Source organism: Roseomonas sp. CAU 1739 (assembly GCF_039839775.1).
In the GTDB taxonomy this organism is placed as follows: Bacteria; Pseudomonadota; Alphaproteobacteria; order Acetobacterales; family Acetobacteraceae; genus Neoroseomonas.
Window position 1 is genome coordinate 168186 of sequence record NZ_JBDOQQ010000001.1, and the last position, 222839, is coordinate 391024.

203 protein-coding genes, 1 tRNA gene, 6 pseudogenes and 1 riboswitch (1 of these 211 only partly in view) are annotated in these 222839 nt (G+C 69.6%); of the genes and pseudogenes, 115 read left to right on the plus strand and 95 right to left on the minus strand.

The window, feature by feature from the left end; genetic code table 11:
• Positions 1–347: 347 nt before the first annotated feature.
• On the plus strand, positions 348–1136 hold the full coding sequence (locus AAFN86_RS00770; RefSeq protein WP_347541291.1) for an EAL domain-containing protein: 789 nt from the start codon (positions 348–350) through the stop codon (positions 1134–1136).
• A gap of 272 nt (positions 1137–1408) precedes the next feature.
• Here AAFN86_RS00770 and AAFN86_RS00775 read toward each other — a convergent pair whose 3' ends face one another.
• The 3 genes from AAFN86_RS00775 to purM are packed head-to-tail and all read right to left on the minus strand — an operon-like array spanning position 1409 to position 3374.
• Positions 1409–1567: an aa3-type cytochrome c oxidase subunit IV gene (locus tag AAFN86_RS00775; protein WP_347541292.1), complete on the minus strand. Its 159-nt coding sequence runs from the start codon at positions 1565–1567 to the stop codon at positions 1409–1411.
• A gap of 26 nt (positions 1568–1593) precedes the next feature.
• On the minus strand, positions 1594–2271 hold the full coding sequence (gene purN, locus AAFN86_RS00780; RefSeq protein WP_347541293.1) for a phosphoribosylglycinamide formyltransferase: 678 nt from the start codon (positions 2269–2271) through the stop codon (positions 1594–1596).
• Complete coding sequence (gene purM, locus AAFN86_RS00785) at positions 2268–3374, minus strand: phosphoribosylformylglycinamidine cyclo-ligase (RefSeq protein ID WP_347541294.1); 1107 nt, start codon at positions 3372–3374, stop codon at positions 2268–2270. The genes purN and purM overlap by 4 nt, the downstream gene beginning before the upstream one ends.
• Positions 3375–3479: 105 nt before the next feature.
• Here purM and AAFN86_RS00790 point away from each other — a divergent pair, with 105 nt between their 5' ends.
• The 12 genes from AAFN86_RS00790 (at position 3480) to AAFN86_RS00845 (ending at position 18890) form a co-directional block, all read left to right on the plus strand.
• Entirely contained in the window at positions 3480–4181 is a 702-nt protein-coding gene (locus tag AAFN86_RS00790) for a hypothetical protein (RefSeq protein ID WP_347541295.1), read from the plus strand.
• On the plus strand, positions 4147–4773 hold the full coding sequence (locus tag AAFN86_RS00795) for a CDP-alcohol phosphatidyltransferase family protein (RefSeq protein ID WP_347541296.1): 627 nt from the start codon (positions 4147–4149) through the stop codon (positions 4771–4773). The genes AAFN86_RS00790 and AAFN86_RS00795 overlap by 35 nt, the downstream gene beginning before the upstream one ends.
• 77 nt (positions 4774–4850) lie before the next feature.
• The gene (locus AAFN86_RS00800; RefSeq protein WP_347541297.1) at positions 4851–5936 is read left to right on the plus strand and encodes an AI-2E family transporter; all 1086 of its coding nucleotides are present in this window, start codon (positions 4851–4853) and stop codon (positions 5934–5936) included.
• Between the two features lie 379 nt (positions 5937–6315).
• Positions 6316–7056, plus strand: coding sequence for an HdaA/DnaA family protein (locus AAFN86_RS00805; RefSeq protein WP_347541298.1), 741 nt, complete (start codon positions 6316–6318; stop codon positions 7054–7056).
• Between the two features lie 32 nt (positions 7057–7088).
• Positions 7089–9254: an RNA degradosome polyphosphate kinase gene (locus AAFN86_RS00810; RefSeq protein WP_347541299.1), complete on the plus strand. Its 2166-nt coding sequence runs from the start codon at positions 7089–7091 to the stop codon at positions 9252–9254.
• A gap of 17 nt (positions 9255–9271) precedes the next feature.
• On the plus strand, positions 9272–10780 hold the full coding sequence (locus tag AAFN86_RS00815) for a Ppx/GppA family phosphatase (protein ID WP_347541300.1): 1509 nt from the start codon (positions 9272–9274) through the stop codon (positions 10778–10780).
• Positions 10781–10877: 97 nt separating this feature from the next.
• Complete coding sequence (locus AAFN86_RS00820; protein WP_347541301.1) at positions 10878–12452, plus strand: ABC transporter substrate-binding protein; 1575 nt, start codon at positions 10878–10880, stop codon at positions 12450–12452.
• A gap of 15 nt (positions 12453–12467) precedes the next feature.
• Entirely contained in the window at positions 12468–13748 is a 1281-nt protein-coding gene (locus AAFN86_RS00825; protein WP_347541302.1) for an ArgE/DapE family deacylase, read from the plus strand.
• Positions 13688–14704, plus strand: coding sequence for a tripartite tricarboxylate transporter substrate binding protein (locus AAFN86_RS00830; protein ID WP_347541303.1), 1017 nt, complete (start codon positions 13688–13690; stop codon positions 14702–14704). The genes AAFN86_RS00825 and AAFN86_RS00830 overlap by 61 nt, the downstream gene beginning before the upstream one ends.
• Positions 14701–15948, plus strand: coding sequence for a M28 family peptidase (locus AAFN86_RS00835; protein WP_347541304.1), 1248 nt, complete (start codon positions 14701–14703; stop codon positions 15946–15948). The genes AAFN86_RS00830 and AAFN86_RS00835 overlap by 4 nt, the downstream gene beginning before the upstream one ends.
• 68 nt (positions 15949–16016) lie before the next feature.
• Positions 16017–17726, plus strand: coding sequence for a GMC family oxidoreductase N-terminal domain-containing protein (locus AAFN86_RS00840; RefSeq protein WP_347541305.1), 1710 nt, complete (start codon positions 16017–16019; stop codon positions 17724–17726).
• Between the two features lie 132 nt (positions 17727–17858).
• Complete coding sequence (locus AAFN86_RS00845) at positions 17859–18890, plus strand: amino acid ABC transporter substrate-binding protein (RefSeq protein ID WP_347541306.1); 1032 nt, start codon at positions 17859–17861, stop codon at positions 18888–18890.
• Between the two features lie 70 nt (positions 18891–18960).
• Here AAFN86_RS00845 and AAFN86_RS00850 read toward each other — a convergent pair whose 3' ends face one another.
• From AAFN86_RS00850 to AAFN86_RS00860, 3 genes are all read right to left on the minus strand, one after another.
• Positions 18961–19317, minus strand: a complete 357-nt coding sequence (locus AAFN86_RS00850) for a hypothetical protein (RefSeq protein ID WP_347541307.1) — start codon at positions 19315–19317, stop codon at positions 18961–18963.
• A gap of 326 nt (positions 19318–19643) precedes the next feature.
• A complete protein-coding gene (gene rpoH, locus AAFN86_RS00855) occupies positions 19644–20525 on the minus strand; it encodes an RNA polymerase sigma factor RpoH (protein ID WP_347541308.1) in 882 nt (293 codons plus the stop codon).
• A gap of 229 nt (positions 20526–20754) precedes the next feature.
• Positions 20755–21681: an RluA family pseudouridine synthase gene (locus AAFN86_RS00860; protein WP_347541309.1), complete on the minus strand. Its 927-nt coding sequence runs from the start codon at positions 21679–21681 to the stop codon at positions 20755–20757.
• Between AAFN86_RS00860 and AAFN86_RS00865 the strand changes: the two genes are divergently transcribed.
• From AAFN86_RS00865 to AAFN86_RS00875, 3 genes are all read left to right on the plus strand, one after another.
• Positions 21680–22027: a DUF6476 family protein gene (locus tag AAFN86_RS00865; RefSeq protein WP_347541310.1), complete on the plus strand. Its 348-nt coding sequence runs from the start codon at positions 21680–21682 to the stop codon at positions 22025–22027. The genes AAFN86_RS00860 and AAFN86_RS00865 overlap by 2 nt on opposite strands.
• A 19-nt stretch (positions 22028–22046) precedes the next feature.
• Complete coding sequence (locus AAFN86_RS00870) at positions 22047–22226, plus strand: DUF2256 domain-containing protein (protein WP_347541311.1); 180 nt, start codon at positions 22047–22049, stop codon at positions 22224–22226.
• Positions 22227–22267: 41 nt separating this feature from the next.
• A tRNA-Glu gene (locus AAFN86_RS00875) sits at positions 22268–22343 on the plus strand.
• Positions 22344–22871: 528 nt separating this feature from the next.
• Here the strand turns inward: AAFN86_RS00875 and AAFN86_RS29555 are convergent.
• Positions 22872–23960, minus strand: a pseudogene (locus AAFN86_RS29555) (recombinase family protein); the annotation flags it as partial.
• 1066 nt (positions 23961–25026) lie between these two features.
• Positions 25027–26628 carry an ABC transporter substrate-binding protein gene (locus AAFN86_RS00885; RefSeq protein WP_347541313.1) on the minus strand — a complete coding sequence of 534 codons (1602 nt, stop codon included), beginning with the start codon at positions 26626–26628 and terminating at the stop codon, positions 25027–25029.
• A 419-nt stretch (positions 26629–27047) separates the two neighbouring features.
• Between AAFN86_RS00885 and AAFN86_RS00890 the strand changes: the two genes are divergently transcribed.
• The 4 genes from AAFN86_RS00890 (at position 27048) to allE (ending at position 29976) form a co-directional block, all read left to right on the plus strand.
• On the plus strand, positions 27048–27344 hold the full coding sequence (locus AAFN86_RS00890) for a hypothetical protein (protein ID WP_347541314.1): 297 nt from the start codon (positions 27048–27050) through the stop codon (positions 27342–27344).
• A gap of 47 nt (positions 27345–27391) precedes the next feature.
• Positions 27392–28381 (plus strand): tripartite tricarboxylate transporter substrate binding protein, encoded by a 990-nt coding sequence (locus tag AAFN86_RS00895; RefSeq protein WP_347541315.1) that lies wholly within the window; start codon positions 27392–27394, stop codon positions 28379–28381.
• Entirely contained in the window at positions 28381–29115 is a 735-nt protein-coding gene (locus tag AAFN86_RS00900; protein ID WP_347541316.1) for an aspartate/glutamate racemase family protein, read from the plus strand. The genes AAFN86_RS00895 and AAFN86_RS00900 overlap by 1 nt, the downstream gene beginning before the upstream one ends.
• A gap of 66 nt (positions 29116–29181) precedes the next feature.
• On the plus strand, positions 29182–29976 hold the full coding sequence (gene allE / locus AAFN86_RS00905) for a (S)-ureidoglycine aminohydrolase (RefSeq protein ID WP_347541317.1): 795 nt from the start codon (positions 29182–29184) through the stop codon (positions 29974–29976).
• On the opposite strand, the gene AAFN86_RS00910 is transcribed toward allE, so the two are convergent.
• The 3 genes from AAFN86_RS00910 to AAFN86_RS00920 form a co-directional block, all read right to left on the minus strand.
• Positions 29943–30716: a hypothetical protein gene (locus AAFN86_RS00910; protein ID WP_347541318.1), complete on the minus strand. Its 774-nt coding sequence runs from the start codon at positions 30714–30716 to the stop codon at positions 29943–29945. The two genes, allE and AAFN86_RS00910, sit on opposite strands and share 34 nt — an antisense overlap.
• Before the next feature lie 143 nt (positions 30717–30859).
• On the minus strand, positions 30860–31096 hold the full coding sequence (locus tag AAFN86_RS00915; RefSeq protein ID WP_347541319.1) for a helix-turn-helix domain-containing protein: 237 nt from the start codon (positions 31094–31096) through the stop codon (positions 30860–30862).
• Between the two features lie 203 nt (positions 31097–31299).
• Complete coding sequence (locus AAFN86_RS00920; RefSeq protein ID WP_347541320.1) at positions 31300–32253, minus strand: hypothetical protein; 954 nt, start codon at positions 32251–32253, stop codon at positions 31300–31302.
• 319 nt (positions 32254–32572) lie between these two features.
• Between AAFN86_RS00920 and AAFN86_RS00925 the strand changes: the two are divergent.
• Positions 32573–33386 (plus strand): annotated as a pseudogene (locus AAFN86_RS00925) (IS5 family transposase).
• 104 nt (positions 33387–33490) lie between these two features.
• Positions 33491–34197 (plus strand): annotated as a pseudogene (locus tag AAFN86_RS00930) (IS5 family transposase).
• Positions 34198–34272: 75 nt separating this feature from the next.
• Here AAFN86_RS00930 and AAFN86_RS00935 read toward each other — a convergent pair.
• Positions 34273–35238 (minus strand): tripartite tricarboxylate transporter substrate binding protein, encoded by a 966-nt coding sequence (locus AAFN86_RS00935; protein WP_347541321.1) that lies wholly within the window; start codon positions 35236–35238, stop codon positions 34273–34275.
• A gap of 107 nt (positions 35239–35345) precedes the next feature.
• Here AAFN86_RS00935 and AAFN86_RS00940 point away from each other — a divergent pair, with 107 nt between their 5' ends.
• The 6 genes and pseudogenes from AAFN86_RS00940 (at position 35346) to AAFN86_RS00960 (ending at position 40599) form a co-directional block, all read left to right on the plus strand.
• Positions 35346–36638 (plus strand): FAD-binding protein, encoded by a 1293-nt coding sequence (locus tag AAFN86_RS00940; protein ID WP_347541322.1) that lies wholly within the window; start codon positions 35346–35348, stop codon positions 36636–36638.
• Between the two features lie 14 nt (positions 36639–36652).
• A pseudogene (locus AAFN86_RS29560) lies at positions 36653–36796 on the plus strand (DUF4236 domain-containing protein); the annotation flags it as partial.
• Positions 36797–36802: 6 nt separating this feature from the next.
• Positions 36803–37084 carry a hypothetical protein gene (locus tag AAFN86_RS00945; protein ID WP_347541323.1) on the plus strand — a complete coding sequence of 94 codons (282 nt, stop codon included), beginning with the start codon at positions 36803–36805 and terminating at the stop codon, positions 37082–37084.
• A gap of 158 nt (positions 37085–37242) precedes the next feature.
• Positions 37243–37692 carry a hypothetical protein gene (locus tag AAFN86_RS00950; protein WP_347541324.1) on the plus strand — a complete coding sequence of 150 codons (450 nt, stop codon included), beginning with the start codon at positions 37243–37245 and terminating at the stop codon, positions 37690–37692.
• Positions 37693–38327: 635 nt separating this feature from the next.
• The gene (locus AAFN86_RS00955; RefSeq protein ID WP_347541325.1) at positions 38328–39521 is read left to right on the plus strand and encodes a M20 aminoacylase family protein; all 1194 of its coding nucleotides are present in this window, start codon (positions 38328–38330) and stop codon (positions 39519–39521) included.
• Positions 39522–39624: 103 nt separating this feature from the next.
• The gene (locus tag AAFN86_RS00960) at positions 39625–40599 is read left to right on the plus strand and encodes a tripartite tricarboxylate transporter substrate binding protein (RefSeq protein ID WP_347541326.1); all 975 of its coding nucleotides are present in this window, start codon (positions 39625–39627) and stop codon (positions 40597–40599) included.
• 277 nt (positions 40600–40876) lie between these two features.
• On the opposite strand, the gene AAFN86_RS00965 is transcribed toward AAFN86_RS00960, so the two are convergent.
• Together AAFN86_RS00965 and AAFN86_RS00970 are read right to left on the minus strand one after the other, a co-directional pair.
• On the minus strand, positions 40877–41722 hold the full coding sequence (locus AAFN86_RS00965) for a PhzF family phenazine biosynthesis protein (RefSeq protein ID WP_347541327.1): 846 nt from the start codon (positions 41720–41722) through the stop codon (positions 40877–40879).
• 48 nt (positions 41723–41770) lie between these two features.
• Positions 41771–42532, minus strand: a complete 762-nt coding sequence (locus AAFN86_RS00970) for a helix-turn-helix domain-containing protein (protein WP_347541328.1) — start codon at positions 42530–42532, stop codon at positions 41771–41773.
• A 501-nt stretch (positions 42533–43033) separates the two neighbouring features.
• Here AAFN86_RS00970 and AAFN86_RS00975 point away from each other — a divergent pair.
• From AAFN86_RS00975 to AAFN86_RS01005, 8 genes are all read left to right on the plus strand, one after another.
• On the plus strand, positions 43034–44050 hold the full coding sequence (locus AAFN86_RS00975; RefSeq protein WP_347541329.1) for a tripartite tricarboxylate transporter substrate binding protein: 1017 nt from the start codon (positions 43034–43036) through the stop codon (positions 44048–44050).
• Entirely contained in the window at positions 44047–45012 is a 966-nt protein-coding gene (locus AAFN86_RS00980; RefSeq protein ID WP_347541330.1) for a formylglycine-generating enzyme family protein, read from the plus strand. Before AAFN86_RS00975 ends, AAFN86_RS00980 begins: the two co-directional genes overlap by 4 nt.
• 18 nt (positions 45013–45030) lie before the next feature.
• Positions 45031–45951 carry a LysR family transcriptional regulator gene (locus tag AAFN86_RS00985; RefSeq protein WP_347541331.1) on the plus strand — a complete coding sequence of 307 codons (921 nt, stop codon included), beginning with the start codon at positions 45031–45033 and terminating at the stop codon, positions 45949–45951.
• Positions 45952–46000: 49 nt separating this feature from the next.
• Positions 46001–46669: a hypothetical protein gene (locus tag AAFN86_RS00990; protein WP_347541332.1), complete on the plus strand. Its 669-nt coding sequence runs from the start codon at positions 46001–46003 to the stop codon at positions 46667–46669.
• A gap of 32 nt (positions 46670–46701) precedes the next feature.
• A complete protein-coding gene (locus tag AAFN86_RS00995) occupies positions 46702–48156 on the plus strand; it encodes a sulfatase-like hydrolase/transferase (protein ID WP_347541333.1) in 1455 nt (484 codons plus the stop codon).
• Positions 48157–48383: 227 nt separating this feature from the next.
• Positions 48384–48788 (plus strand): antA/AntB antirepressor family protein, encoded by a 405-nt coding sequence (locus AAFN86_RS01000; RefSeq protein WP_347541334.1) that lies wholly within the window; start codon positions 48384–48386, stop codon positions 48786–48788.
• Positions 48789–48815: 27 nt separating this feature from the next.
• The gene (locus AAFN86_RS29565; RefSeq protein ID WP_408906574.1) at positions 48816–48980 is read left to right on the plus strand and encodes a BRO family protein; all 165 of its coding nucleotides are present in this window, start codon (positions 48816–48818) and stop codon (positions 48978–48980) included.
• Positions 48932–49189, plus strand: a complete 258-nt coding sequence (locus tag AAFN86_RS01005) for a BRO family protein (protein WP_347541335.1) — start codon at positions 48932–48934, stop codon at positions 49187–49189. The genes AAFN86_RS29565 and AAFN86_RS01005 overlap by 49 nt, the downstream gene beginning before the upstream one ends.
• Positions 49190–49744: 555 nt before the next feature.
• Here the strand turns inward: AAFN86_RS01005 and AAFN86_RS01010 are convergent.
• The 3 genes from AAFN86_RS01010 to AAFN86_RS01020 all read right to left on the minus strand — a co-directional run bounded on the left by AAFN86_RS01010 (position 49745) and on the right by AAFN86_RS01020 (position 53074).
• A complete protein-coding gene (locus AAFN86_RS01010; RefSeq protein ID WP_347541336.1) occupies positions 49745–50725 on the minus strand; it encodes a tripartite tricarboxylate transporter substrate binding protein in 981 nt (326 codons plus the stop codon).
• Positions 50726–50792: 67 nt separating this feature from the next.
• On the minus strand, positions 50793–51398 hold the full coding sequence (locus AAFN86_RS01015) for an NAD(P)-dependent oxidoreductase (RefSeq protein WP_347541337.1): 606 nt from the start codon (positions 51396–51398) through the stop codon (positions 50793–50795).
• Positions 51398–53074 (minus strand): NADPH-dependent assimilatory sulfite reductase hemoprotein subunit, encoded by a 1677-nt coding sequence (locus AAFN86_RS01020; protein WP_347541338.1) that lies wholly within the window; start codon positions 53072–53074, stop codon positions 51398–51400. The genes AAFN86_RS01015 and AAFN86_RS01020 overlap by 1 nt, the downstream gene beginning before the upstream one ends.
• A gap of 500 nt (positions 53075–53574) precedes the next feature.
• Between AAFN86_RS01020 and AAFN86_RS01025 the strand changes: the two genes are divergently transcribed.
• The 3 genes from AAFN86_RS01025 (at position 53575) to AAFN86_RS01035 (ending at position 54921) form a co-directional block, all read left to right on the plus strand.
• Positions 53575–53775, plus strand: coding sequence for a hypothetical protein (locus AAFN86_RS01025; protein WP_347541339.1), 201 nt, complete (start codon positions 53575–53577; stop codon positions 53773–53775).
• An 85-nt stretch (positions 53776–53860) separates the two neighbouring features.
• Positions 53861–54019: a hypothetical protein gene (locus AAFN86_RS01030; RefSeq protein ID WP_347541340.1), complete on the plus strand. Its 159-nt coding sequence runs from the start codon at positions 53861–53863 to the stop codon at positions 54017–54019.
• Entirely contained in the window at positions 54016–54921 is a 906-nt protein-coding gene (locus AAFN86_RS01035) for a TauD/TfdA family dioxygenase (protein WP_347541341.1), read from the plus strand. Before AAFN86_RS01030 ends, AAFN86_RS01035 begins: the two co-directional genes overlap by 4 nt.
• A 155-nt stretch (positions 54922–55076) precedes the next feature.
• On the opposite strand, the gene cysK is transcribed toward AAFN86_RS01035, so the two are convergent.
• The gene (cysK, locus tag AAFN86_RS01040) at positions 55077–56087 is read right to left on the minus strand and encodes a cysteine synthase A (protein ID WP_347541342.1); all 1011 of its coding nucleotides are present in this window, start codon (positions 56085–56087) and stop codon (positions 55077–55079) included.
• A gap of 299 nt (positions 56088–56386) precedes the next feature.
• Here cysK and AAFN86_RS01045 point away from each other — a divergent pair, with 299 nt between their 5' ends.
• Positions 56387–56836 (plus strand): Rrf2 family transcriptional regulator, encoded by a 450-nt coding sequence (locus AAFN86_RS01045; protein ID WP_347541343.1) that lies wholly within the window; start codon positions 56387–56389, stop codon positions 56834–56836.
• A 402-nt stretch (positions 56837–57238) separates the two neighbouring features.
• Here AAFN86_RS01045 and cobA read toward each other — a convergent pair whose 3' ends face one another.
• Positions 57239–58054: a uroporphyrinogen-III C-methyltransferase gene (gene cobA, locus AAFN86_RS01050; RefSeq protein WP_347541344.1), complete on the minus strand. Its 816-nt coding sequence runs from the start codon at positions 58052–58054 to the stop codon at positions 57239–57241.
• A gap of 427 nt (positions 58055–58481) precedes the next feature.
• Here cobA and AAFN86_RS01055 point away from each other — a divergent pair, with 427 nt between their 5' ends.
• From AAFN86_RS01055 to AAFN86_RS01070, 4 genes are all read left to right on the plus strand, one after another.
• Positions 58482–58715 (plus strand): hypothetical protein, encoded by a 234-nt coding sequence (locus tag AAFN86_RS01055; RefSeq protein ID WP_347541345.1) that lies wholly within the window; start codon positions 58482–58484, stop codon positions 58713–58715.
• Between the two features lie 53 nt (positions 58716–58768).
• A riboswitch (Fluoride riboswitch) is annotated at positions 58769–58832 on the plus strand.
• Between the two features lie 126 nt (positions 58833–58958).
• Entirely contained in the window at positions 58959–59351 is a 393-nt protein-coding gene (gene crcB / locus AAFN86_RS01060; RefSeq protein WP_347541346.1) for a fluoride efflux transporter CrcB, read from the plus strand.
• Between the two features lie 4 nt (positions 59352–59355).
• Positions 59356–59766 carry a fluoride efflux transporter CrcB gene (crcB, locus tag AAFN86_RS01065; RefSeq protein ID WP_347541347.1) on the plus strand — a complete coding sequence of 137 codons (411 nt, stop codon included), beginning with the start codon at positions 59356–59358 and terminating at the stop codon, positions 59764–59766.
• 2 nt (positions 59767–59768) lie between these two features.
• Positions 59769–60116, plus strand: coding sequence for a DUF190 domain-containing protein (locus tag AAFN86_RS01070; protein WP_347541348.1), 348 nt, complete (start codon positions 59769–59771; stop codon positions 60114–60116).
• Between the two features lie 114 nt (positions 60117–60230).
• Here the strand turns inward: AAFN86_RS01070 and AAFN86_RS29570 are convergent, their stop codons facing one another.
• A complete protein-coding gene (locus tag AAFN86_RS29570) occupies positions 60231–60599 on the minus strand; it encodes a helix-turn-helix domain-containing protein (protein ID WP_408906576.1) in 369 nt (122 codons plus the stop codon).
• Between the two features lie 653 nt (positions 60600–61252).
• Between AAFN86_RS29570 and AAFN86_RS01080 the strand changes: the two genes are divergently transcribed.
• From AAFN86_RS01080 to AAFN86_RS01110, 7 genes are all read left to right on the plus strand, one after another.
• Positions 61253–62416, plus strand: coding sequence for a glutathionylspermidine synthase family protein (locus AAFN86_RS01080; RefSeq protein ID WP_347541350.1), 1164 nt, complete (start codon positions 61253–61255; stop codon positions 62414–62416).
• Positions 62416–63606 (plus strand): glutathionylspermidine synthase family protein, encoded by a 1191-nt coding sequence (locus AAFN86_RS01085; RefSeq protein ID WP_347541351.1) that lies wholly within the window; start codon positions 62416–62418, stop codon positions 63604–63606. Before AAFN86_RS01080 ends, AAFN86_RS01085 begins: the two co-directional genes overlap by 1 nt.
• A gap of 24 nt (positions 63607–63630) precedes the next feature.
• Entirely contained in the window at positions 63631–64056 is a 426-nt protein-coding gene (locus tag AAFN86_RS01090; RefSeq protein ID WP_347541352.1) for a DUF350 domain-containing protein, read from the plus strand.
• 97 nt (positions 64057–64153) lie between these two features.
• The gene (locus tag AAFN86_RS01095) at positions 64154–65200 is read left to right on the plus strand and encodes a DUF1190 domain-containing protein (RefSeq protein ID WP_347541353.1); all 1047 of its coding nucleotides are present in this window, start codon (positions 64154–64156) and stop codon (positions 65198–65200) included.
• 93 nt (positions 65201–65293) lie between these two features.
• Positions 65294–65824, plus strand: coding sequence for a hypothetical protein (locus AAFN86_RS01100; RefSeq protein ID WP_347541354.1), 531 nt, complete (start codon positions 65294–65296; stop codon positions 65822–65824).
• Positions 65821–66189: a hypothetical protein gene (locus AAFN86_RS01105; protein ID WP_347541355.1), complete on the plus strand. Its 369-nt coding sequence runs from the start codon at positions 65821–65823 to the stop codon at positions 66187–66189. Before AAFN86_RS01100 ends, AAFN86_RS01105 begins: the two co-directional genes overlap by 4 nt.
• Complete coding sequence (locus tag AAFN86_RS01110; RefSeq protein ID WP_347541356.1) at positions 66186–66770, plus strand: hypothetical protein; 585 nt, start codon at positions 66186–66188, stop codon at positions 66768–66770. The genes AAFN86_RS01105 and AAFN86_RS01110 overlap by 4 nt, the downstream gene beginning before the upstream one ends.
• 51 nt (positions 66771–66821) lie before the next feature.
• Here AAFN86_RS01110 and AAFN86_RS01115 read toward each other — a convergent pair whose 3' ends face one another.
• The gene (locus tag AAFN86_RS01115) at positions 66822–68126 is read right to left on the minus strand and encodes an NtaA/DmoA family FMN-dependent monooxygenase (protein WP_347541357.1); all 1305 of its coding nucleotides are present in this window, start codon (positions 68124–68126) and stop codon (positions 66822–66824) included.
• Positions 68127–68381: 255 nt separating this feature from the next.
• Here AAFN86_RS01115 and AAFN86_RS01120 point away from each other — a divergent pair, with 255 nt between their 5' ends.
• Positions 68382–68915 (plus strand): carboxymuconolactone decarboxylase family protein, encoded by a 534-nt coding sequence (locus AAFN86_RS01120; RefSeq protein WP_347541358.1) that lies wholly within the window; start codon positions 68382–68384, stop codon positions 68913–68915.
• Between the two features lie 223 nt (positions 68916–69138).
• On the opposite strand, the gene AAFN86_RS01125 is transcribed toward AAFN86_RS01120, so the two are convergent.
• The 3 genes from AAFN86_RS01125 to AAFN86_RS01135 all read right to left on the minus strand — a co-directional run bounded on the left by AAFN86_RS01125 (position 69139) and on the right by AAFN86_RS01135 (position 72031).
• The gene (locus tag AAFN86_RS01125; RefSeq protein WP_347541359.1) at positions 69139–70590 is read right to left on the minus strand and encodes a D-aminoacylase; all 1452 of its coding nucleotides are present in this window, start codon (positions 70588–70590) and stop codon (positions 69139–69141) included.
• A 98-nt stretch (positions 70591–70688) separates the two neighbouring features.
• Positions 70689–71621 carry a tripartite tricarboxylate transporter substrate binding protein gene (locus AAFN86_RS01130; RefSeq protein WP_347541360.1) on the minus strand — a complete coding sequence of 311 codons (933 nt, stop codon included), beginning with the start codon at positions 71619–71621 and terminating at the stop codon, positions 70689–70691.
• 77 nt (positions 71622–71698) lie between these two features.
• Positions 71699–72031: a hypothetical protein gene (locus AAFN86_RS01135; RefSeq protein ID WP_347541361.1), complete on the minus strand. Its 333-nt coding sequence runs from the start codon at positions 72029–72031 to the stop codon at positions 71699–71701.
• 15 nt (positions 72032–72046) lie between these two features.
• Between AAFN86_RS01135 and AAFN86_RS01140 the strand changes: the two genes are divergently transcribed.
• Positions 72047–73249: a Zn-dependent hydrolase gene (locus tag AAFN86_RS01140; protein ID WP_347541362.1), complete on the plus strand. Its 1203-nt coding sequence runs from the start codon at positions 72047–72049 to the stop codon at positions 73247–73249.
• A gap of 163 nt (positions 73250–73412) precedes the next feature.
• Positions 73413–74348 (plus strand): sulfotransferase domain-containing protein, encoded by a 936-nt coding sequence (locus tag AAFN86_RS01145; protein ID WP_347541363.1) that lies wholly within the window; start codon positions 73413–73415, stop codon positions 74346–74348.
• A gap of 214 nt (positions 74349–74562) precedes the next feature.
• On the opposite strand, the gene AAFN86_RS01150 is transcribed toward AAFN86_RS01145, so the two are convergent.
• From AAFN86_RS01150 to AAFN86_RS01160, 3 genes are read right to left on the minus strand one after another with little or no spacing between them, the layout of a single operon-like run.
• Positions 74563–74913 carry a GFA family protein gene (locus tag AAFN86_RS01150; protein WP_347541364.1) on the minus strand — a complete coding sequence of 117 codons (351 nt, stop codon included), beginning with the start codon at positions 74911–74913 and terminating at the stop codon, positions 74563–74565.
• A gap of 29 nt (positions 74914–74942) precedes the next feature.
• Positions 74943–75698 carry a ligase-associated DNA damage response endonuclease PdeM gene (gene pdeM, locus AAFN86_RS01155; RefSeq protein WP_347541365.1) on the minus strand — a complete coding sequence of 252 codons (756 nt, stop codon included), beginning with the start codon at positions 75696–75698 and terminating at the stop codon, positions 74943–74945.
• Entirely contained in the window at positions 75695–78226 is a 2532-nt protein-coding gene (locus AAFN86_RS01160) for a ligase-associated DNA damage response DEXH box helicase (RefSeq protein WP_347541366.1), read from the minus strand. Before AAFN86_RS01160 ends, pdeM begins: the two co-directional genes overlap by 4 nt.
• 120 nt (positions 78227–78346) lie before the next feature.
• Here AAFN86_RS01160 and AAFN86_RS01165 point away from each other — a divergent pair, with 120 nt between their 5' ends.
• The 8 genes from AAFN86_RS01165 (at position 78347) to bfr (ending at position 85898) form a co-directional block, all read left to right on the plus strand.
• Positions 78347–78766 carry a DoxX family membrane protein gene (locus tag AAFN86_RS01165; protein ID WP_347541367.1) on the plus strand — a complete coding sequence of 140 codons (420 nt, stop codon included), beginning with the start codon at positions 78347–78349 and terminating at the stop codon, positions 78764–78766.
• Positions 78767–78877: 111 nt separating this feature from the next.
• A complete protein-coding gene (locus tag AAFN86_RS01170; protein ID WP_347541368.1) occupies positions 78878–79909 on the plus strand; it encodes a ligase-associated DNA damage response exonuclease in 1032 nt (343 codons plus the stop codon).
• Positions 79906–81495, plus strand: a complete 1590-nt coding sequence (locus AAFN86_RS01175) for a cisplatin damage response ATP-dependent DNA ligase (RefSeq protein WP_347541369.1) — start codon at positions 79906–79908, stop codon at positions 81493–81495. The genes AAFN86_RS01170 and AAFN86_RS01175 overlap by 4 nt, the downstream gene beginning before the upstream one ends.
• 58 nt (positions 81496–81553) lie before the next feature.
• Complete coding sequence (locus AAFN86_RS01180; RefSeq protein ID WP_347541370.1) at positions 81554–83119, plus strand: ABC transporter substrate-binding protein; 1566 nt, start codon at positions 81554–81556, stop codon at positions 83117–83119.
• Positions 83120–83175: 56 nt separating this feature from the next.
• Positions 83176–83961, plus strand: coding sequence for an aldolase/citrate lyase family protein (locus AAFN86_RS01185; protein ID WP_347541371.1), 786 nt, complete (start codon positions 83176–83178; stop codon positions 83959–83961).
• Between the two features lie 119 nt (positions 83962–84080).
• Positions 84081–85103 (plus strand): extracellular solute-binding protein, encoded by a 1023-nt coding sequence (locus tag AAFN86_RS01190; protein WP_347541372.1) that lies wholly within the window; start codon positions 84081–84083, stop codon positions 85101–85103.
• 13 nt (positions 85104–85116) lie between these two features.
• On the plus strand, positions 85117–85296 hold the full coding sequence (locus AAFN86_RS01195; protein WP_347541373.1) for a (2Fe-2S)-binding protein: 180 nt from the start codon (positions 85117–85119) through the stop codon (positions 85294–85296).
• 113 nt (positions 85297–85409) lie between these two features.
• Positions 85410–85898, plus strand: a complete 489-nt coding sequence (bfr, locus tag AAFN86_RS01200) for a bacterioferritin (protein ID WP_347541374.1) — start codon at positions 85410–85412, stop codon at positions 85896–85898.
• Positions 85899–86018: 120 nt separating this feature from the next.
• On the opposite strand, the gene AAFN86_RS01205 is transcribed toward bfr, so the two are convergent.
• The 3 genes from AAFN86_RS01205 to AAFN86_RS01215 all read right to left on the minus strand — a co-directional run bounded on the left by AAFN86_RS01205 (position 86019) and on the right by AAFN86_RS01215 (position 90223).
• Entirely contained in the window at positions 86019–87455 is a 1437-nt protein-coding gene (locus AAFN86_RS01205; RefSeq protein ID WP_347541375.1) for a GH3 auxin-responsive promoter family protein, read from the minus strand.
• A gap of 150 nt (positions 87456–87605) precedes the next feature.
• Positions 87606–89261, minus strand: coding sequence for an iron ABC transporter permease (locus AAFN86_RS01210; RefSeq protein ID WP_347541376.1), 1656 nt, complete (start codon positions 89259–89261; stop codon positions 87606–87608).
• 143 nt (positions 89262–89404) lie between these two features.
• A complete protein-coding gene (locus AAFN86_RS01215) occupies positions 89405–90223 on the minus strand; it encodes a hypothetical protein (RefSeq protein ID WP_347541377.1) in 819 nt (272 codons plus the stop codon).
• A 106-nt stretch (positions 90224–90329) separates the two neighbouring features.
• On the opposite strand from AAFN86_RS01215, the gene glcF reads away from it, so the two are divergent.
• From glcF to AAFN86_RS01235, 4 genes are all read left to right on the plus strand, one after another.
• Positions 90330–91646: a glycolate oxidase subunit GlcF gene (glcF, locus tag AAFN86_RS01220; RefSeq protein ID WP_347541378.1), complete on the plus strand. Its 1317-nt coding sequence runs from the start codon at positions 90330–90332 to the stop codon at positions 91644–91646.
• A gap of 47 nt (positions 91647–91693) precedes the next feature.
• Complete coding sequence (locus tag AAFN86_RS01225) at positions 91694–92263, plus strand: tetratricopeptide repeat protein (protein WP_347541379.1); 570 nt, start codon at positions 91694–91696, stop codon at positions 92261–92263.
• Between the two features lie 216 nt (positions 92264–92479).
• Positions 92480–93553, plus strand: coding sequence for a bifunctional DNA-binding transcriptional regulator/O6-methylguanine-DNA methyltransferase Ada (gene ada / locus AAFN86_RS01230; RefSeq protein WP_347541380.1), 1074 nt, complete (start codon positions 92480–92482; stop codon positions 93551–93553).
• A gap of 275 nt (positions 93554–93828) precedes the next feature.
• Positions 93829–94776, plus strand: a complete 948-nt coding sequence (locus AAFN86_RS01235; protein WP_347541381.1) for a 2-hydroxyacid dehydrogenase — start codon at positions 93829–93831, stop codon at positions 94774–94776.
• A 14-nt stretch (positions 94777–94790) separates the two neighbouring features.
• Here AAFN86_RS01235 and AAFN86_RS01240 read toward each other — a convergent pair whose 3' ends face one another.
• Complete coding sequence (locus AAFN86_RS01240; protein WP_347541382.1) at positions 94791–95357, minus strand: transposase; 567 nt, start codon at positions 95355–95357, stop codon at positions 94791–94793.
• 259 nt (positions 95358–95616) lie between these two features.
• Here AAFN86_RS01240 and AAFN86_RS01245 point away from each other — a divergent pair, with 259 nt between their 5' ends.
• Entirely contained in the window at positions 95617–97905 is a 2289-nt protein-coding gene (locus tag AAFN86_RS01245; protein WP_347541383.1) for a P-loop ATPase, Sll1717 family, read from the plus strand.
• Between the two features lie 97 nt (positions 97906–98002).
• Here AAFN86_RS01245 and AAFN86_RS01250 read toward each other — a convergent pair whose 3' ends face one another.
• Positions 98003–99454 carry a L,D-transpeptidase family protein gene (locus AAFN86_RS01250; RefSeq protein ID WP_347541384.1) on the minus strand — a complete coding sequence of 484 codons (1452 nt, stop codon included), beginning with the start codon at positions 99452–99454 and terminating at the stop codon, positions 98003–98005.
• A gap of 521 nt (positions 99455–99975) precedes the next feature.
• Complete coding sequence (gene pyk / locus AAFN86_RS01255; RefSeq protein ID WP_347541852.1) at positions 99976–101409, minus strand: pyruvate kinase; 1434 nt, start codon at positions 101407–101409, stop codon at positions 99976–99978.
• Positions 101410–101814: 405 nt separating this feature from the next.
• On the opposite strand from pyk, the gene AAFN86_RS01260 reads away from it, so the two are divergent.
• Complete coding sequence (locus tag AAFN86_RS01260; protein WP_347541385.1) at positions 101815–102786, plus strand: tripartite tricarboxylate transporter substrate-binding protein; 972 nt, start codon at positions 101815–101817, stop codon at positions 102784–102786.
• A gap of 10 nt (positions 102787–102796) precedes the next feature.
• On the opposite strand, the gene AAFN86_RS01265 is transcribed toward AAFN86_RS01260, so the two are convergent.
• Together AAFN86_RS01265 and AAFN86_RS01270 are read right to left on the minus strand one after the other, a co-directional pair.
• Entirely contained in the window at positions 102797–104077 is a 1281-nt protein-coding gene (locus AAFN86_RS01265) for a glycerate kinase (protein WP_347541386.1), read from the minus strand.
• Between the two features lie 81 nt (positions 104078–104158).
• Entirely contained in the window at positions 104159–104542 is a 384-nt protein-coding gene (locus AAFN86_RS01270) for a nuclear transport factor 2 family protein (protein WP_347541387.1), read from the minus strand.
• A 143-nt stretch (positions 104543–104685) separates the two neighbouring features.
• Between AAFN86_RS01270 and AAFN86_RS01275 the strand changes: the two genes are divergently transcribed.
• The 8 genes from AAFN86_RS01275 (at position 104686) to AAFN86_RS01310 (ending at position 112585) form a co-directional block, all read left to right on the plus strand.
• Positions 104686–104997 carry a DUF1244 domain-containing protein gene (locus AAFN86_RS01275; RefSeq protein ID WP_347541388.1) on the plus strand — a complete coding sequence of 104 codons (312 nt, stop codon included), beginning with the start codon at positions 104686–104688 and terminating at the stop codon, positions 104995–104997.
• 66 nt (positions 104998–105063) lie between these two features.
• A complete protein-coding gene (locus tag AAFN86_RS01280; protein WP_347541389.1) occupies positions 105064–105330 on the plus strand; it encodes a DUF2312 domain-containing protein in 267 nt (88 codons plus the stop codon).
• Between the two features lie 11 nt (positions 105331–105341).
• Positions 105342–105689, plus strand: a complete 348-nt coding sequence (locus AAFN86_RS01285) for a DOPA 4,5-dioxygenase family protein (RefSeq protein WP_347541390.1) — start codon at positions 105342–105344, stop codon at positions 105687–105689.
• A 506-nt stretch (positions 105690–106195) separates the two neighbouring features.
• Positions 106196–107230: an ABC transporter substrate-binding protein gene (locus tag AAFN86_RS01290; protein WP_347541391.1), complete on the plus strand. Its 1035-nt coding sequence runs from the start codon at positions 106196–106198 to the stop codon at positions 107228–107230.
• Between the two features lie 28 nt (positions 107231–107258).
• Entirely contained in the window at positions 107259–108278 is a 1020-nt protein-coding gene (locus AAFN86_RS01295) for an ABC transporter substrate-binding protein (RefSeq protein ID WP_347541392.1), read from the plus strand.
• Positions 108279–108288: 10 nt separating this feature from the next.
• On the plus strand, positions 108289–109311 hold the full coding sequence (locus AAFN86_RS01300) for an ABC transporter substrate-binding protein (RefSeq protein ID WP_347541393.1): 1023 nt from the start codon (positions 108289–108291) through the stop codon (positions 109309–109311).
• The gene (locus tag AAFN86_RS01305; protein ID WP_347541394.1) at positions 109308–111518 is read left to right on the plus strand and encodes an iron ABC transporter permease; all 2211 of its coding nucleotides are present in this window, start codon (positions 109308–109310) and stop codon (positions 111516–111518) included. The genes AAFN86_RS01300 and AAFN86_RS01305 overlap by 4 nt, the downstream gene beginning before the upstream one ends.
• A complete protein-coding gene (locus AAFN86_RS01310) occupies positions 111515–112585 on the plus strand; it encodes an ABC transporter ATP-binding protein (protein WP_347541395.1) in 1071 nt (356 codons plus the stop codon). Before AAFN86_RS01305 ends, AAFN86_RS01310 begins: the two co-directional genes overlap by 4 nt.
• A gap of 113 nt (positions 112586–112698) precedes the next feature.
• Here the strand turns inward: AAFN86_RS01310 and AAFN86_RS01315 are convergent, their stop codons facing one another.
• Complete coding sequence (locus AAFN86_RS01315; RefSeq protein ID WP_347541396.1) at positions 112699–114075, minus strand: CoA transferase; 1377 nt, start codon at positions 114073–114075, stop codon at positions 112699–112701.
• Positions 114076–114295: 220 nt separating this feature from the next.
• On the minus strand, positions 114296–116020 hold the full coding sequence (locus tag AAFN86_RS01320; RefSeq protein ID WP_347541397.1) for a long-chain fatty acid--CoA ligase: 1725 nt from the start codon (positions 116018–116020) through the stop codon (positions 114296–114298).
• A gap of 57 nt (positions 116021–116077) precedes the next feature.
• Here AAFN86_RS01320 and AAFN86_RS01325 point away from each other — a divergent pair, with 57 nt between their 5' ends.
• The 6 genes from AAFN86_RS01325 (at position 116078) to AAFN86_RS01350 (ending at position 123360) form a co-directional block, all read left to right on the plus strand.
• On the plus strand, positions 116078–117943 hold the full coding sequence (locus tag AAFN86_RS01325; protein ID WP_408906575.1) for a M3 family oligoendopeptidase: 1866 nt from the start codon (positions 116078–116080) through the stop codon (positions 117941–117943).
• Positions 117936–119309, plus strand: coding sequence for an AarF/ABC1/UbiB kinase family protein (locus AAFN86_RS01330; RefSeq protein ID WP_347541398.1), 1374 nt, complete (start codon positions 117936–117938; stop codon positions 119307–119309). Before AAFN86_RS01325 ends, AAFN86_RS01330 begins: the two co-directional genes overlap by 8 nt.
• Positions 119310–119446: 137 nt before the next feature.
• Entirely contained in the window at positions 119447–120598 is a 1152-nt protein-coding gene (locus AAFN86_RS01335; RefSeq protein WP_347541399.1) for an NAD(P) transhydrogenase subunit alpha, read from the plus strand.
• Positions 120599–120611: 13 nt separating this feature from the next.
• Positions 120612–121007, plus strand: coding sequence for a proton-translocating transhydrogenase family protein (locus tag AAFN86_RS01340; RefSeq protein ID WP_347541400.1), 396 nt, complete (start codon positions 120612–120614; stop codon positions 121005–121007).
• A gap of 4 nt (positions 121008–121011) precedes the next feature.
• Entirely contained in the window at positions 121012–122418 is a 1407-nt protein-coding gene (locus AAFN86_RS01345; protein WP_347541401.1) for an NAD(P)(+) transhydrogenase (Re/Si-specific) subunit beta, read from the plus strand.
• Positions 122419–122565: 147 nt separating this feature from the next.
• Positions 122566–123360 (plus strand): sulfite exporter TauE/SafE family protein, encoded by a 795-nt coding sequence (locus AAFN86_RS01350; RefSeq protein ID WP_347541402.1) that lies wholly within the window; start codon positions 122566–122568, stop codon positions 123358–123360.
• Positions 123361–123734: 374 nt separating this feature from the next.
• Here AAFN86_RS01350 and AAFN86_RS01355 read toward each other — a convergent pair.
• A pseudogene (locus tag AAFN86_RS01355) lies at positions 123735–125054 on the minus strand (ABC transporter substrate-binding protein); the annotation flags it as partial.
• Between the two features lie 128 nt (positions 125055–125182).
• On the opposite strand from AAFN86_RS01355, the gene AAFN86_RS01360 reads away from it, so the two are divergent.
• Positions 125183–126781: an ABC transporter substrate-binding protein gene (locus AAFN86_RS01360; protein WP_347541404.1), complete on the plus strand. Its 1599-nt coding sequence runs from the start codon at positions 125183–125185 to the stop codon at positions 126779–126781.
• A 201-nt stretch (positions 126782–126982) separates the two neighbouring features.
• On the opposite strand, the gene chrA is transcribed toward AAFN86_RS01360, so the two are convergent.
• From chrA to AAFN86_RS01410, 10 genes are all read right to left on the minus strand, one after another.
• Entirely contained in the window at positions 126983–128308 is a 1326-nt protein-coding gene (chrA, locus tag AAFN86_RS01365) for a chromate efflux transporter (protein ID WP_347541405.1), read from the minus strand.
• The gene (locus AAFN86_RS01370; protein ID WP_347541406.1) at positions 128305–129123 is read right to left on the minus strand and encodes a sulfurtransferase/chromate resistance protein; all 819 of its coding nucleotides are present in this window, start codon (positions 129121–129123) and stop codon (positions 128305–128307) included. Before AAFN86_RS01370 ends, chrA begins: the two co-directional genes overlap by 4 nt.
• 129 nt (positions 129124–129252) lie before the next feature.
• A complete protein-coding gene (locus AAFN86_RS01375; protein ID WP_347541407.1) occupies positions 129253–130980 on the minus strand; it encodes an FAD-binding protein in 1728 nt (575 codons plus the stop codon).
• On the minus strand, positions 130977–131141 hold the full coding sequence (locus tag AAFN86_RS01380; protein ID WP_347541408.1) for a hypothetical protein: 165 nt from the start codon (positions 131139–131141) through the stop codon (positions 130977–130979). Before AAFN86_RS01380 ends, AAFN86_RS01375 begins: the two co-directional genes overlap by 4 nt.
• Positions 131138–131746 carry a fumarate hydratase C-terminal domain-containing protein gene (locus AAFN86_RS01385; protein ID WP_347541409.1) on the minus strand — a complete coding sequence of 203 codons (609 nt, stop codon included), beginning with the start codon at positions 131744–131746 and terminating at the stop codon, positions 131138–131140. The genes AAFN86_RS01380 and AAFN86_RS01385 overlap by 4 nt, the downstream gene beginning before the upstream one ends.
• A gap of 4 nt (positions 131747–131750) precedes the next feature.
• Positions 131751–132659, minus strand: coding sequence for a fumarate hydratase (locus tag AAFN86_RS01390; RefSeq protein WP_347541410.1), 909 nt, complete (start codon positions 132657–132659; stop codon positions 131751–131753).
• Between the two features lie 14 nt (positions 132660–132673).
• On the minus strand, positions 132674–133405 hold the full coding sequence (locus AAFN86_RS01395) for a sulfite exporter TauE/SafE family protein (RefSeq protein ID WP_347541411.1): 732 nt from the start codon (positions 133403–133405) through the stop codon (positions 132674–132676).
• Positions 133395–133736 (minus strand): succinate dehydrogenase, cytochrome b556 subunit, encoded by a 342-nt coding sequence (gene sdhC / locus AAFN86_RS01400; RefSeq protein ID WP_347541412.1) that lies wholly within the window; start codon positions 133734–133736, stop codon positions 133395–133397. The genes AAFN86_RS01395 and sdhC overlap by 11 nt, the downstream gene beginning before the upstream one ends.
• Positions 133736–134092 carry a succinate dehydrogenase gene (locus AAFN86_RS01405; RefSeq protein WP_347541413.1) on the minus strand — a complete coding sequence of 119 codons (357 nt, stop codon included), beginning with the start codon at positions 134090–134092 and terminating at the stop codon, positions 133736–133738. Before AAFN86_RS01405 ends, sdhC begins: the two co-directional genes overlap by 1 nt.
• Positions 134093–134198: 106 nt before the next feature.
• The gene (locus AAFN86_RS01410) at positions 134199–134936 is read right to left on the minus strand and encodes a 2Fe-2S iron-sulfur cluster-binding protein (protein WP_347541414.1); all 738 of its coding nucleotides are present in this window, start codon (positions 134934–134936) and stop codon (positions 134199–134201) included.
• A gap of 264 nt (positions 134937–135200) precedes the next feature.
• Here AAFN86_RS01410 and AAFN86_RS01415 point away from each other — a divergent pair, with 264 nt between their 5' ends.
• Entirely contained in the window at positions 135201–136832 is a 1632-nt protein-coding gene (locus AAFN86_RS01415) for a thiamine pyrophosphate-binding protein (RefSeq protein WP_347541415.1), read from the plus strand.
• Between the two features lie 317 nt (positions 136833–137149).
• On the plus strand, positions 137150–137863 hold the full coding sequence (locus AAFN86_RS01420) for a transglycosylase SLT domain-containing protein (RefSeq protein ID WP_347541416.1): 714 nt from the start codon (positions 137150–137152) through the stop codon (positions 137861–137863).
• A gap of 127 nt (positions 137864–137990) precedes the next feature.
• On the opposite strand, the gene AAFN86_RS01425 is transcribed toward AAFN86_RS01420, so the two are convergent.
• The 4 genes from AAFN86_RS01425 to AAFN86_RS01440 form a co-directional block, all read right to left on the minus strand.
• Positions 137991–139343, minus strand: coding sequence for an adenylosuccinate lyase family protein (locus AAFN86_RS01425; RefSeq protein ID WP_347541417.1), 1353 nt, complete (start codon positions 139341–139343; stop codon positions 137991–137993).
• Between the two features lie 292 nt (positions 139344–139635).
• On the minus strand, positions 139636–140241 hold the full coding sequence (locus AAFN86_RS01430; RefSeq protein ID WP_347541418.1) for a ribosome-inactivating family protein: 606 nt from the start codon (positions 140239–140241) through the stop codon (positions 139636–139638).
• Positions 140242–140345: 104 nt separating this feature from the next.
• Positions 140346–141458 (minus strand): S-(hydroxymethyl)glutathione dehydrogenase/class III alcohol dehydrogenase, encoded by a 1113-nt coding sequence (locus AAFN86_RS01435; RefSeq protein WP_347541419.1) that lies wholly within the window; start codon positions 141456–141458, stop codon positions 140346–140348.
• A 72-nt stretch (positions 141459–141530) separates the two neighbouring features.
• The gene (locus AAFN86_RS01440; RefSeq protein WP_347541420.1) at positions 141531–142301 is read right to left on the minus strand and encodes a response regulator; all 771 of its coding nucleotides are present in this window, start codon (positions 142299–142301) and stop codon (positions 141531–141533) included.
• Between the two features lie 146 nt (positions 142302–142447).
• On the opposite strand from AAFN86_RS01440, the gene AAFN86_RS01445 reads away from it, so the two are divergent.
• Entirely contained in the window at positions 142448–142927 is a 480-nt protein-coding gene (locus AAFN86_RS01445; protein WP_347541421.1) for a cupin domain-containing protein, read from the plus strand.
• Positions 142928–143268: 341 nt separating this feature from the next.
• On the opposite strand, the gene AAFN86_RS01450 is transcribed toward AAFN86_RS01445, so the two are convergent.
• From AAFN86_RS01450 to AAFN86_RS01470, 5 genes are all read right to left on the minus strand, one after another.
• Complete coding sequence (locus tag AAFN86_RS01450) at positions 143269–144591, minus strand: TRAP transporter large permease (protein WP_347541422.1); 1323 nt, start codon at positions 144589–144591, stop codon at positions 143269–143271.
• A complete protein-coding gene (locus AAFN86_RS01455) occupies positions 144592–145029 on the minus strand; it encodes a TRAP transporter small permease subunit (RefSeq protein ID WP_347541423.1) in 438 nt (145 codons plus the stop codon).
• Between the two features lie 44 nt (positions 145030–145073).
• Entirely contained in the window at positions 145074–146123 is a 1050-nt protein-coding gene (locus tag AAFN86_RS01460; protein ID WP_347541424.1) for a TRAP transporter substrate-binding protein, read from the minus strand.
• Between the two features lie 80 nt (positions 146124–146203).
• Complete coding sequence (locus AAFN86_RS01465; protein WP_347541425.1) at positions 146204–146824, minus strand: 2-dehydro-3-deoxy-6-phosphogalactonate aldolase; 621 nt, start codon at positions 146822–146824, stop codon at positions 146204–146206.
• Positions 146821–147699: a 2-dehydro-3-deoxygalactonokinase gene (locus AAFN86_RS01470; RefSeq protein WP_347541426.1), complete on the minus strand. Its 879-nt coding sequence runs from the start codon at positions 147697–147699 to the stop codon at positions 146821–146823. The genes AAFN86_RS01465 and AAFN86_RS01470 overlap by 4 nt, the downstream gene beginning before the upstream one ends.
• A 451-nt stretch (positions 147700–148150) precedes the next feature.
• Here AAFN86_RS01470 and AAFN86_RS01475 point away from each other — a divergent pair, with 451 nt between their 5' ends.
• A complete protein-coding gene (locus AAFN86_RS01475) occupies positions 148151–148405 on the plus strand; it encodes a hypothetical protein (protein ID WP_347541427.1) in 255 nt (84 codons plus the stop codon).
• Between the two features lie 49 nt (positions 148406–148454).
• Here AAFN86_RS01475 and AAFN86_RS01480 read toward each other — a convergent pair whose 3' ends face one another.
• Entirely contained in the window at positions 148455–149738 is a 1284-nt protein-coding gene (locus AAFN86_RS01480) for an MFS transporter (protein ID WP_347541428.1), read from the minus strand.
• Positions 149739–149982: 244 nt separating this feature from the next.
• Positions 149983–150336 (minus strand): hypothetical protein, encoded by a 354-nt coding sequence (locus AAFN86_RS01485; RefSeq protein ID WP_347541429.1) that lies wholly within the window; start codon positions 150334–150336, stop codon positions 149983–149985.
• A 273-nt stretch (positions 150337–150609) separates the two neighbouring features.
• Here AAFN86_RS01485 and AAFN86_RS01490 point away from each other — a divergent pair, with 273 nt between their 5' ends.
• Positions 150610–151653: an AraC family transcriptional regulator gene (locus AAFN86_RS01490; protein ID WP_347541430.1), complete on the plus strand. Its 1044-nt coding sequence runs from the start codon at positions 150610–150612 to the stop codon at positions 151651–151653.
• Between the two features lie 36 nt (positions 151654–151689).
• Here the strand turns inward: AAFN86_RS01490 and AAFN86_RS01495 are convergent, their stop codons facing one another.
• From AAFN86_RS01495 to AAFN86_RS01525, 7 genes are all read right to left on the minus strand, one after another.
• On the minus strand, positions 151690–152388 hold the full coding sequence (locus tag AAFN86_RS01495; RefSeq protein WP_347541431.1) for an aspartate/glutamate racemase family protein: 699 nt from the start codon (positions 152386–152388) through the stop codon (positions 151690–151692).
• Positions 152388–153221 carry an ABC transporter permease gene (locus AAFN86_RS01500; RefSeq protein ID WP_347541432.1) on the minus strand — a complete coding sequence of 278 codons (834 nt, stop codon included), beginning with the start codon at positions 153219–153221 and terminating at the stop codon, positions 152388–152390. The genes AAFN86_RS01495 and AAFN86_RS01500 overlap by 1 nt, the downstream gene beginning before the upstream one ends.
• Complete coding sequence (locus tag AAFN86_RS01505; protein ID WP_347541433.1) at positions 153211–154041, minus strand: ABC transporter ATP-binding protein; 831 nt, start codon at positions 154039–154041, stop codon at positions 153211–153213. The genes AAFN86_RS01500 and AAFN86_RS01505 overlap by 11 nt, the downstream gene beginning before the upstream one ends.
• A gap of 328 nt (positions 154042–154369) precedes the next feature.
• Positions 154370–155392 (minus strand): ABC transporter substrate-binding protein, encoded by a 1023-nt coding sequence (locus AAFN86_RS01510; protein WP_347541434.1) that lies wholly within the window; start codon positions 155390–155392, stop codon positions 154370–154372.
• Positions 155393–155555: 163 nt separating this feature from the next.
• Complete coding sequence (locus AAFN86_RS01515; RefSeq protein ID WP_347541435.1) at positions 155556–156206, minus strand: hypothetical protein; 651 nt, start codon at positions 156204–156206, stop codon at positions 155556–155558.
• Positions 156207–156554: 348 nt separating this feature from the next.
• Positions 156555–156785 carry a YqhA family protein gene (locus AAFN86_RS01520; RefSeq protein ID WP_347541436.1) on the minus strand — a complete coding sequence of 77 codons (231 nt, stop codon included), beginning with the start codon at positions 156783–156785 and terminating at the stop codon, positions 156555–156557.
• On the minus strand, positions 156743–157063 hold the full coding sequence (locus AAFN86_RS01525) for a YqhA family protein (protein ID WP_347541437.1): 321 nt from the start codon (positions 157061–157063) through the stop codon (positions 156743–156745). The genes AAFN86_RS01520 and AAFN86_RS01525 overlap by 43 nt, the downstream gene beginning before the upstream one ends.
• Before the next feature lie 50 nt (positions 157064–157113).
• Here AAFN86_RS01525 and AAFN86_RS01530 point away from each other — a divergent pair, with 50 nt between their 5' ends.
• The 4 genes from AAFN86_RS01530 (at position 157114) to AAFN86_RS01545 (ending at position 160776) form a co-directional block, all read left to right on the plus strand.
• Complete coding sequence (locus tag AAFN86_RS01530; protein ID WP_347541438.1) at positions 157114–157467, plus strand: RidA family protein; 354 nt, start codon at positions 157114–157116, stop codon at positions 157465–157467.
• Positions 157464–158423 (plus strand): potassium channel family protein, encoded by a 960-nt coding sequence (locus AAFN86_RS01535; RefSeq protein ID WP_347541439.1) that lies wholly within the window; start codon positions 157464–157466, stop codon positions 158421–158423. The genes AAFN86_RS01530 and AAFN86_RS01535 overlap by 4 nt, the downstream gene beginning before the upstream one ends.
• A gap of 215 nt (positions 158424–158638) precedes the next feature.
• Complete coding sequence (locus tag AAFN86_RS01540) at positions 158639–159631, plus strand: NAD-dependent epimerase/dehydratase family protein (RefSeq protein ID WP_347541440.1); 993 nt, start codon at positions 158639–158641, stop codon at positions 159629–159631.
• A gap of 11 nt (positions 159632–159642) precedes the next feature.
• Positions 159643–160776 (plus strand): DegT/DnrJ/EryC1/StrS family aminotransferase, encoded by a 1134-nt coding sequence (locus AAFN86_RS01545; RefSeq protein WP_347541441.1) that lies wholly within the window; start codon positions 159643–159645, stop codon positions 160774–160776.
• A gap of 476 nt (positions 160777–161252) precedes the next feature.
• On the opposite strand, the gene AAFN86_RS01550 is transcribed toward AAFN86_RS01545, so the two are convergent.
• The 5 genes from AAFN86_RS01550 to AAFN86_RS01570 all read right to left on the minus strand — a co-directional run bounded on the left by AAFN86_RS01550 (position 161253) and on the right by AAFN86_RS01570 (position 166617).
• Entirely contained in the window at positions 161253–161906 is a 654-nt protein-coding gene (locus AAFN86_RS01550; protein WP_347541442.1) for a hypothetical protein, read from the minus strand.
• A gap of 659 nt (positions 161907–162565) precedes the next feature.
• A complete protein-coding gene (locus tag AAFN86_RS01555; RefSeq protein ID WP_347541443.1) occupies positions 162566–163564 on the minus strand; it encodes a nitronate monooxygenase family protein in 999 nt (332 codons plus the stop codon).
• A gap of 64 nt (positions 163565–163628) precedes the next feature.
• A complete protein-coding gene (locus AAFN86_RS01560; protein ID WP_347541444.1) occupies positions 163629–164597 on the minus strand; it encodes a serine hydrolase in 969 nt (322 codons plus the stop codon).
• 66 nt (positions 164598–164663) lie between these two features.
• Positions 164664–165641 (minus strand): hypothetical protein, encoded by a 978-nt coding sequence (locus tag AAFN86_RS01565; RefSeq protein WP_347541445.1) that lies wholly within the window; start codon positions 165639–165641, stop codon positions 164664–164666.
• Positions 165642–165645: 4 nt separating this feature from the next.
• Entirely contained in the window at positions 165646–166617 is a 972-nt protein-coding gene (locus AAFN86_RS01570; RefSeq protein WP_347541446.1) for a tripartite tricarboxylate transporter substrate binding protein, read from the minus strand.
• 150 nt (positions 166618–166767) lie between these two features.
• Between AAFN86_RS01570 and AAFN86_RS01575 the strand changes: the two genes are divergently transcribed.
• Positions 166768–169545, plus strand: a complete 2778-nt coding sequence (locus tag AAFN86_RS01575; RefSeq protein ID WP_347541447.1) for a phosphoenolpyruvate carboxylase — start codon at positions 166768–166770, stop codon at positions 169543–169545.
• 24 nt (positions 169546–169569) lie between these two features.
• Here the strand turns inward: AAFN86_RS01575 and AAFN86_RS01580 are convergent, their stop codons facing one another.
• From AAFN86_RS01580 to AAFN86_RS01600, 5 genes are read right to left on the minus strand one after another with little or no spacing between them, the layout of a single operon-like run.
• Positions 169570–169992: a DUF3574 domain-containing protein gene (locus AAFN86_RS01580; RefSeq protein WP_347541448.1), complete on the minus strand. Its 423-nt coding sequence runs from the start codon at positions 169990–169992 to the stop codon at positions 169570–169572.
• Positions 169989–170396 carry a hypothetical protein gene (locus AAFN86_RS01585; RefSeq protein WP_347541449.1) on the minus strand — a complete coding sequence of 136 codons (408 nt, stop codon included), beginning with the start codon at positions 170394–170396 and terminating at the stop codon, positions 169989–169991. The genes AAFN86_RS01580 and AAFN86_RS01585 overlap by 4 nt, the downstream gene beginning before the upstream one ends.
• On the minus strand, positions 170393–170746 hold the full coding sequence (locus AAFN86_RS01590) for a multidrug transporter (RefSeq protein WP_347541450.1): 354 nt from the start codon (positions 170744–170746) through the stop codon (positions 170393–170395). Before AAFN86_RS01590 ends, AAFN86_RS01585 begins: the two co-directional genes overlap by 4 nt.
• Positions 170743–171708, minus strand: a complete 966-nt coding sequence (locus tag AAFN86_RS01595) for a glycosyltransferase family 2 protein (RefSeq protein WP_347541451.1) — start codon at positions 171706–171708, stop codon at positions 170743–170745. The genes AAFN86_RS01590 and AAFN86_RS01595 overlap by 4 nt, the downstream gene beginning before the upstream one ends.
• A 17-nt stretch (positions 171709–171725) precedes the next feature.
• Positions 171726–172454 carry a class I SAM-dependent methyltransferase gene (locus AAFN86_RS01600; protein WP_347541452.1) on the minus strand — a complete coding sequence of 243 codons (729 nt, stop codon included), beginning with the start codon at positions 172452–172454 and terminating at the stop codon, positions 171726–171728.
• A gap of 108 nt (positions 172455–172562) precedes the next feature.
• Here AAFN86_RS01600 and AAFN86_RS01605 point away from each other — a divergent pair, with 108 nt between their 5' ends.
• The 4 genes from AAFN86_RS01605 (at position 172563) to AAFN86_RS01620 (ending at position 177296) form a co-directional block, all read left to right on the plus strand.
• Positions 172563–174167 carry a hypothetical protein gene (locus AAFN86_RS01605; RefSeq protein ID WP_347541453.1) on the plus strand — a complete coding sequence of 535 codons (1605 nt, stop codon included), beginning with the start codon at positions 172563–172565 and terminating at the stop codon, positions 174165–174167.
• Between the two features lie 25 nt (positions 174168–174192).
• The gene (locus AAFN86_RS01610) at positions 174193–175122 is read left to right on the plus strand and encodes a DMT family transporter (protein WP_347541454.1); all 930 of its coding nucleotides are present in this window, start codon (positions 174193–174195) and stop codon (positions 175120–175122) included.
• Positions 175122–176030, plus strand: a complete 909-nt coding sequence (locus tag AAFN86_RS01615; RefSeq protein ID WP_347541455.1) for a DMT family transporter — start codon at positions 175122–175124, stop codon at positions 176028–176030. The genes AAFN86_RS01610 and AAFN86_RS01615 overlap by 1 nt, the downstream gene beginning before the upstream one ends.
• Positions 176031–176417: 387 nt before the next feature.
• Positions 176418–177296 carry an MBL fold metallo-hydrolase gene (locus AAFN86_RS01620; protein ID WP_347541456.1) on the plus strand — a complete coding sequence of 293 codons (879 nt, stop codon included), beginning with the start codon at positions 176418–176420 and terminating at the stop codon, positions 177294–177296.
• A gap of 27 nt (positions 177297–177323) precedes the next feature.
• Here AAFN86_RS01620 and AAFN86_RS01625 read toward each other — a convergent pair whose 3' ends face one another.
• Genes AAFN86_RS01625 through queG form a run of 4 tightly spaced genes read right to left on the minus strand, consistent with a single transcriptional unit; the run spans position 177324 to position 180098 of the window.
• Entirely contained in the window at positions 177324–177791 is a 468-nt protein-coding gene (locus AAFN86_RS01625) for a nuclear transport factor 2 family protein (RefSeq protein ID WP_347541457.1), read from the minus strand.
• Between the two features lie 14 nt (positions 177792–177805).
• Positions 177806–178363, minus strand: a complete 558-nt coding sequence (locus AAFN86_RS01630) for a VUT family protein (RefSeq protein WP_347541458.1) — start codon at positions 178361–178363, stop codon at positions 177806–177808.
• Positions 178360–179064, minus strand: coding sequence for a 7-cyano-7-deazaguanine synthase QueC (queC, locus tag AAFN86_RS01635; protein WP_347541459.1), 705 nt, complete (start codon positions 179062–179064; stop codon positions 178360–178362). The genes AAFN86_RS01630 and queC overlap by 4 nt, the downstream gene beginning before the upstream one ends.
• Entirely contained in the window at positions 179061–180098 is a 1038-nt protein-coding gene (gene queG / locus AAFN86_RS01640) for a tRNA epoxyqueuosine(34) reductase QueG (RefSeq protein ID WP_347541460.1), read from the minus strand. The genes queC and queG overlap by 4 nt, the downstream gene beginning before the upstream one ends.
• A gap of 103 nt (positions 180099–180201) precedes the next feature.
• Here queG and AAFN86_RS01645 point away from each other — a divergent pair, with 103 nt between their 5' ends.
• Positions 180202–180849 carry a MarR family winged helix-turn-helix transcriptional regulator gene (locus tag AAFN86_RS01645; protein ID WP_347541461.1) on the plus strand — a complete coding sequence of 216 codons (648 nt, stop codon included), beginning with the start codon at positions 180202–180204 and terminating at the stop codon, positions 180847–180849.
• Positions 180732–181718, plus strand: a complete 987-nt coding sequence (locus AAFN86_RS01650; protein WP_347541854.1) for a tripartite tricarboxylate transporter substrate binding protein — start codon at positions 180732–180734, stop codon at positions 181716–181718. The genes AAFN86_RS01645 and AAFN86_RS01650 overlap by 118 nt, the downstream gene beginning before the upstream one ends.
• A gap of 156 nt (positions 181719–181874) precedes the next feature.
• Here AAFN86_RS01650 and queF read toward each other — a convergent pair whose 3' ends face one another.
• The 4 genes and pseudogenes from queF to AAFN86_RS01670 all read right to left on the minus strand — a co-directional run bounded on the left by queF (position 181875) and on the right by AAFN86_RS01670 (position 185140).
• Positions 181875–182348: a preQ(1) synthase gene (queF, locus tag AAFN86_RS01655; protein WP_347541462.1), complete on the minus strand. Its 474-nt coding sequence runs from the start codon at positions 182346–182348 to the stop codon at positions 181875–181877.
• Positions 182345–183472, minus strand: coding sequence for a tRNA guanosine(34) transglycosylase Tgt (tgt, locus tag AAFN86_RS01660; protein WP_347541463.1), 1128 nt, complete (start codon positions 183470–183472; stop codon positions 182345–182347). Before tgt ends, queF begins: the two co-directional genes overlap by 4 nt.
• A 113-nt stretch (positions 183473–183585) precedes the next feature.
• Positions 183586–184617 (minus strand): annotated as a pseudogene (queA, locus tag AAFN86_RS01665) (tRNA preQ1(34) S-adenosylmethionine ribosyltransferase-isomerase QueA); the annotation flags it as partial.
• Between the two features lie 58 nt (positions 184618–184675).
• Positions 184676–185140, minus strand: a complete 465-nt coding sequence (locus tag AAFN86_RS01670) for a hypothetical protein (RefSeq protein WP_347541464.1) — start codon at positions 185138–185140, stop codon at positions 184676–184678.
• 174 nt (positions 185141–185314) lie between these two features.
• Between AAFN86_RS01670 and AAFN86_RS01675 the strand changes: the two genes are divergently transcribed.
• The 3 genes from AAFN86_RS01675 to AAFN86_RS01685 are packed head-to-tail and all read left to right on the plus strand — an operon-like array spanning position 185315 to position 189488.
• Positions 185315–187384 (plus strand): hydantoinase/oxoprolinase family protein, encoded by a 2070-nt coding sequence (locus tag AAFN86_RS01675; protein WP_347541465.1) that lies wholly within the window; start codon positions 185315–185317, stop codon positions 187382–187384.
• The gene (locus tag AAFN86_RS01680) at positions 187384–189012 is read left to right on the plus strand and encodes a hydantoinase B/oxoprolinase family protein (RefSeq protein WP_347541466.1); all 1629 of its coding nucleotides are present in this window, start codon (positions 187384–187386) and stop codon (positions 189010–189012) included. The genes AAFN86_RS01675 and AAFN86_RS01680 overlap by 1 nt, the downstream gene beginning before the upstream one ends.
• Positions 189009–189488 carry a MaoC family dehydratase gene (locus AAFN86_RS01685; protein WP_347541467.1) on the plus strand — a complete coding sequence of 160 codons (480 nt, stop codon included), beginning with the start codon at positions 189009–189011 and terminating at the stop codon, positions 189486–189488. Before AAFN86_RS01680 ends, AAFN86_RS01685 begins: the two co-directional genes overlap by 4 nt.
• A 30-nt stretch (positions 189489–189518) precedes the next feature.
• Here the strand turns inward: AAFN86_RS01685 and AAFN86_RS01690 are convergent, their stop codons facing one another.
• From AAFN86_RS01690 to AAFN86_RS01705, 4 genes are read right to left on the minus strand one after another with little or no spacing between them, the layout of a single operon-like run.
• Positions 189519–190157 (minus strand): TetR/AcrR family transcriptional regulator, encoded by a 639-nt coding sequence (locus AAFN86_RS01690; protein ID WP_347541468.1) that lies wholly within the window; start codon positions 190155–190157, stop codon positions 189519–189521.
• On the minus strand, positions 190154–191638 hold the full coding sequence (locus AAFN86_RS01695) for an efflux transporter outer membrane subunit (RefSeq protein WP_347541469.1): 1485 nt from the start codon (positions 191636–191638) through the stop codon (positions 190154–190156). The genes AAFN86_RS01690 and AAFN86_RS01695 overlap by 4 nt, the downstream gene beginning before the upstream one ends.
• A 2-nt stretch (positions 191639–191640) precedes the next feature.
• Entirely contained in the window at positions 191641–194796 is a 3156-nt protein-coding gene (locus tag AAFN86_RS01700) for an efflux RND transporter permease subunit (RefSeq protein WP_347541470.1), read from the minus strand.
• A 12-nt stretch (positions 194797–194808) separates the two neighbouring features.
• Positions 194809–196020 carry an efflux RND transporter periplasmic adaptor subunit gene (locus tag AAFN86_RS01705; RefSeq protein WP_347541471.1) on the minus strand — a complete coding sequence of 404 codons (1212 nt, stop codon included), beginning with the start codon at positions 196018–196020 and terminating at the stop codon, positions 194809–194811.
• 308 nt (positions 196021–196328) lie between these two features.
• Here AAFN86_RS01705 and AAFN86_RS01710 point away from each other — a divergent pair, with 308 nt between their 5' ends.
• From AAFN86_RS01710 to AAFN86_RS01730, 5 genes are all read left to right on the plus strand, one after another.
• Positions 196329–197369 (plus strand): glycosyl hydrolase family 8, encoded by a 1041-nt coding sequence (locus AAFN86_RS01710; RefSeq protein WP_347541472.1) that lies wholly within the window; start codon positions 196329–196331, stop codon positions 197367–197369.
• Positions 197370–197460: 91 nt separating this feature from the next.
• The gene (locus tag AAFN86_RS01715) at positions 197461–197832 is read left to right on the plus strand and encodes a hypothetical protein (protein WP_347541473.1); all 372 of its coding nucleotides are present in this window, start codon (positions 197461–197463) and stop codon (positions 197830–197832) included.
• 5 nt (positions 197833–197837) lie between these two features.
• On the plus strand, positions 197838–198668 hold the full coding sequence (bcsQ, locus tag AAFN86_RS01720) for a cellulose biosynthesis protein BcsQ (protein WP_347541474.1): 831 nt from the start codon (positions 197838–197840) through the stop codon (positions 198666–198668).
• Positions 198665–203194 carry a UDP-forming cellulose synthase catalytic subunit gene (bcsA, locus tag AAFN86_RS01725; protein WP_347541475.1) on the plus strand — a complete coding sequence of 1510 codons (4530 nt, stop codon included), beginning with the start codon at positions 198665–198667 and terminating at the stop codon, positions 203192–203194. The genes bcsQ and bcsA overlap by 4 nt, the downstream gene beginning before the upstream one ends.
• Entirely contained in the window at positions 203191–206886 is a 3696-nt protein-coding gene (locus AAFN86_RS01730) for a cellulose synthase subunit BcsC-related outer membrane protein (RefSeq protein ID WP_347541476.1), read from the plus strand. The genes bcsA and AAFN86_RS01730 overlap by 4 nt, the downstream gene beginning before the upstream one ends.
• A 144-nt stretch (positions 206887–207030) precedes the next feature.
• Here AAFN86_RS01730 and AAFN86_RS01735 read toward each other — a convergent pair whose 3' ends face one another.
• Positions 207031–207798: a DUF3750 domain-containing protein gene (locus AAFN86_RS01735; protein ID WP_347541477.1), complete on the minus strand. Its 768-nt coding sequence runs from the start codon at positions 207796–207798 to the stop codon at positions 207031–207033.
• A gap of 125 nt (positions 207799–207923) precedes the next feature.
• Here AAFN86_RS01735 and AAFN86_RS01740 point away from each other — a divergent pair, with 125 nt between their 5' ends.
• Entirely contained in the window at positions 207924–209606 is a 1683-nt protein-coding gene (locus tag AAFN86_RS01740) for an amidohydrolase family protein (RefSeq protein ID WP_347541478.1), read from the plus strand.
• Here AAFN86_RS01740 and AAFN86_RS01745 read toward each other — a convergent pair.
• From AAFN86_RS01745 to AAFN86_RS01755, 3 genes are all read right to left on the minus strand, one after another.
• Positions 209590–210213, minus strand: coding sequence for a hypothetical protein (locus tag AAFN86_RS01745; protein WP_347541479.1), 624 nt, complete (start codon positions 210211–210213; stop codon positions 209590–209592). The two genes, AAFN86_RS01740 and AAFN86_RS01745, sit on opposite strands and share 17 nt — an antisense overlap.
• 49 nt (positions 210214–210262) lie before the next feature.
• Positions 210263–211342: an LLM class flavin-dependent oxidoreductase gene (locus tag AAFN86_RS01750; protein ID WP_347541480.1), complete on the minus strand. Its 1080-nt coding sequence runs from the start codon at positions 211340–211342 to the stop codon at positions 210263–210265.
• Positions 211343–211439: 97 nt separating this feature from the next.
• Entirely contained in the window at positions 211440–212003 is a 564-nt protein-coding gene (locus tag AAFN86_RS01755) for a YgjV family protein (RefSeq protein ID WP_347541481.1), read from the minus strand.
• 328 nt (positions 212004–212331) lie between these two features.
• Between AAFN86_RS01755 and AAFN86_RS01760 the strand changes: the two genes are divergently transcribed.
• On the plus strand, positions 212332–212535 hold the full coding sequence (locus AAFN86_RS01760; protein ID WP_347541482.1) for a hypothetical protein: 204 nt from the start codon (positions 212332–212334) through the stop codon (positions 212533–212535).
• Between the two features lie 225 nt (positions 212536–212760).
• Positions 212761–213540, plus strand: a complete 780-nt coding sequence (locus AAFN86_RS01765; protein ID WP_347541483.1) for an SDR family oxidoreductase — start codon at positions 212761–212763, stop codon at positions 213538–213540.
• Positions 213541–213545: 5 nt separating this feature from the next.
• On the opposite strand, the gene mce is transcribed toward AAFN86_RS01765, so the two are convergent.
• Together mce and AAFN86_RS01775 are read right to left on the minus strand one after the other, a co-directional pair.
• Positions 213546–213956 (minus strand): methylmalonyl-CoA epimerase, encoded by a 411-nt coding sequence (gene mce, locus AAFN86_RS01770; RefSeq protein WP_347541484.1) that lies wholly within the window; start codon positions 213954–213956, stop codon positions 213546–213548.
• A gap of 19 nt (positions 213957–213975) precedes the next feature.
• Positions 213976–215331: an MmgE/PrpD family protein gene (locus AAFN86_RS01775; RefSeq protein WP_347541485.1), complete on the minus strand. Its 1356-nt coding sequence runs from the start codon at positions 215329–215331 to the stop codon at positions 213976–213978.
• Positions 215332–215447: 116 nt separating this feature from the next.
• Between AAFN86_RS01775 and AAFN86_RS01780 the strand changes: the two genes are divergently transcribed.
• Positions 215448–217139 (plus strand): M28 family peptidase, encoded by a 1692-nt coding sequence (locus AAFN86_RS01780; protein ID WP_347541486.1) that lies wholly within the window; start codon positions 215448–215450, stop codon positions 217137–217139.
• A 4-nt stretch (positions 217140–217143) separates the two neighbouring features.
• On the opposite strand, the gene AAFN86_RS01785 is transcribed toward AAFN86_RS01780, so the two are convergent.
• Positions 217144–218130: a tripartite tricarboxylate transporter substrate-binding protein gene (locus tag AAFN86_RS01785; protein WP_347541487.1), complete on the minus strand. Its 987-nt coding sequence runs from the start codon at positions 218128–218130 to the stop codon at positions 217144–217146.
• Between the two features lie 136 nt (positions 218131–218266).
• On the opposite strand from AAFN86_RS01785, the gene AAFN86_RS01790 reads away from it, so the two are divergent.
• From AAFN86_RS01790 to AAFN86_RS01805, 4 genes are all read left to right on the plus strand, one after another.
• On the plus strand, positions 218267–219244 hold the full coding sequence (locus AAFN86_RS01790; protein WP_347541488.1) for an aldo/keto reductase: 978 nt from the start codon (positions 218267–218269) through the stop codon (positions 219242–219244).
• Positions 219245–219350: 106 nt separating this feature from the next.
• The gene (locus AAFN86_RS01795) at positions 219351–220556 is read left to right on the plus strand and encodes an MFS transporter (protein ID WP_347541489.1); all 1206 of its coding nucleotides are present in this window, start codon (positions 219351–219353) and stop codon (positions 220554–220556) included.
• 14 nt (positions 220557–220570) lie between these two features.
• Entirely contained in the window at positions 220571–221443 is an 873-nt protein-coding gene (locus AAFN86_RS01800) for an MBL fold metallo-hydrolase (protein WP_347541490.1), read from the plus strand.
• A 54-nt stretch (positions 221444–221497) separates the two neighbouring features.
• Positions 221498–222839, plus strand: partial view of an acetate--CoA ligase family protein gene (locus tag AAFN86_RS01805; RefSeq protein ID WP_347541491.1) — the 5' portion only. Its footprint extends 782 nt past the window's final position; only the first 1342 of its 2124 coding nucleotides appear in the window; the start codon lies at positions 221498–221500; its stop codon lies off the right edge, out of view.

A 222839-nucleotide genomic window follows, 5' to 3' on the forward strand; every position in this document is an offset into this window, starting at 1 on the left:
TTTGCGTCCCTCAGACGGCGGGCGGCGGCCATCCGGCCGCCTTGCCTTCGCGCCCTGCGCTGGTGCGTTGAATGCCGCCGGCGGTCTGGGCGCGGTCGCGCCGTGCGCTCCCGGATCGAGGCACTGACTCGATCGGTTGGTATGAGTTCTTAGGACGGCGGGCGGCGGCCCGTCTGGCCGCGATGTGCTGGCTCGGCCTATCGCGCATTGCCCGTGGCACGAATGGCGCGCGCGGGCGTTTCATTCCGGAACCGCCGCACTGGACGACATGCTGACCCCGCCGGGGCAAACGGCCTGTTAACGACCTGCGCTGCCTGATGGGCGCCCGGTGAGGGAGCAGGGCGCGCATGGACGGCATGACGGCACGGGCAGCGAGCGACATGTCGCCGGTCGCCCTGGGCGGGCAACTCGCCGAGGCGCTGGCTCAGGGAGGTGCGGGGCTGCGGCTCGACCTCCAGCCGATCTGCGCGGCTACCAGCCTCGCCCCTGTGGGCTACGAGGCGCTGCTGCGCTGGGAGCATCCCGACCACGGCCCGCTCGGTGCGGCCGAGGTCCTGGCGGCGGCGGCGGCGGTCGGGCGAGAGGTCGCGCTCGAGGCCTGGGTGCTGGTGTCGGCTTTTCGCCTGCGCGCCGGCTGGCGGGCCGGTGGTCCCTATCTCGCCGTGAATGTCTCGACCGCGGGGATTCTCGCCGGCCATGCCGCACCCATGATCCGGGCGGCGCTCGAGGTCTCCGGCGTCGACCCGCGCGCGCTGTCGATCGAATTGCCCGAGGCGGCGGTGGTGCGTGGCCTTGCGGCGGCGCGTGACCTGGCGGCGGGCCTGCGCGAGTCCGGCATTGCCGTGGCGCTGGATGATTTCGGCGGTGCGCTCGGTTCCGCACGGGTGCTGCGCGACATCCCGTTCAGCGCGGTGAAGCTCGACCCGCAATTGACCGAAGGGCTCGACCGCAGCGGGCCGGAGGCCGGGCGCACGCGGGCCGCCGTCGCGGCCGTGGTGGACATGGTCCATGCGCTGGGTGCCACCACGGTCGCAGAGGCAGTGGAGACCGCCGAGCAGATGCGCGCCCTGCGGCTGGCCGGCTGCGACGCGCTGCAAGGCTGGCTGCTGGGCCGGCCGGGCAGCGGCCCGGCGTAACCCGACACCGCCGCGGCAGGATCGGCGCATGTCGGCCGGGCCGGCGCCCGGCGCCGCAAGCACATTGCGGCGATGCCTGGCGTCGGCTGGCGCGTAGCGGCCTGCGCCGTCGCTGCGGAGGAGTATGAAGCAGATGGCCCGCATCGGGTCGCGGGCAAATGGCGCCGCCACGCCCGTCGATGCCATGCCGCACCGCGCGCCGGCCAGTCACACGGACGCTGTCGCCGACACTCGAGGTTCAAGAAGCCGGCCGCCGACGGCAGCCCGCGCGGTCAGCCCAGGAAGATGAGCATCAGCAGCAGAACGACGGCGATCGTGCCGGTCGACCACGTCACGAAGGTCGTGAAGCCGTGCCACTCCGCCTGCCGCTCGGCCAGGATGTCGCCGGCCTTCACTTCGACGAAATCATACGTGGTCTTGTGTTCGGCCATGTCACGCCCTCAACGCCTTTGTCCCGTCAGGGTGTAGAAAGCGCAGGCGCGGAGGGCAAGGGGTTCGCGAGGCAACCCTTCGCCATTGCCACGCCGGACAGCCGCGCGCGGCCCTGTTCGACCCGCACTTGCCCGGCCGCCAGCCAGCCGAGGGCCGCCGGATAAAGGCGATGCTCCTCGGTCAGCACGCGCGCCGCGAGGGCGGCCTCGGTGTCGTCCTCCAGCACCGGGACGGCAGCCTGGGCGAGCACCGGCCCCTCATCCACCCCCGCCGTCACCAGATGCACCGTGCAGCCATGCAGCCGGACCCCGGCGGCCAGGGCGCGGGCATGGGTGTCGAGACCCGGGAAGGCCGGCAGCAGGGACGGGTGGATATTGATCATCCGGCCCTCCCACCGCGCCACGAAGCCTTCGGTCAGCACGCGCATGAAACCGGCCAGGGCGATCACCTCGATGCCGTGCCGTGCCAATTCGGCTTCCATCGCCACTTCGAAGCCGGCGCGGTCGCCGCGGAAGGCGCGGCTTTCCACCACCGCGGTCCGGACGCCGCGCGACGCCGCATGGGCGAGCCCCGCGGCATCGGCACGGTTGGACAGCACCAGCGCGATCTCGGCCGGGTAATCCGGGTTCTCGGCCGCCGCCAGCAGGGCGGCCATGTTCGATCCGCGGCCGGAGATCAGCGCCGCGACGCGGCGGCGTGTCATCCCGGCCAGCCGGGCTTCAGGCCGTCGATGCGCACCGCGGCGGGGCCGGGTGCCGCCTCGATATGGCCGATGCGGCAGACCGTCTCGCCATGTTCGGTCAGCAGCGCCGTGGCGGCCTCGACATTGGCCGGCGTCACAACCACGGCCATGCCGATGCCGCAGTTGAAGACGCGCAGCATCTCCTCCGGCGCCACCTCGCCGACGCGCGCGAGCCAGGCGAAGACCGGCGGCGGCGTCCAGGCCGTCGCGTCCAGCACGGCGAGCGTGCCTTCCGGCAGCACGCGCGGCAGGTTGCCGGGCAGCCCGCCGCCGGTGATGTGCGCGGCGGCCTTCACCAGCCCGGCGCGGTGCAGCGCCAGCAGTGACTTCACATAGATCCGCGTGGGCTCCAGCAGCGCCTCGCCCAGGGTCTTCCCGGCCGCGAACGGCGCCGGGGCGCCCATGCCCGCATTGCCGCGTTCCAGGATGCGCCGCACCAGGGAGAAGCCGTTGGAATGCACGCCTGAGGCCAACAGCCCGAGCACCACGTCGCCGGTGCCGACATCGCCGGTCGGCAGCAGCGCACCGCGTTCGGCCGCACCCACCGAGAATCCGGCGAGGTCGTAGTCGCCCTTGGCATACATGCCCGGCATCTCGGCCGTCTCGCCGCCGACCAGGGCGCAGCCGGCCTGGCGGCACCCCTCGACGATGCCGGCGACGACCTGTTTTGCGGCCGCCACCTCCAGCTTGCCGGTGGCGAAATAATCCAGGAAGAACAGCGGTTCCGCACCCTGCACCACCAGGTCGTTCACGCACATCGCCACCAGGTCGATGCCGACCGTCGCGTGCAGCCCGGCATCGATCGCCACGCGCAGCTTGGTTCCGACCCCGTCGGTGGAGGACACCAGCACCGGATCGGTGAAGCCGGCGGCCTTCAGGTCGAACAGCGCGCCGAAGCCGCCGAGGCCCCCCATGGTGCCCGGCCGGTCGGTGGACCGCGCCAGCGGCTTGATGGCATCGACCAGCGCATCGCCGGCCTCGATGTCGACGCCGGCCTGGCGATAGGTGAGAGGGGAAGACGGGGAACTGGTCAGGGCGGCCTCCGATCGGGTATTGGCTGGCATGGAAGTGCCGCGCGACGCGGTGCGTAACGCCGGCCGCCCGGGCCGGCCAGAGAGGTCGCGATGCCGGTCAGGTCCTGCTCCGCGCGGGCGCGCGGAAAGAACCATGTGGCGGCGCTGATCGCAACCGCCCTGGTGATGCTTGCCCCCTTGTCGGCGCCGCGGGCGCAGGATGAGGCGGCGGCGCCGGCCGCCGCCCCGGCGCCGATCAGCTTCACCCAGCGCGGCGTGCCCGCCGAGGCGACCGCCGAGAACGGCGTGGTGGCGCGCGAGCGCGCCTTGGCCAATGGCCGCCGCGCCGCCTGGGAGCGAATCGCCTCGGGCTCCGGCCGATCCCTGTCGGATGCGCAGATCGAGGCGATGGTCAGTTCCATCATCATCGAGGAGGAGCGCACCAGCCCGACCCGCTACACCGGGCGGATCACGGTGAACTTCAATCCGGGCCGCGCGCGGGGCTACATCGGCGGGGCCGCGACGGCCGAAGGCGGCGGCGGCGGCGGGGGTTCGGCGCCGGCCGAGGGCACCGCGGATCGCCGCCCGCAGGGCCCGATGCCGGCGGCCGCGACGGTCGAGGTCGTGGCGCTGTACGGCACGCTGAACGAATGGCTGGAACTGCGCCGTCGGCTCGCCGGGGCCTCGGCGCGGATCGATGTCGTTGCCATCTCGACCGATCGCGCCCGGCTGCGGCTGGGGCTGCGGGCCGCGCCGGGCGTGGCCGCACAGGAACTCGCCACCCAGGGGATCACCATGACCCCGGGCTCCGGAGCACCGGGCGATGCCTGGCGCGTGGGCCTTGCCGGACGATCCTGACAGGGTTCGCCGGCCGGCCACCCCGGCCTCGGTCGATGTCGAGGCGGGGCTGTTCACCCTGCCGAATCTCATCACCTTTGCGCGGCTGTGTGCCGTGCCTGCGGCGGTATGGCTGATGCTGCAGCACAGGCTTGACCAGGCCTTCCTGGTGTTCGTCGGCGCCGGGCTGTCGGACGCGGTCGATGGCTGGCTGGCGCGGGTGCGCAATGCGCGATCGTCGCTCGGCGCGCTGCTCGACCCGGTGGCGGACAAGGCGCTGCTGGTCTCGACCTACGTAACGCTGGCGGTGATCGGGGTGCTGCCGGACTGGCTTGCCATCCTGGTGGTGTTCCGCGATGTGCTGATCGTCGGCGGCCTGCTGCTGCTGTGGGTGCTGGGCGTGCCGACGCGGATCCGGCCGCTGCTGATCTCCAAGGCCAATACGGCGGCGCAGATCGCGCTGGCCGCGCTCGCGCTGCTGCTGGCGGGCTTCGACCTCGCAGCGCCGGACCTGCTGGATGCGATGATCTGGCTGGTGACCTTCACCACCTTCGCCTCCGGCGTCGCCTATGTGCGGCAGGCGGCACGGCTGACACACAGGGGCGCGTCCTGAGCGAGAGCCCGCGCCCGCCCGTCCGCCCCGAACCCGCTGGGCGCGCCCCCCCGCCGGCGCGCTTCCCCGCGCCCAGCGTGCCGCGAACGGCCACGCGCGCGCAGCGCACCGCGCTGGTGGTCGGCTTCGGCGGCACCCTGCTGTTCTGCCTGTGGCTGTTCCAGGGCATCCTGACGCCCTTCGTGCTGGCCGCGGTGGTCGCCTATTTCCTCGATCCGCTGGCCACGCGGCTGTCGCGGCTGGGTATCCGGCGGCCGCTTGCGGCGTTCATGCTGATCTTCCTGCTGATGGCGCTGACGCTGATCGCGGCGCTGTTGTTCTACCCGTTGATCCTCGCCCAGATCGGCATCCTGGTGCAGCGTCTGCCGACCTATATCGCCGGCGTCGGCACGCTGCTGCGCGACGGCCTGGAACGGCTGGAGGAAGCGCTGGGCCCGGAGATGGTGGACCAGCGGCTGCGCGACCTGGCGATCAACCAGGCCGGCAGCATGCTCGCCTGGCTGGGCACGGCCACGACGCGGCTGATCGGCGGCGGCTTCGCGCTGTTCCAGGTCTTCACGCTGGTGATCGTCGTGCCGGTCGTCGCTTTCTACCTTTTGCGCGACTGGGGGGCGATGCTGGCCCGCGTCGAATCCTGGCTGCCGCGCCGCAATGCCGCCGTGCTGCGGCAATTGGCGCGCGACACCGACCGCGTACTGTCGGCCTGGCTGCGTGGGCAGTTGCTGTGCTGCGCGGCGCTCGGCGTGTTCTACGCGGTGGCGTTGCAGGTCGCCGGGCTGGAACTGGGGCTGACCGTCGGGCTGCTGGCCGGCGTGCTCACCTTCATCCCGTATGTCGGGTCGCTGACCGGATTCGCCGCCGCCGTGCTGCTGGCGATGGGACAGTTTGGCACCTGGAACGAGGTGATGGTGATCGTCGCCATCTTCCTGGTCGGCCAGACGGTCGAGGGCTACGTCATCTATCCCTACCTGCTCGGCGATCGGGTCGAGTTGCACGCGGTCTGGGTGATCTTCGCGCTGTTCGCCGGCGGCGTGGCGTTCGGGTTTCTCGGCGTGCTGCTGGCGGTGCCGATGGCCGCCGCGCTGGGCGTCGTCGCGCGGTATTGGCTGCGACGGTATCTCGAATCGCCGCTGTATCTCGATCCGCCGCGGACGGGGTCGTGAGGGCGGGGCGCGGCGTTATGGAGAGGGGCGCCGCCCCTCTCCAAACCTCACCCCGCCAGGGGCCAGCGGGCCCCTGGACCACGGATTCCGGGCATCGGGCGCGGCGGGGCCGCCGGCTCGGGGAACGGTCATCGTGCCTGATGTCAAGTCGAGCTTTCGCGGGTCCTCTACGCCCTCGGAATCCGTCGCCTGATACCGTTTGGGTTGCCCCCTGCATGCGCAGGGCAGCGCGGCCCAGGATCGTTTCCCCCCTCCGCGCCCAGCGCCGGAAACCCGCATTCCAAAGGCCCGTTGGCCTTTGGTGGGGGAGGTCCGGAGGGGGCGACGCCCCTTCCGTTTCGTCCGCGCCGCATCCCGATGCGCGGCGCGGCAGCCGCCCATGACCTCCCCTGCGCGGCAATTCACCCTGCCGCTGCCGCTGCCGGTCTCATCCGACCGGGCGGATTTCCTTGAGGACGCCTCCAACGCCGAGGCGCTCGCCTGGCTCGACGAGCCCGACCGCTGGCCCGGCGGGCGCATCGCGCTGTTCGGCCCGGCCGGGGTGGGCAAGTCGCATCTGGCGCGCGCCATCGCTGCCGGGCGCGGCTGGCGGCTGGTCGAAGGCCCGGCGCTGCGCGGCCTGCCGGAACCCGCCCCCGGCGGCATCGTGCTGGACGACGCCGATGCCGTGGCCGAGGAGCGCGCCCTGCTGCATCTGGTGAACCTGTGTGCTGAACGCGGTGAGCACCTGCTGCTGATCGGCCGGGAGGCGCCGGCGCGCTGGCGCGTGGCGCTGCCGGACCTCGCCAGCCGGCTGAGGGCGACGACCGCGATCGGCATCGGCCGGCCGGGGGAGGCGCTGCTCGGCGCCCTGCTCGCCAAGCATTTCGCCGACCGGCAGTTGCGCGTCGCGCCGGAGGTGCAGTCCTGGCTGCTGGCCCGGCTGGCGCGGGACGCGGCGACGCTGGCCGAGGCCGCCGCTCGGCTGGATCGTGCCGCGCTGGTCGCCCGCGCGCCCGTCACCCGAGCCCTGGCGCGGACCGCCCTTGCAGGTTGGGACGGCTTTGGCGAGGGGGCGGAGGATGATGGTTCGGAGACGATCGGAATCCCGCCCTCGCCGGGCATGCCCGCCCTGCTATAGGCTGTCCGGATGACTGCCACCGGCCGGATGCCATGAACGACGTCGTCGTGACGGAGGATGCGGAGCTGCAGGCGCTGCTCGCCAGCCCGGCGCGCTTCGCCAATCGGGAGCTGTCTTGGCTCGCCTTCAACCAGCGCGTGCTGGAGGAAGCCGCCAATCCGCGGCACCCGCTGCTGGAACGGCTGCGTTTCGTCGCCATCTCCGCCTCCAACCTCGATGAATTCTACTCGGTGCGCGTCGCCGGGCTGGTCGGGCAGGAAAGGGCGGGGATCGCCAAGGTCTCGCCGGACGGCAAGACGCCGTCGCAGCAGCTGGCGGCCATCCATGAACGGGCGCAGCGGCTGATCGCTGGGCAGCAGCAGACCTGGCTGGAATTGCGCGACCTGCTGCGCGCGGCGGGCCTCGCGGTGGTCGAGCAGCAGGAACTCGACGGCTGCGACCGCGAATGGCTTGACACCTGGTTCATGGATCGCGTCTTCCCGATCGTGACGCCGCTGGCGGTCGATCCGGCGCATCCCTTCCCCTTCATCGCCAACCTGTCGCTGTGCATGGTGCTGAAGCTGGTGCGGGAGGAGGATGGCGGCACGATGCGCGCCCTGCTGCCGCTGCCGCCGCAGGTGCCACGCTTCATCCGCCTGCCGCCGCGCGATGGCGAGACGATGATCCGCTTCCTCCAGCTGGAGGATCTGATCGTCCTGTTCCTCAACCGGCTGTTCCCCGGCTTCATCCCCGCCGAGAGCGGCCTGTTCCGCGTCATCCGCGACACCGATGTGGAGTTCGAGGAGGAAGCCGAGGATCTCGTGCGGTCCTATGAATCCGCGCTGAAGCGGCGCCGCCGCGGCCGGCCGATCCGGCTGTCCGTAACCGCCGCGACGCCGCCCGACATGGTCGATTTCGTCGCCGAGGAGTTGGAGGCGCCACGGTCGGAACTGTTCACGGTGGAGGGCCTGCTCGGCCTGTCGGACCTGACGCAGCTGATCGTCGATGACCGGCCGGACCTGCTGTTCACGCCCTATACGCCCCGCTTTCCCGAACGCATCCTCGATTTCGGCGGGGATTGCTTCGCGGCGATCAAGGCGAAGGACATCGTCGTCCACCACCCATACGAATCCTTCGACGTGGTCGTGCAGTTCCTCCGCCAGGCGGCGCGCGATCCCAACGTCGTCGCCATCAAGCAGACGCTGTACCGCACGACGCGCGACAGCCCGATCGCCAAGGCGCTGATCGAGGCCGCGGAGGCCGGCAAGTCGGTGACCGGCATCGTCGAGTTGAAGGCGCGCTTCGACGAGGAACGCAACATCGCCCTGTCGCGTGAACTTGAAGCCGCCGGCGTGCAGGTGGTGTTCGGCTTCGTCGAGCTGAAGACGCACGCCAAGGTATCCCTGGTGGTGCGGCGGGAAGGGGCGCAGCTGCGTTCCTACGCGCATTTCGGCACGGGCAACTATCACCCGGTCACGGCGCGCATCTACACCGACCTGTCCTACTTCACCGCCGATCCGGCGCTGACGCGGGATGCGGCGAAGCTGTTCAACTTCATGACCGGCTATGCGCGGCCGGAGAGCATGGACAAGCTCGCCTTCGCGCCGCTGACCATCCGCCCCTCGCTGCTCGCGCTGATCGAACAGGAGATCAACTTCGCCAAGGAAGGCAAGCCGGCGGCCATCTGGATCAAGATGAACTCGATGGTCGATGAGACGCTGATCGATGCGCTGTATGCCGCATCGCGCGCGGGCGTGAAGGTGGATGCGGTGGTGCGCGGCATCTGCTGCATGCGCCCCGGCGTTCCCGGCATGAGCGACAACATCCGGGTGAAGTCGATCGTCGGCCGCTTCCTGGAACATTCGCGCATCGCGGTGTTCGGCAACGGCCACAGGCTGCCGTCGCGCCGTGCGAAGGTGTTCATCTCGAGCGCCGACTGGATGGCGCGCAACATGGACTGGCGCGTCGAGACGATGGTGCCGGTCGAGAATGCGACGGTGCACGCGCAGGTGCTCGACCAGATCATGGTGGTGAACCTCAAGGACACCATGCAGTCCTGGCAACTTGGCCCGGATGGCGACTGGACGCGGCTGAACCCTGGCGACAAGCCGGTTTCGGCCCATGACTACTTCATGACCAACCCGTCCCTGTCGGGCCGTGGCAGCGCCCTGAAAAGCGCGCCGCGCCGCCCGCGGCAGGACCGCGTGATGCAGGACTGACAGTGGTGGACAGCGCGATGCGAGAAGGCCCCGCCTGGATGGAGGACGGGCACCGGCTGCCACGCTCGGCCGTCGTCGATCTCGGTTCCAATTCGGTGCGCCTGGTGGTGTTCGAGGGGCGCGGGCGCAACCCGCTGACCATCTTCAACGAGAAGGCGGTGCTCGGCCTGGGCCGCGGGTTGGTGACGACCGGCCTGCTGAACGAGGAAGCCGTCGACCAGGCGCTGACGGTGATGGTGCGCTACCACACCGTCGCCCGCGCCATGGGGGCCGATCCGGTCGAGGTGCTGGCGACGGCGGCGGTACGCGACGCGACCAACGGCCCGGCCTTCGTCGCGGCGCTGCGCGCCCGCCTGCCCGACCTGACCATCCGCGTGCTGACGGGGCAGGAGGAAGGGTTGCTGTCGGCCGATGGCGTGTTGCTCGGCTTCCCCGATGCGGATGGCGTGCTGGGCGATATCGGCGGCGGCTCGCTTGAACTGGTGGAACTGGCCCATGGCCGGTCGGGGCGGGCGGTCAGCCTGCCGCTCGGCGCCATTCGCCTGTCGGAGCGCGCGAACAACGACATCCAGCGCGGCCGCGCCATGGCGACCGAGGAATTCGACCGCGTCCCCTGGCTGTCGGAAGCGACCGGGCGCGACCTGTATCTGGTGGGCGGCGCCTGGCGTGCGCTGGCGCGGATGCACATCGCGCAGACCGCCTATCCGCTGTCGATCGTGCACCACTACGTGCTGTCGCGGGAGGAAGCGCGCGACCTCGCCGGCGTGGTGATGGCCGCGACGCGACGCACGCTGGACCGCATGCCCGGCGCGCCGACCAAGCGTGTGCAGGATCTGCCCTGGGCCGCGATGGTGATGCGCCGGCTGCTGCGGGCCTCCGGCGCGCGGCGCGTGGTGTTCAGCGCGAACGGGCTGCGCGAAGGCTGGTATGGCCGGCAGATCAGCGTCGATGAGCGCCGGCGCGATCCGCTGCTGGCCGCCGCGCAGGACCTCGCCGACCGCTTCGGCCGCGACCCGCGCCTGCCGCCGGCCCTCGCGCAATGGACCGCCGGGCTGTTCGAGCGCGAGACCAGCGGCGACGCGGCGCTGCGCGCGGCGGCCTGCTGGGTCAGCGACATCGGCAGCCACGACCATCCGGATTATCGCGCCGAGCACGCATACTTCCGCGTGCTGCGGCAGCCGGGGGTGGGGCTCGATCACCATGCGCGCGCCTTCCTCGCGCTGGCCGTCGCGTTGCGCTACGAGGCCGCGCCGGATGCGGGATTCCTCGCCGCGGCGCGCGTGCTGCTGGACGTTTCGGCAGTGCGGCGGGCGGAGAGCCTGGGAGCGGCGCTGCGGCTGGCCTACACGCTGTCGGGCGGCACGCCGGAACTGCTGGCGGGGACCGGGCTGGAACGCGAGGGTGGGCGGCTGCTGCTGCGGCTGGTCGAGGGCAGCGGCGTATTCGCCGGGGAAAGCGTGCTGCGGCGCGTCGAGGCGCTGGCGGCGGTGCTCGGGCTGGAGGCGTCGGTCGAGATCGCCGGCTGACGGGCGCCGCGCCGCCTTTTCATTGACCTTGGCCACCCTGGCGGCGGACGCTGCCCGCGACGACCGGCGACAGACCGGATCGCGAGGGAGGCGGACGATGGGAAGGGGTGTGCTCGGCGCCGCATGCGCGGTGTTGTGGCTGCTGTCCGGCACGCCGGCATCGGCGCAGCGGACATTGACGATCGGGGTGCAGACGCCGCCATCGGCGCTCGACCCGCACTACCACAACACCACCAACAACTCGATGATGCTCATGCAGATCTATGAGCGTCTGTTCGAGCTCGACAACCAGGCGGTGCCGCGGCCGCGCCTCGCGGAATCGATGCGCGCGATCGACGACCTGACCTGGGAGGTGAAGCTGCGCCAGGGCGTGCGCTTCCACGATGGCACGCCCTTCGAGGCCGACGACATCTCCTACACCTTCGCGCGCATCCCGACCGTGCCGAACAGCCCGGCGCTCTACACGCCGGCGGTGCGGACCATCAGCGGCATCGAGATCGTGGACCCGCAGACGATCCGCATCCGCACCTATGAACCCAATCCGCTGATGCTCTTTGACATGGCGGCACCCTTCATCCTGTCGCGGCGCATCCATGGGCAGAACCCGGCGACCAGCGACTTCACCTCCGGGCGGCTGGCCATCGGCACCGGCCCGTATCGGCTGGTGTCCTTTGCGCAGAACGAACGCATGGAGATCGTCCGCAATCCGACCTATTGGGGCCCGCCCGAGCCGTGGGATCGCGTGACCATCCGCTTCATCCCGCAAGCCGCATCGCGCGCCGCCGCGCTGCTGGCCGGCGAGGTGGACCTGATCGACTACGTTCCCGTGCAGGATGTCGAGAACCTGCGCCGCGATCCGCGCTTCGCGCTGTTCGAGGTAGACAGCGTGACCTACGTCTACCTGTTCCCCGATTCCATGCGCGACACCTCGCCCTTCGTCGCGGACCGCCAGGGCAACCCGCTGCCGCGCAACCCGCTCGCCGACCGGCGGGTGCGGGAGGCGATGTCGCTTGCCATCAACCGCGAGTCCATCGCCACGCGGCTGTATCAGGGCCTCGCGACCCCGGCAGACCAGTTCGCGGCACCCATCGCGGAACATCGCCTGCCGAACCTGCCGCCCTTGCCGCATGATATCGGTCGCGCCCGCGCATTGCTGGCCGAGGCCGGCTACCCGGACGGCTTTCGGCTGACCATCCACGGGCCCAACGGCTTCTTTCCGTCCGACCAGAACCTGTTGCAGGCGCTCGCGCAGCAATTCACCCGCGCGGGCATCGAGACGACGGTGCAGGCGCTGCCGCCGGCCAACCTGTTCACCCGGGCGACGAACCGGGAATTCTCGATGTTCATGACTTATTTCAGCAGCTACCTGACCATCAACCCGCTGCGGCAGGTGGTGGCGACGCGCAACCCGGATATCGGCATGGGGCCGTTCAACCGCCAGCGCTATTCCAATCCGGCGATCGACGAGCCGGTGCGCCAGGCGCTGACCACCATGGACCCCGAGCGACGCCAGGTGCTGACGCAGCAGGCCGCGCGTGCCCTGCTGGACGACAAGGGCGTGCTGCCGGTGATCTTTTTGCGCAACACCTGGGCTGGTCGCCGCGACAGGGTCGTCTACGATCCGTCTCCGGTGAACCACACCTCGGCGGTGCATGCCCGCCCGCCGAACTGAAGGACAGTGCCGCCCATGCCGGATGCCGACGCTCTCGCACGCATCACCGCCGCCATCGATGCGGGCTTCGGCCGCCAGGTGGAATTCCTGCAGGAGCTGGTGCGCTTTCCATCCCTGCGCGGACGGGAAGCGCCGCTGCAGGATTGGTTCGCCCGTCAGATGGCGACGCGCGGCTATGCCGTGGATCGCTTTTCCATCGCCGATGTGCCCGACCATCCGAAGATGGCGCCGATGGTCGATGTCGATGCCGCCGGTTCCATGCAGGTCGTCGCCGCGCATCGCCCGTCCAATCCCACCGGACGTAGCCTGATCCTGCAGGGCCATATCGACGTGGTGCCGGAAGGCCCGCATGAGATGTGGACCTACCCGCCCTACTCCGCGACGATCCGCGACGGCTGGATGTATGGCCGCGGCGCGCATGACATGAAGTCGGGCGTCGCCTGCATGGTCTTCGCGATGGACGCGATCCGCGCCGCCGGCTTCGAGCCCGCCGCCGATGTCTACATCCAGACGGTGACGGAGGAGGAGAGCACCGGCAACGGCGCGCTCGCCGCCCTGCTGCGCGGTTATCGCGCCGAGGCCGCGCTGGTGCCCGAACCCACCGGCCACACCATCACCCGCACCCAGACCGGCACCATCTGGTTCCGCCTGCGCGTGCGCGGCGTCCCTGTCCATGTCGCCGTCGCGCAGGACGGCACCAATGCCATCATGTCGGCCTATGCGCTGATCAACGCGCTCTACGCCCACACGAAGGTCCTGAACGAGGCGGCGAAGTCCAGCGAGTGGTATGCGGACATCAAGGACCCCATCAAGTTCAACCCAGGCATCATCCGTGGTGGTGACTGGGCGTCCTCCACCCCCGCCTGGTGCGAGGTGGATTGCCGCATCGGCCTGGTGCCCGGCACCACGCCTGAACAGGCGATGGCCGGCATCGAGGCCTGCGTGAAGGCGGCCGCGAAGGGTGATTCCTTCATGGCCAACAACCCGCCCGAAATCGTCTGGACCGGCTTCCAGACCGACCCCTATGTGCTGGAACCCGGCAGCGAGGCGGAAGCCGTGCTCGCCGCCGCGCATGCTGCGGTGCATGGCGGCGAGATGCCGGCGCGCCGCACCACGGCGGTGAACGATGCGCGGTATTACGGGCTCTATTTCGGTTTTCCCGGGCTCTGCTACGGTCCCAAGGGCGAAGTCGCGCACGGGTTCGACGAACGCACCTCGATCGAGGATCTCCGCACATGCACTCAGACGATCGCGACCTTCATCGCCAACTGGTGCGGGCTGCGCCCGCGCGGCTGAACCGGCGCGCCCTGCTGGGCGTGGCGGGAGCGGCGCTGGCCGCGCCCGCCTTCGCGCAGGCGGATTGGCCGAACCGGCCCATCCGGCTCGTCGTGCCCTTCGCGCCCGGCGGATCGTCGGACGTGTTGGCGCGGCTGATCCAGCCGGGGCTGGGTGCGGCACTCGGGCAGTCCGTCATCGTCGAGAACCGCTCCGGCGCGGGCTCGATGCTCGGCACGGAATACGTCGCGCGGTCGCCGGCGGATGGCTACACGCTGCTGCTCGCTGACCTGCCCTATGCCATCGTGCCGGCGTTGCAGGCGCGCATGCCCTACGATGTCGAGAAAGACCTGATGCCGGTCGTCATGGTCGGCGCCGCACCGCTGCTGATCTTCGGGCATCCATCCCTGCCGGCGCGCAACGCTGCGGAATTCGCTGCACTCGCGAAGGCGCGGCCGGGGCACTACACCTATGGCTCGGGCGGCGTCGGCGCGGCCTCCCACATGATGGGGGAGCTGTTCCAGATCGCCACCGGCACGCAGATCACGCATGTGCCGTATCGCGGTGGCGGTCCGGCCATCCAGGATCTCGCGGCGGGCAACCTGAACACGGTCTTCGTCACCGTGGCGTCCGCCGCGCCGCAACTATCCTCGGGACAGATCACCGGCCTCGGCGTGATGTCGCCCGAGCGGATGCGCAGCCATCCCAACATCCCGACCTTCCGCGAACAGGGCATCGACCTCGTCGCGGAACATTGGTGGGGGCTGCTCGCGCCCGCCCGCACACCGGATGCGATCGTGGCGAAGATCGCGGCCGCGATGCCGGGCGTGCTGGCGGCGCCGGGCATGGCGGAACGGCTCGATGCGCTCGCCGTCATCCCGCGCAGCGACGGGCCTGAGGCCTTCGGCCAGCGCATCCGCCAGGATGTCGCGCGCTATGGCGAGATCGCGCGGTCGCGGGGCATCACCGCGCAGTGACGCTCGCGGATTTCCTCGGCCGCATCGCGGCCGACGAGGCGCTGGCGCCGGATTTCGCGGCGATCTGCGACACCGGCGGGCGGCTGCAGGGCACGCCGAGCGCGGAGCGCGGCTTCGCGCTGATGGAAGAACGGCTGTCGGCCTTCGGCACGGTGTGGAAGGAACCCGTGCCCTATGCCGGCTGGCGCTGCCATGAGGCGCGGCTGACCGATGTGGCGACGGGGCGTGACCTCGACTGCACACCGCTGCTGGGTGCGGCATCGACGCCGGTGGATGGGCTGCTGCTCGACACGCTGGATTGCGGTCGCGGAGCGCCGGGGGATTTCTCGGGAGCTGCCGGGCGCGCGGTGGTGGCGCGGCATGAGTATCCCTTCTCGGCGCAGACGATCCATCGGCGGGTGAAGCTGGCGGCGGCGCAGGAGGCCGGGGCGGGGGCCTTCCTGATCGTGCAGCCGGAACCGGGCATCGGGCCCGTGTCGGGGTCGTCCGGGCGCGCGGGTGGGAAGGGGATTCCTGCGCTTGGCATCTCGGCCGAAGCCGGGGCCTTGCTGGCCGGGGGACGGCAGGTGCGGCTGACTCTGCTCGGCAGTGACCATGCCGCGACGGCGCCGACGCTGGTGTTGGTGCTGCCGGGGCGGGGCGAGGGCCATGTCGTCGTCTCGGCCCATCTCGACGGCCATCCGCTGGGCGAGAGCGCGATCGACAATGCGACGGGGCTGGCGGCCGCGCTGTGCCTGGTGCGCGCGGCGCAGCCCATGGCCGCGCAATGCGAGCGCGGATTGATGGTCTGCATTTTCGGCGCCGAGGAATGGGCACTGGCCGGGTCGAAGGCGTGGCTCGACGGCAGGACGATGGCCGAGAGGCGCCGCATGACGGTGAACATCAACCTCGATTCCATCGCCGGCAGCCCGAACCTGACCGCGCTGACCAGCGGCTTCTCGAAGCTCGGGCCATTCCTGACCGATGCCGCGAAGAAGGCCGGACGTAGCCTTCGCACGCATCGCCCGCTGATGCGCAATTCCGACCACGCGAATTTCGCCGACCACCGCATTCCCGCCGCGCGGCTCATCGCGGGCTTCAACGAGCCGGACAGTGCGCTGCGCTTGCTGCTCACGGGCGCGGACCGGCGCGGGGTCGTCCCGATTGGGCAGTTGCGGGATGCAACGATGACGGCCGGCGCCCTGGTCTGGGAGGCCATGAACGCCCCCCATGACACCGTCCTGCGTCTGTACGGCGCCGTCTGACCGACCCCTTCCGATTCAGCCCGGACGGTGATCTGTTGGCGCATCACGGCCAATCGGGGGAAACGGGTTTGTACAACTTCATCATCGTGGGCGGGGGTTCCGCCGGCACCGTGCTGGCGCATCGACTGTCCACACCGGGCGCCAACAAGGTGCTGCTGTGCGAGGCCGGCCCCGATACCCCGCCGGGCCAGGAACCCAAGACGATCCTCGATACCTATCCGGGCCAGGCCTATTTCGACCCGCGCTTCCATTGGACCGAGCTGAAGGTCCGCACCCAGGTCGTCTCCCACAACAACCCCGGCGCCGACCGGCCGCCGCTGCGCAAATACGAACAGGCGCGGGTGCTGGGCGGCGGATCCTCGATCAACGGCCAGATGGCCAATCGCGGCGCGCCGCATGACTACGACGAATGGGCCGATCGCGGTGCCGCCGGCTGGAACTGGGCCGCGGTGTTGCCGTATTTCAAGAAGGTCGAGCGCGACGTCGATTTCGACAATGAATGGCATGGCAAATCCGGGCGCATTCCGGTCCGGCGCATCCCCGAACAGCATTGGTCGAAGCACGCCAAGGCGGCCGGCGAGGCATTCAAGCAGGCCGGCTACACATACCTGCCCGACCAGAACGGCGCCTTCGAGGACGGCTATTTCCCGCTGACCGTGAACCTTGGGGAGAATGCGCGCGTCTCGGCGGCGATCGGCTACCTGGATGCCGAGACGCGCAAGCGCGCCAACCTGACGATCTCCACCGAGACGCAGGTGATGGGCCTGATCATCGAGGGCACGCGCTGCGTCGGCATCCGCGCGCTGGTGAAGGGGCAGGAGCAGGAGTTCCGCGGGCGGGAGGTGATCCTGTCCACCGGCGCCATCCATTCGCCGGCGCATCTGATGCGCGCGGGCATCGGCCCGGCGGCGCATCTGCGCGAACACGGCATCGGCATCGTCGCCGACCTGCCTGGGGTGGGGCAGGGGCTGATGGACCATCCGGCCATCTCGCTGTCCTGCTTCATCAAGCCGGAGGCGCGCATCGTCACCGAGGCGACGCGGCGGCACATGCTGCTGGGGCTGCGGTTTTCCTCGGGGCTGGAGGGTGCGCCGCAGGGCGACATGTTCATGTCGGTGGCGTCGAAGTCGGCCTGGCATGCGGTGGGCGAGCAGGTCGGATCCATGCTGACCTGGGTGAACAAGACCTACTCGCAGCGTGGCCAGGTGCGCTTGGTGTCGACCGACTGGCGCGCCCATCCGGATGTCGAGTTCAACCTGCTGTCGGACCGGCGCGACCTCGATCGGCTGATGACGGGCTTCAAGCTGGCGGCCGCGCTGAACCTGTCGGCGCCGATGGCCGCGGTCACCGCCGACCCGTTCCCCGCCTTCTATTCCGACCGGGTGCGGCGGATCGGCGTGGTGAACACCAAGAACCGCATCCTGACGTCGATCATCGCGAAGTTCCTCGATGGGCCGGCGGCGCTGCGCCGCGCCTTCATCGACCGCTTCGTCATCGAAGGCTTCCGCTTCAAGGAAGTCATGGAAAGCGACGACGCGCTGGAGGATTTCATCCGCAAGGGCACGATCGGCGTCTGGCATGCATCGTGTTCCTGCCGGATGGGGGCGGATACCGACCCGATGGCGGTGGTGGACAGTTCCGGCCGCGTGCGCGGGGTGCAGGGGCTGCGGGTGGTCGATGCCTCGGTCTTCCCCGTGGTGCCCTCGGCCAACACCAACTTCCCGACGCTGATGACGGCGGAGAAGATGTCCGACCACATCCTTGCGGATGCGGGCTGACATGCCCCATGCCAGCGGCTCGCCGCAACGCACAGACAGGCCCTTGGCGCCTGGCCTCTCGGATGGGCATGCTGTCGGGCAGCCAGCCGGGAAGACGGCGGCTTCATGTCTGGAAACTGGGAGACCAATTTGATGACGAGCATCCGTACCCGCTTTGCGGGCCTGGCCACCGCGGCGGTCCTCGCCGTGGCGGGGCAGGCCTCGGCCCAAACGGGACCCGATACGGTCGCGGCCATCCGCGCCCGTGGTCAGTTGATCTGCGGCGTCGCGGTCAATGCGCCCGGCTTTGCCCTGCCCGACAGCCGCGGCGAATTCCATGGACTTGACGTCGATATGTGCCGCGCCGTCGCCGTCGCGATCCTGGGCGATGCGACCAAGGTTCGCTTCGTCCCGAACACCACCGTGCAGCGCTTCCCCATGCTGCAATCCGGGGAGATCGACCTCCTCGTGCGCAACACGACCATCTCGATGGCGCGCGAGACGCAACTTGGCCTCGCCTTCGCCGGCATCAATTTCTATGACGGCCAGGGCTTCATGGTGCGCCGGTCGTCCAACGTCACCTCGGCGCGCCAGCTCGATGGCGCGACGGTCTGCGTGCAGCCGGGCACGACGACCGAGCTGAACCTGACCGACTATTTCCGCACCAACAACATGCGCTTCACCCCCGTGGTGATCGAGCAGGCGGAGGAAATCCGCGCGGCCTTCGTTTCCGGCCGGTGCGATGCCTATACGAACGACGCCTCCTCGCTCGCCTCCTTCCGCGCGACGCGGACGACGGATGCGGCCGAATTCGTGCTGCTGCCCGAGATCATCTCGAAGGAGCCGCTCGGCCCGGCTGTCCGCAAGGGTGACTGGCGCTTCTTCGACATCGTGCGCTGGACGCTGTTCGCCCAGATCACCGCCGAGGAGCTGGGCCTGACCAGCGCCAATGTCGAGGAAACGGCGCGCACCACGACCAACCCGGATATCATGCGCCTGGTCGGCCGCACCGGCGATCTCGGCCGGTCGATGAACGTGGACAATGAGTGGGCGGTGCGCATCATTCGTCAGGTCGGCAATTACGGCGAGATGTATGAGCGCAACATCACGCCGATCGGCATTCCGCGCGGGGTGAACAACCTGTGGAATCGCGGCGGGCTGCACTACGCGCCGCCGATCCGCTGAAGCGCGGAGACATCCGGACGGGAAAAGGGGGCGGTGACGCCCCCTTTTTCATGGGCGCGCCCGGCGCCGTTCAGCCCGGTGGCGGCGCGACCGGGATCGCGGCGCTATAGGGCTCGATGCGGTAGGTGTCCTGCCGGAGGATCGAGACGCGCCCGGTCGCCCCATAGCGCGTGGAACCATCCGCCGCGCGTCCGACGACATACCTCCAGGCGCCGACCTGGCCATCGGTGGCGAGCTTGCGTCCGATGCGTTCAACCTCCGGCCCGGTGCCGAGCGTGGCGAGTTCGCCCGGCGTGAGGCCAATGATGATCTCGTCCCGCGGGGAGACCACGCGGAACAGCAGTACGGCAGGCGCCTGCGCGGCGGCGGGCAAGGCAAGCGCCAGCGCCGGCAGCGCCAGCGCCAGGCGGCGTTCGATGGGTGGCATCGTCGTCTCCAGTGGCTATGGGGTCCCGGGCGGGATTCAATGTGCCGCGGCGGCGGCGGCAATGCGAGCGATCCGGCTCACACCATTAATCGGCGGCATGGGCTTCGGTCGACCTTGCTTTGGCTCGGGAGGGCGCCCGGTCGCCTGGCTGGCGCGCCATGCATCGCGGCCTGGGCGGCATGGAACGGGCGGGGCTCGGTCGCGCGTCCCGGCCTGATCCAAGGCATCGGGCCGGGCGGCCTTCCGTGACGATCGCCGGCATCACGACGCGAAACGGGGCGGCAGGTTGCCCCACCGCCCCGATCGAACCCCGTTGAGCCTGCCGGTCAGCCGACTGTCAGGCGACGCTCCACGACCTGCTGCTTCATCGACTTCTGCAGCTTCTCGAAGGCGCGGACCTCGATCTGGCGGACCCGCTCGCGGCTGATGTTGTACTGCTGCGAGAGTTCCTCGAGCGTGGTCGGCTCCTCCTTCAGGCGCCGCTCGATCAGGATATGGCGTTCCCGTTCGTTCAGCGTCCGCAAGGCACCGGCGAGCAGGTCGCGGCGGTTGGTCATGTCCTCCCGCTCGGCGAGCTCGCTCTCCTGGCTCTCGCCGTCATCGACCAGCCAATCCTGCCACTCGCCCTCGCTATCGGCGCGGACGGGGGCATTCAGGCTGTGGTCGGGGCTGGCGAGGCGCCGGTTCATCGACACCACGTCCTGGTTCGGCACCTGGAGGGCATGGGCGATCTTCGCCACCTGCTCATCCTTCAGGTCGCCTTCCTCGAGCGCGGACATTTGCGCTTTGAGCCGGCGCAGGTTGAAGAACAGCTTCTTCTGCGCTGCCGTGGTGCCCATCTTCACGAGCGACCAGGAATGCAGGATGTATTCTTGTATCGCGGCGCGGATCCACCACATGGCGTATGTGGCCAGACGGAAGCCGCGCTCCGGGTCGAAGCGCTTCACCGCCTGCATCATGCCGACATTGCCTTCGGAGATCAGTTCGCCGACGGGCAGTCCGTAGCCGCGATAGCCCATGGCGATCTTCGCCACGAGACGCAGATGGGACGTGACGAGCTTATGCGCCGCCGGTTCGTCGCCCTGTTCCTTCCACCGGCGCGCCAGGGAAAGTTCTTCCTCGGGGGCGAGCATCGGGAACTTGCGGATGTCCTGCAGGTAGCGCGACAGGTTCCCTTCGGTCGCCATCGGGATAGCCATGGAAGCCATGGTAAATCTGCCTCCTGGACCGGGCGGGCCCCCCGTGACGGCGGGGCGCGCAAGCGGTCTAGCCTCGGTTGTATCGAAATCCTCAGGGCCCTGGCCCAAGCCACCAGCCCCGGTCACGTCGGGGCGGGCTGGATTGGGTGTTGTCGCGGCACCCCTTGGAATCCGACTTCGACAGGTTTTTACCTCGCGGCACGGTAGGGCGCAAGAAAAACCGACTGTAATAGTCGGGTTACTGCCTGTTACCGTCCAGCAACGTGATGAGTGCCGCGAGGTCGGCCGGTACAGGGCTTTCGAAGGATAGGGCCTGGCCGGTTACGGGATGGCGAAAGCCGAGCGTCGCCGCGTGCAACGCCTGGCGCGGGAACGCCAGCAGGGCATCGCGGGTTTCCGCCGGCAGCAGCCGCGCCGAGGCCGGGGTGCGGCGCAGATATACGGGGTCGCCAACCAGCGGATGGCCGATATGGGCCATGTGGACGCGGATCTGATGGGTTCGCCCGGTCAGCAGGCGGCATTCCACCAGCGATACGGCCGTGCCCCAGCCGCGCTTGACCGTGTAGCGCGTGGTCGCGGCCTTGCCGCCGCGATCGACGACCGCCATGCGCTTGCGGTCGACCGGGTGGCGGCCGATCGGGGCCGAGACCTCCCCCTGCAGCGGCGCCGGCAGGCCCCAGGCCAATGCGATATAGGCACGGTCGAGGTCGCGGGCGGCGAAGGCCTCGGACAGGGCACGGTGGGCGCGGTCTGTCTTGGCGACGACCATGACGCCGGATGTGTCCTTGTCGAGCCGATGGACGATGCCGGGTCGCTTTTCCCCGCCGATGCCCGGCAGGTCATCCCCGGCATGAGCCAGCAGGGCATTGACCAGCGTGCCATCCAGGTTGCCCGGCGCGGGGTGAACGACGAGGCCGGCTGGCTTGTCGAGCACGATCAGGTCGGCATCCTCGAACAGGATGGCCAGCGGGATGTCCTGGGGCAGGGGCGTCGCCGAGACCGGCGGCGGGACATGCAGGCGGTAGCGCGCGCCGGCCCGCACCGATTCGGCCGGGTCCCTGATGGGCGCGCCGTCGCGCGTGCCGTGGCCGGCTTCGATCAATGCCTTGACGCGGGAGCGCGAGAGCGAACCTATCGCCTCCGCGAGGAAGCGGTCGGCGCGCATGCCGGCCGCCTCCGGCGGTGCGATGGTTTCGGCATCGTCGGGTTCGACGGGTGAGGGGGATGGCGTGGCTGGGCTCAAGGCTCTGGTGATCGGAATGGGGGTGCTGATCGTGGCGGGCACCGTGGCGCTCGCGGTGGTGCTCGTCCAGCGTCTCGGCGCCGGGAGCAGCGGCGGCGGTGCCACGGCCGGGCTGTCGCTGGCGCAGCCCGAGGGTGCGCGTATCGCGGGTATCGCGGCATCGGACAAGGCAATCTCGATCTGGGTGGCGCGGCCGGATGGGGAACGGGTGATCCTGCTGGATCCCACCGGCGCAAGGCGGATCGGCGAGATCCGCCTGCGCGACTGAGTGGTGGGGCCGACGGGCAATGGCGCACCGCAAGCCGGGATTGCCGGAGAAGGACTGCGTGGCCTGCGGACGGCCCTTCGCCTGGCGGCGCAAATGGGCGTCGGTGTGGGACGAGGTGCGCTTCTGTTCGGCGGCGTGCCGGGACGGTCGGCGGGACGCGGCGCGAAGAAGCGCGGCGGTGGTGAAGAAGGGCGCTTGATCCCGGACGATTCGGGGGCTAGAAGCGCGCCTCCGGCCAGGGTCCCCTTCGTCTAGAGGCCTAGGACACCGCCCTCTCACGGCGGTAACAGGGGTTCGAATCCCCTAGGGGACGCCATCCGCTACGAAACTGAGAACCGCCGGATGCGAGGCTTTCCGGGTGTTCTGCGGTAGCGGCATGGATCAGGGCGCGGGTTGGCCCGCTGATTGTTACGACTTCATCGTCGACCTGAACCTGCCCGACGAACAGGCGGAGGTATGCCCGCCGAAAGGCCGGGTCGCCCTCATGCAAGGCTCTACGAATCGCTTCGCCAACCCTCGCGATCTTCGTTGGCGTGATCGCCTTCGGTCCTTCGGCACTGGTCTGTGCCTCGAGTATCCGGAGGGCTTCTCCTGCCCGGCTCCGGCGACCCTCCGCCTCCCGTAGTTCCCGCGTCAGTTCCGGATCTTCGTCGGATAGCGCACCATTTGCCACCAAGCGCAGGAGCCTGGATTTCGCCCCGATTGCTTCCGTGACCTCTGCCTTCAGGCGCGTGATGCGTGCCTGGCGGTCGGCATGTCCCTCGGTGCTGCGCGCCAGATAGGCACCAAGCAGATCCCTGAGGCGCCCTGGTGTCAGTACGCGGCTGGCGAAAGCCTCGATGACGGCGCGGTCAAGGGTGTCCATCGGGACGGATCGGCCAGGGCAGATGGCCTTTCCCCGATGAGCACAATTGGCGCAGGTGAAATAGCGGTATCGGCCGCTCTTGCCGGTGCGTAGCGTCATCCCGCCCTTGCAGGTTGCGCAGATGGCCAGACCGGTGAGGAGCACAGGCCCTGTCACGATCCGCGGCGGGGTTCGGCTAGGTGCGCGAGCCGCAAGGCTTTCCTGGACCTGCTCGAAGGTCTCCCATGAGACGATCGCAGGCACGTCCATCGGCACCCATCGTTCCTTGGGCTTCACGAGTCCGGACCGGCTGTCGAACTTGTTGAACCAGAGCCGCCCTGCATAGGTCTCCGAGGTCAGGACCCGATGGACGTTGGCGATGCTGAAGGGTTTGCTCCGAAAGCGCTCGCCTTCCCTGTTGAGGCGATCCGCGATGGCCTTCACGCCCATGGGGACACCCTCGGCCCCGAGGTGCATGCGGTAGATCCGCCTCACAAGCGTCGCCTCGGCGTCAGTGATCACCAGCACTTTCTTGATGCGGTGCCCTCTCTGGCCAGCCTCCTGCGTCGTGTAACCGTAAGGCGGCGCCGAGCCGTTCCAATGTCCCTGGCGCGCGTTCTCCTTCATGGCGCGAAGGGTGTGCTTGGCGTTTTCCCGGCTCTGGTGTTCGTCGAACACGGCCAGCATCTGGCGTAGCACCTCGGCGGTGCCGTCCTGGCCTCCGATATCCTGCGTAACGGACGCAAGCTCCAAGCCTGCACGGCGCAAGCGCCGGACATAGTGCTCAGCGGTGTAGACGTCGCGGGCGAACCGGCTGGTGCTGTGCACAAGGATGATATCGAAAGGTCGCGCCGGGTTGGTCGCCTCGGCAATCATGCGTTGGAACTCAGGGCGATCCTCATCGGTCCCAGAGGCGCCAGCATCTTCGAATGTGGCGGCAAGGGTCCAGCCTCGAGCGGAACAGTAGCTGCTGGCCTGATGCAACTGGTCTGGCAGCGAGAGGTCTGCCTCTGCCTGTCGTCCGGTGGAGACGCGCAGATAGGCTGCCACTCGCTTGGTGGTGACGGTTGGGACCTTGGGATGGGTCATGCGGTGTCCCTGAGGATGCGATCGATCTCTTCCGCAAGATACTCGCGAAGAAGAGTGATTTCACGCTCAGTGATGGGCGGTTGGCCTGCAAGGTCAGCGAGGGCGATCGATGGCTCGTACCGCGACGAGGCACGTCCGATGGCCCGCTCGTTCGCGGGATCTTTCGCCTTGCAGGGAGATTTCACCGTGTTCGTCACGGTCTGAAGAACTACGCGGATTCAGGCGGCCACGGACAAGGAGTGCAGAGCAGCGGATACGTCCGTGAGCCAGCCAGAATGACTGGGCGAGCAATCGGTGCGGCAGGAAGCCGGTAGCTACGAACCCTTCAATTCCGTGCACTCGAGTGCACGACCAGAAATCGATATGTGGCTCGCCGCATCCGCCCGACGCATGGCGCCCTTCCCGGCGTTTGGCCAGCGCATTCTGCAGCTCGCGCAAGGCGAGCCGGTGTTTGCCCTTGTTTTTTGCGCCGATCGGTCCATCGCCAGCCGACATGGCCGAGCAGCGCCGCCGCACGTCACGCCCTGGGCCAGGGCCTCGACAAGGTTGGCGATCTTGTGCCTTACAGCCGCCCGTTCGGTTGCCTGACCGGTCCGCGCGCAGGCCCTCTCAGCGACGAGACAATTCCATCCCCATGTGAACTCCTTGACGAACACCTCCACCAATTCCGGAACCCTCAGCCGGCTGCCGAGCGCGTCGGCGGCGTCATCGAAAATGGGTCACGGGGATGTGTAGGGACGCGGAACGAAGAATGTCGCGCATGGCGACATATCAGGTGCCATGCCGGGGAGGGCAAATTACCCGCATCCCAGCCGCGGAACACCGCGTGCACCTGTCGACGTACGCACACAACGTGCAGAGGTCCTGCTTTGGCCGGAAGCGGAATAGCAGCTTGCGATCATCGAACCCATGGAAGCAGACATCGGGGCCATCGCCACAAGACGCAATGTTCTCTTCGTTGTACGCAAGGCCCGCTCGGTGATAGCGGGCTTTCGCGTTCCGCTACTCCCAGTCGGGGTTCTTTGCCTTCATCGCTCCTACGAGCCGCTGCTTCCCGGATGGTCTCTTAGGCTCTCTTCGCCACATCCCAGAACACCGGCATGGGCGCCGAGACAATGCCTTCCAGCCCGCTGCGCCAAGCGTGCTTGTTGAGGAACAGGCCGGTCGGGACGAACACCACATCCTGCATCGCATCGGCGTTGATCCGGCGCGCAATGGCTTTTTCGGCCTCGAGGTCAGGTGCATCGAACCAGTCGCGAATCCCTGCCTCGACACGCGGGCTGTCGGGCCAGCCGAACCAAGCCCGTTCCCCATTGGCGCGCAGCCCGAAATAGGCGGCGGGATTGATGCAGTCGACGCCGGCGTGCGTGGCTGAAAAGACGCTCCATCCGCCCTGCGACACCGGGCCCTTGTTGCCACGCCGCACCTGAATGGTGGCGAAGTCAGTGGCGACCAGCTCGACATTGAAGCCGATCTTGCGGAACAGCTCGGCCGAGACCTCGCTGGCGGCGCGCATGTTGAAGATGTCCTGCGCCGACAGGATGACGAGCGGTTCGCCCCTGTAGCCGGCATCCAACACGGCCTTGCGGGCCGCCTCGAGGTTGCGCGGCTGCTTCAGGAGGTCCGAGCCTTCCTCTGTGTAGAGTTCGCTGCCTGGCGTGAAGAAGCCCATCATGCGCTTGCGCATGGCAGGATCGTCGCCCGCGATCGCGATGGTGTAGTCGTCCTGGTCGACAGCCATGAGCAGGGCGCGGCGCAGCGCGGGGTTGTCGAAAGGCGGCTGCCGATGGTTCAGCCGGATCGCCGTGACGGTGCCCATCGGGTTCGAAATGCCCGTCCGCACAGCCCGGTTGCGAGCCAGGAGCGGCAGCAGGTCCGGCTGCGGCGCCTCGACCCAATCGACCTCGCCGGCGGACAGCGCATTCACCGCGGTGGCCGCATCCGGCATTACGCGCCATTCGATGCGGTCGAAATTGATCCGCTTGCCGCCGGCCATCCACGACGCGGGCTCCGCGCGCGGCACATAGTCGCTGAACCGCTCGAAGGCCGCGCTGGAGCCGATGACCCATTCATCCTTCATGAAGCGCATCGGGCCGCTGCCGGTGAAATCCGTGATCATCCTGAACGGATCCGTCTCCGCGACGCGTTCAGGGAAGACAAAGCTGCAGGGCGTGTTCGACTTTGCCAGCGCGAACAGCATCTTCGCGAAGGGCCGCTGGAGCGTCCAACGGAAGCGGCGGTCGTCGAGTGCGGTGAGGCTTTGCTGGATCGAGGCGATACGCTGGCCCATCGTGTCGCGCACCGCCCATCGCTTGAGGCTGGCCACGGCGTCGCGCGCGCGAACGGGCGTGCCGTCGTGGAACATCTGGCCGGGGCGCAGCGTGAACGTCCAGGTCAACCCGTCGGCTGAGACCTCCTCATGTTCGACCATCTGGCGCTGCGGGCGCATCTGGCTGTCGATGCCATAGAGCGTGTCCCACACGAGCAGCCCGGCATTGCGGATGACGAAATTTGCGGACCAGACTGGATCCATGTTCGACAGGTCGCTCTGCGGCACGAAGCGCAGCACGCGCGAGGGCGGGTAGGTCGCGGCGCGGGAGAGCCGGTTTGGCAGAACGGCGGCCGTGCCGGCGGCGAGCGTTCCGGTGAGAATGCCTCGACGATTCATGGACGGGTCCCTTTCTGGCGCTTCGAGCAGTTGCAGGGCTGGCTGCAACGGCGGCACTGCCGATGATCGTGTGTCAGAGTGGGAGGCCTGGCCAGAGTGAAGAATGCGCCGACGACGGCGCCTGGCTGTGTTCGGCGCCAAAATTGCCTGTCATTCGGGCCGAATGCGCGCCCGATCGGCGGCGCGGAGGCGTCACCTGACCGCGCAAGGCGGCCGCCTTTGCCGGATGGTCTCTCAAACTTGGCCGGTCGCCGCCAGGGAGGGGTATCCTAGTAGAGTTGACTTCGCTGGGTTGCCTTCACGCTGTCGGAGCGCATCTGCGGTGCAGCGTCGATGCGGCCCAGTGCACTCCGAGCGATAGGTGCCGGAGGGATGGCTACGACGAGTCATACCAACCAGGTGAAGGACGCACCCTGTGGTTGATACGCCGCGATCGGGCGTGGTTCATCGGCGGGGCTGCTGGGCTGTCGGACCGTTGCGGCGATGAGGGCGCCATCGTCGCCCCGGCCCCGAACCAGCGCTGGGCGTTCGACGGCTTCGAGATCTCCCGCTGGAAAGGCGAGGTGGCGGCTTCCTGCACGCGCAGCTATCCGCCCAAGGGGCGCGGGACGCGGCCTGAGTCGGACCCGCCCATGACGAAGGGGTGGCCCGGCACACCCGACCAGGACAGCCAAGCGTTGACGGATGATCATGGCGCGCGGCTTGCTAGGCCCTGAACTGGCCAGCCGCCGCCGATGGCTGCCGAACCACGCCGCGAGGACCCATGCTCCGCCGCCACCTGCTCGCCATCGTCCCCGCGCTATCGCTCCCGAGCCTCGCCCGCGCCCAGCTCATCTCCGGCGGCCGCCCGTTGCGTCTGATGGTGCCCTTCAACCCCGGCGGCTCCGCCGATGTCCTGGCGCGCCACTATGCCGAGGCGATCACCAGCCAGACCGGCCAGCAGGTCGTCGTCGAGAACCGTGGCGCCGCGAACGGCATTCTCGCCGTCGATGCGGTGGCGCGCTCGCCCAATGACGGATCGACCCTCGGCGTGCTGAGCGTCACATTCTTTGCCGCGCTGCCGTTCATGATGGACCGCCCGCCCTACGACCCCGTCCGCGACCTCACGCCGGTCGCGCGCATCGCGAATTCCACCGTGCTCTGCGTCGTCACGCCGGAACGCGCGCGCGAGCGCGGTTGGGCCGACTTCCGCTCCATGATCGAATGGGCGAAGCGGCCGGGCAACCGCGTGACCACGGGATCGGCGCGCGCCACCGCGTCGCATCTGATCAGCGCCACCATCGCCAAGCGCAGCGTCGCCGATATCGAGCACATCCCCTATCGCGGCGGCGCGCCGGCGGTCAGCGACTTCCTCGCCGGCACCATCGACATGATCTTCGACGCCATGCCGCAGCTCATGCCGCATGTCGCAGCCGGTCGCGCCATCCCGATTGCGGTCGGCAGCACGGCGCGATCCCCCTTCTTCCCCGACGTGCCGGGCATGGGCGAGTTCGCCGACCTCAACCTCGCAGGCATCGACCAGCAGAGCTGGTCGGCGCTGGCCGGACCGTCCTCGATGGCCCCGGCGACCGTCGCGCAGCTGTTCGAAGGCATCCGCAAGGCCGGCGAGGCGCCGGGGCTGGAGGATCGCCTGAAGGCGTCGGGCCTGGTGCTGTCGGTCTCGGAGAGCCCCGAAGTCGTGCGCGCGCAGATCGAGCAGGACACGCCGCGCTGGCGGGAGATGGTGGCCGCCTCCGGCGCACGGCTCGACTGATGGACCGCCTGCGCACCGGCCGCTTCGTCGGCCAGCTCGTCCCCTCCTCGAACCGCACGGTCGAGCGCACGACGGAGGTGCTGCTGCGCGGCTATCCGGGCGTCGCCTCCTGCTACTCGCGCATCGCCTACCGCCCGGACGGCAGCGGCCAGCCGGAGGGCGGTTACGACTTGCCCGCCGTGCTGGCGGCGGCCGAGATGCTGAGCCATGCCGAGGTCGAGGCGATCTGCTGGAACGGCACCAAGGGCGCGATCGACGGCTTCCAGGTCGATCGAGACCTGTGCGCCGCAGCTGGCGAGCGCTTCGGCATCCCGGTCACCAGCGTGTCGCTCGACGTTCTGGAGATCCTGAAGCGGCTCGATGCGCGCAGGATCGCGCTGATTTCGCAGGGCGCGGTCGCGCGCGCCGTCTTCATCGGCGAGCGTTTCGCCACCCAGGGCTTTTCCACCACCGCCGTGCGGGGCCTCGGCGTCGGCTCCAACCTGGACGCCGCCAAGGTCACGCCAGCGACGCTGGACGAGGCGGTGCGCGGCTGCGTCGCCGATGGCGCGCCCGATGCGGTGCTGATCTGGGGCACCAACATGCCGGGCCTGCCGGTCGTTGCGCCGCTCGAGGCGGAACTCGGCGTCACGGTGATCGATTCCTGTTCGGTCGGCATCTGGGGGCTGCTGCGGGCGCTCGGCCTGACCGGCGCGCCGTTGCTGCCGCAGGGGCGCATCTTCGGCCTGCTGTAGCCAGGTGGTCCGCTGGTCGATCCCGCGCCTCCATGATTTCCTGCCGGACCAGTTCAGGACGACGCCATGCATCCTCGCGACCTCACACTGCCACCGAGCCGGCCGCTGCCCGGCGCGGTCGGCCACAACCGCGGCGTCGTCCGCCCCAACTACGCCTTCCTGCCGCCAGAGGGTGTGCTCAAGAGCCGGCTGCCCCAGTATGAGGCGACGGATGTGCGCTTCCTCGCCGCACCATCGCTCGGCGCGCGCTTTGCACAATTTGTGCTGGAGATCGCGCCGGGCGGCGGCACCCGCGCCCCGATTGCCGAGCCCGGCATCCAGCATTTCTACTTCGTGCTCTCGGGCGCGGCGGTACTGCAGGTCGATGGCCGCGCCGAGGAGAAGGACCGCGGCGGCTTCCTGTATGCGCCGCCGGGCATGCCCGTCGCCATCCGCAACCAGAGCACGGTGCCGGCCCGCGTGCTGGGGCTGCGCAAGCGCTACGAGCCGATCGGCTTGCCGCCGCCGGCGCCGATCCTGTCCCATGAGCGCGAGGTGGCGCGCACCAATCACACCGGATTCGATGGCCGCGGCTTCCAGCACCTGCTGCCGTTCGGCGACCTCGCCTTCGACTTCGAGATGAACCTCATGTGGTTCGCGCCCGGCACCTTCTTCCCGGCGATCGAGACCCACATCATGGAGCACGGGCTGTTCATGCTGCAGGGGCAGGGCCTCTATCTGCTCGGCAGCGAGTGGCACGAGATCTGGGCCGACGACTTCATCTGGATGGGCGCCTGGTGCCCGCAGCAATTCTATCCGACCGGGCCCGATGAGGCGGCCTACCTGCTCTACAAGGACGTGAACCGGGACGTGGCGCTGTAGAGCGCCCGGCCGGCGAGGCGCCGCCCGCGCCAGCCGTGCTTCGAGCAGGTCCTGAAGCTTGCGCAACGCGAGTTGTCCGCTCGCCAACAGGTAATGCTTCTCCGTGGTTCGGGCGCCCATATGACCGAGTAGCCCCGCGGTGTCGCGCGGCCGGTCGGGATACCTGAGCGCAAAGCCGGTCGCGGCCGAATGCCGAAAGCTGTGCGGCATGATCGGCTGTCCCAGCATCTCCGCCGTGACGGCCTTGATGCGCGCCCTGACGCCCTGATCCTCCAGAGGCTGGCCAAAGGCTCCGATCCAGAGGGCACCGTGGTCGGCGTTTCGGCGGCCTCGCGCCAGCAGGTCCGGGCGGACACCCGCAACGCGCGCCACGCTGGGCCGAGCGGCGTACGCGACTTTCCCGGCATGACAGCCACACTCGCGATCCGCAGGGCGCGGCGCAGGTTGGACTGGAAGGCGGAATAGGAGGTCGCATTCTGAAAGCCGAGCATGGCCGGCGTGGTCTTCTCAAGCCTGCGCTGCAGGCTGGGAATGTCGACGGCGCCGTTCACCGAGGCGCGCCCCATCAGAACGATGGCGATGTCGACGGCGCGCAGCAGATTCAGGGCGACCTTCGGCGTGAGGTCGGGGGCGGCCAGGACCGCATCCTTCACCTGGCCATACGTCGGCATCGCAAGCGTCGAGCGTGGTGCCGCGTCAGCCTGACAAGCCTGGCTTGGCGGCGGGAGAGGGCTGGTCATGCGGGTTCTCCTGAGGACGAATGGGGTCATTGCGGCCAGGCATAAGAAGGGTGGGGTGGATTACCTTTGTTGAACCGAGGGAGTGTGTTTGTGCCGGGCCGGACGAACGCGGGCAGAGGTGGCCAGCAGCGACCAGCGCGTTGTCAGTCATCGTCACGACGCTCATGGCGCGCGATGAAGGCGGCGAGCTCTTCGGGCCTGACGAGCAGGCGGCCGTTGAGCTCGACGGCAGGCAACTTCCCATCGTCGATGTACCACCGCACGCTGCGGGTCGACCTCGACAAATGCGCTGCGATCAGTGCGATAGGGATCAGCCTCGGCAGCTTCGCATAAGCGAAAGCGGCACCGGTGGCGGGCGTAAGCGGGATCTTCTTCGGCACCGGAGCCTCCTTCATTCGGTCGGTGGCCAGAGTAGGGGTGTCCGAACCGTCCGGCGGTGACCGGGGAAGACCGCGGCCCACGTGTGAATCCAGGAAGTTGAGCCAAGTCGATGGCCTACGCGGGCTCTGTGGCTGAGGTTAGCGCGCGGGGAGGCTTGACGACCTCCCCGACCTCAAGAAACTCGTGCACTCGAGTGCACGAGCTAGAATAGGTGGCCTTCTTCGACGACGTTCGACTTTGCGGGCAGTGCCAGCGCCAGCGCGTCGGGGAAGGCGTCCCAAGCGAGGTCAGGGTTCCACCAAGTCGGGGTCGCGGTCTGCAGCGCCTTGGCGACGGTCTTCCCGAACGGCACGGGCGTGTCCTTCGGAAACAGATCCACGACCGCTTTCCATCCCTTCAACTGGGCGAGCGCGAGCATCGCCTCGGCTTCGATGGGGTGGCGGCCAAGGTCCTTCCAAGCGGATCGGACGTCGACAACATCGAGGCGCGCGAAGAGATTCTTCGTGCTGGGCAAGTGCTTTACGGCGCAAGCCGGCTTCAGACGCCCCTCGATCCGCGTCCAGGGCTGGTTAGCGTCGTGCCCATCCTTGCCCGTGCGATCGTAGATGGCGACGGCGCCGTGCTTCGGCGATCCGAAGCCGAGCGACTTCAGGGTCGGCGCGTTAACGAAGGGTCGCCGGATGCGCTTGCCACGCACGCCCCAGGCGACATCCTCCAGGCGAACGCCGAACAGGTCGAGGGCGATGTCGATGCGCGTGACCTTGGCTTCTGCGATCTCCCAAGGCGCCCGATTCAAGATCATGCAGAGGACCTGGTCGACCACATACGACGCGCCGGGCGGCGTCAGGCCGGGCGGGTGGATGTAGACGTAGAGCATCACACCGCCTCCCTTGGCTTTCTTGGCGCGGAGACTGGCGACCGGCTTGTCGCCCCAGATCAACGGAGACTGAGACTTCGGTGCGAAGAACTGCAGTGCAACAAGCGATCCACTGCCCAGCTTCGACCCACCGCGGACAATCCCATAAGCCCCACCGCTCTCCGGATCAGCGGCATATCCAACCAACACGGGGATGGCTTGTGCAGCGTCTTCTCCCTTCAGATGGAAGCGCAGGGACAGCCAGTCGATCTTCAAGCTGCTTGAGAAAGGTTCCTTCATGTTCAGCTTCGCGGTGGGGCTTACAGACAGACGCGACTCCAGCGCGCCACATGCGGACATTGGCGGACGCTTCAGTGCGATTTGGGGAGGCGTCGGCGCCGTGGCGCAATATTGCGACCAGAGGTGGCGTGCACTCGAGTGCACAGACTGACATGGCCCCGAATGGCACAAAAGACGTCAAGACCGCCACCCGATCGCCGGGACGCTGGGCCCGACAATCTAAGCCTGGCATGACGAATATTATGGCCAAGCCAAGTACAGCGGGAGCGCCTGAAACGCGGACAAGCATAGGGGGCATAGGGGGCATAGGGGGCGAAGGCTGTCCGACGCTGGGCCACCCACCCGCGCGCAGCATAGGCGCGATGCGCCGCGCTTTCCCAGCAACCTTACCGACGCGGAATGGGCAGTGCTGGAACCGCTGCTACCCGCACCGTCGCCAGTCGGACGCCCACCGTGCTGGCCGATGCGCGAGATCCTCAACGCGATCTTCTACATCCTGCGCGGCGGTGTTCCCTGGCTAATGCTGCCGGACTGCTTCCCGCCCCGGCAGACCGTCTATGGCTGGTTCGCCGCCTTCCGCGGGGGTCTGGGAGACGCTGAACCACCACCTTGTGGTGCTCGATCGCGAGCGCGCCGGTCGCGAGGCCAGCCCGACCGCGGCGGTGATCGACAGCCAGAGCGTCAAGACGTGCGAGAGCAGCGGCCCGCGCGGCTACGACGCGGGCAAGAAGGTGATGGGTCGCAAGCGCTACGCCATGGTCGACACCGACGGCCGCGGCCTGGTGCTGCAGGCGCGTTCCGGCAGCGTGCAGGACCGTGACGGGGCGCCACCGCTTCTGCGCGCATCGCGCCGCCGAGGGCCCTTCGTCGAACTGGCCTTCGCCGATGCCGGCTACGCCGCTGACCGTGTCGCCTATGCGACCGCCATTCGCGTCGAGATCGTCCGCAAGCCAACTGACCAGGTCGGCTTCGCCGTCCATCCCCGCAGGTGGGTCGTCGAGCGCTTCTTCGCCTAGGTCGGCCGCAATCGGCGCCTCGCCAGGGACTTCGAGGCCTCGATCGCTTCCGCCCAGGCTTTCCTCTACGCCCCGTCCGTCACCGTCCTGCTCCGACGCCTCGCACGTTCCGCATGAATTCAGAGTCAGGCTCCTAGGCGGTGGTGACGAATTCCCTGGTTGTTGGGATTCCCGCTGATGTGAAGGCGTGATTCAAGGCTGGCTTTGGAGCCGAGGCCTGGATGAAGGTTGATCCTGATGCGTTGCGTGACGATCAGTGGGAGCGGCTGCGGGATCTGATACCTGGAGGCCGCGCTGGGCAGCGCGGTCCGCGGTGCAACAACCGGCGCTTCGTCGATGCATTGCTGTGGATGGCGCGTTCGGGCGGTCGGTGGCGCGATCTTCCGCCGCGGCTGGGCGATCACCGGGCGGTCAAGCGACGCTACTATCGCTGGATCGAGCGCGGAGCACTGGATGGCATGCTCGCCGCCCTGGCCGCCGAACCCGATCTGGAATGGCTGATGCTCGACAGCACCATCGTGCGCGCCCACCAGCACGTGGCCGGCGCGCGCCGGGCAAAAGGGGCGCGCATGCCCAAGGTCTGGGCCGATCCAGAGGCCGCCTGACCACCAAGATCCACGCCGCCACCGATGCCCTGGGCAACCCGGTCCGCCTGCTGTTCGGGCCGGGCCAGCAAAGCGACATGGTCCAGGCCCACGGCCTGATCGAGGGCCTGGCCCCCGGGGCGGTGATCGCCGACCGAGGCTACGACGCTGATCACCTGCACGACGCCATCCTCGACGCCGGGGCCGAACTCGTCATCCCGCCCAGGCGCCATCGCCGCAGGCCGCATCGCTACGACACCGCCCTGTACAAGGAACGCAACCGGGTCGAGCGCTTCTTCAACCGGCTCAAACAGTTCCGCCGCGTCGCTACTCGTTACGACTAGCTACTCGACAACTTCCGCGGCTTCGTCCAACTCGCCGCCATCTCCATCCTGCTCGCTTGAATTCGTCACCACCGCCTAGTCCGCGCGCGCGCCGGAAATCTCGACGGCACGGCGCCACTTGGCCAGCTCCGCCTGATGGAAGGCGGTGGTCTCGGCCGGGGAGCGGCCATGGATGGTTGCGCCTTGCTCCGCCAGCCGAGCTTTCACCTCCGGCGCGTTCATCGAGATGCGGATCTCCTCCGACAGTTTCTCTACGATCGGTGCCGGCGTGCCCTGGGGTGCGAAGTAGATGATCCAGGCGGCTGCGTCGTAGCCGGGCACCGTCTCGCTCACGGACGGGATGCCGGGCAGCAGCGCGGACCGGGTGTCGGATGTCACCGCCAGTGGCCGGATCAGTCCCTGCGAGATCAAGCCGGGCAGGGACGGCACGCCTTCGACCGCGAACTGCACGTCGCCGCTGATCACCGCCTGCACCGCCTGGTTGCCGCCGCGGAAGGGCACATGGACAATGTCCAGGCCGAGCGCCGAGCGGAAGAGTTCGATCGCGAGATGCGCTGTCGATCCGCTTCCGGAAGACCCGTAGTTCAGCTTGCCGGGCTGCCGGCGTGCTGCCGCGACGAGATCGGGGAAGGTGTTGATGCCGAGGCTGGGGTTCACCACCACGGCCTGCGGGAAGGACACGGCATGACTGACCGCGACGAAGTCCTTCTGCGCGTCATAGGGCAGCGTGGTGAAGAGGAAGGGATTGATGCCCATCGTCCCCGGCGAGCCCGCGAGAAACGTGTAGCCATCCGGCCGCGACCGCGCCGCGGCTTCGGTGCCGAGATTTCCTGATGCGCCGGTGCGGTTGTCCACGACAAAGCTCTGGCCGAGACGCGCCGCGAGGTCCTGGGTGATCAGCCGCGTCACCACGTCTACGGCGGAGCCGGCCGTGAAGGGGTTGATGAAGCGCACGGTCCGGTTCGGCCAGGCGCCCTGCGCCAGGGCGGCGCGGGAGAGCGGCGCAAGGGCGGCGGCGAGGAGCATTGAGCGGCGTTGCATCGTCTGGCTTCCCTGCGGCGCATGTTGATAACGATTGTGCACGGGGATAGGGCGCCGGTTAAGAGCGGATCTCGCCGGACCCGCGGGGAGCGTTCTAGACTTCGGGAATGGCTGATTTCGATCTCCTTGTCGTCGGAGCCGGCGCGGCCGGGTTGATGGGCGCGCTGCGGGCCGCGCAAGGCGGCGCCCGCGTCTGCCTCCTGGAGCGGGATGCCGCGCAGCGCAGCAACCTCATGATCTCGGGCGGGCTCTTCGCCGCCGCCGGTACGCGCTTCCAAGCCGCGCTCGGCGTCGAGGACGAGCCAGCGCTTTTTTCCGCCGACATCCGGCGCAAGACCGGGGACGGCGTGCCGCCGGACCTGCTCCGGCTGGTTACCTGCCGATCGGCCGAGGTCCCGGTGTTCCTGGCCGACGAGGTCGGGCTGCCGATCCTGTTGTCCACGACCGCGCGTTTCCCTGGGCATTCAGTGCTTCGCCTGCATGCCACCCCGGCGGAATCCGGGGCGGAATTGTCGACGCTGTTGCGCGATGCCGCGCGCCAGCATCCTCGCATCGCCTGGCTCGACGGTGCCGAGGCCATCGGTCTGGTTGTCGAGGGTGGCTGTGTGACAGGTGTGCGCCTGGCCTCCGGCGAGACGCCGAGGGCCGCGTGGTCGCTGCTGGCCTGTGGTGGCTTTGGTGGCAATGCGGCGTTGCTGGCGGAGTATGTGCCCGCGGCCGCGGGCGCAAGGCATGTCGGCTCTTCAGCCAGCGACGGGCGCGGAGTTCTCTGGGCGCGCTCGCTGGGTGCCTCGCTGGCCTGCATGGATGCTTACCAGGGCCAGCCGCATATCTGCAGCGAATCCACGCAGGCGCATCGGCTGGGTGCCGCGCTGCCGGCGCTGGGCGCGATCATGGTCGACCGAAAGGGTCGGCGCTTCACCGATGAGCGTGCGGGACCGTCCGAACTGACCGCGCATGTCCTGGCCCAGATCGGCGGCGCGGTGGAGATATGGGACGCCGACGCTCAGGCCGCCGCGCTGCGCCAGGGGCCCTTCCGGGCGGCAACGGAGGCCGGGATGGTCGTGGCCTGCGCCAACGTTCTGGCGCTGGCGGCGCGTTTCAGCTTGCCGGCAGACGCGCTGGCGCAGACCTTGGCCGAAGCTGGTCAGCGGCCGCCTTTCTTCGCCGCTGCGGTGACCGGGGGCATCGCGCATACGCAGGGCGGCGTGATCTTGGACGACTGCGCCCGGGTGCTAAGGGCGGACGGCGCGCCGATCCCCGGCCTTCTTGCAGCCGGCGGCGTTGCCTGCGGCCTGTCCGGCTATGGCGCTGCGGGCTACGTGCCCGGCAATGGCCTCGCGCAATCCTTCACCCTCGGCCTGATCGCTGGCGAGACCGCGTCGACGCTGTCCCACTGAGAGCGTGTCGCTCCGTGTTCCGCATCCGATCAGAAACAGGCTCTAAGGGCGTATACCTGAACGTGAGTAAGGGCGGGACCAGCGTCAGCGTAGGCGGCCCTGGGGCAACCACGAACCTCAGCACTTCGGGTGTCAGGACCACGGTAGGCGCTCCCGGCACTGGGATGTCCAACGCCCATTCGAATTCCTGGGCGGCACCAACGCCCCGCGCGTCGAGCATCAGCAACGCGCAACTCGTCAGTGCTTTGCGGGCGATGGCCCAGGTACAGGATCCAAGCCTGACGAATGACGACCCGATCAGAGTCACTGTGACATTGCCACCGATGCGGCCGGGCGCGGAGATCGTTCAGCCGGTCGTTCGACCCGAGCCCCAGGGCGGCGGGTTTCTGTTCTTCATCCTGATCATCCTGCCGTTGATGATCTTGTGGATCAGGGTGCTTCGCTGACGCTGATGCCCTGGCGGGACGTGCGGGCTCGGCTGCCTGGTGCGGGACTGGTTGCACTGGCGCGCGATTCCGGGAGGATTGAGGCATGAGCGACGCGGCCCGGGTCCTGGCTGCGGTTCTCCCGCACTTGGTGAAGCCGCGGGGGAGGGCGGAAGGCGATGGTCACGCCCGGCGTGCTGGCGTTGGAGTGCTGGCAGGACATCACGCTCATCAAGGCGGTGGCGCGGGCCTTCCGGTGGAGGCTGATGCTGGAAGCTGGGCGCTTCGGCACCATCAACGAGTTGGCCGCGGCCGAAAAGATCAACTCGTCCTATGTCTCACGCGTGCTGCGGCTCACGCTGCTGGCGCCGGACATCGTCGAGGCGATCCTGGACGCGGACAATGGCAAGGCCGATCTGGCACCGGCGTATCGAAGAATACGGTGCATGCGGCCAGGAAGGGCGGGCCGGCGAGGGCCGATAAGCGCGCTCTTGCAGGGCAGGTACGGATTTCGGGCAAGTGGAGTTCGAACCTCGGCAAGTGCCGACCGCACCGAAACCGGCGCTTTACCTCTGTTCTCGAGTTCCGTACTGAATCAGCCAAGTCAGGAGGTCCGGAGAGAACCGTGACTCCGGAGACCCGTACGGGGCCACCTGCGGCAACTGCCAGTCAACAGGTCTGCCCCGAAAACCCCAGGAAACCTGCCACTCAGCGCGGCAGTTGGTTTGACGGAGAGGACGGCTCGTATGGGAACTGGCGGAGCGGTCGGGATTCGAAATATCGGTACAACGCCTCGCTGCTCCGCTAGATCGATGCGATTTCGGTCCAGTTCCCTGTTTCGTCACAGGCGGGACGCCATTTTTTCAATAAGTTGGCTTGTGCGATGCGGTTAGAGTCCTATCCAGGGTCCAATATCGATCGCATAGAATTAGCTTGGCGTAGCTTGTGAGGCGCCACTTTTGTCGTATCAGCGGACGGCAGGTGGCCCGAGGCGCGGGCAATGTTTGTCCGCTCCTCCAGGTGCCCCGGCACTCATAGGGCCGTGCTAGGCGATTCAAGTCCGCCCGCCGGTTCCATCTCTCACAAGACATATGGACAGGCTGGAAATCATCCAGCGCTTCACCGAGGTGTCGTCAGGGAAGCCAAGTCACTCCCGGATGAAGCCGGACGCGCGCGTTGGCGGCTGGTCGTCCGGCGAGGGGCTCGGTTGCCCGCCAGCACGCCAACTGGCAACAGCTTGGGCGTCCCAACGGAACCCGCCGGAATGCCCGACAACGACACCGCGGCGCGCATCGCGCGCCACCTCCCCGCGATCACCGCGATCCGCCGCGACATCCATGCGCACCCCGAGCTGGGATTCGAGGAGACGCGGACGGCCGCCCTGGTGGCGGCAACGCTGCGCGGTTGGGGAATCGAGGTCACGGAGGGCGTCGGCCGGCTCGGCGTAGTCGGCACGTTGCGCGGTCGGCGGTCCGGGCAGGGGGCCATCGCGCTGCGCGCCGATATGGACGCACTGGCACTGACGGAGCGCACGGGCCTGCCCTACGCGTCCACGAACGCCGGCCGGATGCACGCCTGCGGCCATGACGGGCACACCGCCATGCTGCTCGGTGCCGCCCAGCTCCTGGCCGAGGCGCCTGACTTCTCCGGCACCGTGCACTTCATCTTCCAGCCCGCCGAGGAAGGGCGCGGCGGTGCCGAGGCGATGCTCCAGGACGGGTTGTTCGACCGCTTCCCGGTCGATGCCGTGTACGGCATGCACAACATGCCGGGCATCCCCGTCGGTTCCTTCGCCATGCGTGTGGGACCACTCATGGCGGCTTCGGGCCGGTGGAAGGTGACGTTTCGTGGCACCGGCGGCCATGGCGGCAATTCACCTCACCTTGCCTCGGACATCACGGTCGCGCAGGCCATCTTCATCCAGGCCCTGCAGACCATCGTGGCACGCAACGTGGCGGCCACTGAAAGCGCCGTGGTCAGCGTCGGCCACATCGCAGGCGGCGCGGTCGAGGCGCTGAACGTCATGCCTTCCGAACTGCTGGTCGGCGGCACCATGCGTGCCTTCACGCCGGCGATGCAGGCGCTGGTTGAACGCCGCATCACCGAGTTGGCCGAGCAATCCGCCGCCATGGTCGGCGCGGTGGCGGAGGTGACGACGTGGTGGAACACCGTGCCGCTCATCAACAACGGTCGCGAGACGGAAGCGATGCTGGCCGCCGCGCGCGGCCTGGTCGGCGATGCCCGGGTAGACGCCGACACCACACCGGTCACGGGCGGGGAGGACTTCGCCTACATGACGCGCGCGAAGCCAGGTGCGCTGATCTTCCTCGGCAATGGCGCCGCGGCCGAGGGGACGGTCCACGGGCTGCACACTCCCGACTATGATTTCAATGACGCGACCCTGCCGTATGGCATCGGATTCTGGGTGCGGCTGGTCATGGACGAACTCCGCTCCTAGCCGGCCGCCTGCGGCGACCCCTGGCGCCGTCCGCTCCCCCGACGTTACCGTTGCGGTGCCCTTCGACGCCGGATGGCGGCCCTGGGCGCTGGAGGGAACGAAGATGAACGCCATTGCCACCCGTAGGGCGCTGTTGGCTGCGCCCGGGCTGCTCGTCGCGGCCCGGTCGGACGCGCAGTCGACCTGGCCGGACCGGCCGATCCGGTTGCTGATCGGTTTCCCACCGGGTGGCCCGACCGACTTCATCGGCCGTGTGGCCGCCAATGGCCTCCAGGCGGCCTGGGGGCAGACCGTGGTCGTGGAAAACCGCGCGGGGGCCGCTTCGGCCGTCGCCGCGGAGGTGGTGTCGCGCGCCGCGCCGGATGGGCACACGCTGTTCTTCGCGTCGAACTCCGTCGTTCTCAACGGCGCCATCCATCCGAGCCTGCCCTACGCGCTGCCGGAAAGCTTCGCGCCTGTGGGCTCCTTCTGCAGCGCGCCGAACGTCTTCTGGTGCGCGGCGAACCAGCCGTGGCGCGACCTCGCCTCCGTCGTTTCCGCCGCGCGCGCGCAGCCAGGCGCTCTCGCCTATGGAACCACGGGCGTGGGCGGAACGGGCCACTTCGGTGGCGAGACGCTGTGCGGCGCGCTGGGCATTTCGCTCAGCCATGTGCCCTATCGCGGCACCGCCCCGCTGATGCAGGACGTGATCGGCGGCCGCGTGCCGCTGCTGGCCCATGGCATGGCGGGCGCCGTGGGTCCCTATCAGGCGGGTCAGATCCGCCCCTTAGTGGTTCTTGGTCCGAAGCGCGCACCGGAACTGCCGGATGTACCGACCATGGCGGAACTCGGCCATCCGGTCCCGGATTCCGGCGTCTGGTTCGGGCTGATGGCGCCTGCGGGCACGCCGCCCGAGCTGGTGGCGCGGATGGCGCGCGACCTGGAGGCCCTGTCGAAGACAGACGACACGCGCACGAAGCTTGCCACCCAGGCGGCGGTTCCGGATTTCGTCGGCCCGCAAGTGTTCACGGGGCGCATTCGGACGGAACTGGCCACGTGGCGCGAGGTGGCTCGCCGTGTCGGGATCCGGCCTGAGTAGTTGCGCAAATCCTTCCGGGCCGTGTCGCTGGGCGACCCGGCTGTTGACCAGTTTGACCGGTCGAACGAGAGCTCGGCCGTGTTCGGCGACTGGCTGAAGTTGGCCGAGAGCGGAGTGGCAGCTTCGAGGCTCCAACTCAAAGAACCGGACCTTCAGCAGACAAGCGTGCGTCCGGATTACTGCGCTCATTTGACCGAGGAGGCGCGCTCGGGCGCGCAGCCCGCGCGCAGCATGAGGAACAGCGGCGTCGCCAGGAACAATGCACGGCGGGCCGTTATCATGCGCGGTCAGTGCCATCCAGCAGCACGACCCGGCCGGACAACCGCAACCCCACGCCGCCTGGATCGCGGCACACACGGATTTCCGAGGGGCGGCCCATCGCCTCACCCTGCCGCACGATGAGCTCGCGCGGAGCGGCCCCGAAGGCACTCAGCCCGGCATAGAGCGCCGTCGCGGCGATGCCGGTGGCCGCATCTTCCGGATAGCCGGAATTCCGTGGGAACTGCCGCGCATGCGCGGTCGTCGCATCTGCCAGCACATAGGGGTAGAGGCCGGTGGAGCCTATCGCCTCGCAAGCCGCGCGAACCGCCCCCATTTCTGGAGCAAGCGCATGCAGTCGCTCAGTGTGCCGCAAGGGGACCAAGGTCTTGGTGCGGCTCGTCGCAGCGTTCAGCACCGGTGCATCCGCGAGGTCTCCCAAGGCAAGCCCGAGCGCGGTGAGGATCGGCGCGAGATCGACCACCGGCACCGCGGTGCCGGCGGGTTGCGTCACCTCGACGGCATCCCCCGCGAAGATCGCACGCACGGGACCGGACAGGGTCTCTATGCGGAGTGCTTCACCCGATGCCTCGCCGCGACGCCGCAGCAGCCAGGCTGCGCCTAGCGTGGCGTGTCCGCACATCTCCATCTCGTGCTCGGGCACGAAAAAGCGGAAGCGCCGGTCGGCTGCGGCAGCGTCCTCGGGGGGCAGGACGAAGCCGCTCTCATGGCCATGATGCTCGGCGATCAGACGCATTGCCTCGTCGGTCAGGCCACGCGCGTCTGGGACGATGGGCGCCGGATTGCCGCCTCCCGGCGCGGCCGGAAAGACGGAGAGAAGGACGATTTCGGGATGGGACGGCATGACCCGCTGATACCGGCGGCGTCGACGTAACGCGCGCTGGATTGGGCCCTAGGAGAGTCCCGATCGGGCCATCTTCGGGGCGTGCCCGGCATGGCGCCGGAACAGCCGCGCGAGGTGGGAGGGCGAGGCAAGCCCCACCGCTTCCGCAGCCGCCGTTACATCGGCGCCGGCGGCAAGGTGCCGTGTGGCGGTATCGACGCGGAGGCGCGCGAGGTAGCCACCGACCCCGTCATTGAAGTGGCGGCGAAACAGTCGCGTCAGGTGCCGACGTGACACGCCAAACCGCGCGGCGAGTGCATCGAGGTCATGGCGCGCCGCCGGGTCTGCCGCGAGATGCGCCGCGACTGCCCGGATCAGCGCAGCGCCCTGGTCGCGCGGCAACGTCGGCAGTCCCCGCTCCGCGAGTTCGGTCAGGATCAACTGGTCGGCCAGGCGCGCGCGTTCACCTGTCGGACCGAGGCTGTCGCGATAGCCGAGCAGCGGCAGGAGGGTCGGCGGCAACGGCCCCGCCCGCCATCCGGCATCGCGCGGGAGCCAGCCTTCTATCCGTCCGCCCTTCGCGTAGAGCGCGAGGTGCCGATGCCCGGCATCCCCAGATCGCGTCCGGTGGCCGACACCCGCAGCGACCACCAGCGCTTCGCCGGGGCGCAGCACTTGTTCGGTGCGACCCCTACCGTCGAGCGCGAAGCGAAGCGTGCCGGCGCGCGGTATCATCAGCATCACGCAATCATGCACGTGCCAGCCGGTGGCATAGTCACCGCCGCCGGCGATAGTCGCCGCCCAATCGGTCTGTCCCAGGGAAAAATACATGGCTTTGGGAGCATATAGAAAATGCCGCGCCGGATGGCGAACAGTATGCGACGCGGGGCGATTGACGCCTGCACCTCGCACTGTGAAGGGCGTCGTCGCGCGCCACTGACTGCGCGAGAGAACCGGCAAGGAGAAACCGTGCTGATGGCGTTTACGGGGTGCGGGTAGGTTTGGCGGTCCGTCCTGTGCCGCCCGATGGCCGGAAGCAGCCTGACAGTCCCCGATGCTTCAGGCGTAGGAACCGGCCGTCCGAGAACTTCCGTGGCTATGCCGGCAATTCCGGTTGAGGGTTCCAGGCGCCCAATCGCTATCGGTGGGGCAGGTCTTGCTGCGACGGACGACAGGTGCGTCACGCGGTCTCGCCTTGCCACCGATACCGCGGTGCGGTGTGCCTCTACGGGGCACAAAACATGACGATCTAGGCATGAATCCATGCGAAGATCGCGTCTATATGCATGGCCGGTGTCTGCGCCAATGTCTGCGCAAGCAACGGAGGAAGCGATGACCAATCACTTGGCACCGCTGGCGGGCAACATGCCGGCACGGGCTGCAATCAGCCGACGAACCCTCATCGCGGCCGGCGGCGTCACGCTTCTGGCAAGCCGGCCGGCACATGCGGAATGGCCCGATCGGCCCATCCGCCTGATCGTTGCCTATCCGCCTGGCGGCGGCACCGACATCATGGCCCGTGCCGTCGCGCAGAAACTCGGCGACATCCTCAAGCAGTCGATCGTCGTCGAGAACCGCAGCGGTGCCAACGGCACGGTCGGCACGCTCGCCGTCGCGCAGTCGCGGCCCGATGGTTACACGCTGCTCTTCGCCAATGGCGGCGAGTTCGCGCTGAAGCCGCTGATGGAACTCGGCCTGCCCTACGACCCCAGCCGCGACTTCGATCTTGTCGCCATGTGCGGATCGACGCCGGTCGTGCTCGCCGTCAATGCGAGGGTCCCGGCGCAGACCCTGAACGAGTTCATCGAACTCGCGCGCCGCCAGCCCGGTCGCATCAACGTCTCCAACTCGGGGTCGCGCGGCACGATGCATCTGGCCGCGGCCTATCTGGCGCAGCGCGCCGGTGTCGAGCTGACGCATGTGCCGTATCGCGGCGCGGCACCCGCGGTCGCGGACACGGTCTCGGGCACGGTGCACGCCGTGGCGATGGGCCTGCCGCCGGTGCTGGCGCAGGCGCGGGATGGCCGCCTGCGCATCCTCGGCATCATGGCCTCGCGACGGAACGTCAACATTCCCGAAGTTGCGACCTTCGAGGAACTTGGCTTTCCGGGTTTCGACCTCAGCAACTCCGTCGGCATCGCCGGCCCCCGCGGCCTGCCGACCGACGTGATCGTCAAGCTCAACGCGGCGGTCAACGCCACCATGCAGGATCCCGATGTGCGCCGTATCTTCGTCGACAACGGTGCGGAGCCCGTATCCATGTCGGTCGAGGACTACCGGAACTTCCTCCTCGCCGAGACCGCGCGGATGCGGGAGGTGGTGCGGATCGCGGGCGTGCCACCCGAATGACCGTTGGCAGCCAGACGGCGTCCGCGGCGGCGAAGGCGTGCTGCGTGCCGTCCCGCACCACTGCAGCCACCGTGGCGGCCACGCCGCGCGCCGATGCAATGCCGGCATCCGCGCGCCGGAACCATGTCGTGGACATTCCGGGGGGTGCGGCCACGATCGGCACGGACGCCCCGGTGTTCCGCGGCGATGGCGAGGGCCCGGCGCGCCGCGTCACGCTGCGGGCGTTCCGCCTGGATGCCTGCGCCGTGACGAATGCGCGCTTCGCTGCCTTCGTGGCCGCCGCAGGCTACCGCACCGAAGCCGAGCGCTTCGGGTGGTCCTTCGTGTTTCGCGACTTCCTGTTGCCCGGCCAGGTGGCTGAGAGCCCGGAGGCAACGCCCTGGTGGTGCAAGGTGGATGGCGCCTGTTGGCATGCACCCGAGGGGCCGGGCAGCAGCGTCGTCGATCGGCCGGACCATCCGGTGATCCATGTGTCCTGGACCGACGCCGTGGCTTTCGCCGACTGGGTCGGCGGCCGGCTGCCGAGCGAGGCAGAATGGGAGCACGCGGCGCGCGGTGGCGCGACCGACGCCCGCTTTCCGTGGGGCGACGAGGAACCGACCGACGACACCGCCCACCTGTGCAACATCTGGCAGGGCGCCTTCCCGCAGCGGAACACCCTGGCCGATGGCTTTGCCGGTGCGGCACCCGTGGGTTGCTATCCGCCCAACGCCCATGGCCTGTACGACATGGCGGGCAATGTCTGGGAATGGACCGGCGATCCCTTCCGCGTTCGGTCGCTGGGCGTGGCGGCAAAGGCGCGCAACCGCGCCGCCGCTGCGGCGAAGGAACGCGTGATGAAGGGCGGTTCGTACCTGTGCCATCGCAGCTACTGCTACCGCTACCGCATCGCCGCGCGGGTCGGGCACAGTCCGGACATCTCCGCGGGGCATACCGGCTTCCGCCTTGCCTATGATGTCTGAGGCCCGCGTGACCACGCCATGAGCAGCCTGCCGCGCCTTGACCTGCGCCTGCTGCGCGCCGCGGTCGCGGTGCGTGACGCGGGGTCGGTCACGCTGGCAGCGCGCAGGCTTGGAACCAGCCAGCCGGCCCTGTCGCGCCTCATCGCGACACTTGAGAGCGAACTCGGCTTCGCTGTATTCAGCCGCACCGGGCGGACGCTCAAGCCCGCGCCGGCGGCGGAGTTGTTTCTCAGCCAGGCTGCGGCGACGCTGGTCGGCACCGAGCGGCTCGGCCAGCTCGCCCTGACAATTCGCCAGGGGCGCCTCGCGAAGCTCAAGATCGCCGCGCCGACCAACCTGTTCCAGGAAGTACTGCCCGACGCGCTGGCGCACTTCGCCGCGACCCGGCCCGGCGTGGAGATCGAGGTGCAGATCCGCCGCCGCCACGAGATCCTGCAAGGTCTCGAACGCGGCGGGATCGACTTCGGCATTGCGATGCTGCCCGTTGGACAGCCGGGTCTGACGGTGCGCCCATTCGCCGAAACGGAAGCGGTGTGCCTCGTCCCGTCCGACCATGCGCTGGCGCAGCGTGCCAGCATCGCGCCGGCCGACCTCGACGGGCTCGAACAGATCGGCCTGCCCGACGGATCGATCCTGCGCGGCTGGGTGGAAGATGCCTTCGCCTCGGCAGGCGTTGCGTATCGCCGGCGCTTCACCGTTGACAGCAACCATCTGGCATCGCGGCTGGTGGCGGCAGGGCTTGGCGTGGCCGTCATCCATCCCGTGGCGGCGCGCGATCTTCCGGCCGACGTCGTGAGCCGGCCGTTCCGCCCCGCGCTGCCCTTCACCTATGCGCTGCTGAAGCGCGCGGACCTCAGCTATGGCGTGCTGGCGCAGGAACTGGAGCACGCCTTGCGGCAGGCCTGGCCGGCGCATGACGACGACCGGGTGCGATCGTGATGACGCCAACGATGCGCAGCGAATGGCGCAGATTTCCGGGATACGAAGCATGACGACCTACGTTCATCACCGCATCAGTTGCGCGCCCCGCCGTTGGCAGGCCGTCGCCGAGCGGCTCGCGCAGCCGATCGCGGCCGCGGGTGGCTCCGTCCATGGCCTGTGGCGCAGCCAGATAGGCCGGCCGCGCGACGAGGTGACGGCCATCACCCTGTGGCCGCACGCCATCGCGGCCGATGCCGCGGAAGCTGCGCTCGTCGATGCGGACATCGTCGCGACATCGAGCCGCGCGATGACGCCGACCATCCGGCCGACCGGCACGGATGCACCGACGCGGCAGGGCAACTACGCCTTCCGTTGGTTCATCACGCCGGAGGCGCATTGGCTCGAGTTCCTCGATCTGTGCGCACAGGCCTGGCCCGGCTTCGAGGCGGCCTATGATTCGCAGGTGATCGGCCTGTGGCGCTGCGTGGGTGCCGAAACCGGCGACACCTGCCTTGGCCTGGTGCCGCCGGTCCCGCCGGGCAGCGTCGCCAGCCTGCTCCTGACGCGACGCCCTGACCTTGCGATGTGGGAGCGTTCGAAGCTGCCGCAGGGTGCGGCGGAAACGGCCGTGCGCGACGCGCTCAGCCGTCGCTACGACCTCTGCGACTGGACCGCCGTCTGCACCACCACGCTGCTGACGGCGACCGACAGCGCGGATCGTGCGCGCTGGGCCTGATCCCCGAAGTCACTACCGAAGGAAAGACTGCCATGACGCCCGCGAACATGCTGTTCATCATGTCCGACGAACACAATCCGCGCATGCTCGGGTGCCACGGGCATCCGATGGTGAAGACGCCGCACATGGACCGGCTCGCCGCGCGCGGCGTGCGCTTCAGCGACGCGTCGTGCAATTCGCCGATCTGCGTGCCGTCGCGCGCGAGCTTCGCGACAGGCCGCTACGTCCATCAGATACGCTTCTGGGACAACGCCATTCCCTATGACGGATCGGTCCCGACCTGGCACCATCGGCTGCGCGAGTACGGGCACGAGGTCACTTCGATCGGCAAGCTGCACTTCCGCGCGACCGACGACGACAACGGATTCGTCGAGGAAGTGCTGCCGATGCACGTGCTGAACGGCGTTGGCATGGTGTCGGGCCTGCTGCGGAAGGATGTTCGACCCGGCAAGGCGACGCTGAAGCTTGCGGCGGAGGCCGGGCCCGGCGACTCATCCTATCAGCGCTACGACGATGCCATCACCGACGCCGCCGTCGCCTGGATCAAGGAACGTGCGGACAAGCGGGGCGGCAAGCCCTGGGCATTGTTCGTCTCGCTGGTCTGCCCGCACTTTCCGCTGATCGCGCGCGAGGAATGGTACAACCTGTATCCCGAGGACCAGGTGCCGCTGCCGATGCGGCATGAGCGCCAGGATTGGCCGCGGCACCCGTTCCTCGACACGCTGCGCATCTTCCAGAACTACCACGAGGGCTTCGATAGCGAGCGCAGGATGCGCCGCGCGATCGCGGCCTATTTCGGCATGATCTCCTTCCTCGACCACAATATCGGACGGCTGATGACGGCGCTGGAGGAAGCCGGACTGATGGACAGCACGCGCGTGGTGTACACCAGCGACCATGGCGACAACCTCGGCGCGCGCGGCTTCTGGGGGAAGTCGAACATGTACCAGGATTCGGTCGCGGTCCCGATGATCATGGCCGGACCGGACATCCCGGCCGGGCAGGTGTGCCATGAACCAGTGACGCTGGTGGACGGTTTTCCGACCATCCTCGATTGCGTCGGCGCGCCGCGCCATCCAGACGATGCGGACCTGCCGGGGAACTCGCTGTTCGACATCGCGCAAGGCCTCACGCATCCGCGCGACGTGTTCAGCGAATATCACGCCTCCGGCGCGGTGACCGGCGCCTTCATGCTGCGCCGGGGTTCTTTGAAGTACGTCCACTACACCGGCATGGAGCCGCAGCTGTTCGATCTGCGTACCGACCCCGGTGAGGATCGCAACCTGGCGGACGACCCCGGCTATGCCGGCCCCCGCCGGGAATGCGAGCAGGCATTGCGCGCGATCCTTGATCCGGATGCCACGGACGCGCAGGCCTTCCGCGACCAGGCCGCGCGGATCGAGGAAGTCGGAGGGCGAGAGAAGATCCTGGCAGGTGGAAACTACGGCTACACGCCGCCGCCGGGGACACAGCCGGCCTACAGCTGACGCCGGTTGGCGCGAGCTTCCGCGATCCCGTCCCTGTTGGGCTTGGCGGCCTGCATTCGATTGGATGGTGGGGCCCGGAAGCTGCCAGCGCGCTTGGCCCAGCCCTGGAAGGTGTGACTCTCCGCGTGGCGTGTAGCCCCGGCTAACCATCCCGCCGACCAGCCGATCCCGATAGCCGACCAGGCGGCGCGCGCTCAAGCTGATCCTGCGCCGCGCGCCTCCTGCCGGTGCAGCCGCACCGGATTGGCGAGGGCCCGGTCGAGACCATCGCGGCGACCAAGCTGCACGCCTACTTGGGCGTCGCAACCGAATACCCGCTGTGGATCGACCGGCGCGTGGAAGAATACGGCTTCCGCGAAGGCATTGATTTTGTGCGAGATTCATTTCCTTCAAACCTGAAGGAAAAGGGCAAGCGGGGACGCCCGCCGAAAGATTGGCTCTTCACGCTCGACATGGCGAAGGAACGGGCCATGGTCGAGCGCAAGGAGAAGGGGTGTGAGGCGCGCCGGTATTGGGACGGCACCCACTGCGGGCGATCTGCAAGGCATGGCAGTAAGTGCCATGCCTTCCGAAGGAGGCGAGCAGCGCGTCAGGATCATGGCGTATCCGGTGCTCTCGAGGGGTATCACTGAAATCGTGATGCCTTGACGCCGACGGCCATGCCCTTCGTCTTCGAGGGCGCCGAGGTGCGCGTCGTCGTGCGCGGCGGCGCGCCGTGGTTCGTCGCATCTGATGTGTGCAAGGCTCTCGGCTTGACGGGGATGCCGGGCAGCACGTGCGCCGCCTGGACGGTGACGAAAAGGCCAAGGTTTCCGCCACCCTGATTCAGAACCAGGGTGGTCCTGATGTGTGGGCGCTGAATGAATTGGGCCTCTACACGATGGTCCTGCGCTCCAACGCGCCATCTGCGGCGCGCTTCCGCCGGTGGGTGACGGGCGAGGTGCTTCCGTCGATCCGCAAGGATGGCAGCTACATGCTGGGCCGGCCGGAGGCGTGCGCTTCGGGCGCACTCGCCATCGCCATGTCTGAATGACTCGTCGCCGCGGGATGCACCGGGGCAACATCGGCGCGTGACGCACCCGCCGTCGCCCGATGACTTCGTCATGCCGCCTATCGGCGAGGTGCGCGCGCGTCTTCTCGACCTGGCTGCGCTGGCGGCGAAGACCGATGCGGCGGAGCATCGGCTTGCGGCGCTGCTGATCGAGCTTGATGGACTCTCCTCCACGGCTCGCCGCCGGCTGCTGGAGGTTGGCGGTGCGTTCACCGCTGTTCATTCATGCCGCATTCCACCAACGGCCCGTGTCGCCGTTGGCGCGCAGCTGGCGCGACGACGAGGCGCCTCTCGCTGTAGCCCGGTCTCGACAGCCGGACGCCTGTCTGGACGATCGGCCCTGGCGGAACTGACATCATCATTCAGCGCCGATCACTCCCTTCAGGCTTGCCGATTGCGGAACCGCGAAGTGCACGCGCATATCGTGCCCCGTCATCATCCGCTGCCCGCATGCCGCCTCGTGATGATACGGGCGCCGGCGGCAGGCAGACCGCGGCGGGCGAGGGTGACGATGCTCATCGCGTCATTCCTCATGATTCAACCCCCCGCCTGGCGCATGCCCGCGGCGCGCACCACGCCTGCGAAGCGTTGCGTCGATTCATCCGTGCGGCGGGCGAAGTCCTCCGGCCCGTCCGCCACCACCTCGAAGCCCAGCCCGGTCAGGCGGTCCTGCACGGCAGGGTCACGCAGCGTCGCGGCGATGGCGCCGTGCAGCGCGGCGACAACCGGCGCCGGCACGCCCTTGGGCACCAGCAGCCCCTGCCAGGATTCGACATCGTATCCAGGTGCGATTGTCTCGGCGAGCGTCGGCACATCAGGCAACGCGGCATCACGCGCGGCGGTGGTCACGGCGAGCGGCACGATGGCGCCCTGGCGCACCTGCTCGGTGATGGCGGGCAGGGTGATCACCAACGCATCGAGGTGGCGCGCCAGCAGATCGGTCGCGGCCGGCCCGCCGCCGCGATAGGTGACGTATTCGACAGGCAGCCCGCCAGCCGCCTGCGACAGCAATTCATGCACCACATGCGCGATGCCGCCCCAGGCCGGCAGGCCGACATTCAGTCGTCCTGGCCGCTTCTTCACCGCCGCGACGTATCCCGCGATGTCGGTGAAGCCCGACGCGGGATGCGTCGCGAGGATCTGGGCCGCGCGCACCGCCTGCGTCACCGGCGTGAAGGACCCGCGCACGGTGAAGCCGGGATTGGGCGCGATGAGTTCGGCAAGCACGATGGCATCGCCGGTGACCAGCAGCGTGTGGCCGTCAGCCTCGCCGCGCGAGACTTGCTGCATGGCGATCAGGCCGTTGGCGCCGCCCTGATTCTCGACCAGTACGGATTGCCCGAGCCGCGCCGACAGCGCGGGGGCGATGATGCGCGCGAGCGTGTCGAGGCTCGCCGCCGGGGCGGAGGACACAACCAGCCGCACCGGGCGTGTCGGCGCCCAGGTGCTGGCGCGCGAAGGGCTGACGGCAACGGAGGCGAAGGCGGCGCCGAGCGCGCCGCGTCGTGAAAAGGTCATCTGTGTGATCCTGTGCAGGGGTGTGGCATCGCGATGCGCCGCGCGGGCCCGTGGGGATCGCCTGGTCTCAGGCACCTTGGGCGGGCGCGGCGGTGCGACATCGCGCCCCGGCCGCGAGCGGTCCCCAGCCCGACTGCGCCAGATATGCGCTGACGCCACGCACGACCTCGGCCGGTGGCGCGCCGCCGCCGCGCAGTTGCGCGCGCAGGGCCGCGACTTCCTCAAGCCGCTCGGCCCATTCGGGGCCGAAGGCTTCGGCCAGCCAGACACGGAGTGCTGCGGCCAGCGCCGGTGCGCCGCCGCCGGTCGAGACGGTCAGCACCAGATTGCCGCGGCGGACGATCGCCGGGACATGCAGGTCACAGAGGTCCGGCACGTCCTCGACATTCACCGGGACGCGCCTTGCACGGGCATTGGTCGCGAGCACCCAGGATTCCGCATCCGTCAGTCCGGCGACGAACAGCAGGCGGGCGGCTTCGATATCAGCAACGCCCGGCAGGTCCGGCCGCAGGCGGTCGCCCAGGCGTTTGGCGAGCGCAGCGTCGACCACGTCCGTATGGACTGTCAGCGTCGTCAGCCCGGCGGCTTCGAGCAGGTCGAGCCGCTTGAGCAAGGCCGGCCCGCGCCCGGCAAGCAGCGTCGGCGTGTCCGGCAGATGGATCAGCGGCAGCATCAGGCGGCCGCCTGTCCTGCCAGGACCGCGTGCGCGGCGTCCTGGCCGATGCGCGCGCAGAAATCGCCGAAGCCCTCGCCGTCCAGCCGGCCCGCGCCCCAGGCGACGAACAACGGTTCCAGCTGCGCGGCGATGCGCGCCTGCGGCACCTTGTCGGCCAGGGCGAAGGACAGGCGCGTTCCTTCGAAATCGCCGCCGACAAACAGGGTGTAGAGACCGGGTGCGCGGCCGACCACGCCGATATCCCCGGCATAGGGCCGCGCGCAGCCATTCGGGCAGCCGGTCAGGCGCAGGCTGATGCGTTCGCCGGCGAGACCGTGCCGCGTCAGTGCCGCCTCGACATCCGCGACGATCGGCGCGTGGACGCGCTCGCCCTCGGCCAGGGACTGCCCGCAGGTGGGCAGCGCGACGCAGGCGAGCGACCAGCGCGCGAGCGGCGAGAGATCCTCGGCGAAGGTCACGCCATGGGACCGCAGCAGCAATTCGACCGCGGCGCGATCGGACGCGGTGATGTCGGCGAGCAGCAGGTCCTGCTGCGCGGTCACGATGGGGCGCGGGGCGAAGCGCGCCATCACCTCCCGAAGTGCTGCGCGCAGCGAACCGGCGACGCGCCCGGCGGCAACCGGCAGGCCGAGCCACAGCCGGCCATCGCCCTGTTCGTGCCAGCCCAGTAGCTCCGGCACGCGGAAGCGCGGCAACCTCGGTGCCGGGGGCAATGCGCGACCAAGATCGGCCGCGAGCCTGTCGCGCACCCACGCCACGCCGCGTTCCGCCACCACGTATTTGAGCCTGGCGTGCTTGCGGTCGGACCGGTCGCCATGGTCGCGCGACAGGCGCACCACGGCCTTGGCCGTCTCCAGCACGTCATCGGGGCCGATGACGCAGATCGCGTCAGCGAGGCGCGGATAGGTGGATGGCTTGTTGTGCGTCATGCCCATGCCCCCGCCGATCGTGACGATCCAGCCGGTGATGCGGTCGCCCTCGTTCAGCGCGACGAAGCCGAGGTCGTTCGCCAGCACATCCGGCGTGTTGTCGTCGGGATGGGCGAGGGCGATCTTGAACTTCCGTGGCAGGTAGGTCGGGCCATACAGGGGCTCGTCCTCGGGCGCGCCGACCGCTTCCTCGTCTAGGAAGATCTCGTGATGGGCGCGGGTGCGTGGCAGCAGTTCCGAGGACAGGCGGAAGGCTTCCGCTTCAAGCCGCGCATGGATCGCATCGCCGCGCGGCGCCGCGGTGGTGATGACGTTGCGGACCACATCGCCGCAGGCGGCGAGCGTCGTCAGCAGCGCATCATGGATCGCGGCGATGGATGGCTTCAGCGCCTGGCGGATGATGCCGTGGAATTGCACGCCCTGCCGCGTGGTCAGGCGCAGCGTGCCATCGGCATGCGTGTCCGCCAGGCTGTCCAGCGCCAGCCATTGCGTCGCCGTCAGCCGCCCGGCCGGGGCGCGCACGCGGACCATGAAGGACCAGTCCTTGTCCTCCCCGCGCTGCTTGCGCTCGGTCGCGCTGTCGCGGTCGAACTGCTCATAGGTGCCATGGAACTTGAGCAGGGTGTACGCGCCCTCCGACAGGCCGCCGCGCGCTTCGGCGGCGACGATCTCCTCGGCGATGCTGCCGCGGAGCGCCTGGCTGCCCGCCTTGATGACCTCTGCGCCGCTCGGCTTTCCCGACATGTCGTCCTGCTCTCCACGATGGCTACCACCGCACGGCGTCATCATTCGTCTGGGATACACAATGTCAAATCGGAAATTACGAAGTTGGATGACGAAGGCCGGCCGAATCGCCGCACGCCGGGCCGATGCTGCTGCCGTGGCGATGGAATTCGCTGCGTTCGCGAGTGTCTTGGGTCGTCCATGCTACCCTCGCCGCCATCCGCGGAAGGCTTTTCTATACAATTTAATTCGTGAAATAGGCCGCACCAGTGATTGACAATAGTCGATGGAAGGACGTGAAATAGACCTGCCGATGAACGGGGCCTGGTCCCCCGCGGAGATGAAGACGATGCAGTTCGCGCCGCCAGCAGACACGCCACAGCGCCATGGCCCGGGCCAGGCGCACGAGGCCTGTCGGCGTTGCCGAATGTGTCGCGGCGCCTGATCCGCCACACCGCACCCATCCCACCCATCGATTGCAGCAGCCGGCGCAGCACCTCGCGCGCCGGAGGAGGATCGGCATGATCCAGTCACGCACCATCAACGAAGACGGCCATCTGCTCGGTGTTGCCACCACCGCCGACCATGGCTGGCTGTTCACCGCCATCGATCCGCGCGTCGAGGATCTGCACGGCAGTTGCTTCCGCACCCCCGCCGAGGCGGAGCGCGTAGCACTGCTCGTTCTACACCGTGGCCGCGGCACGGTCGGGGGGCGGGCATGATCTCGCTCACCCTGCGTGCCATCGGCAGCGGCGCGGCGCTGCTCGCGTTGCTTGCCGCGGCGGGGCTTCTGCGGGTGCACGGGTCATGACCGGCGCCCTGCTCGTGCCGGTGATCACGCCGGACGCCATCGCCTGGCTCGCCGCCATCCTTGCCGCCGCAGGCGGCATCACGCTTCACGCCGTCCATCCGCCGCAGGATGAGGCCTTGGCGGAAGCGCTGCTGCTCGCTGCGGTGCATCCATGAGCGCCGCGCGGAAGCAGGCGCCGCCGCCGGCGACGGCCGCGCTCCACGACGCCTTCGGTGTCGAGGTGGTGGGCCTGTCCGTCGGCCCCGACGCCGGCGATGCCGTGTTCGACACGTTGCGCGCCCTGGTCGCCGCCCATGGCCTGGTCGTGCTGCGCGGCCAGACATTGCCGCCGGCGGCACAGGCGGCGGTGACGCGCCGCCTTGGCCGGCCGGAGATCCACGCCCTGGACCATGCCCGCCACGCGGACCAGCCGGAGATCGTGGTCGAGGGCAATGCCGCCGCGTTGCAGGGCCTCGGTGATGCGGGCCTTGCCTGGCATGCCGACCTGACCTGGCGGGCTGCGCCGACGCGACTGTCGCTGCTGCGGGCGGAACACCTGCCGGCCACACCCGGCGAGATCCTGTTCGCCCATCAGGGCCTCGCCCATGACCGGCTCGATGCCTGGCTGCGCTGGCGCATCGAATACCTGGATGCCGAGCACGACCACGACCGGCGCTGCCGTGGCGATGCGCCCGGCTGGCGCGCGCGGCCTGCCCTGGCGGCGCCGGAGCGTGCCGCCCATCCGCCGGCCGTGCATCCGGTGGTGCGGCTCGATCCCGCCAGTGGCCGCCGCAGCCTGTTCGTGAACGAAGGCACGACGACGCGCCTGCTGGGTGTGCCGGCCGATGAAGCGGAGCGACTGCTCGCCCGCCTGCTGGCCGCCGCAACGGATCCGGCGGTGGTGTATCGCCATGGCTGGCGGCCGGGCGACCTGCTGCTGTGGGACAATGCGCTGCTGATCCACCGCGTGGTGGCCTCGGCTCCTGGCGAGGTCATCCAGTTGCATCGCAGCGCCGTCACGGGCGAACGGCCGGTTGGCCCGCTTTCGGTCGCGCAGCCCTGGGTGTCCGCCGGATAGGCATTCGTCGCGTTGTCTCCAACGCGCCCGATCTCCGCCCGCCGCCGGCGGAGCGGTCTGCCATTCGGCAGGCCGTGACTTGGCGGCCGTGTGAAGGACGTTTCCTCCCGAAAACTCCGGCCGGGATTCCCTTGGGGATCCCGGCCGCCTTTTCGTCAGAAGCCGGCGAAAAGCCGCGTCGACAGGTAGCGTTCGGCGAAGGATGGCGCGATGGCGACAATCAGCTTCCCCGCCATCGCGGGTTCGCGCGCGACCTCGATCGCCGCCGACAGCGCGGCGCCGGAGGATATGCCGACCGGCAGCCCTTCCTCCCGCGCGCAGCGGCGCGCCGTCTCGAGCGCCTCGCGTTCCGATACGCGCATGATCGCGTCAATCCGTTCGAGTTCCAGCACCGCCGGCCTGAAGCCGGCGCCGATGCCCTGGATGTCGTGCGGGCCGGGATCGTCGCCGGACAGCACAGCACTTTCCGCCGGTTCCACGCCGATGATGCGCAGCCCCTTGCGGCGCGGCTTCAGCACGCGCGCGATGCCGGTCAGGGTGCCGCCGGTGCCGATGCCGCCGACGATCGCGTCGACCTCGCCTTCGGTGTCGGTCCAGATTTCCTCGGCCGTGGTGGTGGCGTGAATGTCGGGGTTGGCGGGATTGTCGAACTGGCGCGGCATCCAGGCGCCCGGCGTCGCGGCGAGGATCGCCTCGGCCTTGGCGATGGCGCCGGCCATGCCGCGCTTCGATGGCGTCAGTTCAAGCTCGGCACCCATCAGCCGCATCATGCGCCGGCGTTCGATGCTGGCGCCGTCCGGCATCACCACGATCAGGCGATAGCCCTTCGCCGCCGCCACGAAGGCCAGCGCGATGCCGGTGTTGCCGGAGGTCGGCTCGACCAGCACGGACCGTCCGGGCGTGATCAGCCCCTCGCGTTCGGCGGCCTCGACCATCGCCAGCCCGATGCGGTCCTTGACCGAGCCGAGCGGGTTGAAGAATTCGAGCTTCAGCGCGATGCGCGCGGCGAGTCCCTCGGCGGCGCCGATCCGCGGCAGCAGCACCAGCGGCGTGCCACCCACCGTCTCCAGGATGCTGCCGAACAGGCGCCCGCGCGGGGCGGCGAGATCGGCCGTCGCTCGCACCTTGGGCGTCGAGCGGCGGCGTTGGGCGTTTCCATTGGCCATGATGGACGGCATATCACGTCCCGCGGTCGGGATTCAGGGGGGTGGTGACGGCGCGACAGATCCGGGCGGCGGAGTCGGCACGGTGCCGCCTGGCGGCGGGCATGGCCGGCGGCAGTTGGCGCACCGACCGCATCCTTCGTGCGCCGTGCCTATCCGGATGTGCAGGTCACGCCGGCCGAAGCACGCGGACCGGGGCGCTGGTGAGCACGGCCTGAGGCGGCCCCCATCCAGGTGGCTCGCATTCCACGACAGACCGTCGTAGAGCTTGCAGCCGGACCAGGGGGAAACCGAGAGTCACCATGCTGCTGCGCCGCGACCGTGCGTTCACGGCCATTGCCATCATGCTCGACCTCGCCTTCCACGCCGGCCGCGCCGGGGAGCTGGTGGCGGCTGCCGAGATCGCCGAACGCCTCGGCGCTGCGCGACGGGGCGTGGAGCCCGTGTTCCAGGCGCTGTCGCGCGCCGGGCTGCTGGAAAGCGTGCGGGGGCCGCACGGCGGCTATCGCCTGGGCCGTCGCCCGCGCGACCTGCGCCTGTCCGACATCGTCGCCAGCGTGCAGGAGGAATCGGACGCGCCCCACGACCTGGTCGGCCGGCTACAGATCGCCGTGGTGATGCCGATGTGGCGCGAACTCGATGGCGAACTCCGCACCCGTCTCGCGGGCATCACCATTGAGGATCTGCTGCGCCGGGCCCAGGCGGCAGGGCTGCGCCGCACGATTGTCGAGCCGCTGAACTTCGCGATCTGATATCCGCGGCTTTGGGAACCGAGAGGGGCTTTGCCCCTCTCGGGCTCACCGCACCAAAGGCCAGGGGGCCTTTGGAATGCCGATACCCGGCTCCGGGCAGCGCGGTTGGGATCGACGCCGGGACGGGCCGTTGTGCACAAGGCGCTCGCCAACTCCGCCAGCTCTGGTGGGAAACCTCGGCGCCGCGGGCTCATCCGGCATCGGTCCGCGCCACGGCACCCGCACCGCCACAGCGCCCGGCAGCCTCTCGAGGGCAAGCCGCGCGATTGCCCCGGCCCGCCGCCTCCTGTCCGACAGGCCGTGGGTCGCCATCAGGTCCGGCGTCAGTGTCAGCATCGCATCGAAAGCGAGCGGCGAGGCGCGTCCCGTCGCGCGCGATCCATCAGGCAGCATGCGCAGCGATCAGGACGCGGTGGCGGCGTCGCGGATACGCGGCGCGGCCTCATCCGGCACAAGGCCGAGCGTACCGCCCAGCGCCGCGACCCGCCCGATCACCACCAGCGCCGGGGTCGGGATGCCGGCGCGCCGCACCGCGAGGGTGCAGGCGCCGAGCGTGCTCGCCAGCGTGGACTGTCCGGGCAGCGAGGCTTGCGAGATGACCGAGACCGGCGTCCCGGCCAGCAGTCCCGCCGCGAGCAGCCGAACTGCCATCTCGTCGAGGCAGGACAGCGCCATGAAGGCGACCAGCGTGGCGCCGCTGCGCGCCAGCGCATCCCAATCCACCGAGGTTGGCAGGCCGCCGCTTTCGTCATGCCCGGTGACGAAGGTGACAGCGCTGGCAATGCCGCGATGGGTGACAGGAATACCGGCGGCGGCCGGTGCCGCGGTGCCCGATGTCACGCCGGGCACGACGCGCCACGGGATGCCCGACGCCGCGAGGGCGGCTGCTTCCTCCCCGCCACGGCCGAACAGGAACGGGTCGCCGCCTTTGAGGCGCACCACGCGCTGGCCGGCCCGCGCGCCGGCGATCATGCGCGCGATGATCGTCGATTGCGGTGTGGCCTGTGCCGCTTTTCGCTTGCCGACCGGGATGATGGTGGCCCCGGCGCGGACCAGACGCAGCACGCCGCGCCCGGGCAGCGCATCATGCAGGACGAGGTCGGCGCGGCGCAGCGCATTGGCGGCGCGTAGCGTCAGCAATTCGGGGTCGCCGGGGCCGGCGCCGACCAGCCATACCTCGCCCGGTCGTGGGCCGTCCGTCGCGGCCAGGAAGCTCATCGTGGCGATTCCCGCATGATGTCGTTGAGCCGACATTCTGCGTCGTGGAATTCACGATCAGCAAGCGTGAGAGAAATTACCCATCGATGCGCAGCTCTGAAGGCGCTGTCTGCTGCGAGGATTGGGAGATGGGGAAGGATCGGCTCCCGGCGGCGGCGAGCCGGGTGCCTGACATCCACGGGGCCTGAACGCGCACCGAAGCGGCTTTTCAGGTCATTCCAAGAACCCAGCTCATCCGACTGGCCGTGCGAGGGCGCGCATCGGCCGAAGGCATTCTCCATGGGTCCAGGCCGGCATGGCGTTGCGTCGCTTCATCCAGGCGGTGGCCAAAAAATCTCTTTACCGACGTCATTGATTTTTTTCCACAATGTAAAATTGTCGAAAAAGACGACTGCCAGGTTGCCACCCGGCGGAGGGTAACGAAACGATGATCCGCACCACCATCAGGATAGACTGGACGCATCCGGACCTGCCGGACCCAGGGTGCGATGCGATGCCGCTATCGGCCCGCCTGGCCGCCGCGATGCAGCCATGCATCATCGATGGCGGGTGGCACTGGACGAACCCAAGGCGTGGTGCTGTTTCTCGTCGGCCCGTCGCGCGGCTGGTGCATGCCGCGTTCGCATGCGCTCACGCCACATGCTCCAGCCAGTTGTTTTGAGAGCATCTTCACGAGTCCAGATCATTCCACCTGAACGCGATCTGCCCTCGGATCAGGGTCCAGGCGATGGGGTCCCCCTTGTCAACCGCCGCGGAGGCTGATGACTCCTGTCGCTTCCGGCGCAAGCCGGGATGATGGGAGTATGCCTGCCGCGATGCACGTTCCGGCCCATTTCCTCGATCACTCCACCACGGCCGTGATGGTCGCCCGCGGCCTATCGGCTCGTCCGTCGTGGATGACAGCATGATGGAGGTCGTCATCGTCGCCCTGGGCGGTGCCGTGGGCGCCTGCGGACGCTTCTGGCTGTCTGGTGTCGTCGCCCGTCGCGTCGGCGAGACCTTCCCCTGGGGCACCCTCGTGGTGAATGTCAGCGGGGCGGTCGCCATCGGCCTGCTCGCCGCGCGCTTCCTGACCGCCGGGGGAATCGCCGAGCCCTGGCGCGAGACTTGGCTGCTGCTCGTGACCGGCGTCCTCGGCAGCTATACCACCGTCTCCTCCTTCACCCTGCAGACGCTGGCCCTCGCGAGGGCGGGGGAGGGCGGGCGGGCGGCGCTGAACGTGATCGCCTCGATTGGGCTTTGCCTCGCCGCCGCCTTCGCCGGCCACCAGGCCGGGTTGCTGATGTTCGGGGGCTGAGCCGATGGCACCGCGCACGCGCATCTACCTCGCCATCGCGATCGGCGGCGCGATCGGCTCGGTGGCGCGCCACCTTAGCGGCGTGGCGGCACTCGAACTGTTCGGAACGGCGCTGCCCCTCGGGACGCTCGCGGTGAACGTCGCAGGCTCATTCGTCATCGGCCTCTACGCGACGCTCACCGGGCCCGATGGCCGCATCTTCGCGACACCCGCCATGCGCCAGGGCGTCATGGGCGGCTTCTGCGGCGGCTTCACCACCTTTTCGCTCTTCAGCCTGGAGACCATCCGGCTGCTCGAGGTCGGGCAATGGGCGCTCGCGACGGGCTATGTGCTGGTCTCGGCCGCGACCTGGCTGCCGGCGGTCTGGCTTGGCCATCGCCTTGCGCAACGCATGAACCGACTTCGGGGGACATGATCATGGCCACGGACACGACGCCCGCCAGCCTGCTGCGGGTCTTCATCGGCGAGAGTGACGAATACCAGGGGCGACCGCTGCACGAGGCGATCGTCCTCAAGGCGCGAGAACTGGGCCTCGCCGGCGCCACCGTCCTGCGCGGCCCGATGGGCTACGGAAAGTCGAGCCGGCTGCACACCTCGAAGATCCTGCGGCTGTCGGAGGACCTGCCGCTGGTGATCGAACTGGTGGACGGGGAGGCGAAGATCGCGGCGCTGATCGAGGCGCTGCACCCGATGCTCGGCAGCGCGCTGGTGACCCTCGAGGCGGTGCGGGTGGTGCGCTACGGGCATGATGGTGGGCTGGATTGAGGCCGCGCACGCCGGTGGTGAGGAAGCCACGTCCCGCCTGAACACCGAGTCCTTCGGCCCGCGTGTGCGGCCCGTGTACCTGACGGCCGGCCCTGCGGCAGCGGCCCCAGCCGGCTACGGTGGCGGTGCCAGACTCTGCACCAGGTCCAGGATCCGCCGCCGCAGCGCAGCATCGGTCACGGTGTAGTAGGCGCGCACCAAGCTCAGCGTCTCCCGGCGGTGCAGCAGGTCGCTCCAGGTTTCGCCATGGGATTCGGCGGGTGGTTGTCCGTCCGGCATATCCGCCCGGCCGCCCGGCGCCGACGGCACGGCCTCGAAGAAGAACCCGATCGGCACGTCGAGCACGCCGGCGAGGTCATGCAGCCTGCCGGCGGAAATGCGGTTCATGCCTCGCTCCAACTTCTGCACCTGTTGGCAGGTGATGCGCAGCGCGGCCGCCAGATCCTTCTGGCTCATGCCGACCAGCTGGCGCCGCAGTCGCATCCGGGCGCCGACATGGATGTCGATGGGATGCGGGACGTGTTCCCGCGCGGATTCGGTGGCCGCATCCCGTGCCCTGCCGCCGTCGCGCCGCGGCTCCCGTGCCGGGGTTTGGCCGGAATCGAGCGCATCAGGCTGCGCCACGTGGCCGCGCCCTACCCGATGCTCGGCAGCATCGGCCGCGCGAACGCCGATGCCGCGCCCGTGGAACTCTCCGCCCGAAGCCATCATCGTCATGCGCTTGTCCCTTCTTCGGCCCCCCGTTCAACAGTCGGCGCCGCCGATGGTTCCACGGGAAGGATGAAGTTTTTCGCACCCGCCCGGCGGTGCCCTCGCAACGGTCGAGATCCAGCCCACGAAACCGGCGCGACCGGTGGGCATCCGCGCGCCCGGGCCGATCATCGGATCGGCACGGCGCGATGGGGCGCGCGCACCCGCCCGCGCAGCATCGTGCCTGCCGCGGCCGCCTGCACCGCTGCCCGGCGGGCGGCGCCACCCTGACCTTTCGCGCATGGACGAAAGCCCTATGGATGGACGGGAAGACCGGATCGGGGTGAGGCGGCAGGCATGGCAGGGCAGCGTCACGCGCCGGAACGGCCCTTCGCCCGGCGCCACCAGGCCGAGACCAGCCGGGCGCCCGCCGGGATGGCCCCGCCATGACCCACCGGCAGCCCGCCATCGCGCGCCGCCACCTGCCGCGGGACGACGCCTTCCCCTCGCGGGCGGAAGCGCTCGGCTTCGGCTTCCATTCGCCCGAGGGCCGCGAATACTGGGCGCGCGACGCCTGCTATGTCCTGACACAGGACGCCGTGGCGGCGATGGAGGCGGCAGGGCGCGAGCTGAACGCGATGATCGCCGCCGCCGTCGATCACGTGGTCGCGCGTGGCGACTATCGGGCCTTCGGCTTCTCCCCGCGCCTCGCCGCCCTGGTCGAGCACTCCCATCGCCTCGGCGAGCCATCGCTCTACGGCCGCTTCGACTTCCGGCTCGATGCCGACGGGTCGGTGAAACTGTTCGAATTCAACGCCGAGACGCCGGCCGCCCTGCTCGAGGCCGCCTCGGTCCAGCTCGCCTGGTTCGAGGACACCCGGGACCGCCCCGGCTCGGATCAGTGGAATGCGATCGACGATGCCCTTGTCGCGCGCTGGCCTCGGATGAACCTGCCTCACCTGATCCACTTCTCCGCCGAACGCGGCCGTGAGGATGAGATCGCCCAGGTCGCCTATCTGATGGCGACCGCCCGCGCCGCCGGCCACGACGCCGCCTTCCTGCCGGTCGACGACATATCCTGGCAGGACGGCGCCGGCTTCGTGACGCCCGACGGCACGCCGCTGGCCGCCTGCTTCAAGCTGTATCCGTGGGACTGGCTGGACATCGAGGAAGGCGGGCGGCTGCTGCCGCTTGGCCGCACGCGCTGGATCGAGCCGGCACGGCGGATGCTGCATGCCAGCAAGGCGATCCTCGTCACGCTCTGGGAGATGTTCCCAGGTCATCCTCTGCTGCTGCCCGCCTCGCTGGATCGCGCGGCGATCGACGGGCCGGCGATCGGCAAGCCGGCGCTGGGGCTCGAAGGGTGGGGCATGCGGGTGGAGGGCACGGGGCGCGATGAATCGACCGAGGCCGCCGAAGGTTTGCCCGCATCGCCCACGATCTGGCAACAATGGTGCCCCCTGCCGGGACACGCGACGCCACACGGCGACGCCTATCCCGTCATGGGCGTGTGGATGGTCGGCGACGAACCGGCCGGCCTGGGGATCAGGGAGGGGGATGACAGGGTGACGACCTTCGAGGACCGCTTCGTGCCCCATGTGATCCTGTAGTGCCCGCCGCCATGCCGCCCTTCCGGCGCGAAAGCGTGCAGACACCGGCGCTGTTCCTCGGACGGCTGCGCGAACTCGGCCTCGACATCCCCAACGGCGATGGCGAGCCCTGGTGGGTGACGGATGCCGCCTATGTCATCGACGCCGCCGTCTCCGAAGCGCTGCTGAACGCCGCGACCGACGTGCAGAAGCGCTGCTACCAGGCGGTGGAGGAACTCGTCGCCAGCGGCGACTACGCGTATTTCGGCATTCGCAGCCAGGCGATGCAGGCGGCGATCGCGCAATCCTGGCGCGCCAAGGACGCGCCGCTCTACGGAAGGATGGATTTCTCCTTCGCGCCCGACGGCACGCCGATGCTGCTGGATTATGAGGCCGATGCGCCCTTCGGGCTGGCCGAGGCGTCCTTCGTACAGTGGGAATGGTTCGAATCCTGGCAGTCGGTGACCGGCCGGGACGGGGATTCGCAGGAAAACCTGCTCTACGAGAAACTCTCCGAGCACATCCCGCGCATGGGCCTGCCGTCGAGCTGTGCCATCGCCTGCGGCGGCGCGACCGACGATCGCGGCGGCCCCGCCGACACCACCGAACGCTTCGATGCCGAATACCTGGTCGAGATCGCGGCCAAGGCGAACATCGCCCCGCGCATCTGCGCCATCGGCCAGGTCGGCTGGGACCCGGACGCGCAACGCTTCACCGACGACCGCGACGAACCGCTCGAGGCGCTGGTCAAGATCTACCCCTGGGACTGGATGGAGGAGGAACCGAACATCGAGGTCCTGCCCCAGTGCCGCACGCGCATCTACCCCGGCGCCTGGGTGCGGCTGCTCGCCGACAAGACCATGATGGCGCTGCTGTGGCACATGTTCCCCGACACGGCGAACCTGCTGCCGACGTTCCTCGACCGCCCACCGCAAGGCGAATGGGTGGCCAAGCCGCGCCGCGGCTGGGATGGCGAACACGTCTTCCTGCCCGGCCAGCCGATCGGCGCGGTGCCGGAGGATGAGGTCGGCCCGCTGCTGTTCCAGGCGCATTGCCCGCTTCCGGTCTTCCCCGTCGGCGCCGGCCAGGCGCATTGCGCCGCCTCGGTCTGGATGATCGGCGGGCAGCCGGCCGGGATTTCCTTCCGCGAATCGCGCGGGCCGGTCACCGGCCCGGCCGCGCGCTTCGTGCCCCACATCCTGCGCGGCTGACGCGCCAAGACCCGGACGCCTCGCATGACCCCCGCCGAGATCCTTGCCTATTTCCCCTCCACCTTCCTGTCCTTCCTCGTCGCCTTCTCGCTCGGCGTGGTGTTCTGGGTGGGGGGGCTGGTCGTCGTCTCGCTGATCACGCCGCAGGACGAACTGGCGCTGCTGCGCGCGGGCAACCTGCCCTGCGCGCTGGCCCTCGGCGGCAAGGCGATCGGCATGGTGCTGCCCATCGCGGCAGTGGCGCGCTCGGCCGCCGGGCCACTCGACCAGGTCATCTGGTGCGTCGTCGCGGTCGCCGTGCAACTCGTCGTGCATCTGGTGCTCACCACGCTGCTCGCCGGACGGCTGCAGCAGGAGATCGAGGAGGACGAGGTGGGCGGTGCGGCGGTCTTCATCGCCTTCATGCAGATCGGCGCCGGGATCCTCAACAATGCCGTCATGTCGGGCTGAGATGGGCGACGGCCCGCCCGTGCCGGTGGATGCCCAGGGTCCCGCGGAGGACGGGTGCGCCCGGTCCGGGCCGCCGGTCCGCGCGCGCCGCCGCTCCATGACCGTGCGGGCGGCAGCCCTCGTCACCCTCGGCATGGGTGTGGCCGGCTGCGACGAGTCGCCCCCGTCAGACCTGCCCGGACAGGCCGAGGCGCGGCTCGATGCCTGCCGCGCGGCGCATCGGCGCCTCGGCGAGGACCCGGCGCGCTGCGACATTCTCGAACAGGTGATCGCGCGGGAACATGGCGGCTCCCGCCCGCATTTCACCACCGTTGCCGCCTGCGAGACGATCTTCGGCCGCGGCGCCTGCGAGGGCGAGACGCTCGCCGCCACGCCGCCGAACTGGCGCCCGGCCCTGGCGGGCTGGGCGCGGGCGCCGGAGAACCAACTTCTGCTGCAACCGGTGGTGCAGGACCGCGCGGCGCGGCTATGGGCGCTGTCCGAACCGGTGCTGCCGAATGGCGCGCCTCTCGCGACGCAGGCGGCGCCGCGCAATGTACAGGCCGTCGATGTATCGCCTTCCACCCAGGTGCCGACCGCCGCGGCCTACGGGTATCAGCGCCTTGCCCCGATCTACCCCGACGAGGCGACCTGCTCGGCCGAGTGGCAGCGCTGCGAACGATCCGACCTGGCGCTGCCCAACCGGTACGCCACGCGCGAGGCCTGCCAGGCCAGCTGGGTCCAATGCGTCGAGGTCGAGCTGCCCGACAGCGCCCTGACCATGGCGGTGGCGGATGCCGCGCCGGTGCAGGGGTCTGGCGGCAGCGGCAGCACGCGGTCCGGCGGCGGGTCGTGGCCGGCCTGGTGGGTCGGCTACAATGCGGGATACCGGCAGAACTATGCCGCCGGGATCGGCCCGCGCTACCAGGGCTGGAGCTGGACCGCCGATCGCCGGCCGACCGCCGCCTACCGCCCCGCCACCGGCACCGGGCCGCTGCAGGCGTGGGATAGCGGGACCCGGCGGCTCGATGCCGCGAACCGCATGGGCGGCTATTCCGCCGGGTCCGGCTCGCGGCTCACCGGCGCGGCGGTCTCCCGGCCCACCTCCTCGATCTCCCGCGCGGGCTTCGGTTCGACGGGCGCATCCTATTCCTCGGGGGGCTGACGCATGGCCCCGAACAGGCGTGAGAGACGCGCGGCGGGACGGCTCCAGCAGGCCCGCCCCGGTGCCGCCGCCCCGGCGCCGGAAGCGCCCGTCATGATGACCGCCTGGCAACATCGCGTGATCCTGATGCTGCTGCTGTCGGGATTGGCCTTCGCCGCGGTCGGCGTCGTCGTGGCGCCGCGTGGTGCCGCCTATTGGCTGGCTCTCGCCGCCGCGCCGCTGATCGGCGGGGTGCTCGGCTTCGTCCTTGGCGGTGCGGCAGGCCGCATATTCGAAGCCAGGCTGATGGGCCAGGCCGGCGAGGCGAAGGCGCCGCCACCGCTTTCCCCCGCCGCGCTGCCGGCACCCCTGCGCGCCGCCTTGCAGACCGCCTTGCTGCCGGCGCTGCTCGGCGAACTGGCCGGCGCGGCGGAGCGCATGGCACCACCCGCACGCGCGGCCGCGCTCTCGCTGGTCCAGGCCGGCGCCACGGCACCCGAGGGTGCGCCGCGCCAGGCGCTGGCGCGCGACCTGCCGCGGCTGATGGGCGCGCTCGCCGCCGGCCAGGCCGCCTCGATCGGCGAGGCGGAGGCCCTGGCGAAGCACCTCGCATCGCCCGCGCCGCGGCCGGGTGGCATACCATGACCGCCGCGCTGGGTCGTGCGCGCCTGCTCCTCGTCTGCGGCGCCGTGCTGGTGTTCCTCGGCGGATTGCTGCTGGCGATCGGTCGCTGGAACGGCGCGGAAATCGACCGCGCCTTCGTCGAGGCCACCGCCCTGGCCGGCCGCGCCAGCCCGGCACCCGGCGGCGTGCGCTACTGGGCGCCGGGCAATGGCGCGCTGCCGGAACCGGGCCTGCGCGCACGCTTCGAAGCGTCCGAGCGGCTGCGCCAGCGACCGTCGCTGACCGCGCCAGCCTCCGTCCCGGTGCCGGGGCTACCGTCCTCGCCGTTCCAGTGGCCGCGAACCGGCGCCTTACCGGCCGACAAACCCCCAGCGGCGGCGCCATGATCCTGGGCATCCTGTTCCTGCTGGGCGGCGCCGCCTGCCTGGCGATGGCGCTGCGCAGCCTGCGCGCCATGAGGGATCCCGACTGGGTGCGCGCCGACCAGACCTGCTTGGTCATCAGCCCGGTGCAGGGGCAGGACGAACCACGCATCATGCTGCGGCGCGGGGAGGGCGTGGCCTTCGGCCCGTATTGGGCGACCTGGGATCCGCCGAAGGCCATGGCGGGCCTGCCCGCCCCGGTCACCGGCAGCGGTCGGTATCGCGTCGCGGCCCTGTTGGACCTCGGTACGGAGGACCCGCTTGGCACCGGCGACGCGCGGCTGGCGGCGATGCTGCGCAAGGCGCTTGGGGCCCGCGCGCTGCTGCTACAACCGGAAGACGGCCAGCGGCCCGTGCTGCTGCACGGCGGGGTGCGTGGCGCGGCTGGCAGCGCGGGGGGCATCGGCATCGAGTCGGCGCATCTCGATGCGCTGCTGGGGATGCTGGGCGATCCAGCCGGGCTTCGGGTGGAGGTGGTGCGCCGGCGCGTGCAACGTGCCGGCTGGGGTGGAGCGCAGGGGCAGCGGCAGCGCGCTCGGCAATAGCCGGCGCGGCGCCGGCCCTGTTGCGGCGCGGGAGTCGCGCCCGGCCACGCATCAACCCGGATTGCGCAGGTTCTCCCGCAAGGTGCGCCCGGCATAATCGGTGCGGAACAGCCCGCGCCGCTGCAATTCCGGCACTACCATGCGGCCGAATTCCTCGAAGGTCGTCGGGAAGATGGTGGGCGGCAGGATGAAGCCGTCCGCCGCACCGGATGTGAACCAGTCCTCCATCATGTCGGCGATCATGCCGGGCGTGCCGGCAAGCAGGGCGCGCGGGCGGCGCACCGCCTCGGCGAAGCTGATGCCCTTCTCGCGCGCCACCTGCATCATGCGGTCGCGATGGCCCTGCACACCCTGGTTGCTGCCGGGGCTGTCGAGCGCATCGGGCGTGTCGATCCTCGACAGGTCGGCCACCACCGACCAGGAACTCGCGGCGATCACCAGTTCCGGATCGACCAGCGATTCCAGATAGGCGGCCTTCTCCCGCGCGATCGCCTCCGTCTCCCCCACCACAACGGTGATCGAGGGCAGCACCTTGCAGTCATCGGGGTCGCGGCCGATCGCTTCCATCCGCGCGCGGATGTCGCTGCGATAGGATAGCGCATCGGCCTTGGTGGCAGGGGTGGCGAACAGCATTTCCCCCCAGCGCGCGGCGAAGGCGCGGCCGCGCGGCGAGGACCCCGCCTGCATGATGGCGGGACGCACCTGCGGCGTGCGCGGGATGGACAGCGGGCCGCGCACGCTGACGTGCTGCCCCGAGTAGTGCGCGTAGCGAACCTTGGCGGGGTCGGCGAAGCGGCCGCTCGCCTTGTCGAGCAGCAGCGCATCGGCATCCCAGCCATTCCACAGCGCGTCGCAGGCTTCGAGGACCTCGTCCGCCATGTCGTAGCGGAGGTCCTTGGGCGGCAGGCCGTCATGGCCGCAATTCTGCGCCTCGAAGTCGCGCGCGGTGGTCACCACGTTCCACGCCGCGCGGCCGTTGCTCAGCAGGTCGATCGAGCCGAGATAGCGCGCGATCATGTAGGCCGGCATGAAGGTGGTCGACAGCGTGATGCCGAGGCCGAGGTGCTTCGTGACGCGCGCCATGAGCGGGACGATCGCCATCGGGTCGAGCAGCGACAGCTGCCCGCCGCGACCGAGATAGTCGTCGTAGGTTCCCTTGTAGAGGTCCGGGATGCCGAGCCCGTCGGCGAAGAAGAAGGCGTCGAAGCGCGCCGCTTCCAGCGTGCGGGCGATGCCTTCCCAGCGTTCCGCCGTGAACAGGTCGTCGAGCGTCGCGGCGGGGTGGCGCCAGGTGCTCGGGTAGCTGGCCGAGGGGCCGGCCTTGAGATAGGCGACGAGGTGCATCTTCTTCGGCATGGCGGCGAGCCTAAAGCGGATACCGCCTGCCTGGAATCAGCCGGGCGCGTGACGATGCGCGTTCAAACAAGCGGGGCAGGACGGTGCGCGGCGGCGCGGTCGGACGCTGATCCCACCGGGCGGCCCGTTTCGCGCGGGGCCTGTGGCGAGGCGCGGCGGACGGCGCCGCGGTTCGCGGGATTGCGCGCGTGATCGGCATGTCTTCACGGCGCCCGGCGCAACGGTCACAGTCGGCGCAACGGAGGACACGACGCCATGGCTCGCATTCCCTATGCCGATCCCGCCCAGCCCGAGCTGCACGCGGCGGCGGAGACGATCCGCGCATCGCGCAGGAAGATCGGCCATCTGCACCGGATGCTGCTGCACGCCCCGCCGATCGCGCAGGGCTGGATCGCCATGTTCGATTCGGTGCGCTGGAATTCCACGCTGTCGGGCAGGTTGCGGGAGATGGTGATCTGCCGGATCGCCGCGATCAACGGAGCGTCCTATGAATGGGCGGCGCATGCGCCGATCGCGCTGGCCGAGGGCATGACGCAGGCGCAGTTGGATGCTCTGCCGGACTGGGAGGGCAGCCCCCTGTTCGATGCGACCGAACGTGCCGTGCTCGGCTATTGCGACGCCATGACGCGGGCGGTGCATGTCCCCGACGATGTCGCCGGCGTCGTGCGTGGCCTGCTGTCGCCGCGCCAGCTGGTGGAACTGACGGTGACGATCGCCGGCTACAATTGCGTCTCCCGCGTGCTGGAGGCGCTTGAGATCAACGGCGCCGACCCCTTGCCGCCCGGCTAACGCAGATCCCGATCGGGTGGTGATGCTCCAGGAAACAGAAGGCCAGAGCCGCTGTCGGGAGCCAAGGCGAACGGAAACGGCCCTGGATCAGGCCCGCCTCCGCGAAAGCGCGATCCCTTCGCGCAGGGCGCCAGGAACCGGCATTCCAAAGGCCCCCTGGCCTTTGGCGGGGTGAGGTCTGGAGAGGGGCGGCGCCCCTCTCCATTCTCTCCCGCCGCCGCCCTCATGCGGCGCGCCTGAGCAATGTCCCTGCGCGCGCCCCGGTCACGCCCTGCCCGTGTACATAGGCCGATTGCCCATTCACCCAGGTTTCGATGATGCCATCCGCCGGCTGGATCGAATCCTCCCAGGTGGACCGGTCCTGCACCGTTGCCGCGTCGAGAAGCACCAGGTCGGCGAAGGCGCCTTCGCGGATGGTGCCGCGCCCTTCGATGCCGAAGACCATCGCGGTGCGCCCGGTCATCTTGTGGATGGCGGTTTGCAGATCCATCAGCCCGAGTTCGCGGACGTAGTGCCCGAGCACGCGCGGGAAGGTCCCCCACAGCCGCGGGTGCGGCTTGCTGGCGAGCGGCCCGCCATCGCTGCCGATCATCGACAGCGGATGCGCCATGATGCGGCGGACATCATCCTCGGCCATGTTGTGGAAGACGCCGGAGGCGGGCAGCAGGCGGTCGCGCGCCTCGACCAGCGACACCCCCCAATCCCGCGCGATGTCCGCCAGCATGCGCCCGGCCATGGCCGGATGGGGCAGCGAATTCGTTACTTGCACGGGCACGTCGGGCCGCGGGTCGCGCGCGGCGAGGGAGGTGGACGACGCGGTGTAGGGATAGACGTCGAAGGCGACGGGGTAGCGCGCGGCGGCGGCCTCGATCATCGGCAGCGTTTCGCGCGACCGCCCGTGGTTCTCGGGCTGGGCGCATTTGTGGTGGCTGATCACCACTGGTGCGCCGACGGCCTCGCCGATGTCCAGCGTCTCGCGGATGCTGTCGAGGACGTGGTTCGCCTCGTCGCGCATATGCGTGACGTACAGGCCGCGATGGGCGCGCAGCGCCTCGGCGACCGCGATCACCTCCTCGGTCGGCGCGTGCCGCGATGGCGGGTAGAACAGGCCGGTGGAGAAGCCGGCGGCGCCTTCGGCCAGGCTTTCCGCCAGCCAGGCGCGCATCCGCTCGGCCTCGGCATCCGTCGCGGCGCGCTGGGTGTCGCCGCCCATCGCGCCCACGCGCAGCGACATGTGGCCGATCAGCGCCAGCGCATTCACCGCCGGGGGTTCGCGCCGCAGATGGTCGGCGTATTCGCCAAAGGACCCGAAACGCCACCATTCCGGCGCGCCGATCTGGTCGAGCGGCGCGGGCGGGCGCGTCGTCATGCGCACCGGTGAAAGGCTGATGCCGCAATTGCCGACGACGACGCTGGTCACGCCCTGCGACAATTTGCAGCACATGCATGTCGCCCCCTGCAGCACGATCTGGTCGTCATGGGTATGGGCGTCGATGAAACCGGGCGCGAGCACGCGCCCGCCGGCCATCACCTCCCGCGCGCCATGCGCCGCGGCCAGGTCGCCCACCGCCGTGATGCGATCCCCCTGCACGCCGACATCGCCACGAAAGCCCGCGCGGCCGGATCCGTCGATGATGGTCGCGTCACGGATGATGAGGTCGCAGCGGAGCGCCATGCGCAGAAATCCTTTCCCCGAGGCGCGAGAGCATGCCGAAGGGATGGCGGGGCGGGAAGGCGGCGGCCCGCCGGCCGCGCGCGCCCGCCGGCGCTCCCCTATTCCGCCGAGCGCAGCCCCGCCGCTGCGATCAGCGCGCGGAACTTCTCGCTCTCGCTGGCCGAGAAGGCGGTGAACGCCGCGCGGTCGCGATACAGGATCGGCTGCGCGACCCGTGTCATGCCCGCCACCACATCAGGGTGGCGCATGGTCCGCGCGCAGGCCGCCTCCAGCCGCGCCATCGTCGCCTCCGGCGTGCCGGCCGGCGCGTAGAGCCCGGTCCAGATCGTGTAGACGAGGTCGTAGCCCTGCTCGCGCATCGTCGGCACCTCCGGGAAGTCCGGGTTGCGCGCCTCGGTCAGGAAGGCGATCGGGTGCAGGTCGTATTGGCGGATCAGCAGCGTCTGGTCGGTGAACAGCTGCACCTGGCCCTGCTGGAAGGCGAGCATCACCTCGCCCGAGCCGCGATAGGGGACGTGGTTCATCTCGATGCGTGCCAGCCGCATCAGCGCGACGTTGGAGATGTGCGGGATGCTGCCCGCGCCGGTCGAGGCGAAGGGGAACCCCTGGCCTTCGGCGCGTGCGCGGGCGACGACATCGGCCACCGTGCGCAGGCCGGAGGTCTTGGGCGTCATCATCACCACCGGGCTGTCAGCCACCTGGCAGATCGCCGCGAAATTCTGCAGCCCATAGCCGAGGCCGGGACGGAAATGCGGCTGGATCGCCATCGGCCCGACCGGGGAGAGAAGGATGGTTTGCCCATCGGGCCGGGCGCGAGCGACCTCGGCGGTGCCGATCGTCCCACCCGCACCGGTCGCGTTGCGCACCACCACGGGCTGGCCGAGTGCCGCCGCCATCTCGTTCTGCATCATCCGCCCGACGATGTCGGTCGGTCCGCCGGCCGCGAAGTTCACCACCATCTGTACCTGCGCGAACGCCGGCCAGACCAGCATCGTCAGCGCCGCGGCCATGGCCGCCAGGCATCGGTTCATGCGCATCCTCCCGCCTGCTTGTGGCGCAGGCCGGGCGGTAGCCTAGCGGCTGGTGGAACGATCGCGAAAGACCGCTGTCAGGCCCGTCCGCCGGGGACCTTGCCGAGCGCGCCGGCCATCATGGCAAGGGCGGTCAGCCCGCGCAGGTGGTCGGCATTGCCCAGCGGGACGCGCAGCAGCGTGCCGGACTGGCCGCGCAGATGAAGCTCGGCCCCTTTCGCGGATTCAAGCAGGGCCACCGAGGAGATGTCCTCGGGCTGACGAGGGGGGTGCGCCAGGGCGGTCATTTTTGCGGCCTCCGACAGGATCGCCGCGGTTTGCGGCGCAACCCTACGGAAGCGCATCGACCTTGCCGTCCGGTTAATGTCTGCCTTGCCCCACGCGATTTTGCGCCGCAGCATGACCGGCAACGAAGGACCCTGCCCATGCCCCGGATCGATGCCGAGCGCTTCCTGCGCGACCTGAACGAATTGCGGAAGATCGGCGCCTACAAGACGGGCGTGCATCGCCCGACCTATTCGCCGCAGGACATGGAATCGCGCCACTGGCTGATGGAACGCCTGGCCGAATGTGGGCTGGAAGCGTCGATCGACGGCATCGGCAACGTCTATGGCCGGCACAAGGGACCGGGGCCGCATCTGCTGGTCGGCAGCCATATCGAGAGCCAGAACCAGGCGGGCTGGCTGGATGGCGCGCTCGGCGTGATGACCGGCGTGGCGCTGGCGCGCGCCGGCCTGCCCGTCGATGTCTGCGCCTTCGCCGATGAGGAAGGGCATTTCGAGGGCGGCTTCCTCGGCTCGCGGTCGATCATCGGCGAACTGGGCGAGGAGGAGATCGACCGCTCCCGCAGCCGCAACGACGGCCAGCCCCTGCGGGATGCGCTCGCCGCCGCGGGGCTTGCCGGCAAGCCCCGCATGCAACTCGAACCCGGCCGCCACAAGGGCTTCTTCGAGATGCACATCGAACAGGGCACCAACCTGGAATCGAAGGGGCTGCGCGTCGGCGTGGTGACCGGCATCGTCGCCATCTGGCAGTGGCTGATCCGCTTCGATGGCCAGCAGGACCATGCCGGCGGCACCACCATGGCCGAACGCTGCGATGCAGGGCTGTCGGCGGTGCGGCTGCTCGCCGCCATCGACCAGGAATTTCCGCGCATCTGCGGCGAACGGTCCACCTGGACGACCGGTCGCATCAGCCTTGAACCCGGTGCGCCGTCGATCATCCCTGGCACGGCGGAGGTGCTGTTCCAGTTCCGCGATGTCTCCGTCCCGGTGCTGGAACGCATGGAGGACACGCTCCGCCACCTGGTGCAGGAGAGCAACCGGCGCGAGAAGTGCCCGGCCGCGCTGACGCAGAAATCCCGCGCCACGCCGGCGATCTGCGACCCGGCGATGATGGCGGCGCTGGAGGAAGCGGCGCAGCAGGAAGCCCCGGGCGCGTGGACCACCATGCCCTCCGGTGCCGGCCATGACGCGCAGTACATCGCCAAGCGCATGCCCGCGGCGATGCTGTTCACGCCGTCGATCGGCGGCATCAGCCACCATTGGGCCGAGGACACGAAGGAAGAGGACCTGGCGCTGTGCTGCCAGGTGCTGGCCAGCGCGGCGGCGAAGTTCCTTGCGGCCTGAAGCGCTTCAGGAGCAGGGTGTGCCACCGACCGGCCGGTTCACGCGTATGTGATTTCCCGCACCGCCAGCCGCTCCGGCCGGTCCTAGAGCGCCGCCGCCGACTGGGGTCGGTGGGCGGCAGCCATGTTGGAGCCGTCCCTGTCCGGAAGCCGGAGCAGCCGAGATGAACCCTGCCGAGACGCGGCCGCAGGCCGCTTGGCCGCGCAAGACGCGCGAACTGCACAACCACCATTTCGATTCGACGGTCTGGAACGACCTCGTCTTCCGCGACGACGACATCGTGGTCGGCACCTATGCGAAGTCGGGCACCACCTGGACGCAGCAGATCGTCGGCCAGGTCCTGTCGGGCGGCGCGGCGGATGTGGGTGTCGCTACGGTCTCGCCCTGGGTGGACCTACGGTTGCCGCCCAAGGCCGAGAAGCTCGCCGCCATCGAGGCCCAGACCCATCGCCGCTTTCTCAAGACGCATCTGCCGGTCGATGCGCTCGTCTATTCGCCGCGCGCCAAATACATCTACGTCGCGCGCGACGGGCGCGACGTGGTCTGGAGCATGCACAACCACCACGTCAACGCGAATGCCATGTGGTACGGGGCATTGAACGACACGCCCGGCCGCGTGGGGCCGCCGATCGAGCCGCCGCAGGGCACGATACGCGACTACTTCCTCGACTGGATGGCGCGTGATGGTCATCCCTTCTGGCCGTTCTGGGAGAACATCCGCAGCTGGTGGGCGATCCGCGATCTGCCGAACCTGCTGCTGGTCCATTTCGAGGATCTGAAGGCCGATTTACCGGGTGAGGCGCGCCGTATCGCCGCCTTCCTGGGAGTCGACGTGCCGGAGGATCGCTGGCCTGCGATCCTGGAACACAGCAGCTTCGCCTGGATGAAAGCCCATGCGGGACAGGCCGCGCCGCTCGGCGGCGTTTTCTGGGATGGCGGGGCGGAGGTCTTCATCAACAAGGGCACCAACGGGCGCTGGCGCGACGTGCTGACAGCGGCGGATTGCGCGGCCTATGAGGAGGCCGCGCGGCGGGAACTCGGCGAGGCATGCGCGGCCTGGCTGGCGGGCGGCGCCGCACGGATGGGCCACGCGGCGTGAGGCTGGCCGCGGCTCCGCCCGGGGCGGCTTCTGCCTCGTTGGCGCCGCCCCGGTTCTTGCCGGACAGGCATCCGGGAGCAGACCGCGCCTGACGGGGATCAATCAGGCGCGTGACGATGCTCGATCCACAACAGGTTGGAGCGACTTGCGTGAACGCGGTCGAAAGCAAACCGCTTTGATCCGTCCGGGCGATGCCGCCCGGACGGGATCCGCCCTATCGACTGGCGCCGTCGTAGCGCTGGATCTCCAGCGCATCGAGATCGATTGCTGGCACGCAGCGCAGGTTGATGGCCACGCTCGGCGTGCCGTCCGGCGCGTTGGCAAAGGCGAAGGTCTCGATGCCGCAGGTCGTGCAGAACTGATGCGCGATCTTGTGCGTATGGAACAGGTATTCGCGCAGCGAATCAGCGCCGCTGTTCAGCGTCATGGCGCTGCGCGGCGCGAAGGCGAGCAGCGCCCCGGTCCTGCGGCAGATCGAGCAGTTGCAGGACAGCGCCTTGGCCGGCGCGTCTCCTTCCACGGAGAAGGTCACCGCCCCGCAATGGCAGCTTCCGTCATAGGCCATTTCGCTTTCCTCCCTTGCTGGTGAATGCGTCATCCGTTGCGCAGCTTGACCCCGGCAAACAGCGGCAGGTCCTGTCCGCCACCGCCGAAACGCTCGACCTTCACGGCGATGTTGCTCCGCCTGGGTGCGAGCGGAAAGGAATACAGCCGCTCGGTCCCGAGCAGGAAGGCGCGCCCGCCGCGCGGGAACAGGCCTGCGATCGCCGGATCGGTGCTATCGAGCCCGCCGGTATAGGCGCCGAAGGCCGGCATCAGCACGCGCCGCCCATCGCTGACGAAGCAGGGGCGCGCGACGCCGCCGGCCCGCGTTGGCGCCGTGGCGCGCGGATGCAGATGCCCCGCGACCTCACCGATCGCGCGTGGCGTCGGGATGTGGCGGAAGGTGAGGGGGCCGTCCCGCAGTTCCTCGACCGCCGTGCCGGGCAGGCCGACCGGCGGCGCGGGGTCATGGTTGCCGGCAACCCAGATGGCGTCGATCCCGGCCAAGGCGTGGACCAGCGCGGTGCGATCGCCCTCCGCCAGGCGCGTGCAGCCTTCGGCGTCATGGAAGGAATCGCCCAGGAACACGATGCGCCGCGGGGCATAGAGCCGCAGCAGCGGCGCAAGGCGCGCCAGCGTCTCCCGCGTGTCATAGGGCGGCACCAGGCGCCCGCGCGCGGCGAAGGCGCTGCCCTTCTCGAAATGCAGGTCGGCGACGACGAGCATCCGCCGTGCCGGCCAGTGCAGCACGCCGCCGGGGTCGAGCATCAGCCGCTCCCCGGCGATATGGACGGGGGCCGCGCTCATCGGCCCGTCACCATCTTCGGCGCGCTGCGGATATGGCGGGACCGGCGGCGCTCACGCGGAACCGAGGTGCCGCGCACCGGCAGGTTGTCGGTCATCCCGGCCAGCGTCTCGCTGAAATGGTCGGCGCCGTCGGTGGCCTCCTCGACCAGCGCGGCGGCTTCGGCGAGCAACGCATCCTCCGCTCCGCCCGCGACCCATTCGCGGCCTTCCTCGATCAGCGCGGGCACGGCCAGCGGCGAGACCTGCGCCAGCACGCGATGGCGGATGCGCCCCTGTACGCGGGCCAGCAGGGTGGCGATACGCGCCACGTCGGTCAGCCCCTGCGCGGCTTCGGCGCGCGTCGCGCGCAACAGGATGTGGTCCGGCTGATGCCGGCGCAGCACGTCATAGATCAGGTCGGAATTCATCGTCATCTGGCGGCCCGATTTCTCCGCGCCGGGGTGGGATTTCTCGATTAGCCCGGCGATCGTCGCGATGTTGCGGAAGGTTCGGCGCAGCATGGAGGATTCGGCGAGCCATTCCTCCATCTCGTCGCCCAGTATGTCCTCGGTGAACAGGGCCTCGACATCCAGCGGCTCGAAGGCCGACCAGATCGCCAGCACGTAGTCGGTCCCGACATAGCCGAGCGGCGCCATGCCCAGCCTCTCCATGCGCTTGGTCACCAGCATCCCCAGCGTCTGGTGGGCGAGCTTGCCCTCGAAGGTATAGGCGACGAGGAACCACTTGCCGCCGCGCGGGAAGGTTTCGATCAGCAGGCCATCCTTCGGCGGCAGTTCGGATTTCAGCCGCTGCAGCCGCAGCCATTCCTTCACCGGATCGGGCAGGTGCCGCCAGCGGCGCGGGTCGGACAGGATGGCCCGCACGCGCGCCGCCAGATAGGTCGTGAGCGGCATCCGGCTGCCGGCATAGACCGGCACGCGCGGCTCGCCCTCCCCACCGCGGGAGACGATGACCGCACCGGGGTCGAGCCGCTCATACCGCAGCACCTGGCCGCCGAACAGGAAGCAGTCGCCGGGTTCCAGGGTGGAGACGAAGTACTCCTCCACCTCGCCCACCACGCCGCCGCCGCGCAGCCTGACCTTGAGCAGCGGCGTCTCGACGATGGTGCCGAGATTCATGCGCAGCTGCCGCTCGACCAGCTTGCCGCGGACATGCAGCAGCCCCTCGGAATCGCGGAACAGCCGGCGGAAGCGGTCATAGGCCTGCAGCGCGTAGCCACCATCCTCGACGAAGCCAACCACATCGTCGAAGTCGCGGCGCGTCAGCGCGGCATAGGGGCCGGCGCGGGTGACCTCGGCATACAGGTCGTCGGGCCGGAACGGCGCCGAGCAGGCCATCGCCAGCACATGCTGGGCGAGCACGTCGAGCCCGCCGGGGCGCGGCGGTTCGCCATCGAGGTCGCCGGCCTCGACGGCTTCGGTGGCGGCGACGCATTCCACCACCTCGAAGCGGTTGGCCGGCACCAGCACGGCGCGCGATGGTTCGTCCATCCGATGATTGGCGCGGCCGACCCGCTGCAACAGCCGCGACACGCCCTTGGGCGCGCCGACCTGGATCACCTGGTCCACATCGCCCCAGTCGATACCGAGGTCGAGCGACGCCGTCGCCACCACGCCGCGCAGCCGGCCTTCCGCCATCGCGGCCTCGACCTTGCGGCGCAGCCCGATCTCCAGGCTGCCGTGATGCATGGCGATCGGCAGCGCCGCCTCGTTCAGCCGCCACAGTGCGGCGAAGACCAGCTCCGCCTGGGCGCGGGTGTTGACGAAGATGATGGTCACCCGTGCCGCTTCGATCCGGCGATAGATTTCGGGGGCGGAGGCGAGGCCCATATGCCCGCCCCAGGGCAGCCGGCCTTCGGGCAGTTGCAGGTCGAAGACGGGAAGGGCGCCGCCGCGGGTTTCGACGAGGCGGACATCATCCGCGCGCGCCGTGGGGGACAGCCAGACGCGCAGTGCCTCGGGGTGCGCGACGGTCGCCGATAGGCCGATGCGGCGGGCAGCGGGTGCCAGCCTTGCCAGGCGCGACATGCACAGCGCCAGTTGGTCGCCGCGCTTGGACCCCGCCAGCGCATGCGCCTCATCCACCACGATCGCCGCAAGGCCGCCGAACATCGCGGGCGCGTCGGGCAGGGACAGCAGCAGCGTCAGGCTTTCCGGCGTGGTCAGCAGCAGGTTGGGCGGGTTCTCGCGCTGCCGCTGGCGACGGTTGACCGGGGTGTCGCCTGTGCGGGTCTCGATGCGGATGGGCAGGCCCATCTCCTCGACAGGCTGGGTCAGGTTGCGCGCGATATCGACCGCCAGCGCCTTGAGCGGGGAGATGTAGAGCGTGTGCAGCCCGTCGCGCGGCCGCGCCGCGAGATCGACCAGCGAGGGCAGGAACCCGGCGAGCGTCTTGCCGCCGCCGGTCGGCGCCAGCAGCAGGACGTTTTCGCCGCGATGGGCGGCATCCAGCAGGGCGAGCTGGTGCGGTCGCGGGGTCCAGCCGCGCGCGGCGAACCAGCCGGCGAATGGTTCTGGCAATGTTCTCATTCGCGCCGACTATGACGACCATTCACCGGTGGCGAAAGCCGTTTGCGCTGCAACAAACCGGGACGCGGCACCTCGGCGCAAGGATGCCGCCACATCCATCGAGGATGGGAGATCCGAGCGATGCGCAAATCCGATTTCGACCTGGCCGATCCGGCGGTCGTCCTCCGCCTGATGTGCGGGCTGTTCTATGCCCCGCACATCCTGTTCAAGCTGGGCAACATGGCCGGGTCGGCCGCCTTCTTCGGCCGCGTGCTGCCCTATGGGGAGGTGATGCTCTACCTCGCCCTCGCTGCCGAACTCGCCTGCCTGGTCGGGCTGACCCTGAACATCCTGGTGAAGTGGCTGGGCCTGGTTTCCGCCGGCATCATGGGCATCGCCGTCTATGCGACCCTGATGACCAAGGGCATGGGCTGGCTGTGGAACCTGGGCGGCGTCGAATACCTGGTGTTCTGGGGCGCGGGCTCCGTGGCGCTGGCGGCCCAGGCCTGGAAGAAGGAGAAGGCCCAGTACGGTCGCTTCTTCCTGCTGGCCCCGGCCTGAACGGGCCGAAGCCCGCGGCCGGGGCGCCGTTCCCGCGCCTCGGCCCCGGGCGCTGCGCCGCCATCCGGCGCGCCCCTGGCAAGGCCCGGACAGCCCGACCACATTGATCGGATGGCGCATCCCTCGACCTGGCTGAAGGTCACGCCCTCCGGCCTGTTCTGCGAACCCGGCGGCTTCTTCATCGACCCGACCCGCGCGGTGGACCGGGCCGTGATCAGCCACGGCCATTCCGACCACGCCCGCCCCGGCCACGCCCATGTGCTGGCGACGCCGGAGACCCTGGCCATCATGACCGCGCGGATGGGCGAAGGCCGGGCCGGCACCACCCAGCAGGCGCTGCGTCATGGCGAGGCACTGGCGATCGGCGGCGTGCGGGTCTGGTTGCGCCCGGCCGGGCACGTGCTGGGCTCCGCGCAGGTCTGCATGGAATGGCAGGGCTGCCGCGCCGTGGTCTCCGGCGACTACAAGCGCCAGGCGGACCCCACCGCCGCGGGCTTCGAGGTCGAACCCTGCGACCTGTTCGTCACCGAGGCGACCTTCGCCCTGCCGGTGTTCCGCCACCCGCCGCCCGCGGCGGAGATGGCGAAGCTGCTGCGCTCCGTCGCGCTGTTTCCCGAACGCACCCATGTCGTCGGCTGCTACTCGCTCGGCAAATGCCAGCGGCTGATCGCCATGCTGCGCCAGGCCGGCTGGGACCGGCCGATCCATCTGCACGGCGCGCATGTCGCGCTGTGCCGGGTCTATGAGGAACTCGGCGTCCCGCTCGGCCCGCTGCGCACGGCGACAGTGGCGAAGAAGGAGGAATTGCAGGGTGCCATCGTGCTCGCGCCGCCTTCGGCCGTGACGGATCGCTGGGCGCGCCGGCTGGCGGAACCCGTCGTCGCGGTCGCCTCGGGCTGGATGCGGGTGCGCCAGCGGGCGAAGCAGGGCGGGGTAGAATTGCCACTGGTGATCTCCGACCACGCCGACTGGGACGAGTTGCTCGCCACCTGCACCGAGGTGCAGGCCCCGGAGATCTGGGTGACCCATGGACGGGAAGACGCGCTGATCCACGCCCTGTCCCTGCGCGGCATCCGCGGCCGCGCCCTGCACCTGGTCGGCTTCGGCGAGGAGGATGACGCCGAGGAGCCCGCCGCCGCATGACCCTGCCGGCTTTCGCGGAACTGCTGGAACGGTTGGTGTTCACGCCAGGGCGCAACGCCAAGCTTGCTTTGCTGCGGCAATGGTTCGCCACGCAGCCGGACCCTGATCGCGGGATCGGGCTCGCGGCGTTGACCGGGGACCTGACCTTCACCGCCGCCAAGCCCGGCATGATCCGCGAATTGGTGGCGAGCCGCACGGATCCCGAACTCTGGCGGATGTCCTATGACTATGTCGGCGACCTCGCTGAGGCGGTCGCGCTGATCTGGCAGCCGCGTGCGGGGGTGAACGCGCCGCCGCCGACCTTGGCCGAGGTGGTCGAGGCGCTGGAGACGACGCCGAAGGCCGAGATACCGGCACTCATCGCCGGATGGCTCGATACGCTCGATGCCGGCGCGCGGTTGGCGCTGATCAAGCTGGTCACGGGCGGGCTGCGCGTCGGCGTGTCGGCGCGGTTGGCGCGCGTCGCGCTGGCCGAATGGTCCGGCCAGCCCGTCGAGGATATCGAGGAAGTCTGGCACGGCGTCGCCCCGCCCTATGGCCCGCTGTTCCACTGGCTGGATGGACAGGGACCGCGGCCCGACCCGCGCGACGCGCCGATCTTTCGCCCGCTGATGCTGGCCCATCCGCTGGACGAGCCCGACCTCGCCGCGTTGCGGCACGAGGATTGGCGTGCCGAGTGGAAGTGGGATGGCATTCGCGTGCAACTCACCGCCGGCCCGGGCGGCAGGCGACTGTTCTCGCGCGGCGGGGAGGATATCTCCGCGGCCTTCCCCGAGATCCTCGCCGCGATGGAGTTCCACGCCGTGCTGGACGGCGAATTGCTGGTGGTCCGGAACGGCGAGGTCGCACCCTTCGCCGACCTGCAGCAGCGGCTGAACCGCAAGTCGGTTACGGCGAAGATGCAGCGCGACCACCCCGCCGCGGTGCGCCTGTACGACCTGCTGTTCGACGGCACCGAGGATGTGCGCGCGCTGCCCTTCGATGCCCGCCGAGCTCGGCTGGAAGCCTGGCACCGGCACACGCTGCCGCCGCGCATGGATCTCTCGGCGTTGGTGCCCTTCGACAGCATCGACGCGCTGTCGCGCATCCGCGATGGCGCGCGCGCGGCTTCGATCGAAGGGCTGATGCTGAAGCGCGCCGACAGCGCCTATGTCGCCGGTCGCGTGAAGGGGCTGTGGTGGAAGTGGAAGCGCGACCCGCTGACCGTCGATGCCGTGCTGATGTATGCCCAGCGCGGCCACGGCAAGCGGTCTTCCTTCTACTCCGACTATACCTTCGGCGTCTGGAGGGAGGACGGGGAACTGGTGCCGATCGGCAAGGCGTATTCGGGCTACACCGACGAAGAACTCGCTTGGCTGGACCGCTGGATCCGCAACAACACCGTCAATCGCTTCGGCCCGGTGCGGGAGGTCGAGCGCGGCATCGTCTTCGAGGTCGCCTTCGACGCCGCGCAGCTTTCGACGCGGCACAAATCCGGCGTCGCGCTGCGCTTCCCCCGCATCGCCCGCATCCGCCGTGACAAGCCTGTGGAGGAGGCGGACAACCTCGCCACGGTGATGGCGCTGGTGGAGAACCGCGCCGGTTGACGCCAGCCCCCGCGGCACGGCCTGATGGGCGCTGCGATCCTTGCCGGAGGATGCCGCCATGCGTTCCATTTGCCTTGCCGCCGCCCTGCTGGTCGCAGCGCTGCCCGCCGCGGCGCAGACGTTGACCATCGGCCTCGCCACGCCGCCCACGGCGCTCGACCCTCATTACCACGCCCACGCGCAATCAAGTGCGACCGCGGCCCATGTCTTCGAGGCGCTGCACGCAACCGACGCCAGCATGCAACTGACGCCGCAACTCGCGACCGATGCCACGACGCCGGACGGCATCACCTGGGACATCCGCCTGCGGCAAGGTGTGCGCTGGCATGACGGCACGCCCTTCACCGCCGATGACGTCGCATTCTCGCTGGTGCGTGCCGGCAATGTGCCGAACAGCCCGGGCAGCTTCGGCACCCAGACGCGACAGGTCCAGCGCATCGAGGTCACCGGCCCGCACAGCCTTCGTATCACCGCCGCGGCCCCGGCGCCGCTGCTGATGGCGAACCTGTCGAACATCTTCATCGTCTCCCGCCGCCATGGCGAGCCGGCGACCACCGACGACTACAATTCCGGCAAGGCCATGATCGGTACCGGCCCCTACCGCTTCGCCCGCTGGTCGGCCGGCACCGAGGCCCACTACACGCGCAACGACACCTATTGGGGCGAGCGCGAACCCTGGGAGCGCGTCGCCTTCCGCGTCATTCCGAACAATTCGGCGCGAACGGCGGCGCTGCTCGCCGGCGATGTCGACCTGATCGCCGACATTCCCTCGACCGACGTCGCGCGGGTGCGTGGGGATCGACGCTTCCAGGTCATCACCGTCGCCTCCAACCGGCTGGTCTTCCTCGGTTTTGACCGGACGGACGATGCGCTGACCACCGGCCATATCCGTGCTGCGGAGGGTGCCCCGGCGCTGACGCGGAACCCGCTGGGTGACGTGCGCGTGCGCCGCGCATTGTCCATGGCGATAGACCGGCGCGCGCTGGTGGACCGCATCAACGAAGGCCAGGCCATCGCTACCGGCCAGTTCCTGCCCGAGGGCTTCGTCGGCTACTTCCCCGACATTCCCGTCGAGCGCACGGACATTGACGCGGCGCGCCGCCTGCTGGCCGAGGCCGGCTATCCCGGCGGCTTCCGCATCACCCTCACCACCTCCAACGACCGCATCGTCAACTCCGCACGCATGGTACAGGCGATCGCGCAGATGTGGACGCGCATCGGCGTCGCCACCACCGTCGAGACCATGCCGCACGCCGTCTTCACGCCACGGCGCAACCGCTATGAGTTGCCGGTCTTCCTGTCCTCCTGGGGCAACCAGACAGGCGAGACGCTCGATACGCTGGTGCCGCAGCTCGGCACGCGCGGGCAGGGTGGGCTCGGCAATGCGAACCGCATCCGATACTCGAACCCCACGCTGGACGGGATCATGGTCGCAGCCGGGGGCGAACTGGACGCGACGCGCCGGCTCATCCTGCTGCGCCAGGCGACGGACATCGCCTTGTCCGACGCGGTGATGCCGCCGCTGCTGTTGCAGGTGAACAACTGGGGCGCGCGCCAGGGCCTGACCATGACCCCGCGCGTGGATCAATACACCCTTGCGATGAGCGTCCGTCTGGCGGATTGACCGCCCCCCGCCCGCATGGTGCCGTGAACCCACTGCCAACACGGGGACACGCCACCATGCCGCTCGCACCCAATCTCGCCCGCCGTCGCCTGGAGAAGGGCGAACTCGCCCTGGGCTTCGGCGTGCATCACCTGCGCACGCCCGCCGTCGGCATGATCGCCGCGGCCGGCGGTTTCGACTGGCTGTTCATCGACATGGAACACGGCGCGATGGGCGTCGATGACGCCACGAAGATGTGCATGGCTGCGCTGTCCCAGGGCGTCACCCCCATCGTGCGCTGCTGCAAGGATGCGCTGTTCGAAGGCACGCGCTGCCTCGACAACGGCGCGATGGGCGTGGTCGTCCCGCATATCGACACCAAGGAGGAAGCCGAGGCCGTCGTCCGCGCCTTCCGCTACCCACCCATCGGTGAACGCTCCTGGGGCGGGCCGCCGGCGCAATATGGCTTCGTCGTCGCCGACACCGCCGCCGCCCAGGTGGAACTCAACAAGGAAGTCTTCGTCTGCGTCATGATCGAGACGCCCGAGGCCGTGGCCAACGCCGACGCCATCGCCGCGGTGCCCGGCGTGGACAGCCTGATGATCGGCACCTCCGACCTCACGGCCTCCATGGGCATCGCCGGGCAGATCGGCCACCCGGATGTGCGCGCCGCCTATGCCAAGGTGGCCGATGCCTGCAAGGCGCATGGCAAGCACATGGGCATGGGCGGCGTCTATGATGAGAAGGTCGCGCCGGACTACATCGCGCTGGGCGCGCGCTTCCTGCTCTCGGGGTCCGACCACGCCTTCCTGATGGCGGGCAGCGGGTCGCGCGCGAAGTTCCTGCGCGGCCTGCAGAAATAGGGCATGGCGGCCAGGCGGGGCGGTGCGGCCCGCCTGGCGATCCATTCGTGGTCATGACAACAGCGCTTGCGAACGCGTCGCATCTGCGATAACCCGGCGGCACCAGATCCGAGGTCTTCATGCTCCGTCGCCATCTGCTTGCCTTGGCCGTCATCGCCGCGCCCGTCGCCGCCTCCGCCCAGCAGCAGGAGGTCAACGTCTATACGGCGCGCCACTACGACACCGACGCGCAGCTCTATGAGGCCTTCACCCGCGCCACCGGCATCCGCGTGCGCGCCATCCAGGGCGATGCCGACCAGCTGGTCGCACGCATCCAGTCCGAGGGCGCGAACAGCCCCGCCGACGTCTTCATCACCGTCGATGCCACGCGCCTCGCACGCGCCGAACAGGCCGGCATCCTGCAGCCCTACGCGCTTCCGGCCGTCGACGCCCGCGTGCCGGCCGGGCTGCGCGACCCGAACGGCCAGTGGTTCGCCATCACCATGCGCGGCCGCGTCATCATGTACGACAAGCAGGCCGGCCCGCCGCCGGGCCTGACGCGGTATGAGGACCTCGCCGATCCGCGCTTCCGCGGGCAGATCTGCGTGCGCGCCTCGAACCATCCCTACAATGTGGCCCTCGCCACCAGCATCCTCGCCGCCGACGGCGAAGCCGGGACCGAGGCCTGGGCGCGCGGCGTCGCCGCCAACCTGGCCCGCCCGCCGCAGGGTGGGGACCGTGATCAGTTCCGCGCCATCCCATCCGGCCAGTGCCGCATCGCCATCTCCAACACCTACTATCTCGGCCATGTCGGCAAGTCCGATCGCGCCGAGGATCGCGCGGTGTTCGAACGCATCGGCGTGATCTTCCCGAACCAGGCGGCCGGTGATCGCGGGACGCATATCAATGTCTCCGGTGCCGGGCTGGTGAAGACCGCGCCGCACGCCGAGGCCGCGCGCCGCTTCCTGGAATACCTGGTCTCCGACGAGGCGCAGCGGATCGTCGCCCTGGGCAACATGGAATACCCCGCCGTGCCCGGCGCGCCGATGGATCCGATCCTGGTCGCCATGGGTGAATTCCGGCCGGAATCGATCGAGGCCCTGCGCGACCCGGCGCGCGCGGCCCAGGCGCTGCAGATCATGCAGCGCGCCGGCTGGCGCTGAGGCGGGCGCGACGATGGTCGTCTGCCACTGCAACCGCCTGACGCAGGCGCAGATCACCGCGGCCATCGCGGCCGGTGCCTCCCGCCCCGCCGAGGTCTATGCCGGCTGCGGCTGCGGCGCGCAGTGCGGCTGCTGCTGCCGCACCATCCTCGACCTGCTGCGCACCGGGGAAGGCGCCTGCCCGTCGAACTGACGGTTGCGTGATCGCATGCGCCGCCATGGCGCCTTGCTTGACAGCCCGGCGCGCGAATTCCGTATACCATGGGATTGGCGCGCGACCGGGCGCCGCCCGAATGGAGAATGGCCATGCTGCGCGACCCCAAGGTGATCGAGCATCTGAACACCCAGCTCACCAATGAGCTGACCGCCATCAACCAGTATTTCCTGCATGCGCGGATGCTGCGCCACTGGGGCGTGACAAAGCTCGGCAAGCACGAATACGAGGAATCGATCGAGGAGATGCGCCACGCCGATGCGTTGATCGAGCGCATCCTGTTCCTCGGCGGCCATCCGAACGTCCAGCGCCTCAACCCGATCCTGACCGGGGAAGGCGTGCGCGAGATCCTCGAATGCGACCAGAAGCTCGAGGAAAAGGCGATAGGCGACCTGCGCGAGGCCATCGCCTATTGCGAATCCGTGCGCGACTACATCACCCGCGACCTGTTCGCCTCGATCCTGAAGGATGAGGAACATCACGCCGATTTCGTCGACACCCAGTTCGACCTGATCGAGCGCATCGGCATCGAGCGCTACACGCTGCTCAATTCCGACGCCGCACCCGACCAGGGCCACTGATCCCCGGGCGCCAACGGCCTGACCCTTGCGCCACCGCGCGCGAACCAACAGCCGGAGGCCGTGGCGACGTGGGTCGATCCCTTGTCGCCGCGGCATGACGCCAGGGGCGCCGCCCCCGCATCAGGGGCGATGGGCGACGAGCACCGCCACCATCGCGGCGAAGCGGTCGGGGTCGGCAACCACGCGCGGCACCTTGTGCTGGCCGCCGAGCTTGCCCTCCGCGCGCATCCACCCGGCGAAGGCGCCCGGCGGCAGCAGCACCACCGCTGGGGCCGCGAGCTGCGCCCCGTCACGATGCGCCGCATAGTCGTCATTGGTCGCCCGCAGCGCGACATCCAGCGTGGCGGCCAGACCCTTCGCGGCATGCGGCGGCACGTCGCCGACCGCCTCGATGCACCAGCGATGCCGCCCCGCGCTGGCCACGAATTCGGGGCCCACCGCATATTCCGCCACCGCGATGCCGGCGGCGGCGGTCGCGTCGCGCAGCGCGGCCTCGATCTCCTCGCCCGTCACATGCTCGCCGAAGGCCGACAGCATCCATGACGTCCGCCCGGTCACCAGCAGCCGCGGCGGGGCACGGTCGATGAAGCGCACCGTGTCGCCGATCAGGTATCCGAACAGCCCGGCGCAGGACGACACCACCACCGCATATTCGATGCCCGTCTCGATCGTCGCCACCCAATGCCGCGTCGGGTTAGCGGATCCGAGTTCCTCGACCGGCACGAATTCGAAGAAGCAGCCATGATCCAGGCTGAGCCGCATGCCTTCGCCGTCGCCGCGGTCGGCGACCGCGATGAAACCCTCGCTGGCGGCATAGGCTTCCCGCGTCGCACAGCCCGGCGGCAGGTAGGGCGCGATTCGGTTGCGATAGGGTGACCAGGCGACGCCGCCATGGATCAGCAGGTCGAGCGCCGGCAGCGGCGGCATGCCGGCCCGCGCGGCCAGGCGTTCGAACAGCACGAGAAGCCAGGACGGCGTGCCCGACAGGATGCTGATCGCCTCGACCGGCGCCCGTCGCGCCAGGGCGTCGAGTTTGGCGTCCCAATCGGGCATCAGCGCCAGTTCCTCCGGCGGCCAGGTCCAGGGGCGCAGCAGGACGGGCATCTCATGGGCCGCGATGCCCGACAGGTCGCCCTGCAGGACGCCCGGTGCGGCCGGGTCGAGCGCCGTCGATCCACCCAGCATGAAGGATAGGCCCGCCAGCGGGCGCGCCCGCGGATTGGCCGCCAGATGCCACGCCATCAGGTCGAGCGCCGCATCGCGATTGGCCCGCAGCATCGGCCAGGTCACCGGTATGCGCTTGGTCCGCCCGGCCGTGGTGCCCGATGACAGCGCCAGATAGGGCGTGAGCCCCGGCCACAGCAGGTTGTCCAGCGCCGGCAGCGCGCCGGCGAGGTAGTCGTCGTGCAGATCCTCATAACGGCGCAGCGGCACGGCGCGCTGGAACGCGGCGACCGAACCGATGGCGTCGAAGCGATGGTCGCGCCCGAAGCGCGTGCCCGCCGCCCGCCGCACCAGCGTCAGCAACTGGCGTTCCTGCTCGGCGGCAGGGTCCATGGCCCGCAGTTTCCACAGCCGGTGCGCGGCGAAGGCCCTGAGGACGGGCGTCGAATCGAAGGGAGGGCTCATGGGCGGCAGGGTAGGCCGAAGGCGCCGGGCCTGTCGGCAGGCGCCCCCCCGCGCCGGCGCCGGGCGGCGCCGTGCCGCTCACTCCTGCCGCCGCATCGCCCGTGTCAGCGCCGCCACCGGCAGCAGCCCGACCACGACGATCAGCAGCGCCGCCGTGGATGCCTCCGCCAGCCTTTCATCGGAGGCGAGGCTGTACAGCCGCACCGCCAGCGTATCGAAGTCGAAGGGCCGCACGATCAGCGTCGCCGGCAACTCCTTCATCGTATCCACGAAGACCAGCACGGCGGCGGTCAGCAGCGCGCCGCGCGCCAGCGGCAACTCGACCTCCCGCATCGCCTGGCCCGGCGTCCGCCCGAGCACCCGCGCCGCGGCGAACAGGGACGGCTTGAGCCGCGCCAGCCCGGATTCCACCGCCGACAGCGCCACCGCGAGGAAGCGCACGAGATAGGCGAAAACCAGGGCGACGATCGTTCCAGACAGGATCAGCCCGGTCGAGACGCCGAAATGCTGCCGCATCCAGGCATCGAGCGCGTTGTCGAAGACGCCGAAGGGCACCAGCGTGCCGACGGCGATCACCGACCCCGGCAGCGCATAGCCCAGCCCCGCGACCCGGTTCGCCGCCCGGCGCAGCGGCGAGGGATGCATGCGCGCCGCCCAGGCCATCATGGCCGCCAGCAGCACGGCGAGTGCCGCGGTGATGCCCGACAGCACCAGCGAATTCACCGCGAAGGGCAGGAAGCGGCGCGGGTCGAGCGGGTCGCCGGTGGTTGCCGCCAGCCAGGCCAGCGCGCCCGCCGGCACCACGAAGCCCAGCACCACCGGCATGGCGCAGGACACGATCGCGGCGGCCTGCTTCCAGCCGCGCAGCTGAACGGGGCGCAGCGGCGGATGGCGGGTCGTGGTCGGGTGGAAGCGGCGCCCGCCGCGCGACAGATGCTCCAGCGCCAGCGCCAGGAAGACGCAGCCGAGCAGGGCGACCGAAAGCTGTGCGGCCGCACCGCGGTCGCCCATGCCGAACCAGGCCTCGTAGATGCCGGTGGTGAAGGTGCGCACGCCGAAATGCTGGACGGTGCCGAAATCGGCCAGCGTCTCCATCAGCGCCAGCGCGATGCCGGCAGCGAGCGCGGGGCGCGCCAGCGGCAGCGCGACATGCAGGAAGGTGCGCGGCAGCCCATGGCCCAGCGTGCGGGAGGCTTCGAGCAGGCAGACGCTCTGCTGCAGGAAGGCGGCGCGGCACAGCAGGTAGACGTAGGGGTAGAGCACCATCGCCAGCATCACGGCCGCACCGGACAGGGACCGGATCTCGGGCATCCAGTACTGCCCGTAGCGCAGCCCGGTCAGGCTGCGGAACGTCTCCTGCACCGGTCCGGCGACATCGAGCAGCCAGGTGTAGACATAGCCGTTGAGGTAGGCCGGCATGGCCATGGGCAGCAGCAGGGCGACTTCCAGCACCGACCGGCCGCGAAAGTCGCAGGTCGAGATGATCCAGGCGGAGACCGCCCCGGCCGACCCGGCCATCGCCCCCACCAGCAGCGCCAGCAGCACGGAGTTGCGCAGCATCTCGGGCAAGGTGGTGGTGGCGATATGGATGAAGCTCGCCCCGGGCAGGGCGGCCGCGGTCAGCACGACGGCGAGCATCGGCCCGCCGATCGCGCCGGCGACCAGCAGCGATCCCCAGGCCCAGGCCGGTGCCCGTCGCCGCCGCGGCACCGCCGGCGCGCGGTCCAATGTCATGTTGCGAGCCATTCTCAGCGGCCAGATAGCACGCCGGTACGCCCAGCGGGAGGGCCGCCGGCCCGGCGCCCGGCAGGCCTGGTGCCGGCACGGCACCGGCGCAGGTCAGAGCACGCCATCGGGCGCGGTCGCGCCGGGCGGGCTCAGCGCGCCGGTGCGGGCGGGATCGTCACGCCGCCCTGGAACCCCTGGATCGTCCAGTCATAGGCCTGGGTGCCGACGCGGATTGTCCCGACCCGGGCCGAGCCCATGTCCAGGATCACCGTCGTCGTCGCCGTCCACATGCACAGCAGCAGCAGGGTCAGCAGGCGCAGCGGCCGCTGGCGCAGCCCGAGCTGGAAGCCGAGCGCCGACATGGCCACCGCGCTCATGCCCACCAGCAGCCAGAACAGCTGCGGCGGGAAGGTCAGCGCGAAGGCGAAACGCTCGGCCGTGGACAGGTCGAAGGTGGTGTTGAGCGCGTTCATCAGGGAGGCTACGGCCGGGTCCGGCCGTTCGCGTACGATCGCCGCAAGATGCCCCCAGATCTGGGATTGCAGGGCATTGGTGGCGCGCGTCGCTTCCTCCAGCGCGGGGTCGAGGCGGTCCGCCGCGACGAAGACGCGCCGCTGCTGGGTGTAGGCCTCCAGCAGGCGGGCGATCTCGGTGCCGCGGGGATGGCCGATCGCCTGCGCCTGGAGCCAGGCGGTGCCGATGCCGTTGGCCTCGGCCAGGGTGCCTTCGCGCCGTTCCTGGAAGCGGGCGCTCGAGAAGGAGAGCGTCAGGGCGAGGACGAAGGCGAGCAGGCCGAGCATGCCGCCCACCACCACGCCGACGCCCTCACCGGGGTTCTCGTTCCGCAGGGCGATCCGGCGTCCGAAGAAATACCCCGCCTCCTTGGCAAAGGCCTGAAACGCCAGCAGGGCGAGGGCGAACAACGAGACGCTGTGACTCGCGAGTTCGACGACGGCCTCGTTCAGCATCCTGCGAATCCCCCTGCGCGCGTGGACGACGATACGGGGCGGGCAGCCGGCCCGTCCACGGGCCATGCTGCTGGCGGCCGGGGCCCGGCGCCCCTAGATTGGGCCGATGCAGACGACCTTCTCCCCCGCCCAGCTGGCCGATCCCGATACGGCGGAGAGCAATCGCATCCTGCGCACCTGCGTCCATTGCGGCATGTGCACGGCGACTTGCCCGACCTTCCTGCTGCTGGGCGACGAGTTGGATTCCCCGCGGGGGCGCATCTACCTGATCAAGGAGATGCTGGAGGGTGGCCAGCCGGCGACCGAACAGGTGGTCCGCCACGTCGATCGCTGCCTGTCCTGCCTGTCCTGCATGACGACCTGCCCCTCGGGCGTGAACTACATGCACCTGGTGGATCATGCGCGTGCCTATATCCACCGGACCTACCGCCGCCCCTGGCCGGAACGGGCGCTGCGGCGCGTGCTGTCCTTCGTGCTGCCGCATCCCGGTCGGTTCCGCCTGGCGCTGGTCGGCGCGGGGCTGACGCGGCCGCTGGCGCGGTTCGTGCCGGGCCGGTCGGCCACGGCGCAGCGGGTGCGGGCGATGCTGCAACTGGCACCGGCCTCGGTGCCCTCGCCGTCGGATGTGGAACGGCCGCGGGTGCATCCGGCCATCGGGCCGCGCCGCGCCCGCGTCGGGCTGCTGACCGGCTGCGCGCAGCAGGTCCTCGCACCGTCGATCAACGAGGCGACGATCCGCCTGCTGACCCGCATGGGCATCGAGGTGGTGGTGACGAAGGATCAGGGCTGCTGCGGCGCGCTCGACCATCATATGGGCCACCACGACCCGGCGATGCGCCTTGCCCGCGCCAATATCGCGGCCTGGAGCCGGGAGATGGCGGGGGAGGGGCTGGACGCGATCGTGATCAATGCATCCGGCTGCGGCACGACAGTGAAGGACTACGGCTTCATGTTCCGCGAAGAACCGGAGCGCGAGGCCGCCGCCCGCGTCTCGGCGCTGGCCGCCGACATCTCCGAGGTGCTGACCCGCTACGCCTATGCGCCCACCCGGCCGGCGCCGGGGCTGACGGTCGCCTACCACGCCGCCTGTTCGCTGCAGCATGGCCAGAAGATCACCGCCGAGCCGAAGGCCCTGCTCAAGGCCGCCGGGTTCACCGTGAAGGAACCGGCGGAAGGGCATATCTGCTGCGGGTCCGCCGGCACCTACAACCTGATGCAGCCGGAGATCGCCGGGCAGCTCAAGGCACGCAAGCAGGACAACATCGCGCGCACCGGTGCGGCGCTGATCGCCTCGGGCAATATCGGCTGCCTGACGCAGCTCGGCGACGGCGCGATCCCGGCGGTGCATACGGTCGAGCTGCTGGACTGGATGGCCGGCGGCCCGGAACCCGCCGCCATCGCCCGCGCACGGGTGGCGGCATGACGAGCCGGCCCTTGCACCGCCGGGGCGCCAGGGTGGATCGTCGAGCCATGCGCGCTGCCCTGATCGCCCTGCCGCTGCTGATCCTGCCCGGGATGGCCATGGCGCAGCCGGCGCCGAACCGCCAGCAGGAGACCCGGCGCGCCGAACTCGACACTCTGTTCGAGAGCCTGAAGACGGCGCCGGACGAGCCGAGCGCGTTGATGATCGAGACCCGCATCCGCACGCTGTGGATCGAGGCCGCGTCGCCCGCCGCGGTGCTGCTGCTGCGCCGCGGCGCGCGCAACCTCGCCGCCCGCACGAATGACGAGGCGCTGGAGGATTTCGACGCCGCCATCGTCCTCAGCCCGACCAGTGCCGAGGCCTGGCTCCAGCGTGGCCAGGCCTATGCCGCGCTGGGCGACGCACCGGCCGCCGCGCGCGACCTGCAGGAGGCGCTGCGGCTGGAGCCTCGGCACTTCGGCGCCCTGGTCACGCTGTCGATCCTGCAGGAGGAACGTGGCGATGCGCGCGCGGCGCTGCGCAGCATGGAAGCCGCGCTGGCACTGAACCCACGCCTGCGCGGCGGTGCCGAACGGGTGCGAGAGTTGCGCCGCAAGGCGGACGGCGACGCGACCTGAAGGGGCCGCTGGGCCTCCTTGTCGCGCCATGGCCCAACGGGCGCGGGGCTGCGGTGACGAACATCCTGGCTGGACGCGGACGATGGCGGCGGGCCGGCTGCCGGGGAAAGTCGTTGCCAATCTCCCGCGACGGGCGTGTCGTTGCCGTCGTGCCGGGCGCCATGCCGGCGCAACGGCCGGATGGCTGCCCCGATCACCCCATGGCATCTGTGCCCCATGCCCGATGACCTCCGCTCCCCGAATCTCGACGAGGCCCGCTGGACCGCCGTGCTGGCGCGCGACCCGGCTCCGGCGGTTGGATCCTTCCTCTATGCGGTGACGACGCAGGGGGTGTTCTGCCGGCCAGGCTGTCCGTCCCGCCCGCCGTTGCGTCGCAACACCCGCTTCTTTGTCGATGTCGCAGCGGCGGAGGCGGAGGGCTTCCGTGCCTGCAAGCGCTGCGACCCGAAGGGTGAGCGCGCCGCCATCCACGCCGCGGCGATCCGCGCCGCCTGCGACATGATCGAACAAGCCGAGACCATCCCCTCGCTCGCCACGCTGGCCGATCGGGCGGGCTATGCGCGCCACCACTTCCTCCGGCTGTTCCGCGACATCACCGGGGTCACGCCGCGGTCCTTCGCCGAGAGCGTGCGGGCGCGGCGGCTGTCGGCGGCCCTCGCCGGCGGGTCGCGCGTCGCCGATGCGGTGGCCGAAGCCGGCTTCGGCAGCGAGAGCCGGGTGTACGAAACACCCGGCCGAGTGCTCGGCATGACACCGGGCGCCGCCCGGCGCGGCGGGGCGGGGGAAGTGATCCGCGTCGCGCTGGCCGACAGCGCGCTGGGGCTGCTGATGATCGGCGCGACCGAGGCCGGCATCTGCTTCATCGGCTTCGGCGAGGATGAGGCCGGGCTGCGCGGCGACGTGATGCACCGCTTCCCCCATGCCCGCATCGAAGACGCGCCCGAGGCGCTGGCCGGGTCCATGCGCAGTGTCGTCGGCTTCATCGCCGAACCCAAGGCGGCGCTGGACCTGCCGCTCGACCTACGGGGCACGGCGTTCCAGCGCCAGGTGTGGGAAGCGCTGCGGCGCATCCCGCTCGGCGAGACGCGCAGCTATGGCGGGCTCGCGGCCGAGATGGGCATGCCGCGCGCGACGCGGGCGGTGGCGCGGGCCTGTGCGCAGAACAAGGTGTCGCTCGCCGTGCCGTGCCATCGCGTGGTCGGCAAGGATGGCGACCTGACGGGCTACCGCTGGGGGGTGGAGCGCAAGCGCGCGCTGCTCGCGGGGGAGAAGGCGAACCGGCGCGGGTAGGGCCGGTGCCCGTCTGACAGGGCAAGGGCCGGGCGCGCGGCGATGTCGCCCAAGGGGGCAGGGCAGACTGGAGAGGGTGTCGCCCTCTCCAGACCTCACCCACCACGGGTTGCCAATGACGTTGCAGGGCAACGTCATTGGGTGCCCCTCGGCCAACGGGCCTTTGGAATGCGAATACCTGGCGCCCGGTGGGGTTGAGGCGGGGCCGGGGGCGTGCTGCGATGGCGCGAAGTGGGGGTGGAACGCCGGGGCCATAGCAGCCGGAGCGTCAGATCATGCCCTCGTCGATTCTTCTCGCCATGCCGCTCGCGCCGCGTCTGCGATCGCGGCTCGATGCTTTGTACGAGGTGCATGGGCCGATGAAGCCCGTTGCACCCGAAGGCATTCCCGAAGGGGCGCGCGGGGCGCGCGCGCTGATCACGCTCGGCGGGCATCGCACCGATGTGGCGATGATGGATGCGCTGCCGGAACTCGGGCTGATCGCCTGCTATGGCACCGGGTTCGAAGGGGTGGATGTCGAGGCCGCGCGGGCGCGGGGCATCGTGGTGACGCATGCCAAGGATGCCAATGCGACCAGCGTGGCCGAGTTCGCCATGGGGCTGGTGATCGCGGCGGCGCGCGACATGGGCAAGGGCGAGCGCAGCCTGCGCGCCGGGACCTGGCGCAGCATCGAGACGATGTCCCTGGTGCCGGGGCTGGCGGGGCGGCGGATGGGGATCTACGGGCTGGGGTCGATCGGGATGAAGATCGCCAGCCGCGCCGCCGCCTTCGAGATGGAGATCGGGTATCACGGCCGCGCGCCGAAGGCGGGCGTGGCGTATGAATACCACGCGACGCTGCGGGAGCTCGCGGCCTGGTGCGACGTGCTGGTGGTCGCGGTGCGGGCGAGCGAGGAGACGCGCCATGCGGTGGGGCGCGAGGTGTTGGAAGCGCTCGGCAAGGATGGGGTGCTGGTCAACATCTCCCGCGGGCTGGTGGTGGATGAGGCCGCGCTGGCCGAGGCGCTGGAACAGCGCGTGATCCATGCCGCCGGGCTGGATGTGTTCGAGCATGAGCCCGCCGTGCCGGCACGGTTGCTGGCGGTGCCGAATGCAGTGCTGACGCCGCATATCGCCGCCTTCACCACCGCCGCGCAGCGGTTGCAGACGCAGACGATGCTGGATGCGCTGGCGGCGTTCTTCGCCGGGCAGCGGCCGGGGAATGTGGTGCCGGGGTTGTTCTGAGGCGCGCCACGCCTTCATGACCAGCCGAGGCGGAGGCGGCGGGGGATGTGCTTGATCCCGCCGGCGAGGCGATGGAGGTAGCGCCGCGCCTTGATGAGCCCGAGACAGGCGGTGATCTGCTTCTTCGTCCTCGGCATGGGCGGCAGGGGCATGCGCTTCAGCTTTTCGGACAAATCGGGGTCGGGGAGCTTGTTCGGCGGGCCGTTCAGGGCCGTTAGGAAGCCGAGGCGGCGGATGAGGACGATGAATTTCAGCCCCCTGAGCCGGATGGCGCGGCGGCAGGCGCGGAAGATGAGGGGGGCGATGTCCTTCAGCGGGCTGGTAGGATCACTGTCCTTGATGGCGTGGAGGAGTTTTTCCCAGACGCCGGCATGGGTGAGGCGGCGGAAGTAGCGGGAGACGGTGTCGGGCTTGCCGTGTTCGGGCGGGAGGCAGCGCCAGGGGTCGGTGGTGCAGGCCAGGTGGAATATGGCGTTGAGGCGGCCCTTGAGGTCGCCGATCTGGCGGCCGGCGGGGAAGGCCGGGAGGATGAGGGGGAGGAGGGCGAGGAATTGGGGGTGGGTGAGGGGGTGAGGGCGCATCCAATAATTTAACCCTAGTGATCACGGAAAATCAATATTTTCCTATATCGAGTGAAACACTCTTAGGGCATTTGGCTCTGCGTCGGTGCAGGAGCGCATGGCGGTAGCGGTTGTCACGCTCGTCCCTCGCGTGCTCTGAAGAGACAACAGGGGATAAACGGTAGAGCGACAACCAGACCCAAGGTTCGTCTGGCAGACACCACGGATCGGCGGTAACCTCAGACTGGAAATTCAACCACGGCGTGGGATGGAATGAGATATGACGGCTAAGGGTTTCTTCGCTTACCCTGGGTCCAACCCCCTCGTCACATCCTCGATTCGCGAAGCGGTCGAACTCTCGAAAGGGAGTGAGCTGGAAATCACGGCATGGGAGAAACTCGCAATAATTGGATTCAAATTAGATAATCTTATTAGAGAAAAAATACTTGAAAAAGACGTACTAATTGCCGACATTACTTATGCAAATCCGAACGTATTTTATGAAATAGGATACGCAATCGGCGTTCAGAAGCCCGTGCTTCCGGTTATCAATATTTCAATCGATAAGGCCCTTTATAGAGTACAGAGACTCGGGCTTTTTGATACCCTTGGAATTGCAACTTACCACAACGCAGAAGAGCTAATTTATAAGCTTTCTGGCTGGGAGTCGTCGGCTTGGGTACGCCAATACATTAAATCACGAAACTATAGCCAGCCATTATTCATTTTGGATACACTTGTGAAGATTGATTTTCGAAATCATATCTTTCATGCAGTAGAAAATTCCAAGCTAAACTTTAGATCATTTGATCCTGCAGAAGTGCCTCGTTTGACGGCCTCGCAGGCTATCTCAGACGTGACTTCCTCCGCTGGGGTCATAATCCCGATTCTAAGCAGCGATGTCGTTGATTCAGAACCGCATAATCTTCGAGCTTCGTTTGTTTTAGGACTGTGTCATGGATTTTCCGTCGAGGTGCTTGCCATTCAATTTGCGAATTCGCCAGTTCCACTCGATTATAGGGATTTTATTAGAAATTCTACATATAAATTCGAGACTGAGAAACATGTGGCCGAATTTGCGTCGGATGTATTGATATGGAATCAGAAGCAACCAAGCCGTGATCGACGTATATCACTCGGTGTTCTTAACAAAATTGACCTTGGATCTCCTACTGCAGAAAACGAGACTCAGAAATTAAATGAATATTTTATTGAGACCGCCGAATACGCTCGCGCACTTCGTGCGGAGGGTTCGATTGTCACGGGCCGCAAAGGTTCTGGAAAATCAGCAATTTACTTCCAAATGCGGGACCGATACGCGAGAGAACCGCACAACTGTGTTGTAGAACTGAGGCCCGCTTCGCACAATTTAAGCGAGATGCGCGAGGCAATCCTCAATATTGTTTCAGCAGGCATCTTTGATCATACAGTAGCTTCTTTTTGGCAATATATTATATATTTTGAAGTAATGCTTAAAATTAGAGAGATAGTTCTTCCAAAATCGAAAAATAATTTTGCTTTGCAGGAGCGCATACGTGCCATAGAAGAAAAATTTAAGCTTGATGATGCTGTCGTTTCTGCGGATTTTACTTCTAGGCTTGATGATTCAGTCCGGAGGGTCGTTGATGCGCTTGATAGGCACGATAGCGGATCGGACATCAAGGCATCCATAACTAATTCTATGTTTGAAGTTCACATTCCAAAACTTCGAGAGGCAATAGTTTCGTTTTCAGATTATTATGATAATGTGATTATATTGATAGATGATTTAGACAAGGGTTGGCCGCCCCGCCAAGTAGAGGCGGCTGATATTTCTATGATTAAGCACCTCATAGAAACTCTTGGAAAAATACGCAACGATTTAGGTCGGCGTCGCCTTGAAGTTCGGCACACCGTATTTATCCGAAGTGATATATACGAACGTCTGGTCGAAGACACATCAGATCGGGGAAAATATAACGTTATACGTGTGGATTGGTCTGATCCGAAACAGCTCGAATACATGATCAAGCAGCGTGCTCTATCGTCTCTTTTAGAGGAAGACCATGCAGATGCTTGGGATTCTATAAATCCCGTGCTTCCTGATGGAAAGGAAGCATATCTTCATTTAATTGAAGGATCACTGAGGCGGCCACGATTCTTAATTGATTTATACGAACGTACATTATCGGTAGCCATTAATAGAGGTCATGTACATGTAACATCAGAAGATATTGACGAGGGCTTACGTCAAATGTCTTTGTACCTCGTCTCTGATTTTGGTTATGAAATGCGAGACGTGGCTGGGACGCCTGAGGATATATTCTATCTATTCATTGGTGCTAGCGATATTTTAACAACCGATGAGCTCATAGATGTACTTCTGAAAAGCAAAATGAAGTTATCAATCGAAAAAACTGTCGAAATCCTACTATGGTACGGATTTTTAGGTATATCCGATAATTCCGGTAATCGTATTTTTATTTATGACCGTGAGTATGATTTTCGGCGCCTTGAGAATGAGCGCATGAGCCTGGGGGAAGATTTATTGTATGTTCTTAATCCAGCGTTCTTGCGAGGTTTGAGCTGATCGAAAAAACTATTTACTCTTCCACCAGAGCCTCCGCGTCTGATGCGCCCAAAGCCAGTGCGACGCCCGGCGTCATTTCTCGACCTAACCCGCAGCCCTACGACACCCGCCCCGCCGAACCCGGCCGCCCGTCCGCCGGCGCGTTCCGCCCTTCCGGCTGCCTCTGCATTCGCTGCCACACATCACCGTCGCGACCGTAGAAATCCGGGCGGAATTCCACGCCTCCGGCGGCATCCGCGAACGCCGTCTGGTACGTCACGAAGACCGGCACGGGGGTTGGCAGGCTGTTGCGGGTGGTGCTGCCCAGGGCGATGCCTTCGTTGATCGCCTCGATCGGCTGTTCCATCAGCAGGGCGGCGAATTCGACGGGGTTCTGCACCCGGATGCAGCCGTGGCTGAGGCGGCGGTTGTCGCGGTTGAACAGGTGTCGGTCGGGCGTGTCGTGCAGATACACGTCGAAGCGGTTCGGCATGTCGAACATGACCAGGCCGAGCCCTGCGGTGGGGCCGGGGCGTTGTTCGACCTCGCCATTGTCGCGCAGCACCATGTTGTTGCGTTCAAGGTAGGTCGGGTCGCGGGTCAGCCGGGGCAGGTACTCGGCGGTCACGATATCGGCGGGGATGACCCAGGGCGGGTTGAAGAAGCTTGCCTCGATTTTGGTGTGGAATTCGGGGCTTTGGTTGACCGGGGCGATGTCGCCGACGATCACCTTGGTCGAGAACACGGCTTCGTCGTCGCGGTACAGCACCAGGCGCTGGTCGGCCACGTTCACCCAGGCGCGGTCGGCGGGCAGCGGCCGAGGCAGCCAGCGTTGGCGTTCCAGGTTCACCTCGATGGTGCGGATGCGGTCGGCGATGGTGATGCGGGGCGGGGGTGGGGCGCGGAAGCGGGGGTTGCCGCGGAACAGGGCGTTGCTGAGGGTCGGGATGATGCCGGCGGGCGGGTTGCCGGACCGGTATCGCCGCAGGGCCTGGCGCAGGGCGAGGTAGGTCGGGGTGGATGGTGCGAGGGCTTCGAGGGCGGCGGCCGGGTCGGGGCTGGCGATGATGGTGTCGAGGGCGGCGGGGATGTCGATGCTGTCGGGGGTGAGGGCCTCGGCGTCCTTGCGGCGGTCGGCGGGCATGGCGCCGGCGGACAGGGTCTGGGCGTAGGTCAGGAGGGCGTGAGAGAGCAGCAATTCGCGGCGCAGCGTGGGGAAGGACGACCGGCGCTGCAGCAGGCTGGCGTGGAACAGTTCCGGGTCCAGGCCGTGGTCGCCGGCGCGCAGGACGGCCTGTGTCAGGGCTTCGGCCTGGGCGGGGCGGGTGGTCCAGACCCAGTCGAAGTCGTGGCGTGCGTAGAAGCGCTTGAGCAGGTCGGCGTCGAGTTTCTCGCCGGCGACGATGACTTCGGGCGCGTCGCGCAGGTTGCGCAGGCGGTTGTCGGCGGGGGGCGGGCGCTGGGTGGCGGATGTGCGTGGCGGCGGCGTGCTGCTGCAGGCGGACAGCGCGGCGGCGAGGGCGATGGGGCCGCCCGTGATGGCGGTGCGTCGGAAGAGGGGGGCCGTCATGGATTGTTCACGATTGGGGTCGATTTTGTAGTGCGGCGCGGGCACGCGTTCCACATCCTTAGAATCCTGCCGGCTGATGTCACAGGCCGTTTGACTTCTTGCGAAGGATTGCCGTTCAATTCTGCGTTGTCGATGTGCGATCCAATGATGGAGAACCAGATGCTCGCTGTTTCCAGGTTCATGGCGCGCCACAGGCTGCTTCGCGCGGTTGCGGCCGTGGTTGTTCCTGTGGCGCTGATCGCGGCGTGCGCGCCGACGCCGCCGCCGCCGGCGCCGACCTATGTCGCGCCGCCGGCTCCGGCGCCAGTTCCGGCTGCGCGGGGCTAAGGCGGATCGCGCCTGGCCGGAGCCGGTCGGGCGCGTGACGATGCTCGCTGAGACGAGGGCTTAGAGCGGCCTGCGGGAGGGAAGCCGAACGCAGTCCGCTCCAGCCATTCAAAAGGTGGCCGGGCCGCTGTGATGGTGGCCGGCAGGATGACGGGGCGCAGGCCCCGTTTTTCATGCGCGCGGCAGGCAGCGCTTCATTTCACCACCGCCACGCGCAGGGCGTTCGTCGTCCCGGGGGTGCCGAAGGGCACGCCGGCGGTGACCACGACCTCGTCGCCCGTTTGCGCGAAGCCTTCGTGCTGGGCGGCCTTGACCGCGCGGGCGACCATTTCCGACATCGAGTGGATTTCGCTGACTTCCAGCGGATGCACGCCCCAGATCACAGCCATGCGGCGCGCGGTCTGGGCGGAGGCGGTCAGGCCCAGGATGGGGCAGTTCGGCCGTTCGCGGGCGACGCGCAGGGTGGTGGATCCGGTGGAGGAGAAGGTGGCGATCACCTCGGCTTCCATCGTCTCGGCGACCTGGCGGGCGGCGGTGGCGATGGCGCCCGCGCTGGTGCGTTCGGGGGTGGGGCGGGATGCGTCGGTGATGCGCCGCCAGTCGGGGTCCTGTTCCACGCGGGCGACGATGCGGTCCATCATGTTGACGGCTTCGTAGGGGTATTGGCCGGCGGCGGTTTCGGCCGAGAGCATGACGGCGTCCGCCCCGTCGAACACGGCGGTGCCGACGTCGGAGACTTCGGCGCGGGTCGGGCTCGGGGCGGTGATCATCGATTCAAGCATCTGGGTGGCGACGACGACCGGCTTGCCCAGGGCGCGGGCGGCACGGACGATGCGCTTCTGCACGAGGGGGACTTCCTCGGGCGGCAGTTCGACGCCGAGGTCGCCGCGGGCGACCATGACGCAGTCGGCCAGGGCCAGGATGCTGTCGAGGTTTTCGACCGCCTGGGGCTTTTCCATCTTCACCATGACCCAGGCGCGGCCGTCGGCGATGCGCTGGGTCTCGGCGACGTCCTCGGCGCGCTGGACGAAGGACAGGCCGATGTATTCGATGCCGAGGGGCAGGACGAAGTCGAGGTCGGCGCGGTCCTTTTCGGTCAGGGCCGGGATGGGCAGGGCGACGTCGGGGACGTTGACGCCCTTGCGGTCGGACAGCGGGCCGCCGACGACGACTTCGGTCTCCAGGTGGTCGGGGCGGGTGCGGGTGACGCGCAGGCGCAGCTTTCCGTCATCGAGCAGGAGCGTCGTGCCGATCTGGGCGGCTGCGATGATCTCCTTGTGCGGCAGGTTCACGCGGCGGACGTCGCCCGGGGTGGGGTTGAGGTCCAGGCGGAAGGCCTGGCCGGTCTGCAGCTGGACCCGGCCGGCCTGGAACTGGCCGACGCGGAGCTTGGGGCCCTGGACGTCCACCAGGATGCCGATCGGGCGGCCGACGCGGCGCTCCACCTCCCGGATCATGAGGATGCGGGCGGCGTGGTCCTCATGGCTGCCGTGGGAGAAGTTGAGGCGGAAGACATCGGCGCCGGCGCGGAACAGGCGTTCGATCACCTCGATGGTGGAGGAGGCTGGGCCAAGCGTCGCGATCACCTTGGTGCGGCGGCGGCGGCGCAGGGCGGGTCGGGCGACCATGCGGACGAATCCTTCAGGCTTCGGGGCGGGCGGTTCGGCGAGGTCGGGGCGCAGGGTCTGGGGCGCGACGCCGAGGATGCGGGCGACGTCGGTGACGCGGTCATCCGGCACGCGGCGCCATTGCGACACCGCGGCGGTGGAGATGCCGAGCTCGGTCGCGATGCGGGTGATGGCGCCGCGGCGGGCGAAGACGTCTTCGAGGGTGGGATCGCGCATATGCGAACCTTACTTCATATAAGACCAAACTGCCGAGGCCTTAATTTTACTTAGGATATTTAAGCGACAGGACGCCTGACGCATTCCGCCATGTGGCATGCCGGGTCGGCCGGCCTTGTGGGGCCCAGGGGGCGGGTTAGGGTCCACGCAACGCGACGGCCGAGATCGTCGCCCCAAGAGGAACAAGCCATGATGCGTCTGACGCGACGGCATGTCGTGATCGCCGGCGCGGCCAGCGTCGCCGCCCCGGCCTTGGCGCAGGGCTGGCCGCGCGGGCCGATCCGGCTGGTCGCGCCCTATCCGCCGGGCGGCACGGTGGATGCGGTCTCGCGCCTGGTGCAGCCGGGGCTGCAGGCGGAACTCGGCGTGCCCGTCGTGGTGGAAAACCGGGCGGGGGCAGGCGGGACGCTCGGGACGGCCTCGGTGGCGCGGGCGGCGCCGGATGGCCTGAGCTTCGTGTTGGTGTTCGACAGCCATGTGACCAATCCGGCGCTGATGCCGAATCGCGGCTTCGATTCGGCGCGTGACCTGGCGCCGATCAGCCTGATCGGCACGACCGCCATGCTGATCGTCACGCCTGCGCCGCGGCCCTGGCAGAGCTTGCCGCAGGTGCTCGAGGCGGCGCGCCGGGCGGAGCCGGAGGCGATCAGTTGCGCGACCAACGGCAATGGCACGATGACGCATCTGGTGTTGGCGCAGATCCAGGGGATCACCGGCCTGCGCTTCCTGCACGTGCCCTATGGCGGGGGCGGGCCGCTGGCCACGGCCGCGGCAGGCAACCAGACGGACCTTGCGATGGGTGCGGCGGCGCTGTCGGGCCATGTGGCGTCGGGTCTGGTGCGGGCGCTGGCGCAGACCGGTGCGACGCGGTCCGGCAAGTACCCGGATGTGCCGACGCTGGCGGAGGCCGGCGTGCCGGGGATCGACGCGGTGTCCTTCACCGGGGTCCTCGCCCCTGCGGCGACCCCGGAGCCGATCCTGCGGCGCTTCCGGGAGGCGCTGATCCGCGTCGTCGAGACTCCGGCCGTCCATGCGCGGCTGAGCGACGGGCTGGGCTTCGACATGGTGATGTCGAGCCCCGACGATTTCGGCCGCTTCATCGAGAGCCAGACCGCGACCTGGCAGCGTGTCGCGCGCGAGAACAATGTCCGGATCGAGTGAGCCGGGCCGCTCAGCCGACCAGGATCGCCCGGAAGTCGTTGACGTTGGTCAGGGTCGGGCCGGTGGTCAGCAGGTCGTCCAGGGTCGAGAAGACCCGGTGGCTGTCATGGCCGGCCAGCGCCGAACGGGGATCGAGCCCCGCCGCGCGTGCCCGCGCCAGCGTGCTGGGCGTGGCGATGGCTCCGGCATTGTCCTCCGACCCGTCGATGCCGTCGGTGTCGCCCATCAGCGCCCAGATGCCGGGCGTGCCGGCCAGGGCCAGCGCACAGCCGAGCAGGCATTCGCCGTTGCGGCCGCCGCGGCCGGGTTTCTCGGCGCGGATCGTCACGGTGGTCTCGCCGCCGGACAGCAGCACGCAGGGGGCGGGCAGGGGGTGGCCATGGGTGCGTGCGGACAGCGCGATGCCGGCGAGCGCCGTGCCCAGCTCGCGCGCCTCGCCTTCGAGCGCGTCGCCCAGGATCATGGGCGTGACGCCGAGCGCACGGGCTTCGGCGGCGGCGGCATGCAGCGCCATGGCAGGGGTGGCGATGAAGCGGTAGTCGGCGGTGCCGAGGCGCGGGTCGCCGGGCTTGGGGCTTTCCTCGGCGCCGGCGGCGAGGTGGGCGGTGACGGCCGCTGGCAGGGCCATGCGGTAATGGGCGACCAGGGCGCGCGCCTCGGCGAAGGTCGACGGGTCCGGTACGGTGGGGCCAGAGGCGATCACCGTGGGGTCATCGCCCGGCACGTCGGAGATCGCCAGGGTGACGACGCGGGCCGGGTACGCCGCTGCCGCAAGCCGCCCGCCGGAGAACGCCGAGAGGTGGCGGCGGATGCAGTTCATCTCGTGGATCGTCGCCCCCGAGGCCAGCAGCGCGCGGTTCACCGCGATGAGATCCGCGAGCGCCAGGCCGGGGGCGGGCAGGGTGGTCAGCGAGGAGCCGCCGCCGGAGACGAGGAACAGCACGAGGTCGCCCGGCCCTGCCTGGGTGGCGAGGTCCAGCATGCGCTGCGCGGCGCGGGCACCGGCTTCATCCGGGACGGGGTGGGCGGCTTCGGCGACCTCGATGCGCGTGGTGGGGTAGCCGTGGCCGTAACGGGTGACGACCAGGCCGGACAGCGGCACGTCGGGCCAGGCGGCCTCGACCGCGGCGGCCATCACGGCGGCGGATTTGCCGGCACCGAGCACCAGCACGCGGCCGGCGGGCCGGTCCGGCAGGTGACGCGCCAGCACGACGCGCGGATCGGCACTCGCCACCGCGGCATCGAACAGGCGTCGCAGCGCCGCGCGGGCCGATGCGTCGTCCAGGGCCATGCGTTCCGTCCTCGATCTCGTTGGGCGGCATCATCGCTGGTCTTTCCCCGGAGGCAATGCCGTGCGGCGCCGCCGGACGGGTTACCCGCAGCTCGTCTCGTCCCAGGCCTGCACCGTCAGGTGGCGGCGGATGCGCCCGTCATGCAGTTCGAGCGTCATGGCCGAGACGACGTGGCAGCCATCGGGATAGGCGCAGCGTTCGACGAAGGCGGCGCGGCCCGTGTCGCTGATCGCCTCGCCCACGGCATGGGTCATTTCCCGCGCGCAGATGTCGCGCCAGAAGGCTTCGATCGCGGGGCGGCCGACCAGGCGCATCGGGGCGCTGGGCGGGCGGTTGCGGTCGATGATCTCCATCTCGGCGTCGTCGTCGTAGAACGAAACGATCGACGCCGCGTCGCTGCGCTCAAGGGCGCGGGTCAGGCCCGCGAGATCGAAGGCCGCCGCGGCATGCTGCGCGATGGGCATCCTGGCCTCTCCTGCCGGCGCGGCGGCCATTCCGCCGCGCGCGGCTGGAGCCTACACCCGGCGGGGCGGCAGATGCGTCAAAACCAGTGGTTGGCGCCGGGGCCCGGCTGCACCAGATTGGCCCCGGACGAGGAGAGTGTGCCATGCCCGTGCCCGAAATGGACGATGCCACCCGGACCGAACTGGAAGCCGCGGCCTTCCGCCGGCTGGTGCAGCATCTGCGCGAACGCACCGATGTGCAGAACATCGACATGATGAACCTCGCCGGCTTCTGCCGGAACTGCCTGTCGCGCTGGTACCGGGAAGCGGCGGAGGGCCAGGGCATCGCCATGGCCGACCCCGATGCGCGGGAAATCGTCTACGGCATGCCCTACAAGGAATGGCAGGCGCTTCACCAGAAGGACGCGACGCCCGAGCAGAAGGCGAAATTCGCCGCGGCCAATCCCGGGCATTGAGGGGCGAGGTTGATGGCGAGGAAGCCCAGGGCTAAACCCGCCGCCCTTCACACAGAGGCGCGGAACATGTCAGCGGCGGCGAAGCAGGAAGACACCGAGGTCGGCGGCATCGCGGCCGACCGGCTGCGTTCGATCATCGAGCGGGTCGAGCGGCTGGAGGAGGAGAAGAAGGCGCTCTCCTCCGACATCAAGGACATCATGGCCGAGGCCAAGTCGGCGGGCTTCGACGTCGCCGTGATCCGCGCCATCCTGCGCATCCGCAAGCAGGAACCGGCGGATGTCGAGGAGCAGGAGGCGCTGCTCGACCTGTATCGCCGCGCGCTCGGCATGTGAGGGACAGGGGCATGCTGGCAGCACCCGACACGATCCGCGGCTGGCATGCGCATGTCTACTACGATGCGGCGTCACGCGACGCCGCCCAGCGGTTGCGCGACGCGATCGCGCAGGCCTTCCCCGACGCGGTGCTCGGCCGCTGGCACGATGTGCCGGTCGGCCCGCATCCGCAGGCGATGTACCAGGTCGCCTTCGCGCCCGCTGTGATGCCGGCGCTGCTGCCGTTCATCGCCCTCAATCGCGAAGGGCTGGTCGTGCTGGCGCATCCGGAGACCGGGCGGCAGAAGGCCGACCACACCGATCATGCGTTGTGGATGGGCGCGGTGCTGCCGCTGGACGTGTCGCGGCTGCCGGATTGACGCACCCACCCGTGCGCGGGTCTGGCGGCGACGGGGCGGGTGCGCGGGCGGCAAGGGCGGTCACCGGACCTGCTGCCGCGATCCGCCGATCGCCGGGGGCGCCAGGACACCGGTCGGGCAGGCGGCCAGGCCGGCGCGGTCCGCGGCGCCGGCATTGCCGGCCGGCTGTCCGGCAGCGCGCGCTCCGCACCTTCCCGTGGCCGTGCACAGGTGGCCATCGCGCGGTTCCAGGATGCGGGCGATGACGTGCGGCGGGGTGGATGTGCCGCCAATGGCGATCCGTTCGGCACACCGGGCCGGACCGGCGGCCGTCCGAACATCCGATACCACCTCCGCCTGGCAGCCGCGCCGCGCGCGCCGCAACGCAGGAGCCCGACGGTTCTTGCCGAATCCTGGAGCAGATGACACTTTTGTGGCGGATCGATGAAGGGTTGCGCGCGCGCAGCACCGGGGTCCGGGGCACCGCACGTCATGTTGCGGCCCTGGGGAGACGAAGGGAAAGTCACATGCTGTTTCGTCACGCCGCGCTCGCCGCGTTCGCCTGGGCGGTCGCGCCCTTCGTCGCATCCCCCGCCGAGGCGCAGGGGACGCTCAACCTGTACTGCTCCGTGCAGGTGGAGTGGTGCCAGGCCGTCGCGACCAATTTCCAGCGCGACACGGGCATCCGCGTGAACATGACGCAGCGCGGTTCCGGCGAGACGCTGGCCGCGATCCGCGCCGAGAGCCAGAACCCGCGCGCCGATGTCTGGTTCGGCGGCACCGGCGACCCGCACCTCGCTGCGGCCGAGGACAACCTGACCCAGGCCTATGAAAGCCCCAACCGCACGCAGCTCCATGATTGGGCGCTGCGGCAGTGGAACCAGTCGGACCGCCGCGCCATCGGCGTGTACGCCGGCGCGGTCGGCTTCGGCTACAATACCGAGTTGCTGGCGCGGAAGAACATCGCCGCACCGCGCTGCTGGGCGGACCTTCTCGACCCGCGTTTCCGCGGCGAGATCCAGATCGCCAATCCGAATTCCTCCGGCACCGCCTATGTCGTGATCGCGACCTTGGTGCAGCTGATGGGGGAGGACCAGGCCTTCGACTACCTGCGGCGCCTGCATCCCAACATCAATTCCTACGCGCGGTCCGGCACCGGCCCGATCAAGGCGGTGGCGCGCGGGGAGACCGGCGTGTCGATATCCTTCGTCCATGACGCGGTGGTCGAGCGCAATGGCGGCTTCCCCGTCGCCTACGCCACGCCGTGCGAGGGCACCGGCTACGAGATCGGGTCCATGTCGATCCTGCGCGGCGCGCGCAACCTGACGCAGGCGCGGCGTTTCTACGATTGGGCGCTGACGGCGCCGGCCCAGCGGCTGGGCTTCGAGGCGGGCGGCCAGTTGCAGCAGCCTTCCAACCGCGAGGCGCCGCTGCCGCCCAATGCGCCGGACCTCTCGCAGATCCGCCTGATCGACTACGATTTCGCGAAGTATGGCCGCGCGGCCGAGCGCCGGCGCCTGATCGAACGCTGGGACCGCGAGGTCGGCAGCCTGCCCCGCTGATCGCCCGCACCCGCAAGGAGCCGCCCGCATGATGCTTCGCCACATCGCCGTTGCTGCCGGCGCCCTGCTTGCCTCGCTCGCCACGCCGGCCATGGCGCAGGGCAGCCTGAACATGCTGTGTGCCCCGCAGGCCGATTGGTGCGAGGCCATCGCCGCCGGCTTCCAGCGCGACACCGGCATCCGCGTGAACATGGCGCGCAAATCCGCCGGCGAGATCCTGGCGCAGATCCGCGCCGAATCGCAGAACCCGCGGACCGATGTGTGGTTCGGCGCCTCGGCCGAGACGCACATCTCCGCCGGCGACCTGCTGCAGCCCTATACATCGCCGAATATGGCGCAGCTGCAGCCGTGGGCGCAGCGCGCGCACCAGGCCTCCGGCGGGCGCTGCGTCGGCGTGTCGTCCGGCGCCATCGGCATCGCCTACAACACCGAGGTGATGGCCCGGCGCAACCTGCCCATCCCGCGCAGCTGGGAAGACCTGGCCGGGCCGGCCTATCGCGGCGAGGTGCAGTTGCCGAACCCGAATTCCTCGGGCACCGCCTACACCATCATCGCCGGGCTGGTGCAGTTGTGGGACGAGGATCGCGCCTTCGAATACCTCAAGCGCCTGAATGCGAATGTGAACGCCTATACGCGGTCGGGCGCGGCGCCGATGCAGGCGGTGGCGCGCGGGGAGACGGCGCTCGCCGCCAGCTTCAACATGGAGACGGCGTCCATGGCGAATGCCGGCTTCCCGATCGAGATGGTCTATCCGAGCGAGGGCACGTCCTACGAGGTCGCCTGCCTGTCGATCATCCGCGGCGCGCGCAACCTGGCGCAGGCGCGGCGCTTCGTCGATTGGTACCTGACGCCGGCGGCGATGGATATCGGCGTCACGGCGAACCAGTTCCATGTTCCCGCGCATCCCGGCGCGGCGCCGCATCCGCGAATCCCGGACCTCTCGCAGATCCGCCTGGTGGACTACGATTTCGCGAAGTACGGCGACCCGGAGGTGCGGCGCCGCATCCTGGCGCGCTGGGACCGCGAGATCGGCTCCCTTCCTCGCTGAGATGCAGTCCATGCGCTTCGTCATCCTCGCCGCCGTCGCCGTTACGGCGACGGCCGCATCGCCTGCCGCCGCGCAGGGCCAGCTCAACCTCTATTGCTCGGCGACGATCGAGTGGTGCACGCCGATCGCCCGCGGCTTCGAGCGCGAGAGCGGCATCCGCGTCGTGCTGTCGCAGAAATCCACCGGCGAGATGCTGGCGCAGTTGCGGGCGGAGGCGCGCAACCCGCGCGGCGACGTGTGGTGGGGCGGCACCGGCGACCCGCATGTGGCGGCCGGCGAGGAAGGGCTGACGCAGCCCTTCGAAAGCCCGCGCATCGCCGAATTGCACGACTGGGCGCAGGCGCAATGGCGCCAGACGCAGGGGCGGACGGTTGGCGTCTATGCCTCGGTGCTGGGCTTCGGCTTCAACACGGAACTGGTGGCGCGGCGCAACCTGCCGGCGCCGCGCTGCTGGGCGGACCTGATCGACCCCGCCTATCGGGGCGAGATCCAGATGGCGAATCCGAATTCGTCCGGCACCGCCTACATCGTCATCGCGACGCTGGTGCAGATGATGGGGGAGGAACCGGCCTTCGAGTATCTGAAGCGCCTGCATGGCAGCATCAACGCCTATCCACGGTCGGGCACCGCGCCGATCACCGCGGTGGCGCGCGGGGAGACGGCGTTGTCGATCTCCTTCGTCCACAATGCCGCCGAGGAAGCGGCGGCCGGCTTCCCGGTCGGCCATGCGGTACCCTGCGAAGGCACGGGCTATGAAATCGGCTCCATGTCGATCATCCGCGGCGCGCGCAACCTGCCGAACGCGCAGCGCTTCTATACCTGGGCGCTGGGCGCCGAGGCGCAGATCGCCGCGAGCCAGGAAGCCCGCAAGCTGCAGACCATGGCCAATCGCGGCGTGCCGCTGACCGACGGCGCACCCAACATGACGACAGCGCGCATCATCGACTACGACAATGCGCGCTTCGGAGCCTCGGCGGAGCGTCGGCGCCTGCTGGATCGCTGGGACCGCGAGGTGGGCGCGTTGCCGCGATGAAGCGCGCTTCATCCCTGCTGGCCTGGTCCGCCGCGGCGATCGCGACCGTCGTGCTGCCGTGGCACATGCAGCAGGACGGGCTGACGCCGGCCGGGCTGCTGGGCTTCGGGCAGGAGGATGCCGAGGCCGCATCCGCGCTGTGGCAGGCGGTCGCGCAGGGTCGCTTCTGGTTCTGGCCCGTGGTTGGCGCGCTGGCCACGACCCTGCCGGGCGCACTGCCATTCGGCACGCCGCGGAGCAGGTCCGGCTTCCTGCTGTGGGGCGGTGCCTTCGGGGTGCTTTCCATTGCCGCGCAGGGGCTGGCGATCGGCGTGCAGGGCTGGTCCTACGCCTGGCTGACGGAGCTGTTCGGCGAACTGAACGACCGCCAGTTCGGCATGGGACTTGGCGGTGCCGTCGCCTTCTTCGCCTTCGTCCTGCTGCTGACCGACGGGGCGGCGATGCGCGGGCGGTTCCGCGGGGACCGCTTCGTCGCCGGCTCGGTCGGCATCCTCGCCGCGTCCATCCTGCTGTTCACCGCCTGGCCGGTGCTGACGGTGCTGTGGCAGATGTTCACGCCGCGCGGGGACCTCGGCGTCGCCGCGGCCTTCGCGGACCGGCTGCTGGACCGCAAGATCTGGGGCCTCGCCTGCTTCACCGGCAATGTGAGTTGCGGCGTGTTCTGGAACACGCTGCTGCTGGCCACCTGCACCGCGACGGCGACGACCATGCTCGGCCTGTGCTTCGCGCTGATCGTCACGCGCACGGGCTTCCCGGCGCGGCGCGGGCTGCGCCTTCTGACGGTGCTGCCCATCATCACGCCGCCCTTCGTGATCGGCCTGGGCCTGATCCTGATCTTCGGGCGGTCGGGCGTGGTGAACCAGATCGCGGACGCGGTCTTCGGCGTGCAGCTCGGCCGTTGGATCTACGGCTTCAACGGCGTCCTGCTGGCGCAGGTGTTCTCCTTCACGCCCATCGCCTTCCTGGTGCTGATCGGCGTGGTCGAGGGCATCTCGCCCACCATGGAGGAAGCGTCGCAGACGCTGCGTGCCTCCCATATGCGGACCTTTTCCTCGATCACCCTGCCGCTGATGCTCCCGGGGCTGGCGAATGCGTGGCTGGTGGCCTTCGTCGAGAGCCTGGCGGATTTCGGCAACCCGATCGTGCTCGGCGGTTCGTTCGGCGTGCTGTCCACCGAGATCTTCTTCGCCGTGGTGGGCGCGCAGCAGGATTTCGGGCGCGCGGCGGTGCTCGCCGCGGTGATGCTGGTGGTCGCACTGATCGCCTTCATCGGGCAGCGCGTCGTGGTCGGGACGCGGTCCTATGTCTCGATGACCGGCAAGGGCGATGTCGGCCTGCCGCAGCCGCTGCCGCGCCGCGTGAGGACGGTGGCCTTCGCGGTCGCCATTCCCTGGGCCGTTCTGACCATCGTGGTCTATACCATGGCGCTGGCGGGCGCCTTCGTGCGTGTCTGGGGGCGCGACTGGACACCGACGCTAAGTCACTTTCAGCGCGCCTTCGCGCTGGAATGGGCGCCGACCGGTGGGCTGATCTTCTCGGGCGGTGCGTGGCATTCGCTGTTCACCACCATCCAGCTCGCGGCCATCGCGGCGCCGATCACGGCGACGGTCGGCCTGCTGGCGGCCTGGGTGCTGACGCGGCAGCGCTTTGCCGGGCGCACGGCGCTGGAATTCGCGCTGATGCTGACCTTCGCCGTGCCGGGCACGGTGATCGGCGTCGCCTATATCCTGACCTACAACCTGCCGCCGGTGGAGATCACCGGCACGGCGACCATCCTTGTCATCTGCTTCGTGTTCCGCAACCTGCCGGTCGGCGTGCGGTCCGGCGTCGCGGCGATGAGCCAGCTCGACAAGTCGCTGGACGAGGCCGCGGTCACGCTGCGTGCCTCGACCTTCCGCGCCTTGCGCACGGTGGTGCTGCCGCTGCTCAAGCCCGCCATCATCACCGCGCTGGTCTATTCCTTCGTGCGGGCGATGACGACGGTCTCGGCGGTCATCTTCCTGGTTTCGGCGCAGTATGAGATGGCGACGGTGTTCATCATCAACCGCGTGATCAACGGCGACTACGGCCTGGCCATCGCCTATTGCGCCGTGCTGATCGTGCTGATGATGACCGCGATCGGGCTGATCAACCTTGCCGTTGGAAGCCGCCGGCTCGGTCGCCGCCAGGTCGTCCGACCTGTTATCCCGGTCGGAGGCCGGACATGAGCCAGATGAACCGGAGAACCGGCGCCGAGGTGCGCCTCGAAGGCATCGGCAAGCGCTATGGCGATGTCCAGGCGGTCAAGCCGCTCGACCTGACGATCGAGAGCGGCACGCTCGTCACGCTGCTCGGTCCGTCGGGCTGCGGCAAGACGACGCTGCTGCGCATGATCGCGGGGCTGGAGCAATCGACCGAGGGTCGCCTGTTCATCGGCGGACGCGACGTGACCCTGCTGCCCGCCGGTGCGCGCAACGTCTCGATGGTCTTTCAGTCCTATGCCTTGTTCCCGCATATGAGCGTGCTGGAGAACGTCGCCTATGGCCTCGTCTCCTCCGGCATGCGCAGGCGCGATGCGCATGCGAAGGCGGAGGTGGTGCTGGAAACGGTGGGGCTGAAAGGCTTCGGCGGCCGGCTGCCCTCCGAGATGTCCGGCGGCCAGCAGCAGCGCGTCGCGGTTGCGCGCGCACTCGTCCTCGAACCGGATGTGCTGCTGTTCGACGAGCCGCTGTCCAACCTCGACGCCCGGCTGCGGCGGAGCATGCGCGAGGAGATCCGCGCGCTGCAGCAGAGGCTGGGTCTGACCGTGGTCTATGTGACCCACGACCAGTCCGAGGCGCTCGCGGTCTCGGACCGTATCGTCGTCATGCAGAACGCCGGCATCGCGCAGGTCGGCTCACCGGAGGAACTCTACACCAGGCCGAATTCCATCTTCGTCGCGACCTTCATGGGCGAGGCGAACCAGGCGCGCGGCGTCATCGAGGCCGTTGCCGATGATGTGGCGCGTGTGCGCATCGGCGGTCTGGACCTTGAACTGCCCGCGCGGGGCCTTGGCCCGGGGCCGGTCGATGTGGTGATCCGGCCCGAAGCGATGCGCCTGGCGGCCGAGGGCGAACCGGCCATCCCCGCCACCGTCGTCCGGGCCATCTACATGGGTTCGCACGCGGAGTGCCGCTTCGAGACGGCCGTTGGCGAGATCTTCGTGATCGCGCCGAGAAACACCGCGAGACTTGGTCCCGGTGACAAGGTTGCGCTGTCGCTCGACAAGGATGGGGTCGTCCTGGTTCCAGGCTGATGGGGGCGGGCAGCGGGGCGCCGGACCGCGCATCGGTTGCCTGGAGGTTTCGTCGCGCAGGGAGGCGGGCTTCGCGATCCTGGCCGCCGCGTCCTCCGGCAAGGGCGCGCCCGTCAGGACCAGGTGGGCGGATGCGTCCCGAGCGGCATCGCGGGCAAGGTCCAGGCTGTCGGGGTTGCGCCGAGGACGGCACTGTGGCGCACCGCCCGCATGCGGCCGTAGCCGCTGATGCTGTCCTCAAGATATGGCGCGGCATCGGCGATGCCGGGCGCGGCCAGGCCGCCCTCGACGCGGCCGAGACGTTTCAACCATTCGCCCGTCCCCGCCAGCGATACGCGCACCAGCCAGGATCCGCCCTGTTCCGCCCGGCGCAGCAACGCCGCCATGGCGCCGAAGGCCAGCAGGTAGCCCGAGGCATGGTCGAGCGCCTGGCAGGGCAGGGGGCGTGGCTTGCTCTCCCCGGCCGCCTCGCGTTCCGCATCGTTGATGCCATTGGCGTTCTGCACCAGGGAATCGAAGCCGCGCCGGCCCGACCACGGCCCGACATGGCCGAAGGCGGACAGCGACACGCAGACGATGCCGGGCTTGAGCGCCGCCAGCGCCTCCGGCCCGAAGCCGCGCCCGGCGATGGCGCCCGGGCGGTAGCCCTGCAGGAACACATCCGCGCCGCGCGCCAACATCCGCAGCGTGTCGGCCTGCGCAGGATCGCGCAGGTCGAGCGAGGTGGTGCGCTTGCCCCGCCCGGTATCCATCGCCAGCGCCGGCAGCGCCGGCAGGTGCGACGCCGAGACATGCAGCACATCCGCACCGTGCGCCGCGAGCGTCCGCCCCGCCACCGGCCCGGCGATGACCTTGGTCAGGTCCAGCACACGAATGCCTTCGAGCGGCCGCGCACCGAGCGGCGGCAGCGGCGTGGGCGGCGCATCGCCGATACGTTCCAGCAGCAGCGGCGGCAGCGCGGCGACCGCCTGGCCCTGCGGATGTGCCGCCCATTCGGCCAGGGATCGCGTCATGGTGGCGACGCCGCCGGCGTCGTAGATCGCCGTCTCGGCCGCTTCCGCCTGCCAGGATTGCAGCGCGGCGGCGACCGCATCGCGGTCATAGGCACAGCCCAGCACGCGCAGCACCACGTCGCGGTGGTGCTCGTGGTTGGTGTGCAGGCGGATCCAACGCCCGTCGCCGCAGCGATACAGGCCGGCGATGCGGTCCCAGTCATGCGACTCATGGCCGTCCACATGCATGTGGCGTTCGGAATGGAACTCGGTCAGCGCATGGGCCATGTCGACCGAGACGGTCTGCGCCGGGCCGCCGCGCGCGCGGTGGATGGCGGCCGCCGCGAGGGCCGATGCGGCGATGGAGGCGACCGCCGCCGTACCGACGGCGTAGGTGGACGGCATGACCGGGTCGGTGCCGGTCAGGCTGGCCTGGGCGGGCGCTGAGCCGGCGAGGGTGAGGAGGTCGGCGAGGGCGGCGTCGGGGGGCGTGGGCATGCGGGCAGGGTCGCGCCGGCGGCGGTGGGCGTCCAGATGGGGCGCGGCATTGGCCCCTGGCCGAGGTTGAAGAATGGAGGGGCTTTGCCCTCCAAACCACCCCACCAAAGGCCTTAAGCCTTTGGTGGGGAGAGCCCGAGAGGGGCAAGGCCCCTCTCGGTCCCGCCGCGCAGGCCCTCATCCCCGTGCCGAGGCGCATATCAGCGGGGCCGTTGCGCCGTCAGACGTACATCCCTTCCACTTCCGCCGACCGCGCTTCGATCGCCGCGCGGCGCTTCACCTTCATCGTCGGCGTCAGCAGTCCGTTCTCGATGGTGAAGGCTTCGGTGGCGGCGAAGTGGCGGACGCGTTCGATGGTGGGCAGTTTCGCGTTCACGCGGCGGACCGCGTCGGCGAGCTTTGCTTCCATGCCGTCGGTGGGGACGATGAGCGCGACCAGGGCGGGCTTGCCTTCGCCGGCGACCAGCGCCTGGTGCACTTCCGGTTCCGCCATCAGCAGGCTTTCGATCTTGGCGGGGCTGACCATGTCGCCGCCCAGCGTCTTGATGAAGTCGCGCTTCCGGTCGGTGATGCGCAGGCGGCCATCCTCGATGACGCCGACATCGCCGGTGTGCAGCCAGGGCTGGTCCTCGCCGGGCAGGGTGAGCAGCGCGGCGGCGGTGGCGTCGGGCTTGTTCCAGTAACCGGTCATCACGAGGTCGCCGCGCACCAGCACCTCGCCATCCTCGGCGATGCGGCATTCGACGCCGCGGAGCGGTGGGCCGACGGTGTGGCGCCGGTTCGCCCAGGGCAGGTTGACGCTGATGACCGGCCCGGCCTCGGTCTGGCCGTAGCCCTGGATCACCGGCAGGCCGAGCGCGATGAAGAAGCCCGACAGGTCGGGGTCGAGCCGCGCGCCACCGGACACCATCGCCTTCAACCGCCCACCGAAGCGCGCGCGCATCTTCTCCCGCACCAGGTGGTCGAGCACGCGGTCCTGCACGCGGTCCAGCAGGCCGAGCCGCGGCCCATCCATGCGGCGCAGGCCGAGGGCGAGCGCGCGGTCGAACAGCCCGCGCTTGAACGGTGTCTCCTTCTCCAGCCCGGCGAGGATGCGACCGCGCAGCACCTCGAACAGCCGGGGCACGGCGGTTAGCACGGCGGGCTTGATCTCGGCGAGTTCGTGGGAGAGCCGGTCGGCGCCGCGTGAATAGACCACTTCGAGCCCGGCGGAGGGCAGCAGGAAGCCGCCCACCGTGTGCTCATAGGAATGTGACAGCGGCAGGAAGGACAGGTAGGGCTGGTTCTCGATGCCCAGGCGCTTGACCAGCGGCACCACCCCGGCGCGGTTCGCCAGCAGGGCGCGGTGCGGCAGCATCACCCCCTTGGGCAGCCCGCCGGTGCCCGAGGTGTAGATCAGGCAGGCCAGGCTGTCGGTGGGGGCGGCCGCGGTCTCGGCGGCGAGCATCGCGACGTCGCCCGTCGTGTTGATCGCTTCGTCCCAATGGTGGCCGGCGAGGCCGGCGGCGCTGGGCGGGTCCTCGGCGCAGATCAGCAGGTCCAGGCCATCGGCGAGTGCCGCGCCTTCCAGCACCTTCTCGGCCAGCTTGCGGGTCGAGACGATGGCCACCCGCGCGCCGGAATCGCGCAGGATATGCGCGTGGTCGCCGGGCAGGTTGGTCGTGTAGGTCGGCACCGTGACCGCGCCGATCGCCATGATGGCGGTGTCGGCGATGGGGAATTCCGGGCGATTCTCGCTGACCAGCAGCACGCGGTCGCCGGGGGCGATGCCGCGGGCGCGCAGGAAGGCGGCGACCGAGGCGACGCGCAGCGCGAAATCCCCCCAGGACAGGCTGCGCCAGGCGCCGGCCTGCCAGTGGCGGAACAGCGGCCGGTCGGCCCATTCGGCGGCGCGCGACAGCATCATCACCGGCAGCGTCGGCCAGTCTTCGGGCGTAGGGGGCATGCGGCCTCGGTTTCCTCCCGGTTCGGAACTCCCGCTCACGATGTAGGGCGCGCGGCGATGCTTGGCCATCACTCCGATTGGCCTATATGGACCTTCGTGACCCTTCGCACCTTCCCCGCCCCCGCCCGTTCCCCCCTCGATGCCGCTGCCGGCGAAGCCGCGCTGCCGGTCTGGGACCTCTCCGACCTCTATGCCGGGCCGGATGACCCGAAGCTGGCGGCCGATCTCGATCGCGCCGAGGCCGATGCCCGCGCCTTCGAGGCTCGGCTGGCCGGCAAGCTGCCGGGGTTGTCCGGCGATGCGCTGGCCCAGGCGATCGGCCAGTATGAGGAGCTGTGGGAACGGCTCGGCCGCATCACCTCCTTCGCCGGGCTGCTGTTCAGCGGCGATGCGCAGAATCCGGAGAATGGCCGCTTCTACGGCACCACGCAGGAGAGGGTGACGACGATCTCATCGCACCTGCTGTTCTTCACGCTGGAGATCAACCGGATCGAGGATGCGGCGCTGGAGAGCAAGGTCGGCGGGTCGGCGGCGCTGGCCCATTGGCGGCCCTGGCTGCGCGACCTGCGGGTGTTCCGCCCGCACCAGCTGTCCGACGAGATCGAGAAGCTGCTGCATGAGAAGGAAGTCGCCGGCGCTTCCGCCTGGAACCGCCTGTTCGACGAGACCATCGCCAACATGAAGGTGAAGGTCGGCGAGGAGGAGGTGACGGTTTCCGCTGCGCTGAACGGGCTGTCGGATCGCGACCGGGCGAAGCGGGAGGCGTCGGCCAAGGGGGTTTCAGCCGCCTTTGGCGAGCGTTCGCGGCTGTTCACGCTGATCACCAATACCCTGGCGAAGGACAAGGAGATCGAGGACAAGTGGCGCCACTATCCGCGCCCCGGCTCCTATCGCAACCGGTCGAACATGGTCGAGGACGAGGTGGTGGACGCGCTGGTGTCCGCCGTCCGGCAGTCCTTCCCCCGCCTGTCGCATCGCTACTACGCGATGAAGGCGAAGTGGCTCGGGCTGGAGAAGCTGCAGCATTGGGACCGCAATGCGCCGCTGCCGGATGAGGATGACCGGCTGGTGCCGTGGCCCGAGGCGGTGGAGCGCGTGCTGAAATCCTACGCGGCCTTCAGCCCGGAATTGTCGCAGGTTGGGCGCCGCTTCTTCGACAAGCCGTGGATCGATGCGGCGCTGCGGCCGGGCAAGGCGTCGGGCGCCTTCGCGCATCCGACGGTGCCTTCGGCGCACCCCTATCTGCTGCTGAACTATCACGGCAAGGCGCGCGACGTGATGACGCTGGCCCACGAACTGGGGCATGGCGTGCATCAGATCCTGGCGGGCGCGCAGGGCTACCTGCTGTCCTCCACGCCGCTGACGCTGGCCGAGACGGCCTCCGTGTTCGGGGAGATGCTGACCTTCCGCGCCGTGCTCGATGCCGAGACCGACCCGAAGCGCCGCCGCGCGATGCTGGCCGGCAAGGTCGAGGACATGCTGAACACGGTGGTCCGCCAGATCGCCTTCTACCGCTTCGAGACGCTGCTGCATGACGAGCGCCGGAAGGGGGAGATCTCCTCCGACCGCATCGCCGAGCTGTGGATGCAGGTGCAGGTGGAGAGCCTGGGGCCGGCCTTCGAGTTCACGCCGGATTACGGCGTCTATTGGGCCTATATCCCGCACTTCATCCACTCACCCTTCTACGTCTATGCCTATGCCTTCGGGGATTGCCTGGTGAATGCGCTGTACGGCGTGTATCGCGAGGGCAATGTGAAAGATTTCCAGGGCAAGTACCTGGACATGCTGCGCGCCGGCGGGACCAAGCGGCACAAGGAGTTGCTCGCGCCCTTCGGGCTGAACGCCGCTGATCCGGCCTTCTGGATGAAGGGGCTGGATGTGATCTCGGGCTTTATCGACGAGCTTGAGAAGACGGATGGCTGAGCGCGAGGGCAGCACGCTGTTCGGGGAGGCGCGGCGGATGCTGCGCACCTCCGGGGCGGTTGGCGGGATCGCGGCGCGCTACGCCGGGCAACGCTTCCTCGGCATGAAGGCCGACAAGGCGGCGCATGCGGAGGATCTGAAGGCCATCCTCGGCGGGCTGAAGGGCCCGATGATGAAGGTGGCACAGTTCCTGTCCACCGTGCCGGACGCGCTGCCGGCCGAATACGCCAAGGAACTGGCGACGCTGCAGGCCAATGCGCCGCCGATGGGCTGGCCCTTCGTGCGCCGGCGGATGGCCAATGAACTCGGCCCGGACTGGGAGACGAAATTCGCCAGTTTCGAGCGCGAGGCGGCGGCGGCGGCCTCGCTCGGCCAGGTGCACCGCGCCGTGCTGCATGACGGCACCCGCGTTGCCTGCAAGCTGCAGTATCCGGACATGGCATCGGTGGTGGAGGCCGACCTTCGCCAGTTGAAGATCGCCATGGCGCTGTACCGGCGGATGGATTCGACGCTGGAGAACGAGGACGCCTTCAGCGAGTTGCAGGACCGGCTGCGCGAGGAACTGGACTATCTGCGCGAGGCGGCGCAGCAGCGGCTGTACGGGCTGATGCTGAAGGACCAGCCTGGCGTGCGCGTGCCGACCCCGGTCGAGGACCGCTGCACCCGCCGGCTGCTGACCATGAGCTGGCTCGACGGCCGCGCCATCCAGGCGCGCATCGACGAGGACCCGCCGGCCGAGGAGCGCAATGCCTACGCCCGCGCGCTGTTCCACGCCTGGTACGTGCCGCTGTACGGCTATGGCGTGATCCATGGCGACCCGCATCTGGGCAACTACCAGGTGCGGTCCGACCTGGCGGAGAATGACGGCTTCGGGATCAACCTGCTCGATTTCGGGGTGGTGCGGGTGTTCCCGCCATCCTTCATCGGCGGCGTGATCATGCTGTACGAGGCGATCCGCGACGATGATTTCGACAAGGCGGCCGAGGCGTATCGCATCTGGGGCTTCAAGAACCTCAGCCGCGAGACGATGGAAGTGCTGAACATGTGGGCGCGCTTCCTGTACGAGCCGCTACTCGACGACCGGGTGCGGCCGATCCAGCCCAATGACGACCCGACGACCGGCCGCAGGATCGCCGAGGAGGTCCATGCCGGCCTCAAGCGCACCGGGGGCGTGCGAGTGCCGCGCGAATTTCCGCTGATGGACCGGGCGGCGATTGGGTTGGGATCGGTGTTCGTCCGGCTCGATGCCCGGCAGAACTGGCACAACCTGTTCCATGAGCTGATCGAGGGGTTCGACGAGGCGAAGCTGGCGGAACGCCAGGCGGCGGCGCTGGCGGAGGCGCGGGTGCCGGTGGCGGCCGCCTGACGCGGCGCTGCACCAGACCGGCCGCCCGCCGGCGCCGAGGCGGCCGGCCGCGGCGTTTCATCGCCACATGCTGGACACCCCGCCGCGCCGCCTGTTAGGTGCGGTGCGACATATCTCGGCGCAGGGAGACCTCCCGCATGAAGCTTGCGGTTCTGACGGAACGGCGGAACGGGGAAACCCGCGTCGCGGCGACGCCCGAGACGGTGAAGAAATACATCGGCATGGGGCTTGAGGTCGCGGTCGAGGCCGGCGCCGGCCTCGCCTCGGGCTTCACCGACGCGGCCTATGCCGAGGCGGGGGCGATCCTGGCCCCCAATGCCGCAGCGGCGCTGGCCGGGGCGAACATCATCCTCAAGGTCCGCGCGCCGCTCGGCACCGGGGAAGGCGCGGTGGACGAATTGTCGCTGATCCCGCGCGGGGCGCTGCTGATCGGCACGCTCGGCGCCGATGCGGCGGCCGCCGGGACCTATGCGGGGCTCGGCCTGGATGCCTGTTCCATGGAACTCGCCCCGCGCATCACCCGCGCGCAGTCGATGGACGTGCTGTCGTCGCAGGCCAATCTCGCCGGCTACCGCGCGGTGATCGAAGGGGCGGGCGCCTATGACAAGGGCTTCCCGATGATGATGACGGCGGCCGGCACGGTGCCCGCCGCCAATGCCTTCATCATGGGCGCGGGGGTCGCGGGCCTCCAGGCGATCGCGACCGCAAGGCGGCTCGGCGGGCGGGTGTCCGCCACTGATGTGCGGCCGGCGGCGAAGGAGGAGATCAAGTCGCTCGGCGCGTCCTTCGTCGGCTATGAGGATGAGGAGAGCAAGGCCGCGCAGACCGCCGGCGGCTACGCCAAGCAGCTTTCCGCGGAGTTCTACGCCAAGCAGGCCGAAGTCGTGGCCGCGCATATCGCCAAGCAGGATGTCGTGGTTTGCACCGCGCTGGTGCAGGGCCGCAAGGCGCCCACCCTGGTGACGGCGGCGATGGTCGCGGCGATGAAGCCGGGCAGCGTGATCGTGGACATCGCATCGGATGCCGGCGGCAATTGCGCGCTGACCAAGCCGGGCGAGCTGTTCGTGACCGAGAACGGCGTGAAGATCCTTGGCTACACCAACTGGGCGGGGCGGCTGCCGGCGGCGGCCTCGGCGCTGTATGCGCGCAACCTGCTGACCTTCCTGTCGACCTTCTGGGACAAGGACGCCAAGGCGCCGAAGCTGCCGGAGGATGATGACATCGTGAAGGGCGTCACACTCACCCGCGGGGGCGCAGTGGTGCACCCGTCGATGAAGCCGGCGGCATAAGGGGGCAGGGATCATGAACGCGACGGAACTCGCCAACCAGGCGCAGGCGGCCGCGCAGCGCGCGCTGGAACTGGCCGCCCAGGCCCGCGCCGCGGCGGAGATGGCCGCGCCGGTCGCCGCGGCGGCCGAGCCATTCCTCTATCTGCTGACGATCTTCCTGCTCGCCTGCTTCGTCGGCTACCACGTGGTGTGGAACGTCACGCCGGCGCTGCATTCGCCGCTGATGGGCGTGACCAACGCGATTTCCTCGGTGATCGTGGTGGGTGCGATCCTCGCGGCCGGCACGGCGGATGGCACGGCGGCGCGGATCTTCGGCTTCATCGCCGTGACGCTCGCCTCGGTGAACATCTTCGGCGGGTTCATGGTGACGCGACGGATGCTCGCGATGTTCAAGAAGAAGGGGAGCTGAGGCGATGGGTGCCACGCTTTCCACACTCTCCTATCTCGTCGCGTCGGTCCTGTTCATCCTCGCGCTGCGGGGCCTGAGCCATCCGGAGACCAGCCGCCAGGGCAATACCTTCGGCATGGTCGGCATGGGCATCGCCATCCTGGCGACGCTGTTCCACCACGGCATGGGCTTCGGCGGGATCGTGCTGATCCTCGCGGGGCTGGCCATCGGCGGCACTGTCGGCACCATCGTCGCGCAGCGCATCCAGATGACGGCGCTGCCGCAGCTGGTCGCGGCCTTCCACTCGCTGGTCGGCATGGCGGCGGTGTTTGTCGCGGCAGCGGCCTTCTACGCGCCGGAATCCTTCGGCATCGGCACGCATGGGCATATCCACGGGCAGTCGCTGGTGGAGATGTCGCTGGGCCTCGCCATCGGTGCCATCACCTTCTCGGGGTCGGTCATCGCCTTCGCCAAGCTGGCGGGGAAGATGTCGGGCGCGCCGATCACCTTCAACGGGCAGCATTGGCTGAACCTCGGCCTCGGCATCCTGCTGCTGGTGCTGATCATCACCTTTGTCGCCACCGGCAATGCGGCGCTGTTCTGGCTGATCGCGCTGCTGTCCTTCGCGCTGGGCTTCCTGCTGATCATCCCGATCGGCGGGGCGGACATGCCGGTCGTGGTGTCCATGCTGAACAGCTATTCCGGCTGGGCGGCGGCGGGCATCGGCTTCACCATCGGCAACCTGCTGCTGGTCATCACCGGCGCGCTGGTCGGTGCGTCGGGTGCGATCCTGTCCTACATCATGTGCAAAGGCATGAATCGCAGCATCATCAACGTGCTGCTGGGCGGGTTCGGGTCTGAATCCGGTTCGGCCGCCGCGGGTGGCGGCGATGCCGACCGTCCGCCGGTCAAGGCGGGGTCGCCGGAAGATGCGGCCTACATGATGAAGAATGCGCAGAAGATCATCGTCGTGCCGGGATACGGCATGGCGGTGGCACAGGCGCAGCAGGTGCTGCGGGAGATGGGCGACCTGCTCAAGAAGGAAGGCGTGGAGATCAAATACGCCATCCACCCCGTCGCGGGCCGCATGCCCGGCCACATGAACGTGCTGCTGGCCGAAGCCAACGTGCCGTATGACGAGGTCTTCGAGCTGGAGGAGATCAACCCGGAATTCGCCGATGCCGATGTCGCTTTCGTGATCGGGGCGAATGACGTGACCAATCCGGCGGCGAAGACGGACAAGTCGTCGGCGATCTACGGCATGCCGATCCTGGATGTGGAACGCGCCAAGTCGGTGTTCTTCATCAAGCGCGGCATGGCATCGGGCTATGCCGGCGTCGAGAACGAGCTGTTCTTCCGGCCGAACACGATGATGCTGTTCGGCGATGCGAAGAAGGTGACGCAGGAGATCGTGCAGGCGTTGCAGCGGTAGTCGCTGCCGCCTCGCGTAACCGGAACGGGCCGGGGAGGGCGACCTCCCCGGCCTTTCCGCGTCGATGGCCACGCGCCCGCCATTTGCTGCAATGCTTGCACCGCCACTGCCGCGCGGGATACTGAATCGCCGGGAAGAAACGTCGCCATGTCCGCGGCGATCCCTCCGCGGGCCATCCCTGTTGCGGGGGCGCGCGTGACCGAGGACATCCTGTTCTATGCCGCCGTCGGGTTCCTCGCCCAGTTCGTGGATGGGGCGATCGGCATGGCCTATGGGCTGACGGCCAGTTCGGTGATGCTGTCGCAGGGGGTGCATCCGGCGATGGCCTCGGCCGGAGTTCATGCGGCGGAGGTCGTGACGACCGCGCTGTCCGGTGCGGCGCATTGGCGGCTGGGCCATGTGCTGCCGCGCCTGGTGCTGCGCCTTGCCGTGCCGGGCATCGTGGGTGGCGTGGCCGGTGCGCTGGTCGCCAGCGAATTGCCGATGCATCTGCTGAAGCCGGCGGTCAGCGTCTACCTCGTCATCATGGGGCTGGTGGTGCTGTATCGCGCCGTGCGGGGCCGCGAGCCTGATCCGGCGCTGGCCAGCCGGGATGCGGCGCCGATCGGCTTTGGCGGCGGTTTCCTCGATGCCGTCGGCGGTGGCGGGTGGGGTCCGCTGGTAACGACGACGCTGATCGGGCGAGGGCTCGATCCGAAGATGGCGATCGGGTCGTCCAATGCCGCGGAGTTCTTCGTCACTGCCGCGGTCGCGGCGGCCTTCACGATCAGCATCGGCATCGGCGTCTGGCCGATCGTCATCGGCCTGGTGATTGGTGGTGCGGTCGCCGCGCCCTTGGCGGCATTGGCAACCCGCCACATGCCCACCCGCCCCCTGATGGCCGTGGTCGGCGTGGTGATCGTGCTGCTGTCCGGCTCCAGCCTGCTCCGGGCTTTCGCCTGATGGGCCGGCCTGTCGTGCCGGGCCTGCCACGTTGACAGGCAGAAAAAGGGTGGGGGTCCGGGGGAGGTTCTCCTCCCCCGGCCTTTCGGCTACGGCGCCGCCCGTGCCGCCATCGCCCGCGTGCTCTCATCCATCCGCGCCTCGTAGTTCAGTCCCCGCCGTGTCGCCCAGGTGTTGATCAGGTGGAACAGCGGGATGACCGCCTGGTCGTCCATCGCGACCTTGATCACCTCCTGCAGCACGCGTTCGCGTTCCCCGTCATCCAGTATGGCGGTTGCGCGGTCCACCAGGGCGTCCATCGTCGGATTCGAATACCGCCCGGCATTGGATGCGCCGCGCCGCTGTTCGCGGTTGTAGGTGCCGATGATGTTGATGGCGGCGTAGGAGGCTTCGCCGGTCGAGGACCCCCAGCCGGCGAGGCGCATGGCGAAGTCCTGGCGCGCCGCGCGGGCCGAAAAGGACGACCAGGGCAGCGCCTGGACCTCGGTGCGGATGCCGATGCGCGTCCACATCTGCGCGACCGCCTGTGCCGTGCGGGCGTCGTTCGGGTAGCGGTCGTTCGGGGTGGTGAGCGTCACGCGGAAGCCCTGCGAGAAGCCGGCCTCGGCGAGCAGACGGCGGGCGCCGTCGGGGTCGAAGGCCGGCGGCGGCACGGCGGGGTTGTAGGAGTAGACGCCGGGCGGCAGCCATTGGCCGGAGGGTGCGGCGGTGCCTTCCATGACGCGGTCGGTCAGCGCCTGGCGGTTGATCGCCTCCGACAGCGCGCGGCGCACGCGGACATCGCGGAAGGGGTTGGTGGCGATGGGCTGGCCGGCATTGTCGGTGACGCCGGGCAGGTTGCCGTCGCGCGAGAAGTCCGCCTGGAGGTAAATCATCCGCAGTCCCTGGATCTGGTGTAGGGCGACGCGGGTTTCGCGCTTCAGGCGTTCGATGTCGGTGGACGGCACCTGGTCGATCAGGTCCACATCGCCGGCCAGCAGCGCCGCGGTGCGCCCGGAATCATTGGCGATGACGCGCCAGATGGCGCGCGCCCAGGGCTCGCGCGGGCCGTAATAGGCGTCGTTGCGCTCGAACTCGACGCGTTCGCCGGGCATGTGGGCCCGCAGGCGATACGGGCCTGTGCCCACGGCCGCGCGGCCATTGTTGTAGTCCTCGGTCGTCGCACCCTGGCCGACATGGCGGGAGACGATGAAGATGTAGGACAGATCGACCGGCAGCAGCGGGTGCGGCGCGCGGGTGTGGATGCGCAGGGTCAGCGGGTCCACCACCTCCACGCGTTGCACCATGCGCAGAAAGCCGCCGAAGCCGCCGGGGCTGTTCGGCACGTTGGGCGCGCGTTCGAAGGTGAAGACCACGTCGTCGGCGGTGAAGTCGCGGCCGTCATGCCATTTCACGCCGGGGCGCAGCTTGAACTCCCAGACGGTGTCGGAGATGGCGCGCCAGGATTCCGCGAGGCCCGGCTGCGGGCGCACCTGCGCGTCGCGTTCGACCAGACGGGAGAAGATGTGCGCGGCGACCGAGCTGTTGGGCGCGGCGTTGAAGAAATGCGGGTCGAGCGAGGTGGAGGGCGCGCCCGCGCCCATGGTGAGCGTCTGCGCCGCGGCCGGCAGGGCCGCCATGGTCGCGAGGAGGAGGGTGAGGCTGGTGCGGCGCATGCGCGCTCTCCTTGTCCGGCAGGAGGAGCAGCATGCCATGCGGCGGGTGGGCGGCAAGCGCCGCGCGGACCGTCGTGCTGCGCGGAGCGGCCCGGCGTTGAATTCCGCGGCGGGCGGTCCATCATCGCCGGGCGCCGGCCGCCGGCGCGACGAGGGAGATGCCCACCATGACGATCCGCACCGCGTGTGCCCTGCTACTGGCCGTCGCGGCCTTCTGCGCCGCACCGGCCATGGCCCAAACGGTGCCGCCGGAACGCATCCTGCGCATGGTCCCCAATGCGGACCTGCAGACGCTCGACCCGATCAACACCACGGCGGGCGTGGTCTCCAGCCACGCGCACATGATCTACGATCAGTTGTTCGGGCGCGACGCGGACCAGCGCCCGCAGCCGCAGATGGTCAGCACCTGGTCGGTGTCGGACGACGCGCTGACCTGGCGCTTCACCCTGCGCGACGGGTTGGCCTTCCATGACGGTGCGTCGGTGACAGCGATGGATGTGGTGGCATCCCTGCGCCGCTGGGGCGCGCGGGATCCGCATGGCCGCCAGGTCATGGCGATCACTGAGGCGCTGGAACCCGATGCCGACGGCAAGACCATCACCTGGCGGCTGCGCCGGCCCTATGGGCTGATGCTGGATGCGCTGTCGAAGCCTGCCGGCAACATGCCTGCGATCATGCCGGCGCGCATCGCCGCGACCGATCCGTTCACCGCCATCACTGAGACGATCGGGTCCGGTCCTTTTATCTTCGTACGCGAGGAATGGGTTGCCGGGTCGCGCGTGGTGTATCGGCGCAACCCGAACTACGTGCCGCGGTCCGAACCGGCGTCGGGGACGGCCGGCGGCAAGGTCGCGCATGTCGATCGCGTCGAATGGCTGAACATCGCCAATGCGCAGACTGCGGTGCTGGCGCTGATCCAGGGCGAGATCGACTACATCGAAAGCCCTGGCGTGGATTTCCTGCCGATGCTCGCCCGGCGCGGGATGCGGATCGTCCGCACCAACACGCTCGGCGCGCCGGGCATGATCCGGATGAACCATATCCACCCGCCCTTCAACGATGTGCGGGCGCGGCAGGCGCTGATGCAACTGGTAAACCAGGAGGAGATCCTCCAGGCGATGTTCCCCGACCCGGCGCTGTACCAGGTCTGCCACGCCTTCTTCGTCTGCGGTTCCCCGCAGGAGACGAATGCCGGCGTGCCGGAGGGCCTGGGTTCGCCGGCCGCGCGCGAACGCGCCCGCACGCTGCTGCGTGAGTCCGGATATGACGGCACGCCCATCGTCATCATGGATCCGACCGACAATCCCTTCGTCCATGCGGCGACGCTGGTGTTGGCGCAGCAGATGCAATCCGTGGGCTTCCGCACGGATGTGCAGGCGACCGATTTTGCCTCCATGGCGCAGCGCCGCGCCAATCGTCGCCCGCCGGCGGAAGGCGGTTGGCATATCGGGCTGACCTTCTGGAACGGGCTTGGCGCATCCGATCCGGTCGGCAACGTGCCGATGCAGGCGAGCTGCGAGCGCGCCTGGCCGGGCTGGCCCTGCGATGCGGAGCACCAGGCGCTGATCGACGCCTTCCCCTATGCGGCGAATGATGCGGAGCGGCGGCGGATCCTCGATGCGCTGCAGGTCAGCGCGTATCGCATCGTGCCCTATGTGCCGCACGGGCAGTGGTACCTGCCATCCGCGGTCAGCCCGCGCGTGTCGGATGTGCTGGCGATGCCTGGGATCATCATCGCGTGGAACATCCGCAAGGCGGCGCGGTGAACGCGCGCTGAAGGTGGAGGGGCTTTGCCCCTCCAAGCCACCCCACCAAAGGCCGGTGGGCCTTTGGAAACCGTCACCTGGCGCCCGGCGCATCGACCGTAGGCACCAGTAGCGAACTGCCTGGCACGGAACCAAATCCCCGCGGTCCACGGGCCCGTCGGCCCCTGGCGGGGAGGTTTGGAGGGGCAGCGCCCCTCCAAGTCACCCAACCAGCAGCGACAGCGCCAGCCCCGCCGCCGCACACACCGCGAGTACCTTCGCCAGCCCGAGCTTCAGCCCGAACAGCAGCACCGCCGCCAGCACAGCGAGCCCCAGTGCCAACGGCTGCACCGTGGCCAGCACCGGCAGGTCGATCGTCGCCGGCCCGATCGACAGGTGGTGCACCTCGGCGAAGATAACGCGCAGGCCGAACCACAAGGCGAGGTTCGCGATGACGCCGACCACCGCCGCCGTCACGCCCGCCAGCGCGCCCTTCAGCCGTGGCTGTTCATGCATCCGCTCGACGAAGGGCGCGCCGAGGAAGATGAAGGCGAAGCAGGGCGCGAAGGTGACCCACAGCGTCAGCACGCTGCCGCCGACGCCACCCAGGATGCCACTGTCGCGATATCCGGCGAGGAAGCCGACGAATTGCAGCACCAGGATCAGCGGGCCGGGCGTGGTTTCGGCGAGGCCGAGCCCGGCCAGCATCTCGGGTGCGGTCAGCCAGCGGTAATTCGTCACCGCTTCCTGCGCCACATAGGCGAGCACCGCATAGGCGCCGCCGAAGGTGACGACGGCCATCTTGGAGAAGAACCAGGCGATGTCGCCCCAGACCGGCGTGCCGACCAGCAGCACGACGGGCCAGAGCCACATTGCAAGCGTCAGCAGCCCCGCCCGGCGCGCCGCCGGGGCCATGCGGGCGATGCGGTCGGGGTCGGCCGCCAGCGCGGCATCCAGCAAGGCCGGCGGCCCCTGCTTCGCCTTGCCGTGGCCCCCGGCGGCGAAGGCGTTCGGCACGGCATAGCCGATCGCCAGCGCGGCCAGCACGACGATGGGGAAGGGCACGGCGAAGGCGGCGAGTGCGACGAAGGCCACCCCCGCCAGCGCCCAGGCCGGGGCGCCGTGCAGGGCGCGCCTGGCGACACGCAGCAGGGCTTCGACCACCAGCACCAGCACGGCGCATTTCAGGCCGAAGAACAGCGCGGCGACGATGGGGACCTCGCCCAGCGTCGCGTAGATCATCGACAGAGCGAGCATGACCACCGCGCCGGGCAGCACGAACAGCACGCCCGCCGCGATGCCGCCCTTCACCCCATGCATCAGCCAGCCGAGATAGGTGGCGAGCTGCGTCGCCTCCGGCCCCGGCAGCAGCATGCAGAAGTTGAGCGCATGCAGGAACCGCGCGTCGGAGACCCAGTGGCGATCATCCACCACTTCGCGGTGCATCACCGCGATCTGCGCGGCCGGCCCGCCGAAGGACAGCAGGCCGACGCGCAGCCAGACGCGCAGCGCCTCGGCGAAGGTGGGGAAATGCGGCTGCGGCTTCATGCGGGCTTCCCGGGGGTTGGCCAGTTATGGGTTTCGTCGGCCGCATCGCGCGCCCAGCGGTAGAAGGCATCGTACAACGCCATGCCCGCTTCCAACTGCACCAGGTCATCCCGGTGCATGCGCGACAGGCCGAGCGAGGCGGCGAGCAGCCCCGCCGCTTCCGGTGCCAGGTCCGGCCGCCCCGTGTCGGCGCCGCGCACGATCAGCGCGAGCCGGTCGAGTGCCGGCGTATGCAGGGCGAATTCGTCGAGCATGACGTCGAAGGTGCAGAGATCGCCGCGATGCGACCAGAACACCCCTTCGATGTCGAAGGGCGTCGCGCCGAAGCGATCGGCCACCGCGGCGACTTCGGCCGGTGCGACGAACAGGAAGACGGCCGATGGGTCGATGAAGCGGCGGATCAGCCAGGGGCAGGCGATGCGGTCCACCTTGGGCCGAGCCCGCGTGACCCACAGGGTGCGGCCCGCCGCATCGCGTGGCGGCACATGGGTGGGGGATACGAGTGGCAAGCCGGCGTCGCGCCAGGCCTCGAAGCCGCCCTCGACGGATTCGGCGTTCGCACCGACGTGGCGCAGCCAGGCCGCCGCGCCCTGGCTGAGCTTGAGGCCCCTTTGGCAGATCACGGCGACGTCGCGCCCGGCGAAGCCCTCCGCCCAGGTGGCGATATCGGCGTGGCTGCGCCGGATGGTGCCGGAGACGAAGCGCGGGTCTGCCGCCGCATCCTCCGCGGTGCGGACGTCGATGAGCACGGGCGCATCGGGCAGGCCGATGCGACGGGCAAGCTGTTGCACGGTGACGATAGTGGGAGCCGGCATGATGGCGTCCTCTCCAAGCGGGAGTTCGGGACGCGATGCTTCGGCCGGAGCCTCACGGGGTGATCGCGGACATCCCCTTGGCGCAGAGGGTGGGGAGCGCGCCGCCCGGTGTCAAGCGCGGCGCGGTCATCATTCCGCGGCGGCGGGCAGCAGGCTTTCGCCGGGCTTCAGACGCGTGAAGGCGACCGGCTGCCAGTCGAGCGCGATGCGCGCGCCATCCAGCGCCACACGGGTGGCGGCGAGGCCGGCGGCATCGTCGGCGGTGTGGGGGAAGTCCTCGCGCCAATGGGCACCGCGGGATTCCTCGCGCGCCTGCGCGGCGGCGACGATGGCGCGGCTGACCAGGAATTGCGACTTGAGGTTCAGCCAGTCATGCCAGGTGAGGTTGAAGGCACGGTCGCTTCCGTCCACGCCGGCGGCGTCGGTTTCGGCTTCCAGCGCATCGAGGCCGGCGGCGGCTTCGGCGAGGCCCGCGGCGTCGCGCAGGATGCCGGCCTTGTCCCACATGAGGTCGAGCAGCGCGTCGCGGATCGGGGAGAGGTTGCGCGCCGGCTTCGCGAAGGGCGCGTGGATGAAGGCGGTGGCTTCGTCGAGCGCGGCGGCGTCCGGTTCGGCGAAGGCGCCATGGTTCGGCACCCATTCGCCCATGCTGTCGCCGGCGATGCCGCCGAAGACGGTGGAATTCGCCACGCCATTGCCGCCGAGGCGGTTCGCGCCATGCACGCCGCCGGTGTCCTCCCCGGCGGCGAACAGGCCGGGCAGGTCGGTCGATCCATCGGCACGGAACACCAGCCCGCCCATCATGTAGTGCGCGGTGGGCACCACGGGCACGCGGCCGCCGGCGAGGTCGAAGCCGTTATCGGCGCAGCGTTCGACCATGCCCTTGAACTCGCGGGCCACGCGCTCGGGGCCGAGATGCGCCATCTCGATCCACAGCCCGCCGGCGTCGTTGACGTTGCCGGCGAGGATCTCGCGCTGCATGGACCGGCTGACGATGTCGCGCGTCGCGCGCTCGTTGCGCGGATCGTATTTGTGCATGAAGCGCTGGCCGTCGCCGCCGAGCAGGTAGCCGCCGGCACCGCGCAGCCCTTCCTCGATGATCGTGCCGGTCATGCGCGTGCCGGGGCCGGCGAGCACGCCGGTCGGGTGGAACTGCACCATTTCCATGTCGCGCAATGCGAGGCCCGCACGCAGCGCCATCGCCATGCCGTCGCAGGCCTTGTCGCCCGATGGTGTGTGGTATTTGTACATGGTCGGCCCGCCGCCGGTGCCCAGCAGCACGGCTTTCGCCTGCACGAAGACCAGCGCGCCCGTGCGCATGTCGATCAGCAGCACGCCAGAGATGCTCGACCCGTCCTTCGCGCGGATCAACGCGACGGCGCGGTGTTCCTCCATGCGGTTGATGCCGCGCGCCCAGACCTGTTCGGCCAGGCGGTTGACGATCTCGATGCCCGTCAGGTCGCCCTTGTGCACGGTGCGGTCGAAGGTCTGCCCGGCGAAGGCCTTCTGGTGGATGGTGCCGTCCGGGTTGCGGTCGAAGAAGCAGCCCCAGCGGTTTTCCAGTTCCCGGATGCGCCGTTGCGCGCCGACCACTAGCGTCCAGGCGAGGTCCTGGTCGTTGAGCCATTTCCCGCCATCGAGCGTGTCCATGAAATGACGCTCGGCGGAATCCCCCGCAGCGATGGCGACGTTGTAGCCGCCCTGGACCATGCGGGTGCAGCCGCATTTGCCGAGCAGGCCCTTCACCGCGATGGTCACGTCGAGGTCCGGTGCGGCATCCTTCGCATGGAGCGCGGCGAGCAGCCCCGCACCTCCGGCACCGAGGATCAGCACATCCGTGCGACGCCGTTCGATCACCGGGGCCCCCTTGGGCTGGACGGCACGCCGCAGCCGCAATCCGCCGGCACGGCATAGGCGATGCCGCCCCCGCCGATGCCGAGTGTCAGGATCGCGGCCCACTGCCCGAGCGGCGGCGGCATGACCTGGATCAGCAGGTAGAGGGGCAGTGCGACCATCATGCCGCGCCCAGCTTTTCCAGCACCGCCTGGCGACGCCGCGCGGCTTCCGCATTCACCGTGGCGAACAGGCTGCCGCCGTGGGAATCCATCGCCACCAGCAGCGGTCCGAACCCCTTGATGCGGAACTTGTAGAGCGCTTCCGGGTTGAGGTCGTCGAGATCGACATCCTCCACCGCCTCGATCCAGGTCGTCTCCAGCGCTGCCGCGCCGCCGACCACGGCGAGGTAGGCGCCGCCGAGGTCGCGGAAGGCCTCCAGCGAGCCATCGCGCAGCCCGCCCTTGCCGATGATGATGCGCACGCCCTCGCGTTCCATCAGCGGGCGGGTGAAGCGTTCCATGCGGTCGGAGGTGGTGGTGCCGACGCACACCGCCTCATAGCCCGAATGGTTGGTGCCGGACCGGTCCACCTTGCGCAGGTTCGGCGCGGTATGGATCACCGCATGGCCTTGCAGGTCGAACTTCGTGCGGCGGCCGTGGTCGAACATGTGGATCTGCGTCGCGTCGCGGATGCCGTAGAGGGTTTCCTCCAGCGTCACGGTGTCGCCGGCGCGCAGGGTGCGGACCTGCGCCTCGGTGATCGGCATGGGCAGGACGTGGTGGGTCATGGCGTCAGAACCCGATCGCGATGCCGGCGGGGGTGAAGGTCGCGCTGGCGCGCCGCGCCGAATGGCACTGGATGTTCACCGCGACGGGATTCATCGTGATGTGCGTCGCCGCGGTTTCCACATGCACGGCGAAGGCGGTGGAATCGCCGCCCAGCCCCTGCGGGCCGATGCCGAGCGTGTTCACCGCTTCCGACAACGCCTCCTCCAGCTTCGCTCCTTCCGCATCGGCGCAGCGCGAACCGAGCGGGCGCGTCGCGGCGATCTTCGCCAGGTGCATGCACAGATCGGACGTGCCGCCGACGCCCACGCCCACGATGGTGGGCGGGCAGACCTTGCCGCCGGCCTGGATCACGCGGTCCACCACGAAGCGCTTCACCGCGGCGACGCCATCGGCGGGGATCAGCATCTGCAGGAATGACCCGTTCTCGGAACCCGAGCCCTTCGGGATCATCTCGATCCGCAATTCGCGCTCCACATCGGTGAAGTCGATGTTGATGACCGGCACGCGTTCGCCGCAGGAGGTATGCTCGTTCTTCCGCGTGATTGGGTGCACGACGGAGGACCGCAGCGGGTGTTCGCGCGTGGCCCGCGCCGTGCCCTTCGCGATCGCGTCCTTCAGCGCCCAGCCATCGACCTGCACGTTGCGGCCGATCAGCACGTTGAAGATCGGGATGCCGGTGTCCTGGCAGAGCAGGTTGTCCATCCGTTCCGCCACGCCGATATTCTCGATCATGGTGGCGAGGATGGTCTTGGCCGTCGCATCCGTCTCGGACCCGTCCAGCCGGGCGAAGCCGGCCTTGATGTCGTCGGGCAGGATCTTGCAGGCGCGGATGTAGAGAAGCTTCGCAGCTTCCTCGATCGCCTCGGGCTCAATGCGCAGGGGTTCGACCCCCGGCTTCGTCATCAGCGTCATGGCGCCTTCCTCCCTTAAACGAGCAGCGAAACCCCCGAGACCAGCAGCAGCACGAGCAGGATAATACGAAACGCCTGCGCCGGCAGCCTGACATAGGCACGCAGGCCAAGCAGCGTGCCCACCACCAGCGCCGGCACCGCGGCCGCGGTCAGCACCAGCGCCTCGGTGGTGAAGAACCCGCCCACGGCCAGGCCCACCGAGGTGATCGCCTGCATGAAGACGATGAAGGGCTGCAGGAAGGCGCGCGCGCGGTCCTTCGGCCAGCCCTGGATATCCGCCCACATCGCCGGCAGCGCGCCGACGAAGCCGCCGATGCCGCCCAATATGCCGCTGGCGAAACCCACCGCGGCATCGGCGGCGCGGCCGCCGGCGACCTCGGGCGGGGCCATGCGCAGCGCGATGCGCGCCAGCATGTATCCCGAATAGACCACCAGCAGCAGCCCGACCCCCGCGACGATCACGGGCGCCGGCCCCTTGGCAAGCACCAGCAGCCCGACCGGCAGGCCGAGCAGCGCGACACCGAGGAAGAAGCGCAGCCTCGGCCATTCGATGTGCTTCCACAACGGCGGCAGCGCCATGGACTGCGCCATCAGGCTGCCCAGCACCAGCACCGGCGCGGTGACGGAAGGCGGGACGACATGCAGCAGGATGCCGGCGGCCACCAGCACGAAGGCGAAGCCCGCCATGCCGGCACAGAAGGCGGCGACGAAACACGCCCCGGCGACGACACTCGCTTCAAACCACATTGAGCAGGAACACCAACCCGACCAGCAGAGCGATCCCGGCGGAGGCCGCCACCATGTCCTTCTGCCGCGCGCGCCAGCCGAGGAATTCCAGCGCCAGCACGCGCAACCCGCCCGCCAGATGCGCGGCGAGCAGCACCACCAGGATGGTCTCGGCCGCCTTGGCGAGCGGGTTCTCCGTCCAGCGCAGGAAGCCGTCGAGCCGCGCGGCGCCTTGGATCGCGGTGCCCAGCGCCCAGAAATGCAGAGGCAGGAACAGCGCCAGCAGCAGCCCCGAGACCCGGTGCACGACGAAGGCGAGGTAGGTCGGATGCGAACGCGGGCGCAGGTCCATCAGGCGTAGAGCCCGACCGCCGCACGAATGCCGAAGCCCGCCGTGACGATGCCGATCGCGACCCAGGCGAGATCGGCCCCGCGCCCGCGCAGGCCGATCGTCTCGGCGGCGATGTTGCGCAGCCCGATCGCGCCATGCAGCCCAGCGGCGATCGCGAAGACGACATAGAAGGCCAGCCAGGGCGCATTGCCCTGGGTGCGCGACAGGATCTCGGCGGCCGTCAGCCCGCCGCGCACGGCGGTGACGATCATCACCAGGTGCACGACCACGGCAAAGGCGAGCAGCATGGCCGTCACGCGCTGCACGACCCACAGATGGGTCTGCGCGCGGGCGCTGGCCTGGCGCGGCCGGTTCACGCCCGCGGCTCCGCCCAGCGGCGATCGGGCGCGTCTTGTGTCGGGCGCGGCCGATTCACGCCTTCGGTGCTCGGCTGCGCCTGCGCCCTGTGGCGATCGGGCGCGCTCATCGCCGCCCCAGCAGCGTGTCCCAGAACAGCACTCGCTTCAGCCCCGCGATGGCGGCCGACGGGTCGAGGTTCTTCGGGCAGCGTTCGGTGCAGGATTGCGTCGAATGGCAGGAATGGCAGCCGGCATCGCCCGCCACCGCGTCCATGCGTTCCGCGCGCCCGCCGTCGCGCACATCGTTCACCAGCGTCCAGGCACGGTTCAGCGCAGCGGGGCCAAGGTAGTCGTCATTCCATGCCACCACGTCGCACGACGCATAGCAGACCGCGCAACCGATGCATTCGATGCCGGCATCGGCCTCGCGCCGCTGCTTCGACGCAGGCGGGACGACGGCGAAATCCTCCGGCACCGCGCCGTCGCGCGCCTCCTTCGGCTGGAAGGTGCCGCGCGCGCGCGACCATTTGTCGAAGAAGGGGGCGAGGTCGGCCGCGAGGTCGCGGATCACCGGCAAATTCGCCAAGGGCCGCAATTCCAGCGCGCCCTCGGCATCGACCACCTTGCGCGCATGCGTCCGGCAGGTCCAGCGCGCACGGCCATTCACCGTCATGGCGCAGGACCCGCACATGCCCACGCGGCAGGCGAAGCGATAGGCGAGCGAGGGATCGAGTTCCCGCTGGATGAAGGTGACGACGTCGAGCACGGTCTGGTTCTCGCGCGCCGGCACGTCGAAGCGGGCGAATTGGCCCTGTTCGCCGCCGCGCCACACACTGACCTTCAGGCTGGCCGGTTCGGCCATGCGCGTTCCCCACTGGTTGCGCGAAGACTAGAGCGGTTCCGCCGAGGGTGGAACCGCCCCCCCCGCGTGCGGCCAATGCAATGCCGCGGTGGATCTGCGCGCCATCGCTCCCGCGCATGCGGATAACGCGTCGGCATGAACCGACACGCTGCCCTCGGTCGCATCGGCCCCGCGCGTGCGGGCAATGCGACGCCGGCGGGAAGGGCCGCTGGACAGCCTGTCCGGCCCGTGGCGTCCTGCCGCCAGAACACGAGGAGGACGACCATGGCCGACACGATCCGCGGCGCGGAACTGCTGGTCCGCGCGCTGAAGCAGGCGGGCGTGACCCGCATCTTCAGCCTGTCCGGCAACCACATCATGCCGGTCTATGACGCGCTGTTCGCCTCGGGCATCCAGATCATCCACACCCGGCACGAAGCCGCCGCCGTGCATATGGCCGACGCCTGGGCCCGGCTGACCGGGGAATGCGGCGTCGCACTCGTGACCGGCGGGCAGGGGCACACCAACGCGGTGGCCGGGCTGCCGACGGCGCAGGCGGGCGAGGTGCCGGTGCTGCTGCTGTCGGGCCATGCGCCGTTGAACGAACTGGGCCTCGGCGCCTTCCAGGAACTGGAACAGGCGCGCATGGCCGAGGCGCTGTGCAAGGCGGCCTTCACCGCATCCTCCGCCGAGACCATCGGGCAGGATGTCGCGCAGGCGATCAGCCTGGCGCGGTCGGGCCGGCCGGGGCCGGTGCACCTGTCCTTGCCCACCGATGTGCTGGATGCGCGGATCGAAGCCCCCGCGTTGCCCGGGGCGGCCGAAAGCGCGCCGGTGCCGATGCCGCTGTCGCCCGAGGCGGCTGCGGCGATCGCGGCCGCCATCGGCGCGGCGCAGCGCCCGGTGCTGGTGGTGCCGCCCGCCCTGTGCACGCCGGCGGGGCGGGTCGCGGTGGCGGCGCTGGCCGCGCGCATCGGCCTGCCGGTGGTGCCGATGGAAAGTCCGCGGGGACTGGGCGACCCGTCCCTCGGCGCCTATGCGCAGGCGCTGGCCGAGGCCGACCTGGTGGTGCTGCTGGGCAAGGCGCTCGACTTCACGCTGCGCTTCGGGCGCGCGCCGGCGATCGCCGCGACCGCGCGCTTCGTGGTGGTCGAGCCGGAGGAAGCGGTGCTGGCGCGCGCCGTGGAAAGCCTTGGCGCGCGTATCGCGGTCACCGCCATGGCCGGGGCGGCGGAGGCGGTCGGCGCGCTGACCACGGCCGCGTCGCCGCACCCCAATGCCGCCTGGGCCGACCGGCTGCGCGCGCATATCGCGCACCGTCCTGACGCGTGGGCGGCGCTGGCCGGTGCGCCGGACGGGCCGATCCATCCGGCCACGCTGTGCCAGGCGCTGCGGCCCTTCCTCGATGCCGGACCGGACACGGTGCTGGTGAGCGATGGCGGGGAGATCGGGCAATGGGCGCAGGCGATCCTGTCGGCGCCGGCACGGCTGATCAATGGCGTGGCGGGGGCAATCGGGCCGTCCATTCCCTTCGCGCTGGCGGCACGCTGCGCGCGGCCGGGCGCGAGGATCCTGGCCGTGCTGGGCGACGGCACCTTCGGCTTCCACATGGCCGAGTTCGACACCGCGCATCGCCATGGCCTGCCCTTCGTCGCGGTCGTCGGCAACGACGCGCGGTGGAATGCCGAGCACCAGATTCAGCTGCGCGAATACGGCGCGGCGCGGGCGCATGGCTGCGAGCTGGCGCCGGCCACGCGGTACGACCTGGTGGTGGCGGCGCTGGGTGGCCATGGGGAATTCGTGGAGCGGGCGGAAGATCTGGCGCCAGCCCTGGAACGCGCCTTCGCCTCCGGCAAGCCGGCCTGCGTGAATGTGCTGATCGCCGGGCAGGCGGCGCCATCGGTGCGGATGGGATGAAAGGGGGCGCGCCGGCCGTGGCAAGATGGCCCGGCCGGACGGGCAAGGTGGGAGCTGGGCCGCCTGATGAAAACTACTGAATTCGAAAGTATTGAATATTGCGGTGCCGCTGAAGATGAAAAACAAGTCGGCTAAAATGACTTGCCGGTGACTGTGCCAAAATCCAGCCACATTACGTTCCACAGGGCCTGACTGTCCTTCACGGGTTGGGCGGATTTGATCTTTCTGTCGGATTGTGGTCGATGGCGGCCATGATGACCGCGAATGCATTGCCGGCCACACCTTGCCGGCGACATCGAGCGGCCACCCCACGCCTGTTGGCGCGGGGCGCCCGTCACCTCGGATCCAGGCTTCGCCGGCTCCGCGGATTTGCTCAACGCCGCCGCCGCCTGCTGTCGCCGCTATGGGCCGCGGCGCTGGCCGGCGCGCTGGCCCTGACAGCCTGCGCCCCGGCCGATGCGGGGCAGGAGGTCGCGCTGGCCGCGCCCGCCGTGCTGCGGGACGACCTTTCGCCGCGTGCCGCCTGCCTGGACGCCGCGCGCGAGGCCGAGCGCGAGCACGGCCTGCCCGAGGGCCTGCTGGTCGGCATCGCCCTGAATGAAAGCGGGCTGCACGCCCATGCGCTGAACATCGGCGGCCGTGCCTATTATCCCGAGACGCGCGAGGAAGCGCTGCGCCTGGTCCGCGCCGCCGGTGGGCGAGCGATGGTCGGCTGCATGCAGGTCAATGCGGCGGTGCATGCACGCGGCGGGCAGGAATGGCCGCTCGACCCGTACAAGGCCACGGAATGGGCGGCGAACTACCTGCGCCAGCACTATGAGACCTATGGCGACTGGTCGATGGCGCTGGTGCGCTGGCATGGCGGGTCGGCGGGGATGACGACGCGGCTGGTCTGCCGCGTGCGCAGCAAGATCGACGTGGTCGCACCCGACAGCAGCCTGTTCTCCGAACGCTGCGAGGGCACGCGGGCGCAGATGGCGGCGTTCCGCCGCAATGGCCAGGCGTTGCTGGAACTGGCCGAAGCGCCATAGCCGGTCCTGGCGCGCCGCCCCAGGCGGCGGCCGCGCCCTCGATCAGCGGCGCCAATGATCCGTGGTCCAGGGGACCGTTGGCCCCTGGTGGGGAGAGGTCGTGAGAGGGGCGAAGCCCTTCTCCGCTTCAGCCCCGCGCCAACCGCGCCAGCACCCGGTCCACGAAGCCGCCGGCACTGCCGAGATACGCCGCCGGGTCGGTCATCGCCGCGATGGTGGCGACGTCGAGCCGCGCTGAGACACGCGCATCGCGCATCAGCGCCTCGGTCAGGCCGATGCCCTCGGCGATGGCGAGGTCGCAGGCGTCGTTGACGATGTGGTGGGCTTCGCCGCGCCCGAACACCGGCGCCAGGCCCATCATCACCGCTTCCGACACGATCAGCCCGCCGGTCGCATCGACGTTGCGGCGCATGCGCGCGGCGTCGACGACCAGCCCCTCGGCGATGAAGCGCGCCTGGGACAGCGCGCCGTGGCCGAGCAGGAAGGCCTGCGGCAGGGCGAGCAATTCGGTCTGCCAGGGGCCGGTGCCCCGTTCGAAGTCCTGCGCCATGCCGGCCAGCATCTGCGGCACCAGCGCGTGCACGCCGCGGGCCTGCGACAGCACGTATTCGCAGGCGATCGGGTTGCGCTTCTGCGGCATGGTCGATGAACCGCCGCGGCCGCGCACATGCGGCTCGGACACCTCGGCGAGTTCGGTCTGCATCATCAGCATCACGTCGGTCGCGATCTTCGCCAGCGTGCCGCACAGGATGCCGAGCCAGCAGACCGCCTCGTTCAGCCCGTCGCGGGCGACGTGCCAGGGGATGTCGGCCTCGTTCAGGGAGAGTTCGGCGGCGAGTTCGCGGGTGACGGCAAGGCCCTGATCGCCGAGCGAGGCCAGCGTGCCGGCCGCGCCACCGAAGGACAGGCGCAGCGCCCGTTCGCGCACGCGCGGCAGGCCGTCGAGCGAGGCCATCAGCGGCGCCAGCCAGACCGCGACCTTGTAGCCGAAGGTGACGGGCAGGGCGTGCTGGAGGTGGGTGCGCCCGGCCATGACGGTGTCGCGATGGGTGGCGGCCATTGCTGCGAAGGCCGCGATGATGGCGCGCAGGTCGCTCTCGATCAGCGCCAGGCCGTCGCGCATCTGCAGCACCACGGCGGTGTCCATGATGTCCTGGGTCGTCGCACCCCAATGCGTCCAGCGCCCGGCCTCCGGGCCCGCCAGCGCCGAAAGCTGCTTCACCAGGCCGACCACCGGGTATCCGGTGTTGCGCGTTGCCGCCGCCATGGCGGTGAGGTCGAAACGCGAGGCGTCGGCGGCCGCGGTGATCGCGGGGACGGCCTCGGCGGGGATGATGCCGAGACGCCCTTGGGCGCGGGCAAGGGCCGCCTCGACGTCCAGCATGCGCTGGAGGAAGGCGTGTTCGCCCATCGCGGCGCGCATGGCGTCGGTGCCATACAGCGCGCCGAGCACGGCGCCATCGGCGGGGTTCACGGGCATGGGCGTTTCCTTGCTGGGCGTGGTCGGGCCATGACGCCGGGTCGGGGGCGCGGCGCAAGGGGGTGGGCGGAGAGGGGGGCGCGGAGGAATGGGAGGGGCTTTGCCCCTCCAAGCCACCCCACCAAAGGCCAACGGGCCTTTGGAATGCGGGTTTTTTGGGATCGGGCAGGGGTGGCGATCTGTTGTGTCGGCTCGCGCGTCGGGCGCTGCGCCAAGTCCCCGCGGTCCAGGGGCCCGTTGGCCCCTGGTGGGGAGAGGTCCGGAGAGGGGCGACGCCCCTCTCCGCCGCGCGTCACCCGAGATGTGGCATCAGCACATCGTCATGCGCATCCGCGCTGGCCCCGGCCCAGTTCTGCACGGTCTCCAGCAGGTCCGCGACCGGCAGGAACCCCTGGTCGAAGTAGCGCATCGCCGCGAGCATGATCGAATCGAAGCGCAGCGCCTCCGGCACCAGGAACATCAGCGCCGCGAGCGCCTGCAACTGCCGAGGCGAAGCGCGTGAGCGGCCGAAATCCGACGCCAGCGTCAGCAGTTGCACCGGCGTCATCGCGATGGCCGAGGGTGCGGCGCCGAGCAGGCGGGAATAGTTCAGTTCCTCGTCGATCTCGACCACCGGCGCGCCGGGCGGGTCGGCGGGGCGGGCATAGTCGCGGAAGCAGTACCAGGCGCCGTCGGGCAGGGCGCGCACGCCGAACAGATAGAGGCTGCGCCGGTCGATCGCGACGGCGATGCGCGGCGCGTTGATCGGCGCCCAGACCTCGATCACCTCGACGCCCTGGCGCTGCAGGCCGATGCGGTAGCGCATCTCCTTCATGCTGAAGGGATACAGGTATGGCGAGAGCTGGACCCAGGACCGAAAATCGTCGGGCTGGTTGAGCAGCGCGATGTTGCCGGACATGCCGACCTCCGATGCCCCCGGATTGACGGGAGCACCGTAGCATGTCGGCGGGCAGGTCCGGCCTAAAACGCCGCATGGCGCGTGACCGGCGTCACGCGCGGCGATCAGTAGATGACGACGCTGCGGATCGACTTGCCTTCATGCATCAGGTCGAAGGCGGTGTTGATCTGGTCGAGCGGCATGGTGTGGGTGATCAGGCTGTCGATCTCGATCTTGCCTTCCATGTACCAGTCCACGATCTTCGGCACGTCGGTGCGACCGCGCGCGCCGCCGAAGGCAGTGCCGCGCCAGTTGCGCCCCGTGACCAGCTGGAACGGTCGCGTGCTGATCTCCTGCCCCGATGCCGCGACGCCGATGATGATCGACGTGCCCCAGCCGCGATGGGTGCATTCCAGCGCCTGGCGCATCACGTGGACATTGCCGATGCATTCAAAGGAGAAGTCGGCGCCGCCATCGGTGATGTCCTGGATCGCCTGCACCACCTTGTCGGTGCCGACGACGTTCGGATTGACGAAATGCGTCATGCCGAATTTGCGGGCCATCTCCTCGCGTGCAGGATTCAGGTCAACGCCGATGATCTTGTCGGCACCGACCATGCGCGCGGCCTGCAGCACGTTCAGCCCGATGCCGCCCAGGCCGAAGACGACGACATTGGCCCCGGGCCAGACCTTGGCGGTGTTGATGACGGCGCCGATGCCCGTGGTCACGCCGCAGCCGATGTAGCAGATCTTGTCGAAGGGCGCGTCGGGGCGGACCTTCGCCAGCGCGATCTCGGGCAGGATGGTGAAGTTCGCGAAGGTCGAGCAGCCCATGTAGTGGAACACGGTGCCCTGGTCGCAGGAGAAGCGAGAGGTGCCGTCGGGCATCACGCCCTTGCCCTGCGTCGCGCGGATCGCGGTGCACAGGTTCGATCGCTGCGACAGGCAGGTTTTGCACTGCCGGCATTCCGGCGTGTAGAGCGGGATGACGTGGTCGCCCGGCTTGAGCGTGGTCACGCCGGCACCGACCTCGCGCACGATGCCCGCGCCTTCATGGCCGAGGATGGCGGGGAAGATGCCTTCGGGGTCGGCGCCCGACAGGGTGTAGGCATCGGTGTGGCAGACGCCGGTGGCCATCACCTCGACCAGCACCTCGCCCGGCTTGGGGTCGCCGATGTCGATGGTCTCGATGGTCAGCGGGGCTCCGGCTTTCCAGGCGACGGCGGCGCGGGTCTTCATGGCGTGGCTCCGGTGGATGGCGGGCGCACCTTTGCGTGGCCCCGGCCGCCGCCGCAACCCCCGGCGCGACGATCAGCGCGGCAGGGACTTGGTTACAAGCTCCAGCAATTCATTCGCGCTGGTGGCGCGGCCCGTCGCGCCGAGCGATTTCGCCTCCTCCCGCTGCGCGGTGGTGGCCGGGCCGGCATAGATGATGAAGGGCGTGGCGTCGTCGCGGGCGCGCAGCGCCTTGAGAAGGTCGTAGCCCGCCTGCTCGCCTTCCGGTCGCCGCATGTCGGAAACGATGACATCGAAGCGATCGGCCGCCGCACGCGTCAGCCCTTCCTCGGTGGTCAGCGCGGTCTGCACCGCCATGCCCGCGGCTTCCATCGCTCGGCGTTCATGCACGTTGTTGGTGGGATGGTCATCGACCCACAGCACCTTCGGCACGCGGGTCGCGGTCCTGGCGGCGGCGGTCGCCATACGGGCAGCGGTGAACAGCCTGGCGGGATCGGCGGGCGCCGGGGCCGCCTGGCCGGGGGTCGCCTCGGCACGCCCGGCGGCGGCGGCCAGCGCGGCCACCACCTCCATGAAGTTCTTCTCTTCCTTGAAGTCGGCGGGGCTATAGAGCTTGCCGGTGTGGTTCATCACGAGGTCGCGGAACACCCACAGCACGCAGGGCGGGAAGGCCACGAGGAACAGCACGAGCAGCACGCGTTCGAAGGGGCCGAGCCCGCTGGCGGCGACGCCGAGCACGAGCGCGGCCATGCCGTACACCAGCACGATGAACAGCGCGATGATGCCGAGCGGATTGCGCGAGAGCGACTTGGCCGTCTCGCTGAAGGTGCCGAGATTGTCGCTCATCGCGTGATCCCGCCTGGTCCGGCTCGACAATAGGCGATTGTTGGCGTTGAGGAGCGACAATTTCGCCGGATGCCGGAAGCGGATTGCGCGCGGGGGCGAGCGTGGCCGATGATCCCGGCCGGGAACGAACCCGAAGGAAACGCTCCATGGCCCATACGATGCGCGTCCCGCTCCTCTGCGCCGGTTTCGCGGCGGCCTTCGCCGCGGGGTTGCTCGCCAACCGACTGGTGCCGCAGGCCGAGGCGCAGTCGGGCCCGCCGCCGCTGACCCCGCAGATCATCAACCTGTTCAGCATGACGGATGAGGAGATCGGCAACCTCGTGCCCAACACCGACCTGCGCAGCCGCACGCTGGTGACGACGCCGGACGGGACGGTTGCCGTGCAGAGCGGCAATGTGCTGCGGCACTACCACGCGGACGCCAATGAGATTCAGCTCATCCTGCAGGGGGAGGGGTCGTTCTGGCTCGGCGACCGCGAAGTGCAGGTGAAGCCGGGCGACCTGATCGTCATCCCCCGCGGCGTGGCGCATGCCGGGTCGCGCGCGACGACCGGGCGGTTTCGCGCGCTGGCGATCAAGCTGCCGCCGCAGCGGGCGGGGGATACGGTGCCGGCGCCGGCGCCGTAGCGTCGGCGGGACGACGCCCCGTAGGCGCGAGGATTAAGCGGAAGGTTGGAGGGGCCTTGCCCCTCCAAACCACCCCACCAAAGGCCAGTGGGCCTTTGGAAACCATCACTTGGCGCAGGGCGAGGCAGTCGGGACCAGTGTCTGGCTTCCGTTCTCGTGCCCAAGGCAACTTTTGTGTTGGGGACCAACCACCGTGCGCAGCAACAAGTCGAGGTTTCCAAAGGCCTTAAGCCTTTGGTGGGGGAGGTCCGGAGGGGGCAATGCCCTCTCCGGTTACACCACCGAGAGCCTTATCCCCGCGCCAATAGCGCAAAGCCGATCCAATCTCCGGCCGCCGCGCCTCAACTCAGCAGCCGCACCAGCACCAGCGACAGCCATGGGAATGCGACGCACAGCCCCAGCCGGATGAAATCCGTCACCAGATAGGGCAGCACGCCGCGATAGGTCGCCCCGATCGGGACATCGCGCGCCAACCCCGACACGACAAAGACATTCAGCCCGATCGGCGGCGCCGTCAGCCCGATGCCGACGACGATCAGCACCAGGATGCCGAACCAGATTGCCGTCTCCTCGGTGGTCAGGCCGAAATCAAGCGCGGTGATGACGGGGAAGAACACCGGCAGCGTCAGCAGCATCATCGCCAGCTCATCCATCACCGCGCCGAGCACGAGGTAGACGGCGAGGAAGGCGCAGAGCACGCCAAGCGGCGGGAAGCCCTGATCGGCGACCCAGACGGCCAGCAGGTCCGGCGCCTGGGACAAGGCGAGGAAGGCGTTGAACACCTCCGCCCCCAGCAGGATGGCGAAGATCATCGCCGTGGTCTCGGCGGTGGCCTTCAGTGACTCGATCACCTGGCGTGGTGCGAGGCTGCGGCGGAACACGCCGGTCAGCAGCGTCGCGGCGCAGCCCACCGCCGCACTTTCGGTGGGGGTGAAGATCCCGCCATAGATGCCGCCCACCACCACCACCGCGATCAGCAGCACGGGGATGACGTTGCGCAGCGCCTCACGCCGGTCGTCAGGGGCCACGCGCGGGGCAGCGGGGCAAAGGTCCGGCCGCCGCCACACCACCACCGCGATCGTGACGATGTAGAAGGCGGTCGCCATCAGCCCGGGGATCAGCGCGGCCATGAACAGCCGCGCGATGTTCTGTTCCGTGCTGATGGCATAGACCACCAGGATGACCGAGGGCGGGATCAGGATGCCGAGTACGCCGCCCACCGCGATGGTCCCGGTCGCGAAGCCGGGCGCGGTGCCGTAGCGGCGCAGTTCCGGCAGTGCGGCGCGGCCGAATGTGGCGGTGGTCGCGACCGATGACCCGCACACCGCGCCGAACCCGGCGCAGGCGCCGATCACCGCCATGGCGAGGCCGCCGCGCTTGTGCCCGACCAGCGCATTGGCCGCGGTGAACAGGTCCCGCGCCAGCCCGCCGCGTTCGGCCAGCGAGCCCATCAGGATGAACAGCGGGATGACCGACAGCGTGTAGTTGGCGAACAGGAAGAACGGCGTGGTTTTGAGATAGGCCAGCAGCCGGGTGGTATCGACGATGTGGGCGTAGCCGGCGCAGCCCACCACCAGCATCGCCAGCCCGATCGGGCAGCGCAGCGCGAGCAGGATCAGCAGCGCGGCGAAGCCCGCGCCGGCCAGGATGAATTCCTCGGCCATTCAGCCGCGCCCGCGCAGCAGGCGACCGGTCCAGTACAGGGCGGCGAGGCCGGTCGCCGCGAAGCACAGCGCGCCGATGCCGATCGCCCACCAGATCGGAATGCCGAGCAGGCCCATGGTGGTGGATCCGTTGCCCAGCGCCTCCATCGCGCCCACCGCCATGCGTTCGGCCAGCACCAGGGCCACGATGCCCCAGATGAGATTCCAGAAGCCGTCGATCGCCTGGTTCACCCGCAGCGGCAGCCTTGTGGTGAAGCTGTCCACGAAGATGTTGGCGCGCATCAGCGTGCCATAGGCGAGGAAGCCCAGCACCGCGAGCCCGCCGCCGACCTGCACCATCTCGACATCGCCGGTGATCGGCCGATCGAAGAGCCAGCGCATCAGCACCGACGCGGCGACCATGAAGGCGACCGCAAGCAGCACGGCCCCGCCGGCCACGGCGAAGCCGCCGGCGAGGCGCGCGACCGGACCGGAAGGCGGGGTCAGGACACGCCCTGGCCGAACCGGGTGACGAGGGCGCGGGTTTCCTCGACCAACGCCGCGCCATCGATGCTGCGTTCGCGCATCTGGGCAATCCAGGCGGTGGTGACGGGGGCGGTGGCGGTCACCCAGCGCGCCTTCTCGGCCTCGGTGATCTCGCTGATCGTGTTGCCGCGGCGGCGGGCGACCTCCTCGACCTTGGGGCCTTCCTCGTCCCAGACGCGGGCGGCCATGATCGCGGCGGCCTCGCCGGAATTGGCATCGAGCACGCGCTTCAGGTCATCCGGCAGCCCCTGGTAGCGCGCCGGATTCATCGCCAGGACGAAGGACGCGGAATAGAAGGTCGGGCTGCCGGGAATGCCGATGTGGTAGCGCGCCATCTCCTGCAGGCGGATGGAGGGCACGACTTCCCACGGCACCACCGCGCCGTCGATCACGCCCTGGGACATCGCCTCGGGAACCTGCGGCACGGGCATGCCGATCGCGGTCGCACCCAGCGCCTTCAGCCCTTCGCCGGCCTGGCGGGTGGGGAAGCGCAGCTTGAGGCCGCGCAGATCCTCCATCGTCTTCACGTCGCGCTTGGCGTGGATCAGCCCGCCATCATGCGCCCAGGCAGTGATGATGTGGGTCTCGCTGAACTCGGTGGTCCGCATGTGCTTGTCGAACAGCGCCCAGGCGACGCGCGCATTCACGCTGGCGCGCTGATGGGCGATGAAGGGCAGCTCGATGACCTCGATGCGCGGGAAGCGGCCGGGGGTGTAGCCGGGCAGCGTCCAGACGATGTCGGCGACGCCATCCTTCGCCTGGTCGTAAAGTTGCGGCGGCGCGCCGCCGAGTTGCATCACCGGGAAGATCTGGATGCGCAGCCGCCCGCCCGATTCCTCGCGGATCTTGTTCGTCCAGGGCACCAGGAAATGGCGATGGACGTTGGACACGGCCGGGAGGAAATGATGCAGCCGCAGCGTCACCTCCTGCGCCGCCGCACGGCGAGGCGTGAACAGCGCGGGGGCCGAAAGGGCGGCGCCCGTCAGCAGCAGGCGGCGATGCAGCATCGTATCGTTTCCCCAGATGGAGCCGTGCCGGGATTGCCTCCCCGGTTCGGCGCCACCTTCGGGCGAAACCGCCCGGCCTTTCAAGCGGCGTCGATCGCCTGGCGCAGCGCGCGCGCCTTCGCAGTGACCGCTGCGGCATCGTCGCCAGGCTTGTAGATCGACGAGCCCACGCCGAAGCCGGCGGCCCCCGCTGCCTTCCAGGCCGGAATAGTTTCCGCGCCGACGCCGCCCACCGGCAGCACCGCCGTGCCCTTCGGCAGCACCGCGAGCAGCGCGCGCAGCACGGCGGGCGAGGCGGCCTCGGCCGGGAACAGCTTCAGCGCATCGGCCCCGGCGGCGAGCAGCGCGAAGGCCTCGCCCGGCGTGAAGAAGCCCGGGCAGGCGATCATCCCCCGCGCGCGGGCGGCCAGAACCAGCGACGGGTCGCAATGCGGCGTCACCATCAGCCTGGCCCCGGCGCGGGCGATGGCGGCGACCTCGTCCTCGGAGGTGACGGTGCCGGCGCCGATCAGCGCGCGTTCCCCGAAGGCGGCATGCAGCCGGCGGATGCTCTCGAGCGGATTGGGCGAGTTGAGCGGCACTTCGAGGATGTTCAGCCCCTCGGACAGCAGCGCGGCGCCGATGCCCTCCACCTCCTCCGGCCGGATGCCGCGCAGGATGGCGACGATCGGGCAGGCGTCGATCCAGGGGGCGAGGCTCATGGCAGGAGCTGCCCGATGCGCCACAGGCCGTGGGCCGCGGCATCGGGGTCCGCCTTGATGTACGGCACGCCGAAGGCATCGAGTGCCGCGGCGTAGCGCAACGTCAGGCGATCGGCCCCGATCAGCACCACCGGGGGGGCGACGCCATCCTCGAGCGCCGCGGCGACCTCATGGCCGATCAGCAGGCCGGAGAGGGTGGAGGACGCCTCCTCCTCCTGCATCTCGTCGAACAGGGCCGAGGCGCGCAGGCCGAACAGGTGGTGCAGCAAGCCGCCGCCCTGCTTCGCGCGAGCGACGCCGCGCGCGAAGCCGCCGGCATGAAAGGGCGAGCAGGCATTCATCATGCGCGCGAGGATGGTGTGGCCGGCGAGTGCCGCGAAGGCCTCCCCGGTGAAGTGGGTTGCGAAGGCGGTGACCTCGCCACCCTTCACGCGTGCCCATTTCGAATGGCTGCCGGGCAGGCAGACGGTCGCCTCGGCGTCGCCGAGGGCCGCGCCGAGGATCTGCGTCTCCTCCCCGCGCATGACGTCCGGCACGCCGTGGCGGTCCCGGCAGGACAGGCCGGGCAGCAGATGCAGGTCCGCACCGGGATAAGGCAGCGCGATGGCCGCGGCGGCCAGGCCGTCGAGACCGGCCGGGCAAGGCAGGTAGGGTGCTTCCAGCCAACCCTGCCGGCTGCCCACCATGCCGCACATCAGGATGCGGCCTTCGCCATTGTCAATCCAGTCGCCGGCGACGGCGTGCAGCGTGTCGGGAAAGTCGCCGGGTGCCACCGTCAGGATGCCGCGCGGCGTGTCGCGCCGGCCCGTGATCTGTCCATCCGCCGCGAAGCGATAGGCCCGCAGGCTCGACGTACCCCAGTCGATTCCGATCATTCAATCCTCACCGCCGCCCCTGTCTGCGACATGCCAAAGCCGGAACCGCGACGCAAGCAATGCCTGTACATATACTGCACAATGACGAATTTTTATTAGTCTGATCAGGTAACAGTCCGCGGTGATACAGATCAAAACCGCCGGGCCTGACCAGGCGCGACTATCGTTCGATGAAGAGGCCGGGCCGCGTCCAGTCGCGCGGGCGGCATGGCCACCACGGCATCGTCCCGGCGCAACAGTCTCGATACCAGGGTTGGGCCTGGCTATGAAACAGATCACAGCGCGTTCGCGCTGGTGGGACGGATGGGCGGCCGGCGCGCTCCGGTCATGCCGCGTCGGGGCGACGCCCGAAGGCATCCAGGTCAGCCCGGACAATCGCCATGTCGCGGTGACGATCCACGACGGATCGGCTCGGCCCGAGGGCGATCCGCTGCGCGGGACGAGATAGCTGGTGATCCTGCGGATCGAACGCGGCCGGTTGACCGAAGTGGCCCGCGCGCCGACCGGTGCCTGGGCGCAGGGCATCGCCTTCTCCCGCGATGGCCGCATGATCGTCGTGCAGAACATGACGGACCGGAACCTCGGCGTGTTCCGTTTCGAGAATGGGCGGCTGCGCGACACCGGGCAGCGCATCGGCGTGAATGGCGGGCCGGCGGCGATCCGCACGGCGGATGTCGCGCAGGCGGCGCCGCAGCGGCGCAACTGACGCCAGGCCGGGCCGGGGTGCCGGGCCATGCGACGCGCCGGCCGTCATGTCAGGCGCCGCGCTGCCGCGGCACCAGGATGAGCAGTATCACCCCGGCAAGCCCGACCAGCGCGGCCGCCGCCACGGGCACCCGGTGGCCGCCCAGCGCCTCGATGGCAAAGCCAGCCGCAAGTGGCGCGGCCAGCACCGGAACGGCCCGGCCCGAAAAGATCAGCCCGATGACGGTGCCGACCGTCTCCCGACCGAACTGGTCCGCGGCGAAGGCCGGCAGCAGCGCCAGGAACCCGCCCCAGCTGACACCGAACAGGATCGCGAATACGGCCAGTTCCGCGGCCGATGACGCCACCGCCCAGAGCGTCGTCGCCGTGACAAGCGTGATGGCGCAGGCGAGGAAGGTCGCGCGCCGCCCCGTGATGTCCGCCAGCGCTCCCAGCACGAAGCGGCCCGCGATGGAGGCGATGCCGATCACCCCGAGCAGCCCGAGGGCATCCGCCCTGGCGAGCCCGAGGTCGCTCGCCGAAGCGACCAAATGCCCAAAAGGCAGGGCGATCGGGACGGAGAGCAGCAGCACGCCGAGGAAAAGCCTCGCGAAGCCTCCCTGGGAGATTGCGCGGTGTCCGGCCGCCGTGGTCTGCGCCTGGGAGCTGATCTCCTCCGCCACGGCCCGCAGCCCGGTTGCGCGGCGCCGTGGCGGCATGCCGGGCATCAGCATGGCACCCGCGAGCCCGACGGCCCCGGCACCAATGCCCGAGAGCCCGAAGGCGAAGCGCCAGTCGCCGTATCCGCTCAGCAGACCCGCCATCGGCAGCACCAGCGCGGTGCCCACACCCACCCCAGCCGCCGCAATGCCGGAAGCGAGGCCGCGCCCCAGGACGAAGTGGCGCTGCACCGCGGCCAGGCTCGGGACGTGGGCGAAGCCGGTGCCCAGGCCGATCAGCACGCCGTAGCAGATCACCACTTCCGTCATGTTGCGCGCCGCCGAAGCGGCAAACAGGCCGAGGGTCACCACGGCCATGCCCGTGACGGCGAGCGGGCGTGGCCCGATACGGTCCGCCAGCGGCCCGCTGAAGCCGCTCACCGCGAAGCAGCAGGCCCCCGAGACCGCGTAGACCAGGCCTGCGGCAGCGCGCGAGCCGCCAAAGGTGGCAACCAGGTCGTCGGCGAAGGCGGCATATGAATAGATCGCACCGAACCCCACCATGTTGAGCAGGAAGGTGCCGGCCAGCACGCCCCAGCCCTCGGTGAATTCCCGGAGCCTCACATCGCGCACGGGGCGTGCGACGGCCGCCCGACGCATGGCGCGGCGGTCGATGGCGTCCAGGTGCAGGCTCATGGACCGCGTTGCCTCGGGGCGGTGGCGAGACAGGATGCCGTCTCGCTCGCGCCGAGGGCGGCCGGCACGGGCCAGGGACGGATGCGGACGCGGCCCGCGCCGCCGGGCACCGGGTCGAGCCACGGCGCCAGCGGGTCTGCCGAGGGGAAGTCCCAGGCATGGGCGCCGCCGCGCATTCCCGATGCGCCGGCGGCAGGGTCCCGCCTACCGTTCGCCTTGCGCCGCGGGGATGCCCGGGACGGCATCACGCCTCCCCGCCCGCAGCCCTGGGGGATCCTTCACCGCGACCGCCGACCCGTTGCCATATGGCGGCCATGCGCGCAGCGGTGCGTCGCATGGCGCGGGCGAACATCGCCGGCTGGACCGCGCCAGCCTGGGCGCGGCCCGCGGCCTCGATGGCAATGGGCTCGCCGCGCCTGGCGGTCGCGCAGCGGCGGGCCTGCGGCGCTTCGGTCGCGGCTTCGTTCGGCGTGACGCCCATGGTCAGGGCGGGGCCGTGGCCACCGGGCGGCGGCTTCATCACCTCGCCGCCGGTCCCGCCGGCTGGCTCCGAGGCGACCGCCGCGGGCGCACGGCGCGCGCGTCGTCGCACGTCCATGGGGACAGCGTCAGGAGGGGCATGTTGTCATGCTCCAGCGAAACGAGGCGGCAGACCGCCGACTGTTTCGTTGCAACCCCCAGGGATTTGTTGTCTCGTCATCACGCAGCAGTGATCAACCAGGCGTCACGCGCAGGGAAGCAATCGGATCGCGCTTCGGCCGGCTTCCGGTCGTTTCCTGCCAGTTCTGTATTGGCGCTGCGGGATCCGGATTGGGCCCGGGCTGGCGCGGCGGCGGTCGCTGCTTGAAGATGTCGAAGGGATGCTGCTGTCATGCCGGCCGGAGCACTTGCGATCGACCCTTCGCGGCTGACGGCCTTCAACGTCGTCCAGGCAACCGATCCAGAGGAACTGGACAGTCGCTCACGCGTGAGCGAGCGACTTCCGGGGCAAAGCCGCACGTACAAGTACAGGCTGCGGGACCCTGCGCTGTGCCGGATGCGGTTCGACCAGCCGATCTTCGGCATGGCGATCCGCAGCGCCGGCGCGATCCTGGTCAGCCAGGCGGCAAACCGTTTCTCCACGGCAGTGGACGTCGACGGCACTGCCGACGAGCACTTCTGCTTTGCGACGATGTTGCGCGGGTCGATATCGGTGTTTGAGAAGGGGGCACACGCGACGGGCTCGCAGGGCCGTGGCCTCGCCTATCGCACGGGCCCGGGCAGCCGGTTCCTGTTCAGTGACGATTCACTGCGCATCAATGTCTTCCTCAAGGTGGCGGAGGTCGAGGGTGCGCTCGAGCACATGCTCGACGAGCGCCTTCGCGAGCCCCTCGTGTTGGGGGGCGAACTCGATTGGAGCGGGGGGCTTGCCGCCAGCCTGAAGGGGCAACTGGATTTCGTGATGCGCGAGTTCCAGCGAACGGACGGCATCGCTGACAACCCCGTGTCACTGGCGTCGATGACCGATCTGCTGGCCACGCTCGTGTTGCGCGCCGTGCCGCATAAGTACTCGGATCGGCTGACGGCCGGGTCGGCCGGTGCGGTTCCGGCCTATGTCTGGCGCGCGGAGGAATTCATGCGCGCCCATTGCGCAGAGCCGATCCGCATGGCCCAGGTTGCCGCCGCCGCTGGCTGCAGCGTGCGGACCTTGGGGGCTGTCTTCCGGGAGTTCCGGGGACATACCGCGCTCGGCGCGCTGCACGGCATCCGGCTGGATCAGGTGATGCGTGACATAAGCCAGGGCGCGTCCGATGCCCCTGTCGCCGCGATCGCGCGCCGCTACGGCTTCACCAACGCGTCGCGCTTTGCCCAGGCTTTCCGGCGCCGGTTCGGCGAAACGGCGCCGGAGGTGCTGCGCCGCGCCGCGCGCTCGTGAAGCGCGATCATCTGCGCGCAGCGCCCGCCGGCCGGTTCAGCCTGGCGCTGGAGGCGCAGCGCCCGCCGCGCGCAGCGCCCCCCACAGCGCCACCGCCACGGAATCCAGCACCGGTATGCCGGTTTCCGCCCGCACCAGGCGCGCGGCCTCAAGCCCCCGGAAATTCGTGCAGTGGATCGCGATGGCGTCGCAGCCTTCCGCCGCCACCTCCCGCGTGAGGCGTGTGACCAACTCGGGCGCGTGCGTGCAGAAGGAGTAGTTGCCAGGGTCTTCCAGGTGTCGCTCGGCGACGGGGGTGAAGCCCTCGGCGCGCAGGTTGGTCAGGATGGCGGCCTGGACGGTGCCAAGATACGGCGTGACCAGCCCAACCCGCTTCGCGCCCAGCGCGTGCAGCGCGTCATGCAGCGCGAGCGTTGCCGTGGTGCAGGGGATGCCGGTCGCCGCCGTTACGGCCGCGCAGACCGCGCGATCGGCATCGAGCCCGAGCCAGGCGCCGGAGGTGCCGTTCCAGCACAGCGCATGCACCTTGGCATCGGCCAGCATCTCCGCCGCCGCGACCATCGGCCCGGCGTCGAACTGCCCGGTGGAACCGCCGTCCAGCGTGATGGACAGCACTCGCAGCCGCTGGAAATGCGCCGTGATCTGCGGCGTGCCTGCCAGCAGCGCGGCCGTCGCCGGTTCCAGCACGGTGTTCGAGGATGGGGTCAGCATCCCCAGCCGGATCGAACCGTCCATCAGCCCCCCGTCGCGAGGCGCGGGTCGTTCTGCCCGCGCGTCGCCCAGCCTGTCGTGCGTTCCTCGATGGTCACCGCGACCCAATACATCAGCACGCCCATCACCCCGGTCACGATCAGCCCGGCGAAGACGAGCGGGACGTCGAAGCGGGAAGAAGCGACCAGCATCAGGTGCCCGATACCCTCATTAGCGGCGACCGTCTCGCTGATGATCGACCCCACGAAGGCCACCGTGATCGCCACCTTCAGCGAGGCGAAGAAATACGGCATCGCGCGCGGCAGGCCCACCTTCATGATGATGTCGATCGGACGGGCTCCAAGCGCGCGCAGCACGTCGCGCAGCTCGGGTTCCACGGTGGCGATGCCGGTCGCGACATTCACCACGATGGGGAAGAAGGAGATCAGAAAGGCGGTCAGCACCGCCGGCCAGAAGCCCGCGCCGAACCAGATCACCAGGATCGGCACCACCGCCACCTTGGGCACCGAGTTGAAGGCGATCAGCAGCGGATACAGCCCGCGATAGACCAGCACCGAGGACCCGATCAGTACGCCGAGTGCGAGGCCGAAGCCGACCGCCATGATGAAGCCGACGAAGGTAGTGAGCAGCGTCGCCCAGGAATTGGTCAGCAGCGGGTGCCACCACTTCACCATGCTCTCGGCGATGTCGGTCGGCGCCGGCAGGATGAAGACGGGCACGTCGAACAGCTTCACCACCGCTTCCCAGACTAGGAACATCCCGACGGTAACGAGCCAGGGCAGGGCGTTTTCCAGCCGGCGGCGGCGGCGGGCGGCTTCGGCGAGCGCCTCGGCGGAGCGGGCGGACCTAGCGGACATCGGCGGTCTCTCCCTTGCGGGCCTCGGCATCCTCCCCACGCCGAGCTTCGGCGATGCGGTCGCGCAATTCGTGGACGATGGCCTGGAACTCGGCCTCATAGGTCTGGTCGAGGCGGCGCGGACGCGGGTAGGGAACGCGGCGCTCGGCGATGATGCGCCCCGGGCGGGAGGACATGATCAGCACGCGGTCGGCCAGGTAGACCGCTTCCTTCAAATCATGCGTCACCAGGATGACCGTCGGCTTCTTGGCGAGCCACACCGCCTGCATGACGTCCCACAGATCCTCCCGCGTGAAGACATCGAGCGCGCCGAAGGGCTCGTCGAGCATTAGCAGCCGCGGGTCGTGCACCAGGGCGCGGCACAGCGAGGCGCGCTGCTGCATGCCGCCCGACAATTGCCAGGGGAATTTCGATTCGAAGCCGTCCAGGCCGACCAGTTTCAGCAGGTCGCGGGCCTTGCGTTCATACATGCCGCGCTGGGCGCGCAACTGGCGGCGATGCGGCTGCACCACCTCCAGCGGCAGCATCACGTTGTCGATGATGTTGCGCCAGGGCAGCAGCGTCGGGTTCTGGAAGGCCATGCCGGCCATCGACAGCGGGCCATCGACCTCGCGGCCGTCGACGATGACCGTGCCCTCGGTGGGCGGCCACAGGCCGGTGACCAGGCGCATCAGGGTGGATTTGCCGCATCCCGAAGGGCCGACCACGGCGACGAATTCGCCGTCCCCGACATCAAGGGAGGCGTCGCGCAAGGCCAGGGTGCCCTCGACGCCGCCATAGCGCATCGAGACGCCGTCGATCTGGACGAAGGGTGGGGTCATGGGAATTGTCCTGGCATGTGGCGTGCCGGGGAGGAGGCGGCGCGAAGGGAGGAGGTGGCGCAAAGGTTGGAGGGGTGCTGCCCCTCCAAGCCACCCCGCCAGGGGGCAACGGCCCCCTGGACCGCGGGGACCTGGCGCGATTCAGCCAAGGTGGGACGCGAAGGACGGGCGCGTGATCGGGGATGACGCCCAGGCGGCATGGGACACGCCTCGCCGCCACGGCCCAAACCCTGCGCCCGGCGCCAAGTGACGGTTTCCAAAGGCCTTGGGCCTTTGGTGGGGTGGTCTGGAGGGGCGACGCCCCTCCAGCCTTTTCGTCCCCGCCGGCTCAGATCCGCCGATCCGCCGCCGGCGGCAGGAAATCCGCGGTGTAAATCTGCGGCCCCTGCAGGCGGGGCTGCATGTTGTAGGCTTCCTCCACCTGCCGGATGCCGGTCTGCAACCGGGCCGGATCGACGGCGGAGATGCCGTTCGCCTGGACGTTCGGGCTCATGATGACCTTCTCGACGTTCAGCTCATGGCGTTCGCGTTCGAGGGCGACATCGGTCAGCGGTTCGACGCGCTTGAGGATGTCGAGCATCTCCTGCCCGTTCTTCACCGTCTCGATGAAGGCCTTCATCAACGCCGCGGTCATGCCGCGCACGGCGTCCGGGTTGCGTTCCAGATAGGCACGGGTGGTCAGGATGGCGCCGCCATACAGGTCCAGCCCGTGGTCGTAGTACATCATGGTGCGCTGCTGGTTCAGGCCGAGCCCGATGCCTTTCAGCGCGAGGGCCGAGGTGGTGACGAAGCCGGTCACGCCATCGGCCTCGCGGCGCACCAGCATGGGCTCGCGCAGGGCAGGGGTGACCGACAGGAAGGTGACCTTCGACGCATCGATGCCGGCGGCCTTGGCGAAGGCGGGGAACAGCTGGCGCCCCGCATCGAAGTCCGGTGCCGCGAGCTTCTTGCCTTCGAGGTCCTTGGGCGTGCGGATCGGCCCATCGGCGCGCACGATGGCGCAGAGCGGGCTGCGGTCATGCAGCACGGCGACGGCGACGATGCCGCGGTCAGGGTTCTCCGCCATGAAGCGGATCGCCGGGTTGAGGTCGGCATAGCCCATGTCGTAGGCGCCGCCGGCAAGCGCCACGGGCACGCCACCCGAACCCTGCCCGCGATCGACCGTGACATCGAGGCCGGCAGCGCGGAAATACCCCTTCTCCCGCGCCACCAGCGCGAAGGCGTTGGGCGACTGGAACGCCCAGTCGAGCGTCATGCGCACCCGTGTCGCCTGGGCCTGCGCCAGGCGCGGGGCGGCGACCAGGCCACCGGCCGCGATCAGCGCCGAACGTCGGTTGAGGCGAAGGACCATGTCAGCGTCTCCCTGCACGCCGGACATTGCCGGCCATGCCGTTCTGTGCGGCATGTGCCGGCCGGCGCGCAAGCGGCGCCGCATCCCGCCGGGGGACAAAACCGCCCATTCGGCGTCGTTCCTGCATCATTCCTGCCCAGGCGCTGGGCAAGGCTGCCGTGTTTCAGGGCGGAACCATGAAGGCCGAAGCGGCGCAGGCCCGCCCCAGCAGGGACCGCATCGCCGGATTGGCGTGGCCTTCATGCGCCGTCAGCGCGTCCATCGGGCAGAAATATTCGTGCGGGTGCGGCACCTGGTGGCGGGCAAAGCCATCGTAGTGGTCGCGCTGCAGGCCATAGAGCACGCGCAGGTCGCGCACCGGCAGGGAGAAGCCGGCGATCGGTTCCGCGGTGACGAAGGGGATGATGCGCCACCGGGGCGTCGGGTCATTCGCCTGCAGCGGCGCCAGCAGCCAGGGCAGCGGGCAATGCGCGAGCAGGGAGACGGTGGACGGCGCGAAGCGGGAGCGCTTGTCCAGCAGGTTCTGGAAGGTCGAGCAGGCCTCGATGCAGAGGATGTCCGCATAGGGGTCGGCCGGCGTGCCGCCGAAATGCAGCCAGAGCCCGTCCGGGATGGTTCGCATCCGGTCTGAACCCGGTATCTTGAGGTAGGGCTGCGCCACCGGTTCCCCATCGCAGGGGCGGCCGCGCAACCAGGCGCCGTCATTGCCGAGGTTGCCGGTGCCGGGCGGGTGCTGCGGCCAGGTCTTGAGACGGTCGCGCACGACGTTGTCGAGGCGCCTGGGACGACGCAGGAGAGGTCGGAGTTCGCTCATGACAAGAATTTTCGCCCCGTTAATCAACCTATGGGCGAATCAATATCAATCGATTGGGGTGCAACAAGTAAAAAATTCAACCTTTTGGTTAGAATCATGCGTTTTGACGGAGAGAAAACGCGGGCGGATGTCGCGTCCTCCACTGTGATCCTCATGTAGAATCTTAACGTGAGTCAGTAAGAGATTCGAGAGAGTCGCGTTTTAGTCGATCGCGCTGCCCGTCCTGGACGGTTCGATGACGGCCGGGTTTTCGAATGCCTTGGCATGGAAGCCGCCGTGTCTCACCCTTCGGGTGCGCAGCCGGCCCCGCCGCGAGGCGCCAGGGCGGGCCGGCCGTGCGGCGCGGCATCAATCCTGCGATGCCGGCTTGCTGTCGGCCGAGATCCGGTCGGTCAGCGCCAGCGTCACCGCGCCGGCCAGGAACAGCGCGTGCAGCCCCATGGCCCAGCCGATCGACCGGTCGGAATACCCGTCCCCGCGCATGAACATCTGCAGCAACTGGATCGAGGAGATGGCGACGATCGACCCCGCCAACTTCACCTTGAGGTTGCCCGGGTCGAGCTTGCGGATCCACGACATCCCGCCCGCCCGGCTGGACGGGTCGAAGGCGACACCAGGCTGTCCCAGGATGCCAGGATCACCATCACCACCAGGGAGGCGACCAGCGTCCAGTCGAGCAGGTGCAGCAGGTCGAGCAGCGCCTGGTCCTCGGGGGAGGAGAAGACGCCGGCGCCGAACTTCACGATCTTCATCACGAAGCGGGCGGCAAACAGCGCCAGCGCGACCGTCAGCCCAAGCAGGAAGATCGCCGCCAGCCAGCGGTTGAACAGAATGAATTTGGCGAGAATCGGCCGCATGGGATGAACCTCCGTCCCGGGTAATGACCGGGATGAAGGGAAGATACGCAATGGCAATCCGCAGGCTGGCCGAGGAGGCGCGCCTGTCCGGCGCCGTGGTGGCGGGCGGCATGGTCTGGCTGGCTGGCCAGGTGGCCGACGATGCGACCGCCGATGCCGAAGGGCAGACCGCAGACATCCTGGCCCAGATCGACGCCCTGCTGGCCGAGGCCGGCACCGACAAGCGCGCGCTGGTGTCCTGCACCGTCGTCCTGGCCGACATCCGCGACGCTCCGGCGATGAACCGCGCCTGGGATGCCTGGCTCGATCCGGCGCACAAGCCGGCGCGCATGACCATCCAGGCACCCCTGGTCGACCCCGCGTGGAAGGTGGAGATCACCGGCGTCGCCCTGGCGCCGCGGTGACCGGGGCGCCGCGGCCCTACCAGCCGCCGGAAGGCTGGCTGCGTTCGGTCGCGATGACGCTGGGCTTCGGGCTGCTCGTCGCCGGCGGCGTTGCCGACCAGGGCTCGCCCTTTCCCTATCTGGTGATCGGCGTCGCCGCCCTTGGGCTCGGCACGCTGTACCTGCTGTTCCCCCATGGGATGCACGCGGCCTTCGGCATCAGCGCGGGGCTCGCGATCTATGCCTGCCTGTTCACCGTGATGGGCCGCGCGGCCTTTCCGCTGGCGCCCAGCTGGTCGCGCGCGCCGGCCTTCCTGATGCCGGTCGCCGCCTTCCTGGTCGCGGTCTGGTGGCGACGGGGCAAGCTGCGCCTGGTGGCGGAGGCGGACCGGCCCTTCGACCTGGACCACCTGCCGCGCATGGCACGCTGGCTGATCCCGGTCTGGGCGGTCGGCGCCTTCTCCCTGGCGCTGCCGGTCAACCGGCTGCCGTATTTCGAGCAAGGCACCGCGTTGCTCGGCGCCATGGCGGTCATATCGCTGATCGTCGCGGCTTCGGTCGGCGGCGTGGTGCGGCTGCTGACCGACATGGCGCTGATCACCCAGGAACTGGCCGGGCGGGCCGGGCGGGTGCTGGTGCCGATGATCGCCTTCCTGGCGATGTATGTGATGCTGGTGGTGGCCTTCGCCTGCTTCTACCGGATCGCGCAGGGGCTCTCGATGGTGGCGCTGTTCCATTCCCCGCAGGGTCCCGTGGTCCTCGGCTTTCCGGACGCGCTGTATTTCAGCCTGGTGACCCAGGCGACGGTCGGCTACGGCGACCTGACGCCGCAGGACGACGGCATCCGGCTGCTGACCTCGGTGCAGGTGGTGGCGGGGCAGGTGCTGCTGCTGTTCGGCTTCGCGGAGATCATGCGCACGCGTCGCCTGGTGGGCGGAGAGGGGGCCGGGCGGCGGCCCGGGTCGGTGGGGGAGTGATGGTCCACCGGCGCCACCGGAAAAGGGACAAGGCCCCTTTCCGAGAAGCCGCGCCACCGTATATCGACGCGCAGGGGGCAGGGCCGTCTCCACCGCGCCGCGTTTCGTTCGCCCCCGATCCGGATCATGGGGCCTGCGCAAGGATGCCCCGGCGCCGGCCTCATTCCGCCGCAATCGGGCGCAGAATGCGGCACCATCGCTTGGAAGGCTGAAGCATGAGTACGGCGGAGTTCTGGCGCGGCCGGCGGGTGCTGGTGACAGGGGGCGCGGGGTTTCTCGGGTCCAACCTCTGCCATGCGCTGGCCGGGCTTGGCGCGCGCGTCACGGCGCTTGACGCCATGATGCCCGATGGCGGCGCATCCGCCCGCAACCTGGAAGGGGCAGGGGTGCTGCTGGTGCGCGGGGACATCCGCGACACCGAATTGCACTCGCTTTGCGAGGGCGTGGACGTGTTGTTCAACATGGCCGCCCAGACCAGCCACATGGGCGGGCAGAAGGACCCGGTGGCGGATATCGCCATCAACGCGGTCGCGCAGGTGCGGCTGATCGGCGTGATGCGGGAGGTCGCACCCAAGGCCACCGTGGTGCATGCGTCGACCCGGCAGTTCTACGGTCGCCCGCGCGCCCTGCCGGTCGATGAACTGCATCCGGTGAACCCGCCCGACGCCAACGGCGTGTCGAAATGGGCGGGCGAGCAATACTGGCTGCTGGAACAGCGGGTGCATGATCGCCCGGTCGTCTCGCTGCGCCTGACCAATTGCTATGGCCCGCGGCTGCGCATCCGCGATGCGCGGCAGACCTTCCTGGGCATCTGGATCCGCCGGGTGCTGGAAGGCGACCCCTTCGAGGTCTGGGGCGGTGCGCAGCTGCGCGACCTGACCTATGCCGAGGACGTCACCGACGCCTTCCTGACGGCGGCTGAAAAGGCAGTGGAACCAGCGCTTTCCGGGCAAGTGTTCAATCTGGGTGGCAGCCCGCCCACCTCGCTGACCGACCTTGCCGAGCGGCTGATCGCGGCCAATGGCGGGAATGGGTCCTTCGAGATGAAGGAATTCCCCGCCGACCGCGCGCCGATCGACATCGGGTCCTACGCCGCCGACGACACCGCCTTCCGAAACGCTTCAGGCTGGGCGCCGAAGGTCGATCTCGATGAGGGGTTGCGCCGTTCCCTCGCGTGGTATCGTCCGCGCCTCGCCGACTATCTGTAAGGCTGATTGCCATGAACGCGCCCACCCTCGCCATGATCCCCCAGGCCGACCCCGGTGCGGGATACCGCGCCCAGAAGGCCGAGATCGACGCCGCCGTCGCCCGCGCGCTGGACTCCGGCTGGTACATCCTCGGCAAGGAGGGTGCGGCCTTCGAGACCGAGTTCGCCGCCTGGCTCGGGCTGAACCGCGCGGTCGGCTGCGCCAATGGCACCGATGCGCTGGCGCTGATCCTGCGGGGCCTCGGCATCGGGCCGGGGATGACGGTCGCCACCGTCTCCCACACCGCGGTCGCGACCGTCGCGGCGGTCGAGATGGTGGGCGCGACCCCGCTGCTGCTCGACATCGACCCCGACACCTACACCATGGATGCGGATGAGCTGGTCTCGGTGCTGGACGAGCCGCCGCCGGGCCTGCCGCCGATCAAGGCGGTGATCCCGGTGCATATCTATGGCCAAGCCTGCGACCTGGCGCCGATGCTGGAGGCGACCCAGGAGGCCGGCATTCCGCTGATCGAGGATTGCGCGCAGGCGCATGGCGCGACGCTGGACGGAAAGCGCCTCGGCACGCTCGGCACGGCGGCGGCGTTCAGCCTGTATCCGACGAAGAACCTCGGCGCGCTGGGCGATGGCGGCGTCATGGCGATGAACGATGCCGAACTGGCCGACCGCATCGGCGCGATCCGCCAGTATGGTTGGGTCGATCGCTACATCAGCGCGATGGTTGGCGTGAATTCGCGCCTGGACGAGGTGCAGGCGGCGATCCTGCGGGTGAAGCTGACGGCGCTCGATGCCGGCAATGCGCGGCGCCAGGCGATCGCCGCGGCCTACGATGCCGCGCTGGCCGGGACCGCGATCGAGGCACCCTTTCGCCGGCCCGGCGCGGAGCACGTGTTCCACCAGTATGTGCTGCGCTGCGCGAACCGCGCCGAGGTGCAGGCGCATTTCAAGGCGCAGGGGATCGGCACGGGCATTCACTACCCGGTGCCGGTGCATCTGCAGCCGGCCTACAAGGACCGCGCGGCGCTGGGGCCTGCCGGCTGCACGGAAACGGCGCGCGCGGCGGAGGAAGTGCTGAGCATCCCGATGTATCCGGAACTGTCGGATGCGCAGGTGGAGCGGATCTGCGCGGCGCTGCGGGCACTCTGAAAAGACCGGAGGGCCTTGCCCCATAGGCAGCAATATTGGAGGGGCGCTGCCCCTCCAAGCCACCCCGCCAGGAGCCAACGGGCTCCTGGACCGCGGTATCTTGGTGCCTTGCATGGGGGACAGCGCGGGGCTGGAGGGGCGCCAAGCATGGCGCCATGCTCCTCGTACCGAGCCGTGGCGTTCAGCGCCAAAACCGAGGTTTCCAAAGGCCTTAAGCCTTTGGTGGGGTGAGGTTCGGAGAGGGGCAAAGCCCCTCTCCGAGGCGCCACGGCGCCCAAACTTCGAGCCGATGGGCCCTTGCCCTCTGGGCCACCCCACCGAATGCCAGCGGGCCCTTGGAATGCGGGCTTGTGGCGCCGGGCGGGTGTTGCCAGCGCGAGGCCGATGCCCGGCGCGTGGCTGCCCGGCATGAAGCCGTTTCGATCATCGTGCCGGGGCGTTGCGGCCCCGGCATCTCCGCCGCCGCCGCATTCCCTTCAGCGGCTTTCCAGCGCCGCGATGATCGGCAGCATGCTGTGTGGGTGCGGCGCCTGGGTTGGGCAGTCGATCGTCTGCAACGGCATGCCGACATGGCTGCCGAACTGGCTTACCGGGTCCCAGTTGCCGCGGAAATTGGCGATGGGCGCGAAGGCATCGTCGCCGGTCGCGGCGACGATCTTGTTCATCGCCGCGACGACCTGGCCGCCCAGGCCCAGCGTGGCGAGGCTCGCCAGGAAGCCCACGCCGGCCGAACCAGCGCCGCCCACCGCGGCGCGCACGGGATTGGACGACAACTGGTTCACCAGCGCCAGCGCGCCGGGCGCATTCCAGGTGACACCCGGCAGTCCGAGGATCGCACCCACCATCTGGACGAAGGCGCCGCCCAGGGAATGGCCGGTCAGCCAAACCACCTCGGCCTGGTGCGCGACGCCGGCGGTAAATTCGACGGCGTCGTTCAGCTTCATCGCCAGCGCATTCAGCCCCAGTCCGATGCCGCCCAGATCCGCGGCCACCGCATCCTTCATGTTCGCCGTGCCGCGGAAGCAGACACAGGCGATCTTGTGCCCCGATCCCTTCCAATAGGCGCGGGCCCGGAAGTTGTCGTTCTCGTAAAGATCCTGGACCTGGCTGGTGTGCCAGTCTCGCAGCATGCTGGAATTCGCGATGTCACTGTAAATGTCGTCCGCAATTCTTGCCATATTCAGGATATCGTACATCTTCGCCTTCCGAACGAGGTCAATCGATGCGTCGGAATACGTCGCGTCCAAACCTTGGAATAGCAATCCAGGTTACAAACGCGCCTCGTGTCTGAAAGGGTTCAGTCGACGGCAAGGCAGGGCGCAGCAGGGCCTTCGCCGCATTGGCGCCCGAGGAACCTGGAAGCCGGAGGACTTGCTCCTCCATGCGACCCCGCCCAAGGGCGGAGGATCGCGGACCCCGATACCTGGCGCAGAACAGTGTGGGCCGGATCAGCCGTCAGGACGTGCCGCGGCAGGCTTTTCTCAGCCGCGGTGAATCCCCCGATCCCGCCCGGTGCGCGTGATGGCATCCCAAAGGCACCTTGGCCGTTGTTGGTGGCGTGAGGCACGGCCTTGCGCGGAGGGGGCAAGAGCGTGATGGCCGTTGGTGCGCATGCGCCGGAGGCCTGAATCACGCGGTCAAGCAGAGGCATGGAGCAGGAGGCGTGCGCGAAAGCTAACGGATCCTGCTCCATGCTCACCCCGGTTCGAGCGTCTCACCGGATCATCCTGGCCCTCATGGGCCATTGACCCTGCGGATCGCGCCGCCAGGGCTGGGGAGCGCCGGGCGACTACGCCGCCGCGCGCCGCCCCCACCCCGCATTCACCAGCGGCGAACCGGCATTGATCCGCGCCCGCGCCGCCGCGTATTCACCGGCCAGACGGTCGATCAGCGCCGCCGCCGGCACGACTTCCTTCACGCCGGACACCGACTGCCCCGCGCCCCAGATGTCTTTCCACTTCCGCTTGCGCTCGGTGCCGAAATTCATCTGCGACCCTTCGATGCCCCCGAGGTTCTCGGGATCGAGCCCGGCCTTGCGCAGCGACGGCTTAAGATAGTTGCCGTGCACCCCGGTGATCAGGTTCGTGTAGATGATGTCCGACGCCTCGGCCGCGACGATCATCGCCTTGTAATCCTCGACCGCGCGGGCTTCCTCGGTCGCGATGAAGGCGCTGCCCATATAGGCGAAATCGGCCCCCATCGCCTCGGCGGCCAGGATCGACCGGCCATGCGCCATCGCCCCCGACAGGGCGATCGGCCCGTCGAACCAGGCCCGCGTTTCCTGCAACATGGCGAAGGGGGATTGCGCGCCGGCATGCCCGCCCGCACCGGCGGCGACCAGCACCAGCCCGTCGGCACCCTTCTCGATCGCCTTGTGGGCGAAGGTCTGGTTGATCACGTCATGGATGATGTGGCCGCCATAGGAATGGATGGCGTCGTTCACCTCCGGCCGGGCGCCGAGGCTGGAAATGACCAGCGGCACCTTGTGCTTCACGCACAGCGCGAGGTCCTGTTCCAGCCGGTCGTTCGACCGGTGGACGATCAGGTTGATGGCGAAGGGGGCGGAGGGGCGGTCCGGATGCGCGGCGTCATGCGCGGCGAGCCGTTCCTTGATCTCGGCCAGCCATTCGTCGAGCTGTTCGACCGGACGCGCGTTCAGCGAGGGCATCGAGCCGATCACGCCGGAGGTGCATTGCGCGACCACCAGGTCGGGCACCGAGATGATGAACAGCGGCGAGCCGATCAGCGGCAGGCGCAGGCGCCCCTTCAGGGATTCGATCAGGGTCATGGGGTTCCCTCGGTTGGATTGGGCCGGAGGGTCGCCGGTCGCGGCGCGCTTGTCGAGCGCCCCGTCAGCCCAGCACGGCGAGCGTCCGCGTCAGCACGATGCGGAACTGTTCGACCGCCGCGGCGGCGACGCGTGGCATGGAGGCATCATCCCCGACCCAGTTCACGCCATAGAAGAAGGTCGCCCGCACCGGCCCGGCAACCATCTGCCCGGCTACCGCCATCGCCTGCGCGCCGTTCCAGGTGATGCTGCCGCCCTTGCCATAGGCGATGACGTCAGGCGGGGCGACCTCCGGCATGGCGGTCGCCATGGATTGGATGCGCTTGAAGGTCGCCAGCGTCTCGGGCTTCGCGAAGAATCTTCCGGCCAGCACGAAGTCGTACCAGGCGATCATGTCGAGGCCGGTGCTGACCATGGTCGAGACGTCGTTGATCGGCGTGCGGGGGGAGGGCATGGGCGCGCCGCGATCCAGCGCCTGGATGCCGGCCCAGCCGAGATCGACGCCCGGCGGCGCGCCGGCCAGCGCCGAGACCATGATGCGCGTCGAATCCGGGATGCGCGTGCCGGCCAGTCCTCGGGCGGCGATCAGCGCGCGCACCGCCGCCGGCGTCACGCGGCGGATCGCCATGTCCGTGCCGGTGTTGTCGCTGTGGGTGATCATCGCTTCAAGCGCGACCACGGCTGGCGCGGTGCCGGTCAGCGCGCCGAATACCGGGCTGACGGGGGAACGCACATCGTCATCGACGGGCAACGGCTCCGACAGCGACAGGCGGCCGTCCTCCACCGCCTTCAGGTAGGCGGCGAGGATGAAGGTCTTGATCACGCTGCCGACGAAGACCGGCGCGCCCTCCCGATGCGCGACGCGGATCCGGCCCTTGGGTCCCTCGGCTTCGAGCAACAGGGCGGTCTCGCCGGGCAGGCCGGTCAGGGCGCCGGCGGCCGCATCGAGCGCAGCGTCGGTCACCAGGGTCTGGGCCAGCGCGGCGGGGGCGACCGCCGCGGTGAGCACGGCGGGCAGATGACGACGGCGCATGCGTTTTCAACCCCTGCTCGCAGACCCGGACGATGGGCGCTTGCCCGGCGCCGCGCAACGGCGCGTTCAGGCGTCGTGCAGTTCCGCGACCGCGATCCCGGCCTCCCCCTGCACGGCGTAGAACAGCAGGACGCGGCCGGCATCCTCCAGGATGCAGGGGTCGCGCAGCTGGTGCACCGGCGCGTTGATCGCCCCGCGCCAGGATGGCGCGAGCGGCAGGTTCGACCCTTCCCAGGGTTCGACCGGGCGCAGCACGGTGGCTTCGCCCTCGGCACGCCAGGACATCCAGTCGCCGGTCAGGTCGATCTCGCTGAGCAGGATGGCTTCCGGCAGGTCGCCGACGCGGGTCCAGAACACCTCCAGCCGGTCGCCGCGCAGGCGCAATGCCGTGTGGCGCTGGGTGCCGGGGAACAGCGTCGGGCCGCGCTCGAACGCGGTCAGCCCGTCCTTCGAACGGAAGACGATCCCCGGCATGGCCAGCGCATAGGTCCAGCCGCCATGGCGGAAGACGCGGAAATAGGACGGGCCGAGCAGGTCGGGCAGCGCCTTGAAGGCCAGCCCGTCCTCGGAGAGTGCGACGCGGCTGCGCTGCGTGCGGAAGCCGGCAAGGCCGTGGAAATACATAACGATGCGCTTGTTCGCGTCATCCACATGCACGTCCGGGGAGGCGATGTGCGGGTGGGTCGCGTCTTCCATCGGGTCGGGGATGCCGGGTGTGCCGGGCGGCGCGCGGCCCGGCAGGCGGTCGCCATCCTCGACATTGGCGGGCACCGGCGGGGAGGTGGTGGGGAACAGGCTGTCCGCCAGCGCCAGGCTGCCCGGCGCATGCACGGTCCACGGCCCTTCCGGCGCATCGGCGTAGGCGAGGCGGATGTAGTCGCCCTTGTGGTCGGCGAAGTAGCAGTAGTAGCGGCCCAGCGGATTGCGTACCCAATCCGGCACGCGGATCACCGAGGGCCCCTGGATGTTCGACCCCATGCGGGCATCCATCCCCGGCCGGATCACCGGGTTGCCGGCAAGGCGCGTCACTGAATAGCGGATCATTCCATCACTCCGATCGCAGGCCGAGTTCGGCGACCAGCGTGCCGAAGCGCGCATGGTCGCGGCGCATCTGGTCGGCCAGCGCATCCGGCCCCAGGTCGAACAATCCCGCCCCGGCGGGCATGCGCGCGGCGAAGCCGGGCAGGGCCAGCGCGGCCTTGGTGTCGGCGGCGATGCGCGCGGTGATCTCGGGCGGCAGGCCGGCGGGCGCCATCACCGCCTGCCAGGCATGGGCGAATTCGACCTGCGGTGCGACCTCGGCGATGGAGGGCACCTCCGGCAGTTCCGGCATGCGGCTGCGCGGCGTGGCGACCACGGCGCGCAGCGTGCCGGCCTGGATCGCCGGCAGCACCACCGAGAAACTGTCGAGCGTCGCCTGCACGCGGCCCGCGAGCAGGTCGGCGAGGCCCGCCGGGCTGGTGCGGTAGGGCACATGCTGGACGGGGAAGTCGAGAGTGCGGCGCAGGATCTCGAAGTTCAGATGCGGCACCGTGCCGTTGCCGGCGGAGTAGTAGAAGAACGGATCGCCCGCCGGCCGTGCCCGCGCCGCGGTGACGAAATCCGGCAGCGTCGTGATGCCGAGTTCGCTGCGCAGCGTCAGCGCGCCGGAGGAAACGGTCACGCCGGCCACCGGCGTCAGGTCGCGCAGCGGGTCATAGGGCGCACGCGTCATATGCGGCGTGATGACCAGCGCGGCCATCGCCACCAGCCCGATCGTATAGCCATCGGGTGCGGCGCGGGCGATCTGCGCGACGCCGATCGCCCCGCCCGCGCCGGCCTGGTTGTCGGCGACGACGCGCTGGCCCCAGCGCTGCTGGAGGTCCTCCGCCAGCACGCGGGCGACATGGTCGGCGAGGTTGCCGGCGCCATAGGGCACCACCATCCGCACCGGCTTGTTCGGCCAGGTGCCCTGCGCGGATACCAGCGGCGGCGCGGCCAGGGAGGCCACCCCCGCCGCCAGGACGGCGCGACGCGACAAGGCGCGATGCGATGCGCAAACCATGACCGTTCCCCCGACCGTCGCGATGCGCGGCCTTGCCGAAGGCTGGCATGCGGATGTCACGCCGACAATTCCAGGGCGCGTGTTTCGGACTCGCCAGGGGCAACTTCGCGGGTGCAGCATGGCTGCATGGATGACGCCACGCCGACCGACCTGCTCGCCGACCTGCTGGCCCGCCTGCGCGCGGCGCGGGAGGCCGCGGCGGCCGATCCTTTCGGCGATCCGGTGCTGCTGGTCGCGCTTGATCTCAGCCGCGCGCTGGATGAAGGGCGCGTCACCATCGGCGCCTTGGCCGGGCTGATCGCGCGCATGGCGCGGGAGGCCGCGCAGGATCGCGCGGGGCGCCTCGCGACCTATCTCGGCATGGGGGATGATGCTGCGGCGCTCGCGGCCGTCGCCGCGCGGCTGGTGCGCCCCGATCCCGAGGATAGCCCAGTCCCCTACGCCGCCTTCCGCGAGGCGGTGGAACGTACGCGCTTCGCCGCCGTCTTCACCGCGCATCCCACCTTCTCCATGCCGCTCGCCACCGGCACCGCGCTGGCCGAGGCCGCCTGTGGCGCCGCGCTGCCCGAAGGCCTGTCTCACCGCCCCGCACCAGTGACGCTGGAGGAGGAATTCGCCCAGGCCGGCGCGGCGATCGCGCGGGGCCGCGACGCGCTCGATGCGCTGTCCGCCGCCTTGTTCGAGGCTGCCCGCGTGGTGTGGGGCGAACGCGCCCTGCAACTGCGTCCGCGCCCGGTGATCCTGACCACTTGGGTCGGCTACGACACCGATGGGCGCACCGATATCGGCTGGAACGACACGCTGCGGTTGCGGCTGCGCATGAAGCGGCTGCAACTCGCCCGGCTGGCGGATCGGCTGGAACCGCTGGGTGCCTGCGCCGCGCCGCTGGTCGCCCGGGCGCGGGAGGCGGAGGAAGCCGTCGCCGCGCAGGAAGCCGCCGCACCCGTGAAGCCCGATGCGCAGACCACGCGCGCCTTCGCGCTGGCGATGATCGGACGGCGGGAGGCGGCTATGACGACGCCCGATCCGCTGCTCGCGCTGTTCCCCGCGGCGATCGAGGCCGCGCCCGATGCAGCGACGCGGATGGCCCTGGCGGTGCAGCGCGCGGGGTTGGCGGCGCATGGGCTGGCGCTCGCGCATACCCATGTCCGGCTGAACGCGGCCCAGGTGCACAATGCGCTGCGCCAGCGGCTGGGCATCGCCGCCTCCCCGGAGGATCGCGCGGCGCGGCGCGGGTTGCTCACCCAGATCAACGCCGCGCTGGCGGAAGTTGAAGCGGTGCCCTTCGATTTCGGTGCGCTGTTGGGCGAACAGGCTTCCGCCGTGCGACTGGTGATGACTTGCGCACAGGTGATCAAGCATGTCGATGGCAGCCAGCCGATCCGCTTCCTGATCGCCGAGACGGAGACGGGCTACACGCTGCTCGCCGCCCTGTGGTTGGCGAAGCGCTTCGGTATCGCCGACCGCGTGGAGATCTCCCCGCTGTTCGAGACGGCGGACGCGCTGGAACGCGGCGAGCGGGTGCTGGAGGAGGCGCTGCGCAGCCCGCATTTCCGCGACTATCTGCGCCAGCACGGGCGGCTGTGCCTGCAATTCGGCTATTCGGATTCCGGGCGTTATGTCGGGCAATTGGCGGCGTCGTATCTCGCGGAACGGCTGAAGATCCGCCTCGCCGAGCAGATGCGCCGCCATGGGCTGGAAGGCATCGAGCTCGTGCTGTTCGACACCCATGGCGAGAGCATCGGCCGCGGCGGGCATCCGGACAGCCTGGCGGACCGCTTCGCCTATCTCTCCCCGCCGGCGGCGCGTGCCGCGCTGGCCGCGGCGAACCTGCCGCTGCGCGAGGAGACGGCCTTCCAGGGTGGCGATGGCTACCTGCTGTTCGGCACGGAGCGGCTGGCGCTGGCGACCGTCGCGCGCATCGCCGAGCACGCCTTCGCCCCGCCTGCCGAGGCGGCCGACCCGATCTATGCCGAGGCCGATTGGGGCACCGATTTCTTCGCCACAATCCGGCGCGAGATGGCGACGTTGGTGGAGGACCCGGGCTATGCTGCGCTTCTCGGCGCCTTCGGCCCCGGCCTGCTCGACAAGACCGGATCGCGCCCGGCGGCGCGGCAATCCGATACCGGCGGGCCGGCGCGCATCACCCACCCGTCGCAGCTTCGTGCCATCCCGAACAACGCGATCCTGCACCAGATGGGCTTCCTGGCGAATACGCTGCACGGCCTCGGCGCGGCGGCGGCGGCGCATCCGGAAGCCTTCGCCGACCTCGCCGCGCGATCGCCGCGCTTCGCCCGCGCGCTGGCCATGGCGAAGCGCGCGGCAGCGTGTTCGGATCTCGGCGTGCTGCGGGCGGCGGTGGACATGCTGGACCCGTCACCCTGGCTGGACCGGGCGGGGTTCACCAAGCGGCCCGGTCGGCGGGAGGCGCTGACGTCGGTGGCGAATGCGCTGGAGCGGCTGGGGTTGTCGGCGGCGACGCGGCGGATGTTCCGCCGGCTGCAGGCCGATCACCAGGCGCTGCGCGCGGCCTGGCCCGATTTGCCCGTGATGCAGGACCGGCTGGTGCTGGCCCATGCGTTGCGGCTGTGCCTGGCACAGCGGCTATGGCTGCTGGCGGTCTCGCTGCCGGAATTCAGCCCTCGGCATGGCGCGACGCGCGATGCGCTGGTGGCGCGGCTGCTGCAACTGGACGTGCCGCCGGTGCTCGACCTGCTCGGCGAGATCTTCCCCGCCGCGCCCGACCCGTCGAGCGGGCTGGATTTCGGCGAACCGACCGGACCGCGCGAGGGCGCGTCCTATGCCGCCGAGCACGCGGCGATCTTCGGCCCGATGGGGGCGATCTTCGCGCTGGTGCGGGAATGTTCGGCGGTGATCAGCCATGAGGTCGGCGCCTTCGGGTGACGTGCGTCCCCCGGTGCCGGGCGGTCAGAATCCGACGCAGGCGCTGCGGTAGATCGTCAGCACCGATTCCTGGCGGAAGCGGGCCTTCCAGGCATCCTCGACCGGGCGCAGGCGCGCGCGCGCGGCGGCGGCATCGGCGCCGGGCAGCACCACCACCAGCAGCTTGCTGTTCTCCTGGATGATGCGGCCCTCGGCGCCGCGCCATTGGCCGGACCCGTCATGCGCGGTCAGCCCGTCGGGGAAGGCGGGGGTGACGGTGTCGGCGAGGAAGCCGCGCCATTCGGCCTCGCTCACCTCGGCGCGGTCCCGGACGTTGCGGCCGAAATAGACCTCGGCGACGGTGGCGGCCTGGGTGCCGGGCGGGCAGGCGGGAGGGGACGGGGCCGCGCAGGCCGGGACCAGCACCGGCAGCGCCAGCACTGCCATGCGGGCGCGATGGGCGATCACAGGCAGGCGGGGAGCATCATCGCCTCCACCGGCGCGCCGGGGAAACGGGCCTGCCAGGCGCGGGTGACGGCGAGGAAGCGCGGCGGCAATTCGGGTGGCGCCGCGGGGATCCAATCGACGCGGACCTCGACCGAGACCCTTCGGAAGCGCTGCGGCTGCGGCTGGGTGATCGGCGCCTCATCCTCCTGGGCGATGGCGGCGCGCAGCACGGGGTCGAGGATGTCGCTGCGGAAGGTGCGCCACTGCGCGTCGGTCACGTCATCGCCATTGGGCAGCAGCAGGCCGAAGCGCAGCACCGCGAGCGTGGCGCCGCGCGTACCCGGCCGGCAGGGGGTGAGCGCGCTGGCCGGCGGTGCCGCGCCGGCCAGGGCCAACAGCACCGGCAGCGCGGCGCGACGGTTCACGCGGTGGTCGCCAGCAGGACGACGCCGGCCGAGATCAGCGCGATGGCACCGATCTTGGCGGTGCCCAGGGCTTCGCCGAACAGCGCGAAGCCGATGATCGCGATCACCACATAGGATGCCGCGGTGCAGGGCAGCGCCACGCTCATCGGGATTTTCCGCAGCGCGACGATGTAGAGCAGCGCCGCGCCACCATAGAACACCAGCCCGACCATGGTCGGGATGCGGAACAGCTGGTCGATGAAGCTGCCTTCGGCCTCGACCGAATGGGACGCGCCGTATTTCAGCAGGATCTGCCCGACCAGCGATGTGCTGATCGCCGCCCCCAGCGCCAGCCAGTACATCATCATCATCGTGCGTCGTCCCGTGCCGGGATGATTTCCCGGATCACGCCCTGCGGCTTGCCATTGGCCGACATGAAGGCGCGCCCGACATATTCGCCCATCACGCCGAGCACGAGGAACTGCACCCCCGCGACCAGCAGCGTGACCGTCATCAGCGACGCCCAGCCGGAGGGCGTCTCGCCGAACAGCGCCTCGATGATGACCCAGGCGGCGACGATCAGGCCAAGGATGCCCATACCCACGCCCGCGAAGATCGCCATGCGCAGCGGCAGCACCGAGAAGTTCGTCGCGAGGTTCAGCCACAGCCGCACCAGCCGCCGCATCGTGTAGTTGGACCGCCCCTCGGCGCGGGCGAAGTGCTTCACCTCGATGCTGTCGAGCCGCGTGGTCACCTGCATCAGCAGCCCGTCCACATAGGGGTAGGGGCCGCGATACTTGATGACCTCATTCACCGCGAGCGCCGACATGCAGCGGAAGGAGGACAGGTACAGCCCCGCCGGCTTGTCCATCAGCTGGTCCGCCACCCAGTTGGCGAAGCGGGAGCCGAGGTTGCGCCAGCCCTCATGCTCCTTCACGGCGTAGCGGGTATAGACCACGTCGAAGCCGCCGAGCCGGGCGTGGTCGTACAGCTTCAGCACTTCTTCCGGCGGGTTCTGCAGGTCGTCATCCATGGTGATGACATAGGCGCCACGGGCATGGCGCAGGCCGGTCATGACCGCGTTGTGCTCGCCGAAATTCCGCGCATGCTCGATGAAGGTCAGCGGCACCGTCGCGGTGCGGGCGAGTTCCCGGCAGACATCGCCGGAATTGTCGGGGCTGCCGTCATTGACCAGCACGATCTCGAGCCCGCCCTCGGGCCGCAGCCTGGACAGTTCGGCGACCAGCGTGCCGACGGTCGCCGCCCCGCGATAGACCGGCACGACGATGGAAAGGCCGACCGGGTGTGTTGCCCCGGCCGATAGGGTGGTCATGAAGGCTGTCTCCGACATCAGGGTCGCGTCGCGACGAGGAGGATCGATCCGCCGGCAGGATAGCGCAGGCCGAACCGGGCGAGGCCACGTTCGAATGCGGTGGCCGCATGCAGCGTCGCATCGAGCCAGGGCGGAAAGGGGGCAACGTCGCTGCTGGCCGCTTCATCCGAACGCAGCACCTTGCGCTGCAGGATCATCAGGGGAAGTAGCAGGGCGTTCCAATAGCGTGCCTCGATGGCGGCGAAGCCGGCGGCTTCCAGTAGGGCGCGGCCCTGCCGGGCGGTGAAGCGGCGGTCATTGTACACGCGGACATCATGGGCCGACCGCAGCCATTGGTAGGCCGGCAGGTTCAGCACCAGCGTCCCGCCCGGGGCAAGCACGCGATGGAATTCCGCCAGCGCCGCGGCCGGATCGACCGCCCGATGGCACAGCACGTCGCAGGAGGTGAGCGCGGCGACCGCGCCATCGGCGAAAGGCAGCCGATTGGCGTCGCCCGCCGTCGTCAGCGCGCCCGACTTGGCCGCGGCGCGCGCCGCGGCCGCCGGATTGAAGTCCAGCCCCGCCAGCGGCCGGCCGAGCCCCCGCAGGCGCGACAGCAGCCCGCCGGTGCCGCAGCCGGCATCGAGCAGCCGCCCCGGCGGGCCCGGCCGGCGGGCCAGCGCGTCGATCACGCGGGCATGCAGGGCGCGGTACCACCACATGCGCTCCTCGGCAGCATCCATCAGGTCGTATTCGGCGGGTTCCACGCCCTGTTCCTGGCATCCCAGAAAGGCCGGAACATGGCAGGGGCAACCCGGACGCGGCCGTATTCCGGTTGCATCCTCGATTTTCGATCCTAAGGATGCGCCGCGTCGATGATCCAGTCCCCGCGCCATCCCGAGTCCGGCCAGGCCGACCCCTACGCCGCGATCGGCGCGGCCGCGTCGCGCGCCGCCATCGCCCCGCGGGCGCGGCTGCTGCGCTGGGCGGGCTTCGCCCCGGCGGCGTTCTTCCTGGTGACCATCCTGCTGCCGCCGCTCAACCACGATGTCGCGGCGGTGCTGGACTTCTCCCGCCGCTGGCTGGGCGGTGCGCGACTGTATGTCGACCTGGTGGATGTGAACCCGCCGCTGATCTTCATCCTGAACCTGCTGCCGGCGGCGCTGGCGCGCTGGACGCCGCTGTCATCGGCCCAGGCGATGGCGATGTGCCTGCTCGGCTTCGCCGCGCTGGTGTGGTGGCTGTGCGACAGCCTGCGGGTGCGCCGCGCGGAAGGGCCGGTGGAAGCCGCCGTGCTGGCCGCCTGCCTGCCCCTGCTGCTGGTGGTCGCGGGGTCGGATTTCGGCCAGCGCGACGTGATGATGGGCATGGCAGCGATCCCGTATTGCCTGCTGGCGATGCGGCGGATCGACGGCCCGGCGGCGCCGGGGCCGGTGGCAATCGGGGTGGTGGTGGTGGCGGCGCTCGGCTTCGCGCTGAAGCCGTATTTCCTGGTGGTGCCGCTGCTGGTCGAAGCGCTGGTGCTGTGGCGGCGCGGCCTGGCGCCGGCGCTGCGCGACCCGGTGCCGTGGCTGATGGCCGCCGTATGGGGCGCCTACCTGCTGGTCGTGCTGGTGGGGTTTCCGGACTACATCCGGGTCATTCTTCCCTATGCGTGGGAGGTCTATGGCGCCATCCATGGGCCCGGGCGCTGGGCGGTGCTGGTCACCGACATGCTGGGCGCGGCGGGGCTGCTGCTGGCCATGGCGGTGCCGCTGGCCTGCCGGCCGCAGGCCGGGACCTTCGCCCAGGCATTGGCGGCGGCGGCGGTCGGGGCCTTCCTCAGCGCCTGGATGCAGCACAAGGGCTGGCCGTATCACGTCATGCCGGTGACCATGCTGGCCTGCGGGGCGATCGTCGTGGTGGCCGCGCGCTGGGCCGACCGCGCGCTGCCGCACGACCGCGCCCGGGCGGTGGCACCCGCGATGGCCGCGGTCGCTGCCTTCGCAGTGCTGCTGTATGCCGTGCGGGGCGGCGAGGCGCCGTGGCGGGAGGCCACCTTCCGGGGCGAGACCTCGGACCGGCTGGCGACCTGGCTGCACCAGCAGGCGCCGGGCGCGCAGGTGCTGGCGCTGAGCCCCGACATCTATCCGCTGCAACCGGCACTGACCTATGCCGAGGCGCATCAGCAACTGCATGCGATGAGCATCTGGCCATTGCAGGCGGCGTATCGCCGCTGCCCCGACGGCGAGGATCCGTATCGCGAGCCCGAGGAGATGGGCTTCGTCGAGGCCAGTTTCTTCGCCCGCACCGCCGAGGCTTTCGCCGCCGCGCCGCCGCGCGCCCTGATCGTCACGCGCGATGCCAAGATCCCGGCCTGCGGCGCCCGGTTCGACCTGCTGGACTACTTCCTGCGCGATCCGCAATTCGCCCACGCCTTCCGGAATTTCCGGCCGGCTGGCGAGATTGATGGACATCGCCTGTTCCTGCGGCAATTTTGAACACGGGAGGAACGGACGGGGCGCGATGGACGATGAAGCACCTGCGCGCCGCAATGGCCTGACGGTCCCCACCGGGGCGGAGTCGATCCGCGGCATCCTGTTGATCCTGGCGGCCTATGTGGTGATCACCGGGGCCGATGCCTCGGTGAAATGGGCGCTGCCGCAAGTTGGGGTAGCCGTGTCGATGATCGCCCGCGGGGTGGTGGGCGCGCTCGCCGTCTACATCATGGTGCGCGGGCGGGGCCTGCGGCCGGTCAATATTCGTCTGCTGAGCGCGCGCGGGCTGCTGCACTGCGCGGTGTCGGCGACCTGGTACTGGGCCTGGGCGCATGGCATGGCGCTGGTCGATTCCTATGCGATCGCCGCAGCCGCGCCGCTGCTGATGACCATCTTCGCGATCCCGATCCTGGCGGAGAAGGTGGGCTGGCGGCGCTGGACGTCGACGCTGGTCGGCTTCCTGGGCGTGCTGTTCATGCTGCAGCCCAATGGCGACCTGTGGCGGTTCGAGACGCCCTTCCTTCTCGCCGCCGTGGTCGCGATGGCGGTGACGCGGATCTGGACGCGGGTGCTGTCGGCCACCGACGGGCCGGCGGCGATCGCGTTCTGGCTGATGGTCGCGCATATCCCATCGGGACTGCTGCTGCTGCCGGCCTTCCCGGCGCCGACCGAGTGGCCGGGGGTTGGCGTGTTCGTCGCGCTGCTGTTCTTCGGGGTGGCGAATGCCATCGCGCATATCCTGTTCGCGCGGGCCTTCGCCCTGGCGCCGGTGTCGGCGCTGGCACCCTATGAATATTCACCTCTGCTGCTTGGCGGCATCCTGGGCTTCGTGATCTGGTCCGAGGTGCCGGCCTGGACGACCATCGCCGGCGCGGTCGTGGTCATTGCCGCCGGGCTGTACAACCTGCACCGCGAAAGGGTGCGCCGGGCCGCGGAACGGCGTGACGGCGGCCCCTGATGCCGCTGCGCCACGACATCCGGCGCGGTGCCCTGCTGATGCTGGCCGCGACCGCGCTGTTCACCGTGATGTCGGCGATCATCAAGGGCGTGTCGGACCACATCCATTTCATCGAGCTGATGTTCTTCCGGTCCGCCTTCGCGCTGCCGGTGATGTTCGCCATCGCGGCGCGCCGGCATGACTGGTCCATGCTGCGGACCAAGCGGCTCAATGCCCATGTGGTGCGCGCCTTCACCGGCACCATGGCGCAGGGCTGTTCCTTCTTCGCGCTGACCGTGCTGCCGTTGGCCGAGCAGACCTCGCTGTCCTACACCACGCCGCTGTTCGTCACGATCCTGTCGATCCCGGTGCTGGGGGAGAAGGTCGGCATCCATCGCTGGTCGGCGGTGCTGCTCGGCTTCGTCGGCATCCTGGTGATCGCGCTGGGGGAGGGTGCCTTCCAGGGTGGCGCCGCACCCAGCACCATCGCCCAGATCGGCATGGCCGCGGCAGTGGTGCAGGGGCTGTGGTCGGCGGTCACCACGCTGCTGGTGCGCAGCCTGTCGGCGACCGAATCCTCGACGACGATCGTGCTGTGGCAATCCGTGCTGATGACGGCCTTCACCCTGGTGGCGCTGCCGTTCTTCTGGACTACGCCGAGCCTCACCGAATTACTGCTGCTGGTGCTGATCGGGCTGATCGGCGGCGTCGCGCAGATCCTGCTGACCGAAGCCTACGCCTCGGCGCAGGTCTCGGCACTTGGGCCGTATTCCTACACGTCGATCCTGTGGTCGGTGGCGATCGGGTGGGTGGTGTTCTCCGATGCGCCGTCCTTGAGCACGATCGCCGGCGCGGCGCTGATCGTGGTCTCGGGGCTGTATATCCTGCACCGCGAACTCAAGCGGTCGAAGCAGCGGCGGTCTTCCTGAGGGTTGCGACGGCGACGGCCAGGGCGGGGATCAAGAGCACCCGCCCATGCCGATCCCGGATGGGATGGCGAGGATCAGGCCAAAGGTCGTGGACGACAGAAGCAACGCATTCCACGCCGTCGCGATCGATCCTCGCGCTTTGCCGTTTTGGGGCGCGGGCAAGATGGCCAGGGACATTGCGCGGGCCCACGCGAACCCATCAGGCCGGATAACGGCCAGCCGGAACCTTTGCCTGCGGCCCATTCCACCGTGTTGCGATGCGGCACTTCCGATTGTGTTTGCCGATACACGACCAAGGACTATCATGACCGGCGTTTTACTAAGAATAACGTCCAGGTTGTATATTCGGCGTCGAAATCTAAAGCTTATGGCGATGCGGAGGAATGAGTGAGCATACCCTTCCTGAAGGAGGACACCCTGCTCCCGGGACGGGTGGAGACGATTGCGCCGGATGTGCGTCGCGTATTGTGCGGCAATCCTGGCCCTTTCACCTTCCGCGGCACCAATACATGGATCATCGGCCAAGGCGGGTCGGTCGCGGTGCTCGACCCTGGTCCGGACGATGCGGCGCATCTCGCCGCCATCCTTCATGCGACCGAAGGGGAGCGGATCACCCACATCCTTGTCTCTCACACTCATCGGGACCATTCGCCGGGGGTGGCCGCCCTGCAGAGCGTGACGGGCGCGCCGAGCCACGGCTTCGGCCCCCATATGACGCCCCCGGATCTGGGCGGGGAGGGCGGCGACCACAGCTTCCGTCCCGACGTGCTGCTGCCCGACGGCGCGGTGGTCGAGGGCGATGGGTGGCGCCTGAGCGCGATCCACACGCCCGGCCATTGCGCGAACCACCTGTGCTTCTCGCTGGATGGCACGGGCATCCTGTTCAGCGCCGACCATGTCATGTCGTGGTCCACCACCGTGGTCAGCCCGCCCGATGGCGACATGGCGGCCTATATGCGCTCGCTCGACCGGCTCGCGGCGCGCGATGACCGCCTTTACCTGCCGGGCCACGGCCCGCCGCTGCCCGAACCCGCGCCCTTCGTCGCCGCCCTCGCGGCGCATCGGCGTGAGCGGGAGGCGAAGGTCGAGGCCGCACTGCGCGCCGCCCGCCGCGCCACGGCGCAGGACCTGGTGCCTGTGGTGTACGGGCCGGAACTCGACCCCCGCCTGGTGCCGGCCGCATCGCGCAGCCTGCTGGCGCACCTGCTGAAGCTCGGCGCCGAAGGGGCGGTCGAACGCGAGGGCGAGTACTGGGAGCCGCGATAGGCGCTGCGGCCGACCGCGGCGCCCGGTTCAGCGCGCCTTGATCGGCCGGTTGCCGTGGCTGTCCTGCGGCACCCCGCGCCCGAGCGACATGTGGCTGTGCACGCCCAGCCACCGCCCATCCGGCTGCTTCTGCAACACGATGGTCGCGCGGCCGGGGCGGGGGAATTCGGTGCCGTCCTTGTTCCAGCCGGTGCTGGTCCAGGGCAGGATCGCCACCGCCATCGAACCGTCGGCCGAGGCCAGCACCTCGGTATTCGCCGCGTCCAGCGTGAAGTCCTTGGTGCGCGGCCAGACGTTGGACCATTGCGTGTCGGTCCAGGCCTGCCGCGACCGCACCAGTTCCTGGAAGGTGCCGAAGATGACGATGTCGTCGTGCCAGAAGGGGTAGGCGGATTTGAAATCCACCTCGCGCACGCAGACGAAGAAGCGTTCCAGCCAGTCGATGATCTCGGCCTTGGTGGCGGCGTCGGCGTCGGGGATGGGCAGGTTGGTCATGGCTGGGTCTTTCGTCAGGCGGGCTGGATGCCGAGCCGCTCGTCGCGCCGGCGCAGCAGATGCACGAAGGGCAGGGCGATCAGCACCATCCAGGCCTTGCCGACCACCTGGCCGGCCAGGAAGTCCAGGCTGCCGAAGGCAAGCCAGAGGAAGGCGATGGAATCGACCAGCAGGCCCACCACCCCGCTGGCGGCGACCGCGAGCACCAGTCCGCGCTTCTGCAGCGGCGTATAGACGGCGAGGTCGGCGAATTCGCTGAGCAGGAAGGCCACCGCCGAGGCCAGCACCAGCGAGGGCGGTGCCAGGAAGGCCGACAGCGCCGCGCCCGCCAGCACCGCACTGGCGGCGAAGCCGACGCCGAGCCGCCGCTGCACCAGGTCCCGCAGCACCAGGGCCAGGCCGATCATCAGCACGCCCGAGGGTGCCATCAGCCCGGGAGCCACCGGCACCAGGCAGGGACCGTTCGGCGCGCAATAGGTCCCGGCATGGCCGATCAGCCAATTGGCCGCGGGGATGCACAGGCCGAAGCCGATCAGGGCGAGCACGCCCTCGGCGCGGGGGGTCAGGGTCATAGTCTCTCCGCCACGAAATCCTGCCAGCCCTTGGCGCGCAATTCGCAGGCCGGGCAGGTGCCGCAGCCGAAGCCCCAGGGGTGGCGGTGGGTTCGGTCGCCCAGGTAGCAGGAATGGGTGTGCTCGACCACCGCCGCCACCAGGCCTTGCCCGCCGAGCCGTTCCGCCAGCCGCCATGTGTCGCCCTTGGACAGCCACATCAGCGGGGTCTGCAGCACGAAGCGGCGTTCCATGCCGAGGTTCAGCGCGACCTGCAGCGCCTTGATCGTGTCGTCACGGCAATCCGGGTAGCCGGAATAATCCGTCTCGCACATGCCGCCGACGATGTGCTTGAGGCCGCGACGATAGGCGAGCGCGGCGGCGAAGGTCAGGAACACCAGGTTGCGGCCTGGCACGAAGGTGTTGGGTAGGCCGTCGGCACCCATGCGGATCTCGGCATCGCGGGTCAGCGCGGTGTCGGAGACTTCGCCGAGGGCATCGAGGCGCAACGTATGGTCGGGGCCGAGCCGTGCGGCCCAGCAGGGGTCGAGGCCCGCGACCGCGGCGCGGAAGCCCGCGCGGCAATCCAGTTCCACGCGATGCCGCTGGCCGTAATCGAAGCCGAGCGTCTCCACATGCGCGAAGCGGTCCAGCGCCCAGGCGAGGCAGGTGGCGGAATCCTGCCCGCCGCTGAACAGCACCAGGGCGGCGTCGTCTCTCATGCGGTGGTCTCCAGGCGGATCGCGGCCCAGCGTGCGGCCTCGGCGACGGTGGGATCGGGATCCTCGGCCAGCGCCTGTGCCGCGGGTCGCAGCGCAGCATCGGCCGAATTGCCGATGGCGACCAGCACGTTGCGGATGAAGCGGTCGCGGCCGATGCGCTTGACCGGGCTGCCGGAGAACAGCACGCGAAATGCCGCATCGTCCAGGCGCGCGAGGTCCGCGAGGCGCGGCGCCGTCAGTTCCGCGCGCGGTGCGAAGGCGGGCTCGGCATGGGCGCGGGCGAATTTGTTCCACGGGCAGACGGCGAGGCAATCGTCGCAGCCATAGATGCGGTTGCCCATCAGCGGTCGCAGTTCAAGGTCGATCGGCCCGCGATGCTCGATGGTGAGGTAGGAGATGCAGCGCCGTGCATCGAGTTCATAGGGCGCGGGGAAGGCGTTGGTCGGGCAGACGTCGAGGCAGGCGCGGCAGGACCCGCAATGGTCGCGTTCGGCCGCGCCTTCGCCGAGGTCGAGCGTGGTGAACACCTCGCCGAGGAACAGCCACGATCCGAGGCCGCGCGAGACGAGGTTGGTGTGCTTGCCCTGCCAGCCCAGCCCCGCTGCCTGCGCGAGCGGTTTCTCGGCGACCGGCGCGGTATCGACGAAGACCTTGATGCCGGTGCCCGGCCAGGTCTCGGCCATCCAGCGGCCGAGCGCCTTCAGCCGCTTCTTGACCACATCATGATAGTCGCGGTTGCGGGCATAGACGCTGACCGTCGCGCGGTCGTGCTGCCCGAGGGTCTCCAACGGGTCGGTGTCGGGGCCGTAGTTCTGGCCGAGCACGACGACGGAGGCCGCTTCGGGCCACAGCGCCCGCGGGTGCGCGCGCTGTTCGGCACGGTCCTCCATCCAGCCCATCGAGCCGTGGCGGCCCTCGGCGAGGAAGCGCATCAGGCGGGCGCGGATGTCCGGCGCGAGATGGGCGCGGGTGAAGCCCACGGCGTCGAAGCCGAGGTCGAGGGCTTTGCGGTGGATGTCGGCGCGCAGGTCCATGGCTGGGCGGGGTCATAGCGCAGAAGCGGCGGCAGGGGATGGTCGGCGGACAAATGCGGAGAATTCTTCTTGTGTTGTCGAAATTGCAGAGTATTCTTCGTATATGGCATCCCGTAACGAACCGCCGCCGAACCAGCCGGTCCCCGCCATCCACCGGCGCGTGCCGCAATACCTGGCACGGCGCCTCTGGCAGATCGCCGCCACCTTCCAGACCGAGGCCCTTGCACCCTGGAACGTCGCGCCGTGGCATGTCGCGCTGCTCTCGCAGATCCACGACACGCCGGGGATGGACCGCAACTGGCTGGCGGCGGCGATCGGGATCGACCCGACCTCGACCGGCCAGGCGCTGGCGGCGCTTGAAGCGCGCGGCCTGATTGCCCGCGCCGCGAACCCCGATGACCGTCGCGCCAATGCCTTCTCGCTCACCCGGGCGGGCCTCGCGCTGCGCATCGATCTCGCCGTGCCGTCGCGCGCCGTCACGCGCCGCCTGCTCGCCCCGCTGACCGAGACCGAGGCCCAGACGCTGCTGACCCTGATGGCCCGGCTGGTCGATGCCCACGAGATCCATGCGCGTCCCGGAGCCGGCCGCCGGCCACCGCGACGCGCCCGGACGGAGGAGACGCCCCCATGCCCATCACCGACCGATCCCTTGGCCGCCGCGCCGCCACCGGCCTCGGCCTCGGCGTCATCCTCGGCGCCCGGGGGGCCGCCGCGCAGGGCGCGCCCTGGCCGGACCGCCCCGTCCGCCTGATTGCCGCCGGCGCCGCCGGTTCCGGCATCGACCTGATCGCGCGGCTGTTGGCCGAGGGCCTTTCGCCGCGGCTCGGCCAGCCCGTCGTCGTGGACAATCGCGCCGCCGGCGGCATGGCGATCGCCGGGGAGGCGCATGCGGCCGCGCGCCCGGGCGAGGCGCTGCTGCTGGCGCCGAGCGCCATTGCCTCGACCGTGCCCTACACCTTCGACGGGCGGCTGCCCTATGACCCCGAGCAGGATCTGGTGCCGCTCGGCGTCGTGGCCAGCGAGTTCCTCTGCCTGGCGGTGACCGCCGGCTCCCCGGTCCACGACATGCCCGCCCTGGTCGGCGCGGCGCGGGCGGCGCCGGGGATGCTCAACTGGTATTCGGTGCCGGGCTTCATGGAACTGGCCTTCCGGTGGTTCCTGCACCGGCATGGGATGGACATGGCCTATGTCGCCTATCGCGGTTCGCCCCAGGCGGTGCTCGACCTGGTTGCCGGTCGCATCCAGGTTGCGATCCTGCCGCTGACGCCAGCCCTCGCGGCGATCCGCCAGGGGACGATCCGGGCATTGGCGGTCACCTCGCAGCATCGCTCGCCGTCGCTACCGGAGGTGCCGACCATGGCCGAGGCCGGCGCGCCGGGCCTCGCCTACGATCCGTTCACGGCGCTGTTCGGCTGGCGCGGCATGCCTGAGGCGGCGCGGCAGAAGGTTGCCGCGGCCCTGGCCGACGCCTTGCGCGACAACGACTACGCCGCGCGGCTTGGCCAGGCGGGCATGGTGCCACAGTCGGGTTCCGCCGCCGCGCTGGCCGAGGTCATCGCGAAGCAGCGCGACCAGGTGCAGACCGCGATGCGCACCATCGGCGCGCGCCGGGCGGGCTGATGTTCATACCAACGGCCCGAGGCTTTGACTCGGGCCGAGGCCGCGAACGCGGCCCGCCGGGAGTCCGGCGAAAGCCAAGCAAACCGCAGGTTTGCGCCCGGCGGCTGAGGGCATGGAAAAGCGGATACCAGCGGTCGCGAATAGCGGCCGTTGGTATCAGCCGCGGCCCCGATAGGGCTGGACCCCCTGCTCGGGGATCCAGACCCCATCGGGCGGCGCGCCCGACTGCCAGAACACGTCGATCGGGATGCCGCCGCGGGGATACCAATAGCCGCCGATGCGCAGCCACACGGGGTCGAGCAGCGCGACCAGCCGCTGCGCGATATCCAGCGTGCAGGCCTCATGGAAGGCGCCGTGGTTGCGGAAGGCGGCGAGGTAGTTCTTCAGCGACTTGCTCTCGACGATCCAGTCGCCCGGCACATAGTCGATCATCAGATGGGCGAAATCCGGCTGGCCGGTCAGCGGGCACAAGGAGGTGAATTCCGGTGCGGTGAAGCGCACGCAATACCGCAGCGACGGGTGGGGTGCCGCGACGCGTTCCAGCACCGCAGCCTCGGGGCTCGCGGCCGGGCGCGTGGGCTGGCCGAGCTGCGTCAGGCCGGAATAGTCGTGGTCGGGGGCGCCGCTCATGCCGCCTTCTCCTCCTCGGTGGTGCGCCAGCCGGCCTCGATGCGCGCGGCGGTGTCCTCGAAGGTGCCGGTGAGGATCGCGCCACGCAGCTCCGCCATCAGGTCCTGGTAATACTGGATGTTGTGCCAGGTCAGCAGCATCGGCCCGAGCATCTCCCCTGCCTTGAACAGATGCTGGATATAGGCGCGCGAATGCCGCGCGCAGGCGGGGCAGGCACAGCCGGGGTCGATCGGTCCGCCATCATCGGCATGGCGGGCATTGCGCATGTTGAGCACGCCGCGCCGCGTATAGGCGCGCCCGGTGCGCCCGGATCGCGTCGGCATCACGCAGTCGAACATGTCGATGCCGCGCCGCACCGCGCCGACCAGGTCGGACGGCGTGCCGACGCCCATCAGGTAGCGCGCCTTGTCCGCCGGCAGCAGCGGCACGGTGGCATCGAGCACGGCGAACATCATCGCCTGGCCCTCGCCGACCGCGAGGCCGCCCACGGCATAGCCCTCGAAGCCGATGGCGGTGAGCGCGGCCACGCTTTCCGCGCGCAGGTCGGGATAGATGCCGCCCTGCACGATGCCGAACAGCCCGTAGCCCTCGCGCGGGGTGAAGGCCGCCCGGCAGCGCGCCGCCCAGCGCATCGACAGGCGCATGGAATCCGCCGCCTGCTGTTCCGTCGCCGGGAAGGGCGTGCATTCATCGAGGCACATCGTCACGTCGGCATCGAGCAGGTGCTGGATCTCGATGCTGCGTTCCGGCGAGAGATGGTGCTTCGATCCGTCGATGTGGCTTTGGAAGGTGACGCCCTGCTCATTCATCTTGCGCAGGCCGGACAGCGACATGACCTGGAAGCCGCCGGAATCCGTCAGGATGGGGCCGTGCCAATCCATCATCCGGTGCAGCCCGCCAAGCCGCGCGACGCGTTCCGCGCCGGGGCGCAGCATCAGGTGATAGGTGTTGCCGAGCACCATCCGCGCGCCGGTGGACCGCACCGCATCGGCGGTCATCGCCTTCACCGTGCCGGCGGTGCCGACCGGCATGAAGACCGGCGTCGGCACCTCCCCATGCGCGGTGTGCAGCATCCCGGCGCGCGCCGCGCCATCCATCCCGGCCGCGGTCCAATGCAGCGTCATGCCGCGCGCTTCGGCGTCGCGCGGTCTGACATGCGCTCAAGCGTCGCGTGGTCTGACGCGCGCTCAAGCGTCGCGCGGTCTGACGCGCGCTCAAGCGTCGCGCGGTCTGACGTGCGCTCAAGCAGCGTGGCATCGCCATAGGAGTAGAAGCGGTAGCCCTGCGCCACCGCATGGGCGTAGGCGGCCTTCATGCGGTCGGTGCCGGCGAAGGCGCAGACCAGCATGAACAGCGTGCTGCGCGGCAGATGGAAGTTGGTCATCAGCAGGTCCGCGGTGTGGAAGCGGTGGCCGGGCAGCAGGAAGATGTCGGTCAGGCCGCGGAAGGGCTGGATCAGGCCGGCCTCGTCCACCGCGGATTCCAGCAGGCGCAGCGCGGTGGTGCCGATCGCGACGACGCGTCCGCCGGCCGCCCGCGCGGCGTTGATGGCGGTGGCGGCTTCGGCGCTGACCTCGCCCCATTCGGCGTGCAGCCGGTGGGCGCGCGGGTCGTCCCCGCGCATCGGCAGGAAGGTGCCCGCGCCGACATGCAGCGTGACGGTCGCGCGCGTCACGCCGCGCGCCGCGATGGCGGCGAGCAGGTCATCGGTGAAATGCAGGCTTGCGGTGGGCGCGGCCACCGCGCCGGGGCGCTCGGCGAAGATGGTCCGGTAGTCGGCGGCGTCCTCGGGGCGCGGGCCGTCCGGGCGGGCGATATAGGGAGGCAGAGGGATTTCCCCGGCGGCTTCGAGTGCGGCGGCCAGCGCCGCCTGGTCGGGGCCGAAATCGAGCCGCGCCGCGCCGCCTTCCGGGGCTTCGACCACCGTGGCGGTGCAGCCTTCCGCACCCTCGATGGCGATCACGTCGCCGGCGCGCAGGCGTCGCGCATTGCGGATCAGCGCGTGCCACACGCCGCCGCCCTCGGCGCGGTTCAGCATCACCTCGATCCGCGCCTGGCCGCGGCGGGCGTGCAGCCGGGCCGGGATCACGCTGGTGTCGTTCACCACCATGATGTCGCCGGGGCGCAGCAGGCCGGGCAGGTCGCGCACCCCGGCATTGGCCAGCCCGTCAGGCCGCACCACCAGCATCCGCGCGGCGTCGCGCGGGCGGGCGGGGGCCTGGGCGATCAGGGCCTCGGGCAGGGCGAAGTCGAAATCGGCGATGTGCAGGGGGGCGGTCACGGGCGGGGCGGTAGCCCGCGCCGCCCGCGGGCGCAACCGGCGCGATTCAGTTCCGGCGGCGGCGCATCTGGAAGGTGCGGACGCATTCGCTGCTGGTGAAGGTGGCGGTCATGTCGGAACCGTTCGCCTGGCCCTGGAAGCGTCTCGCCCCGCTGGCGATGTCGAAACTGCCATTGGGCTGGATGGGTCCGGTGAAGTTCACGCCGTAGCGGGCGTCGTATTCGAAGGCAATCTGGCCGTTCTGGATGGTGAAGCGGCGGTCGGTGGTGTCGGGCCCGCAGGTATTGCCGCGGCCGCGGCGCTGGGTGAGCGTGCCGGTGCCCGACCAGGTGCCGTCGAACGTCGTGGTGGCCTGGACCGGCAGCCATGCCGGATCGGGGGTGGCCGCGCCAAGGGCCAGGCCCAAGCCGAGAATCAACGGAAATCCCACGAGCATCTCTCCTTCGTGTCCGACGCGTGGTGATAGCGATAGCGAAAAAATTGCGATTGCGGAACATGGGCTGGCGCTCAACGAATGGTTTCATCCGTGCCCATCTGCCACGGGGCAAGGCGGGCGATGCAGCCTTGCTGGGCAAAGATCTCGGCGTGGAGGCGACGGATGTGGTGGGGCTACTCGACGCCCCGCAAGACGCGTGGTCGATTGTCCGGCAGCGAATAGCGAGCGCCCGGTCCAGGAATTGTATGCGTGACACCCATTGATACTGCGCGCCCCGTGCGCATCGCCGTCGATATCGGCGGCACCTTCACCGACCTCCAGATCCTCGATGCCCGCAATGGCATCGCGAAGGCCTGGAAGACGCCGACCACGCCGGAGGACCCGTCCATCGGCCTGCTGCGCGGCGTGACCGAGGCGGCCGAGCGCTTCGGCTTTGCGCTGCCCGAGGTTGGCCTGCTGCTGCATGGCACGACCATCGCGACCAATGCGGTGCTGGAACGCAAATTGGCAATGGGCGTGCTGCTGACGACCGCGGGCTTCGAGGATGTGCTCGAGATCAACCGCCATGTGCGCCGGGACATCTACGGCCTGGCGCCGGAGCCCTTCCCGACGCTGATCCCACGCGACCGGCGGCTTGGCGTGGCGGAACGGATGCGCGCCGATGGATCGGCCGAGATGCCGCTGGATGAGGCGGCAATTCCCGTGCTGCTCGACCGCATCGCGGCCCTTGGCGCCGACTGCGTCGCGGTGTCACTGCTGCATGCCTATGCCAATCCGGTGCATGAACAACGCCTCGCGGCGATGATCCGGGCCGCGCGGCCGGACCTGCCGGTGTCGCTGTCCTGCGACATCTCCCCCGAGATCCGAGAATACGAACGCACATCCACCACCGTGCTGAATGCGCTGCTGGTGCCTGTGGTGAAGGCGTATCTGGATCGGCTGGAGGCGCGGCTGGGACAGGGCGGGTTCCATCCGCTGGTGTTCCTGGTGCAGTCCAATGGCGGCGTCTGCAGCCTGCGCATGGCCGCCGAACAACCCGCGCGGCTGCTGCTGTCCGGCCCGTCCGGCGGCACCTTGGCGGCGGGACGGCTGTCCGCGCTGCTGGCGCGGCCGAACCTGGTCGCGGTGGATATGGGCGGCACATCCTATGACGTGTCGGTGGTGCAGGGCGGGCGCGTCTCCGTCATCACCCAGGGCGAGATCGATCGCCTGCCGGTGCGACTGCCGATGGTCGAGATGCGCACCATCGGCGCCGGCGGCGGGTCGATCGCCGCGGTCGATGCCGGCGGGCGGCTGACGGTCGGCCCGCGCAGCGCGGGGGCGCGACCGGGGCCGGTGTCCTATGGTCGCGGCGGGACGGAACCGACGGTGACGGATGCGAACCTCGCCCTCGGGCGGCTCGATCCGGATTTCTTCCTCGGCGGGATGATGAAGCTGGACATGCCGGGCACGCGGGCGGCGCTGGCGGCACGGGTCGGCGGGCCGCTCGGCCTGGGCGTGGAGCAGGCGGCCGAGGGCATCCTGACGGTGGTGAACGCCAATCTGGGTGCCGCGATCCGGCTGTCGCTGTTCGAGAAGGGGCTCGATCCGCGCGATTTCTGCCTGCTGTCCTTCGGCGGCGCCGGCGGGCTGCATGCGACGGAGGTGGCCGCCGAACTCGGCATGACCGAGGTCGCCTTCCCGCGCGAACCGGGCACGCTGTCGGCCTATGGCATCCTGTTCTCCGACCTGACGCAGGACATCGCGCGGACCCGCGTGACGCGGGCGGAACCGGCGCAGCTGCCGGCCCTGGTCGCGAGCATCGCCGCGCTGCGCGATCAGGCCGATGCGCGCCTGGCCGCCGATGGCATCGCGCCCGATCGCCGGCGCATCGTGCTCGCTGCCGACATGCGCTATCACGGGCAGGCCTTCGAATTGCTGGTCCCGTGGGGGGAGGTCGCCGCACCGGACGCGGCATCGCTCGCCGCGCTGGTCGAGGCCTTTCACGCGACGCACAGGCAGCGTTTCTCCTATGCCAATCCCGGCGATCCCGTGGAGATCGTCACGCTGCGCGCCATCGCGACGGGACGGCTCGACAAGCCGGAACCGGGCGACCCGCCACCCGCCGATCGCCCGTCGCGCAAGGGCACGCGGCGCATCTTCGAGACCGGCGCCTGGCGCGACGTGGCCGTGTGGGACCGGGAGGCGCTGACCGGCGCGGATGTCATCGAAGGCCCCGCGGTGGTGGAGGAAACCTTCGCCACCCACTGGATCACCCGCGGCTGGACGGCGCGCCTGGCTGCCGCCGGCACGCTGATCGCGAAGAAGGAGGCGGCGTGATGCTCGGGCCCATCGAGATCGAGGTCATCCGCAACGCGCTGACCGCCGCCGCGGCCGAGATGGACATCACCATCTGGCGCACCAGCCGGTCGACCACCGTGCGGGAATTGCTGGACTACTCGACCGCGGTGTTCGATGCGCAGGGCAACAACGTCGCGCAATCCGCGCGCATCCCGCAGCACCTCAATTCCATGGGCGCGGCGCTGCGCACGCTGCTGGACCGCTTCGTGGACGTGGCGGCGTGGGGGGCGGATGACGTCTTCATCACCAACGATCCCTATTGCGGCGGGCAGCATCTGAACGACGTGCTGGCCTTCAAGCCCGTCGAGCATGAGGGCCGCCGCATCGCCTATGTCGGCACGCTGTGCCACCACATCGACATGGGTGGGATGGCGCCCGGGTCCTATGCCGCCACGGCGACCGAGGTGTTCCAGGAGGGTCTGCGCATTCCGCCGCTGAAGATCATCGAGGGCGGCGTGCTGAACCAGGCGATCTGGGCGATGATCGGCCAGAACGTCCGCAAGCCGGCGCTGATGCTGGGCGACCTGCAATCGCAGCTGGCGAGCCTGGAGGTGGGGGCTGCGTCGATCATGCGGCTCACCGCGCGCTACGGCGCGGCGGCGCTGCTGGAAGCGACGGCGCGCATCCTCGACATGAGCGAGACGGCGATGCGCGCGGCGATCCGCGCCATGCCCGATGGGCGCTACGAGTTCGAGGATTTCCTCGATGATGACGGCGTGACCGGCGATCCCGTGCGACTGCATGCGGTGCTGACCGTGGCGGGGGACGAGATCACCGTCGATCTGACCGGCTGCGCCGACCAGCAGCGCGGGCCGATCAACTGCACGCCGGCGATGTCGAACTGCGCGGTTTATTATTCCATCATCGCCGCGACGGATGGCGCGATGCCCGCCAATGCCGGGTGCTACCGGCCGGTGACGATCATCCATCGCGAGGGCAGCGTCACATCCTGCCGCGCGCCGGCTTCCGTCGCGCATCGCGTCGCAGTGTCGCACCGCCTGGCGAATGTGATGTTCGGCTGTCTGCACCAGGCTCTGCCGGACCGCATGCCGGCGGCCTATTACGGCGGGTCCTACGTCGCGACCTTCCAGACCGAAGGGGAGGATGGCTCGCGCGAGGTGCTGGTCGAGATCGAGATCGGCGGCACCGGTGCCAACCCGGTGAAGGATGGCGTCAACGCCTGGTCCTTCGGCATGCACAACAACTCCAACATCCCGGTCGAGATGATCGAGAGCCAGATGCCGCTGACCATCACCGGCTATGGGTTGCTGCCGGGGTCGGGCGGGGCGGGGATGCATCGCGGCGGGCTCGGGCTGTTCCGCGAATGGCGGCTGGACAGCCCGGCGGGAATCTTCACCGCGAACATGGATCGCTTCCGCTTCCCGCCCTATGGCCTGGCGGGCGGGCAGCCGGGCAGCCTGGGGCGGCTGATGCGTGTCCGGGACGGTATCGAGACGCCGATCGGGCCGAAGTCGGACGGGGTGCGGCTGGTGCGGGGCGACATCGTGCGGCTGGAGACCTCGGGCGGCGGCGGCTTCGGGGATCCGGCCGCGCGGGATGCGGCGGATGTCGCGCGGGATGGGGAACTCGGCTACCTCAGGGCATGACCGCTTTCGACCCCCCCGCCCACCGCATGGTTCCCGTACAACGTTGGTTCGAGGATTTTGTCCTCGGCGAGCGCTTCATCCTGCCCAGCCGTACCATGACGGAGGCGATCTTCCTCGCCTTCCAGGCGGCGTCGGGCGACAACCACCCGGTCCATTACGACGTGGAGTACTGCCGGGCGCGCGGCATGCCGCACATGCTGGCGCATGGCTTCCAGGTGGTGATCCAGACGGCGGCGGGGGCGGGGATGTTCCCGCACATGGTCGAGGAGTCGCTGAAGGGATTCCTGGAACAGTCGTCCCGCTTCCTGCATCCGGTCTTCGTCGGCGACACGCTCTACGCCGCGCTGGAGGTGGACGAGGTCACGCCGCAGCGCACGACCGGGGTGGTCGGCCTGCGCAGCACCGTCCACAACCAGAAGGGGGCGCTGGTGATGGATGGCCGCCAGCGCTACCTGCTGCGGCGGCGGCCGGCCTGACGCCGTCGGCCTTGCGAAAACCCGGCGCGATCAGGCGTGCTGACGCGCCTGCGTACCATGCAGGAAGGTCGCGACCGCATTGGCGACGAGCCTCGCCACCTCGGCATCCGCGGGCGGTCCCTGCAGGCCGAGCAGCAGGAAGGTATGCGTCGCCCCTACCGCCATCCCGAACAGCATGCGCGCCGCCTCCCGCGCATCCGTCAGGCGCAGCCTGCCCTGCTCGATCTCGCTCGCCAGCCGCCGTTCCAGCGAATTGGCCCCGCGTCCCGGCCCTGCCCGGTGGAATGCATCCGCCAATTCGGGCGAGCGATTCACCTCGGCGATGACCAGCCGGAAGATCGCCACCTGGCGCGGTTCGAACAGGTGGCGGATCAGGGCTTCCAGCATGCCACGCAAGGCGGTGGCGAGGTCGGGGTCGCGTTCCAGCGCCATGTCCATGCCGAAGGGGGCGAGGCAATCCTCCATCACCGCTTCGAACAGCGCCGCCTTGGACGGGTAGTGCTGGTACAGCGTGCGCTTGGACATCGCCGCGCCGCGCGCGACCGTGTCCATGTTCGCCGCGGCATAGCCGTCGCGCAGGAACACCACGGCGGCCGCCTCGCGCAATATGCGGCAGCGGTCCTCATCCGACAGGCGCCGCCGCGCGATGGGCTCGGCGGCGTCGCTCATGGCCGCCCGGCCTGTGCCTGCGCCATCGTCCCGCTCCTTTCCTCCCAACCGCCGCCCAGTGCACGATACAGCGAAACGCGGTTCTGCAACCGCAGCAATTCCAGCCCGATGAGTTCCTGCTGGGCGGTGAACAACTGCCGCTGGGAATCAAGCGGCGCCTGGTAGTTGTCGAGCCCGCTGCGGAAGCGCAGCAGCGCCAGGTTGTAGGCCGCCTGGTAGGAGGCGACGAGGGCACGCTGGGCGGCGATCTGCCGGTCATAGGTGCCGCTCGCCGCGAGTGCGTCGGCCACTTCGCGGAAGGCGGTCTGCACCGTGCGTTCATAGGTCGCGACCTGGATGTCGGTGCGGATCTTCGCCGCATCCAGGCTGCCTTCCAGCGCGCCGCCGGTGAAGATCGGGATGTTGATCTGCGGGGCGAAGGACCAGATGCCGCTGCCGGCGCCGAACAGCGTCGCCAGCGCCGCGCTGCCGGTCCCGGCGCTGCCGGTCAGGGTGATGGAAGGAAAGAAGGCGGCACGCGCCGCGCCCACCTTGGCGTTGGCGGCGGCGAGGTTGCGTTCCGCCGCCAGCACGTCGGGCCGGCGGAGCAGGATGTCCGACCCGATGCCGGGCGAGACCTCCGCCACCGCCGGGTCGCGGGCGGACAGCGACGCCGGCAGCATGTCCGGCGGCACCGGCTGGCCGAGCAGCAGTGCCAGTGCGTTCACATCCTGGGCCTTTGCACGGCTGTAGCGTTCGAGGCTGGCGCGCGCCGTCTCGACCGAGGTCTGCGCCTGTCGCAGCGCGAGTTCGGTCGCCGTGCCGCCCTCGAAGGCGGCGCGGGTGATGGCGAAGGCCTCCTGCTGGTTCGCGAGCGTCCGCTGCGTCAGGTCGATCAGATCCTGGTCGGCGGCGATGGCGAGCCAGCCGGACGCCACCTGGCCGACCAGCGTGATCTGCGCGCTGCGCCGCGTCTCGGTGTAGCCGAGATAGCGTTCGAAGGCCGCGGTGGACAGGCTTCGTGTGCGGCCGAACAGGTCAATCTCATAGGCGCTGAGGCCGATGCCGGCATTGTAGACGCGGCGTGTGACCCCGGCGGTGCTGTCCACCGGCGCGGCGGAGGAGGCGAGACCAAGCGGCGTGCGGCTGTAGGTGAGGCTGCCGGTCGCGCCGAATTGCGGGAACAGGTCGGCGCGCTGCACGCGGAACTGGGATTCGGCCTCGGCGGCGTTCAGCACGGCGATGCGCAGGTCACGATTATTGGCGAGCGCCGTCTCGATCGCCCGGTTCAGCCGGGCATCGGTGAAGACATCGCGCCAGCCGATCGCGTCGGCCGCGCGCAGCGGATCGGCTGGTGTTGGCACCATGGCGGCGGTGCGGCGATAGGCCGGGCCATCCGGCCAGCCGGCGGTGACCGCGGGATCGGTCGTCGGCCGGTCGGGGATCAGGCTGCAGCCGGCCGTCAGCAGCAGGGCGAAGGTCAGGGCGGGAAGGCGCGGCATGGTCACTCTCCGGCCGCCGGAAGTGCGGCGGGGGTCTTGGTCTCGGTCGGTGCTTCGGTCTTGCGGCGGGTGCGGAACAGCCGCAGCACCACCAGGAAGAACACCGGCACGAAGGTGATGGCGAGCAGCGTGCCGGCGAGCACGCCGCCCAGCACGCCGGTGCCGATGGCGTTCTGCCCGCCCGCGCCGGCGCCGGTCGCGATGGCGAGCGGCACCACGCCGAGCCCGAAGGCGAGCGAGGTCATGATGATCGGCCGCAGGCGTTGGCGCGCGGCATCGATCGCGGCCGCGGTGAGATCCATGCCCCGGTCGAAATTCTCCTTGGCGAACTCGAAGATCAGGATGGCGTTCTTGGCCGACAGCCCGATCGTCGTCAGCAGACCGACCTGGAAGTAGATGTCGTTCGACAGCCCGCGCCCGATGGAGGCCAGCACGGCGCCGAGCACGCCGAGCGGCACCACCATCATCACCGCCGCCGGGATCGACCAGCTTTCATACAGCGCGGCGAGACACAGGAAGACGACGAGCAGCGAGATGGCATAGAGCGCCGGTGCCTGGCCGGAGGATTGGCGTTCCTCGTAGGACAGGCCGGACCAGGCCTGGCCGAAGCCGGGCGGCAATTGCGTCATCAGCCGCTGCATCTCGGCCATCGCCTCGCCGGTGGTGTGGCCGGGGGCGGGGGCACCGGCAATCTCGCGCGATGCGATGCCGTTGAAGCGTTCCAGCCGTGGCGAGCCATACACCCATTCGGTGCGGCCGAAGGCGGAGAAGGGCACCATCTGCCCCTGCGCATTGCGCACGAACCAGCGGTCGAGATCACCCGGCAGCATGCGCGATTCCGCATCGCCCTGCAGGTAGACGCGCTTCACCCGTCCACGATCCATGAAGTCGTTGACGTAGGTGGCACCCCAGGCGGTGGCGAGGGTGGTGTTGATGTCGTTCACCGTCAGGCCGAGCGCGCTGGCGCGTTCCCAATCGATGACCAGGCGGAACTGCGCTTCGTCGTTCAGGCCGTTCGGGCGGACGGCCATCAGCACGGGGCTTTGCGCGGCGGCGCCGAGCAGTTGGTTGCGCGCCTCCATCAGCGCGGCATGGCCAAGACCACCCTGGTCGAGCAACTGGAAGGTGAAGCCCGTCGCATTGCCCAGCTCGGTGATGGCGGGCGGTGCGAAGGCGAAGATCATCGCGTCGCGATACCCGCCGAAGCGCGCCATGATGCGCCCGTTCAGCGCCTGCACGCGCTGCGCGGCGGTCGCTCGGTCGGACCAGTCGCGCAGCCGCACGAAGGCCATGCCGGCATTCTGCCCGCGCCCGCTGAAGTTGAAGCCGTTGAGCGCGAAGACCGAGGCGACGGTGTCGCGTTCCTCCTCGCGCAGGTAGCGCGTGATCTCATCCAGCGCGGCCTGAGTGCGGGAGGACGTGGCGCCTGGCGGGGCGACGACCTGGACGAAGCTGATGCCCTGGTCCTCATCCGGCAGGAAGCCGCCGGGCAGGCGGACGAAGCCGTAGCCGAGCGCGCCCAGCAGCAGCGCATAGACCAGCAGGATGCGCAGGGGCCGGCGCAGGCTCGCGCCCACGAAGCGGCCATAGACACGGTTCATGCGGTCGAAGCCGCGGTTGAACCAGCCGCCGAAGCCCTTTGTCGTCTGGCCCGGCTTGTGCGGCTTCAGCAGCGTCGCGCACAGCGCGGGGGTGAAGAAGATGGCGGTGAAGACCGACAGCGCCATGGCGGTGGCGATGGTGATGGAGAACTGGCGGTAGATCACGCCGGTCGATCCGCCGAAGAAGGCCATCGGCAGAAACACTGCCGCGAGCACCATGCCGATGCCCACCAGCGCGCCGGTGATCTGGTCCATCGACTTGCGTGTCGCTTCCAGCGGAGACAGGTGTTCCTCCGCCATCAGGCGCTCGACATTTTCCACCACCACGATGGCGTCGTCCACCAGCAGGCCGATGGCAAGCACCATGCCGAACATGGTCAGGGTGTTGATGGTGAAGCCTGCCGCCTGCAGGGCCGCGAAGGTGCCGAGCAGCACGACGGGCACCGCGATGGTCGGGATCAGCGTCGCGCGGATGTTCTGCAGGAACACCAGCATGACCAGGAAGACGAGGACCATCGCCTCGAACAGCGTGTGCACCACGCTTTCGATCGACAGCTTCACGAAGGGCGTGGTGTCGTAGGGGTAGATGACCTCGAGACCTTCGGGCAGCAGCGGGCGCAGCCGGTCGATGGTCGCGCGGACGGCGGCGGCCGTATCGAGCGCATTCGCGCCCGAGGCGAGCTTGATGCCGATGCCCGCCGCCGGCTGGCCGTTGTACAGGGCGCTGACGGCGTAGTTCTCGGCGCCGACCTCGATGCGCGCCACGTCGCGCAGCCGCACCTGGGCGCCATCGGCCTGCACCCGCAGCAGGATGGAGCCGAAGGAGTCCGGCGAGGTCAGATAGGACGGGCCGATCACCGTCGCGTTCAGCTGCTGGCCTTCGACGGCCGGCAGGGCGCCCATCTCGCCGCTGGCGACCTGCACGTTCTGCGCGCGGATGGCGGTGGCGACATCGCCCGGCGTCAGGCCATAGGTCAGCAGCTTCGCCGGGTCGAGCCAGATGCGCATCGCATATTGCGCGCCGAACACCTGGTAATCACCCACGCCGGGCGTACGGCTGATCGGGTCCTGGATGTTGGTGACGACGAAATCGGAGATGTCGAAGTTGCTCATCCGCCCGTCGGCGGACACGAAGCCGACCACCAGCAGGAAGTTGTTGGTCGCCTTGGCGACGCGGATGCCCTGCTGCTGCACCGTCTGCGGCAGGCGCGGCACGGCCAGCTGCACCTTGTTCTGCACTTGCACCTGCGCTGTGTCGGGGTTGGTGCCCTGGGCGAAGGTCAACGTGATGGTTGCGCTGCCATCCTTCGCGGCGTTGGAGGAGAAGTACAGCAGGTTGTCGATGCCGCTGAGCTGCTGCTCGATGATCTGCACGACGGTCGACTGCACCGTCTCGGCGGAGGCGCCGGGGTAGGAGACCTGGATCGAGATCGCCGGCGGGGCGATGGCGGGATACTGCGCGACCGGCAGGGTGCGCAGCGAAAGCAGGCCGGCCAGCATGATGGCGATGGCGATCACCCAGGCGAAGACCGGGCGGTCGATGAAGAAACGGGCCATGATGTGTCTGCCTCAATTCGCCGCCGCGACCTGGCCGGGGCGCGGTGGCGCCTCGGAGGCTGCCACCTTTGCGCCCGGCCGGATGCGCAGCACGCCTTCCATCACGACGCGGTCGCCGGCGGCGAGGCCATCCGTCACCAGCCAATTCGTGCCGATGGCGCGGCTGGTCTTGAGGATGCGCTGTTCCACCACGTCCTGGGCATTCACCACATAGGCCATGGGCTCGCCGCGCGGCGTGCGCTGCACGGCCTGTTGCGGCACCAGCAGGGCCTGGTCGATGGTGCCTTCCTCGACGCGGGCCCGAACGAACATGCCGGGCATCAGCAGCCCGTCGGGGTTCGGGAAGACGGCGCGCAGCGTGACCGATCCGGTGCCCTGGTCCACGATGACCTCAGAGAACTGGATCACCCCGCGCTGTGGGTATTCGGTGCCGTCCTCGAGGATCAGCACCGCCGAGGTGCGGTCGGCCGCGTCGCGGCGCAGCACGCCCTCGGCAATGTCGCGGCGCTGGCGCAGCAGGGCGGCACTCGGCTGCGTCATGTCGACATAGATCGGGTCGAGCTGGGTGACGGTGACGAGGGCGCTCGCCTGGCTCGCCGTAACCAGCGCGCCGACGGTGACCGAGGACCGCCCGGTGCGCCCGGCGATCGGCGAATTCACCACCGTGTAGCCGAGGTTGATCCGCGCCGTGTCCACCGCCGCCTGGGCAGAGGCGACATCCGCCTGCGCCTGGCGCAGCGCGGCCTCCGCGAGGTCGAAATCCTGCTGGCTGACGGCGCGTGCGCGCACCAGCGGGCGATAACGGGTGACGGTGAGCTCGGCCGATTGGGCGGTGGCTTCGGCGCGCGCATGGGCGGCCTCGGCCGTCTCCAGCGCGGCCTGGAACGGGGCGGGGTCGATGCGGAACAGGGGCTGGCCGGCGGTGACGGCCTCGCCTTCATTGAACAGGCGTTCGCGCAGCACGCCACCGACCTGGGGGCGGACCTCGGCGACCCGGTAGGCGGCGGTGCGGCCGGGCAGCACGGTCGTCACGGCCGCAGGCTGGTGGCGCAGCGTGACCACGGTGACCTGGGGCGGTGGCGGCGCGGCGGGTGCGGCATTGGCCGCCCCGGTCGGCTTGCCGTCACACGCCGCGATGGCGAGCAGGGCGACGATCGCGGCCGCACCGCGCAGGCCGGCGCGGCGGCGGAATAGCGGGGAGCGCGGCGAGACGATGGCGTGCATGAGGGGCCCCAAAAGGAAACTGGGAAGTTTTCAAATTCGAAACTGGCCAGTTTCATGACTTGGGTCAAGTGACATGTTGCAACGCAACATTCCGGATCCTGGCCCGCAATCATTCGGAGCCGGCGTTGGACGACCGGCCTGAACCGTGACGCGCCCGGCCCCGGCCGCTGGTCACGATGTAGTGACATTCCCGACGGATACTGCCGAGGCGCTACCCAGAATCGTGCGCGTGCTCAACCTTGGCGTGAGTGACGGCGGAGTCCGACAGCATGCGACTGAGCGGGCAGCAGCGCGGCCCATCGAATGGAATGCCACGCCGTAGCGCGCTTGCGGCGCTGCCCGGGCTTGTCGCCGCCGCGACTGCCGGGGCCGCCGCCGCCGATGAATGGCGGCTGTTCCGCGACCGCTTCCTGACCCCGGAAGGGCGCCTGCTGGACACCGGCAATGGAGGCGTGTCCCACAGCGAGGGCCAGGGCTGGGGGCTGATGTTCGCCGCCGCCTTCGACGACCGTCCGGCCTTCGACCGCATCCTGGCCTGGACGCAGCGCGTGCTGAAGCGGCGCACCGACCATCTGCATGCCTGGCGGTATCGCCCTGGCGCAGTGCCGGCGGTGGCGGACCCGAACAACGCGACGGATGGCGACCTGTATATCGCCTTCGGGCTGCTGATGGCGCAGGCGCGCTGGCGGCATGCGCCGTATCGAACGCTGGCCGTCGCGATCGGGCGCGATCTGTTGCGCCTGACCCTGCGCGAGACGGCAGGCGGCCCGACGCTCCTGCCCGGGGCAGGCGGATTCGAATCCGCCGACGGCATGGTGCTCAACCCGTCCTACCTCGTGCTGCCGGCCTTCGCGGCGCTGGCCGAGGCCATGCCCGGCGATCGCTGGCCCGCGATCGCGCAGGAAAGCCTGGCGCTGCTGCAGCGCGCGCGGTTCGGCGCCTGGGGGCTGAGCCCCGACTGGGTGCTGCTGCCTCGGTCGGCCGGCGCGCCGCTCAGGATGCCGCCGGCCTGGCCACCGCGGTTTTCCTTCGACGCCGTGCGCGTGCCGCTGTCCCTCGCCTGGGCGGGCGCGGTGTCGCACCCGGCGCTGCTCGGCGCGCTCGCCTTCTGGTCGGATCCGCGCTGGACGGCGCCGCCGGCCTGGGTCGATCTCGTCACCGGCAACACCGCGGATTTCGCGGCGTCACCCGGCATGCGGGCGATCGCTGCCTTCGCGCAGGCGCGCATCGCCGGGCCGGGCGCCACGGCGACGTTACCGTCCGTCAACGCATCCGGTGACTACTATTCGGCGTCGTTGACGATTCTGGCGCGGGTTGCCTGCGGCGCGACGGGGGTGGAGGTCGCATGACGCCAGGCCTGCCGCGCAACGGACGGGATCGGTGCCGGACTGCCGCGCGGCCCGTATCGACGCCTGGGGTAGCCTTGAAGAAAGGGACGTGATGGAGCGTGACCCGGATATTGCCGCGCTTGCGGCACGGCTCGGCCTGCGGCGACTGACATACAGGTCCTTCGCGCGGCCCGTCATTGCAACGCCTGCCGTCGCCCGCCCGGCCGTTCCGGCGCCGCCGCCCGAATTCGTGGCCGCCGCGCCGCCCGCTTCGCCCACCCCCGAGGTGCCGGCCGCGGCCTTCGTCACGGCGCCCGTGCCTGCCCGGCCGGTGCCGCAGGCCGCGCCGGCGCCGTACTTCCCGCTGCTTGCGCAGGCCCTGGCGCAGGGCGGCGCATCGGTGTCGTCGGCCCCGGCTTCCGCGCAGCCATTCCTGAACCTCCGCCGCGCCATTGCCGGCCCCGCGGACCCCGCGGAGCACTGACTGGAATGCCGCTGATCTGCCTCACCTCGCCCAAGGGTGGCGTCGGCAAGACTTCGCTCGCCGCGGGTCTGGCCCATGCCCTGCAGCGCGCCGGCCGCCAGGTGCTGGCGATCGACTGCGACCCGCAGAACGCGCTGCGCCTGCATCTGGGCCTGCCGATCACCGATGGCGCCGGCTTCGTCACCCGCCTGCAGGACCGGCCGGATTGGCGCGGCTGCATGCGCACCACACCCGCCGGGATCGCCCTGCTGCCCCATGGCGAGACGGATATGCGCGGCGCGCTGGCCATCGCCGCGCTGATCGACCGCGATCCGGAGGCGCTGGCCGGGCCGCTGCGCGCCATGCTGGCGGACCCGTCGCTGCTGGTGCTCGCCGATACGCCGCCGGGGGCCTCCGCCGCGCTGTCCGTGCTGGCGCCACAGGCCGCGCTGGTGCTCGCGGTGCTGCTCGCCGATGCCGCCAGCACCGCGCTGATCCCGGATATCGAGAGCGGGCGGTTCCTTGGCGGCGGCACGCTCGGCGCATTGAACGGCCCGAAGCTGCGGGTGGTGCTGAACCAGGTGGATCGCCATTCGCGCCTGTCGGTCGCGGCGGCCGAAGGGGTCGCGGCGCATCTCGGCGCGCGGCTGGTCGGGGCGGTGTGCCGCGACGATGCGGTGGCGGAGGCGCTGGCCTGCCAGCGGCCGGTCGGCCTGCACGCGCCGTCGAGCGTGGCGGCGCGCGACATCGCCGACCTGGCCGCGAGCGTGTTGCGTGAATTGCCGCCACCGGTGGCTGCGCCGCCACCACCGCCCCAGGCGGTCACCTCGCCGCTGTTTCCCTGGGTGCGCTCGTGAGGGGGGCGTCGGTCCTGCTGCATGGGGGCGCGGCGCTGGCGGGGCTGGTGCTGGCGCTGGTCGTCATCGTCACGCCGCTCGACGCCGGCGACCAGACGCTGCTCGCCCTGGGCGGCATCGTCACCTTCCTGGTGCTGAACCGCTTTTCCGGGCGCCGCGTGACGGTGGTGCTGGCGATGCTGTCCTGCGTGGTCTCGCTGCGCTACCTGCATTGGCGCGTCGCCGACACGCTGGAACCGGAAACCTTCTGGCAGGGCTTCTTCATGATCGGCCTGGTGCTGGCCGAGGCCTATGCGGTGCTGTCGCTGCTGCTGGGGTATTTCCAGACGCTGTGGCCGCTCGACCGCCGTCCGGCGCCCATGCCGCCCGACCCTGCCACGTGGCCGACCGTCGACGTCTTCATCCCGACCTACAACGAGGACCTGGAGATCGTGCGGGCGACCGTGCTGGCCGCGCTGGCGATGGACTGGCCGCCGGAGAAGATGCGCGTCTGGATCCTCGATGACGGCAGGCGCGCGGCCTTCCGCGACTTCGCCGAGGAATGCGGCGCCGGCTACATGATCCGGCCGGACAACAAGGGGGCGAAGGCCGGTAACCTGAACCACGCGCTGGCGCATACCGATGGCGAATACGTCGCCATTTTTGATTGCGACCACGTGCCCACCCGCGCCTTCCTGCAGATGACGCTGGGCTGGATGCTGCGCGACAAGAAGCTCGGCATGCTGCAGACGCCGCACCATTTCTATTCGCTCGATCCGTTCGAGCGGAACCTGTCGAACGGGCGCGACGTGCCGAATGAAGGGCTGATGTTCTACGGCCTGGTGCAGCCGGGCAATGATTTGTGGAACGCCACCTTCTTCTGCGGGTCCTGCGCGGTGCTGCGCCGGGAAGCGATCCTGGAAGCCGGCGGCGTGCCGACCGAGACGGTGACCGAGGATTGCCATGCCTCGTTGAAGATGCAGCGGCTGGGCTGGAACACCGCCTATCTGCGCGTGCCGCTGGCGGCCGGCCTCGCGACCGAACGGCTGATGATCCATATCGGCCAGCGCATGCGCTGGGCGCGCGGCATGCTGCAGATCATGCGGGTGGACAATCCGCTGTTCGGACCGGGCCTTAGCCTGCCGCAGCGGCTTTGCTACTTCAGCGCGATGTTCCACTTCCTGTTCGCGTTGCCGCGCGTGGTGTTCCTGTCGGCACCGCTCGCCTTCCTGCTGCTCGGGCACAGCGTCATCGCGGCCTCGCCGCTCGCCATCGTCGCCTATGCCGGGCCGCACATCTTCCACGCCGTCGCCACGGGCAGCCGTGTCGCCGGCAGCGTCCGCCATTCCTTCTGGAGTGAAATCTACGAGACCGTGCTCGCCCTTTGGCTGCTGCCGGTGACGCTTGCGACGCTGCTCGACCCCAAGAAGGGAAAGTTCAACGTGACGGAGAAGGGCGGCCTGCTGCCGGAAGGATATTTCGACTGGCGTGCCGTATGGCCGAGCGCCGTGCTGGCGGCGCTGCTGATCGCCGGTGTCGCGGCCGGCGTGCATGGCGTCGCCACCAATCCCTGGGGCAGCCTGGAGGGCCAGGCGTTCCTGCTGAACGGCATCTGGGCGACGCTGTGCCTGGTGCCCACCCTGGCCTCGGTCGCGGTGGGGCGCGAACGGCGGCAGTTGCGCATGCGCGCCCGCGTCGATGTCGCGCTGCCGGCGATCCTGACGCTGCCGGATGGGCAGCGGGTCGATGCGCGCACGCAGGACCTGTCGCTGGGCGGTGCGGGGCTGGTGCTGGCCGACCGCATCGCATTGCCGCCCGATACCCCGGTGCTGCTGGAATTGCCGATGGGGCCGGAGACCCTCGCCATCCCGGCGACGCTGCTGCGCATCGAGGGTGGCGAGGCGCAGCTGCTGTTCAGCCCGGCCACGGTCGAGGATGAAGCGACGATCGTGCGGGCCGTGTTCGGCCGCGCGGACGCCTGGCTCGGCTGGGACCATCATCGCCGCGACCGCCCGCTGCGCTCGCTGGTGGAAGTGGTGGCGACGATGGGCGCGGTCTTCACCGGGCGTTCGCAGCTGTCCTTCGCCTGGTGGCGCGCCCGACGCCAGCGGCGGGAGGCACTGCGTCGCCCGGTCGATCCGGTAGCGGCGGAACGGCGCACCGAAGTGCTGGCCCCGCGTGGGCGGATGCCGACCGGCGGTGGTCTCGCACTCCTCGCCATGGTCTGCGTCGCGGCCCCCGCCATGGCGCAACGGCCGGCACCGCGACCCGCCGCACCGCCATCCGCAGCGGCGGTCCCGCAGCCCGATCCGGCGCCATCCATCACCCTGCCGCCGCCGGCGGTGCTCGGGCTTGATCCCGCCGCGTCCATCCCACCTCCGGCGGCGGCACCCATACCGACGCCCGCCAGCCAATCGCGACGGATCGTGCGCACGCTGCGACAGCTTGGCCTCGGCGGGCCGATGCGGCTGCGCGGTGTATCACCCTTGCAGGGCGTGCAGTTCGGCATCCGCAGCGATGAGGTGGTGACCGAGGCGCGCCTCGTCTTCTCCGGCGCAATATCACCGGCGCTGGTGCCCGAGCTCAGCCAGCTCACCGTCACGCTGAACGACCAGCTGCTCGGCGTGGTGCAGCCGGACCCGGCGCGGCCCAGCTTCGGGCCGCTGGAATATCCGATCAGCCCGGCCTTCTTCACCGAGATGAACCGGCTGAATTTCGCTTTCAGCGGCCGCTACCGGGCCGAATGCAACGATCCGCTGTCGGACCTGCTGTGGATGACGGTGGCTGACACCTCCACCCTGCAGATGACGGTGGAGCACCTGCCGCTGCCGCCCGACCTTGCGCGCCTGCCGGAGCCCTTCTTCGATCCGCGCGAACTGCGCGAGGCACTGGTGCTGCCCTTTGTGCTGCCCGACGCCGCGGGCAACGAGGTGTTGCGCGGCGCAGCCGTAGCCGCATCCTGGTTCGCGTTGCAGGCGGAGTATCGCGGTGCACGCTTTCCGGTTTCTGCCGCGCTGCCCAGCAGTGGCAATGCCGTGGTCGTCGCGACGCCGCAGGATGCGCCAGAGGGGTTGTCGCTGCCGACCATCAGCGGCCCGACCGTCGCGATCATCGCCAACCCACGCGATCCGGATGGAATGATCCTGCTGCTCGCCGGTCGCAATCCGGCCGAGGCCGCGACCGCGGCGATGGCGCTGTCCGTCGCGCCGCAGCTGCTGTCTGGCACCAGTGCCACCGTCGCCACGCCGCGGCCGCCGCAACGCCGGCCCTATGAGGCGCCACGCTGGCTGCCGACGGATCGCCCGGTCAGCCTCGGCGAACTGGTCGAACGCAATGACCTGCAGGTCACCGGCTATGCGCCGGGGCCAATCACCGTGCCGCTGCGGACTGCGCCGGATCTTGCCACCTGGCGCCAGCATGGTTTCCCGCTGGACCTGCGCTTCCGCGCGCCGCCGGGGCCGATCCTGGATGTGGAGGTATCACGGCTCGACATCTCGGTGAGCGGCAGCTTCCTGCGCGCCGTACCGCTGCGCGACCAGGAAAGCTGGCCGTGGACCTGGCTGCTGCGGCAGGTGGGTGTTGAACAGCTGCCGCGGCAGACCTCGACGCAGGTACCGCCCTGGCTGGTGTCCGGCCGCAATGAATTGCAGCTGCGTTTCGACATGCGGCCGATGCATCGCGGCGATTGCGTCGCCGTGCCGGCCGATGTGCAGGCGATGGTCGAGCCGGGCAGCACCATCGACCTGTCGCGCGCGCATCGCTTCGCCATGCTACCGAACCTTGCCTTCTTCGCCAGCGCGGGCTTTCCCTTCACCCGCCTCGCCGATCTGTCGGAGACGGCGGTGGTGATGCCGGACCGGCCTTCGCCGGTCGAGGTCAGCGCCTTCCTCGGCGTCGTCGGCGGGCTGTCGAACATGGTGGGCGTGCCGGCGACCGGGCTGGCCGTGGTGCGGCCGGGCCAAGTGCAACAGGTGGCAGATCGCGACCTGATCGTCATCGGCACGCTGCAGCGCCAGCCCGCCCTGGGCACGCTGCTGCGCGAGGCACCGCTGCGCATCGATGAGTCCGGGCGGCTTGCAATGTCGCTGCCTGACCAGATGGAAGGCTTCGCGCGGCTGATCTGGGATGGTCCGCCGCCGGAGGAACGCATCCGCGCGGCCGCCCTGCTGTCCGCGCCGGCGGAAGGGTTGGGCTTCGTGGCCGCGGCGCAATCGCCGCTGCGTGCCGGTCGGTCCGTGGTGGCGATCGCCGCGCCGACGCCAGCCGCGCTGGAGGCGATGGCCGAGGCGCTGCGCGACCCCGCCCGCATCCCGCGGGTGCAAGGCGACCTGGCGCTGCTGACCGGCGATGGCATCGAATCATTCCGCACGGCATCGTCCTACGGTGTCGGCGCACTGCCCTTCTGGATGTGGCCGAATCATTATCTCGGCGCGCAGCCTTGGGCCTTGCTGCTGCTGATGGTGGGTGCCAGCCTGCTGATCGGCGTGCCGGTGCTGGTGGCGCTGCGCCGACGTGCAGTGCGGCGATTGCGGGGGCACGGCGCATGAACAGGCGTCATCGAGTGCGGGCAAATCTGCTCGGCGCGGTCGCCGCTGTGGCACTGGCCGGACCTGCGCTGTCGCAGACCAATGGCGCGCTGGCCGTGCTGTTGCAGCAGGCGCGGTTCTGGCAGGAACAGAACCGCCCCGACCTCGCGCTGCAATCCTTCGAGCGCGTGTTGGCAGCCGACCCCCGCAATGCGGATGCGCTGGCCGGTGCCGCGGCGGCGCAGGCCGCACAGGGCAACCGCCAGGCGGCCGAAGCGCTGCTGACCCGGCTGCGTGCCGTTGCCCCCGGGGCTGCTGCGACGGCGACGGCGCAGGAAGCCCTGCGCGGAGCCGCCGTGAACCGCGAGGCGATCGAGGAAGCCCGCCGCCTGTCGCGCGACGGCCGCGTGCCGGAGGCGCTGACGCGCTATCGCGATGCCTTCGGCGGCGGCGCCCCGCCTGACGCCTATGCCGCAGAGTACTGGCTGACCCTGGCCGGTACCGAAGGTGGGTGGGAGGAAGCGCGGCGGCAGCTTGCTGCACTCGCCGCCCGGCGGCCGCAGGATGGCCGCGCGCGTGTTGCCGCGGCGCAGGTGCTGACCTGGCGGGAGCCGACGCGCGCCCAGGGCATCGCCCAGCTGGCGGAGTTGGCGCGGGACCCGGCCACGTCGGCACAGGCAGTGCAGGCTTGGCGGCAGGCGCTGCTGTGGCTCGGCACCGGGCCGGCGGCAGAAGCGCCCTTGCAGGCCTTCCTCGCGGTGCGACCAGGGGATGCAGCAATCGAACGCCGGCTGGCAGAAGTGCGCGACCCGACGCGCCGCGCGGCGGAAGCTGGCGCGGCGACGCGCCAGGAAGGCTTCGACCAGTTGGAGGCGAACCGCCTGCGCGACGCCGCGCAGTCCTTCGAGGCGGCGCTTACGCGCAATCCCGAGGATGCGGATGCGCTGGGCGGCCTCGGACTGGTGCGGCTGCGCGAAGGCCGCTCGGCGGAAGCGCGCGGGCTGCTGGAACGCGCCATCGCCGCCGATCCGTCGCGCGCCGCGAATTGGCGCGCGGCGCTGGATGGCGCGTCCTACAGCGCCGAGCTTGCCGAGGGGCGCGCGCAATTGCGGCGCGGCGAACTGGATGCGGCCGAGGCAACGCTGCGCCGCGCCGTGGCGCGCAACGCCGCCGACCGCACTGATGCCGAGGCGCTGCTCGGCGACATCGCGCTGCGGCGCAACGATCCCGCGGCGGCCGAACAGCGCTTCCGCACCGCGCTCGCCCGCCGGCCGAATTTCCAGCCGGCGATGGAGGGGCTGGAACGCGCGCTGCGCCAACAAGGGCGCACGGCGGAGGCCGATGACCTCGCCCGTCGGCTGCGGGCCGCGGCGCCGGCCACGGCAAGCGCGGGCGGCGGCGCCGGCGCGCGCCTGCGGGCGGAAGCGGCGCGGGCCCCTGATTCGGCCACAGCCGTCGCGTTGCTGCGCGGCGCGCTGGGGGGGGCGCCGAATGACCCCTGGATCCGTCTCGACCTCGCGCGTGCGCTCGCACGCCAGGGGGAGGGGTCGGAGGCCCGCGCCATCATCGAGGCGCCGCTGTCCGAACCGCGCGCCGGGTCGGATGCGCTGTTCGCCGCGGCCCTGTTCGCCGAGGAGCAGGGGCGGCTCGGCGATGCTGCCGCGCTGATCGGGCGGGTGCCGCCGGGGCGGCGTTCACCGGACATGGCACGGCTGGCGCAGCGCACGCGCGTCGCCGCCGAGGTCGATGAGGCCGCCGCGATCGGCGGCTTTGAAGGGCGGCAGCGACTGCTCGCCATCGCCGCGCGGCAGGATGCTTCGGGTGCGGCGGCGGCGGCGGTGGTGCGCGCGTTCGGGCAATTGCGCGATACGCGTGGCGCCGAGGAAGCGGCGCGCGTCGCCCTGGCGGTGAACAGGTCGCCGTCGCCGACGGCACGGCTCGCCATCGGCGGCGCGCTGCTGGAGGCAGGGCTGGAGCAGCAGGCCACGGCGCTGGTGCGCGGCCTGGCCGCCGATCCCGCCCTGTCCGCCGAGAACCGCCGCCAGGCGGATGCGCTGTTGGCCGGCATCGCCGTGCGCGCCGCCGACCGTGCCAATGAATCGGGCGACCAGGCCGCCGGCTTCGACCGGCTGCGGCCGGTGCTGACGCGCACGCCGGATGACCCGGCGGCGAACCTCGCCCTCGCACGGCTGTACGAGGGCGCACGCCGGCCCGAGGATGCGCAGCGCATCGCCGAGGCGGTGCTGGCGCGTGACCCGCGCAACCTCAATGCGCGGGCCGGGGCGGTGGATGCGGCGATCGCCGCGCGCGACTGGCGGCAGGCGCAGGCGCTGGTCGATGAAGGCCGCGCGCTGGCGCCGAACGAGGCGCGCGTTTCGCTGATGCAGGCGCGGCTGTCGCGCGCGCAGGGCGATGGCCGAGGCGCGCTGCGCGCCGCGCAACTGGCCGAGGAACAGCGTCGGTCGCAGATCGGCGAAGTCGTGCCGATGGCCTTCATTCCCGGCGAGATGGTGGATTCGAACCCGTTCCGCAGCGCGGGCATGACCGTGGGCGCACCGCTCGCGCGCGACCCGCTCTCGGCCGACATCGCGCGGGAACTGGAAGCGGCGCGCGAGGCGACGGCGACGCGCTTCACCGCCTCGCCCTATGTCCGCGCACGGTCCGGCACGGCGGGGCTCGATCGGCTGAACGAGGTGGCGATGCCGATCGAGGCCTCGATCGGCGTGCCCGGCATCGGTGGTCGGCTGGCGGCGACGGTCACGCCGGTTTCGATCAGTTCCGGCACGCTGCCGGCCGATCTCAATTCGCTGCAATCCTTCGGCGCCAATCCGATCGCCTATCCGGGTGGGATGCTGGCGCCGCGTGGTGATACGGCGGGCGGCGTCGGGCTCAACCTCGCCTATCAGCGCGACTGGTTCCGCGCCGATGTCGGCACCACGCCGATCGGCTTCCGGTTCAACAATGTGGTCGGCGGGGTGGAAGTCTCGCCCGGCCTCGGCGGTGGCTGGCGGGTCCGCGTTGCCGGCGAGCGCCGCGCGGTGACCGACAGCCTGCTGTCCTGGGCCGGCCAGCGGGACAGCCTGACCGGCGAGACCTGGGGCGGGGTGGTGCGCACTGGCGGCCGCGCGCAGGTGGAATACGCGCAGGGCAATGGCAGCCTGTATGCCGGCGGCGGCTATGCGGTGTTCCAGGGCAGCGGCGTGGAGGACAATTCGCGCATCGAAGCCGGTGCCGGCGGGTCCTATGCCGTGATGCGCCGGCCGGATGAATCGGTCACGGTCGGGCTCGACCTGGTCTACTTCGCCTATGACAAGAACCTGCGCTTCTTCACCCTGGGCCAGGGCGGGTATTTCAGCCCGCAGAGCTACACGGCGCTGAACATCCCGGTCGATTGGCGTGCCCAGTCGGGGGATTGGTCCTGGCGGCTCGGCGGGTCGATCGGCTACGCCGTGTGGTCGGAGGACAGTTCGCCGGTCTTCCCGGGCAATTCGGGCCTGCAGGCGCAACTCGTCGCGCAGGGAGCACAGAACCCGCTGCTGATCACGGTCAATCCTTCGCAGAGCGAGAGTGGGGTGATCGGCAGCTTCCGCGGCGACCTGGAATATGCGCTGTCGCGTGACCTCGCCCTGGGGGCGATGCTGCGTTACGACCGGGCGGCCAATTGGAATGAGGGTCGGGCCGGCGTCTATGTGCGGTATCGGTTGGCGGATTGAAGCAGATCGCGTTCAGATGGAATCATCTGGACGCGTGAAGATGCTCTCAAAACATCAGGCTGGTGCATGTGGCGTGAGCGCATGCGACCGCAGCATGCTCCAGCACCGCCCAGCCACCATCAGACCTGATGGATCCGGTATCGATCAGTCGGCGCCATCGGCCACGCGCGCTTCCGCCACCGGCAGGCCGATGCGGCCGAGGCCTGGCAGTTTGAGCGCCGGCCGCAATACGTCGATCCCGGCGACCGCGCCGAGGATGTTCAGCTCGATCCCTTCGACTGTGCCGAGCGTCACGCCGGCATAGCCGCCGAGCGTCAGGCGGAATCCCAAACCCTGCGCCGTGGCGCGCAGCCAGCGTCCGTCATGGGGAAAGTCCCGGCCGATCGCCGTCGGCGGCAGCGCGATGCCGCGTTCGGGCACGGCTTCGAGCACCGCGGCGACGAAGGTGTTGGAATTGGGACCGGGCCAGGCGCGGTAGTCGCCGCGCCGCTGCCAGGCATAGGCGTCGATCGCGGCCTGCATGCGCGGGATCAGCGCGTCGGCTTCGGGGCCATCGGCCGCGAAGATCACCTCCGGGTCGCGGCCGAACCAGCGACCGTCGGGCACGAAGCCGTTCACGCGCAGGGGATCGCCCCAGGCCGTCACGTCGTAGCGGGTATAGGCGTCGCCGCCGGCGGGCTTGAGCACCACCCATGAATGCACCGCGACGATGCCGCGCCACCGCACCGTCGGGGCGGCGAAGACCCGCACCATGGCCTGCGGTGCCGACGCGGCCGGCGGCAGCAGGCCAGCCGAGGAACGGTCCGCGGCCCACCAATCGGTCCCGACGTCGCGGCTGACATGCCGGGCGGCGGACAGGCCGATGGGCAGCACGAAGACCAGGCCGAACAGGTTCAGCAGCAGGCGTGTCATTCCCATGGTCGCCTGACTATCCCGCGGCGATCGGCGATGCCACCGCTTTGCGTGGCACGCTGCCGTTGACCCGGCTGCCGGAGCGACTCACCCTGGCGGGGCATCACATCGGAAAGCCGCGCCGCATGGACGCCATCGCCGCTGACCTGATCCTGACGGGCGGCAAGGTCCTGACGGTCGATGACCGCTTCTCGGTCGCGCAGGCGGTCGCGGTGCGGGATGGCCGCATCCTCGCCGTCGGTCCTGACGCGGCGATCGAACGCCATCGCGGGCCGCGCACCGAGGAGATTGCGCTCGCCGGCCGCACCATGATGCCGGGCCTGATCGATGGGCACGCACATATGGATCGTGCGGGGTTGCGGCAGATCCTGCCCTCGCTGTCGGGATGCCGGTCCATCGCCGATGTGCAGGCGCGCATCAGTGACATCGGGCGGAGCATGCCGCCCGGCGCGTGGATCGTCACCATGCCGCTCGGCGAACCGCCCTTCTATCGCGACCCGGAACTGGGCCTTGCCGAAGGGCGCTGGCCGACGCGGCAGGAACTGGACGAGGCGGCACCGCACAACCCCGTCTACATCAAGCCGATCTGGGGCTATTGGCGGCACACCCTGCCGCTGGTGTCGGTGGCGAATTCGCGCGCGCTGGCGCTGGCCGGGATCGGCCGCGACACCGTGCCGCCGTCCGCCGGCATCGAGATCGACAAGGACGCCACCGGCAACCCCACGGGCATCTTCCGCGAACAGCATTTCATGCCGCTGGTCGAACTCTCGCTGCTGCGCATGGCCCCCGGCTTCACCGTGGCGGAACGCGCAGCGACGCTGCCTTCCGCGGCCGCTGCCTACCATGCCTTCGGCACCACCAGCGTCTATGAAGGCCATGGCGTCGCTGCCGAGGTGTTGCAGGCCTACCGCCAGGTGCATGAGGCGGGGCGGCTGACCATGCGTTCCAACCTCGTCTTCTCGCCCGATTGGCGCGGCGTCGAGGATGTGGACGCGGACCGGCTGGTCGAGGGCTGGGCGCATTGGCTGTCCGGGCGCGGCCTGGGCGACGACATGCTGCGGGTCGGCGGCCTGATCACCGAGATCGGGCGCAACCCGGACAATGCGATCCGCGCTGCCGCACCGACCACCGGCTGGGCCGGCTTCAACTACGACATGGGGCTGCCGCGCGATCGCGCGAAGGCGGTGCTGGTCGCCTGCGCGCGCCGTGGCATCCGCGTCACCGGCATCTGGCCCGACATGCTGGCGTTGTTCGCTGAGGTAGACCGCATCGCGCCGATAGGCGGCCTGCGCTGGGTGCTCGGCCACATCGCCGTGCTGACGCGCGACCAGGTCGGGCTGGTGCGCGACCTCGGGCTCGTGGTGACCACCCACACCAACCGCTACATCGCCAAGGAAGGCCATCTGCTGAAGGCGCGCCACGGCCTGCCGGATGAGGAGGCGATCGTCCCGCTGCGCGCCCTGCGCGATGCCGGGGTGCCGGTTTCGCTCGCCACCGACAACGTGCCGATCTCGCTATGGCATCCGGTGGCGCAGGCGGTCACGCGCATGAGCACCGCCGAGCGCCGCCCCATCGCCGAGGCACAGGCCCTGACCCGCGAGGAGGCACTGCGCGCCGTCACCAACCACGGCGCCTTGCTGACCATGGAGGAGGACCGCAAGGGCTCCATCGAACCGGGCAAGCTCGCCGATTTCGCGGTGCTGACCGCCGATCCAATGACCGTGCCGGATGCCGCGATCGCCGGCATCGAAGCGGCGATCACCATCGTCGGCGGCCGCGTCGTCCATCGCGTCAGCGAAGCCGCGTGACCTCGTCCAGATACAGGCGATAGGTCACGCCGCGCGGCCGCGTCGCATCCTCGGGCGTCCAGGCGCGGAAGCTCGACTGGCCCTGCAGGGCGGCATCCATCACCAGGGCACGGATGAAGGCGGTTCCGGGCAACAGGCCGCGCGCGGCGACGGGTTCCTCGCCGGTCTCGAACCAGGCCTCGCCGGGCTGGCGGCGTTCCACGCGCTCGCCGATCGTCAGCAGCAGGCGCCCATCGAGCAGGCGGCGGATGCCCTGGCCATGGTGGCCATGCCGCGGCGTTTCGACACCGGGCGTGAAGTTCACCCGGTCGAGCCGCAGGACGAAGGGCAGGGCCGGATCGCGCAGCAGCGGGCGGGCCAGCAGAAGGCGCATCCGCTCCTCGGGCGAGGGCTGCCAGCCATCGGGCCGCGCCGTCACCTCGAAGCGCCACAGCGTGCCGGTGCCGGTCACCACGACGCGATCCGCGCTGAATACTGCCTCATCGGCGGTGAGCCTCCGCTCGCCGATGACGGCTTCGCCGTCGCGCAGGTATAGCGCGCGCACCGCCGGCGGCAGGACCAGCGGCACCGCCGGGTCGAGCCTGTCCTCGAACAGCAACATCTGCATGGCGGGAGGGCCGGCGTCCAAGGGCGGGTCTGTTGGCATGGCCGGGCAGTCAGGCGAGGCTTGGCGCGAGGTCGCGCCGCACCGCCCGCAGCGTCTGCAGGCGCGGCATGACGTGGCGGGCGAAGCGACGCATCTCCGGCTCGAAGGGCTGGAACTGCGTCAGCAGCGTGTCGATGCCGGCGGCGTGGAACTGCGCGATGCGCTCGGCCACCTGGTCGTAGCTGCCGACCGTGCCGCCGGCGGTGCCGCCATTCGTGCCGACGGTCTCATACTTCGCCTGGGTCTTGCGCATGGCGACGGCCGGATCGGTGTTCGCCTTCACATAGGCCTTGATGTCGGTGTCCTGCTTCGCCAGGGCGAGCAGCCGCTGATAGGCCTGCTGTGCCTCGGCTTCCGTCTCCCGCGCGATGACGAAGGTGGACAGGCCGAAGCGCACCGGCGAGCCCTGCCGCGGCCGGGCTCGCACATCGGCGATGAGCGCCTGGACGCTCTCCAGCGGCTGGCCGTTGATGAACCAGACGTCGGCCTGGGCGGCGGCGAGGTCCCGCGCGGGTGGCGATTCACCGCCGATATAGATGGTCGGGCGCGGCCGCTTCTGCCCGGCGGGCTTCAGCACATAGTCCTTCACCTGGAAGTAGGTGCCGTGGTGGTCGACCGTCTCGCCGCGCATCAGCCGTTCGACCACCGAGAGCCATTCGGCGCCGAAGGCGTAGCGTTCGTCATGCTCGCGGAAGACCAGCCCGGCGTCCTCGATCTCCTTGCGGTTCCAGGCATTGACCAGGTTGATGGCGAAGCGCCCGCCGCTGATCTCCTCGATCTGCGTCGCCATCTTCGCCAGCACCACCGGGTGGTAGAGCATCGGCTTGATGGCCGCGATGATCTCGATCCGCTTGGTCTGCGCCGCGAGTGCCGCGGAGGATGTCCAGGCCTCGAGCTGGCCGAGATCCGGGTGATGCGGGTTCATCGTGTGCTGCGCCACCAGCACGCAGTCATAGCCGAGCGCTTCCGCCTCCAGCACCAGGTCGCGGTTGCGCCGCCAGGAGGCATCATAGGGTTCCTCCGGGTCGTGCAGCGCCGCGCGGTTGCCATGCACCAGGGCCCAGATGCCGATGCGCAGGGGATGGTCCATGGGGGCTCCTGTTCATGCCGCCGGTGGGCGGGCATGTCAGTTTTGCGGCACGGTCGGTTGCGGCGCCAGGGGGGCGCCCGCCAAGCGGCCGTGCCGTTCAGGCGGCCGCGTCGCGCAGGCGCGGCGCGGCGCTGGCGATCCGGCCCCGCCACAGGCCGACCAGCAGGGACGTCAGCGCCAGCGTGTCCGACGCCAGGCCGAACACCGAGCCCACCATCAGGTTGTGCGAGCACCAAAACGCCACTGAGGCGAGGAACCACAGCCGCAGCCGCTGGGTGTCCAATTGCAACCGCCCGATCGCCGACATCGCCTGGCCGCCCTGGGACAGCAGCGAGGGCAGGCCGGTCCATGTCAGGGCGGTGACCATCGCCGCGACCGCCATGGTGGTGGCGACCACGCCGATGCGCTGCCGCCGGTCGATCAGCACGACGAGCGCGACACCCTGCAAGGCGCCCATGATGCACATCGCCGCGGCGGTGCTGGCACCGAGCAGCACATAGTGCAGGCCGAACAGCAGCGATCCCGCGACCTGGACGGCGAGGATCGCCTTGCGCCGACGCAGCAGCGGCCAGGTGACGGAGGAGCCGAGTGCGACGAAGCCGGCGATGTTGGCGGGGTCGAGCAGGGTGGCAGCGGAAGGCAGGGTCGACAGGATGGACACGACAGGCTCCAGGCGCGGCGCGGCGGGACGTTCCCGTGCGCCGGGCGGGGGCATAGCGGCAAAGCGCGGCGGTGATGTGTCAGAGGCCATGCCATCGGTGCATGGCAGGGAGAACCGCCTGCCTTCAGGGACTCCGCGGTGCGAGGTGATGCGCCAACAACACATCCCCGGCGTTTTCAAGTTCTTTCACGTAATTCCTGCTTTCCAGCGTCGGGAACATTCCGTTAACGTTTGCGTGAATATTGCGCAGTTCGGCTGCGGGTGTTTCGGGGCTGCCTGGGATCGGGGGATTCAGCAGGCAGCGCCGTGGGGTTCAAGGGGATCAGAGATGAATCAGGTTTTGGAGGCCGGCATCGCGGGCAGTTTGCGCCCCTCGCCGCATGTCTCGATCGGCGCGCCGGAGGATCCGATCACCGCTGCGACGCGCGCCGTCGAGCATATTCTCGCTGCCGCCCATGAGGCCGGGCAGGAGGAGGCTGTGCGCCTGCTGCACGCCATCACCGCGCTGCTCTCGGCCGCGCCTCGGCAATAGGCGGCTTGGGTTCGACTGCGATCAGGCGGATCGCGCCACTTCGCTGTCTGGGCGGGCATCGTCGCGCACCTGGCTGATTGTGGCTGGGCGCGACCTGCTTCAGGTATCGTGCGGCTCGCCCGGTGCGGGACGGTGGCCCTTTGGTGCTGTGCGTCCCGGCGGCGTCATGCGAGCATCATGGGATGATGGCTGCCGCGACCATGCGCGCAGCGGGAAACAACGACCATGACCGCCAAGGTTGCCCTTGTCACAGGCGCGGGGCGGGGCATTGGCCTCGCCACCGCGCGGCGCTTCCTCGCCGAAGGCTGGCGCGTCGCGCTGCTCGACATCGACGACGCGCTGTTGGGCGGCGCCATGGCGCATATCGCGCAGCCGGAGGCGACGCTCGCCCTGCCTTGCGATGTGGCAGAGCCAGCGGCGATCCGCGCTGCAGTGCAGCGTGCAGCGGCGCATTTCGGGCGGCTCGACGCGCTGGTGAACAATGCCGGCATCGCCGTGTTCAAGCCGATCCTGGAGACGACGCCCGAGGAATGGTCCCGCGTGCTGGCGGTGAACCTGTCCGGGCCCTTCCTCGCCACCCAGGCGGCCGCACCCATCATGGCCGAGACCGGTGGCGGGGCGGTGGTGAACATCACCTCGATCTCGGGCCTGCGGGCTTCGACGCTGCGCGTCGCCTATGGCACCTCCAAGGCGGGGCTGGCGCATCTGACGAAGCAGCAGGCGGTCGAACTCGGCGCACTGGGTATCCGCGTCAACGCCGTCGCGCCCGGCCCGGTGGACACCGCCATGGCCAAGGCAGTGCACACGCCGGAGATACGCCGCGACTACCATGACACCATCCCGCTCAACCGCTATGGGCTGGAGGAGGAACTCGCCGAGGCGATCTTCTTCCTCTGCTCCGACCGCGCTTCCTACCTGACCGGCCAGGTGATCGCGGTGGATGGCGGGTTCGAGGCGACGGGGATCGGCCTGCCGACGCTGCGCGCCGAACGGCGGAACCTGTAGCCGGGTCAGTGGGCGGCCGTCATCTCGACCAGTTCGATCAGGATGCCGGCGGTGCTTGCCGGATCCAGGAAGGCGATGCGGTGACCGCCATGGCCGGCGCGCGGCACCTCGTCGCGCAGCTTCACGCCCTTGGCGCGCAGTTCGGCCAGCGATGCGTCGATGTCATCGACCTCGAGGCAGATATGGAACAGCCCTTCGCCACGGTCGCGGATCCATTCGGCGGTGCGGCCGGTTGCGTTCTGCGGTTCCAGCAATTCGAGCGCTGACTCGCCGATCGGCAGCATGGCCAGCCGCACGCCTGCAGCGGGCAGCGTTTCCTCATGGTCGCAGGCGATGCCGATGGTCGCGAGGGTGTCGCGCACCGCGTCGAGGTTCTTCACGGCGATGGCCACGTGTTCGATGCGCTTGTATTTCACGGTGCTTTCCTTTGCTGGTTCAGCCGGGCACGAGCAGCGCGACGAGGCCGCGCGCCGCGCCCCCGGTGGCGAGGCCGGCGATCGCCGCTTCGGCGGCGTCAATACGCGCGGGCGACAGGATGCGTGCGGCGCAGTCGCGGAACTTCGCTTCCTGTTCGGCCTCGCTCATCGGGTTGCCGGGGGATCCGCGACGGATGCTGCGCGTCTCCTGCAACACCTGGCCGTCGGTCAGCCGCACCCGCACCGTGGTCTGCGGCGGCGGCGCGCCTTCGGGTTCCGGCACGCCGCGCATGGCGATCCGCGGCATCAGCGCGCGCACGGCGTCTCGCGTCAGCGCCGCGCCCTCGAAATCGGCCGGGCCGACCGACCCCTGCGATGCCGCGACGGCCAGGCAGTATTCCATGCTGAACCGCGCCTCCATGCCGGTATGCGGGTCCGGATGCATCAGGTTGCGACTGAGCACGAGCGGCAGGTCGGTCTCGATCGACGCCACCTGGCCTGGGGTGAAGCGTGGCCGCAATGCCAGCAGCGCGTCCAGGGAGAGATGCGTCGCCGCGCAGGTCGGATAGGCCTTGAAGGCGAGGCCATCGGCTTCGATCGCGAACGGCGCATCCGGTCCCGGCGGGGCCATCGAACCCTCAGGCGCGGGGCGGCCGGCGAACATCTCGGCGAAGCGCCAGGGCCCTTCCAGCGCCTCGGCCGCGCCGCCGACGCCTTCCGCCGCGAGCGTCGCGGCCAGGATGCCGGCCTTGGCGGCCAGCCCCGCATGCACCGACTTCGCCATGGCACCCAGTTGCATCCGCGTCCCCGCCGCCATGCTGACGGCGAGGCTCAGCGCATCCTGCGTCGCGCGCGCATCAAGGCGCAGCAACCGCGCACAGGCCCCCGCCGCGCCGATCGCCCCGATGGTCGATGTCGCATGCCAGCCGAGGGCGTAGTGCTTCGGGTTCACCCCGCGCCCGACCGCCGCCAGCACTTCAAGACCCACCACCAGCGCATCGAGCAGGGCGGGACCGTCCGCGTCGATGTCCTCCCCCAGCGCCAGGATCGCCGGCACCAGTACCGCCGTCGCATGGCCGCTGAGTGGGCCGAAGGTGTCGTCATAGTCCAGCACATGCGCGGACGTGCCATTGACCAGCGCCGCCCAGGGGGAGGGCAGGGGCCGGCCATCGCCGATGATGTGCGCGCTGCCGCCGCCCCAGCGCAGCGCCGCGGCGGCGACCCGGCGTGGCGTCTCCTCCCCCGCGCCGGCCAGGATGCAGCCGATCGCATCGCGCATGCCGGCGATGGCAGGTGCGGCCGCGCGCGCCGTGCGGTCGCGCGGCACCGTCGCGATCCAGCATGCCAAGGCTTCGGTGGTGCGGCTGGCTGTCATGGCCGATCCCCTGTCGTTGCGCGAAGCGTCGCGCCGGCGGCGCATGGCGGCAAGCCCCGCCTTCACGCGCCGCCCGCTTGGTGCCAGCATCCGCCGCGATGCAGGAGGAGACCGCCATGCCCGACACCCTGACCGCCGATGTCAGCGGCGCGGAGATGATGGCCAATCTGCGCGAGATCGCGCGTTGGGTGAAACTGTCAGGCTCGGCGGAGGAACGCGAAGCCCTCGGCTTCATCGAGAAGCGGATGAAGGAGTACGGCTTCCGTACCGACATCATCCTGCACGATGCCTTCATCAGCCTGCCGGGCAAGGCGAGCGTGCTGGTCGATGGCGCGCCGGTCACGGCGATCACGCAATCCTTCTCGCTGTCCTCGCCTCCCGGTGGGCTGTCGGGCGTGCCGGTCTATATCGGCCATGGCAGCGAGGCGGATTTCGCCGGCCGCGACCTGCGCGGCCGCATCCTGCTGATGGAAGGCATGGCCACGCCCGCCACGGCGCAGCGCGCGACGCGGGCCGGCGCGGCCGGGCACCTGCATATCAGCCACCATGAACACATCCATGAGATGTGCATCTCCCCTGTCTGGGGCAGCCCGGGCAACAGCACGAAGGCCGGCATGCCGGCGACGGTGGTCTGTTCGGTGAACAATGCCGATGGCGGCGCGATCCGCGATGCGCTCGCCGCTGGCAGGCAGCCGGTCGTGACGCTGAACGCCGAGGTCGATACCGGCTGGCGCAAGACGCCGATCCTGGTCGCCGACCTTGACGGGCCGGGTGGGCCGGCCGACCCCTTCGTGCTGCTCTCGGGCCATCACGACACCTGGTATTTCGGCGTGATGGACAATGGCTCGGCCAATGCCGGGATGATGGAGGTCGCGCGGCTGTGCGCGCTGCATCGGGCGAAGATGAAGCGCGGCCTGCGCGTCTGCTTCTGGTCGGGCCATTCGCATGGACGCTATTCCGGTTCTGCCTGGTATGCGGATGCGCATTGGGACGAACTCGATCGCCGCTGCGTCGCGCATGTGAATGTGGACAGCCTGGGCGGCGTCGGCGCGACGGTGCTGTCCAACACGGCATCCATGGCGGAACTGCATCACCTGGCCGCCGAGGCGGTCACGCAGCAGACCAACCAGCCCTACAAGGGCAAGCGCAAGAACCGCAGCAGCGACGACAGCTTCGTGGCCATTGGCATCCCCTCGATGTTCGGCACGATCAGCGAGCAGGCGGCCAAGCATGAGGCGGCACGCAATGCGCTGGGCTGGTGGTGGCACACGCCGCACGACCTGATCGACAAGGTGGATGAGGCGAACCAGGTGCGCGATGCGCGCGTGCTCGGCCAGGCGGTGTGGCGGCTGCTGGGCGATGCCGTCCTGCCGCTCGACCACGCGGCGATGGCGCAGACGCTTCTGGATGACCTGGCGCCGCTGCAGGGCGCGTTGGATGGGCGCTTCCCGATCGCACCGCTGGCTGCCGCGGCAGCGCGGCTGAAGGACAGCGCGACGGCGGTGATGCAGCGGGCGTCGGCCGCGCCACCTGGCGCCGTGGCAGCGGTGAACGCGGCGCTGATGCGCGTGTCCCGCGCGCTGGTGCCGGCCGACTATGCGGGCGGCGAGCGCTTCCTGCACCCCCATGCCCTGCCGATGCCGGATTGGGCGGTGTTGCAGCCGATCCGCGACATGGCCGCGACAACCCCCGGCAGCGATGCCGAGAAATTCGCCGCCGTCGATGCGCTGCGCGCACGCAATCGCCTGGCCTTCGCATTGCGTGAGGCGCAGGCGGCGCTCGACGAGGCGGCCGCCGCGCTGGGCTGATCGCTCAGCCGGGCTTCAGCCCGGCGAGGTCCGCCGCGCGGCGCGCATTGACCAACTCGGCGCGCAGGAAGGCGTCGAAGCCGTCAGGCGAGCGCTGTGCCTCGCTGCCGAGGATGGCGCCGACCTCGACGATGCGGGCCTGCACGGCCTGTTCGGCCAAGGTCGCGGCCAACGCGGCGTGCAACGCCGCGACGATGTCCGGCGGCGTCGCCGAGGGCGCCAGCAATCCACCATAGGATCCAGCGGTGAAGCCGGGCAGCCCGGCCTCGATGAAGGTCTGCACCTGCGGCAGCACGGGTGAGCGTTCCGTCGTCGCGATGGCGATGATCGGCGCCTTGCCTTCCAGATGCAGGGGCAGGGCGGAGGGCAGTTCGACCATGCCCGCATCCACCGCGCCGCTCAGCAGGTCCGCCACCATGGCGCTGCCGCCGCGATACGGGACATGCACGGCGCGGACATTGGCCCCGGCCATCAGCAGTTCGAGCGCGAGATGCGCGGCGCTGCCGGCACCCGGCGTGGCGACCGTCACTTGGTTCGGGCGCGCGCGCAGGATGGCAATGAAGTCGGTCAGCGACCGCGCCGGAATGCGCGGCCCGACCTGGCAGATCATCGGCAGGATGCCGACCAGGCCGATCGGGCGGAAGTCGCGCTCGACATCGTAGGGCACATTCGCCTGCAGCACCGGATTGGCAGTGAGTGGCCCGCCCGCGCCGAACAGCAGCGTGTAGCCATCGGGGGTGGCGCGCGCGACGGTCTCGGCGCCGACACTGCCGCCGGCACCCGCGCGGTTCTCGATGACCATCGGCCGGCCGATCCGCTCGGCCATGCGCGTCACCAGGATACGCGCGAGGATGTCGGTGTTGCCGCCGGCGGCGAAGGGCACGATCACGCGGATGGGCCGGTCCGGATAGGCGGCCAAGGCCGGCCGCGCCAGGACCGCGGTGGCAAGCGTAGCGGCGGTCCTGCACAGCAGCGCGCGGCGTGTGAGCATGCGGATGTCCTCCCCTTCGGCGTCTTCGTCCGATGCGCCGAGCCTTGCATCCGCACCCGGCCGCCGCAACCCACCCCGCCTTGTCGGTCCGGCGGGCCTGGCGCAGCATCCGCAGTGACACAGGGAGGAAACGCGCATGGAACAGCGGCAACTCGGACGGACCGGGATCTCCGTCTCGGTGCTCGGCTATGGCTGCGGCGCGATCGGCGGGCTGATGGTCAAGGGCAGTGCGGCCGAACAGGACCGCGCGATCGGCCGCGCCATCGACCACGGCATCACCTATTTCGACACAGCCTATGCCTATGGGGATGGCGTGTCGGAGACAAATCTGGGCCGTGCGCTGAAGGCTCTGCGCGCGACCGTCACGGTCGGCACCAAGGTGCGTGTCTATCCGCAGCAGCGCGGCGACATCGCGGGCACCGTCGCCGCCTCGATCGAGGGCAGCCTGGCGCGGCTCGGCAGCGACTGCGTCGACATCTACCAGCTGCACAATCCGATCACGCTCGACGGGGCGGAGCCGACCTTTACCACCGAGCAGATCCTGAACGAGGCGGTGCCGGTGCTGCGCCGGCTGCGCGAGCAGGGCAAGTGCCGCTTCTACGGCATCACCGGCCTGGGTGACGCGGCCGCGGTGCGGCGCGTGCTGGAGGAAGGCGGCTTCGCCACCGCACAGATGCCCTACAACCTGCTGAACCCGAGCGGCATCGCGCCGTGGCCGGCTGGCTCGGCGATGCCAGACCTTGAAGGACGCGTCGCGCACGCGGCGTCGCGCGATGTCGGCGTCATGGCGATCCGCATCCTGGCCGGCGGCGCACTGAGTGGGTCCGAAGCGCGTAGCCCGTTGGGCGTGCCGAAGGTCGAACCGATCGCTTCGGGGGCAAGCTACGCGGCAGACGTGGCGGCGGCACGGCGGCTGATGCCGATGGTCGCCGCCGGTCACGTGAAGGACCTGGTGGAGCTCGCGCTGCGCTTCGCCGCCATGCCGAAGCAAATCTCGACGGCAATCATCGGCACGTCGAGCATCGCCGAGCTGGACCACGCGGTCGCCGCGATTCAGCGCGGCCCATTGCCAGCCGAGGCCCTGGCGATGATCACTGCGCTACAGGCGGCCTGACGCGGCGCGCCACGTGCCGGGGGCTTCGCAGCGCGCCGCGCCTGCGCCTATCGTGGGGCGCGGGCGCGATGGCGCCGGCAGGAACGGTCCAGCAATCGGGAGCGACATGCAGGTCGAGCGATCCACGAAGCTGCTGGCCATCATCCTCTCGGCGATGTTCCTCCAGCAGACCTTCGCGACCGTGGGGCGGTCGCTGCCGCCGATCATCGCGCCGGTCATCCTCACGGACCTCGCCTTCGATCCTGCCTGGCTCGGTCTGTACGTGAGCGCCGCGGCCCTCTCGGCGCTGCTGTTCCAACTCGGCTGCGGCAGCTTCATCCTGCGCTACGGCGCGATGCGGATGAGCCAGGTGGCGCTGGTGCTGCTCGGCATCGGCATGGCGATCGCAACCGTCGGGCCGGCCGTGCTGTTCCTGGTATCAGGCGTGATCGGCGGCGGTGCCGCGGCGATGTCCACGCCGGCGAGCTCCCATCTGCTCGGCCGCTACGCGCCGCCGCGGCAGGCGCCGCTGGTCTTCTCCATCAAGCAGACGGCAGTGCCGGCCGGGCTGCTGCTCGCCGGATTGCTCGGCCCGTGGCTCACGGTCGTGACCGGTTGGCGCGGCGCGCTGCTGATCGCCGCGCTGTCCTGCCTGGTCTTTGCCGCCCTGCTCGAACCGCTGCGCGCGGAATTCGACGCCGACCGCGTGCCGACCCAGGCCTTCAGGCTGTCGGATTTCCACACCACAATCCTCAGCGTGCTCGGCGCGCCGGAGTTGCGGCGGCTTGCCTTCGCCTGCTTCGCCTTCAACGGGCTGCAGACGGTCTTCACCTCCTATTTCGTGGTGGCGCTGACCGAGCTTGGCCACGGGCTGGCGGCGGCGGGGTTCGTCTTCTCGGTTGCCATGGTGATCGCCGTGCCGGGGCGGCTGTTCTGGGGCTGGCTCGGCAGCGGGCGGGTGGAACCGGCGATGGTGATGTGCTGGCTCGCACTCGGCATGGCGGGCGGGTCGGCGATGATGGCGCTGCTGGGCGCGCATTGGCCGCTGGTGCTGGTCGGGATGGTGGCGACGGTGCTCAGTGCCACGGTGATGTCGTGGCACGGCGTGCTTCTCGCCGAGGCCGCGCGCCTCGCACCCCCGGGCCAGCGTGGTGCCGCGACCGGCGGTGTGCTGTCCTTCGGGCAGCTTGGCGGGCTTATCCTGCCGCTGGTCTATTCCGGGGTGCTGCTCGCCACGGGCAGCTATGGCCTCGGCTTCACCGCCTGCGGCCTGCCGGCGCTGGTGGTCGGCGTCGTCCTGCTGCGCGCCCCGCGCGAGCATGACGCGCGATAGGGAGGGATGGAACCATGACCCAGGGCTTCGCACTCGGCGACTTCACCATCCAGCGGATCATCGAGGAGGAGACGCCTCTGTTCGACCCGCTGACCTTCCTGCCCGGCCTAAAGCCCGACCTTCTGGCCGAGAACCGCGCCTGGCTGGAGCCGGCGGCGCTCGACCCCGTCACCGGGAAGCTGATCCTGTGCATCCAGTCCTGGGTGGTGCGCACGAAGCACCACACCATCCTGGTCGATACCTGCGTCGGTAACGACAAGGACAGGCCGAACCATCCGTTCTGGAACCGCCTGGGCGGGGATGCCTATATGCGCGGCCTGGCGGCGCTGGGGCTGAGCGTGGACGACATCGACATCGTCATGTGCACCCACATGCATGTGGACCATGTGGGCTGGAACACGCGCCTGGAGAATGGGCGGTGGGTGCCGACCTTTCCGAAGGCGCGCTACGTCTTCTCGGCCGATGAATTCGCGTATTGGAATGCCGAGAACGCCAAGACGGCATCGCCGATCTTCACGGACTCCGTGCTGCCGATCGTCGCGGCGGGCCGTGCGGAGATGGTCACCGACGATCACGCGATCACCGACGCCATTCGCCTGGAACCCACGCCGGGCCATACGCCGCACCATGTCGCGCTGCGTGTCGGCAGCGGGGATCACGAGGCCTTGTTCACCGGCGACCTGATCCATTCGCCGCTCCAGGCACGCTACCCCGAGATCTCGATGCGGGCCGATTGGGACCCGACGCTGGCGGCGAAGACGCGGCGCCGTGTCCTCGAATGTGCCTGCGAAGCGCGCACCCTGCTGTGTTTCGCGCATTTCCCCTCGCCGTCGCGCGCGCGCTTGTCGCGTTGGGGAAATGGCTTCCGCGCCGATCCGGTGGGCTGACGCGGCAGCAGGACTGTCCTAGCCTGCCTCCATAACCCGCATATGGAGACGGGCGTGGAGGAAGCGAAACCCGGGCGACCCTTGCCCATCGCGCGCATCGTGGCGCCGCGATCGGTGGCGGTCGTCGGTGCCTCGGATGACGTCGGCAAATTCGGCGGCCGCGTCATCCATTATCTGCAGAAGCACGGTTTCCCCGGGCAGTTGCTTCCGATCAATCCGAACCGCGCGATGATCCGCGGGCTGCCGGCCTTCCCGCGCGTGTCCGCCGCGCCGGTCGCAGCCGATGTCGCCATCCTTGCGGTGCCCGCCTCGTCCCTTGAGGCGCAGATCGCCGATTGCGCCGCAGCCGGCGTCGGCGCCTGCATCGTCATTACCGGGAAGCTGGCGGAAGCCGGCCCCGAGGGCGCGGCGCTGCAGGACCGCGTCCTGTCCATCGCACGCGCGGCCAATATGCGCCTGGTCGGGCCGAACTGCCTCGGCATCTTCAATCCGATCGATCGGGCCATGCTGTCGTCTTCCCTTGCCCTGGAGGAGGATGACTACGCCCCCGGCGGCATCGGCATGGTCAGCCAATCCGGCGCGCTGATGGGCACGCTGCTGTCCTTCGGCCGGCATCATGGCGCGCGCTTCAGCCGTTGCATCTCGGTCGGCAACCAGGCGGATCTGGGGCTGGAGGATTTCCTCGAATACCTGGTGCAGGATGACGACACGCGCGTGATCGGACTGTACATCGAAGGCCTGCGCGACCCGGCGCGCTTCCGCGCCCTGCTGCGCGCGGCGGGCAAGCCCGTGTTCATCGTCAAGGCCGGGCGCAGCGAGGCCGGTGCGCAGGCCGCACGGTCGCACACCGCCAGCCTCGCCGGCGCCTTCCCCGCCTTCGAGGCGATCTGCCGCGATGCCGGTGCCGTCGTGATGGACGATCCGCAGATGATGGTGCTCGCCTGCGACGCGGCGATCCGCCTGCCGCCGCTGCCGGCCCCGGGGCTTGGCCTGGCACCGATCGCGTCCTCGGGCGGGTCGACCGTGACCTTCGCGGACATGCTGCCGGGGGCCGGGCTGCGCCTTGCGCACATGTCGGACGCGACGCGCGCGGCACTCGGGCGCTGGATGCCGGACACCCACATCGCCCTGCCGGTCGATACCGGGTCCTTCCATGAAGGCACCAGCGGCGACGGGTTGTCGGACTGCATCCGCGCCTTCATGGCGGATGACGACGTCGGCGCCGTGGTGGTGCCGATGACGACGCAGCCCGACATGGCCGGACGCACCGCGCTGTTCCCCCCGCTCGGGCGGGAAGGTGGCAAGCCGCTGCTGTACCTGATGACGGCGGGGGCGGTCGGCGATGCGTCCCGCGCGGTGATGCGTGCGGCGGATTTCCCCTTCTACGACCGCATGT

Excerpts from the sequence above, each read along its gene's own strand:
- AAFN86_RS00980 (WP_347541330.1), top strand. The coding sequence starts at position 44,047 with ATGACCGTTGGCAGCCAGACGGCGTCCGCGGCGGCGAAGGCGTGCTGC.
- AAFN86_RS01765 (WP_347541483.1), top strand. The coding sequence starts at position 212,761 with ATGACCGCCAAGGTTGCCCTTGTCACAGGCGCGGGGCGGGGCATTGGC.
- bfr (WP_347541374.1), top strand. The coding sequence starts at position 85,410 with ATGCTGCGCGACCCCAAGGTGATCGAGCATCTGAACACCCAGCTCACC.
- AAFN86_RS01370 (WP_347541406.1), bottom strand. The coding sequence starts at position 129,123 with ATGCCGGCTCCCACTATCGTCACCGTGCAACAGCTTGCCCGTCGCATC.
- AAFN86_RS01330 (WP_347541398.1), top strand. The coding sequence starts at position 117,936 with ATGGCTGAGCGCGAGGGCAGCACGCTGTTCGGGGAGGCGCGGCGGATG.
- AAFN86_RS01715 (WP_347541473.1), top strand. The coding sequence starts at position 197,461 with ATGGAGCGTGACCCGGATATTGCCGCGCTTGCGGCACGGCTCGGCCTG.
- AAFN86_RS01015 (WP_347541337.1), bottom strand. The coding sequence starts at position 51,398 with ATGCTGCCGCTGATCCATCTGCCGGACACGCCGACGCTGCTTGCCGGG.
- AAFN86_RS00990 (WP_347541332.1), top strand. The coding sequence starts at position 46,001 with ATGACGACCTACGTTCATCACCGCATCAGTTGCGCGCCCCGCCGTTGG.
- AAFN86_RS01020 (WP_347541338.1), bottom strand. The coding sequence starts at position 53,074 with ATGTCGGGAAAGCCGAGCGGCGCAGAGGTCATCAAGGCGGGCAGCCAG.
- AAFN86_RS01525 (WP_347541437.1), bottom strand. The coding sequence starts at position 157,063 with ATGCGGCCGATTCTCGCCAAATTCATTCTGTTCAACCGCTGGCTGGCG.
- AAFN86_RS01145 (WP_347541363.1), top strand. The coding sequence starts at position 73,413 with ATGAACCCTGCCGAGACGCGGCCGCAGGCCGCTTGGCCGCGCAAGACG.
- AAFN86_RS01360 (WP_347541404.1), top strand. The coding sequence starts at position 125,183 with ATGACGATCCGCACCGCGTGTGCCCTGCTACTGGCCGTCGCGGCCTTC.
- AAFN86_RS01210 (WP_347541376.1), bottom strand. The coding sequence starts at position 89,261 with ATGACATTGGACCGCGCGCCGGCGGTGCCGCGGCGGCGACGGGCACCG.
- AAFN86_RS01265 (WP_347541386.1), bottom strand. The coding sequence starts at position 104,077 with ATGGCCCTGGACGACGCATCGGCCCGCGCGGCGCTGCGACGCCTGTTC.
- AAFN86_RS00920 (WP_347541320.1), bottom strand. The coding sequence starts at position 32,253 with ATGAAGGAACCTTTCTCAAGCAGCTTGAAGATCGACTGGCTGTCCCTG.
- AAFN86_RS00885 (WP_347541313.1), bottom strand. The coding sequence starts at position 26,628 with ATGAATCGTCGAGGCATTCTCACCGGAACGCTCGCCGCCGGCACGGCC.
- AAFN86_RS00810 (WP_347541299.1), top strand. The coding sequence starts at position 7,089 with ATGAACGACGTCGTCGTGACGGAGGATGCGGAGCTGCAGGCGCTGCTC.
- AAFN86_RS00970 (WP_347541328.1), bottom strand. The coding sequence starts at position 42,532 with ATGTATTTTTCCCTGGGACAGACCGATTGGGCGGCGACTATCGCCGGC.
- AAFN86_RS00770 (WP_347541291.1), top strand. The coding sequence starts at position 348 with ATGGACGGCATGACGGCACGGGCAGCGAGCGACATGTCGCCGGTCGCC.
- AAFN86_RS01035 (WP_347541341.1), top strand. The coding sequence starts at position 54,016 with ATGAGCGCCGCGCGGAAGCAGGCGCCGCCGCCGGCGACGGCCGCGCTC.
- AAFN86_RS00860 (WP_347541309.1), bottom strand. The coding sequence starts at position 21,681 with ATGCGCGCCGACCGCTTCCTCGCGGAGGCGATAGGTTCGCTCTCGCGC.
- AAFN86_RS00850 (WP_347541307.1), bottom strand. The coding sequence starts at position 19,317 with ATGCCACCCATCGAACGCCGCCTGGCGCTGGCGCTGCCGGCGCTGGCG.
- AAFN86_RS01235 (WP_347541381.1), top strand. The coding sequence starts at position 93,829 with ATGCCCTCGTCGATTCTTCTCGCCATGCCGCTCGCGCCGCGTCTGCGA.
- AAFN86_RS01305 (WP_347541394.1), top strand. The coding sequence starts at position 109,308 with ATGAAGCGCGCTTCATCCCTGCTGGCCTGGTCCGCCGCGGCGATCGCG.
- AAFN86_RS01685 (WP_347541467.1), top strand. The coding sequence starts at position 189,009 with ATGACCGCTTTCGACCCCCCCGCCCACCGCATGGTTCCCGTACAACGT.
- rpoH (WP_347541308.1), bottom strand. The coding sequence starts at position 20,525 with ATGGCTTCCATGGCTATCCCGATGGCGACCGAAGGGAACCTGTCGCGC.
- AAFN86_RS01710 (WP_347541472.1), top strand. The coding sequence starts at position 196,329 with ATGCCACGCCGTAGCGCGCTTGCGGCGCTGCCCGGGCTTGTCGCCGCC.
- AAFN86_RS00985 (WP_347541331.1), top strand. The coding sequence starts at position 45,031 with ATGAGCAGCCTGCCGCGCCTTGACCTGCGCCTGCTGCGCGCCGCGGTC.
- AAFN86_RS01030 (WP_347541340.1), top strand. The coding sequence starts at position 53,861 with ATGACCGGCGCCCTGCTCGTGCCGGTGATCACGCCGGACGCCATCGCC.
- AAFN86_RS01110 (WP_347541356.1), top strand. The coding sequence starts at position 66,186 with ATGATCCTGGGCATCCTGTTCCTGCTGGGCGGCGCCGCCTGCCTGGCG.
- AAFN86_RS01010 (WP_347541336.1), bottom strand. The coding sequence starts at position 50,725 with ATGACCTTTTCACGACGCGGCGCGCTCGGCGCCGCCTTCGCCTCCGTT.
- AAFN86_RS01315 (WP_347541396.1), bottom strand. The coding sequence starts at position 114,075 with ATGCCCACGCCCCCCGACGCCGCCCTCGCCGACCTCCTCACCCTCGCC.
- AAFN86_RS01295 (WP_347541392.1), top strand. The coding sequence starts at position 107,259 with ATGATGCTTCGCCACATCGCCGTTGCTGCCGGCGCCCTGCTTGCCTCG.
- AAFN86_RS01325 (WP_408906575.1), top strand. The coding sequence starts at position 116,078 with ATGCTTGGCCATCACTCCGATTGGCCTATATGGACCTTCGTGACCCTT.
- AAFN86_RS01160 (WP_347541366.1), bottom strand. The coding sequence starts at position 78,226 with ATGAGAACATTGCCAGAACCATTCGCCGGCTGGTTCGCCGCGCGCGGC.
- AAFN86_RS00820 (WP_347541301.1), top strand. The coding sequence starts at position 10,878 with ATGGGAAGGGGTGTGCTCGGCGCCGCATGCGCGGTGTTGTGGCTGCTG.
- AAFN86_RS01800 (WP_347541490.1), top strand. The coding sequence starts at position 220,571 with ATGACCCAGGGCTTCGCACTCGGCGACTTCACCATCCAGCGGATCATC.
- queF (WP_347541462.1), bottom strand. The coding sequence starts at position 182,348 with ATGAGCGGCGCCCCCGACCACGACTATTCCGGCCTGACGCAGCTCGGC.
- AAFN86_RS01125 (WP_347541359.1), bottom strand. The coding sequence starts at position 70,590 with ATGGCGCTCCGCTGCGACCTCATCATCCGTGACGCGACCATCATCGAC.
- AAFN86_RS01545 (WP_347541441.1), top strand. The coding sequence starts at position 159,643 with ATGAACGCGCCCACCCTCGCCATGATCCCCCAGGCCGACCCCGGTGCG.
- AAFN86_RS01320 (WP_347541397.1), bottom strand. The coding sequence starts at position 116,020 with ATGCCCCCTACGCCCGAAGACTGGCCGACGCTGCCGGTGATGATGCTG.
- AAFN86_RS00950 (WP_347541324.1), top strand. The coding sequence starts at position 37,243 with ATGGTCACGCCCGGCGTGCTGGCGTTGGAGTGCTGGCAGGACATCACG.
- AAFN86_RS00995 (WP_347541333.1), top strand. The coding sequence starts at position 46,702 with ATGACGCCCGCGAACATGCTGTTCATCATGTCCGACGAACACAATCCG.
- AAFN86_RS01750 (WP_347541480.1), bottom strand. The coding sequence starts at position 211,342 with ATGGACCATCCCCTGCGCATCGGCATCTGGGCCCTGGTGCATGGCAAC.
- AAFN86_RS01425 (WP_347541417.1), bottom strand. The coding sequence starts at position 139,343 with ATGCCCGTGAACCCCGCCGATGGCGCCGTGCTCGGCGCGCTGTATGGC.
- crcB (WP_347541346.1), top strand. The coding sequence starts at position 58,959 with ATGATGGAGGTCGTCATCGTCGCCCTGGGCGGTGCCGTGGGCGCCTGC.
- AAFN86_RS00805 (WP_347541298.1), top strand. The coding sequence starts at position 6,316 with ATGACCTCCCCTGCGCGGCAATTCACCCTGCCGCTGCCGCTGCCGGTC.
- AAFN86_RS01595 (WP_347541451.1), bottom strand. The coding sequence starts at position 171,708 with ATGACCACCCTATCGGCCGGGGCAACACACCCGGTCGGCCTTTCCATC.
- AAFN86_RS01785 (WP_347541487.1), bottom strand. The coding sequence starts at position 218,130 with ATGCTCACACGCCGCGCGCTGCTGTGCAGGACCGCCGCTACGCTTGCC.
- AAFN86_RS29565 (WP_408906574.1), top strand. The coding sequence starts at position 48,816 with ATGCCCTTCGTCTTCGAGGGCGCCGAGGTGCGCGTCGTCGTGCGCGGC.
- tgt (WP_347541463.1), bottom strand. The coding sequence starts at position 183,472 with ATGACGCTGCATTGGACCGCGGCCGGGATGGATGGCGCGGCGCGCGCC.
- AAFN86_RS01070 (WP_347541348.1), top strand. The coding sequence starts at position 59,769 with ATGGCCACGGACACGACGCCCGCCAGCCTGCTGCGGGTCTTCATCGGC.
- AAFN86_RS01605 (WP_347541453.1), top strand. The coding sequence starts at position 172,563 with ATGATCCAGTCCCCGCGCCATCCCGAGTCCGGCCAGGCCGACCCCTAC.
- AAFN86_RS01055 (WP_347541345.1), top strand. The coding sequence starts at position 58,482 with ATGATCCGCACCACCATCAGGATAGACTGGACGCATCCGGACCTGCCG.
- AAFN86_RS01510 (WP_347541434.1), bottom strand. The coding sequence starts at position 155,392 with ATGGTCCTTCGCCTCAACCGACGTTCGGCGCTGATCGCGGCCGGTGGC.
- AAFN86_RS01760 (WP_347541482.1), top strand. The coding sequence starts at position 212,332 with ATGAATCAGGTTTTGGAGGCCGGCATCGCGGGCAGTTTGCGCCCCTCG.
- AAFN86_RS01795 (WP_347541489.1), top strand. The coding sequence starts at position 219,351 with ATGCAGGTCGAGCGATCCACGAAGCTGCTGGCCATCATCCTCTCGGCG.
- AAFN86_RS01610 (WP_347541454.1), top strand. The coding sequence starts at position 174,193 with ATGGACGATGAAGCACCTGCGCGCCGCAATGGCCTGACGGTCCCCACC.
- AAFN86_RS01470 (WP_347541426.1), bottom strand. The coding sequence starts at position 147,699 with ATGATCGGAATCGACTGGGGTACGTCGAGCCTGCGGGCCTATCGCTTC.
- pdeM (WP_347541365.1), bottom strand. The coding sequence starts at position 75,698 with ATGAGCGCGGCCCCCGTCCATATCGCCGGGGAGCGGCTGATGCTCGAC.
- AAFN86_RS01775 (WP_347541485.1), bottom strand. The coding sequence starts at position 215,331 with ATGACAGCCAGCCGCACCACCGAAGCCTTGGCATGCTGGATCGCGACG.
- chrA (WP_347541405.1), bottom strand. The coding sequence starts at position 128,308 with ATGAAGCCGCAGCCGCATTTCCCCACCTTCGCCGAGGCGCTGCGCGTC.
- bcsQ (WP_347541474.1), top strand. The coding sequence starts at position 197,838 with ATGCCGCTGATCTGCCTCACCTCGCCCAAGGGTGGCGTCGGCAAGACT.
- AAFN86_RS00975 (WP_347541329.1), top strand. The coding sequence starts at position 43,034 with ATGACCAATCACTTGGCACCGCTGGCGGGCAACATGCCGGCACGGGCT.
- AAFN86_RS01170 (WP_347541368.1), top strand. The coding sequence starts at position 78,878 with ATGGCGCATCCCTCGACCTGGCTGAAGGTCACGCCCTCCGGCCTGTTC.
- AAFN86_RS00940 (WP_347541322.1), top strand. The coding sequence starts at position 35,346 with ATGGCTGATTTCGATCTCCTTGTCGTCGGAGCCGGCGCGGCCGGGTTG.
- AAFN86_RS00845 (WP_347541306.1), top strand. The coding sequence starts at position 17,859 with ATGACGAGCATCCGTACCCGCTTTGCGGGCCTGGCCACCGCGGCGGTC.
- AAFN86_RS01550 (WP_347541442.1), bottom strand. The coding sequence starts at position 161,906 with ATGCTGCGAGACTGGCACACCAGCCAGGTCCAGGATCTTTACGAGAAC.
- AAFN86_RS01205 (WP_347541375.1), bottom strand. The coding sequence starts at position 87,455 with ATGGACCCTGCCGCCGAGCAGGAACGCCAGTTGCTGACGCTGGTGCGG.
- AAFN86_RS01740 (WP_347541478.1), top strand. The coding sequence starts at position 207,924 with ATGGACGCCATCGCCGCTGACCTGATCCTGACGGGCGGCAAGGTCCTG.
- AAFN86_RS01435 (WP_347541419.1), bottom strand. The coding sequence starts at position 141,458 with ATGAAGACCCGCGCCGCCGTCGCCTGGAAAGCCGGAGCCCCGCTGACC.
- AAFN86_RS00965 (WP_347541327.1), bottom strand. The coding sequence starts at position 41,722 with ATGCCGTCCCATCCCGAAATCGTCCTTCTCTCCGTCTTTCCGGCCGCG.
- AAFN86_RS01150 (WP_347541364.1), bottom strand. The coding sequence starts at position 74,913 with ATGGCCTATGACGGAAGCTGCCATTGCGGGGCGGTGACCTTCTCCGTG.
- AAFN86_RS01090 (WP_347541352.1), top strand. The coding sequence starts at position 63,631 with ATGACCCCCGCCGAGATCCTTGCCTATTTCCCCTCCACCTTCCTGTCC.
- AAFN86_RS01700 (WP_347541470.1), bottom strand. The coding sequence starts at position 194,796 with ATGGCCCGTTTCTTCATCGACCGCCCGGTCTTCGCCTGGGTGATCGCC.
- AAFN86_RS01730 (WP_347541476.1), top strand. The coding sequence starts at position 203,191 with ATGAACAGGCGTCATCGAGTGCGGGCAAATCTGCTCGGCGCGGTCGCC.
- AAFN86_RS01410 (WP_347541414.1), bottom strand. The coding sequence starts at position 134,936 with ATGGCCGAACCGGCCAGCCTGAAGGTCAGTGTGTGGCGCGGCGGCGAA.
- cysK (WP_347541342.1), bottom strand. The coding sequence starts at position 56,087 with ATGGCCAATGGAAACGCCCAACGCCGCCGCTCGACGCCCAAGGTGCGA.
- AAFN86_RS01645 (WP_347541461.1), top strand. The coding sequence starts at position 180,202 with ATGGCATCCCGTAACGAACCGCCGCCGAACCAGCCGGTCCCCGCCATC.
- sdhC (WP_347541412.1), bottom strand. The coding sequence starts at position 133,736 with ATGGACCTGCGCCCGCGTTCGCATCCGACCTACCTCGCCTTCGTCGTG.
- AAFN86_RS01335 (WP_347541399.1), top strand. The coding sequence starts at position 119,447 with ATGAAGCTTGCGGTTCTGACGGAACGGCGGAACGGGGAAACCCGCGTC.
- AAFN86_RS01590 (WP_347541450.1), bottom strand. The coding sequence starts at position 170,746 with ATGATGATGATGTACTGGCTGGCGCTGGGGGCGGCGATCAGCACATCG.
- AAFN86_RS01465 (WP_347541425.1), bottom strand. The coding sequence starts at position 146,824 with ATGAGCCTCGCCCCCTGGATCGACGCCTGCCCGATCGTCGCCATCCTG.
- AAFN86_RS01215 (WP_347541377.1), bottom strand. The coding sequence starts at position 90,223 with ATGCTGAACGAGGCCGTCGTCGAACTCGCGAGTCACAGCGTCTCGTTG.
- AAFN86_RS01790 (WP_347541488.1), top strand. The coding sequence starts at position 218,267 with ATGGAACAGCGGCAACTCGGACGGACCGGGATCTCCGTCTCGGTGCTC.
- AAFN86_RS01095 (WP_347541353.1), top strand. The coding sequence starts at position 64,154 with ATGACCGTGCGGGCGGCAGCCCTCGTCACCCTCGGCATGGGTGTGGCC.
- AAFN86_RS01630 (WP_347541458.1), bottom strand. The coding sequence starts at position 178,363 with ATGACCCTGACCCCCCGCGCCGAGGGCGTGCTCGCCCTGATCGGCTTC.
- allE (WP_347541317.1), top strand. The coding sequence starts at position 29,182 with ATGCATCCTCGCGACCTCACACTGCCACCGAGCCGGCCGCTGCCCGGC.
- AAFN86_RS01445 (WP_347541421.1), top strand. The coding sequence starts at position 142,448 with ATGGCCCATACGATGCGCGTCCCGCTCCTCTGCGCCGGTTTCGCGGCG.
- AAFN86_RS00935 (WP_347541321.1), bottom strand. The coding sequence starts at position 35,238 with ATGCAACGCCGCTCAATGCTCCTCGCCGCCGCCCTTGCGCCGCTCTCC.
- AAFN86_RS01490 (WP_347541430.1), top strand. The coding sequence starts at position 150,610 with ATGCCGGCCGGAGCACTTGCGATCGACCCTTCGCGGCTGACGGCCTTC.
- AAFN86_RS01350 (WP_347541402.1), top strand. The coding sequence starts at position 122,566 with ATGTCCGCGGCGATCCCTCCGCGGGCCATCCCTGTTGCGGGGGCGCGC.
- AAFN86_RS01175 (WP_347541369.1), top strand. The coding sequence starts at position 79,906 with ATGACCCTGCCGGCTTTCGCGGAACTGCTGGAACGGTTGGTGTTCACG.
- AAFN86_RS01105 (WP_347541355.1), top strand. The coding sequence starts at position 65,821 with ATGACCGCCGCGCTGGGTCGTGCGCGCCTGCTCCTCGTCTGCGGCGCC.
- AAFN86_RS01520 (WP_347541436.1), bottom strand. The coding sequence starts at position 156,785 with ATGTCGTGGATCCGCAAGCTCGACCCGGGCAACCTCAAGGTGAAGTTG.
- AAFN86_RS01515 (WP_347541435.1), bottom strand. The coding sequence starts at position 156,206 with ATGAGCGAACTCCGACCTCTCCTGCGTCGTCCCAGGCGCCTCGACAAC.
- AAFN86_RS00815 (WP_347541300.1), top strand. The coding sequence starts at position 9,272 with ATGCGAGAAGGCCCCGCCTGGATGGAGGACGGGCACCGGCTGCCACGC.
- AAFN86_RS00955 (WP_347541325.1), top strand. The coding sequence starts at position 38,328 with ATGCCCGACAACGACACCGCGGCGCGCATCGCGCGCCACCTCCCCGCG.
- AAFN86_RS01280 (WP_347541389.1), top strand. The coding sequence starts at position 105,064 with ATGTCAGCGGCGGCGAAGCAGGAAGACACCGAGGTCGGCGGCATCGCG.
- AAFN86_RS00900 (WP_347541316.1), top strand. The coding sequence starts at position 28,381 with ATGGACCGCCTGCGCACCGGCCGCTTCGTCGGCCAGCTCGTCCCCTCC.
- AAFN86_RS01480 (WP_347541428.1), bottom strand. The coding sequence starts at position 149,738 with ATGAGCCTGCACCTGGACGCCATCGACCGCCGCGCCATGCGTCGGGCG.
- AAFN86_RS01270 (WP_347541387.1), bottom strand. The coding sequence starts at position 104,542 with ATGCCCATCGCGCAGCATGCCGCGGCGGCCTTCGATCTCGCGGGCCTG.
- AAFN86_RS01100 (WP_347541354.1), top strand. The coding sequence starts at position 65,294 with ATGATGACCGCCTGGCAACATCGCGTGATCCTGATGCTGCTGCTGTCG.
- AAFN86_RS01390 (WP_347541410.1), bottom strand. The coding sequence starts at position 132,659 with ATGACGCTGATGACGAAGCCGGGGGTCGAACCCCTGCGCATTGAGCCC.
- AAFN86_RS00865 (WP_347541310.1), top strand. The coding sequence starts at position 21,680 with ATGCCGGCCGCCTCCGGCGGTGCGATGGTTTCGGCATCGTCGGGTTCG.
- AAFN86_RS01130 (WP_347541360.1), bottom strand. The coding sequence starts at position 71,621 with ATGAACCGATGCCTGGCGGCCATGGCCGCGGCGCTGACGATGCTGGTC.
- AAFN86_RS01395 (WP_347541411.1), bottom strand. The coding sequence starts at position 133,405 with ATGTGGTTTGAAGCGAGTGTCGTCGCCGGGGCGTGTTTCGTCGCCGCC.
- AAFN86_RS01290 (WP_347541391.1), top strand. The coding sequence starts at position 106,196 with ATGCTGTTTCGTCACGCCGCGCTCGCCGCGTTCGCCTGGGCGGTCGCG.
- AAFN86_RS01385 (WP_347541409.1), bottom strand. The coding sequence starts at position 131,746 with ATGACCCACCACGTCCTGCCCATGCCGATCACCGAGGCGCAGGTCCGC.
- AAFN86_RS01185 (WP_347541371.1), top strand. The coding sequence starts at position 83,176 with ATGCCGCTCGCACCCAATCTCGCCCGCCGTCGCCTGGAGAAGGGCGAA.
- AAFN86_RS01615 (WP_347541455.1), top strand. The coding sequence starts at position 175,122 with ATGCCGCTGCGCCACGACATCCGGCGCGGTGCCCTGCTGATGCTGGCC.
- AAFN86_RS01680 (WP_347541466.1), top strand. The coding sequence starts at position 187,384 with ATGCTCGGGCCCATCGAGATCGAGGTCATCCGCAACGCGCTGACCGCC.
- AAFN86_RS01430 (WP_347541418.1), bottom strand. The coding sequence starts at position 140,241 with ATGTCCGGCAACATCGCGCTGCTCAACCAGCCCGACGATTTTCGGTCC.
- AAFN86_RS01165 (WP_347541367.1), top strand. The coding sequence starts at position 78,347 with ATGCGCAAATCCGATTTCGACCTGGCCGATCCGGCGGTCGTCCTCCGC.
- AAFN86_RS01625 (WP_347541457.1), bottom strand. The coding sequence starts at position 177,791 with ATGACCAACCTGCCCATCCCCGACGCCGACGCCGCCACCAAGGCCGAG.
- AAFN86_RS00945 (WP_347541323.1), top strand. The coding sequence starts at position 36,803 with ATGTCCAACGCCCATTCGAATTCCTGGGCGGCACCAACGCCCCGCGCG.
- AAFN86_RS01415 (WP_347541415.1), top strand. The coding sequence starts at position 135,201 with ATGGCCGACACGATCCGCGGCGCGGAACTGCTGGTCCGCGCGCTGAAG.
- queC (WP_347541459.1), bottom strand. The coding sequence starts at position 179,064 with ATGAGAGACGACGCCGCCCTGGTGCTGTTCAGCGGCGGGCAGGATTCC.
- AAFN86_RS01140 (WP_347541362.1), top strand. The coding sequence starts at position 72,047 with ATGCCCCGGATCGATGCCGAGCGCTTCCTGCGCGACCTGAACGAATTG.
- AAFN86_RS00910 (WP_347541318.1), bottom strand. The coding sequence starts at position 30,716 with ATGACCAGCCCTCTCCCGCCGCCAAGCCAGGCTTGTCAGGCTGACGCG.
- AAFN86_RS01500 (WP_347541432.1), bottom strand. The coding sequence starts at position 153,221 with ATGTCCGCTAGGTCCGCCCGCTCCGCCGAGGCGCTCGCCGAAGCCGCC.
- AAFN86_RS01180 (WP_347541370.1), top strand. The coding sequence starts at position 81,554 with ATGCGTTCCATTTGCCTTGCCGCCGCCCTGCTGGTCGCAGCGCTGCCC.
- AAFN86_RS01540 (WP_347541440.1), top strand. The coding sequence starts at position 158,639 with ATGAGTACGGCGGAGTTCTGGCGCGGCCGGCGGGTGCTGGTGACAGGG.
- AAFN86_RS01080 (WP_347541350.1), top strand. The coding sequence starts at position 61,253 with ATGACCCACCGGCAGCCCGCCATCGCGCGCCGCCACCTGCCGCGGGAC.
- AAFN86_RS01560 (WP_347541444.1), bottom strand. The coding sequence starts at position 164,597 with ATGCGCCGTCGTCATCTGCCCGCCGTGCTCACCGCGGCGGTCGCCCCC.
- AAFN86_RS01275 (WP_347541388.1), top strand. The coding sequence starts at position 104,686 with ATGCCCGTGCCCGAAATGGACGATGCCACCCGGACCGAACTGGAAGCC.
- cobA (WP_347541344.1), bottom strand. The coding sequence starts at position 58,054 with ATGAGCTTCCTGGCCGCGACGGACGGCCCACGACCGGGCGAGGTATGG.
- AAFN86_RS01705 (WP_347541471.1), bottom strand. The coding sequence starts at position 196,020 with ATGCACGCCATCGTCTCGCCGCGCTCCCCGCTATTCCGCCGCCGCGCC.
- AAFN86_RS01260 (WP_347541385.1), top strand. The coding sequence starts at position 101,815 with ATGATGCGTCTGACGCGACGGCATGTCGTGATCGCCGGCGCGGCCAGC.
- AAFN86_RS01285 (WP_347541390.1), top strand. The coding sequence starts at position 105,342 with ATGCTGGCAGCACCCGACACGATCCGCGGCTGGCATGCGCATGTCTAC.
- AAFN86_RS01460 (WP_347541424.1), bottom strand. The coding sequence starts at position 146,123 with ATGCTGCATCGCCGCCTGCTGCTGACGGGCGCCGCCCTTTCGGCCCCC.
- AAFN86_RS00775 (WP_347541292.1), bottom strand. The coding sequence starts at position 1,567 with ATGGCCGAACACAAGACCACGTATGATTTCGTCGAAGTGAAGGCCGGC.
- AAFN86_RS01575 (WP_347541447.1), top strand. The coding sequence starts at position 166,768 with ATGGATGACGCCACGCCGACCGACCTGCTCGCCGACCTGCTGGCCCGC.
- AAFN86_RS01565 (WP_347541445.1), bottom strand. The coding sequence starts at position 165,641 with ATGATCCGCTATTCAGTGACGCGCCTTGCCGGCAACCCGGTGATCCGG.
- AAFN86_RS01225 (WP_347541379.1), top strand. The coding sequence starts at position 91,694 with ATGCGCGCTGCCCTGATCGCCCTGCCGCTGCTGATCCTGCCCGGGATG.
- AAFN86_RS01340 (WP_347541400.1), top strand. The coding sequence starts at position 120,612 with ATGAACGCGACGGAACTCGCCAACCAGGCGCAGGCGGCCGCGCAGCGC.
- AAFN86_RS01440 (WP_347541420.1), bottom strand. The coding sequence starts at position 142,301 with ATGAGCGACAATCTCGGCACCTTCAGCGAGACGGCCAAGTCGCTCTCG.
- AAFN86_RS01120 (WP_347541358.1), top strand. The coding sequence starts at position 68,382 with ATGGCTCGCATTCCCTATGCCGATCCCGCCCAGCCCGAGCTGCACGCG.
- AAFN86_RS01780 (WP_347541486.1), top strand. The coding sequence starts at position 215,448 with ATGCCCGACACCCTGACCGCCGATGTCAGCGGCGCGGAGATGATGGCC.
- ada (WP_347541380.1), top strand. The coding sequence starts at position 92,480 with ATGCCCGATGACCTCCGCTCCCCGAATCTCGACGAGGCCCGCTGGACC.
- AAFN86_RS01380 (WP_347541408.1), bottom strand. The coding sequence starts at position 131,141 with ATGATGGTCGCACTGCCCCTCTACCTGCTGATCCAGGTCATGCCGCCG.
- AAFN86_RS01115 (WP_347541357.1), bottom strand. The coding sequence starts at position 68,126 with ATGCCGAAGAAGATGCACCTCGTCGCCTATCTCAAGGCCGGCCCCTCG.
- AAFN86_RS01045 (WP_347541343.1), top strand. The coding sequence starts at position 56,387 with ATGCTGCTGCGCCGCGACCGTGCGTTCACGGCCATTGCCATCATGCTC.
- AAFN86_RS01250 (WP_347541384.1), bottom strand. The coding sequence starts at position 99,454 with ATGACGGCCCCCCTCTTCCGACGCACCGCCATCACGGGCGGCCCCATC.
- AAFN86_RS01310 (WP_347541395.1), top strand. The coding sequence starts at position 111,515 with ATGAGCCAGATGAACCGGAGAACCGGCGCCGAGGTGCGCCTCGAAGGC.
- crcB (WP_347541347.1), top strand. The coding sequence starts at position 59,356 with ATGGCACCGCGCACGCGCATCTACCTCGCCATCGCGATCGGCGGCGCG.
- AAFN86_RS01555 (WP_347541443.1), bottom strand. The coding sequence starts at position 163,564 with ATGACCCTGATCGAATCCCTGAAGGGGCGCCTGCGCCTGCCGCTGATC.
- AAFN86_RS01495 (WP_347541431.1), bottom strand. The coding sequence starts at position 152,388 with ATGGACGGTTCGATCCGGCTGGGGATGCTGACCCCATCCTCGAACACC.
- glcF (WP_347541378.1), top strand. The coding sequence starts at position 90,330 with ATGCAGACGACCTTCTCCCCCGCCCAGCTGGCCGATCCCGATACGGCG.
- AAFN86_RS01505 (WP_347541433.1), bottom strand. The coding sequence starts at position 154,041 with ATGACCCCACCCTTCGTCCAGATCGACGGCGTCTCGATGCGCTATGGC.
- AAFN86_RS01240 (WP_347541382.1), bottom strand. The coding sequence starts at position 95,357 with ATGCGCCCTCACCCCCTCACCCACCCCCAATTCCTCGCCCTCCTCCCC.
- purM (WP_347541294.1), bottom strand. The coding sequence starts at position 3,374 with ATGCCAGCCAATACCCGATCGGAGGCCGCCCTGACCAGTTCCCCGTCT.
- AAFN86_RS01735 (WP_347541477.1), bottom strand. The coding sequence starts at position 207,798 with ATGACACGCCTGCTGCTGAACCTGTTCGGCCTGGTCTTCGTGCTGCCC.
- AAFN86_RS01245 (WP_347541383.1), top strand. The coding sequence starts at position 95,617 with ATGACGGCTAAGGGTTTCTTCGCTTACCCTGGGTCCAACCCCCTCGTC.
- AAFN86_RS01695 (WP_347541469.1), bottom strand. The coding sequence starts at position 191,638 with ATGCCGCGCCTTCCCGCCCTGACCTTCGCCCTGCTGCTGACGGCCGGC.
- AAFN86_RS00895 (WP_347541315.1), top strand. The coding sequence starts at position 27,392 with ATGCTCCGCCGCCACCTGCTCGCCATCGTCCCCGCGCTATCGCTCCCG.
- AAFN86_RS00795 (WP_347541296.1), top strand. The coding sequence starts at position 4,147 with ATGCCTGGCGCGTGGGCCTTGCCGGACGATCCTGACAGGGTTCGCCGG.
- AAFN86_RS01485 (WP_347541429.1), bottom strand. The coding sequence starts at position 150,336 with ATGGACGTGCGACGACGCGCGCGCCGTGCGCCCGCGGCGGTCGCCTCG.
- pyk (WP_347541852.1), bottom strand. The coding sequence starts at position 101,409 with ATGGTCGCCCGACCCGCCCTGCGCCGCCGCCGCCGCACCAAGGTGATC.
- AAFN86_RS01025 (WP_347541339.1), top strand. The coding sequence starts at position 53,575 with ATGATCCAGTCACGCACCATCAACGAAGACGGCCATCTGCTCGGTGTT.
- AAFN86_RS00870 (WP_347541311.1), top strand. The coding sequence starts at position 22,047 with ATGGCGCACCGCAAGCCGGGATTGCCGGAGAAGGACTGCGTGGCCTGC.
- AAFN86_RS01690 (WP_347541468.1), bottom strand. The coding sequence starts at position 190,157 with ATGAGCGACGCCGCCGAGCCCATCGCGCGGCGGCGCCTGTCGGATGAG.
- AAFN86_RS01530 (WP_347541438.1), top strand. The coding sequence starts at position 157,114 with ATGGCAATCCGCAGGCTGGCCGAGGAGGCGCGCCTGTCCGGCGCCGTG.
- AAFN86_RS00830 (WP_347541303.1), top strand. The coding sequence starts at position 13,688 with ATGCACTCAGACGATCGCGACCTTCATCGCCAACTGGTGCGGGCTGCG.
- AAFN86_RS01300 (WP_347541393.1), top strand. The coding sequence starts at position 108,289 with ATGCGCTTCGTCATCCTCGCCGCCGTCGCCGTTACGGCGACGGCCGCA.
- AAFN86_RS01195 (WP_347541373.1), top strand. The coding sequence starts at position 85,117 with ATGGTCGTCTGCCACTGCAACCGCCTGACGCAGGCGCAGATCACCGCG.
- AAFN86_RS00960 (WP_347541326.1), top strand. The coding sequence starts at position 39,625 with ATGAACGCCATTGCCACCCGTAGGGCGCTGTTGGCTGCGCCCGGGCTG.
- purN (WP_347541293.1), bottom strand. The coding sequence starts at position 2,271 with ATGACACGCCGCCGCGTCGCGGCGCTGATCTCCGGCCGCGGATCGAAC.
- queG (WP_347541460.1), bottom strand. The coding sequence starts at position 180,098 with ATGGACCTGCGCGCCGACATCCACCGCAAAGCCCTCGACCTCGGCTTC.
- AAFN86_RS01345 (WP_347541401.1), top strand. The coding sequence starts at position 121,012 with ATGGGTGCCACGCTTTCCACACTCTCCTATCTCGTCGCGTCGGTCCTG.
- AAFN86_RS01450 (WP_347541422.1), bottom strand. The coding sequence starts at position 144,591 with ATGGCCGAGGAATTCATCCTGGCCGGCGCGGGCTTCGCCGCGCTGCTG.
- AAFN86_RS00825 (WP_347541302.1), top strand. The coding sequence starts at position 12,468 with ATGCCGGATGCCGACGCTCTCGCACGCATCACCGCCGCCATCGATGCG.
- AAFN86_RS01745 (WP_347541479.1), bottom strand. The coding sequence starts at position 210,213 with ATGCAGATGTTGCTGTTCGAGGACAGGCTCGACCCGGCGGTGCCGCTG.
- AAFN86_RS01190 (WP_347541372.1), top strand. The coding sequence starts at position 84,081 with ATGCTCCGTCGCCATCTGCTTGCCTTGGCCGTCATCGCCGCGCCCGTC.
- AAFN86_RS29570 (WP_408906576.1), bottom strand. The coding sequence starts at position 60,599 with ATGCGACTGCGGCGCCAGCTGGTCGGCATGAGCCAGAAGGATCTGGCG.